Source organism: Agrobacterium sp. fls2-241-TYG-188a, assembly GCF_030209845.1.
Map to the genome: position 1 here is coordinate 399423 of NZ_JARVRD010000002.1, position 225154 is coordinate 624576.

The window sequence follows — 225154 nt, forward strand, 5'->3', positions numbered from 1 at the left end:
CCTTTGAGCGTGGCCCTCAACTCCATGCAGCGCAGCATGGGCGAGGCGGATCTCTACCCGTTCGTCCTGACACCCGCCGTCATGGTCAAGCTGGAATTTCTGCACAAGCTGCTGCATGGCAAGGTTCCTGAGGACCAGCAGCAGAACAACTGGCAATCCCAGCCGCAACAGCAGCCCATGCAGTCAGAACAGGATCAGGCTCTCTTGACCACCTGAAAACGCTCACGCAGCAGTCGCAAGGCCTCATCCGGCGTATCCGGGGTGCCAAACAGGAAGCTCTGCCCGTAATGACAATTCATGCGGGCGAGTTCTGCTGCGTCTTCCGGCGTCTCTATGCCTTCTGCCACGACCTGCATTTCAAGTGCCCGCGCCATGGCAATGATCGAGCGAAGAAGCACGTTGCGCTTGTCGCTGGTATTGGCAACCAGCGCCTTGTCCAGCTTGATCGTGTCGAAGGGGAAGCGCGTCAGATAGGCGAGCGAGGAATAGCCGGTTCCGAAATCATCGAGGGCCAGGCTTAGGCCCGTATCCTTCAGTTTCGCTAGAACAAGACGTGCCTGTTCCGGATTTTCCATGACCACCGATTCCGTCAGTTCCAGCTTCAACTGTGCCGGGTTGCAGCGGGTTCGTTGCAACATGCTGCGCACATCGGTGTACAGCTCATTGTTGAGGAGCTGGGCGCTGGAAATGTTCACGGAAATGAAGATCGGCAGCTTGTCGATGGCGTGCTGCCAGTCCATCAGATCGGTCGCGGCCCGCTCGAGTGCGAACATGCCAAGCGGCTCAATGAGCCCCGAAGCCTCGGCAACGGGAATGAACTCGCTTGGAGGGATGTTGCCGCGCTTGGGGTGCTCCCATCGCATCAGCGCCTCAAAGCCCGCCAGCGCGCCATTGTCCAGCTTGATGATCGGCTGGTAGGCAAGCGACAACTCCTTGCGCTCAATGGCGCGGCGAAGATCGCTTTCCATCTGCAGACGGTCCGTGCCCGACGTGCGGAAGGCGGGACGGAACGGTTCCACGCGGTTTCCACCGGCCCGTTTTGCCCGGTACATGGCGAGTTCAGCATCGCTTAAGAGACCGGCGGCATTTTCCTGCTGGTCTATCCAGGACACCAGACCGATGGATGCCGTCAGAATGATTTCGCGATTGGCGAAATTGATCGGCACCATGATCGCCTTGTTCACCGCTTCGGCAAAATCGGCCACTCTTTGCGGGTCGCGTTCCGAGACGAGAATCAACCCGAATTCATCACCGGACAGGCGCGCAAGAGTATCCTGCGGCTTGAGAAGACGGCGCAGACGGCGCGTCAAGGCAATCAGGATGTTATCACCAGCCGCGATGCCAAGCGTGTCGTTGACCAGCTTGTACCGGTCGATGTCGATTGCCATGACCGTTGGTCGCACGGTTTCTCCGTCCGGCGCAAGGTTCAGAACCGATTGCAGCCGGTCGAGAAAGACCTGGCGGTTTGGCAGTCCGGTGAGGTTGTCGCTCAAGGCGTCCTGAAGCAACCGCTCAACGGAATTCTTCTGCTCTGTAATATCGGTGATGGTGCCGACGCAGCGAATGATTTCGCCGTTGGAGCCCAGCACGGGACGGGCGCGAATCTGCAGCCAGTGAAAATGCCCGTCTTCGGCGCGAATGCGAAATTCGTGGTTGAGGCGTCCCTTGCGGTGATCCAAGAGGACATCGAGCGTGGCCTTGAAACGGTCGCGGTCATCAGGGTGGAGGCGCGGCAGCCAGTTGCGGGCCGCTCCGTGCATCGTGCCGGGATTAAGCCCAAGCTTGACCGAAACATCGGGCGTCGTCACGATCCGGTCGCGTGTCACATCCCAGTCCCAGACGGTATCGCCACTGCCGGTCAGGGCCAGCGATTGCCGCTCCAGATCGGAGAACAGGCCCTGTTGATAGGCGCTGCCCGCGAAGGCGTGTTGAATAACGGTAAAGCCGATTAGAAGCACGATCAGGACAAGGCCACCGCCCAGCGCGGGCTGGACGATATCATTGTCGAGCTGCCCGGTCACCGTCAGCCAGCTTCCGAACAGCCACACCAGAATGAGCGCCCATGAGGGCACAAGCAGAATGGCGCGGTCGTAGCGGTTGAAGCCGAGATAGATGATCAGCACGATCCCTGCCGTCGCCGTCAGCGCAAAGGACAGCCGGGCAATGCCCGAGGCGATGGAGGGATCATAGATGGCGACGCCGAACAGCGCGCCAAGCCCGATAATCCAGGCAAATGTCGCATAGCCAAGATGGGCGTGCCATCTGTTGAGATTGAGATAGGTAAACAGGAAGACGACGAAACTGGACGCAAGTGCCACCTCCGCGCCCGCTCGCCATATTCGTTCATCGCTGGAGGTGACCGTGATCAGCTTTTCCAGAAAGCCGAAATCGACGCAGATATAGGCGAGAACCGCCCAGGAAAGGGCTGCCGATGCCGGCAGAACCGAGGTGCCCTTGACCACGAAGAGAATGGTCAGCAACACCGCCAGCAGGCCGGCAATGCCAAGCACGATGCCGCGATAGAGCGTGAACGCGTTGATTGTGTCCTTGTAGGCTTCCGGTTCCCAAAGATAAAGCTGCGGCAATTGCGGCGTGGAAAGTTCTGCTACAAAGGTGATGACGGCACCCGGGTTCAGCGTGATGCGAAAGACGTCTGCGTCGGCACTTGGCTGTCGGTCCAGCGCGAAGCCTTCGCTGGGGGTGATAGCGATAATGCGCTGCGAGCCGAGGTCAGGCCAGAAAAGCTTGGAATTGACCAGACGGAAATGCGGCGCGACGATCACGCGCTCCAGCTGTTCCTCGGAAACGTTGGCGAGCGCAAACACCGCCCAGTCGCCCTGGTGGGTGGGGGAAGACGCGCGCACCTCGATGCGTCTGCGAATGCCATCTGGTCCCGGTGCCGTTGAAACCTGAAAGGCTTCGCCCTGATTGGCGTAAATGTCGGTGGTGGCCGTCAGATCGAGCGCATTGTCATCGCGGGAGATTTTGACGGGCTCGAATGCATGGGCCTGCGCTGCGAAGAACACGCAGACGAAAAGCAGGGAAATGAAGCGCGCTGCGGCCACGAAAGGTCTGATGAGGCGCGACGCAAGGCTGTTATATGTCATTTATCCTACTGCGTCCCGACGGGATTTTGACTGTCGGAGATGAGGGAGAACATGACATGGTCCCGCCACTCGCCGTTAATTTTAAGATATTCCCGCAAGAGGCCTTCCCGCTGAAATCCGGCATTTTCAAGCAGCCGTATGCTTTTGAAGTTCTCTGGAATACAGGCTGCCTCAATTCGGTGCAACTGAAGTCCGTTGAAGATGTAGGGTATTACCAGCTTTAATGCGGCAGACATATGGCCTTGGGCAGCATATGGCTCGCCAATCCAATATCCGATCATGCAGCTTTGCGCGGCACCACGCCTGATATAGCCCACCGTAATGCCGCCCAGAAGCGTGGTGTTCTGTTGAAACAGCAGCATGGAGACCGCAAGGCCGGAGGCAAATTCCTGGCCGTTGCGGGTAACCCTCACGCGAAAGGAGCTCTCGGTCAGCTCGTCGGCGCGCCAGGTCGGTTCCCACGGCTGCAGAAACTGCCTGCTTTCTGAACGCAGCTTGTACCACTGCCGATAATCCGAATATCGCGGCAGTCTCAGCAGGTAGTCGGCATTGCGAAGTTCTGGCGTATCACTGTTGCGGGAAAGAAAACGCAGCATGTAAGGTCAAACCTCATCCCACTTGCCACGGACACATGCCCTGCCGTCAGCCGTTTGCCTGAATCTTGATGGACGGCGATGCGGAAAGCTCCGCCGTAATGTCCGATAGCGGCGAGAGGTTTTCCAGCGGGCCGATAGCAGACAATGTCGGAACCTTATCGAAAAACAGCCGTCCCGCAAGATCGGTCAGACGCTCTGTGGTGATGTCCCCCAGACGCGTCATCATCTCGTCATTGGGAATCGGGCGGCCATAGAGCATCATCTGGCGTGCGATCTGGCCTGCACGGGCCGCCGGGCTTTCCTGACCCATCAGAAGCTGGGCGCGAATCTGGGCGCGGGCGCGGTCGATTTCCACCTGATGAATGGTCTGCGAGGACTTGCGAAGCTCATCGATGATGACGGGCACCAGTTCCGGCAGGTCGTTGCTGCCGGTGGCGGCGTGAATGCCGAAAATGCCCGTATCGGAAAAGCCCCAATGGAAAGCATAGACCGAGTAGCACAGACCGCGATACTCGCGCACTTCCTGGAACAGGCGAGAGGACATGCCACCGCCGAGAATGTTGGCGAGGATCTGCGAACAATAGAAATCGCGCGCGTGATAGGCCTTGCCTTCAAAGCCCAGCAGAACCTGAGCGTCCATGAGATCGCGCGCCTCACGTATTTCGCCGCCCGTATAGATGGCTTTTTCCATCACAGGAGTAGCAATTGGCTGCTGCGGCAATCCGGCGAAGCGCTGCTCCACCTGCTTGACGAAGCTTTCATGATCCACCGCACCAGCGGCCACCACGAAGATACGATCAGTCGTGTAGTTTCTCGCCAGATAATGGCGAATCTGCCCGGTCGTGAAGGACTGAACCGTATCCGGCGTGCCGAGAATGGGGCGGCCGATGGTCTGGTCGCGATAGGCGACACCGGAGAAATTGTCGAAGATCACGTCGTCGGGCGTGTCAGTCGCCGCGCCGATTTCCTGAAGAATGACATTCTTCTCGCGCTCAAGCTCCGCCTCTTCGAAAGCGGACTCAGTCAAAATGTCGGCCAGAATGTCGACGGCAAGCGGCACGTGGTCTTTCAGCACGCGGGCGTAGTAGGACGTCGTTTCGGTGGATGTGGCAGCATTGACCTCGCCACCGACATTCTCGATTTCCTCGGCAATCTGTCTCGCCGTACGTCTCGCCGTACCCTTGAAGGCCATATGTTCGAGAAGATGGGCGATGCCATGCTCGTCATCTGTCTCGTTGCGTGAGCCGGACTTGATCCACACGCCGAGAGCGACGCTTTCAAGATGTGGCATTCTTTCCGTAACAACGGTCAACCCGGAGGCAAGCCGGGTCACATTTACACTCATATCACGTCTTTCCGCGTTGCTTAACTCTTGGCGCGAGCATGGTTTCCGATGAAGGTTTCAACGGCGTTCAGCTCAGCATCCAGAATATCGAAACGCTCCTCCCGGTTCATAAGATCAGCAAGCCATAGTGGAAGGGCAGGATCGATTGCGCAAGCGGATTTTACAGCTGCAGGAAATTTCGCTGGATGCGCGGTGGACAAAGTCACCATCGGGCTCTTTGATTTCTCATGCTTTTTCGCAACGAACACGGCCGTTGCCGTGTGCGGGTCGAGCAGATATCCCGTCTGCGCCAGCGTGTCTCTGATGGTGTCGGCTACCTGTTTTTCGGTGGCGCGGCCAGCCCGGAAGTCGCGCTTGATGAACTTCATGGCCTTGTCGCCGATCTCGAAAGCGCCGGATTGCTTGAGCCCGTCCATGGAGCGTTTGACGGCGGATGCGTCGCGGTCATAGGCTTCAAACAGAAGACGCTCGAAGTTGGACGAAATCTGAATGTCCATGGAAGGCGAGGTCGTTGCGTGCACGCCGCGCATTTCATAGCGACCCGTTGCAAGCGTGCGCGCCAGAATGTCGTTGTCATTGGTGGCGATCACCAGCTTGTCGATCGGCAAGCCCATCTGCTTGGCGACGTAGCCCGCGAAAATATCGCCGAAATTGCCGGTCGGCACGGTGAAGGAGACCTTGCGGTCCGGGCTGCCAAGCGAAAGGGCGGCGGTGAAGTAATAGACCACCTGCGCCATGATGCGCGCCCAGTTGATGGAGTTGACGCCGGACAGCTTGACGCTATCGCGGAATTTGACGTCGTTGAACATCTCTTTGACGAGGTTCTGGCAGTCATCGAAATTGCCATGAACAGCCACGGCATGAACGTTGGATGCCGTCGAGCTCGTCATCTGTCGCTGCTGGACCGGCGATACCTTGCCATGCGGAAACAGGATGAAGATGTCGGTGCGCTCACGTCCGGCAAAAGCGTCGATGGCTGCGCCGCCAGTATCGCCGGAGGTCGCGCCGACAATCGTCGCGCGTTCGTTGCGCTGCGCCAGCGTGTAGTCCATCAGGCGGGCGATGAGCTGCATGGCCACGTCCTTGAACGCAAGTGTCGTGCCGTGGAACAGTTCAAGAATGAAGGAGTTGGGGCCGGTCTGAACCAGGGGAGCAACGGCCGGGTGCCGGAACGTGGCGTAAGCATCGTCGATCATCGAGCGGAAGACGTCGGCGGGAATTTCATCGCCGGTGAAGCGATAGAGAACCTCGAAGGCGACTTCCTGATAGGATTTTCCGCGCAGGGCACGAATTTCCTTTTTGGACATGGTCGGCCATTTGCGCGGAACATACAGTCCGCCGTCACGCGCCAGACCCGCCAGAAGCGCGTCGGAAAAACCCAGCGATGGGGCGCTGCCCCTGGTCGATACATATTCCACGAGATGGTCCCTTGTCGTCTATCAGGCAAATGTCGTCAGCATCTTATCCGCGGAAAAGCTGCTTTTGGCCTGTTTGACATGCTTTTTGCAAAATTGAAGCAAATCCGAACTCAGCCAATCGATTTTTTCCAGCGCCGCTGCTATAGACCATCGCCGACAGGCTTGAAAGGCCAATAAACAGCTTCTGCGGTCCTGTATCGGGATAGTTTTGAGAGGGTTGAACAGAGTGACAAGTCATCTTTTGCGTTTGTCTGCCGCCATATCGCTTCTGGCCGTACTTGCGGGCTGCAACTCTTCCAATCCATCGGATTCGCTTGCCGTGAACCCGCCCGCTGCCGAGGCAGTGGCGCCGGTCGTGCAGGCAAACTGCCCCGCCATTACCATTCTCGATAGCAGCGCAGTTCACCGTGTCTATGCCGGTGGCGCGAAGGATGATCCCAGCAAGCTCATCTATCAGGCGTCGCTTTCCGATACGACGCGCTCCTGCAGCATGAGCGATGCAACGCTGACTGTTAACGTGCTGGCACAGGGCCGGTTGGTTCCGGGCCCGCTTTCCAAGCCCGGCCGCGTCAACCTGCCCATTCGCGTCACCGTTAAGGATGGGAACGGCGAGATATTCTCGCAGGTCACAAATTTCCCCGTCGATGTCCCCGCTGGCAGCGCCGGTACGCAGTTCATCTTCAACAACCCCAACGTCGCCATTCCCAATGCTCCGGGCGGCGCATCGCGTCAGACCAACGTCTTCATCTCCTTCGATGATGCTTCCAAGGTCAGCACGAAGAAGGGTCGCCGCGGATAATCTTTTCCGAGGCTTGAAGTACGACAAAGAAAAAAGCCCTGTGCCGATGCGCGCAGGGCTTTTTTATGTGGTCCAGCTGAGCAGCCCTGATTGTCAGTGCTGGCCGGGCGCGTTTCAGGCAACGCCGACCCACTCGGACAGCGCCTGAATGGTGGCAGGCAGGTCCTGCATCCGGGAAATGACGGTTTCGGCGCCCGCATCCGTCAGCCGGTCGGCATGGCTTGGGTAGGTGTGAGAGGCGCCCGTAAAGCCGATAACACGCATTCCCGCCGCTCTTGCGCCGGTGATGCCATGGACGGAGTCCTCGATAACGATCACCCGATCGGGCGAAACGTTGAATTGCTGTGCGCCGTGCAGGAAAATATCGGGCTTTGGCTTGACCCGATCCGCACCGAGATCCTTGGCAGAATAGATATGACCGTCGAAATAGGGCTTGAGGCCGACCTTCGTCAGCATCATGTCCAGCCTTTCGCTTGACGAGTTCGAGCAGATGCAGCGAGGCGTCGTGAGGCGAGACAGGGCCATTTTGACGCCATCGATGATCTTCACGTCGCGTTCCAGACGCGCATCCAGCAGCTTTTCGGATTTTTCCAGCAGGGAGGCGGAGAGGGGGATGCTGGCTTCGCGCTCCACTGCCAGAAGGATGTTTTTCCAGGTCATGCCGGAGAAGCGTTCGCCCATCTCTTCCGTCGAAATTGGGTAACCTGCGTCCGTCAACAGGCGGGATTCGACCTGTGCTGCAATGATTTCGGAATCGACAAGAACACCGTCGCAGTCGAAAATGATGAGGTCAAAGCCACTCATGGGCTCTCCTTAGCGATTGAATGTGAAGAAGTGAGTGATCGCGCAAGCGTGTGCGGCTTTTAGACCATGTCGCGGGCAAGCTCAACCGACACCGATGCAAACGAGCCTTGCGCGAGGTCCGCTTCGCGCGGCTCGATGCCTTGCTCGACAAGTTTCAAATGGCACCTTATGTCAGGTCATGGCCAAAACTCCGAAGAACAAACCTGACGACACGATAGCGGCGAAGATCAGCAGAACGCTTGCCGATCGCATCATGCGCGGAGAGCTGGGGCCGGGCGCACGGTTGCGACAGGATCACGTCGCGGAAGAGTTCGGCGCGTCGCATGTGCCCGTCCGCGAAGCGTTTCGCCGTTTGGAAGCGCAGGGGCTTGCGGTCAGCATTCCCCGCCGTGGTGTGCGTGTGGCGGATTTCGGACTGGCGGATGTGCAGGAGGTTGCACAGATGCGGGCGGCGCTGGAGGTTCTGGCCTTGCGCCATGCCATTCCGCACATGACCGCCACCATTCTCGATGAAGCCGAAGCGGCCACCATTGCAGGGGATGGCGCCATGGATGTGCGCCAGTGGGAGGAAGCGAACCGCCGTTTCCACCGGCTGATTACTGCGCCCTGCAACATGCCGCGATTGATGGAGGCGATTGACGGGCTACATGCGGCGAGTGCCCGGTTCCTGTTTTCGGCATGGCGGACGGGTTGGGAGCGGCGCACCGACACAGATCATCGTGCCATCATCGATGCCCTGCGCGCAGACCGCACGGAAGAAGCAATCCGTATTCTCGATGGTCACGTCCAGTGGATTGGCCGCACCGCATTGCGCACACCCGCTGGCGTAACGCGAGACGCATTCGCGATCGTCGGATAAATTATAGATAATTTTAAGTCGATCTAACACACTGTGATTCCTAGGTTTATCGGGAAGTCATTCACAGGGTGGGCCACCGCATTATGCGCAATATCCAGATTTGCTGGACTCATGTTCTTAATCTCCTCTATCAATGCAGTCGTCTTGGTAAATTATCTATAATTTGAAAGGGAGCCATCATGAGTGTTCAGTTTCGGACCGCGCCGGTCGGATTCTTCGACCTTCCATCAAAATCTTTCGTCCAGCAGGCATTGTTCGTCGTTGCGGGAACGCTGGTCCTGGCATTGGCGTCACGTATTCAGGTGCCGATGGTGCCGGTGCCGATAACGATGCAGACTTTTGCCGTCACCATGATCGGTGCTTTGTACGGCTGGCGGCTGGCCGGGCTGACGGTGCTGGCCTGGCTGGGTGAAGCCATGCTCGGCCTGCCGGTTCTGGCCGGCGGCGCTTCGGGTCTTGCGCCCTTCGTCGGTCCCACCGCAGGCTATCTCGTATCCTTTCCGATCATGGCCGTGCTTGTTGGTTTTATGACCGAAAGGGGCATCCACGGTCACCGCCCCGTCGCCGGTTTCCTGCTGCATTTCGGTGCGAATGCCCTGGGTCTGGCGCTTGGTTGGGCGTGGCTTGCGGGGCTCATCGGTGCTGAGAAGGCATGGATGGCGGGTGTCGCCCCCTTCATCCTCGGCGCAGTGCTGAAATCGGCGCTGGCCGCAGCTGTCCTGCGGGCAATGGCACAGAAGACACCGGCATCACAGTGACCGTTCGTCTGAGGCCACACCATCTCCTGTGTATGCTCACCTATGTCGGCAAGGGCTACACACCGGGCTTCACGGTCAATTATGACCGTGTCGCCGCCCGGCTACGAGATGGGGAAGAGATCGAAATCATTTCCGGACCCGACGACATCTGTGGGCCCTTGCTGACAAACAGGGACTCGCATTGTTTCAAAGCGAGTGTGACGAACCGCGATACAAAGGCTTTGGAGGCTGTTGCGCAGTGGCTCGGCCGTCGTCTGGAGATCGGCAGCCGCATCGTTCCAGATGCGGCTCTCATTCGACAGATGCGCGCAGGCTTCCAGCGGGGTGACCTGCGAAAGCCATGCTCGGGCTGCGAATGGACGCAACTGTGCGATCATGTAGCAAGCATGGATTTCTGCGGCGTCAGGACGGCGCCGCAGCCGGACATCAGTCCGTAATGCTCAGTTCCGTCCGCTCGGATGCGGTCACGGTGGCGGTCACGATTTTCGGCTCGCGCTTCGTCTTGTCGCCATAGGTTACCTTCACCGAGTAGTTGCCGGGATGGAGGGTTTCCTGATGCGTGGTGCCGTAGCGGCCTGAAACCTCCTTTTGCGTGCCCTGGAGATCCTTCGTCGTTTCAAGAATGTCGATCCGCTGGGCGTCCTTGGCATTTATGGCCAGAACACCGGCGTTCAGATTGACGGTGACATTGACCCGCTGGCCAGCCGTCACGGTGAACGGGGTTTCAACCATGACCTTCCCAAGGCGCGCACGCATGATGAAGCTGCCGGCGGGCATCTGCATCAGCTTGTTCACACCATAGGTTCCGGTCAGGGTTTCGCGGGTGCCATCCAGCGTCTCTTCCGTTGAGACGGTCTCGAAGCGGATATTGTCAGTCTCGACAGCCTTGCCGCCTTCCTTGTAGACGGCATTGGCATAGACGACACCACTTGGAATGATCAGGTCGTGGCTGATGGTTTCACCGGCCTTGACGGTGACGGTTCCCTGCGCGCGCGCCGGGCCGATGCGACCTTCCAGCGCCAGTTCGCCTGCGGGTACGAAAATCTGCTTGCTGCCATAGATGCTGTCGCTGAATGTCGCGCCCTGCTTTACGTCGACACGGGCCTGCGGCTCCGCTTCCTTGCTGTCGGCGCTGCGCTTGGGGACCACCGTCAACTGTGCGGCGTTGAAATCGGCTGTGACTTCGGCAACTGCACCGTCCTTGATCTCGACGGGAATTTGGCGGGTAATATTCCCCAATGAGGCCACGGCAACATATTTGCCCGGCGGAATTTTCTCTTCAAAGGTCGCGTCATAGGCGCCGCCGACATTCTCGTCGCTCTGGCCGCCCGCGCTGTCGGCCTTGTAGAAGTCCCACCGCACCCGGTCGCTATCTCCAAGCGAAGGACCGCCTTTGACCAGCACCGCATCCGTCTTGACGTTGATCTGCGGCTTGGGAACAGGCGGGGAGGCGCTCTGTGCCAAGGCGCTGCCTGCAAGAAGCGTCGAAACTATGATGAGAGAAATGCGCATATTCACTGGACCCCTGCAACCCTTACCCTTTTGCTTCACCACACAGATGGCGCGCAAAATTCCGAAATCACAACGCCAAAAGTGACGACTGGTTCCATTGCGCACCACCGATTACCGGAATGGTGGCAAATTCGTCCCATCATCTCAGCTTAAATCGATGCCCAGGTGTCGATAAGTGATCCATCAAGAAGGTCTACGGTTAACCCTGATAATAAATCCGCGATGGCAGTTCGCGTATTTTTTTACGCACTTAGCGTGATTTTGTTGCGCTCGTTCAGGGTTTGATAACCAAACTCGGTAACCATAAGCCTCAGTTCAGTTGAGTAAGCGTATGGAGCGAGTAACTATGGCATCAGTGTTTCCGCTGGCCGATTTTCGGCGTGCCGGTTTTGATCTTGCAGGTGAAAGCGACGCCTGGAAAGACAGCATCATCAAGGGCGATTGCGTCGCCGCGCTAGAGGCACTTCCCAGCCAGTCCGTCGATGCGATTTTTGCTGACCCCCCATACAATCTGCAGCTGGGCGGCACGCTCCACCGCCCAGACCAGTCCCTGGTCGATGCTGTCGATAATGACTGGGACCAGTTCGCCTCATTCGAGGCCTATGATGCCTTCACCCGCGCCTGGCTTCTGGCCTGCCGCCGTGTATTGAAGCCCAATGGCACCATCTGGGTCATCGGCTCCTATCACAACATCTACCGCGTCGGCTCCATTCTTCAGGACATGAACTTCTGGATCCTCAACGACATCGTCTGGCGCAAGACCAACCCGATGCCGAATTTCAAGGGTCGCCGGTTCCAGAACGCGCATGAAACGATGATCTGGGCCAGCCGCGATGCCAAGGCCAAGAGCTATACGTTCAATTACGAAGCGATGAAGGCATCCAATGACGATGTGCAGATGCGCTCAGACTGGCTGTTTCCGATTTGCAGCGGTGGCGAACGCCTGAAGGGCGATGACGGCAAAAAGGTTCATCCGACCCAGAAGCCGGAAGCCTTGCTGGCCCGCGTCATCATGGCCTCCACGAAGCCCGGCGATGTTGTGCTGGACCCCTTCTTCGGCTCCGGCACAACGGGCGCCGTCGCAAAACGTCTCGGCCGCCACTTCGTCGGCATCGAGCGCGAGCAGGAGTATATTGATGCGGCATCAGCCCGTATCGCCGCCGTCGAGCCTCTGGGCAAGGCGGAGCTGACGGTCATGACCGGCAAGAAGGCCGAGCCGCGCGTTGCCTTCAACGTTCTTCTCGAAAGCGGTCTTGTTCGTCCGGGCCAGGTGCTGACCGATGCCAAGCGTCGTTACAGCGCCATCATCCGGGCAGATGGCACCATCGCATCCGGTGGAGAGGCAGGATCGATCCATCGCCTTGGCGCAAGAGTTCAGGGGCTGGATGCCTGCAACGGCTGGACGTTCTGGCACACGATCGAGGGCGACAGCCTGAAACCCATCGATGATCTGCGAACCCTTATCCGCAGCGAAATGGCAAAGGCCGAGTAAAAAGCGATCCACCGCCTCGCCTTAGCGATAGGCCGTTCCGACGGCCTGCCATACTTCATCCGGTTTAGTACCTTCAGTCCCGGATGAAGGGTGACTGACGCCCGGCGTTTCCTGGACGCCGGGCGTCAGTGCGTCCAGATTAAGCATGAACGTATTTTATAAAATAAATCAATTGCATGGCAAGTTTGGAGCAAGTAAGGGTGTGTAGCTAATTTGTCCAAGGGAGAGGCAATCAAGCCGCGCCGCACCGCCTGCGAAATCTTTCTGGTTTCGCATCCTGTGGGTGAAGATCAATAAGGGCGGCATTTTCCCAATATGACATTAACGAATCCGACCGCTTGCGGACGGACTGGTGCAGGTTGAAGACCGCCATTTTCGCCTGCACCAGACACTTTTCTTTCCTCAGCGCCAGAGAATGTCTATTCGCCTTTGCGAATGGTATAGTCGCGTGAAATTCCCTGCGTCACGACAAACCATCCCGAACTTTTGATGCGCTGTTGATGGGCATCGAAAGCGGCCTGATCCGAAAATATCTCGGAGACGAGATATCGCCCTGCGACATCGTTGCTGGGCACGACTTCGAAGAACAGGCAGCCCGGTTCGGCAAGGGTGAGTTCTATGTGCAGCGGCAACGCTTCAGCAACGGCTTGCAGACGATCTGGCGGCACATCGATGTGGCCTTGGAGATAAACCTTGTCGTTTGGCATGGTTTCGTGGTCCCCGTGATATCAGACTTTGATGCCGAATTCGGCCAGGTCGGCCTTCAGCTTCTCCGCACCGGTAAAATGCACAGCCTGCCATCCGGCAGCCTTTGCACCTTCGACATTCGCCAATGCGTCATCGATGAAAATGCTGCTGGCCGGGTCCAGCCCGAATGTCTGCGCGTGCAATTCATAGATCGCCACATCGGGCTTGATCAGGCCGACATCGCCCGAAACGGTCACGCCACGGGAAAGCGTGAGGAACGGATACATCTTCTGCGCCTCGCGAAAAGTGTCGGAGGCGAAATTCGTCAGCATGGTCACGTCGTGGCCGCCATCGATCAGGCCTTTGAGAATGGCGACGGAATCGTCATAGGAATGCGAAACCATTTCGTGCCAGTGCAGGCGAAAGGCGCGGATGGTCTCTTCGTGGTCGGGGTGATCCTGCAAAAGCAGCGCCTCGGCATCCGCCCATGTCCGGCCCCGGTCCTGTTCCAGGTTCCATTCATGGGTGCAGACATTTTCAAAAAACCATGCCCGCTCCGCCGCATCCGGGATGAGGCGGCTATAGGGAATGTTGGGGTCGTAATGGATCAAAACCTTGCCGATGTCGAAAACGATGTGGTTGATCTTGGTCATCAATTTTTCCTGCTCTTATCAAATGCCAGAGGAATAGCCTGAGAGATGGCTTTTTTCATCACTGTCGGCAGCGCCTGGGCATCAAGATTTGTGACCGGCTCCCACCATTCGTCATTTGCCCCGGTGGTTATTCCGCTTGCGACCTTCGCCCGGAAGATGGACAGCCGAAGCTCGAAATGGGTGAAGACGTGGGTGATTGCGCCGGCGGCTTCCCACTCGGCAGCAAAGGGTGCGTGATCGGTGTCTATGCCGCCATCGATCCGCGCCGTCCATGCAGTTGTCGGCACTTCGGTCATGCCGCCCAGCAATCCGGTGTCGACGCGGCGGCGCAGCAGGATTTCTCCCCTGTCGTTGACCGCGATGAAAGCTGCGCCGACACGAACCGGCTTTTGTTTCTTGGCCGCCTTGACCGGAAACCGCTCCGGCTCATCCTGCGAAAGCGCCAGACAGTGGCCGTTGAACGGACAGAGCGCGCAGGCGGGGCGCTTGGGGGTGCAGATCGTTGCGCCGAGGTCCATCATGGCTTGCGCAAAATCACCCGGACGGTCGGCAGGTGTTATGTCCGCCACCTTCGCCCGCATCACGCCCTTGGAGCCGGGCAGGGGTGCATCGATGCAAAACAGGCGGGAAATCACGCGTTCCACATTGCCATCCAACACGGCGGATTGCCGGTTGAAGGCGATGGCCGCAACGGCTGCCGCCGTATAATCGCCGATGCCGGGCAGTTTCTTCAGGCCTTCCTCGGTGTCGGGAAAGACGCCGCCATGCTCGCTTGCGACGGCTTCGGCGCACTTCTTCAAATTGCGCGCACGGGCGTAATAGCCAAGCCCCGCCCAGGCGGCCATTACGTCCACGTTGGTGGCGGCGGCCAGATCCTCGACCCTTGGCCACAGCGCCAGAAACTTGGCGAAGTAAGGCTTTACCGCCTGAACGGTCGTCTGCTGAAGCATGACTTCCGACAGCCAGACGTGATAGGGATTGGCCCGCAGGCCCTTTGCCGCCATGGGCGGCGATGTGCGCCATGGCAGGTCGCGATGATGTCTGTCGTACCATGCCAGCAGCATGTCCGCATAAGGCGGATTTTCGATTTTATGAAGCATGGTTTGCTGTGGCCCTCTTATTGCGGCTATACTTGGTTCATCCGCCTGCGTCGATCAAGCCATCAGTTCATGAGCATCCAATGAAAAAGCCTCGCAAAGGCGTCATCCAGATTGCCGAAATCGCAAACGGCATCATCGATCCGGTTCTGGCAAAGAGAGCCGGTATCAGCACCTCGCTGCTGGGTTCCTGGGACGAGATCGCAGGGGCGGATTTTGCAGATTGCACGCGCCCGGAAAAGATCACCTGGCCGCGTCGCGACGAGGGGCCGGACCGTGGCGGCTACCAGCCCGGTGTCCTGACCATTGCCTGTGAAGGTGCGCGCGCACTTTTCCTGACCCACGCCCAGGGTGAGTTGATTTCCCGCATCAACGGCTTCTTCGGCTTCCCCGCCGTTCGCCAGATCAGGATCGTCCAGAAGCCCGTGTCTCAGACCCTGAACCGTCGTCCAAAGCCACAGCCTTTGCGCGGCGAAGCCGCCCGGCGTTTGGAAGGCATGATGGAGGGCATCGAGAGCGAAGCCCTGCGCAAGGCGGTGGAGCGTCTGGGCACAGCCGTCATGCAGAAAAAACGCGCCGGCGGACGGATAATTTAGCGACAAGCTGTCCTTGACTGGTCACAATTCTTTGACAAGAAGAAGAGAAATGGCTGCTTGTTATGAACGGGTTGCCGCTATATCGGAATCGCAGACAAATGAGTCTTTCAAAAACAGGTGCTTTCATGCATTTTCCCGAATTCAATATGACCCGTCGCAACCTCCTGGGCGGCGTTGCGCTTGCTGCGGTTTCAGCGGCACTGCCTTTTGCCTTGCTGCCGAATGAGGCGCTTGCGCAGGAACTGCCTGAATCGTCAGGCAATGTGGACATGGCAGAGGTCATGAAGCCCGGCCCGCTGCCGGACCGTGCGCTGGGTGATGCCAATGCTCCTGTAAAGATCGTCGAATACATGTCGATGACCTGCCCGCACTGCGCGCATTTCCACAATACGACCTTCGAGGAAATCAAGAAGAAGTATATCGACACCGGCAAGGTCTATTTCGTCATTCGCGAATTCCCGTTCGATCCGCGCGCTGCCGCTGCCTTCATGCTGGCCCGTTGCGCGCCTGAACAGCAGTATTATCCGTTCGTTTCCATGCTGTTCAAGCAGCAGCAGACATGGGCAACCGCGCAGGATGCACGCGCCGCCCTGCTGCAAATGTCGAAACTGGCCGGTTTTTCACAGGAGACATTCGAGGCCTGCTTGACGAACCAGAAGCTTCTGGATGATGTGAACGCAACGATGCAACGCGGTGCGACTGAGTTTGGCGTCAACTCGACCCCAACCTTCATCATCAATGGAAAGCGCTACGCTGGAGACATGTCTGTGGAAAAAATGTCGGCTCTGGTCGACAGCCTTCTCTAAAAGACGTTACCGGACAAAAACGGGCGACGGATGCTTCCGTGCGCCCGTTTTTTTGCATTTGAGGCGGCGGCATGAAGTTCAATAAGCTGCGGCTCCTCGGCTTCAAATCCTTCGTTGAGCCTTCCGAATTCCTCATCGAGCCGGGGCTGACCGGCGTCGTCGGACCCAATGGTTGCGGAAAGTCAAATCTTGTTGAAGCCCTTCGCTGGGTGATGGGCGAGAACTCCTACAAGAACATGCGCGCGTCCGGCATGGATGACGTGATTTTCTCGGGCTCCGGCAATCGCCCCGCGCGCAACACCGCCGAAGTCGGCCTCTATCTCGATAATTCCGACCGTACCGCGCCCGCTGCCTTCAACGATGCCGATGAAATTCAGGTCACGCGCCGCATCGAGCGCGAGAACGGCTCGGTCTATCGCATCAACGGCAAGGAAGCCCGCGCCAAGGATGTGCAGCTTCTGTTTGCCGATGCATCGACCGGCGCCCGCTCGCCGTCGATGGTGGGGCAGGGGCGTATCGGCGAACTCATCAATGCGAAACCGCAGGCGCGCCGGCAATTGCTGGAAGAGGCAGCAGGCATTTCCGGCCTGCATTCGCGCAGGCACGAGGCGGAACTGCGCCTGCGTGCGGCGGAGAGCAATCTTGAGCGGCTGGAAGATGTAACGGCGCAGCTGGAAAGCCAGATCGAAAGCCTGAAAAGACAGGCGCGTCAGGCAAACCGCTTCAAGATGCTTTCGGCGGATATCCGCGCCCGTGAAGCCACCCTGCTGCATATTCGCTGGGTGGAAGCCAAGCAGGCGGAGGGCGAGGCGGAAAGCGCGCTCAATCAGGCCACCAATGTGGTCGCCGAAAAGGCGCAGCGGCAGATGGAAGCAGCAAAGGAACAGGGCATCGCCAGTTTCAAGCTGCCGGAACTGCGCGAAAACGAGGCCAAGGTCGCTGCTGCCCTGCAACGTCTGCAAATTGCCCGCACGCAGCTGGACGAAGAAACCAACCGCATCCTTCGCCGCCGCGATGAGCTTGCCCGTCGTCTGGCGCAACTGGGTGAAGATATTGAACGCGAAGAGCGAATGGTTTCCGACAATGCCGAAATCCTCGCCCGGCTGGATGCCGAGGAAGCCGACATCCGCGACATCATGGCCGACTCTGGACGCTATTTCGAGGAGACACGCGAGGCTTTCGAGCTGGCGGCGGCAAAGCTTACCGAGAGCGAGCGCATTTTCGCAAGCCTCACGGCAGAGCGCGCCGAAGCTTCCGCCAATCGCAGTCAGCTTGAGCGCACCATCCGTGATCTCGCAGACCGGAAAGCGCGGCTGGAGCGTCAGGCGTCGGAAGCATCGGCGGAAATCGAAAACATAGACGAAAAACTCTCCGGCCTGCCTGACCCTTCGGAGAAGCGCGAAAGCGTGGAAGCCGCAGAAATCGCCGTCGAGGATGCGTTGATCGTCGTGGAGGAAGCGGAAACAGCCGTTGCCGAGGCGCGGTCTGCGGAAGCCATGGCGCGTGGCCCCGTTGAAGCCGCCCGCAGCCGCCTCAACGCTCTGGAAACCGAATCGAGAACGATTTCGAGAATGCTGGCCGCCGGTGCCGTATCCGGCTCGTTCACGCCCGTGGCTGAAGAGTTGACGGTCAATCGCGGCTTTGAAGCTGCCCTTGGTGCCGCCTTGGGCGATGATCTCGAAAGCCCGCTGGACCCTGCCGCTCCGGCCTACTGGACCGCCAATGGCGAAGGTGAAACCGATCCTTCCCTGCCGGATGGCATTCCTTCCCTGCTTGCGCAGGTGATCGGGCCGGAGGCGCTGAAACGCAGGCTGCGCCAGACGGGCATCGTCTCGACCCTGGATGATGCCAAACGTCTTATGCCTGCTCTCAAACCAGGCCAGCGCCTCGTTACCAGGGATGGTGCGCTGTTCCGGTGGGACGGTCACATTACAAGCGCGGATGCTCCCGGCAACGCCGCCCTGCGGCTGGCCCAGAAAAACCGTCTGGCAGAGCTTGAGGGCGAGGTTGAAGAGGCGCGTTACGCGCTGGAGGAAGCCGAAGAACAGCTGGCTGCCAGCGCCGATCATATCAGACTGGTGGAAAGCCAGCTTGCCGAAGCGCGCGAACGCAGCCGTCTGGCATCCCGCCAGCTGGTTGAGGCGCGTGAGGCGCTGTCCGTGGCTGAACGTGCGTCCGGCGATCTTTTGCGTCGTCGCGATGTCGTCTCTGAAGCGATCAACCAGATCAGCGGCCAGATCGATGACATCGCCATGCAGGAAGAAAACGCCCGGATCGAACTGGAAGAGGCGGTCGATCTCATCGATCTCGATACGCGGCTGCGGGAAAGCCAGCTGGAGGTTGCGACCGACCGCAGCACGGTGGCGGAGGCCCGCGCCCGGCATGAGGGGCTCAGCCGCGAGGCCGAGGCGCAACGACGCCGCATCAATGCCATCGCGCAGGAGCGTGCGACATGGCAGGCCCGTGCCGACAATGCCAGCGGCCATATTGCCACGCTGCGCGCACGCGAGGATGAGGCCCGCGACGAGCTTGCGGAACTGGATATCGCGCCGGAAGAGTTCGACGAAAAGCGCCGCAATCTCCTGACGCAGCTTCAAAAGACCGAAGAAGAACGCCGACTGGCCGCAGACCAGCTTGTCGAGGCGGAGCGTCTGCAGCGTGAGGCTGATCGCATCGCGGCAATTGCCCTGTCGGAGCTTGCCGAGGCCCGCGAAAAACGCGGCCGTGCCGAAGAGCGGCTGGTCTCGGCCCGCGAAAAGCGGCAGGAAAGCGAACATCGCATTCACGAAACGCTCAATGTCGAGCCGCATCTGGCCTTTCGCCTGACGGGCTTGGCTGTCGACGCGCCGATGCCTGAGATCCGCGATGTCGAGCGCGATCTCGACCGGTTGAAAATCGAGCGCGAGAGGCTCGGTGCCGTCAACCTGCGCGCTGAAGAGGAACAGGCGGAACTGTCTGAAAAGCTGGCGGCGCTGATCAAGGAACGCGACGACATCATTGATGCCGTGCGCAAGCTGCGCGCAGGTATTCACAATCTCAACCGCGAGGGACGTGAGCGTCTGGTTGCTGCTTTCGATATCGTCAACACCCAATTCCAGCGCCTGTTCACGCATCTTTTCGGCGGCGGCACGGCGGAACTGCAATTGATCGAATCGGATGATCCGCTCGAGGCGGGCCTTGAAATTCTCGCCCGTCCGCCGGGCAAGAAACCGCAGACCATGACACTGCTTTCGGGTGGGGAGCAGGCGCTCACCGCCATGGCACTTATCTTCGCCGTCTTCCTCACCAATCCCGCGCCAATCTGCGTGCTGGACGAAGTGGACGCGCCGCTGGACGATCACAACGTCGAGCGATACTGCAATCTCATGGACGAGATGGTGGCTTCGACTGAGACCCGTTTCGTCATCATCACCCACAACCCCATCACCATGGCGCGCATGGACCGCCTCTTTGGTGTGACCATGGCCGAACAGGGTGTATCACAGCTCGTGTCCGTGGATCTGCAGGTGGCGGAAAGATTGGCTGAGGCGGGGTGATTGTCCGATATCGGAAGGTGGCCCTTGCGCAGGTTCCGTCTGTTGCTTGTCACTCAACGAGATCTGGATTGCATTGAAGTCTTGCGTGAAAGCCCTGTTGAACAGGCTGCCTGTTTTTGCGAGCTCGTCATATTCGATTATTAACTGTTCATCATTCCAATTAACTTTCCGGAAATGAGTTCAAAGTAACGTCCGGCCTATGTAGGCTTCATGAAGAAGTCATTCCGTGCCTGTGGCACGATGCCAGTCGCCGATATCGAGGCGATATACTGTGCTCAACCCGATTGTCTGACGCTTTGATTCGAGGAGTTTGAAGCTCTCGTAATTTAGAAAACTGCACCAACGGATTTTGTAGTTATGAATATTAGAAAATAGGTCTGCGCAAGGCTCAGGAGGTCCGTTACGGGAGGACGCCCAAACAACCTCGCACACGACACCTGGACGAAGATTATCCACACCACATAAGTTCATCATGCGTCTTGGGGGGAATGACGTATTAAAACCAAAGGGTTATATTGTGCTCAACAATTTTCGCATTAAGACGCTATTGCCACTCATCTTCGCGGTTGTCGTTTTCTTTGGAGCAGCTCAAGGCGCATTTTCTATTTATTCCGTCAGTCAGCTTCAGGGCGAACTCGATAATATGGGGTACCGCCTATCGCGCTCGACGCAAATGGCTGAATTGGATCGATTGCTCGGTGATGTCCGCCGCCAGTATGCTTTTATGCTTGCCGCGCGCAATGCAACAGAAATCGCGGAAACCGAGGCCAATCTCAACAAGGCAAGCGAAGCGCGGGAGCGTGCTTTCAACGCATATATCGGAAGCTTGAGCTCGGAGCTCATGCAGGTAAAAGCGCGCGAAACAGAAGCGGCTATCGATGAATATAAAAAAGCGGGAGCCAAGCTGATCCAGCAAAAGAAAGCTGGCCAGGACGACGAGGCTAAGGCGACGATCAAGGAATTGACTGCACGTGGTACCGAGGCGGTTGCACGTTTTTCCGAAATGCTTGCGCTGAATAAGTCCGCCGGAGAAGCAGCCCTGACAAAAGCTACGGGTATCGCAGAGTTTTCATTCAACGCAACCATTCTGATGGTCGTCATCGTCAGCATCATTGGCACATTGGCTGCCGTGTTCAGTTTCCGAAAAATCGCGAAACCTATCGCTGAAATCACGATGTCCATGGACAGGCTTGCCGCCAATGACACGTCTTCCGAAGTGCCCCATGGCAACCGAAAAGACGAGATCGGTGCAATGTCTGCCGCCGTCTCCGTATTCCGAGAGAGCGCACTGGAGCGTGCCCGGCTGGAACGGGAAGCCGAAGCCAATCGCAGCCTGTCGGAAAACGACCGGATTGCCCGAGAAGAGCAGAAGGCAAGAGAAGCAGCCGATACCCAATTTGCTGTCGACAATCTCGCAAGTGGCCTTTCGCGCCTTTCAGAAGGCGATGTGTCCTACCGCATCAGCCAGCCTTTCGTCGAACATCTCGATGTCGTACGTCACAACTTCAACGTGTCTGCCGAAAAGCTCCAGTCCGCGCTCTCCCGCGTGGCCGAGAATGCCCGTGGTATCGATGCTGGTGCCAATGAGATTCGGGCCGCAGCCGATGATCTGGCGAAGCGCACCGAGCAGCAGGCAGCTTCGGTGGAAGAAACGGCTGCTGCTCTGGAAGAGATCACAACCACAGTGAAGGACTCCACCAAGCGCGCGCAGGAAGCCGGTCAACTGGTGGCGAAAGCTCGCACAGGGGCCGAGCAGTCGGGCGAAGTCGTGCGCAAGGCTGTGATTGCGATGGAGCAGATCGAGAAATCATCCTCGGAAATCTCCAACATCATCAGCGTTATCGACGAAATCGCCTTCCAGACCAACCTTCTTGCGCTCAATGCCGGTGTTGAAGCTGCTCGTGCGGGTGAGGCAGGCAAGGGCTTTGCTGTGGTTGCTCAGGAAGTGCGCGAACTTGCCCAGCGCTCTGCCAGTGCGGCCAAGGACATCAAGAGCTTGATCACCACGTCTAACACGCAGGTGGAGCAGGGCGTGCAGCTCGTCGGCGAAACGGGTCGTGCGCTAGAAACCATCGTGACGGAAGTGCAGGAAATCAACCGGCATGTGGTCGCGATCGTAGAAGCCGCGCACGAGCAATCCTCGGGTCTTCAGCAGATCAACAACGCCGTCAACCAGATGGACCAGGATACGCAGAAAAACGCTGCGATGGTGGAAGAACAGACTGCTGCAAGCCATAGCCTTGCGCGTGAAGCCGCATCGCTGAACCAGCTTCTGGGCCAGTTCAAGCTTGCCGCAAATGCTTACGAAGCGCCGGTTCGCGCAGCAACGCCAGTCGAGCGTCCGGTTCAATCTCCGGCCCGCGCACTCGGACGAAAAATCGCATCCGCCTTCAATGGCAATGCGGCATTGAAGCAGGATTGGGAAGAGTTCTGAGCGGACATGCTCACGCATCATGTGAACTAAAAAACGCCCGTGCCAGTCGCGGGCGTTTGATATTATCGACACAGACGCCGCATTTATGCTGCACTGCGGTGCCACCCTGCACAAACTGGCGTTCCCAACATTATCACAATGCTGTAAAGGGTTGAAAAACAAGAACGCTTCTGGGTGGAGAGCGTAGAATGAAAAAATGGGTCTATACCTTTGGCGATGGTGCCGCCGAAGGCCGTGCGAGCGACGTTGCCATATTGGGAGGCAAGGGTGCAAACCTTGCCGAAATGGCAAGCCTTGGCCTGCCCGTTCCCCCCGGCCTGACCATCATCAGCGAGGCCTGTGCGCGCTACCACCAGGGTGGTCGCTGCCTTCCGGAGGATTTGAAGCTTCAGGTTGCCAATGGCATCTGCGCGATGGAAGCCATCACCGGGCGCAAATTCGGCTCCGGCAGCCAACCCCTGCTTCTGTCGATCCGTTCCGGTGCCCGCGCCTCCATGCCGGGCATGATGGACACTGTCCTCAACCTTGGCCTCAATGACCAGACCGTGCAGGCGCTAGCCTGCGATTCGGGCGATGCCCGCTTTGCCTGGGATAGCTACCGGCGCTTCATCCAGATGTATGCCGATGTGGTCATGGGTCTCGATCATGAAATCTTTGAGGAAATACTCGAAGACGAGAAGGGCCGCCTCGGCCACGAATACGATACCGAACTTTCCGCCAGCGAATGGCAGCACATCGTTTCGCTCTACAAGGGCCTGATCGATGAGGAGCTTGGCGAACCTTTCCCGCAGGACACGCAGGTACAGCTATGGGGCGCCATCGGCGCCGTTTTCGCCAGTTGGATGAACGCTCGCGCCGTCACCTACCGCCAGCTCCACAATATTCCCGGAGACTGGGGGACGGCTGTCAACGTGCAGGCCATGGTGTTCGGCAATCTTGGATCATCCTCGGCGACCGGCGTCGCCTTCACTCGCAATCCATCCACAGGCGAGAAGGAGCTTTACGGCGAATTTCTCGTCAATGCGCAGGGCGAAGATGTGGTCGCGGGCATTCGCACGCCGCAATCCATCACCGAAGATGCGCGCATCTGCTCAGGCTCCGACAAGCCCTCCATGGAAAAACTGATGCCGGAAGCCTTCGCGGAATTCCTCGGCATCTGCCAGCGGCTGGAAAGCCATTACCGCGACATGCAGGACATGGAATTCACGATCGAGCGCGGCAAGTTGTGGATGTTGCAGACCCGTTCAGGCAAGCGCACCACCAAGGCTGCGATGAAAATTGCCGTCGACATGGTGGAGGAGGGGCTGATTACCACCGATGACGCCATCTGTCGTATCGATCCATCCTCGCTCGACCAGCTGCTGCATCCCACCATCGATCCCTCTGTCGAGCGCCCGATCATCGGCTCCGGATTGCCTGCCTCTCCGGGTGCGGCAACGGGTGAGATCGTTTTCACGTCAGACGAGGCGGTCGCTGCCAAGGCCGAGGGACGTCGCGTCATTCTCGTCCGCATGGAAACGAGCCCGGAAGACATCCACGGAATGCACGCGGCCGAAGGCATTCTGACGACGCGCGGCGGCATGACCAGCCATGCAGCCGTCGTGGCACGCGGCATGGGCATTCCCTGCGTTTCCGGCGCCGGTTCCATGCGCGTGGACCTGAGGAGCGGCGTGCTCGTCGGCATTGGCTGCATGTTGAGAAAAGGCGATATCATCACCATCGACGGCTCGTCCGGCCGGGTGCTGAAGGGCGAAATTCCCATGACCCAGCCGGAACTCTCCGGCGATTTCGCCAAGCTGATGCAATGGGCCGATGGCACGCGGCGCATGACGGTGCGTACCAACGCCGATACGCCAGCCGATGCGCGCGCAGCCCGTGCCTTTGGCGCGGAAGGCATCGGCCTTTGCCGCACCGAACACATGTTCTTTGAGGGCGACCGCATCCATGTGATGCGCGAAATGATCCTTGCCGAGCACGAGCAGGGCAGGCGGGCGGCACTCGATCAACTGCTGCCCATGCAGCGACAGGACTTTACCGAGCTGTTTTCCATCATGCACGGCCTGCCGGTGACCATCCGTCTGCTGGATCCGCCCCTGCACGAATTCCTGCCGAAGACGGACGGAGAAATCGTGGAGGTTGCGGCGGCCATGGGCATGTCGCAGAGCCTGTTCCGGCAGCGGCTGGATGCGCTGCATGAATTCAACCCGATGCTTGGTCACCGCGGGTGCCGTCTTGCTATCTCATACCCCGAAATTGCGGAAATGCAGGCACGGGCGATTTTCGAAGCGGCGGTAGAGGCTGCCCGCCAGACCGGTGCGCCTGTCGTGCCTGAGATCATGGTGCCGCTTGTCGGCCTGCGTTCAGAGCTCGATTATGTTCGCGCCGTGATCGATCGCGTCGCTGCAGCCGTCGCCTCAGAGACGGGCATGAGCCTCGAATATCTGACCGGCACCATGATAGAACTTCCGCGCGCCGCTCTGCGTGCCCATGTCATTGCCGAAGCCGCCGAGTTCTTTTCCTTCGGCACCAACGACCTGACGCAGACGACATTCGGCATTTCGCGCGACGATGCCGCACGCTTCATCGAAACATACCAGCGCAAGGGCATCATAGAGCGTGACCCCTTCGTTTCGCTGGATTTCGATGGTGTGGGGGAGTTGATCCGCATCGCTGCAGATCGCGGCCGCCAGACGCGACCTGAGTTGAAACTCGGCATTTGCGGAGAGCACGGCGGCGACCCGGCCTCCATTCATTTCTGCGAGGATGCCGGGCTCGATTATGTTTCGTGCTCGCCATTCCGCGTTCCGATTGCCAGATTGTCGGCGGCGCAGGCGACGCTCGCCATGGCCCGGCAAGCCACAAGCGATGTCGCTTCCAAGGTGGTGCCGTTGAGGGCCTTGCCGGCGAAGATGTAAGGATCCGCCTGCGGACCGAGTAAGAGCCTACCGGTTCTGCACGATGATGCGGCGTTCAACCACCACGGGCCGGTAGAACATGTCGCGGCTGGATTGTGCCTGCCAGGCGCGGGCGTCGGCTCTCCGGTCGAGTTCCAGATCCAGAAGGCAGCCGGCCATCTGGTCGGTGCCGGTGCGGAAGCCATAGCCACGGCATGTCGCCTCATCGCGGGCGCGTCGCTCTTCAGGGGTCAGCGTCTGGCACGCGGTGAGCGCAAGCGTTGTTGCAAGAAGACCAAGAACGACGGAAACACGCATGATGATAACTCCCTGATGGCAGCACTGGGTGGCTGCTTGTGCGCCTCCTAGATACGACTGTTTCTGCGCCGGGAAAAGTCCGATGCGCGCCAAAGGTTGCGCAACGGAGACAAGGCCCCGAAATGTCCTGTCTGTTCAGCAGATCAGTACACCCCGCGATTCCCTTTGACAGGAAAACCCTTTAAGACAGGTCAGAAATGGCGATTCCATGCGCGATACATGTCGGCGTGGAGAGCGCTTGCAGGAAACTCCAGCATATCGTGCAGACCCTTAGATGTTCTGTCGGAACGATATGCGCATCCAGGTGCCGCTCTATGACTGTGCGTTTTGTCAGGCCCATATCCTATGCGGCATATCTTTCCCGCTCTCTCGGCTTTTCGGCACTTGGACTGTTTCTAATTGCGGCGCCGCTCCACCGCTTCGGTCCGTTGACCACGCCCGATTTCGTTTCACTGACCCTTCTCTCCGCCGCCATTGCAGGGGTTGCGCTGCTGCTCGCCATCATCGGTCTGCAACGGCTCTGGTCTGCGGGTGCCAAGGGCGGCATCTGGTCGCTCTCTGCGCTGTTGCTGGTATCAGTGCCGCTGGGGGTCGTGGGCGTTGCCGCAGGCCTTTACTGGCAAAAACCGGCCATTTACGAAGTCTCGACGGATGTCGCCGAAGCCCCAGACTGGCTGTCTATCCCCACCGCCAACCAGCAGTGGCTGCCGCGCCCGGCCATGATCACAAAAGCCGACCGCGATCTTCAGGTGGCAGCCTATCCGTCCCTGACGGGCCATCGTTATGAAGGTGCCATCGACCGCGTTTATACCGCAGCCCGCAAGGTTGCAAAAGCCGAGGGCATCCGCATTCTCCATACCGACGGCCTCATCGGTTCACTGCCGGATGTCCAGCAGGGCGTGCCCGCGCAGGATCAGACAGAAGCAGCTGCCGATGCGCCGATGGACGAGCTGCCTGCCAATGTTCCGGTGCCGCTTGCAAGACCGGCAGAAGCCCCGGCGCCGACATTCTTCAACGGCAGCGGCACCGTAACGCTGCAGGGCGAAATGCGCACATTGATCTGGGGTCTGCGGTTCGACGTTCTTATCCGTTTGCGCGAAGATACGGAAACCACCCTGGTCGATGTCCGCGTTGCATCCCGCTTTGGCCCGCATGATCTGGGCATGGGCGCAGATATTGCGAGATCCTATCTCAATGCCCTCGACGCTGAAATGCAGGGCCTCAACGAGAATTGAGAGGAAGGTGGCGCAAGCCCGGTCCCCGCGTCCTCACCCTTTGCCTTTGAATTTACTGATTGGCCGATGGCGCATCAAGCCGGAGAGTAGATGCCTGTCAGCGCAGGCGGTCCGTCTGTCTGGACTTCGCCTTTCTCAATCAGGTCTTCCAGATGCGCGAGCACGGAAAGCGCTGCTGCCCCGTGCAGGCGTGGATCGGTGTTCCGGTAAATGACCTTCACCATATCGGCTATGCTTCTGTCACCCGCCTTGATCCGCGCCAGAATGGCAGTTTCGCGCATCCGCCGGTGGGCGCGAAGGCCGCGCATGAAGGCGCTCGGCTCTGTTACGGGGCCACCATGGCCGGGAAGAAACAGCCGGTCCTGACGCATCAGCAGCTTGTCGAGCGAGCGCATATAGTCGCTCATCGCGCCATCAGGCGGGGCAACGATTGTTGTTGCCCATGCCATGACATGATCTGCGGAAAAGACGATCCCTGTGCCATCAAGGGCGAAGGCAGCGTGGTTTGCGGTGTGGCCCGGCGTGTGAAGCGCCGTCAGTGTCCAGCCGTCGCCGATAATGCTTTCTCCATCGGCCAGGGCAATATCGGGCACGAAGTCGGTGTCTGAGCTTTCCGCGAAGGGGTTCTTTTCACCTTCATGCAAGGGGCGGGCGGCGCGATGGGCCCCTTCGGCAACGATAACGGCCCCGGTTGCCTGCTTTAGCCGTGCAGCAAGCGGTGAATGGTCGCGATGTGTATGGCTGACGAAGATGTGGGTGAGTTCACGGCCTTCAAGCGCAGCCATCAGGGCTTTGAAATGCGCTTCGTCTTCTGGGCCTGGATCAATGACCGCAACGGATTTTTCGCCAACGATATAGCTGTTGGTGCCATGAAATGTGAAAGCCGACGGGTTGTTGACGGTCATGCGTTGCACGCCCTCGGCCACCGGAACCGCAATGCCATAGGCCGGGTCGAACTCGCGATTGAAATCCGGGTCTGCCATCGGTTTCGTCTCTATGCCTATTTGTATTCGATCTCGATGAAGGACATTGCTTCACTGCCAGCGTTGACGACATTATGCGAGACGCCCGCTTCACGCCGGTAAGGCATTCCGCGCGCGACATCCACCTGCCGGCTGCCGTTATCATCCTCGATCAGAAAATGGCAATCGGTCATCGGCACGACGACATAGCCAAGGCCATGCGTGTGGTGTCCCGTATCCGCCCCGGGCTCAAAATCCCAGCGAATGATACGCACGACGTCGTCATCGAGTAGCGTGGTGGGGATGGCGGGGGGACGGGCACTATATTTGCTCATAAATGCTTTCACCAAAAGACCTTTGGGCCGGAGAGGCTCTGAGGTAACACGAAGCTTTTAACAACACACAAGAAATATTGTCGTGTCATCAACTTAATGATTGCCGCTGCCCTCCTGCTTTGCTAATCAGGCGCCGTTCAGGCAACAGCGCTTAGCGCTCAGCCTTGGTGGGGCGTCGCCAAGCGGTAAGGCACCGGTTTTTGGTACCGGCATTCCCAGGTTCGAATCCTGGCGCCCCAGCCAGCTTCTCCAATCCTTATCCCTCGACTGCTTGCGAGTTGAAAAACGCGCTACTGGAGCCATTTCGCAGCTCATGGTTCCGGTCAAGCCGCTTGCTTCTGATCGGAGGACTGGCACGTAGCCATCTCAACTGGTGGCGGAGAAAGTTAAGTATCGTGATGCTCGCCGCCTTCCCGAAGTGGCGCAATGTCAACCCGTGCGGGGAATCTTTTCGGAGAAGAAGGTGACAGCGAAGTCAGCCAACCGGGGTGCTCGGGCCAGAGGTGTTTGAGTAATGTTTTATTGTGCGGGCGCTGACGCGAGTTCTCTGATTCCAGGGCGCGCTATGTTATAAAGCAATGCGGATTACAGATTAACTAAAGTACAGTTTCCTTTCGTAACTCCTCCAAACCACCTAGAAGGCAGCGAGGTGCTGCAGTGATATGCTGATTGAAGCGGCTGAGAACGTGAATGCAAGATGCGAACGGGAACGAGTGTTGTCGATAATCCGCGGGAGACCATGCGGGTCGGCTTATGGCTATTACCGGACGTATTTTCATGCTGCTGTCCGTTGATGTGAGCGTTGCAACAAATGCTTTCAGTTGAATCCACCGGGCACTTCAAGGCTTGCGAGAAATTGCAAACTAACGCATGGTGCAGAGCCGCTAAGCAATTGTTGTCAATCGTCGCTTCTACGAGATATGCCATTCAATTGAAGCGGCATACGCAGATGCTTTGGGGGCGGTAAGTGGTGGATGAGTAGCGAATGACTATAGTTGTAACAGGAGGTGCGGGCTTCATTGGCAGTAATTTCGTTCTGGATTGGCTGCAGTTCCGGGACGAACCGGTTGTCAATGTTGATAAGCTGACCTATGCCGGAAATCTTGGAAATCTGATTTCTCTCAAGGACGATCATAGGCACATTTTCGTCCGAGGGGACATCTCTGATACCGCGCTCATTTCCCGTCTGTTGTCCGAGCATCTACCGCGAGTCATTGTCAACTTCGCAGCGGAGTCACACGTTGATCGCTCTATTCAGGGTCCTGGAGATTTCATAGACACAAATGTTGTGGGAACTTTCCGGCTACTGGAAACGGCAAGGTCCTTCTGGACATCCTTGCCTGACGCGCAGAAAAGCGGGTTTCGATTTCTGCACGTCTCCACCGACGAGGTTTTTGGCTCACTGAGCCACGACGCTGCTCCATTCGATGAAACAAGTCGCTACGAGCCCAACAGTCCTTACTCAGCCAGCAAAGCTGCTTCTGATCACCTAGTGCGCGCCTATCATCACACTTACGGATTACCAGTTCTAACGACGAACTGTTCGAACAACTACGGTCCCTATCACTTTCCTGAGAAACTAATTCCGTTGTGCATACACAATGCATTGGCAGGCAAGCCGCTACCTATCTATGGCGACGGCCAGCAGATTCGTGACTGGCTATACGTCAAGGATCATTGCTCAGCCATCATGCGCGTCGTTGATGACGGTGTCGTGGGGGAGACTTACAATATAGGCGGCTGGAACGAGATGGCAAATCTTGAGGTTGTCAAGTCCTTGTGCCGGATCTTGGACGAGTTGAAGCCGCGCAGCGATGGGCGTTCCTTCGCAGAACAGATTACCTTCGTGAAGGATCGGCCCGGGCACGACCGGCGATACGCGATCAATGCCCATAAGATTGAAAATGAGTTGGGTTGGCGCCCCACAGAGACATTCCAATCGGGGCTCCGCAAGACAATTCAATGGTTCCTCGACAATCAGGCCTGGGTTGATGATGTGACGAGCGGAGGATACCTGCGCTGGATCGAGAAGCAGTACGGCAGTGGGTTAGACCGATGACGCGGAAAGGGATAATCCTGGCTGGCGGTTCTGGAACTCGGCTCTACCCGATCACAGAGGGCATCTCGAAGCAGTTGTTGCCGGTCTACGACAAACCAATGATCTACTATCCTCTGTCGGTTCTCATGTTGGCCGGCATTCAGGATATTTTGATTATTACGACACCCGAAGATAAGCCTGCTTTTCAGCGACTTTTGAAGGATGGCAGCCAGTTCGGAATCAACCTGAGCTATGCGGTCCAGCCCCGTCCCGATGGGCTTGCCCAGGCCTTCCTGATTGGCGAGAGCTTTATCGGGAAGGACGATGTATGCCTCGCCCTCGGCGACAACATCTTTTACGGTCAGGGTTTCACTCCGGTGTTACACAAAGCGGCTTCTGTCAAACGTGGAGCAACAGTCTTTGGTTATCCAGTCAAGGATCCGGAGCGGTTCGGGGTGGTTGAGTTTGATGAAGAGATGCGCGTATTGTCCATCGAAGAGAAGCCGGCAAACCCCAAAAGTCATTATGCCGTTACTGGACTCTACTTCTATGACAACGACGTGGTAGACGTCGCGAAGGGCGTGCAGCCGTCCGAGCGCGGCGAGCTCGAGATCACGAGCATCAATCAGCATTACATGCGGTCGGGCTCTCTGAATGTGCAAGTGCTTGGCCGTGGCTTTGCCTGGCTCGACACGGGCACATTTGAAAGCCTTTTAGAGGCCTCGCAATTTGTGGAGATCATTGAAAAGCGGCAAGGCTATAAGATTGCTTGTCTTGAAGAAATCTCTCTTCGGAATGGTTGGATGAGTGTCGAGGCGTTGGCAGCGCGGGCCCACGCCCTGCGCAAAAACAGCTATGGCAAATATCTTGGCGAGATAGCGCGCCAGGTTGGAGGCAGCTAACGTTCATGCTGAGAATATCATGATTGTTGGCAGTGGATTGGTTGCTAAAGCGTTCTTGCCATATTTCGCGGACGATGCTGCAATTACGGTTTTCGCCTCTGGTGTGTCCAACTCAAGCGAGACACGGGCCGAGGAATTTCTCCGCGAAGAAACGCTTTTAAGGCGCGCGCTGGAGAGAGCAAGCACGCTTTTCTACTTTGGTAGCTGTAGCGTTCTGGACCCAGAGATGGCGGAGACGCCATATGTAAAGCACAAATTGCGGATGGAAGCGCTTGTGGGAGCAGCGTCAGGTCGAGCGATATTTCGTCTGCCACAAGTTGTGGGCAGATCATCCAATCCGCATTTGCTGACGAATTTTCTTTATGAACACGTAAGTTCAGGCAGGCATTTTAAAGTCTGGAGGCACGCGCGTCGCAATCTCATCGACGTTGATGATGTTGCTACGATCGTGACCCATCTGGTCCAGACAGGGCGTGTCGAAGGCGGCATTTACAACATTGCCAGCCCGTTTTCGGTGGCAATCGTCGATATTGTCCAAGCGTTCGAGCTTGTGCTCGGTCGACGGGCCGACTATTCAGTTGGGGAAAATGGGGCAGCATACAATATCGACGTTCCAGAGGTTCTCGAGGCCGCTTCAGAGCTCGGAATATCTTTTGATCACGGCTACATCGTAAGAACTTTCAGGAAATACTATGGTTCATAAGCCATCTTTGAAGCTTTCTGTTGTTATCCCAGCCTATGGAAGCGAGCTTACGATCGCAGAGCTAGTGCAACAGCTGGAAGTAGTATTAAGCGACGATCCTTTCGTTCATGGCAATTACGAGATCATTATTGTTTGTGATCATTCCCCTGACAGAACCTGGGCCGTCATCAAAGAGCTCGCTGCTGCTCGCCCGAAAGTTTTCGGCATCTTGCTTCGTATGAATGCTGGGCAGCACAATGCCCTTATGGCAGGCTTTGCTCGTGCTGCTGGGGAGGTCGTGGTGACCATGGATGACGATCTGCAACACGCCCCCCGTGATATCCCGAAGCTGTTGGAAAAGATCGTCGAGGGCCATGACATCGTTTATGCCCGCTTCCGCAACCGCAATCACGCCGCTTGGAAGGTCGTCGGAAGCAAGTTTAACAACCGAATAGCGGCTTACCTGATGGACAAGCCCGCGGACATGTACCTATCTCCGTTCCGCGCAATTAAATCGGCGATCTGCAGGGATATTCTAACTTATTCGGGACCCTATGTGTATGTCGACGGGCTGATCCTGTCGTTCACTCGCAATATAGGCTCAGTCGATGTCGATCATTTTGAGCGGTATGCCGGCAGCAGCCGATATGGTCTAAAAAAATCGATCTCCCTATGGCTGAAGATGGCAACTAGCTTTTCGCTTGTGCCTTTACGTCTGACGTCTCTGATGGGGATCATGGTATCTGGGCTGGGCTTTTTGTTTGCTTTTCTGCTTATTGTGCAGAAGCTTACGATCGACGTGATGCCGGTTGGGTGGGCTTCCCTTATTGTTGCCGTTCTCGTTATCGGGGGCGTACAGTTGCTTGCTCTCGGAGTGCTCGGCGAATATCTCGGACGGGTACTGCTGACGCTTAATTCGCGGCCGCAGTACGTCATCGGTGAGACGACGGACACGCTCGCCACTACTCAGGACGGGGTGTAGTGATGCAGTTCATTCTCTATTGTGTATGCGGCGGAATTGGCGTCTCGACGGATTATCTCGTCTACTACACCAGCGTACAGGCGGGTATGTGGTACCAGGGCGCCAATGTCCTGGGATATTTGTGCGGAACGCTCATCAGCTTTTGCCTGAACCGCATTATTACCTTCAAGACGAGGGACAAGATCGTGCAACGGTTAGCCGTTTTCCTTGCTGTCGCAGCCGTTGGCTTTACATTTTCAGCCGCTCTTCTGTGGGTTCTTGTAAGCTATGGAAGTATCGACGAAAAGATAGCAAAACTACTTACCTTACCGGCGGTCGTCGTCATCCAGTTCATGCTGAACCGTCGCATCACTTTCGCAAGCAAAGCCTCGCTCCGCTGAGGCGGATTGCGTTGCGGGCTGTAAGCATTTCAAAAAGGATTGGACGTGTCACAAGTTAATGATGTTGTAATTGTAGGCGGCGGCTTTACCGGCCTTACGGCAGCTTACGTACTCAGCAAACAAGGCCTGAAGGTGAGGGTGATCGAGGCAGACACCGAGGTGGGCGGCCTTGCTGGCACGTTTGAGTTCAATGATGGTGTAAGGCTGGAAAAGTTTTATCATCACTGGTTCAACAATGATATCCACGTGCCCGAACTCGTAAAGGAGCTTGGCATGGAGGGCGATATAGTCACCCTACCATCGCGCACGGGTATGTACTTCAATGGACGGATGTGGAAGCTTTCGACGCCGCTGGACCTGATGCGGTTCACTGCGCTTTCCTTCGTTGATCGTATCCGCCTAGGGCTCCTTGTGTTCCAAGTCCGTCGCGTCAAGGACTGGAAGGAGATCGAGCACCTGAGCATTCGCGAATGGCTGGAGTCGCTTGCCGGCAGGCGTGTCTACAAGGTTGTCTGGGAACCTCTGATCGAGTCCAAGTTCTCCGTTTATGCGGAGGCCGTCAATGCCGTATGGATGTGGAAGAAACTCGTGCTTCGCGGTAGTACGAGAAATGACAAAGGTGGCGAGGAGCTGGCCTATTTCAAGGGCGGGTTTGGCCGCCTTGCGGACGCCATGGTGTCGGCAGTCCGGCAGGCGGGCGGCGAGGTCACCTTGGGAGAGAAGGTCCTCGGCATCACGGCCGATGGCGGCCATGTTTCAAGCGTGCAGACACTCGAAGGCAATGTCGAGGGCAAACAGTTCCTGTTCACGACTGCATTCCCGATCATTGCGGATATCTTCGGGGACGCTGCGCCTCAAGAGTGGCTGAAACGCCTTCGACGCGTTCGCTACCTCGGCAACATGTGCCTCGTGCTTAGGCTGAAACGCAGCCTCTCTGATACGTACTGGCTAAACGTCAACGATCCGGGTTTCCCGTTCGTGGGCGTGATCGAGCACACTAATTTTGATGTGCCGGAAAATTATAAAGGATCGCACATCGCATTTCTGTCGAGATATCTCGCAGTGGAAGATCCAGTCTGGTCGTTCAGCGATGACGAATATGTCGATTTCGCTCTGGAGCACCTCAAGAGGATGTTCCCGGAGATGGAGAGGTCGTGGGTTCTTGAGCACCGGGTCTGGCGTTCAGAATACGCGCAGCCGGTGACGGAGCGGAACTACTCCAATTATGTGCCGGGCCGCGAAACTCCCTTTGACAACGCGGTCATATCAACGATGGCTCAGATCTACCCTGAGGACAGGGGTACCAACTATGCCATCCGCGAGGCCCGCGATGTCGCGAAGCATATTGCCGGCAAGCTGGCGTAGGCATCAAGCTGGTTCCAAAAGTCAGCGTCTAGAAATTGCTGGCCCATCAGAACGTTTGGCCGGCCATCTGCCGTGCGGAGCAGAAAGATAAGCGAAATGGGAGATCAATGTGGCACTTGACGTTCTAGCAGTGGGCATCATGTCTATGTTGAGTTGCGTACTGTTGCCCGGGTGGGGGCTCAAGCAGAGCCTCATTGCACTTGGAATGAAATTTCGTAGTGATCCTGTTTCTTCTTGGTTGTCTTCCTTTGCCTTTGGAGTTCATGTCAACGCGGTCACTTTCATAATTTGCTGGGTGATAGTTGATCCGGCTCATCCGATCCCACTCGCAACTGCGATTATCTCGGTCGACATCGCCTTGGGATTGCTGGGGTTTTGGTTTTCGCGCAAACGTCCTACTATCAACATCCCTTTGTTTGCAGTTCTTTTCTTGGGGACTGTGTTGGGGGTGTTCGCGTCTCTGCGATTTCCGAGTACGCTTGATTCCCTTCAAATTCTGCAGGTCCAGAACTATATTTTAGGCTGGGGTGGGGGGCACCTCTTGGGCTCTGGTGCCTTCACGGGCATCAAGGCACTCATGCTGGGTGGGCTCGACATTCCGATCCAGTCTGGGTTTGGCGGGCTCACTCTCGTACCCTCATTGATCCACTGGGACTTGCCGGTGACGACTGTCGCTGCCGCGAACAAAGTGTTGTTGTTTTGGCTTTCTTCTGCGGTTGCACTCTATGCAGCACGTCAACTCAGATTCGAATTCAGCTTTTTGGCGGCTGTGTTAATCCTTGGAAATTTTGTATTAAGCCACCTAGGTATTTGGGGTCTTTTTACCACGGGAAAAGACTCTGCTTATTCCATTGTCATGGCGGTTGCTGCGCTACTTGCTTTGACTGAGACTGATGACGACGCACACGAGCCCGGTCTGTTCATGTCCGCAGCGCTTCTCCTCGGGGCCGCAGCAACGCCTTATTTAATGATTTTTTGGGCGCTTTACTTTCTCTATTCAGGCGGAGCCGTGCTGAGACAAGTGGCACGCCAAGCCATCTGGTGTGTCGTACCGTTGTCGCTCACAGTCGTAGGAGTAAAAAACCATTTTGCGCCTCCCGGCTCATCACCTGTGGCTCTGCTTCACGTGCTGATTTTAGCAGCCGGTGCGACATTTGCTCTCGTTGCATTTTCGAGGCGTGTCAGCCTCCGCGATTATCAAATCCGGGGTGGATTGCTTGTTTTTGCTTCGGCAGTGCCAGCGATTTGCATCTTGGGCATCGCGGTCGTAATGCCTGTGACGGGTCACATAATCATTGCTGTTGAAAATGGGAAGGCCGTGACAGAGTCATACGCGCCGCTTGACGGGAAAATGACTGCGGCTGACTTCTTATTCAAGTTTTATAAGACAAATAATCCTGTTTTTTCCTTGCTAGCAATATTTGCCTTGGTTTTTACCCCGTTCCTTTCGTCACGCCTGAGAACGCCATTTTTCCTCGCGCTTTTCAGTTTCCTGCCTCTGACTGCATTTTTAGCTTTCTTGCACGTAAAGCTCGGATTAGGTCTCCTTCCCGATTTCAACTTGTGGGACATCACCCGCAATACGCTACAATGGTGGATCGGTGCGCTAGCAGCCATATTTGTTTTGTTAGGTGGGAGAGCGCTCATTGAACGTACACCGAAGTTGAGCGCTGCCATTGTCCCGTTTGCTTCGGTCCTCTTCCTTCTTGGCGTAACGATGCATCTCCGCTATCATGCCTTTTTGTGGTCGCAGCAACCAACCGTGACACCATCCGGCGGATATGATCATCCTGCGTCAGCTGCCGCGATGGATTTCATTTGGCGAGAGGGGCGTGGTCTACCGGCATATGTCTCCGGAAATTCCACCTACAGTCCCTACTTCTATTTTTTTCCGATGTACGGTGCAAAAAAAATCGCCCACTTTCGGCCAGAAGTCATCGGCTCAGAGCCAGAACAAGTCTTTCTGACGAATGCTGCAGATCTCAAAACAATCATTAGATTTGCGGAGCAGCGAGGTGCCAGCGGACTGGTTAAGGAGATTGAGCCTGACGCTTTCGTTGTGAAGCTAATCAATGATGGAAAGGGTAGTATTGATCTTAGCGCTATTCCTGCTCACCTTTCCAATTTGGTGGGCGCCTTCGAATTCGAAACGTCTGGAGATGTCGGCTTTCGTTGGGCTCCACAGAAAGTAACCCTAGAACTCGTCGCTATGCATAGTCACGACCAGCAAGTCTGCTTAAACCTGAAATTTGTAAATGCCTGGGCAGATTCAGATCTCTCCATCAAACTGACGTCAACTTTAGAAAGTGTCACAATTGCAGTTCCGCCAACGGCGACGTTTTCAAATCCCGCCGAGGCAAATATTTGTGGAGTACAAGATTCGAGCGGGCTGACGTCGATAGACATTTTGTCAAACAAAGAAGCTCGACATTTTGCTGGCGATCCCAGAGCCGTCTCATTTGGAATGCTTTGGCCACTCAACTAGTTAACATGATCGTAACTTCGCTCAGCGGAGACTGCACATCGAGCCTATCGAATGATTGACTTCCACCAAACTGAGTAGGGCTGCGCCAACCACCATTTTAGAGGGACTCGGCCGTGGTGTCGGCGCACGAGGTTGATCGCTTCTTTATAATGAAGTCGGCGATTGTTGCTGGTCTTCGTGGCTTCGTGCACACGATTGACTGCTACGAAATCCTCAATGAATTCTGGGGCGCCAACACGTTTATAGAGTCGCCACCATAAATCGTAGTCCATTGTCATTTGGAGAGAGGGGTCGACGCCCCCCACGCGATCCCAAGCGCTACGTCGGATTAGAGTGGCCGGCTGTGAAATGATGCAACGCAGGGCCAGGCGCCGTTCAGAGAAGGGCTCCACCCATACCGGTCGGCGTTTCCCGCCATTTTGATGGTGATTCCAGCATCGACCGTAAACCATTGAGGCCTCCGGCATAGCTTCAGCGGCCTTCACCATACGTGCGAGAGCACCGGGTAAGAACCAGTCGTCGCTGTTTAGCCAGCAGACATATTTTGCGCTACCTCTGCTAATCCCTTCGTTGATTGCGGCCGCTTGCCCATCGTCTTTGTGGCTACGATATCCAGCCAACCGGTGTTCCCATTGCGAAATCACTTCCAAAGAATTGTCGGTAGATCCACCGTCGACGACAAAGACTTCTAAGGGAAGGTCTTGCTCGAAGATTGACGTCAACGCTTGATTGAGGAAGCGCCCTTGGTTGAAAGAGGGCACGGCGACGGTAACGACGGTATCTGCCAGATCAGCCTCCGGTATGCTTGGCGAGAAAATCGGCGTAGGCGAGAGCTATTCCGTCAGACAATTCGGTCTTCGCTTGCCAACCGAGTTGTTGCATGCGGGTCACGTCGAGCAGCTTGCGGAGCGTGCCATCGGGCTTGGACGCGTCGAAGACGATCTCGCCGTCGAAGCCTACGACGTTCATTACTGTTTCGGCAAGCTCCCGGATTGTGACGTCCGTTCCGGTCCCTACATTGAAAAGACCGTCGTTCAACGCATCCTGCTCCATCAGGAACAGGCAGGCGTTTGCCATGTCGTCCACATAGAGGAACTCGCGCATTGGTCGCCCCGAGCCCCAGACAGTGTAGGTGCTGTCGCCACGGAGCTTCGCCTCATGCGCCTTGCGTATTAAGGCAGGGAGGACGTGGCTGTTGGCAAGATCGTAGTTGTCGTTGGGCCCATAAAGGTTGGTAGGCATCGCCGAGACATAGGATGTCCCGTATTGCCGGTTGTAGCTCTCGCACAGTTTGACGCCAGCGATCTTGGCGATAGCGTAGGGCTCGTTCGTCGGTTCTAATGGTCCGGTTAGCAGATAGTCTTCCGTTATCGGTTGCGGACAATCACGAGGATAGATGCAGCTCGAGCCGAGGAACAGCATGCGTTTAACGCCGGCCTGCCATGCTGCATGAACGACGTTCGCCTCGATCATAAGGTTTCGATAGAGGAAGTCCGCTCTGTAGGTATTGTTAGCATGTATGCCGCCTACTTTTGCGGCTGCCATGAAAATGTAATCTGGCTTCTCGCGAACTAAAAACTCAGTGACCTGCGTCTGCTGCGTCAGATCGAGCTCGCTGCTGGAACGGGTGACAACATTTTCGTAGCCGGCAGCATAGAGCTGCCGGACGATCGCTGAGCCAACCATTCCGCGATGGCCAGCAACGTAGATTTTTGCATCCTTGCGCATGGCTTACTCGTGGTAACGGAAGGTGTTATAGCCGTGCTTCTTGACGACTTCATCGCGCTCTGCCGACTTTAGGTCCTCACGCATCATTTCCGAAACAAGTTCGCTGAAGGTGATCTTTGGCGTCCAGCCGAGCTTTTCGCGGGCCTTGCTGGCGTCGCCCAGAAGGGTCTCAACCTCTGCCGGCCGGAAATAGCGGGGATCGACAGCAACGACGCAGCGCCCGCTATCGTCATAACCCTTTTCATCTACGCCAGTGCCGCGCCAGTCGATTCTCATGTCGATTTCAGCCGCTGCTGCATTAACGAAGTCACGAACGCTATATTGCACACCAGTGGCGATGACAAAATCTTCTGGTACCTCCTGTTGCAGCATCATCCACTGCATTTCGACATAGTCCTTCGCGTGACCCCAGTCGCGGAGCGCGTCCATGTTGCCGAGATAGAGGCAGTCCTGCAGGCCAAGCTTGATGCGGGCCAGAGCGCGGGTAATCTTGCGAGTTACAAAAGTCTCGCCGCGAACAGGGCTTTCGTGGTTGAAGAGAATGCCGTTGCAGGCATAAATGCCATAGGATTCGCGATAGTTCACCGTGATCCAGTAGGCATAGAGCTTCGCTACGGCATAAGGTGAACGCGGGTAAAACGGTGTTGTTTCCCGTTGCGGGGTCTCCTGCACGAGACCGTAAAGCTCGGATGTACTCGCCTGGTAGAACTTTGTCCTTTTTTCAAGACCGAGAATACGGATGGCCTCAAGAATCCGCAGGGCCCCGATGCCGTCCGAGTTTGCTGTGTACTCTGGTTCTTCAAAAGACACGGCGACATGCGATTGTGCCGCAAGGTTGTATATTTCGTCTGGCTGTACCTGCTGGATGATACGTATCAGACTTGAGGAATCTGTCAGGTCACCATGATGGAGGATGAACTTGCGGTCACCTTCATGAGGGTCCACATAAAGGTGGTCGATTCGATCCGTGTTGAACAAGGAAGTCCGGCGCTTTATGCCGTGCACCTCATATCCTTTGGCGAGCAGCAACTCGGCTAGATAAGATCCGTCCTGGCCGGTTACGCCGGTGATTAGAGCTTTTTTCACGGTGCCTCTCAATTTGTTGACCTTCACACACTCGCAAACGGGGAGCTGACGCACCAGCGGTTGCGCGCACTGGATCATAACTTCGCCCTGGCTGTACTTCCCATTCTCAGATGTTGCCAGAGGCTACGTCAACATCGGGCCGCTCAATACACATTTTTTTACGCTAAGGCGAATCGTTTTCGTCGGCGCGTCACTCAACGCGCTTGCGTTCCTGGAGGCTGAGCCGGTACTCGCTCGAACCGCATAACCATCTCTCAGTGCGTATCCGGAGGAGACCAATGTGGACGAAAATCCTTTTCTTTCTGAACCTCGTTCTGTAAGACCTGTCCGCATGTTCAAAGTGCTGCCGCTCGCGAACCTATTGCTGCGGTTGCCACGCCCGATCTGGAGCCGCTCCTTTGACAATGTCTCACCTGGATCGATTAGAAGCAGAGGCAGTTCACGTATTCCGGGAGGTAGCTGCCTGCTTTGCAAAGCCGGTGATGCTGTACTCGATTGGTAAGGACTCGTCGGTAATGCTGCACTTGGCTCGCAAAGCCTTTTATCCAGCGCCTCTACCATTTCCACTTTTGCATGTCGATACGACTTGGAAGTTCCGGGAGATGATCGAATTCCGTGATCAGCTTTCACAGGAATTCGGCCCCAACTTGATCATACATATCAACGAGGATGGGGTTTCGGAAGGCATCGACCCCTTCATCCATGGGTCAAACTATCATACCCATGTAATGAAGACACTGGGTCTTCGCCAAGCGCTGGAGCGACACGGCTTCGATGCGGCGTTTGGCGGTGCGCGGCGAGATGAGGAAAAATCTCGTGCCAAGGAGCGCATCTTTTCCTTCCGAAACAATCAGCACGCCTGGGACCCAAAGAAACAGCGCCCGGAGATGTGGAAGACATTCAACACGCGTATCAATCAGGGTGAGTCGATCCGTGTATTTCCCCTTTCTAATTGGACGGAGCTCGACATTTGGCAGTATATTCGCAGGGAGCGCATCCCGATCGTTCCCCTGTACTTTGCACGTGAGCGGCCAGTTGTTCGGAGGGACGGCATGCTGATTATGGCAGACGATGATCGAATGAAGCTCAGACCAGGGGAGCACGTTCAAATCCTGCGAGTACGTTTCCGCACGCTTGGCTGCTATCCTCTGACGGCTGCGATCGAGTCCGAGGCGGAGTCGCTCGACGACATAATTGCCGAGATGCTGACCTCGACAACCTCGGAACGACAGGGTCGGATGATTGACCGAGACGAGGAGGGATCAATGGAACGCAAGAAGAAGGAGGGCTACTTCTGATGCCCTTGATCCCTGATAGCAGCGATGATGTCACCGAGTATCTGCGCCAGCAGGAGCAGAAGTCACTTTTGCGCGTCCTTACGTGCGGATCCGTTGACGACGGCAAGTCTACACTGATCGGACGTTTGCTTTATGACAGCAAGCAAATTTTCGAGGATCAGCTAGTTGCGCTTCGAAGTGACAGCGCTCGGCATGGAACGGCTGGAGAACATCTTGATTTCGCTCTGTTGGTAGATGGTCTCCAGGCCGAGCGCGAGCAGGGCATCACTATTGATGTTGCCTATCGATTTTTCGCCACTGAACGTCGTAAATTCATTGTGGCAGATACGCCGGGCCACGAAGAATACACGCGCAATATGGCCACAGGGGCCTCCACAGCCGATTTAGCAATAGTACTGGTGGACGCGCGTCACGGCATACTGCCACAGACGCGCAGGCACAGTTTCATCGTTTCATTGCTTGGCGTGCGCCACATTGTGCTGGCTGTAAACAAGATCGATATGGTTGGCTTTGAACAGGCGCGTTACGAGACCATCGTCGCCGACTATCGAAGCTTTGTCGCAAAACTCGGATTTGAAACAGTTGTAGCCATCCCATTGTCCGCCCGCTTCGGTGACAACATCATCGCTCCGTCTCCCAATACTCCATGGTATAGTGGCGCGCCTCTCCTTAGATTTCTTGAAGAGGTGGGGACACATGATCAGGCCGCAGAAGCGCAACCATTTCGATTTCCTGTTCAGTATGTGACAAGACCAAATCTTGATTTCCGCGGCTTCAGCGGCGAGGTTGCCGCAGGCAGTGTCTGCCCCGGTGATCCTGTGATGATCGCGAAATCCGGCAGGACCTCAAAAGTCCGCGAGATCGTCACCATGGACGGGCCGATCGGCATAGCTCAGGCGGGACAGCCAGTCACCGTGGTGCTAGACGACCAAGTCGATGTCTCGCGCGGAGATATCCTGTGCAAGCCAGGGGAGCGCCCACAGGTTTCTGATCAGATTCAGGCGCACGTTATCTGGTTCGACTCAGCACCAATGATACCGGGTCGGAGCTACGTATTGCGGACAGAATGTGATGAAGTCGCCGCGAGTATAAGCAGCCTGCGTTACAGCGTCGATATCAATACCCTTTCCCACATGCCGGCGCGCACGCTGGCCATGAACGAGATCGGCGTGTGCAATATCTCGCTTCAGGCACCGATTGCGTTTGACCCTTATAGGCAAAATAGGACTACCGGCAACTTCATCCTGATAGACCGCTTCACCAACTCCACGGTGGGTTCTGGCATGATCGATTTTGCATTACATCGTTCAGATAACATAAAGTGGCAGGCGATCGATGTCAGTAAGGCGTCGCGCGCCTCTCAGAAGGGGCAGGCTCCTAGGGTGATCTGGTTTACTGGGCTTTCCGGCTCAGGAAAGTCAACGATCGCAAACTGCCTGGAACGGCGACTGCAGGCAGAGGGTTTCCACACCATGCTGCTCGACGGTGACAACGTTCGCCACGGCCTTAACCGTGACCTAGGTTTTACCGACGCCGACCGCGTGGAAAATATCCGTCGCATCGCAGAGGTTGCAAAGCTGATGACGGAGGCGGGGCTCATCGTTATTGTTTCCTTTATCTCGCCATTCCGGTCTGAGCGACAGATGGCTCGACAATTGATGGCCAAGAACGAGTTCATCGAAGTCTTCGTTGATACGCCCCTAGAAGAATGCATTCGTCGGGACCCCAAGGGCCTCTACAAGCGCGCGCTGGCTGGGGAAATCCGGAATTTCACCGGTCTCGATTCTATCTATGAGCCACCGGAGGAGCCAGAAATTCAACTGAAAACGGCGACAGCAAAGCCGGAAGACCTTGCTGATCAAATCGCCTCATACATACTCGATTTGCCGTAAATGCTGGGCTTTGTTCGACACGCGTCCTCATTTGCCTTCAGACCGGATTTGCGTCGGAGTTAACAATTGGGTACTGACGAACACATATTCATCCTGATGTTCACGAGGCCTACGTCCGAAAATCAAGGTTCCTGTAAGAATGCACCATCCCGCTTCACCCGCCTCCATCGCCCAGAGCTTTGCCCGACATTGGGGGTTAATTAAAGAACTGGTAAAGCGCGATTTCTCATCACGATACCGGGGCTCAGCCTTTGGTATCGCTTGGATCCTGCTCGTTCCTCTAATCTTCCTGGTGGTGTACACGGTATTCTTTAGCGGCATCTTGAAAGCGAGATGGCTAAATGAAGCCTCCGGCTCAACAGTTTTGTTCGCCGTCAATTTATTTGCTGGACTACTGCTTCACATGTTCCTCGCCGAGTGCATTAACCGGGCACCACACCTAATCCTTTCTCAGCCTAACTATGTGAAGAAGGTCGTTTTTCCGCTCGAGATCATACCCCTTGTCTCAGTCGCTTCGTCTTTTGTAAATTTGTTGATTTCCGTCCTTGTTCTTATCGCTTTTTGTCTTTTTTCAGGTTTTGGCTTGCACCTCACTGTGTTCCTCGTACCTGTCGTCTTTCTCCCGCTCGTTCTATTTTCGTTGGGCGTGAGCGCTTTCCTGTCTTCTCTTGGTGTGTATATGCGTGATGTTTCGCAGGTCACCGGCTTCATTTCCACTATACTTCTTTTTCTTAGTCCGGTTTTTTTCAGTTCCGAAATGTTTCCAGCTGACTATCGATGGTTGCTGAATTTGAACCCGCTAACGCTGCCCATCGAGCAGCTTCGCAGCGTTGTTATTGAAGGCAAAGGCTTTGGTTTGGTTGACTGGTTGTGCGGCTTTGTCGTCGGTCTTGTGAGCACCTGCGCCGGGTTTGCTTGGTTTCAAAAGACGCGGTCAGGATTTGCCGATGTCATCTGAGCCTATTATTAAAGCGGAGAGCCTTAGCAAATGTTACGAGGTCTACGCCAACCCCCGCGACAGACTAAAACAGCTTCTCGTGCCACCTTTGCTTCGAGCAGTTTCCCGCCCGCTGGAGGCGGTTGGAATTGATGGTTTCTCTGTACCCGCTCCTTATTATCGGGAGTTTTGGGCGCTTCGGGATGTCGACCTCGTCGTTAACAAGGGACAGTCTCTTGGCATTGTAGGCCGGAATGGATCTGGAAAGTCGACGCTTCTGCAAATGATCTGCGGCACACTGACGCCGACTGGTGGCGCGGTCATGGTGAAGGGGCGTATCTCAGCCTTGCTAGAGTTGGGGTCAGGCTTCAACCCTGATTACACGGGACGGGAGAACGTCTATCTCAACGGCCAAATTCTCGGACTAAGCAACCGTGAAATTGATGCGCGCTTCCAAGAAATCGCAGCTTTCGCTGATATCGATGCTTTTTTGGATCAGCCGACCAAGACCTATTCAAGCGGCATGGTAGTGCGACTCGCCTTCGCGGTCGCCGTAAATGTAGATCCCGAGATTCTTGTCGTTGATGAGGCACTCGCGGTAGGCGATCTTGGCTTCCAGACACGATGCTATGCGAAGATTGCGGAGCTTCGGCAAAAAGGCGTTACTTTGCTGTTCGTTTCCCACTCAATGACTGCACTGACACAGTTATGCGAGAAAGCAGTTGTCCTTGATCGCGGCGAGATGCTCTTTTCTGGAGCTGCTTCCGAAGCCGTGCGTGCATATAACTATCTAGCCAGTGCTGGTCCGAGTACTCTTGAACGGGTTCGCTCTGAGATAAAGACACGCTCGCTTTCGTCTTCGCGTGCGGTCGCGTCTTCAAATGCTTTGGATGTCCTGCCGGTTCTCGAGTCTTCGCCAGGAAAGGGGCCTGTTACGGCCGTCGACGCAAGTTTCGATCACGAATACGAGCAGATCATCGCTAGCCTACCTTCGGAGCGGTCCGAACCGGCAGGGGGTGAGATTGTCGATTATCGTATCTGCACTCCTGCGGACCTGAAAGTAAACGTTCTGCCTATAGGCGAAACCTTCGTACTCAAGTTTACCGTCGATTTTCACCGTGACATTAACATGGTCCGTTTTGCGTGGGTTGTCCGGTCGGTAAGCGGCCAACTGCTTGGCGGAGGAGCATCTCATCCTCCCGGTACTGGTTTAGATGTGTCTGCAGGCAGCCGAGTTGAAGTCGAAAGCCCCTTCAACAACCTTTTTCTATCCGGGGACTATCTCATCGATATCGGCGTGCGCGGTATTGGTGATGTTCCAGATGAATTCGTTCACGGAATTCCTCATGCATTAGGTTTCCGTTCGGTCGACCAAGCGGCGTCGCATCCGCGAAACGGAGTCGTGGACTGTCTAGTGAGCCCTTATTTCCGGTTCAAGGGGATTTCGCATAGAGGAGACCCAGGAGCCACCTCTCGCATCTTTGAAGTGGATGATACAGAATGACCCTGACGCAGGCGCAACGTGATGGACTGCTGCACGAGTTGTCGGAAGACTATTTGCGACGCTCGGGCTGGTGGTCTAGTCTAGAGACGCAGCAGGCATGTGATACGTCAGGTCCATGTCCCTGGTTTACCTATTCTGCTACCCGCTATCTTGCGGGAATCGTCAGGCCAAGTTATCGCGTGTTCGAATACGGTTCCGGCAATTCCTCTCGGTGGTGGGCAAGTCGCGCGGCTGAGGTCGTGTCAGTAGAGCATGATCCGCTCTGGGCCGAACATCTTCGGTCCGATAAACTGCAGAATGTCGTTGTCGTGGAAAAGCATATGGATGAACCGACCGCTTTCCAGCATTCCAAGATTTTATTGTCGCAGTATCCACATGCTTCCATGGCGGCTCGCCTGTCAAGCGACCCAACCCGGAATTACCGAGCTGGCCTTCTGGATGATTGCTTTCACGCCTACGCTTCAGTTCTCCTTGAGTTTCCGAAGCAGTATTTCGATGTGGTTGTGGTCGACGGCATGGCAAGGGTTCTTACAACCTGGGTAGCGGTTCGACAGCTCGGCCCGGAAGGCGTCATTGTTTTTGACAACTCAGACAGAGACGAATACCAGTCTGCTTACGACTACCTTAGGGCGCAGGGTTTTGTTCGCCTGGACTTCTGGGGGCTCGGTCCGATCAATCGATATGAATGGTGTACATCGATCTTCACCCGTTCCCTCTGTTCTCTTCAGGCTTGATCACATGAATGAAACTGGAATTATCGTCTTTGGCTTTCGCAGACGGGAGGCGCTTTGGAACGTGCTGGAAAGTTTGCGGCGCCAGGGATTTTTGGCGAACACACACGTCTGGCTGGATGGCCACGCCCATCGGCACGAACTTCAAGAAGATGTGACGGCCTGTCGCGAGCTTGCGAATAGTTTCGTCGACGCGCAATGGCGAATTCACAACGGACACTTGGGCATCGAAAAAATGATGCTTGATGGCCTCGCATTTATGGCACGGAATTACGAGAATATCATTGTTCTCGAGGATGACTGCTTTCCCACTGCGAATGCTATTCGTGAGTTCGAGCTAACGCTTAGAGCCGTGAGCACTGATCCCACAGTTTTCTCTGTCTATGGTAATCCATTTCGCGTGGATAGCGAAGGCGCGCGGTTCAGCCGCTTCCAGGGATGGGGGTGGGCTACCACGAGAACTAAACTTCTGCCCGTCCTATCGCAGTTGAAGTCTATGTTTTCAATGTCCGAAGCTGATTACCTTTCTTGGGTCAACGAGGCACTAGATTTGCAGGTCATTGAGCGCCTCGATGTGACGCCTGGGCGTAACGTCACAGACGTCCTGCGCCAGCAATTCAGTTGGGACAGCGGCATCGCATTGCTGAGCGCGGTGTTGGGTCTGGAGCATGTGAAGACAAGCATCCCGGTTATCTATAACTGCGGCATCGGGGAGAACAGCGGCCACTTCCACGAGGACAGTTTACGTTTCCGACAACCGCCTTTCAACATGATCGGGGTGGAGGAAGTCTGGCAATATTATGATGCAGAGTTACCTGAACAATATAGGGGTAAAACTTTCTTCGGCCTAGATGAGCTTGATCGAAAGATTGCGGCTCATTTACCGGCCGGTGGCGGCCTCATGGTGGAAGTCGGAGCGAATGACGGCATTAACCAGTCGAACTCACTCTATTTCGAGCGAAAGGGCTGGAAAACCGTACTTATCGAACCGTCTCCAGCAATCTTTGCACGGTGTAAAAAAAATAGGCCACTGGCGGATGTAATCAACGCTGCCTGCGTCTCCTCGTCATATAAAGGGGAGACAGTGCGGTTTATCGACGTCGGCTTGATGTCGATGGTCGATGGTGCGCGGGGCTCACTCGCGGAACAGAAACAGTGGATACAAAGAGGTGAAACGCTTCAGGAATTGAAGAGCACTGAACTACTGGTGCCGGCCCGCAGCCTATCATCTATTCTTGCTGAACGGAACATCGAGAGGGTGGACCTCCTGTCGCTTGATGTGGAGGGCTACGAGCTCGAGGTTCTCGATGGGTTAGATTTTTCGAAATACCGGCCTGCCCTCATAGTGGTTGAAGACTCCAAAGGCGGCGAGGTGACGAGCGCAATCTGCGGTCATGGTTACGAGGTCGTGGTCGTGTTGAATGAGCGCAACTTTACACGGGATGTTCTCTTGCGTGACTGTAGGCAGGCCCGCTGATGAGGTTCGGAGATACAACAGACTCATTTGGCAGTTTCGGTGGACATGGCAATGGGGTCGTGCGCATCTATCATTCGTTTGCCCGCTCAGGCGGAACTTTGGTCAACAAATTTCTCGGGGTCCATAACGAATGCCTTGTCCTTTCCGAAGTCAATCCGGCGGTTAGCTACAAGCCACTAGGCGAGCAAGCCGTGGAATGGTTAGGATTGATCGCAGCGCACGAGCAAAATCGGTTCCTACGCCTGGCTTATGCTGAACAGGTTTCGCTATTGTATGCGCGAGCCCGCGATGCTGGAAAGCATCTAGTTGTTCGCGATTGGGTAACCGTAAATTTTCTTCCCAACACTGCGCAGTTCCATGGACGCCCAAGCGGGGTCCTTGAGCAGACAGCGTATCTACGTAACGCTGGCTTTGAGACACTTTCTGTCGTCGTAGCCCGACGGGCAGTTGCAGTATACAAATCCATCGTTGATAACTTTGTCCAATTTGAGAATCTCACAATCGATGACTTTGCGAACGCATACCTAGCGTATGCGCAGGCCGTCAGCACGCTCCCGGTCTTCCAACTAGAGCATATCAGCCGGAGGCCAGAGCAAGAAATTCCGCGTATCATTTCAGCACTCAATTTACCTGCAACGGACATTAATGACGTGCTTCAGCGCTTTTCGAATTTTGACAAATGCACCGGAGACAACACATTGGCGAGACAATTAGATAATACCAAGAGTGGACAGAACATATTAGTTCATCCAGTCGAGGCTGAAGAGCTTTCCGCAGATTCGAGACTCCAACAGGCAGACAGGCTTCTTGGCTATGACAAATGACACCGGCGACATGTGGGCGCTTATTGAAGCCAGAGACCACACGATTCAAGAGATGCGCGACGAGATTCATGCTTTGCGCATGGCCGAAAGTGAGCGTGAAATGATCCGCCGAACTCTGAATGAGCTTCAGCAGGCGCAAACGAATACCTTTGCGGAAGTCTACAAGTTGCGTGAGGAACTTTTTCATTTTCGAACAATCGGCAGTAGGTTGCTTCTTCGTTTGACATCGCCCCTTGATCGAGCGGTCAATCGTTACCGATCGATCGTGCGGCCACGTCTCGGTCACCTTGTTCAACATGCGCCGAGAACTGCTCTATCGGTCGATCACATTCCTGTTTCGCCCCGAAAAGATGCAGCGCGCATCAGCATCGTGACGCCGTCTTTTGGCCAGGGTCATTTTATTGAGCGAACAATTCTGAGCGTTTTGGATCAGGGCTATCCTAACCTTGAATACTTGGTGCAAGATGGTGGTTCAAAAGACGATACTGAGGCGGTTTTGCGGAAGTATGAAGATCGCTTAGCTGGATGGAGATCCGAGGCCGATAGCGGCCAGTCAGACGCGATTAACCGCGGGTTTCGTCACACGACCGGAGATATCATGGGTTGGTTAAATTCCGACGATATGTTGTTGCCAGGAGCGCTTGCCTCGATCGACAGGTTTTTTGCGCGCCACCCGGATGTGGACGTAGTTTACGGCAATCGCTTGATGATCGATGAAGAGGACCGCGAAATTGGTCGTTGGATTATGCCCGGTCACGATTCGGATGTCTTGTCCTGGGCAGATTACATACCTCAAGAGACGCTGTTTTGGCGACGATCCATTTGGGAGAAAGTGGGCGGACAGATTGACGAGTCCTTCCGTTTTGCTATGGATTGGGACCTTCTCGTCCGCTTCCGAGATGCTGGTGCGAAATTTGCTCACATACCGCAGTTCTTGGGCGCTTTCCGCATTCATCATCAGCAGAAAACTTCTGCCGAAATTTCAGAGCTTGGTTTCCAGGAGATGAATCGCATCCGTCAGCGCATACACGGATACGTGCCGGAGCCCATGCAGATCCGTAAAGCGGTGGCTCCGTTTTTGCTACGTCACGTCTGGGTCGATATGAAATGGAGGGTTGCCAGAGCCACTAAACCGTCAAGGTAAGGCGTTCGGTGCAACCAATTAACAGTTAGATGCCTCAACTACGACCCCGATATGCAGTCGCGTTCACAACCGAACGCGCTGCTACAGATGCGTTAAATACTGCTGTAGCAGCGAGTGACGATGTCGTGATTGTATGGCTGAAGATGACGTTGAAGCCATCAACTAGCTTTAAAGCAACAATGGCGCCGTTGCGGATTGGACGTTGGCAGATCCGAGGCGTCCTTCACTCGAAGCTTGGTAAGACAGCGACGGAACTCCCGGCTAACGTCAGCGACCATATGTCCGCGTGATAGTGCGCGCGTGGCGAGGGAAACGACACGACTGTTTCCAGCCCTGTCTGTTTCTTCCAGATAGATAGGAGACCGAGCCGAACCAGCTAGCTATCGGTCTGCACGACGCCTCGTGAGCCGAGCGTCTTGACGCTCCTTCAGGGCCTCCTCGCGATCATCCGTCGTTTCGGTTAGTCCATAACAGGTGTGCTCCTCCTAACTTGGATATTCCAAGGAGAGTTGGGCGAGTTCTGCTGCGCGCGCGCCGGAATAAAGCACGACCAGCGGCACCCAATAAAAGTGACCGGGGGTCTGCTCGTGCCTGGCTTTTCCAAAAGTGCGGCTCTTCATGACTTATACCGACGTGAAGAGCGGTAGCTTGAAGCGCACGTCGAGTTGAAGCAATTAAAAGCTGTTGTGAAAGTCAAGCTATCTTCTTAGCGCCCCAGCCATTCTGAAATTACATGCGTTCTCAGCGAATTCTGTCTCTTTCAGCAATCTGGTTGCGTGTTTTAGCTCTTTTCAAGCCTGAATTTTGAAGCCTGCAAGGCGTGGAGGTGAGACGGGTTGCTGACCCCACCACGTTTGCAAGGCAGTGGCAAATTCCTCAGCCTCTGTAGGCTCGAATAGTCTCTTGGGAAGCACATGGGCCTGTGTCTTTGAGGTCCAGAAATAGTAACGTTCTCCATCTTCCTCAACGCTGTAGAGGCTTTCCCATGGACAGAACCATGTTTGTTGCCGGACAAGAATGGAGACACCCTTGTCGTCAACTGTCATTTCCAGTGGAACATTCACAGCCTCCCGGGCTTCGAGAAAACCTTTCCAGAAGCCATGAAACTGGGCGCGGAAGAAGCCATAAAGCAGCCAAGCCAGCGCTGGGCCCGCAGCGAGAGCACCCATGACGATAAGGACAGCTATCAAACGATCTCCGCTTGTCCACCAGCCAAATGCGATGATGAAACCCGCGAAAAGCGTGCAGAGAGTAAGAAATCCCGCGAACCGGCCGAATGGTAAAGGTTCGCTGCGGGCGTAGCGCACGGCCAGGTGGTCTTCTATGCTGATTTCGAATTGCTTCGTGAAGGCAGCGTGTTTCGAAGTTCGCCAGATAGAAGGAACTGTTGACTTGGTCACTTCAGTTTTCCCTGCTCGAATTCGGAAGAAACAAAGCCGCAATCGCGGGGGGGGGCACGGATGAGAATGATAGCTCACGAGTCATTTTTGCCATCCGTCAACAATGGATGCAAGCAGAGATTGCGAATTATAAGTATCGGCAAAACGAAAAAGGCACGCCCGTAGGCGTGCCCTTGTATTGCGAAATTTCCGACAGGCCGTGATTGCGGCGGGAAAAACGCGCGTTACAGCGCCATGTCTGGACGCTTGACGCCGGATTCGTTTGTTGCGCCCGGTGCTGCTTTGATCGCCGCCATGTCGATCTGCGGCGGTGTCGGCAGTTGCAGGTGTTCGCTGGTATATGCCCATTCCTGCATGACCTTCTCCGGGTCGGCATTCAGCTTTGTGCCATAGCTTGGAACGATCTGGCGGATCTTGGTCTGCCATTCGGGGGTGGCAACCTTTTCGGCAAAGACCTTTTCCAGAACCTGCAGCATGATGGGTGCTGCGGTGGATGCGCCCGGAGAGGCGCCGAGCAGGGCTGCGATGCTGCCATCCCTGGCGCTGACGATTTCCGTGCCGAGTTTGAGAACGCCGCCCTTGTCCTTGTCGCGCTTGATGATCTGCACACGCTGGCCGGCCTGCCACAGGCGCCATTCGCCCTGCTTGGCACCGGGGAAGTATTCCTGCAGCGCTGCAAAGCGATCGTCGTCGGATAGCATCAGCTGGCCCGCAAGATATTCCACCAGCGGATACTCATCCATGCCCACGCTCATCATTGGCCATGCATTGCTCATGGTCGTTGAGGTCAGGAGGTCGAAATAGGAGCCTTCCTTCAGGAACTTCGTAGAGAAGGTCGCGAAAGGTCCAAACAGGATGACGCGCTTGCCGCCAATGACGCGTGTGTCGAGGTGCGGGACGGACATTGGCGGAGAGCCGACGGACGCCTTGCCGTAAGCCTTGGCCAGATGAAGCATCGTCACATCGGGGTTTTCATTGACGAGGAAGGAGCCGCCAACCGGGAAACCGGCGTAATCGTCACCTTCCGGAATGCCGGACATCTGAAGCAGATGCAGCGCTCCGCCACCGGCACCCACGAAGACGAACTTGGCATCGACCGTGTGGCTGCTGCCATCCTTCGAATTGCTGTAGTTTACGCGCCATGTGCCGTCGTCGTTGCGTTCAATGCCATCGACTTCGCTTGAAACCTGCAGATTGAAGTTCTGCTGGCTTTTCAGATGCGCGACGAACTGGCGGGTGATCTCGCCAAATTCCATATCCGTGCCGAGCGGAGACCATGTCGCACCGATTTTCTGGGACGGATCGCGGCCCTGCATCATCAGCGGAACCCATTTTTTGATCTCTTCCGGATCGCTGGAATATTGCATTCCGGCAAAGAGCGGGCTGGCCTTCAACGCCTCATAACGCTTCTCCAGATAGGAGATGTTCTCATCACCCCAGACGAAGCTCATGTGAGGCGTGTGGTTGATGAAGGAACGCGGGTTTTTCAAGACGCCGTTGCGAACCTGCCAGGCCCAGAACTGGCGCGAAATCTGGAAGGATTCGTTGATTTCGATTGCCTTGGAAATATCAATGCCGCCATTGGCGGTTTCCGGCGTGTAGTTGAGTTCTGCAAGTGCGGAATGGCCTGTCCCGGCATTGTTCCAGCCATTCGAGCTTTCCATCGCCACCGCGTCCAGACGCTCGAGCATTTCAATCGACCAGGTGGGCTCCAGCTCATGCAGCCACACACCCAGTGTCGCGCTCATGATGCCACCGCCGATGAGGAGAACGTCCACTTTCTTGGTTGTGCCCTGTGCCAGCGCTGGCGCACCCGGAACCGCCGCAGCGGCGAGACCCGCCAACGCAGTACCCAGCACCTGTCGGCGGTTCATCGTGAGGCTGTTCTGCGAAAATCCGGTGGTAAGGCCGTTGCCCTGTTCTACTTTGGTCACGTCTTTTCCTAACGCTTGATGATCTTCAATTTGTGCGGCGCAATAACGCAATCAAATCGGTAAGACAACTCTCGGCAGTTGTCGCTTGGAGCTCAGAAATAGAGACCACGGCAGCGGTGGGAGACGGACCCCGGCTGAAGTCGCGTGCCGGCAATGAATGGTGGTTCAGATTTTTCCCTTATTTTCCGGGGACCTAAAGGCTTTCCTTACTTGCCGCAGGGCGGCGTAAAGCTCAGCCAAGTATAAAATGCATTTCTAATATATATAGACATGCAATCAGCGCATAACAGATCTGCGCATGGGAATCCGGCACAAAAGTGACGTCCAACGACGTTGAGCAATGGCAATTCCGACGTAAAAGACCCGCCGAAGGAAACTCCGGCGGGCACTGAAACTGTGGTACTCAGATATTACTCGGCAGCGAGGAATTCCGCGCAATAGCTCGGGCCGTTGACGCCGGGGCGGTCGGACACGGTACGGATCGAGCGGATCTTGTAGTCGCCGCCGACAACCAGCTGCACCGTGCAGGAGAGGTAGGATGTGCGTGCCGGAGAAATCTGGCGACCGCGTTTGCCGTCCTTGCCTTCTTCGAACTTGGCAGGAACCTTTGCCGTCTTGTAGCCGCCGCGCCAGTTGTATGTGGTCGTATCGCCGGTATCGACATCACTCAAGGGTGGACCGAACTTTGCGAAGAATACGCCTGCGGACTGTCCAACCCAACGTGTTTCCACGGCACTCTTGGGAGAGAGTGAAGGGGCGGTGGTTGTGCAGGCGGACAGGGCAATTGCCAGACCTGCCAGTGTTACGCTGCGAAAACGCATGTCGAATAATCCTTGTTGGGCCGTTTCCGGTGTGTTGTGGGAGATGACGTTCCCCTAGCAGATTTATCGAGAAGCGGGAGTGGCGACGGCCACGAGATTGAAGTTTTTTTGCCACAATTGCTTTTTTGTAACGATTTTTCGCAGGCGTCGAAGGGGCGGGAGCCGCAGTTTGCAAAAGAAGATCCGTCACAAAAATTTCATCGCCATGCTTGTCGAGAAAACGGTGCTAGTTTATAGAAGCGCCGCTGGTCACGGAGTGTAGCGCAGTCTGGTAGCGCACGTCGTTCGGGACGACGGGGTCGGAGGTTCGAATCCTCTCACTCCGACCACCTTTCCTTAGATATTGCTGTTTGTTCTTGCGGTGGCGCAGAGACCTCGGGTCGTGCGTAAGCTTCGCAAAAGCCGGGCTCTATATCGCTTTGCCATAGTCTGTCGGGCTGTTTGTTCGTGAGGGGAGCAGCGCTGGCGGGTAGCAAGAGACTTAGCCCCGCGTCTGTCCTCGGGCTTGAGAATTGACTGTCGGCGAGGGGCAAGTTCTGCTGTCGTTTCAGAGACAATTCTTCACACGGGGCAATGCCGGAGCGTCATTCACAGGCGGTTGCAATGTCCAATTCAGAAGTTCTTCTATCCATTTGTGTGCCGACCTATAACAGGCAGTTCCTGCTTGAGCGGAATGTCAATTTCCATCTTGAGTGGTTTCGCAAGATGGGCATGTCTTTTGAAATCGTCATTGTCGATGACTGCTCTACAGATGGTACCGCCGATTACATAGCAACACTCGCCGATGTTCCCGAAGTAAGCCCCTACAGACGCACCAGGAATTCCGGCTTTGTCAGCAACTATGCCTTCGCAATGCGCCGGGCGCGTGGTCGCTATGCCGTATTCCTGGGAGATGACGACCTGCTGATCCCGGAAAAGGTGAGGGAATATGTTGGCATCATGGAAGCGGAACCGGGCATCGGCATGGTGCAGGCGCCGTGGCTGCTGGTCGATGCCAGAGGCGGGCAGCGCGATTTGGGACCGTTTTATCGGATTCCGGGACCAACGCGGCAATCGAGGGGCGATTTTTCCTCATTCCTCAATTTTGTCTTCAATCACCATGTGTTTCCCGAGTTTCTGATCGTTCGCCGCGACGTCCTGGCAAGATCCATATCGAGTGCAACGCCCTTCATTTTCTGGGCCTATCTTTACACGGTGCGGGCGCTCGACAAGGCCGATGTCCTGTTCATGCCGGAGCCCTTTGCTCGCGTCACCGCCATTTCTGACGATCCCAGAATGCAGCAGGGCAATAATGAATGCATGTTCCAGTGGGATACCTACCGCGGCGGTATCGAATACCTCGCCGCACAGATGTGGAAGAACAAGATACCCTCGACCCATGAGCGTGACGAGTTCTTCCGCCGGCTCGTCGAATTCATGATGGTGCGACAGGGCGTTGCCTTACGGCTGCATATCGAGGGGCGCAACTGGCCAGAAGCCTATATCCTCTACAACAGGATGGCGGCCTATCAGACAGTGCCGCTGGCGGGCACGTCAATCGGCACGTTGCAGAAGCTCGCCGGGCTCGTGGTGGCGGCAAAAGAGGCCGCAGCTTTCAGCGATCTGCCGATAATCCTCGACCCTGCCGTCGGCAACGATATCGTGGAACTGCTGCCGGTGGCAGTCAAGGAGCGCATCACGCGCGATGTCCCCACCTATGACGATGGGCCCCGTGCCTGGCTTCGGCTGGATCCGCGCTTCGGGGAGCCTCTCAGACGGACCGATGCGGCATTCGATCTGCCGACCTATCTCGATCAATTCATTTGAGCGAGTTTGAAGCCTCCCTCCCGCCGGATGGAGGCTTTTTTTCAAGACATAGATAAGCGACGAGTCTACCCAGCGGCCGGCACCCGGCGCTGTTGCCCAATCTGCTGAGCGCAAAAGCAAGTTACTCTCTTCAAGAACCGTTCAGACAACGAAAAACCCTCTTCAGACATAGGCGAAATCTTCGCTTCGTCTGGAGAGGGTTATTTTATGCTGGCTTGCTGCTTTTTTGACGGTCGATCGACCTAGACTTTAAAGCCGCCGGCAATGGCGTCGAGCACGATTTCCGTTGAAGGACGTTCGTTGGGAAGGAGCTTTTCTAGCAGGCGGGCGCGTTCTTCGCCCTGCTGCCACGGCTTGCCGTTGGCGTAGGCCGTAACGGCAGCTTCGATCTGCGGCATGGTGGTAACATGTTCAGCGCAGGCGGATGCAAGCTCTCCCAAGGCGTTGAAGGGAACGCGACGCTGGGAATCGATGAAGACCAGGGGCTTGTTGAAGAGCTGGTACTCGGTCAGGAACGAGATGCCATCCGTCAACATCAGGTCGGACGCATCGAAAAGCTCTCCGTACTGTCCGTCAACAATTGTGCAGTTGGGCAGGCTTTCCCATCGTGCCCTGAAGTCGTTGATATCGGCCTGGGAAATCAGACCCATTTTGACGACAAGCGCAAAAAGCGCCGGGTGAGGCTTCAGCACGAATTCTATGCGGGGCGAGCGTTGGGCCCAGCTCAGCATGTCCCGGTAGATGCGATGGAACACGCCGAATGCAAGCCAGTCGCTGCCAACGGAATGGTGCGGCGCCCAGATGACGCGAAAGGCTTTCTCGCCGTCGCTCTTTATCGGCCAGGAACCCTTGCCGATGAAGCTCGCGAGCCTCTCATGCTTCGGGTAGCCGGAGAGAACGAATTTGTTGGGATCCGAATGCTGGAAGCTTCGAAAGTAGGATTGCGTCTGTTCCGTCTCGCAAAAGACCCGCCATGCCGATCTGTGATAGGGCTGATCGAAGGCCATCGGCGATATCTCGTTGCTGGGTTCAGAATGGCTGAATTTCGCAACAATTGAGACGCCGTAGGTGATTGCGCAAAGCCGTGCAAAGCCAAGCTCCGGTGTGCGGAAGGCAGGAGGGTAGTCTCTGTCCCAATGCGACTGACGGAAGATGACGTCGGGCATCAGCGCGCGCAGCACATCCAGACCCTCGAACGAATTGGGCATGCCCAGGCGAAGATGGGGAACGCCGAGATTTGTCAGCGACTCGCTGATGGAACTCTCGCCGCCGCAAACATTGTCGCCGGGGAAGACCCTGTCGATACTGATGACGATCGGATCGAAACGATCATCCTTCTGCATGGCATGGAAAATGTCGATCTGTGCATCCCACGCCTCGATCAGATGAACGAGGAAGACGCAGCGGATCTTGCCCGATGTCGTCGGCATCTTGCGGATGCCGGTATGGACGATCTGCCGCAACTGCGCGAAATTGTTCGCCGCACTGGCTTCATTCGACCGGGCGAGGTTCTTGACGCTCTCGACCAGGTTGTTTGCGAACGTGTTGTTAGAGGATGAAAGGTCTCTGACGTTTCTGGCGATATCTTGCGATGCTTCATGCAGTTTCTGGGCGGTCGTCTGTTGCAGGCCGATGGTGTCCTCGCGGAATCGTGCAAGGAAATTGACCAGTTCCAGCATGATTTCATCCTGGATTTGCTGCCTTTGCGCCAGCGAAGACAGGTCGGCGATGACCTGGTCGAGCTTTGCGTTGACGGAGGCCGGAGATGCGCCGTTTGTTGTCGAATCCATTGTAAAACTCTCACCCAATTTTCTGAATCTATCTCAGGGTTTGCTTGCGCCGACCTGTACTACCCCATCCTCAAGGGTGTCGGTGGCAGGAACCATTGCGTGTCCCCGCGCGTTAACTAGCCACATAATAGAGGAGAGATATGATGTTGAAAGCTGTGGTATTGTGGGCGATGGGCGTGCCTCTGGTTGTAGTCGCGCTGCTGTGGATGTTCTTCTTCTAGAAGCATCGCAGAACATGAAATTCTGAAAAAAAGCGTCGGTTCCAGCCGGCGCTTTTTCTTTGTGGGCGGTCTGGTCAGGCTGAGGAAAGGTTATGTTCCTAGTGATGAATTCACATCTGTTTTGATGCTCTGAAGCACATATCCGGATTGCGCGTGCCTGTCGGGCGCGACTTTGGAGGGCGCCTTGCAGCATTGGGACGAGCGGTATTCGTACATGAAGGTTGTTATATGTATCGCCAAGCGACCCACGCCCAGACATTGACCTTTCAGCGCAGTCCGGCTCTCCTCAAGGGAGAGGAAATCCAGACTGCCTTCGCATTCGACCTCGACGGAACCATTACCCGCGCAGAGCTTCTTCCGATGATTGCGTCGGAGTTGGGTCTGGAGGCCGAGATGCGGCTTTTGACCGAGCTGACAATGGCTGGCGTCATTCCCTTTGAAGATTCGTTTCGTCTGCGTTTCGCCATTTTGCGCAGCGCCGGGATTGATCGCATTCGGTCGATTGTTTCGCAGGTCGAGTTTGATCCCGATATCGAAGCCTTCATTCGCGAGAATGTAGATCGTTGCTTTGTGGTGACCGGCAATCTGGATCTCTGGGTTCAGCCGCTGATGGAGCGCCTCAAGTGCCAGTTCTACACGTCTACCGCCATTACGGACGCGGAGGGCCGCATCACGGGTCTCGATACCGTCATGCGGAAAAACGTTGCCGGGCTTGAGCTGAAAGAGCGCTTTGACAGGCTCGTATCCATCGGCGATGGCTTCAACGACATCCCAATCTTCGATGTCGCAGATATCGGCATCGCCTTTGCAGGACTTCATAGCGCCCCTGACGCGCTGATTTCAGTTTCAAACTACGTTGCGCTGGATGGGAAATCTTTATGTCGCCTGTTAAACACGCTGTAATCGCAGCCGCCGGACTCGGCTCCCGGCTTGGCCATGGCAAGCCAAAATGCCTTGTCGAGATCGAGGGGGTGAAGATCCTTCGCCACCTTCTGTCTCTCTTGAGCGATGTGGAAGACGTGCGAGTCGTCGTTGGCTTCGAGGAAAAGGAAGTCATCAACGAAATCCGGAAAATTCGCTCTGATGTCATGGTCGTTCGCAACCCCGGCTTCCGGGCAACGACGACATTGCACAGCTATGAGCTCGGCGCGCGCCATATCAAGGGTGACTGCCTTTTCATGGATGGCGACATGCTGATCGAAGAGGCAAGCTTCAAGGCTTTCCTTGCGTCCTGCAAGCCGAATACGCCGCGTCTGGCCATTACCAAGACGAAGACGCGCGATGCTGTGTTCACCACCATCGAAAATGGCATTGCCACCAGTTTCCGCCGTGACGACCCGACAGAATATGAGTGGGCAAACATTTCCTGGTTGCCGAACGCCTTCTTCTCCGACATCGGCAATACGGCCGTCTACGAGCAGCTGCGCCAGTTCCTGCCCATGGAGACGCAGGAATTGATCGCTTATGAAATCGATAGCGAACAGGATCTGTCGCTGGCCAAAGAAAACCTCCACCTTTTCAGTCTGAGTGCTCTCGCAAGCTAGAGACGCCTTGGGCAGAAATGGTGGAGCAGGAGAAAGTCCGCATATGAGCAGAATCTACGATACGAAAGAAACAATCGACGGAAAGCAGGTCCAGACCTTCTTCAATTCGCGTGCGAAGAAGGAAGCAAATGCGGTTGATGCCGTCATGCTGCAATCTGCGGGTTCGACACTGGCAACGGATCGCGACAAGTTCGAGCGGGAAAACCTGCTGCCAAGGCTCGATAAGCCAGCGAAGGTCGTGGAACTGGGATGCGGCGCTGGCCGTCTGGCGCCATTTTACGGCGCAGCTGGCCATCAATATCTCGGCCTCGACTTCTCAGACGAATTGATCGCGCGTGCGAATGCAGAGGCGATGGCCAGCAACTCGATCCATTTTCAGGTTGCTGAAGTCCCCTATGTCAAAGTGGAAGAGCTGAAGCTCGAACCGCCATTCGACATGCTGGTTGTGACGGGGCTGATGATTTACCTCAACGATGAAGCGGTGCTCGATTCGTTCAAGCTGCTTGCCCAACTGGCAGCTCCGAAAGCCAAGATCTATGTCCGCGAATCTCTGTCCGACATGGACATTCGCCTGACCCTGAAAGAGCATTTCTCAGACGAGCTGGATGACGTTTACAACGCCATCTACAGAACGACTGCGGAACTGAAGGCCGTCATGGATGACACTCTCATTGCGGATGGCTTCCGTTACGAAGTCTGTGGCGAATATGCTTTCCCGCCCGCCCTGCGCAATCGCACCGAAACAACACAGCGATATTTCACGCTGACACGTGATTAAGTCTGGACTGACCTCCGGAACGTAAAAGGCCGCCGATCATGATCGGCGGCCTTTTTCATTTGAGTGCTGTGAAGGTTCTCAATCCAGCTCGTCAAAAACACGAGACGCGGTGGCACTGCTGGTCCGGCGGATGTCGATCTCGTCGCGGCGGCTGGAGAACTGCTCGCTGGCCAGAAGTGCTTCCGCCAGATCGGCAGGCAGAGACATGATCACGCGCTCGCCCTGCGATATCTTGCCGGTATCGCTGCGTTTTCCAAGGATCATGCCGCCAGCAACCGTGTTGTTGGTATCGGGGTCGATCAGGATGAAGGAGCCGGTCGAGCGGTTCTGGTCGTAGGGGTCGAAGATGGCCGTTTCATCGAAGGAGAGGCGCACCTTGCCAATGGCGTTCATGGACAAGGTTTCGGTATGGGGCAGCCATTGGCCGTTCTTCAGGTCAAGTTGGGTTGTCGGCTGCACTGTCACACGCTGGCGGCGGCTGCCGCTTTTCAGCCAGTAGCGCTTGCCGGGCTCGATACCGCCGGGCTGCAGCGCCACGATCTGCGCATCGAAGGCATGTCCTGTCTGCGGCTGCGCATCGATGGAAACGATCATGTCACCGCGCGATACGTCCACCTGCCGGTCAAGAACGAGCGTTACGGCATCGCCTGCGACGGCTGCATTGCGAACGAGGTCGAAGGTGACGATCTGCTTCACATTCGCCACCATGCCCGATGGCAGGATGACAACCGAATCGCCCGGCTTTACGGCGCCACCGGCAACCGTCCCCTGATAGCCGCGGAAGCTTTCGCCGGGGCGCGATACACGCTGCACCGGCAGGCGGAAGCCGCCGGTCTGGGTGGTGCGAACGGTGGCAAGCTCCAGCGTTTCTGCCAGCGTCGGGCCTTCATACCACGGCATGGATGTCTTGCCGGACAGCACGACATTTTCGCCCTTCAGCGCAGACATGGGAATAGCGGTGATCTGCTTGATGCCGAGCGACAGGGCAAATTCGCGGAACTCATGGGCAATCAGCTCGAACCCTGCCTTGTCGTAGTCGGTCAGGTCGATCTTGTTGACGGCCAGCACGAACTGGCGGATGCCCATCAGGGCCGCAATCGTCGCGTGGCGGCGGGTCTGTTCCAGAATGCCGGTACGGGCATCGACCAGAAGCACGGCGAGATCCGCTGTCGATGCGCCCGTTGCCATGTTGCGGGTATATTGCTCATGGCCGGGTGTGTCGGCCACGATGAAGGCACGCTTGTCGGTGGCGAAATAACGATAGGCCACATCGATGGTGATGCCCTGTTCGCGCTCGGCCTGCAGGCCATCCAGCAGCAGCGCGAAATCCGGCAGGCCCAGATCGTTCTGCTTGCCACTGTCGCGGTGCAGCGTGGCGGCCTGATCTTCCTTGACGGCCTTCGTATCCCATAACAGGCGGCCGATGAGCGTCGATTTGCCGTCATCGACGCTGCCGCAGGTGATGAGACGCAAGGGGCGCGCGTCTTTCACGGCCTTTGCAGGTTCAACGAATGGCAGAATTGTTGCAGATTGTGCGGCGTTCTGGCTCATCAGAAATAGCCCTCGCGTTTTTTCTTTTCCATGGAGCCCGACTGGTCGCGGTCGATGGCGCGGCCCTGACGCTCGGAGACGGTTGCGATCTCCAGCTCGGAAATCACTTCGTCCAGCGTCGTCGCATGAGAGTTGATGGCGCCGGTCAGCGGGAAACAGCCAAGCGTGCGGAAACGGATCATGCCGCGCTGCACGACTTCGCCGGGCTGCAGTTCCAGACGCTCGTCTTCTGCAAGAATCATCATGCCATCGCGTTCCACATAGGGGCGTTCCGCGGCGTAGTAGAGCGGCACGAGCGGAATGTTTTCCGCCTGGATGTAACGCCAGATATCGACCTCAGTCCAGTTGGACAGGGGGAAGGCGCGGACGCTTTCACCCTGACGGACCATGCCGTTATAGATATTCCACAGTTCCGGACGCTGGTTGCGCGGGTCCCATTTGTGGTCGGGCGTGCGGAAGGAATAAATCCGTTCCTTCGCACGGCTGGCTTCCTCATCGCGGCGCGCACCGCCGAAGGCGGCGTCGAACTTGCCGGCATCCAGCGCCTGGCGAAGCGCTTCCGTCTTCATGATATCCGTATAAAGCGCAGAGCCGTGGCTAAACGGCGTGACATTTTCCTCAGCACCGCGCGGGTTGGTGTGGGAGATCAGGTCGAGATCATATTCCTTGACGATATTGTCGCGAAACTCGATCATCTCCTTGAATTTCCAGCCCGTGTTGACGTGCAGAAGCGGGAAGGGGATGCGCCCGGGGAAAAACGCCTTGCGCGCCAGATGCAGCAGCACGGACGAGTCCTTGCCGATGGAATAGAGCATTACCGGTCGCTCGAACTCGGCGGCGACTTCACGGAAAATGTGGATGGCTTCGTTTTCGAGGGCCTTCAGGTGCGGGTCAAGTGGCTGCTTGGGTGAGGCGACACTTTTGCTTTCCGTCTCCGGAACTGCATTGGACATTGTAAACTCCGGCAATGTACTGATTTCTATGATCGTTATGATGCGGTGGGTATTATCGAGGCTTGCGCTGCCTCGGCCACATGCAGGCCGCATTCGCGCTTCTCGTCATTTTCCCACCACCACCGGCCGGCGCGTTCAGGCTCGCCGGGCTTGATGGCGCGCGTACACGGCTCACAGCCGATGGACGGGTAGCCACGCGCATGAAGAGGGTTGATGGGGATATTCTCCGCTGCGACATGGGCATTGATGAGACCGATGTCCCAGTCCGCCAGCGGGTTGATCTTGATGAGATTGCGCTCGGCGTCAAATTCGGCAAAGGGCGTTGTTGCACGGTTGCCGGACTGGCCACGGCGAAGGCCGGTGACCCAGAAGCTTGCACCTTCGAGCGCCTTGGCCAGCGGCACCAGCTTGCGCACATGACAGCAGGCATGGCGAGCCTCGACGCTGTCATAGAAGCCGTTCAACCCGTACTTTGCCGCAAAGGCGTCGATATCGTCCTGTTGCGGGTAAAACCGCCGGATCGTGAGGTTGTATCTCTCTTCGGTCTCGTCGATGAGCTTGACCGTCTCTGCAAACAGGCGGCCCGTTTCCAGTGTGGCGATGTCAATTGGCAAGCGGTGCGTGCCGATTGCTGCGGTAATGACCTGATCCTCAATACCAAGACTGGTGGTAAACACCGCACGCCCGCCAAGTCCCGCGATAAAGGCGAGGCGCTGCGCCAGATCGAGACCGGCAAGTGTATCGTCCAGAGAAGAGACTTCCTGGCTGGAAAAGCTATGCGCAGATGTATTGATGGTCATTTCATCGTATCCGAACTCTACTGTTGCGGATAATCCCTGAAATCCGGGTTTTTTAACAGGAATGGCTATGCTTCTGCATGGCCTTGCTGAGCAAATATCTCTCTTGCACGCTTCTTAGGCGCAAAAGACTCCCAATCGCTCAAGCCCGGTTCAGATTTACACTGGTAAAAGAATGTCATTCGTAGAAAAACACAACCAGCTTATCCCGTTTCGGTAATTCAGAATGATTTCCCAGAAGGCAAAATATGCGCTGCGCGCCCTCATCGCATTAGCGAGAGCTGATGAGGGCTGTCCTGTCCAGATTTCCGACATTGCGCGCAGTCAGGTCATTCCCAAGAAATTCCTGGAGCAGATATTGCTGGAGCTGAAACGGGACGGGCTGGTCGCCAGCCGTCGCGGCAAGCAGGGCGGGTATCTGCTGCGCCGTTCGTCCAGCGATATCTCGTTTGGAGAGGTGCTACGGCTCATCGATGGACCGGTGGCGCCGCTGCCATGCCTTTCAAAGACGGCCTATAAGCGCTGCGAGGACTGCGACGGCGAAACCGGGTGCGAAATTCGCCACGTCTTTGCACGGGTGGCGGATGCCACGCGCAATATCCTGTTCAATACGACCATTGCAGACGCAATCAGCGGCACCGACGTTGCGGAACTGCTGACGGCGTGAGGCCGCAACCCACTTCCCGGCACTCAAGTCATCACGCACCCGGCAATTTGCGCCAATGTTGGTAAAAATCCCGAACTGGTTTTGCGTGAAGCCGATGTTTTGAACGGTGCTTGTTGCGCGTTTCGAAGTTGCCGCGCTGTGTTTGTTGCCGCCGATGACAAGACAAGGGAAACACTTTTGCGATCGTCATTGCCCTGATTGACCAACTCTACTGATCCGGTAGTGTTAAGGGCAAGACATCCAGGAGGGTTCAACATGTCGAAACTTCTTTCCAGCCTCAGCGCCGTGGCGCTCACCCTGTCCATTTCGCTCGGCACTGTCGGGACGGCATGGGCAGATAGCAAGCTGCTCAATGTTTCCTATGATCCGACCCGCGAACTCTACAAGGACTTCAACGCAGCCTTTGCCAAAAAGTGGAAGGCCGACACGGGTGAAGACGTTTCCGTACAGCAGTCGCATGGCGGCTCCGGCAAGCAGGCCCGTTCCGTTATCGATGGTCTGGAAGCCGATGTGGTCACACTGGCGCTTCAGAGCGATATCGACGCCATCGTCAAGAACAGCGGCAAGATCAAGGAAGACTGGCGCAGCCGCCTGCCGCACAATTCCTCTCCTTATACGTCCACCATCGTCTTCCTGGTCCGCAAGGGCAACCCGAAGGGCATCCACAACTGGGGTGACCTTGTGAAGGGCGATATCCAGATCGTAACGCCGAACCCGAAAACATCAGGCGGTGCGCGCTGGAACTATCTGGCCGCCTGGGCCTGGGCGAATGAGGAATACAAGGGCGATCAGGACAAGATAAAGGCCTATGTCGGTGAACTCTACAAGCGGGCTCCGGTGCTTGATACCGGCGCGCGCGGCTCCACCGTTACCTTCGCCCAGCGCCAGATCGGCGACGTCTTGCTGGCCTGGGAGAACGAGGCCTATCTGGCTGGCGAGGAATTCGGCAAGGACGAATTCGATATTGTCGTTCCGCCGATCTCCATCCTCGCAGAACCACCCGTTGCCGTGGTTGACGCCAATGTCGATGCCAAGGGCACCCGCAAGGTTGCCGAAGCCTATCTTCAGTATCTTTATTCTGACGAAGGCCAGAACATCGCCGCCAAGCACTTCTACCGTCCGTCAAACCCGTCTGTTGTTTCCAAGGATCTCCTGAAGCAACTGCCTGACATCAAGCTCGTCACCATCGACGATCCGCAGTTTGGCGGATGGGCCAAGGCACAGCCAGAACATTTTGGTGACGGCGGCATCTTTGACCAGATTTACAAGCCCGCAAAGTAAGCGGATGATGCAAAACGCCGAACAGGCCCACACCAGGGCTTTGTTCGGACCGGATACAAGATCGACCGGCCGCAAGCCGGTCGAAGACGCATCAGAGGGCGGCTGACGATGGCCCCCATTTTACCGGAGCCTTGATGAGCAGTACCCCATCGCCAGCGAAATGGAAGTGGCGTCAATCGAGCGTGTTGCCGGGTTTCGGCCTCACGCTCGGCTATACCATCACCTATCTTTTTCTCATTATTCTCATCCCCCTGGCCGGTCTGGTCTGGTCCACCGCCAAGCTTGGCTTTTCGGACTTTCTTGCCATCGCAACCGATAGCCGCACCTTGAACGCGCTGCGCATCAGCTTCAGCACGGCCTTCGTCGCAGCCTTCGTCAACGCCGTCTTCGGTGTGCTGATTGCCTGGGTGCTGGTGCGTTATCGCTTTCCCGGGCGCCGCTTCGTGGATGCCATTGTCGATCTGCCCTTTGCGCTTCCAACCGCCGTTGCCGGCATTGCGCTCACCGCGCTTTACTCCAATCGCGGTTGGGTCGGGCAACTGTTCGAACCCTTTGGCATCAAGATTGCCTTTACCCCTTCCGGCATTGTCATTGCGCTGATCTTCATCGGACTGCCCTTTGTGGTTCGCACCGTGCAGCCTGTCATGGAAGAGATCGACCGTCAGGTGGAAGAGGTGGCTGCAACGCTGGGCGCCAACCGTTTCCAGACCATCACCCGCATTCTTCTGCCGGGGCTGGTTCCAGCCATCCTCACCGGCTTTGCGCTGGCCTTCGCCCGCGGCGTCGGGGAATATGGTTCGGTCATCTTCATTGCCGGCAATATTCCCTATGTCTCGGAAATCGCCCCGCTGCTGATCGTCATCCGGTTGGAGGAATTCAATTATGCAGCCGCAACCGGCATCGCCACGATCATGCTGATCATTTCCTTCGCCATGCTGTTCGTCATCAATCTCATTCAGGCCTGGAGCCGCAAGAGGTACGGTTATGCCTGATAACGCGCCCACCGTTCCCTCCCGCCCGTTCCGGGATCCCGCCAGCGAAACGCTGCCTGCAAAGCTGGTGCTGGTCGGTATCGCCTTCCTGTTTCTTGCGCTGTTCCTCGTCCTGCCGTTGGTGGCGGTTTTCGTGGAGGCCTTCCGCAAGGGCTTCGAGTCGTTTTGGGAAGCCATTGTCGAGCAGGATGCGCTATCGGCCATCCGCCTCACACTTCTTGTCGCGGCCATCGCCGTGCCGCTCAACCTCGTCTTCGGTGTTGCCGCTGCCTGGTGCATTGCGAAGTTCGAATTCAAGGGCAAGGCATTTCTGATCACCCTGATCGACCTGCCTTTCTCCATCTCACCCGTCATTTCCGGACTGGTCTATGTCATCCTGTTTTCCTCCCACAGCGTGCTCGGCCCCTGGCTGAAAAGTTACGGCATCGAAATCCTCTTTGCCGTTCCCGGCATTGTGCTTGCCACCATCTTCGTGACCTTCCCCTTCGTTGCGCGTGAACTCATTCCGCTCATGCAGGATCAGGGAACGGGCGATGAGGAAGCCGCCATTTCGCTCGGTGCATCCGGCTGGCAAACCTTCTGGTTCGTCACGCTGCCCAATATCAAATGGGGTTTGCTCTACGGTGTGTTGCTGTGCAACGCCCGCGCCATGGGGGAATTCGGTGCAGTTTCCGTCGTGTCAGGCCATATCAGGGGCGAAACCAACACCATGCCGCTGCATGTCGAGATACTCTATAATGAGTATAATATCGGTGCGGCCTTTGCGGTGGCGACCCTGCTTGCCGGGTTGGCGCTCGTTACCCTCGTCTTGAAAACAATTCTTGAAATACGCTTTGGCGCGGGCAACGCTGCCGGCAAGCATTGAAGGGCATTTTTATGGAAGTCAAAGTTTCCGGCATTACAAAGCAGTTCGACCGTTTTCCCGCCTTGAACGACGTGTCGCTCAACATCCGTTCCGGCGAGTTGATTGCGCTGCTGGGCCCATCCGGCTCCGGCAAGACCACGCTGCTGCGCCTCATCGCCGGTCTTGAACAGCCCACGCAGGGGCAGATCTTTTTTGGCGATGAAGACGCATCTCATCGTTCCGTGCAGGAGCGCAATGTCGGCTTCGTGTTCCAGCATTACGCGCTTTTTCGCCATATGACGGTGGCTGAAAATATCGGCTTCGGTCTGAAAGTGCGCCCATCAGCAACCCGCCCGCCCAAGGCGGAAATCCGCAAGCGCGTCTCCGAGCTTCTCGATATGGTGCATCTGCAGGGTCTGGAAAAACGTTACCCCAACCAGTTGTCGGGCGGCCAGCGTCAGCGCGTTGCGCTTGCGCGTGCGGTTGCCATTGAGCCCCGGGTGCTGCTGCTGGATGAGCCATTCGGTGCGCTGGATGCCAAGGTGCGCAAGGAACTGCGCCGCTGGCTGCGCGAGTTTCATGACCGCACCGGCCATACCACCGTCTTCGTTACGCATGATCAGGAGGAAGCACTGGAGCTGGCCGACCGCGTGGTGGTCATGAGCCAGGGCAAGATCGAGCAGGTCGGCACGGCCGATGATGTCTATGACACGCCCAACTCGCCCTTCGTCTTTTCCTTCATCGGTGAGTCGTCAAACCTGCCTGTAACGATCCGTGATGGTCACGTGCTGTTTCAGGGCGAGAGCATCGGCATCAGGGAGGCCAATGATGGCCAGGGCGACCTGTTCTTCCGCCCGGAGGATGTGGTGCTGACCAGCGACCGCGATGCGCTCTACGGCAAGGTTACCACCTGTCGCCGCCTTGCCGGAACGAGGATTGCCGAGATCGATATCGCCAATGACGGGCACGAGCCCTACCATCTGGAAATCGAGGTGCCACTCGATGCGTCCGTATCCGTCGGAAACGAACTGCGCTTCCGACCCACGCGCTGGAAAATATTTCGCCCATAACAAGCGGAAATAGGAAAAGGGCCGCTTTTGGCGGCCCTTCCATGAGTTTGGTCGTTGTTTCAGACCGAAAACGCAATCAACGTTTTCAAGGGAAGGCGGATCAGGCCGAGGGCTGCCTCGTCAAAATCAAATCCTTTCCATTGCCTGCTACGAAGACCGAAATCTCATTAGACATTGGATCACCTTCCTTTCACTACGTTGAACATAAGAAGAAGGTAATACGATTCGCCGAGATTGCAAGGGGTGTCAGAATTACGCCGCCTTTCCGGCCTGCATGTCGAACTCGAAGTGGATATTGTCATAGGGAAAGGTGACGCCACTTTCATGCCTGTCAATGATGCCGGCATTGACCAGCGTCGTGACATCTCTATGCACCGCCTGCACGTCACGACCCACACGTCGCGCCACTTCGCGAATGGCAAGCGGACCTTGCCCAACGAGGCTTCTAACAATATTGAGCCGCAAGGGTGCGAGAATACGATGCAGATCGTCGTAGCTGGAAAACTCGATGGATGGCGTCGCTTCCGTCGCTTTACCGGAAAGGGCAGAATTTCCTGCCGCCACAAACCGCGCCTTCATATCATCCATCGTGCTTAAACGTATCGTCAAACTCGTCATTTCAAGATCCTCTCCATGTCGGTCTGAAAGGCTTCGAACAGCGCCCCAAGGGTGGTGAATGTTATGTTTTCTTCTTGATCACCGAGATGGCGGTGGTCTCCCTTGCCGCGCTCATTGTCATATCGAAGAACGCACTCACCATTCACAACGAGCGCCAGACGGTACTTGAATGGATGAGCGCTGCCAGGGACAGGCTCGGGCAGATGCCATAGCACCACCTCAAAAAAGGTCGTTTCATCAATGACCTTTCTGGATTTTTCGAGGAGTGTCGCGGCCATGTTGTTTTCTATAACAACAGGGTGCTGTTGTCAATTGTAACAACAGCACCGATTTTGCGTCAAGCCACACGCATGACGATCTTGCCGATATGGCTGCTGCTTTCCATCAGCCTGTGGCCCTCGGCTACGTCATCGAAGGCAATCACATCGTGGATGACGGGTGCAATCTTTCCGGCTTCCAGAAGCGGCCAGACTTCCGCCACCAGCTCGTCGCGGATCGCTCTCTTCTCGTCTGCTGTGCGTGGGCGCATGGTAGAGCCGGTCACAGTCAGCCGCTTGACCATGATTGGCCGCAGATCGACATTCTCCGCTACGTTGCCGCCCAGAAACGCGATCATCGACAGACAGCCATCCTTGGCGAGCGCAGAGAGGTTCTTTGCAAAGTAGGAGGCGCCGATCATGTCGAGGATGACGTCCACGCCTTTGCCATCCGTTTCAGCCTTGATGACCTCAAGGAAATCCTCTTCCCGGTAGTTGATCGCCCGCTTGACGCCCAGCTTTTCGCAGGCCTGGCATTTTTCCGCAGAACCCGCAGTGGCGTAAACCTCGGCACCAAAGGCTGTCGCCAGCTGGATGGCCGTCGTGCCGATGCCGCTGGTTCCGCCATGGATCAGCACGCTTTCGCCTTCGGTCAACCCGGCCATCTGAAAGAGATTTGCCCAGACCGTGAAGAATGTCTCCGGCACGGCTGCAGCCTTGACGGCATCGTAGCCCTTGGGGAAGGGAAGGGCCTGGCCCGCAGGCACGACGCAATATTCCGCATAGCCGCCGCCATTGGCCAGTGCACAGACGTGATCGCCGACCGCAAATTCACTGACGCCATCGCCAAGGGCCACAACCTCTCCGGCAATCTCCAGTCCCAGAACAGGGCTTGCGTCTTTCGGCGGCGGATAGGCACCCTGCCTTTGGGCAACATCAGGCCGGTTGATGCCAGCGGCTTGCACCTTCACCAGAATTTCGCCCGCGCGTGGCGTCGGGAGTGGACCAGTCGCAAACACCATCACGTCGGGTTCGCCAAAACTTGGCAGGTCAACAAATCGCATCGTCGTGGGCAGTGTCATGGAGGCCTCCATTGCTTTCAATGGTGGAAACCTATGCGAGAAGCGACCGGGATGGAAGCGTGCGTTTGCGCCATGGCGCCGCGTCTTAAAGCCGCGCGCTGGCAATCGGGCGAGCGAGACGACGCAGGCACCGCATCAGGACCGGTCGCCGAAAGTGCGGATGATGAACCCGTTTTCGCTTTCCTTGGCCGCCTTCTTGACGGTCGCGATCTCGCTGCCGATTCGCTCGGGATTGCCGAGAATAAGCCCCTTGGAAAGCTCCAGAACGCCGATCGAGCAGCGTAACAGGGCAAACTCCCGCTCATTGCCGAAACGGTCATAGCCGGTGATCTGGCCTGCGGCACGGTCTTCGTCGGAATAGAGCTGCACCACATCGTCGTGGAAATCGCTCAGCAACCGTTCCAGGATTTCGGTTACCTCTTCCTTGTTCCAGTCACGCACGCCGATGAAGAAATCGTCGCCGCCGATATGGCCGAGGAAGCAGTCGCCCGAGAAGAAATAACGCTTCATCAGCGCAGAAAACAGCGTGATGGCGTGGTCGCCAATGTGGAAGCCGTATTTGTCGTTGAAGGGTTTGAAGTTATCGAAATCGCAATAGCAGAAGAAACGGTTGTCGTCGCTGTCGCGGCAACTGTCCTCGATGAAGCTGCTGATGGCGCGGTTGCCGGGAAGCGCCGTCAGCGGGTTCTGTTCCTGCGCCAGCTTTAGCTGCTTCTCGTTCATGACCTTGATGAGGGATGCTGCCGAAACGACGCCGATATAGCGCATGTTCTCCGTCAGAATGACGCAGGCGCTGCCGGCCGTGTTGGCAAAGACGCTCATCAACTGCTCTGCATCCGCATCCAGCCCCACAATCGGCGCGCCATCCACGAAGTGCGAGATCGTGCGCTCATAGACCTTGTTCTTGAGCAGGTCGCGACCGAAGGGCTGGTAGATATATTCCTTGAGATGATGTTCGTTGATGACGCCGCGCGGTTCGCCATTGGCATTGAGAACCGGGAAAAAGGCCTGGGCAGGATTGCGGCGAAACAGTTCGAAGACGCTGTCGATCGTGTCGTTCTCAAAAACCGTCGGCAGCCGCTCGATTTGCCGTCGAATGAGGATTTCGTCCAGTTTCTGGCTGCTGCGGCGGGTTTCACCCAGATGCTGCAGATGCGGAAAAGCGCTCTGCAACTCGCTGACGAAAGTGGTAGGGCGGGAGATGAACCAGCCCTGTACCAGATCGACGCCATGTTCGCGGCAGGCCAGAAATTCCTGCTCTGTCTCGATGCCTTCGGCAATGACCCGGACGCCGAGGACATGGGCGATGTTGACGATGTTCTTGACGAGGTGACGCTTTCTGGGATTGCGGTCGACCCCATCGATGAAGTAGCGGTCGATCTTGAGGTAGTCGACGGGGAAATCGCAAAGCAGCTTCATCTCGCCATGACCAACCCCGAAATCATCGATGGCCAGCTTGAAGCCTTCCTTGCGCATCCGTGCAATCAGTGCACTGAACTCCGGAACGCTGGTATTATCAAACCGCTCGGAAAGCTCGAAACAGATGGAGGAGGGCGGAATGGACGCCTTGCCCAAATGCTCCAGAAGCGTGTCCAGAATGGCATTGCCGTGGGGAATGAGACGGACGTCGAGATTGAGAAACAGGGTTGCAGATGAGAATTCCGGCAGCGTCGAGAATTTCGCGAGCGCGCGCCCGGCAAGCATCTGCTCGACAGCCACCAGCTGTCCGTCCGTTTCGATGTGGTCAAGCAGGTCCAGAGGGCTGGAAAAACCAATGCGGTCGAAGCCGCGCATCAGCGACTCATAGCCAAAGACGGTGCCCGTGGATGCTTCGACGATGGGTTGGAAGGCTGTTTCCAGGACGAGCTTCGCCATGGAAGCGATCTGCCCACTGGCAAATCGCCTGATAATATCGGGGTCGATCGCCGTCGACTGCATGAATTTTCTCCACGGTCGCGTCCTTTTTGGGGATTTTATGGACGCTTTTTATGGAGAAGGTGGTCGAAACTTCTCAACAAATACTTTCTCGTTGATGAAGCTTTTTTGAATTTTTCATGACGTCTCTGCGACGCACTAAAACAGACATCATTGAGAAACATCAAGATGCTAAGCTTGGCGCCGTTTCTGCGCATGTGCCGCGTAAAGCTCTGCGACATTCAGCTGTTCATCATGGGGAAGAGGTGTTGTCCGCTCGTTGCGGTGGCGGTTGCTGCCGGCGGCGACGGTGTCTACCCAAAGCCGCAATGCCGCGCGAACGACTTCGCTGCCTGAGGCATAGTCGCCAGCCATCACGGCTTCGCGCATTTTTGCCGCCTGTTCCGGCGAAATGGATACGGTTACCATTGGCATCATCTCTCTCCCTTTTTGACGAGCCGTTCGGCACAGGTGCCGGGCAGCATCGTTTTGGCCTTTTTTCTCGTCCGTCGCCGGCCTTTTGCAGCGGACTTTACTGTCTGGATGGCGCATATTTCACAGATGCGCCGGGAGGAACGTTCATCCCCCTGTTCGGTTCCTGCAAAGTCTTGAAATCGATGTGAAAAGTGGACCAGCGACAGGGCCGTCCAAGCGAATGTCTTCGCCAGCACAGGTCTGCGACAGGCCGTGGGTGTGTATTGTCAAGCGAATGCGATCGGTCATGCGATGCGACCTTCCATCTGCCAGTTGGTCAGAGCCTATCACAATCGCACCATAGAACAACGTGTTCAGACTGCTTTGACATGGCGCAAAGCACACTTTTCTGTGTCGCATTTATTATTGATTGATCAGTCAATCAATAATAAATTGACCACCAAAGGAGAAGGCCAATGCCAAAACTCGGAATGGAGCCCTTGCGCAAAAAGGCCCTGATGGATGCCGCCTTGCGGACCATCGGTCAAAACGGGTCCCTCAACGTCACCATGTCGGATATCGCCCGCGAAGCAGGGGTCTCGGCGGCGCTTGCGCATCATTATTTCGGCAGCAAGCAGAAGCTGCTTCTCGAAACCATCCGCAGTCTGCTGCGCGCCCTGCGCCGAGATGCGATTGCGGCGCTCGCGCAGGCCTCCGGTCCTCGCGCGCGGCTGAGCGCCATCGTCCGTGTGTCGTTCCAGAGCGACCAGTTCACCAGCGAGACCGTGGCAGCGTGGCTGGCCTTTTATGTCGAAGCGCAGCGTTCCGACGAGATGCGTCGACTGCTGATCACCTATACGCGGCGTCTGCGCTCCAACATCATGGATAGTCTCAACCGCCTCTGCCCACCCGATGATGCGGCAAGGATTGCCGAGGGGGCAGCGGCATTGATCGATGGGCTCTACATTCGCCACAGCCTTCGCGCCGCTCCGCTCGGACTGGCCGCAGCCCCGGCGCTGGTCGAAAATTATTTCGATACGCAGCTCAAACCCTTTTCGGACGCGCCCGCAACAGACGGCAAACCGTCCATTCGCATTCTTTGAGGACCACGACATGACACTGAAAGCCCAACCGAAAGCCTCGCACTTCATCGACGGTGCCTATGTCGAGGACGCAGATGGCGCGATCTTCGAGAGCATCTACCCTGCGACGGGCGAGGTCGTGGCGCGGCTGCACGCGGCCACCCCGGCCATCGTGGAGCGCGCGGTAGCATCCGCCAAGCGGGCGCAGAAGGAATGGGCGGCCATGAGCCCCACCGCACGCGGCCGCATCCTGCGCCGTGCCGCCGATATCATCCGCGAGCGCAACCGCGAACTGTCAGAGCTGGAAACGCTCGATACCGGCAAGCCAATTCAGGAAACAATCGTTGCCGATTCCACCTCGGGCGCGGATGCATTCGAGTTCTTCGGCGGCATCGCGCCATCGGCCCTCAACGGCGACTATATCCCGCTTGGCGGCGATTTTGCCTATACGAAGCGCGTTCCGCTCGGCGTCTGCGTGGGCATCGGCGCGTGGAACTATCCGCAGCAGATCGCCTGCTGGAAGGCGGCCCCGGCCCTGGTCGCAGGCAATGCCATGGTCTTCAAGCCATCGGAAAATACCCCGCTCGGCGCGCTGAAGATTGCCGAAATTCTGGTCGAGGCCGGTCTGCCCAAGGGCCTGTTCAACGTCATCCAAGGGGACCGCGAGACAGGCCCGCTGCTCGTCAACCATCCTGACGTGGCCAAGGTCTCTCTGACAGGCTCGGTGCCGACAGGCCGGAAGGTGGCTGCTGCCGCTGCCGGCCACCTAAAGCATGTCACGATGGAACTGGGCGGCAAATCGCCACTCATCGTGTTCGATGATGCCGATATCGACAGTGCGGTTGGCGGTGCGATGCTCGGCAACTTCTATTCCTCCGGTCAGGTCTGCTCTAACGGCACGCGCGTCTTTGTCCAGCGCGGCGCAAAACAACGGTTTCTCGACACTCTGAAAAGCCGCACGGATGCCATGGTCATCGGCGACCCCATGGATGAGGCAACCCAGATCGGCCCGCTGGTTTCCAAAGCACAGCAGGAAAAGGTGCTCGCCTATATCGAAAAGGGCAAGGCCGAAGGCGCAACGCTGATTACCGGCGGCGGCATTCCCAACCATGTTGCGGGCGAAGGCGCCTATGTCCAGCCGACTGTCTTCGCGGACGTGACGGATGGCATGACCATTGCGCGCGAGGAAATCTTCGGACCGGTCATGTGCGTTCTGGATTTCGATGACGAGGAAGAGGTGATCGCCCGTGCCAATAACACCGAGTTCGGTCTCGCGGGCGGCGTTTTCACCGCTGATATTTCCCGTGCCCACCGCGTGGTTGACCAGCTGGAGGCGGGCACGCTGTGGATCAACACCTACAATCTTTGCCCGGTCGAAATGCCGTTCGGCGGCTCCAAACAGTCAGGCTTCGGGCGGGAGAACTCTGCGGCTGCCCTCAGTCACTATAGTGAGTTGAAGACGGTCTATGTAGCGACGGGCAAGGTCGAAGCGCCTTACTGACCCGCCAGTCGGAGCGTACCCCCACCCGAGCCCACGCTGATTTTTTAGAGAGCAACCGCAATGCAGCAAGCAGATTTCGTCATCGTCGGGTCGGGTTCCGCAGGGTCCGCCATGGCCTATCGTCTGTCGGAAGACGGGCGTTACTCGGTCATCGTCATCGAGGCAGGCGGGACGGATTTCGGTCCCTTCATCCAGATGCCCGCCGCGCTTGCCTGGCCAATGAGCATGAAGCGTTACAATTGGGGCTATTACTCCGAGCCGGAGCCGAACCTCAACAATCGCCGCATCACCGCTCCGCGCGGCAAGGTCATTGGTGGGTCATCATCCATCAATGGTCTCGTCTATGTCCGCGGCCATGCCGAAGACTTCAACCGCTGGGAGGAACTTGGCGCGCACGGCTGGTCCTATGCGGATGTGCTGCCCTATTTCAAGCGAATGGAAACCAGCCATGGCGGCGAAGAGGGTTGGCGCGGCACGGACGGGCCCTTGCATGTGCAGCGCGGGCCGGTGAAGAACCCGCTGTTCCATGCCTTCGTGCAGGCAGGCGCACAGGCGGGTTTCGAACTGACGGACGATTATAATGGCTCCAAGCAGGAGGGCTTCGGCCTGATGGAGCAGACCATTCACAATGGTCGCCGCTGGTCCGCCGCCAACGCCTATCTCAGACCGGCGCTGAAACGCGGCAATGTCACACTGGTCAAGGGCTTTGCCCGCAAGATCGTCATTGAAAACGGTCGCGCAACCGGCGTTGAGGTGGAGCGCCGGGGTGCCATCGAGACCATAGGCGCAAACCGCGAGGTGATCGTCGCTGCCTCATCCTTCAATTCGCCCAAGCTGTTGATGCTGTCGGGCATCGGCCCCGCCAGGCACTTGCAGGATATGGGCATCGAGGTGAAGGTGGATCGCCCCGGCGTGGGCGAAAATCTCCAGGACCATATGGAGTTCTATTTCCAGCAGGTTTCCACCAAGCCGGTCTCCCTCTATTCGTGGCTGCCGTGGTTCTGGCAGGGCGTGGCGGGCGCGCAATGGCTGGTGACGAAGGGTGGGCTCGGCGCTTCCAACCAGTTCGAGGCCTGTGCCTTCCTGCGCTCCGAGCCCGGATTGAAGCAGCCGGATATTCAGTTCCACTTCCTGCCGGTCGCCATTTCCTATGATGGTAAGGCAGCGGCCAAAAGCCACGGTTTTCAGGTTCATGTCGGCTTTAACCTGTCGAAATCGCGCGGCAATGTCACGCTTGCCTCCAGCGATCCCAAGGACGATCCCGTCATCCGCTTCAATTATATGAGCCATGGGCAAGACTGGGAGAAGTTCCGCCATTGCGTGCGCCTGACGCGGGAAATCTTCAGCCAGAAGGCATTCGACGACTATCGCGGACCGGAAATCCAGCCGGGCGAGGGTGTCCAGTCCGATGAGGATATCGACGCCTTCCTGCGCGAGCATCTCGAAAGCGCCTACCATCCCTGCGGCACCTGCAAAATGGGCGACCGCAACGACCCGATGGCGGTGGTCGATCCGGAATGCAGGGTCATCGGCGTGGAGGGCCTTCGCGTTGCCGACAGTTCCATCTTTCCGCATGTGACCTATGGCAATCTCAACGGCCCGTCGATCATGACCGGAGAAAAGGCCTCCGACCATATTCTCGGCAAACAGCCTTTGCCCCGCTCAAATCAGGAGCCATGGAGCAACCCGCGCGCAGCAGTCAGTGATCGGTAAAAGCCGCTGGCGCTCAAGTCTTCTTGATAATTGTCAGGGTTAAGGTTGCAATCGCGGCGCTGCGGTTCGATAAGGAAGGTCTCTCCCAGACGACAGAAAAGCTGCCATGCCCGCCAGATATAGAAAAATGAAGATGTTGCGCCGTACCCGTGTGGTGTGGGGTAACTGGCAGGTCTGGAAGCCGCGTGCGATTTTCTGGACCGGTGCGCTTGCCGTCGGTGTGATCAGTGTCGCCTTTGCGAAAATGGCGGACTGGGCGCAGCATCTGTTCTTCTCGGTAACATCGTCGGGTACATGGGCCTTTCTGCTGCCGCTTCTCATCACGCCGATTGGCTTTGCCCTCTGCGCCTGGCTGTCCATCAAGGTCTTCCCCAATTCCGGCGGCAGCGGCATTCCGCAGGCCATCGCGGCGCGACATTTCCACGAGGATGAGGATCGCTCCCGCCTGCTGTCGCTGAAACTGGCCTTCGGCAAGATTATCCTGACGATTGCAGGGCTTCTGTCCGGGGCATCGATCGGGCGTGAGGGGCCGACCGTGCAGGTGGGGGCCTCCATCATGCTGCAGGCAGCAAGGCTTGGCGGCATGGCGCAGGCCAGAGGACTTATTCTGGCGGGCTCCGCCGCCGGCATCGCTGCCGCTTTCAACACGCCGCTCGCAGGCATTGTCTTCGCCATCGAGGAAATGGGCCGTACCTATGAAGCGCGGTCCAACGGGCTCGTGCTCACGGCGGTCATTCTCTCTGGTCTGGCGTCGCTTGGCCTTGTCGGCACCTATACCTATTTCGGAACGAGCAGCGTCTCGGCCCAGACCGTAGCCGACTGGGGGCTGGTGCTGGTCTGCGGGATCGGAGGCGGATTGTTCGGTGCCGTTTTTAGCGCCTTCGCACTCAAGGCTTCGCAGCGCATTCGCCGCTGGAGCCATAGCGTGCCTCTCAAGCGTATGCTGATCGTCGCCGCTCTCTGCGGACTGGCCTCAGCCATGATTGGTGTTGCCACCGGTGGCGCGACCTTCGGCACCGGTTACGAACAGGCGCGTTCCGCTATCGAGGGTCATGCTGCCCCAAGCTTCTTCTTTCTCGAAAAGCTGGCGGCCACTTTCCTGTCGATGATGTCAGGGATTCCAGGCGGCATATTTGCGCCTTCCCTGTCTGTCGGGGCGGGCTTCGGCAGCACCGTGGCGTCGGTTCTGGGAACCAGCATAGGGCTTGGCGCCATACTGGGCATGGCGGGTTATTTCGCGGGCGTGGTTCAGGCGCCCATGACGGCCTTCGTCATCATTCTGGAGATGACGGGAAACCATGAGGCGCTGATCCCCATCATGGCCGCATCGATGCTTGGCTATCTCACATCGCGCATGGTTTCAGCAGAGCCGCTCTATCACGGCCTGTCGCGCGTCTTCATCGCGCAGGGCATCCGGGCAAAGCGGGCCAATCGCAGCGGCGAGGAACGTCACACGCCCAGCTGATACCCGGTGCCGAAATAGCCAAGGCCGGGGATCTTTATCCCGGGATTGACCACGTCGAACCCCGCGACAAGCCCTAGAAAATTCAGCTCAAAACCGCTGCGCACGCCTGCAGAAACACCCAGCAGGCCGCCAAGCGAAAGGCTGATGTCCTTCCAGTCATCGGCGACATGGATAAACGCGCCATTGGGAAGATAATCGCGACCGACAGCATCGGGCGGCAGGACGACGCCCAATTCCGGCACGCTGCGCAGCACATGAGCAACGAAGGTGTTCGAGTTCGGGCCGGGATAGATGTGGTAGCCACCCGGTTTCCCATAGGGATAGTCTTCAATCGCTTTTTCGATTTTCGGTATCAGCCTTGCTGCCTCCTCGCCATGCAGTTCCAGCACGCGTCTTGGCATGTTGGAATACTAATAGGCGTCCGGCGGATAGGCGTTGCGGCGAATGGGCGTGCCCCAGCCAACCTTGTCATATCGTTCGTAACGCGCAGCACCCTCCCGCTTCGTGACGATCCAGGCATGGCTTGCAATTGAGCCCTTGAGCCCGCCGGTCATGGCCGAATAGACATAAATGGCAGCGGGGTTGTCGGCTTTGGCTTCCGGCAGAATGCCCGCCGAGGACCAGCGCGCATTACGGTAGCCTGTCGGGTGTTCCTTCATCGCCCATAAACCGGCTGACGCCAGCGCGGGCAGAAGATAAATGAGGAAAACGGCAACGACGAAACGTTTGGCGAATTTCAATTGGGCGATCTCGTGCATCGTGGAGACAATTGCTCTAAACAATGAAGCCAAATCCGTATTTTTTGAGGCCAGACCATGCACAACCCCGTTACCGTCGAAGTCACCCGCGGCAATATTGTCGAAAGCCGCCATCGGGGCATGGCGGTGGTTGTGGATGGCGATGGTTCAGTGCTGCTGTCGGCAGGGGATGTGGATGTGGCCGTGTTCCCGCGTTCTGCCTGCAAGGCAATGCAGGCGCTGCCACTGATCGAAAGCGGCGCTGCCGATGCCTATGGGTTCGGCAATCGCGAGCTTGCCCTTGCCTGTTCCTCGCATTCCGGCGAAGACGCCCATGTGGAACTTGCCGCCGCCATGCTCGCCAAGGCGGGACGCGATGTCGACAGTCTGGAATGCGGCGCGCACTGGTCTTCGGATCAGAAAACCATCATTCATCAGGCCCGGACCCTGGAAAAGCCGACGGCACTGCATAACAACTGCTCGGGCAAGCACTCCGGTTTCGTCTGCACTTGCTGCCATACCGGTACCGATCCGCAGGGATATGTGGGCTATGACCATCCTCTCCAGCAGGAAATTCGTGCGACCATGCAAAGCCTGACGGGCGAAGCCATTGGCCACGACAATTGCGGCATCGATGGATGCTCCATTCCCAATTATGCCATTCCGCTGAAAAGCCTCGCGCACGGCTTTGCCAGAATGGCGACAGGGCAAGGGCTGGAAGCGGCCCGTGCGCAGGCATCCCGTCGTTTGATGGAGGCCTGCATGGCAGAACCCTTCTATGTGGCTGGAACTGGCCGCACCTGCACGAGGCTGATGGAAATCGATCCCGGCCGAATCTTTGCCAAGACGGGGGCGGAAGGCGTCTTCGTCGCGGCGCTTCCGCAACAGGGGTTGGCCATGGCGGTGAAATGCGAAGACGGCACCACGCGTGCCGCCGAAGCCATGATTGCAGCGCTGCTTGCGCGCTACATGGAAAAGGACAGCGCCGCGCAGAACAGGATGATGGGCATGGCAAACCGTTCCATGAAGAACTGGAACGGCATCACCATTGGCGAAATCCGGGTTACCTCGGCGCTCTGATCACGCCGCTTCGCTGTCGCGGGCGCTCCACATCGCCTTGAAGGCGGCGCGGCTCTGGCACCGGTCCAGCCAGGACTTGACGGCCGGGTTTGCCTCAAACAACGGCGTGTGCGCCTGCGCATAGCGCACGACCTCGGCAACATTGATATCGGCAACGCTGAAGCGGTTTCCGACGAGATATTCATTTTCGGAAAGATGCTGTTCCAGAACCTTGAAAGGACGGCGCAGAAGGCGCGCGGCCACTTCTATGACGGCCTGGCCCGCATCTGTATTGGCAAGCCCCTCCGACACGGTGGACGAAATCTTCAGCGCATTGGTTTCGATTTCCGTTGCGGCGAAGAAGGACCACTGCATCATTTGCGCGTCTTCGGCCAGATCGGCGGGTGCAACGGCGGTGCCGTGCTTGCGGGCAAGATAGAGGTTGATCGCCATGGATTCGTAAAGAACCATGCCGTCATCCTCTATGCAGGGAATGGTGCCCATGGGGTTGATTGCCAGAAAGGATGGCGTCAGCGTGTTCATCGGAGCGTTGGCTGCCAGTGGATCTTCCACCCGTCTGGCCTGAATGACAGGCACCAGTTTGAAATTCAGCCCCAACTCGCCCGCCAGCCACAAGGTGCGCGTGGCGCGAGACCGGTAGACACCGTAAATTGTCAGCATTTGAAACCCCCTTCGATCGCTGCGGCCAAGCTATTGCCGGTAGCGCCAAAACGGAAGCGGGATTGTTCTTCCTATACACGTTTTTTCTAAATCTAGCTCACAGCTTTCGATTGCATTTAAGTCGAATCATAGCTATCTGCGACTATATTGCAGCATAATAGTTCAATTCCAAATATACTTTCCGCTAGGGTCAGTTTAAGATCTACTTTAATAAGGCATAAGTAATTCTATGCCAATATCGCTGGCGCAGCACTGTTTGCTAGGGCATGGTGGCGATCGTGGGGCAATAATGACCGGCGAAGGTGGAACAGTTAAGGATCCTTGCGCAATGCGTGAAGAAAATAGCGCTCGCTTGCTTGACGTGCAGGCACTGGCTGCAAATCTTCTTGAGCCTGGGATAGCCGATCCTCGGCTCGCTTACCTGCTCGACAACATTCCCGAAATTGTATTCCTCAAGGATATGGATGGTTACTTCACCTACCTGAATGCCGCTGCACTCGCGGGCCTCGACCATGTCCCCTTCAAGAAGGGAAGATTGACAATATTCGACATGGTTCCGCCGGATGCCGCGCGGGCCATAGACGCCATGGAACGCCGTATCATGGAGACCGGCGAAAGCGTTTATGACGCAGAGGAGCGCATCTGCAAGGATGGGAATATCCGCTGGTTTTCAGCCAGTCGCATTCCCATTCGCGACGCGCAGGGAAACATCATCGGCCTGGCCGGTATCTCGCGCGATATCACCGCCGCCAAATGGCAGGAAACATTGCGCCGCAGCCACGCCTCGCTGCTGGAGATGATTGTCCACGGTCAGCCCTTGCCGACAATTCTTGAGGGTGCGGTCAATACTGTCGAAAACATTCTGGATAATCTGCGCGGTTCCGTTCTGCTGGTCGAGCAGGGACGCCTGCGAAACGGCGCAGCGCCATCGCTGCCTGCGGCCTATACGGCACTCATCGATGGCATTGAGATAGGACCCGAGGTGGGCTCTTGCGGCACGGCAGCCTGGCATAGAGAGCCCGTCTATGTCAGCGATACCTATCAGGACAGGCTCTGGAAAAACTATGTGGACACCGCAATGCTTCACGGTCTGCGCTCCTGTTGGTCCACGCCCATCTTTGGAAATGGCGGAGTGCTTCTCGGCACGTTTGCGCTCTATTCCGGCACTGTCAGGATGCCGACCCAGATAGAGAAAGAAATCATCGAGATGGCGACGAATATCGCCGGGATCGCGATTGACCGACGCCGCGCTGAAGACCGTGTGCATTTCCTCGCGCATCACGATCCTCTGACGGGGCTTTCCAACCGTAACCTGTTCTGGAGCCAGTTTCATCGGGCCATCCACGAAGCCAGACGTGAAGACCGGCTGGTTGCGGTCAGCTATATCGATCTCGATAACTTCAAGGAAATCAACGATCTGCACGGACATGCGGTCGGAGACCTCGTATTGCGCACTCTTGCAGAGCGGATCACCAGTTGCATTCGCGCCTCCGATATTGCCGTCAGGCTTGGCGGTGATGAGTTTGCCATCATCTTCAGCAACCCGAGGCATGATGAAATCGGGATATTGAACAGGTTGGAGAGCATCCGCAAACGCGCGGCAGAGCCCATTCCAATCGAAAACGGATCGGTCAGCGTCACCTGTTCGTCCGGCACGGCGTTTTACCCCGGCGATGGAGACACGCCGGAGGCTTTGCTCGCAAAGGCGGATGCGGCCATGTATCAGGCCAAGAAGCAGGGCAGGAACGGTGTGCGCTTCTTCGACCAGACCTTCGGATCGGGCATCTGACGCCTGCGGCAGTTTGCCTCAAAGCGTATGAATTCTGGCATAAGCTATTGTCATAATTGATTATTATGCAAGTCGAACAAGGCGCAGAACGCCATTCGACTACCCGCGTTTGATCTCGCGCAATTTCAGCAATCGAGCATATCGTACTCTGCCATCGACAAAAGATGGAGATTCCGATGAGAGATTCGCAGACAGTTTTCGATAGCATGATGACACCCGTCTATGCGGGCGCTGCAATCGCGCTGCTCCTGTCTGTCCGGCAGGTTGATGCATGGCAGAAAGCGCGCCGCTACCACCAGACGCAGGCTGCTTTGCGCAAGGACGGCCCGGTCAAAACGGCGGCTCCAGCCGGCGTGAAAGCCGCGCTGCCCTGAACGCCCTTCGGCCGTCAACTGAATTTGAGGACTAGCTGCGGGGAGGGCAGACCCTTGTCTCGCCCGTTAGACTGACGGCATCCGGCATCAGGCGCTTTTCGAACCGACCGATGAAGCGATCGAACAATCTGGCAAAGGCTTCCACATCGTCGGCGGGCCAGTCGCTGACGACATCATTGATGATGCTGATCTTTGCGCTGTGCATCTCCGCCAGAATGCTGCTGCCGAGGGGGGTGATCCCGATCACGCTGCGGCGTCCGTCCTCCTGACAGACATCACGTTTGAGCAGACCCCGGCCTACCATTTCCGCGACGACGCGACTGCCGCGCGACGGATCGAGCCGCATTGCTTCGGCAATCGAACCGACGGTCGATGGCATGTCTGCGCGGCGAACGATATCGAGCACATCGATATGGGAAAGCTCCAGCCCCGGTGCCAGCTTGGCAATGGCCATGCGGCCGATCACCCGCCGCCCGATCATCAGGCGCATACGTGTCATCGTATTGCTGATATCCAGCACCATGTCGGGATCAGCCTTTCCCAAATTCTGCGCCGCTGCTGCGTGCTCGTTCATATCCCTGCAATCCCCGAACAACTCTTCCGTAACTATAGCACATATACGATAATGTGCCATTGACATATATGTGCTAAAGTCACATAAATTGCACATCAAGCGTGAGACCCTCCCATGGATATGTCTGTTACGCCTGTGGCGCCTCTTGTTCCGGACCGCCGTCGCAGGCTCGTTGTTTTCTTCTTTCTGATGTTTGCCATGTTCATGGCGACGCTCGACAACCAGATCGTATCGACGGCACTGCCGACGATTGTCGGGGAATTTGGCGCGCTGGAGCGGTTTGGCTGGATTGGCTCGGCCTATCTTCTGGCCATGAGCGCGGTCATGCCCGTCTATGGCAAACTGGGAGACCTCTTTGGACGCAAATATGTGATGATGGCCTCCATCGTCATCTTCACGGCGGGTTCGCTGGCCTGCGGGCTTGCATGGTCCATGGACTCGCTGATTGCGGCCCGCGTGCTGCAAGGTCTCGGCGGCGGCGGCATCATGGTGTCCATATTCTCCGTCAATGCGGATCTGTTCGAGCCCCGCGAAAGAGCCCGGTATCAGAGCTATTCCAGCCTTGTCATCATGGCGTCCGGCAGCGTCGGTCCCATTCTGGGCGGCACCATGAGCGACCTGTTCGGATGGCGCTCCATCTTCCTCATCAACCTGCCCATCGGCATCATCGTGCTGACTGGACTGGCCTTCATGCTTCCCTATCGCAGGCCGGACCGGCAGCCGAAGATCGACTATCTCGGTGCCATTCTTCTTGCGCTAACCATTTCCAGCGTCGTCCTCTGGGCCGACAGCTCACAGCTTTTCGGCTCCATCTTCGCGTGGCAGAGCCTTGGCATTGTCGCCTTCGGCGCCGTGACCGCCTATCTCTGGGTACAGGTGGAGCGCCGCGCGCCTGAACCTGTCGTGCCTTTGCGGTTGTTCAAGGACAGCACATTCCCGCTGTTCATGATCATTTCGCTGGTCAGCGGCGGTCTGGGCATCGGCATGGTCAACTACTATGCGCTGTTCCTGCAAACGACCACCGGCCTGTCGCCGTCGTCTGCTGGCCTGTTCTTCATCGCCGTGGCTGGCGGCATCGTCATGGGGTCTTTGACCGCAGGGCGGCTGATTTCGAAAACCGGCAGCTACAAGATATTCTCCATCATCAGCCTGTCGATTGCTGTCGTGGCCATGCTGTGCCTGTCGCAGGCCCACGCCGGCACACCGCTTTTCGTCATCGCCATCATTCTGTTTGCGCAGGGTCTGGGCGTTGGCCTCGGCCAACAGGCGCCCATCATCGGGGTCCAGAATTCGGCCCCCCGCACGGATGTGGGTGCCGCAAGCGGAGCGGTCTCCCTGACCCGCATGGGCGGAGCGGCCATCACCATCTCCATCTATGGCGCAATCATCTCCGCCAATCTGAAGGGGGCGGGTGGCGACATTCCCGGCGTCGGCAAGATACAGGAACTGACGCCAAAGATGCTGGCAGAACTGCCGGCGGCTTCGCAGGCTGCGGTGGCAAATCTTTACGCCGGTGCGTTCACGCCGTTGTTTCTCGCCGCCGCTGCCACAGCCGTTATCGGTCTGATTGCTGCGCTGTCCCTGAAAAATGTCCGGCTGCCAGCCGCAGTGGTTGAAAAACAGACGGCTGCGGTAGAGTAGGGTTCATCGAAAACATGGCGGGTGAGGAACGGGTTGCCAATGTGAGCGTTTCTTCCATCCACGCCGTCATCGAATGAGCCCATGAAGCCAGACAAATTGCTCTACCCCACGCCAAAGGGGCTTTATTGCCCGGTAGGCGACTTTTACGTGGATCCAGTTCGCCCGGTTCCGCGCGCCTTGATCACGCATGGTCACTCCGACCATGCCCGCGCCGGGCACGAGAAGGTGCTGGCGACGCGCCAGACGCTCGACATCATGCGTATCCGCTACGGCGAGGATTTCACATCGAGCGAGCAGGCGGTAGGCTTTGGCGAGACGATTGAGGTAAACGGCGTAAAAGTTGGCTTCCACCCGGCCGGGCATGTCCTTGGTTCGGCCCAGATTTCCATCGAACACGCTGGCACGCGCATCGTTGCGTCAGGCGATTACAAGCGTGGTGTCGACCCCACCTGCGCACCCTTCGAGCCGGTCAAATGCGATGTCTTCATCACCGAGGCGACCTTCGGTCTGCCGGTCTTTCACCATCCCAAACCCGCCCGCGAGATTGCCAAGCTGCTGACATCCATTCGGCAGTTTCCCGAAAGAACCCATCTGGTCGGGGCATATTCTCTCGGCAAGGCGCAGCGGGTGCTGCGCCTCCTGCGCGACAATGGTTATCGCGAGCCCGTCTATATTCATGGCGCGCTGGCACGGCTGTGCGACTACTATATTTCGCAGGGTATAGACCTGGGAGAGCTCAAGCCAGCCACGCTTGAAAAGAGCAATCCAGCCCAGTTCAAGGGTGCAATCGTCGTTGGGCCTCCATCCGCCTTTCAGGAAAAATGGGCCCGTCGCTTCAACGAACCGCTGATTTCCTTCGCGTCAGGTTGGATGATGGTGCGCCAGCGCGCAAAGCAGGGTGGCGTGGAATTGCCTCTTGTCATCTCCGATCACTGCGACTGGCCGGAACTGCTGGAAACCATCAAGGAAGTCGCGCCGTCACAGGTCTGGGTCACGCATGGGCGCGAGGAGGCGCTGGTGCGCTGGTGCGAGTTGCAGGGCATTCCGGCAAGGCCGCTGCATCTTGTCGGCTACGAGGATGAGGGGGATTGATGGCATGAAGTCTTTTGCAAACCTCCTCGACCGTCTTGTGCTGACCCCGTCGCGCAATGGCAAGCTGAAGCTGCTGACAGATTATTTCCGCGATGCGCCCGACCCCGACAGGGGATATGGGCTGGCCGCTATCGCGGGTACGCTCAACCTCAAGAGCATCAAGCCCGCCATGCTGCGCGAGCTGGTTCTTGAGCGAATGGACGATGTGCTGTTTCGCTATTCCTATGACTATGTGGGCGACCTTGCCGAGACCATCTCGCTTGTCTGGGACACCAGCCAGAATGCGGATGTTCCGCAAGCCGATGATCCCGGTCTTGGCGAAGTCATTGCCATGATGAATTCGCTGGGCCGCACTGAAGTCCGCTCGGCTGTGCGCGATCTCCTGGACAGGCTCGACACATCGTCTCGCTTTGCTTTCCTAAAGCTCGTCACCGGCGGCCTGCGCATCGGCGTCTCGGCGCGGCTTGCGCGGCAGGCCCTGGCTGATTTCGGCGAGCGCGATATCACGGAAATCGAAACCCTGTGGCATGGTCTTGAACCGCCTTATGAGCCGCTCTTTGCCTGGCTTGAGGGCAAGGCAGAGCGCCCGATTCTGGCTACTCCCGCGATCTTTCATTCCGTCATGCTGTCAACGCCCGTCGGCGACAACGATCTGCAAAACCTCCTCCCGGAGAATTTTGTCGCGGAGTGGAAGTGGGACGGTATTCGCGTTCAGCTTTCCCGCTCGGGCGATACGAAAAAGCTATACTCCCGCTCCGGCGACGACATTTCGGGGGCTTTCCCGGACATTCTCGAAACGGTCAATTTCGAGGGCGTGATGGATGGCGAGTTGCTGATTGGCGGTACCGCACGCTCCAACAACGCCACGCGCACCTTCTCCGATCTCCAGCAGCGCCTTAACCGCAAGACTGTGACGGGCAAGATACTGGAGGAATACCCCGCCTTCATTCGCGCCTATGATCTTCTGTTCGATGGGGAAGAGGATATTCGCGGCGAGACTTTCCTTCAGCGGCGTGAAAAGCTGCAGGGGCTCATCGACGGTGCACCGCAGGATCGTTTCGACCTGTCTCCGCTCGTGCCATTCACGAGTTGGGACGAATTGGAGATGCTGCGTAAAGCACCGCCCGATCCTGTCATTGAAGGCGTCATGATCAAGCGCAAGGACAGCATCTATCAGGCCGGGCGCGCCAAAGGTCCGTGGTTCAAGTGGAAGCGCGACCCGTTCAACATCGATGCGGTGATGATGTACGCGCAGCGCGGGCATGGCAAACGCTCCAGCTATTATTCGGATTTCACCTTCGGCGTCTGGTCGGAAAACGAGGATGGCGAGCAGCTTGTGCCCGTGGGCAAAGCCTATTTCGGTTTCACGGACGCGGAACTCGAGGTGCTGGACAAGTTTGTGCGTGATAACACCGTCGAACGTTTCGGTCCGGTCCGCGCAGTTCGCGCAACGCCGGAATTCGGCTTCGTTCTGGAGGTGGCGTTCGAAGGGATCAACCGCTCCAATCGCCATAAATCCGGTGTCGCCATGCGGTTTCCACGCATTGCCAGATTGCGCGCCGACAAGCTTCCGTCAGAGGCAGACCGCCTGTCGACACTCGTCGCCATGATCGATGAAAAGGCCGAGTGATGAATTTACCCTTTCGAAACATTAACTAGACAATCGCGAAACGGAGTGATGAAATTGCACTGTGCGCAACGCTGTTTGGGTCATCGCATATGAAAGATCGATCACCGCCATCTGCCATGGGCAGTTCCCTATCGCGACGCTCCATCCTTGCGGGTGCCGCAGGTTTGACCGCAGCGGCATGTCTCCCCAGAATTGCCGGTGCCAGCCTTGTGATGCCCGATGTCATGCCGTTCGAGCATGATGACTACGCACACGCCAGAAAGCGCTTCCACACCCATCTCGTCAAAAAGATCTCGGCTCCGGAAAAATCGTCACCGCTTGGCACACCCGAGGGTGGACGTCGTGTGACCTATCCCGGCGGCCCGAACGGCTCCATCGAGCTTGTTGCCTGGCTTTCCGACTACACGCCCGCGACCAAGCTGAAACCGGCAGTCCTGTTTCTCCATGGCGGTAACGCCACCGGGGAGGGGCACTGGGCGCTGATGAGGCCCTATTGGGAGGCGGGATATGTCGTCCTTTTGCCCACCTTCCGCGGTGAAAACGGTCAGCAGGGTAATTATTCCGGCTTTTATGACGAAACATCCGATGCGCTTGCCGCAGCGACCTATCTCGAAAACCTGCCGGGAGTGGACAAGGACCGCATCTATCTCGCCGGCCACTCCAATGGCGGCACCCTGTCGCTGCTCGCATCCATGGTGCGGCAGTTCCGCGCCTCGGTTCCGATTTCAGCCGGTGTCAATTCCTGGCGCTATTTCAATCGTTATTCCGATGAGCTGTGTTTCGACGAGAGCAACCCGCAGGAATTCATCATGCGCTCGTCGGTCTGCTTCGGGCCAAGCCTGAAATGCCCGACTCTGCTGTTGCGTGGAACGGAAGAGCGCCCCTTTGATGCCGATCATAAATTGCTGATGGAGCGCGCCCGTTCCGCCGGAATGCGGATCGACAACATGCTGCTGCAGGGCACGCATAATGGCGTGGTGCCGGGTGCGGTGGCGGAAAGCATACGCTTCTTCAGTCAGTTTGGCTGAAGAAGCGCCAAACTGACCGTTTCTCCAGCTTCGCGCCAGCCGGGCAGGGCATGGTCATCGCAACGATGACTCCCTTTGAAGCGGTTCAATGACAGTTCTATCCCTGAAACACTGCCGTCGCCTTCTGTCTCTCGCGGTGCTTTCCCTTTTGCCGGGCCTGAGCGGGTGCCTGTTCATAACCGATACGAGCCGTATGAACCCGGATGTGTTCGTGCAGGAAACGGCACCCGTCTTCAATTACAACAATGTCGGCTCGATCCCGCGTCCGCCGCTTCCGCCCACGCCGGGCTCGATCAACAGCCGCCCGCCGGATCTTTTCCGGTCGCAATTCCAGCAGCAATATGGTCCGCCATCCACAACGCGGCCTTCCGGTTCGGGCCAATCGCCAGCCTACAGCACGCAGGTGCTGGGATACGGCCTGCCGGTGAGCAACCCGCTGCATCGTGTCATGTACGACCAGATCAGCGATGATGGCCATACGCTTCCCGCCATCCCTTACTCTCGCGTCGATCCGCGCTTTTTGCGGCAGGATGTTGATTATCAGACCGCCGAGGCACCGGGAACGATCGTCGTCGATACCAAGCAGCATTTCCTTTATCTCGTTCAGCCCGGTGGAAAGGCTGTTCGCTATGGCGTGGGTCTTGGCCGGGAAGGCTATGCCTGGGCCGGACGTGGCAAGATTCAGTGGAAGGCCAAATGGCCGCGCTGGACGCCGCCCGATGAAATGGTCCAGCGACAACCGGAGCTGGCGTCGATTTCTTCCGCCAATGGCGGCATGGTTCCCGGTCTCAACAATCCGCTCGGTGCCCGGGCGCTTTACATTTTCAAGGATGGCAAGGACACGCTTTACCGCGTCCACGGCACGCCCGATTGGCAATCGGTCGGCAAGGCCACGTCATCGGGATGCGTGCGAATGCTCAATCAGGATGTCATCGATCTCTATGACCGCGTGCCGCAGGGTGCGCCGATTGTGGTTATCTGATCACGCACTGAAATAAAGCGGGCCAAAAGTGCCATTGTTGCGCAACAGCAACTGTCCCTTAGCTATCTGTTAACTGCTATACCAATAGCTGATCTGCTGTGGAACAAACGACGTACAGCGAGATTGAAGGATGGTTCTGCAACCCCGCGTACATCCGCCTAGTCGCTTCGATGTGAGAAAAACGGCCTTATGATGAGCACCGACACAAATATTTCCAGACGTAGACTTCTTTCCCTTCTCGGCCTTTCCTCTGCATCGCTTCTGACGGGCTGCGCTTCCTACAGCGCTCGGCCTTTCAACAGCGTTCAGCCGGGAACCCTTGCGAGCAATTTCGCGGGCGATATGCGCTCGATGTTTGCCGGTGGCATTTCCGATGACGAACTTGCCGTCATGTATGGCACGGTTGAAGATGGCGGCTACGTCATTCCCGCCGTTCCCTACCAGAAGATCGACCGCCGCTACTATCGCCAGCGCGTTGTCGACCCGACAGGCGAACCTGCCGGAACCATCGTCGTGGATACGCGCTCGCGCTTCCTCTATGTCGTAGAGGCTGGCGGTTCCGCCATGCGCTACGGTGTCGGCATCGGCCGCGAAGGCTTCGCATGGTCTGGCGAGGGCGTCATCCAGTGGCGTCAGAAATGGCCGAAATGGACCCCGCCGGATGAAATGGTCGCCCGCCAGCCTGAACTGGTCAAGTTCTCCTCGAAGAATGGCGGCATGCCACCGGGCCTCAAAAACCCGCTCGGCGCGCGCGCGCTTTACATCTTCCAGAACGGCAAGGACACACTCTATCGCCTGCACGGCTCGCCAGAATGGAACTCCATCGGCAAGGCCGTCTCGTCAGGCTGCGTCCGCCTGATGAACCAGGACATCATCGACCTCTACGACCGCGTGCCGAACAAGGCCCGGGTTGTGGTGTGGCAGTAAAAATTGAGTGAGGGCAGCTTGGGCTGCCCTCACTTCGTTTGGCAGGAGGTGTCTGCGTTATGTCGGACATTTTCAGTGATGCCGAATGAGCTGCGTCTTCTTAAGACAAGACTTCACGAGCGGCCCCCCCCGTCATTCCTTCACCAAGTTCTCCTTCAACGCATTCAGCCTGTCTCGCAGCTGCCCCAGCTCCTCCAGGCTGCACCCGGTTGCTTGCCCGATGGAGCGCATCACGTTTGTGGCTTTTTGTTTCATACCGGCGCCCTCCTGCGTAAGGGCTATCAGAACCTGACGCTCATCAACGGTGCCGCGCTTGCGGGTGATCAGGCCTGCCTGTTCAAGCCGCTTGAGGAGCGGGGAGAGGGTGCCTGAATCCAGCCCCAGCATTTCGCCGAGCGTTTTGACGGTTGCCGTTTCCTTCTCCCAAAGGGCCATCATGACGAGATATTGCGGATATGTCAGGCCCAGTGGCTCTAGCAGCGGTTTATAGGCGCGGTTGAAGGCATGTGCTGCGCCGTATAGCGCGAAGCATATTTGCAGGTCGAGCCTCAGCAGGCCGTCCATCGTTCCGTCGTCCATCATGTGAGCTCCAAAATGCTGCTGGAGAGGGAACAATTTATCCTGTCACTCGGTTCCTGCACTATGCAAAAGGCGACGCAATCTCCTCAACACATATTGCAGAAACGGGAAAATTTCTCAATGTGCAAAATTATATTGCGCACAATTTAATTGTGGGCTATATGATCGATAACATCAACCAAAGGAAGTGATCGACATGGCAATTCTCTACACAACACAGGCATCCGCAACGGGCGGCCGTGCAGGCAACGCCAAGTCCGCAGACGGCAATCTGGATGTCACCTTGACGGTTCCGAAGGAACTGGGTGGCGACGGTGCAACCGGCACAAACCCGGAGCAGCTTTTCGCAGCCGGATATTCCGCCTGCTTCCTCGGCGCGCTGAAGAACGTCGCTGGCAAGGAAAAGGTGAAGATCCCCGAGGACACGACAGTAACCGCAACCGTTGGCATTGGCCCGCGTGATGATGGCACCGGCTTCGGCATCGAAGTGTCCCTGAAGGTCAACATTCCCGGTCTCGACAAGGAAACCGCGGAAGGTCTTGTCCAGAAGGCACATATCGTTTGCCCATACTCCCACGCCATGCGCACCTCGACCGAGGTTCCGGTTTCTCTGGCGTAATCTGGTTTTCCCAAGACATGACGCATCAAGGGCTGGCTCATCGCCAGCCCTTCTTGTTTTCAGAAAGAAATCTGCTATATTCTTTCCAAGGAAAGGATATGCCATGAATATCCGCGTGAAAGCAGAGGCAGCGCCCGCAGAGCAGGGCAGGGTTGTGACGAAGGCCGTCATTGCCGCAGCTGATCGGTTGGGCCTCAGCGCCGCCCGCGTCGCAGACATTCTGGGCGTCTCGGCACCAACTGTTTCCCGCATGAAGAAGCTCGATTTCGTTCTCGATCCAGCCAGCAAATCATTTGAGCTTGCGGTGCTGCTCATCCGCATCTTTCGCTCCCTGGATGCTGTTGTCGGCGGGGACGAAGCCGTTGCGCGCGGCTGGCTGAAAAACCACAATACCGCTCTGGCCGCTGCGCCAGCCGAAAAACTCACAACCATTACCGGATTGCTCGATGTCCTTGCATACCTGGACGCCCGACGCGCTCCGCTCTGAAAGACGGGAAATTTCCGGACGCTGGTGGCGGCTGGTGGAGGCGCAGCACCGTGTTTCGACCATGAAGCTTGTCGATACGGTCGAGGAACAGTCCCTGCTTGAGGATCTGCTGGAAAACAGCAAAAGGCGCTTTCCGCCTGAATGTGATGGCCTCGATTACCTTCTCGCCACGCCCTTCCGTTACGATGCCGCCTATCCGCACGGATCGCGTTTTCGCAGGGCGGGTTTTACCAAGGGCGTTTATTACGCGTCTGCGGCGGTTGAAACGGCGCTGGCTGAAATGGCCTTTTACCGGCTGCTCTTTTATGCGGAGTCGCCGTCAACGCCGCTACCTGCCAATGCGGCGGAATACACTGCCTTTTCGGCCGCCATCGACACGCCGTCCGCGCTGGATCTCACGCAGCCACCTCTTTCACGCGACAAGACCATCTGGACGGACCCGACGAATTATGAACCCTGCCAGGGCCTGGCTGACTGCTCGCGCGAGGCGGATGTTGATGCCATCCTCTACCAGTCTGTCCGTGATCCGAAAGAAGGGCTGAACATCGCCCTACTGACGCCGCTTGGCTTTTCCCGCAAGCAGCCGGTAGAGCGCACCAGTTGGCGCATCCGGCTTGCAAATTCCGGTGTTCAGGCGCTCTGCGAATTTCCAATGCGCAGGATTGGGTTTGCGCTTGAGGATTTTGCCGGAGACCCGCGTATTGCCCAACTCGGCGAGGGCAGCCGCTAGCCGAGATCGATCAGGTCTTGCCTGAGGCGATCGGCATCGCCGCTTGCAATTTGCGCTTCCACTTCCACATGGGTCTGCGTCCAGATCGGGAGTGCGCGGACAAGCACAGCCAGGCCTTCTTCCGTCAATCGAAGTCGTTTGCCGCGCTTGTCCTTCGGGTCTGGCTCTACCGATACCAGCCCACGCTTTTGCAGCGGCTTCAGCGCCGCTGTCAGGGTTGTTCGATCCATGGCCAGAAGCTGCGCCACCGGCCCCATCGGCGGCGGTTCAGGCCGGTTCAGAGACATCAGAAGCGAAAATTGACCATTGGTCAGTCCCGCCGGTTTCAATGCCGCGTCGAAGCGGCGGGCAAGCGCGCGTGCGGCACGTTGCGCGTGAAGGCAGAGACAGGTGTCTCGCACAAAAAGCGTTGTCGAAAAAGGAATCACCGGCATATTTGACATAGGTAATATATGTTGATATCAACGTAATTAGTCAAGCAAAATCGCACGAGTCGCCGCAGAGCGGGGGTGGTCGTGATGGTTTGGCGTCAGGCAGGCAGATGGACGATCGAAGGAGGATAAGGTCATGCCGAATGCTGTTGTTTCAAGACAGGAGTGGCTGGAAGCCCGCAAGGCGCTTCTGGTCAAGGAGAAGGAACTGACGCGTGCCCGCGACAGGTTGAACGAGGCGCGCCGTGCGCTGCCCTGGGAGCCGGTGACGCGCGACTATGTTTTCGACACGGCCTCGGGCCCAAAGCCGCTGGGCGAACTCTTCGGACACTGCAGTCAATTGCTGGTCTACCACTTCATGCTGGCGCCGGATTGGGAAGAAGGCTGTGTGGGCTGTTCTTTCCTGGCGGATCATCTCGACGGCGCAGTCGTTCATCTCAAGGCAGGCGATGCGGCTTTTGTCGCCGTCTCCCGCGCTCCGCTGGAAAAGATAGAGGCTTACAAGGCGCGCATGGGCTGGAAGTTCCCCTGGGTCTCATCAAGTGGAAACGATTTCAGCTACGACTACCAAGTCTCGTTCCGCGATGAGGACGTAGCCTCCGGAACCATTACCTATAATTACCGGGATATACCCGCCATGGGCGAACTGAAAGATCTGCCCGGTGCCAGCGCCTTTGCGAAAGGTGAGGATGGCAGGATTTATCACACCTATTCCACCTACGCCCGCGGGGCGGAGCAGGTCATCTCAACCCTCATGCTGCTGGACCTCATGCCAAAGGGTCGCAACGAAGAGGGTACGATGAACTGGGTGCGCCGCCACGACCAGTACGAGGACGCACCGAAAGCATCCGGCTGCTGTCACTGAAGCGAGAGGGAGGAAACGGGAGATGGAAGACGCAAAGCCACAGGCAGAACACGCGTTTTTGCAAAGATTGGTCGGCGAGTGGCATATGGTTTCAGCCACCGGCTGTCAGGAATACGATCCCAACGATCCGCAAATGCGATTTACGGAAACGGTAAAGTCCATCGGTGGGCTGTGGATCGTCTCGGAGGGCAAAGGCAGGATGCCGGATGGCACGCCCACCACGATGGTCCTGACACTTGGCTTCGATCCGGCCAGCGGACATTACGTCGGATCCTGGATCGGTTCCATGATGACGACCTTCTGGACCTACAAGGGCTGGCTGGAGCCGGATGGCAAGACGCTGGTGCTGGAAGCGAAGGGCCCGAAATTCGACGGCAGCGGTGAGACGACGACCTATCGTGACGTCGTGACATTGCACGATGACGACAGTCGCACGTTCTCCGGCAGCGTGATCCAACCCGACGGCAGCTTCCAGCAATTCATGTCGTCTGATTTCCAGCGCACCCGTTAGGGACGTTACCGCCGCAAACTGCCCAGAATACCGCGCACCAGCGCCCGTCCGACAGAGCTTGCAACGGTACGAGCAGCGCTTTTCATGGCGGCCTCGATGACGGTTTCGCGCTGGTAACCGCTCGTCTTGCGGGTGCCGCCGCCTTTCTTCGTCTGCGCAGGCTCGTCGTCGCCGAAGCCGGGAAGGGTCCAGCGACCGGCTGCCGTATCCGGCTGCTGGCGCGCCTGTTCCTCTGCGGCTCGTTTCGCAGCTTCTGCCTCGGCCGCCTTGCGGGCGCGGGCCGCGAGCATCTCAAAGGCCGATTCTCGGTCGAGATCCTGGTCATAGACACCGGCAACAGGGCTCGTACTCATGATCGTGCGGCGTTCCTCGTCGCTGACAGGCCCGACCCGGCCGGATGGCGGACGCACCAGCGTGCGCTCGACGATGGAGGGGGCTCCCTTGTCGCCAAGCGTTGAAACCAGCGCTTCGCCCGTGCCCAGCGTGGTAATCGCATCTGCCGTGCTGAAGCCGGGGTTCTGCCGGAATGTTTCGGCTGCCGTCTTTACGGCCTTCTGTTCGCGCGGCGTGTAGGCGCGCAGCGCATGTTGCACCCGGTTGCCGAGCTGCGCCAGAACGGTTTCCGGCACATCGAGCGGGTTCTGGGTCACGAAATAGACACCGACGCCCTTGGAGCGGATGAGCCGCACTACCTGCTCCACGCGTTCCACCAGCACGCGGGGTGCGTCGTTGAACAGCAGATGGGCTTCATCGAAGAAGAAGACCAGCCTTGGCTTTTCAGGGTCTCCAACCTCAGGCAGTTCCTCGAACAGTTCCGAAAGCATCCATAACAGGAAGGTGCCGTAGAGGCGCGGGTTCATCATCAGCTTGTCGGCGGCAAGCACGGAGATCGTGCCGCGACCATCGGGTGTCACGCGCATGATGTCGGAAATCTTCAGTGCCGGTTCGCCAAAGAAATGCTCGGCACCCTGCTGCTCCAGAACCAGCAACCCGCGCTGCAGCGAGCCGACAGATGCCTTGGAAATCAGGCCGAACTGGTTGGAAAGTTCGGATGCGTGTTCGCCCATGTAGTTGAGGAGAGCCTGCAGGTCTTTCAGATCCAGCAGCGGCAAGCCGCCCTGATCGGCAATCTTGAAGGCAATGTTAAGCACGCCTTCCTGCGCTTCCGAGGCATCCATGAGGCGTGCCAAGAGAAGCGGTCCCATTTCTGCGATAGTGGCTCGAACGCGGTGGCCTTTTTCGCCGTAAAGATCCCAGAAGATAACCGGAAACTGCTCGAAGGACAGGTCGGAAAAGCCGATCTGCTCGGCGCGTTTCATCACCCAGTCTTTCGCCTCGCCCTTTGCGGCAATGCCGGACAGATCGCCCTTTATATCGGCGCAGAGAACGGGAACGCCCGCGCGCGCAAAACCTTCCGCCATGACCTGCAGGGAAACCGTTTTGCCGGTGCCCGTCGCGCCGGTAATCAGGCCGTGGCGATTGCCGAATTTCAGGTCCAGATATTCACCCTTGTTGAGCGTGTCGTCAGGATTGCGGCTCGTGCCGATGTAAAGCTTTCCGTCCTGCAGCATCTGGCAATCCCTCCGGTGACGCGGGCGTGTTGCCCTTTATCCATTCTTTGCAATATACTTATAGGAACTGTTTCCAGCCTCGACAACTGTTTGATAGGGTTCAAAGAAAGGCGGCATAAAAGCTTCTGCCACGTCCTTTCACGGCCTTGAGTCTGCAGGGCAATTGTTTTACGTTGACGTGAACGTAATTTTCGCATCAGGAGGAATATATGAGCGAGATCGTAACGCAGGTGGCTGACAAGGTGGGCATAGCGCCCGAGCAGGCCGAAAAAGCTCTTGGCATGATGCTTGGATTTCTCCAGCGCGAAGCCGATGATGCGCCTGTGGCAAAGATGATCGAATCGATCCCCGGCGCACCAGAGCTTGTGGCCCGTTTCAACGGTGAAGGCCAGGGCGGCGGCGGCCTTCTGGGCGGCCTGATGAGCGCCATCGGTGGCGGCGGCATCATGGGTCTCGGTCAGCAGCTGATGAGCCAGGGCCTCGGCATGGGCGAAATCTCCGCTCTTGCCAAAGAAACCATCGCAATCGCCCGCCAGCACGCAGGCGACGAAACAGTGGATCAGGTCATCTCATCTGTTCCCGGCCTTAGCCAGTTCGCCTGATAGCCAGTCTCAAATCGCAGGGCGCGCTGGGTGTTCGCTGAACGCCTTGCGCGCCTTTTCTATATCTGCGTGATGCGTTTCCGCCCAGATCCAGACGCCGCAGAAGGCGCTGCCGAGGCTCTTGCCGAGCGTGGTCAGGCTATAGTCAACATGCGGCGGAATGACGGGATGGATGACGCGGGTGACCAGCCCGTCGCATTCCATCTGTCTTAGCGTCTTTGTCAGCATTTTCTGGCTGATGCCTGAAACGTGCTGGCCAATCTGCGTGAAGCGCAGCGTGCCGTGTTCTTCCAGAATTTCCAGAATGAGCATCGTCCACTTGTCCGCCACCTTGGCGATAATGTCGCGCACCAGTGCTTCGATGGCCGCATCAGCTCTGCACGGCGGGGCCGGTCGGCGACTTGTTTCGATGGGTTGATCTTTCAGATGCCCTGTCATTCCGACACTCTCCTTTGGGTGCGTATAAATCTTTCCAGTGCCTACTATCCATTGGAGAGCAATCTACCTAGGTTTTGGCAAGACAACAAGGAAGGCACCCCATGCAAATCACAGGCAACACCATCCTCATCACCGGCGGCGGCTCCGGCATTGGCCGCGCACTGGCGCAGGCGTTTCACGCACTCGGCAACAAGGTCATCATTTCCGGCCGTCGTGCAGACGTCCTGAAAGAGGTCGCCGCGGCAAATCCGGGCATGGCCTGGGCTACGATGGATGCGACCGATGCCGAAGGCATCAAGGCGTTTGCAGACAGGCTCATCGCCGACCATCCTGATCTCAACGCCGTCATCAACAATGCCGGCATCATGAAGAACGAAGATATCAAGGCCGCGCCGACCTATCTGGACATTGCCGAGGAAACGATTGCCACCAATCTTCTCGCGCCCATTCGCCTGACAGCAGCGCTGCTGCCGCATTTTCTGACGAAGCCCAAGGCGACGGTGTTGACGGTTTCTTCCGGTCTCGCCTTCGTTCCCATGGTGGCCACGCCCACCTACAGCGCCACCAAATCCGCCATCCACGCATATTCCGTGTCCATCCGTGAGCAACTCAAGGCCACGTCGGTCGACGTCATCGAAATCATCCCGCCCTATGTGCAGACCACGTTGCAGGGCGACCATCAGGCCACAGATGAGCGTGCCATGCCGCTCGATGCCTATATCTCAGAGGTCATGGACATTCTGACCAACCAGCCGCAGGCAACGGAAGTTGTCGTCGAACGCTGCAAGCCGCTTCGCTTTGCCGCCCAGAACGGCAATTTCGATCAGGTCTTCGGGATGGTGAACGGTCTGCATTCCTAAGCCGCAGAACGGCTGATATCTCGTCTTTCGAGAACACCCTAGCCCCGGCCTTGAGCCGGGTTTCGCCAACCCAAGTCATTGGGTTGGCAGCTTGCTTGACCTGGCGGACGCTCTGCATCGTTAAAGCAGGAATGACTGATAGTGCCGGGCAGTCATTGCGCTCAAGTCATGGATCAGTGCGAGACTACTTGTCCCATTCTGGTGCCAGATGGCTCGGATTGACAATCCGTCCATCCGCCTTAGCGAGCGCGTGGATCGCCTGCATCTCATCGCTGGACAGTTCGAAATCGAAAATATCGTAGTTTTCCTGCAGACGGCTTTCGGTTGCCGTCTTGGAAAGCGCGATGAGATCGGGCTGTTGTACGGCCCAGCGCAGAGCGACCTGTGCTGCGGTCTTGCCGTGCTTTGCGCCGATGTCCTTTAACGTTGCATCGCCGGGCACCTTTCCGTCCGCCATCAGATAATAGGCGGTGACAGAAATGCCGTGTCTGCGGGCGGCTTCGATGACTTTCGTCTGGTCCAGATAGGGGTGGTATTCGATCTGGTTGTTGGCAATCGGCGCGTCGGAAAGCTTTATGGCCTCATCCATCAAGGCGACGTTGAAGTTGGAAATACCGATATTGCGGACTTTACCGGCCTTGTGAACTTCGTTCAGCGCGCCGATGCGTTCTGCCAGTGGCACATCGCTCTTCGGCCAATGCAGCAACAGAAGATCGACGTAATCCGTCTTCAGTTTTTTCAGGCTCTCATCGACCGATTGGATGAAGTCATCGTGCCTGTACTGATCGACCCAGACCTTTGTCGTCAGAAAGATATCGCCGCGCGCAATGCCCGAATTGGCGATGACATCGCCCACCGATGCCTCGTTCTTGTAGACCTGCGCCGTATCGACATGGCGAAAACCGAGATCGAGCGCCTTTGGAAGAATACGATGGACGTCTTCGTCAGGCATACGGAACGTGCCGAAGCCAAGCGCCGGAATATGTGCGCCATTGGCGGTAACTGTGTGCATGGATTTACTCCCGTGTGAATTCAGCCCTGCAGGAAATGCGGGCCGGGATGACAAGGGAATAAGTGGGCAGGGGGGAATTGGTTCAAGCCGTGAGCACGGTTTTAGCCAATTTGGCCGGTGACACCCAACGCTGGATGCCACCAGATCGCGCTGGAAATCAGCTCGTCAGGCGAGGCGAGGTGATGATGCGCTTGAACAGTGCCGTCATGGCCTCCGAGATGCCCTGAGTCGGGCTGACTTCGAAGAAGAGGCCTGGGGTTGCGCATTCCTGCATGCGGGTGCTGATCTGCGATTGGAACGGGCTGATCCAGGTGTTGTACCAGTCGTCATGGGGCAGGGGCAGGTAGGTCGTATAGAGAACGGCGATCTTGTATCCCTTGTCCTTCAGGGCCGTGCAGAAGCGGGTGTCGATTGGTTCCTGGCACCGTCCGCCATTGCTTTTCTTCGTGCAGGTGGATGGCTTGTGGCTGTCGCCCACGCCATCGGAAACGAAAAACACGACCTTGTTCGGTGAGGAAGAGCTGGTGCCGTTGCCGGGCAAACCCATCTGGTTGCCAAGCTCCGTCAGCGTGTTGTCGAAATCCGTCAACTTGCTCTCATCCGACTTCTTCGAGGTCGCCGACATCAGGTCGATCGTCGCCGCTTTCTTTTTTGCCATTGCCAGATTGGTCGTCAGAGGCACGACTTCCAGAAGCTTCGGGTCCTGTGACTTTTCGCCGAACGTATAGACTGCCATGCGATACTGGTCGGTAACCGTGCGCATATTGGTGGCGGTGTCCATCAACGATGCCGTTGCCTGGGCAACGACATTGATGCGCGTCGTCACACCCAGCTTCTTGGCGAGATGATAGTAGCTGTTGGTATCGTCGACGCCATCCTTGCTGACGACGTGGCAGGCAAAGGCGCACTGGTCCTTTGTGTTGTCCATCATCAGCTTGACGTCAGCCGGGGTGGCGCCTACGCCCATCGACGGGGTGTTGTCGAGCAGGAGATAGAAATCGCTATAGGCTTCCGTCTGGTAAACAGCCGTGGCCTTGCCCCCGACCGTTACGAAATCCTTGCCCAGAACGCGCGTTAGCGTCGTTTTCACCGTGGCTTTGAAGCTGACGGCGGCCTGCACCGAATTGCCGACCTTCTCGACGGTCACCGCAACGGATTCGATTTCGAAATCGTCGCGACCAACGGAATCGTTTTTGAAAAATTCCTCGGCTTCGTCCTTTGGCAGCTCGATCGTGCCATCGCCGGACATTTTTCTGGCTGCGATGACCTGCGGTGACATCTTGGCGACCGATGACAGAACTGCGGCATCGGCAGCCTGTTGCAGATCTTCCTTCACCGAAAGGGCCTGGCTGAGATCGAGCGCAACACCGGCAGCGCCGAAAACAGGCACAATCAATAGCGCGGTAAGAATACCGAAGTTACCTGATGTCTCTTTCCAGAAATTACGCACAATATACCCCAGCGATAAAATTCACCGGGAAGAATAGCCAGATAAAATTGAAAACTGGTTTCTTAAAATAACTAACCAAGAGTGAAAAAATTAGGTCAACTTATTGATATCGATACATTAAAACGTGCTTTTAAAGTAATTGCGCAAATGAGGGTGGAGTGCAAGCGGAAATGACGGGGTGCCGCCTTGTTACGCCTTGATGGCAACGACGAAAAGGCGAGGAAAACGCAAAAGCCGACGCCCATCCGCCATGGCCGGGTATGCGGCGTCGATGCGAGCAAGATAATCAGCAAGAAATGCCGCGCGATGGGTCTCACCCGCCGTCTCCAGATAGGGCCGCAGACCTGTGCCCTTGACCCATTCGACAATCGCCTGAGCATTCTGCATCGGGTGATTGTAAATGCTGTGCCAGACATCGACCCGCGACGACACGGGCGACAGACGGTCGAAATATGTGGCGGGGGCGGGCAGCGGCTGCCGTCTCAGGGACTTGCCTTCGAAGGCCGATTTCCAGTCTCCGGCCGCACTGCTTTCCTCCATCATCAGATGGGTGGGTTCAGCCAGATTATCCGGCATCTGCACGGCCAGCACGCCGCCGGGCTTGAGGTGGGCCATCAATGCCACAAGGATGTCGAGGTGGTTCGGTAGCCACTGGAAAACGGCGTTCGCATAAAGCAGATCAGCCGGTTGCTTTGGCCGCCACGTGGCAAGGTCCGCCCGCTGGAACGTGGTATTGGGCATTCTCAGCTGAGCCTTTTCCAGCATGTCTGCATCGCTGTCTATCCCGGTTACGACGTTGACGCCGTAGCGCTCAGCCAGAAGTTCGGTGGAATTGCCGGGGCCGCAACCGAGATCATAGGCTGCGCTCAAGCGCTCCAGCGGCACCTGGGCCAGAAGGTCGCTGGCGGGACGGGTGCGTTCGTTTTCGAATTTCAGATATTGTTGCGCCGACCAGACCATGATGCACTCCTCTGCCGAATAAAGAATTGCATGGCAAAAGCGGGCGCGCCATCCAAAGATCCATCAAAAAGGATGATGAGTGGATCGATATGATTTGAGCGTTGCGCAATATTGTCCAAGCGATCCGCTATTTTCCCGTAACTTTCCATCAATTTCTGCGAACAGCTGAATTTGGCCTTGACGCAAAACATGTGGGGGCTTTCATTCCCGCAAATGTTCAAGGAGAATATCATGTCCGTCGATACTGCGCCGCGTTCCCCAACCTGGACCTATGTTGATGGCCAGTGGCTGCCCGGCAATCCGCCTTTGATCGGACCGACATCGCACGCCATGTGGCTCGCCTCCACGGTGTTTGATGGCGCGCGCTGGTTCAACGGTCTGGCGCCGGATCTCGATCTCCATTGCCAGCGTGTCAATCGCTCGGCCATCGCCATGGGCATGAAGCCGACGATGACGCCTGAGGAGATCGAGCAACTGGCGCTGGAAGGCGTCACCAGGTTCGATGGTAATACGGCCATCTACATCAAGCCCATGTATTGGGCAGAACACGGAATGCCCGGCAGCATCGTTGCCCCTGACGCCGCCTCCACCCGTTTTGCGCTGTGCCTGTTCGAAGCGCCGATGGATGCCGGTGCGCCGGTCACGCTGACCGTATCGTCCCTGCGCCGCCCGTCGCCTGAAACCGCCATGACCGACGCCAAGGCTGGTAGCCTTTATCCCAACAGCGGCCGCGCCATTCTTGAGGCACGCTCGCGCGGCTTCGGTGGCGCCTTGATGCTGGATATGAACGGCAATGTGGCTGAAACCTCGTCGGCCAATGTCTTCATGGTCAAGGATGGCGTTGTTTTCACACCCGTTCCAAACCGCACCTTCCTTGCCGGCATCACCCGTTCCCGCGTCATGGGCCTGCTGCGCCAGGCGGGCTTCGACGTGCGCGAGGCGACATTGTCGGTTCAGGATTTCCGCGAAGCCGACGAGATTTTCTGCTCGGGCAATTATTCCAAGGTCTCGCCGGTCACCAAGCTGGATGACAGGGAATTGCAGGCCGGGCCGGTGGCTCGCAAGGCTCTGGATCTCTACATGGAATGGTCGGCAAAGCCGGGTGCCGGGGCCGAGTGAGGGCTGGCGCCCTCATTTCTGGATCAGAACACCTCTCGCCACATCCACCAGCGCCTGCGTCAATGGCTTCAACCGGTCTGCCGCCAGCCGGTTGACCTGCCAGTAGAGCGGAATATCGAGCGGTGTTTCCGGCACCAGTTCCTCAAGACGGCCCTCGGCCAGATGATCCCGCACCAAGAGTTGCGGGTTCATGCCCCACCCCATCCCCAGCAGCGAGGCGTCCACGAAGCTGTGCGTGGAAGGAAGCCAGTGGGTGGGGTAGACAATGGACGGGCCGAAATGCTTGGTAACCCATGTCAGTTGCAGCCGGTCCTTCTGGCTGAAGGTGAGGGCAGGCGCCTGGCCAAGGTTCGCCTGCGTGACGCCGCCCCGGAAATGCCGGTCCATGAAGGCGGGGCTTGCGGTTGCGTGGTAACGCAAGGCGCCCAGCGGCACCACACGACAGCCCTGCACCGGCTTTTCCAAACTCGTCACCGCCGCCAGAACCCGTCCCCGTAGCAGCCAGTCAGCCGTGTAATCCTCGTCATCAACGGCGATATTCAGCAGATAGTCCGTATCGGTCGCAAAACCGGCAATGGCATTCATGAACCATGTGCCGAGGCTGTCGGAATTGGTGGCGATGTTCAGCGTCACTTTTTGCCCTGGCTCATCCTCTGTCATCAGGGATGGAAGCTGGTCGAGAAGCTCCATCTCCAGCATGCCGACATGTTCCATGTGGCGACAGACCCATTCTCCCTTTTCAGATGCCGTACAGGGGTGCCCGCGCAGGATGAGCACCGTGCCGAGCCGCTCTTCCAACTGCTTGACGCGCTGGGATATGGCCGAAGGCGTGACGCGAAGCGCCAAAGCCGCCTTCTCGAAACTGCCGGTCTGCACCACCATGGCGACCGCGCGAAATGCTGCATAATCCATCATTCGAATTAGCCTGACTTAATTGTGCTTAGGAACATTAACTGGATTAATCCGATTGTCGCGATTATCCAAGCCTTCGAACAGGGGGTACGGATGGATTTCTCGATTTATGTGACTGGGCTTACCGTGGGGCTGACATTGATTGTCGCGATCGGAGCGCAGAACGCCTTTGTGTTGCGACAGGGCCTGCGCGGAGAGCATGTTCTGGCCGTGGTTTTGACCTGCGCAATATCGGAGGCCATTCTGGTCACGGTCGGCGTCATGGCGTTTAGCCGCATCGCCGCGATCCTGCCGGGGCTTGAGCCAGTCATGCGCTATGCGGGGGCCGCCTTTCTGTTGTGGTACGCCGCCAAAAACCTGCAATCGGCGCTGGGCTCGTCCAGCGTCCTTCTTGCCGCATCCGGCAACGTGACACCGCTCGCACCCACCCTGGCGACATGCCTTGCGCTGACGTGGCTCAATCCGCATGTCTATCTCGATACGGTCATCCTGCTTGGCAGCATCTCCAGCCAGTTTCCCGGCAAGGAAGCATCGTTTGGGGCAGGGGCTGTCAGTGCTTCCGTGCTGTTCTTCTTCTCCCTTGGCTATGGCGCGCGCTGGCTGCGCCCCATTTTTGCCAGTCCGCAGGCGTGGCGCATATTGGAAGGCGTCATTGCGGTGACCATGCTGCTCATCGCCATCACGCTTCTGACCGGTGGCTGAGAAGTGCGCTCAGCGCGCGCAAGGGAGCGGTCATATGTTTGTCGCGACGAAGAGCAAGGGCCAGCCTCCGCTCCAGCCTTGGAGAGAGGGACCGTATCACCAGCGATGCCGAAGCGGCCTCATCCTGCACGGCCATGGATGGAACGATGGCAATACCGAGCCCGGCTTGCGACAGCTTCTTCAGGGCTTCGACACTGCCCAGCTCCATCACCGGCTGCAGGCGCTTCCCGCTTGCCCGCAGCCAGTCATCCACCAGCCGCCGCGTGTTTCCGCCCTCGTAGAGCAAAAGCGGCTGGTCGCAGAGATAGTCGGCGGTGATATTGCCGCGCGGCACGGGGGCGGCCGGCGGAAAGATCGCCACCAGTTCCTCGCAGTTGATGTCGCGCAGGTCGATGCTGCGCGCGCTGGCGGGCAGGGTCACGATAGCCGCATCGATCATATTGTCTTCGAGAAGCCGCAGGATATCGGGCGTGTTGCCGGTCTGAACCTTGATCTCGATGTCAGGCATGGCGTGGCGTATCTGGCCCAGAATAGCGGGCAGGAAGTAGATCAGCGCCGTTGCGCCAGTGCCGATCCGCAGCCGGCCAGCGGCACCACTGCGATGGGGCGCAATCGCCTCCATGGCCTGCGCCACATCCTCGGCAATGCGTCGCGCATGGACCAGAAGATCACGTCCCGCCGGTGTCGGCTGCGCCCGCCGCCCGACACGCTCGATCAGCCGCGTGCCCAGCTGCTTTTCCAGCAAGCGGACATGCAGGCTGATGGCGGGCTGCGTCATGCCGACCTTTTGCGCCGCAGCCGAAAAACTTCCCAGATCCGCCACGTCGATAAAGCTGCGCAGCTGCTTGAGATCGAAATCCATGAAACGAAGAATTCCTTATGGTTTGCATAAGATGGATAAGCTTTATTTTGGTTTCCGTCTGATGCAAACTGCGCGCAACGATTTTCCCAGGACATTGAAATGCATTCCCAGCAAAAACCTGCCGTCTTGATCCGCCCCTGCGAAGAGGCTGACATCTCCGTCATCACCGAAATCTACCGCGACGCGGTCCTTCACGGCAGCGCCAGTTTCGAGATCGAGCCGCCTTCTGCTGAGACCATGCTGGAGCGCAGGCGGGCGCTGGTCGAGGGTGGATTTTCCTATATCGTTGCGGAAGTGGAAGGCACGGTCGCTGGCTATGCCTATGCCGGGCCGCACCGGGCACGCCCAGCCTATGGCGCAACCGTCGAGGATTCGATCTATGTCGATCCGGGCCGCAAGGGTCTGGGCATCGGCAAGACGCTGCTGCTGGCTCTGATAGAGGATGCGACATCGCGCGGCTTTCGCCAGATGGTCGCCGTCGTCGGCGATTCAGACAATGCAGCCTCTATCGGCGTTCACCGTGCCGCCGGTTTCGACATGGTCGGCACGCTGAAGTCGGTTGGCTGGAAGCACGGGCGTTGGCTGGATATCGTGCTCATGCAACGCCCGCTGGGTGAAGCGGACAGCACGCCTCGCTTCTGAACCGCGCTGTCAGGGCTTGGTGGAGCCCGGCATCTCGACCTTGACCGTATCTGCGGACAGCTCGCTACCCAGTTCCACGGCCTTGCTCTTCTTGTCGTAAACGCAAATGTGGCTGACGGCTGTATCTGTGCCCTTTGCCTTGCCGGTCATGATGGCCAGGCCGAAATGCTCGCTGCCGGTCGGGTCGACCACGGCCTTGGCGTCCTCAAGCAGGTCTTTCGATGCGGCAAGACATTTTGCCTGCACGTCGGCCGCAAATTCCTGCCAGGCATCGCCGGAGGATGCGGCGGCGGGCAAGGCGGCGAGGCTTGCGAGACATGCGGCCAGAACCATGCGTTTCATGAAAATCTCCCTGCTGTGACATCATCCGGAAATCGAACGGATTTTTCGTGTTTGGTACGCCAGCCTTGCTGTCAAAAATGTTTTTCGAGAGGCATTGGTGGAATTTTCTCTTTTGCCGGAACATTTTGATATTTCACAGGTTGCCTCGGATGGCGTCCGCTCTTATGGTCCGCGCACAAGGTTTCAAGGAGCGGCCACGCCGCTGCAACAAGGAGTAAAACCATGGCCTTTGAACTTCCCGAACTGCCTTACGATTACGATGCGCTCGCGCCTTACATGTCGCGCGAAACGCTTGAGTTTCACCACGACAAGCATCACAAGGCCTACGTGGACAACGGCAACAAGCTCGCGGCCGAAGCCGGTCTTGCGGATCTTTCGCTGGAAGAAGTGGTCAAGAAGTCCTTCGGCACCAATGCCGGCCTGTTCAACAATGCTGCCCAGCACTACAACCACGTCCATTTCTGGAAGTGGATGAAGAAGGACGGCGGCGGCAACAAGCTGCCTGGCAAGCTGGAACAGGCATTTGCCTCCGACCTCGGCGGCTATGACAAGTTCAAGTCCGATTTCGTCGCAGCCGGTACAACGCAGTTCGGCTCCGGCTGGGCCTGGGTGTCCGTCAAGAACGGCAAGCTCGAAATTTCCAAGACCGCCAATGGCGAGAACCCGCTGGTTCACGGCGCAGAACCGATCCTCGGCGTCGATGTCTGGGAACACTCCTACTACATCGACTACCGCAACCTGCGTCCGAAGTACCTCGAAGCCTTCGTCGATAATCTCATCAACTGGGATTACGTTCTGGAGCGCTACGAGGCCGCTTCCAAGTAAGCGTCTCACGTACGAGAACAGGAAACGCCCGGCCATGTGCCGGGTGTTTTCGTTCTGTCATAAGCGTGTCATTCGCCCGGCCTATGCGGGGGCATCATGACAGACACATCCACGCCGCTCTTCTCCTTCGGCATCGTCGCCGATCCCCAATATGCCGATATTCCGGCCCGCCCGGAAATGAACCGTTATTACGCGCAAAGCCGGGGCAAGCTTTCGCAGGCCATTGAAACATTCAATGCCCACGAGCTCGAATTCGTGGTGACGCTTGGCGATATCATCGACCGTGGATGGGAGAATTTCGACGCTATCCTGGGCTGCTATGATGCGCTTGAGCATCGCTGCGTGCTGTTGCCGGGCAACCACGACTTTTCCGTCGCGCCCGAATATCTGGATCGCATTCATGCCCGCCTGAACATGCCCGCACCATGGTATGATTTCAAAGTCGGCGGCGTCCGCTTCGTGGTGCTTGATGGCAATGATGTCAGCCTGTTTGCACCGCCGCCCGGCGATGCCCGCCGGGAACTGGCCAGCGCACGTCTGGCCGCGCTGCAAGAGGCCGGTGCCATCAATGCACAGGAGTGGAACGCTTCCTTCAGCCGGGACCAGCTGGACTGGCTCGATCGGACCCTGACCGCCGCAGATGCGGCAGGCGAAGATGCCATCCTGTTCTGCCACTATCCGCTCTACCCGCAAAATGCTCACAATATGTGGGACGCACCGGAAATCCTGTCTCTGCTTGCGGCTCACCCAAGCGCGAAAGCCTGGTTCTGCGGCCATAACCACACCGGCAATTACGGCCAGCTCGGCCACACGCATTTCGTCAATTTCAAGGGCATGGTGGATACGCCCGACGAAAACACCTTCGCCATTGCCGATGTCTACGAGAATCGCATCGAAATCACCGGGTTCGGGCGGGAAGAAAGCCGAACGCTAATCTTCTGAACACTGGCCCTCTGAGAAGATGGCAGTGCGGCCTTTGCTGAAACGCATCGCCAGCGAGATGGATCGACCACACTTATTCATTTGATATTTCCTGGAAAAACGGATGGCTATCGACGCGATATCGCACATCCAATGTTTGACCAATGCTGTATTTTCAGGAATATTCGAGATGTCTTACACGGAAAATCTCTGGCTTTATTTCACGCTTTTATTCGGCATCATCATCCTGCCCGGGGTCGATATGCTGTTTGTTCTGGCCAGTTCCCTGACGGGTGGAAAACGGACGGGCCTTGCGGCAACGTCGGGCATCGTGGCGGGCGGGGTCGTTCACTCGCTTTATGGCGCAATCGGCGTGGGGCTGCTGGCAAGCCTCATTCCGGTGCTGTTCAAGCCGCTTCTCATCTTCGGTGCGGCCTATATGATCTGGGTGGGCTTCGGACTGGTGCGCAGCTCCATCGTCATCGAAGGGGGGGAGGCCGATGCCAGCGCATCCGCCTGGCGCGCGTTCCGCCGCGGTATTGTCACGTGTCTCAGCAATCCAAAAGCCTATCTCTTCATGATGGCCGTCTACCCGCAGTTTCTCAAGCCTGCCTTTGGCCCCATCTGGATACAGGGCGTCATCATGGGGTTGATGACAGCGGCCACGCAGCTTGCCGTCTATGGCACGCTGGCAATGACGGCAGGCAAAAGCCGCGATTTGCTGGTGTCTTCACCGCATGTGACGGTTTTCATTGGCCGCGCCGCAGGTCTGCTGCTGATCGTGGTTGCCGGTTTCACCGCTTGGGAAGGAATTGTCAGTCATTGATATACGCCTGATTTCGCTTCAAAAATCACCGGAATGTGACTTCTTTTTGCCATTTGAAACGGGCATCTTCCTGTGCGTTCATTGCGCGTGTCGCAAAACTGTGCAGAGGTTTTGCGATGAATATTATGTGACCATATAGATCATACATGCCGCCTTCGTGCGGATCAGGAGAGAGAGATAATGAAGCTTAGAACCATTGCCGCATCCATTATGATTGGCTGTCTTTGCGCCGGTGCGGTTTCCGCAGCCGGCGAGATGGAAAAGCGCGAAGGCCTGATGAAGGGCATCGGCGGAGCCATGGGCGCGCTGGGCGCGATCGCCAAGGGTGAAAAGCCCTATGACGCAGAAACCGTCAAGACAGCGGTAACGACAATCAGCGCCAATGCGAAAGCCTTCCCGGACCAGTTCCCGGCTGGCTCCGAAGGCGGCGCTGCGGCACCTGCCATCTGGCAGAACTTTGCGGATTTCAAGTCGAAGTCAGAAAAGCTGGGTTCGGATGCAGATATGGTTCTGGCACAGTTGCCGACAGACCAGGCAAGCGTTGGCGCGGCCCTGAAGACGCTGGGCGCCGATTGCAGCAGCTGCCACCAGACCTACCGCCTGAAGAAGTAATACACGCCCATCAGGTCCGCCACTCAACCGGCGGGCCTTTTTGCATTTTGAATTTTTGAGTGGAGCGGAGAAGGCAATGGCTTCCATCTGGACGAAGCTGGCGGGTGGCGTCGTTGTTGCTGGCATTGCCGGGTTCGGCGTTTTCATGTGGGTCACCGCGCCGCAGCGTCAACCGCCAAGCCACTGGGCCAATCTGGGCGAGCCCAACCTTGCCAATGGCGAAACTCTTTTCTGGGCAGGCGGTTGCGCAAGCTGTCATGCCGCCCCGGATGCGACCGGAGACGCTTTGAAGACACTGTCCGGCGGGCAGGCGCTGCCAAGCCCGTTCGGAACCTTCCACATGCCCAATATTTCGTCCGACCCTCAGCATGGCATCGGCGGCTGGACGGTGGCGCAATTCGGCGATGCGATGACGCGCGGTGTTGGCAAGGATGGTGAGCATCTCTACCCATCCTTCCCCTATGCGTCCTACGCGCGGATGACGCCGCAGGATATCAACGATCTCTTCGCCTATCTGAAAACATTGCCCGCCAGCACCAATGATGCACCGGCGCATGACCTGCCATTTCCCTTCAACATTCGCCTGAGCCTGGGTGGCTGGAAGTTCCTCTATTTCGACAAGGGTCAGCCAAGGGTGCAGATCGCCAATGCCGACGCGCAGGTCGTTCGCGGGCAATATCTGGTGGAGGGTCCCGGCCATTGCGGCGAATGCCACACCCCGCGCGATGCGCTGGGCGGTTTCCTGAAAGACCAGTGGCTTGCCGGCGGACCAAACCCGGAAGGCGAGGGACGTATTCCCGATATCACCCCGGGCTCCGATACCATCGGTTCATGGACACGGGCCGATATTGCCAGCTATCTCGAAACCGGCTTTACGCCGGACTTCGACAGCGCCGGTGGCTCCATGGTCAAGGTGCAGCAGAACATGGCGCGTCTGACAGCGGAAGACCGTGATGCCATCGCGGCCTATCTCAAGGCCGTGCCCGCGCGGTAATTGCCCATTGACTCGAGCGCCCGATCGCCGGATAACGGTTGTGTGATGGTCTTTCCGGTTCGCCCGGAAAGTGAAAAGGGAACACGATAGGGGTGTGAAAACCTTGATTCGTGGCTGCCCCCGCAACTGTGAGCGGAGAGCCTGAAAACAAAAGCCACTGATCTGGCGCATCGACGCGAAATCGTTTTCGATCTCGTAAAATACGATGCGGACCAGGAGGATCGGGAAGGTGTTTTCAAGGTTGTGACCCGCAAGCCAGGAGACCTGCCATCACATGAAGTGTCGTCAATACCGGCGGGGTGTCCGGGTAAGCACGGTTGGCAGGTCGGGTATTCCCGCCTTTAAAACCATGTGTCTCTTTCCCCGTGGTGAATGTTGAATGCGGTTGTGGGCTTTGATCAGCAATGGCCCGGCCGCACATGAGAGGGTCACCATGTCCATACAGCAAAACACGGCTTCATCGGCCGTATCGTCAACCACAGCAAAAATCGCGCAGGCGCTGACAGCCGCCGCACTCGGCCTGTTCATCGTCGGTTTCGTCGGCTTTTCGCATGTCGAGGCCGTGCACAATGCCGCGCATGATACGCGCCATGCAAACGCCTTCCCTTGCCATTGAGGGGAGACGAGACATGCCTTTTTTCCGTAACATCGTTTTTACCGCCGTTCTGGTTGGGCTGATTGCCGGTCTGGCCGTCAGCGCCATGCAGGCAATCGGCACCACACCGCTTATTCTGCAGGCTGAAACCTTTGAAAATGCCGGTGGCGAGGCCGCGCATGTCCACGGACATGACGCCGCAGCAGCACGCGCAGATCACCACCATGACGCCGCCACGCCTTCGGACCATCACCACGATGCCGAAGCCTGGGCTCCGGCAGATGGGTTCGAGCGCAACGCCTATACCATCGCTGCCAATGTGCTGACGGCCATCGGCTATGCGCTGGTGCTGACCGCTCTGATTTCCTTGCGCGGCCCGGCAAATGGCTGGCGCGAGGGCCTGTTCTGGGGCCTTGCGGGCTTTGCCGCCGTCATGCTGGCCCCCATGATCGGCCTGCCGCCAGAGCTGCCCGGCAGCCCGGCAGCCGAACTCGGCGCACGCCAGATGTGGTGGGTGGGCACCGTTGCTGCCACGGCAAGCGGGCTTGCGCTGCTGGCCTTCAAGCGCGCAGAACCATGGGCCGCCATTCTCGCCGTGGCGCTGATTGCGGCACCGCACATCATCGGCGCACCGCTGCCGCCAGAAGGCGAACATGCGCTGGCGCCCCTGCCGCTGGAACGCCGCTTCGTGGTGCTGGCCACCGTCACGAGCTTCGTTTTCTGGCTTATTCTCGGCGCTCTCAGCGGTCTGTTCCTCAAGCGGTTCGAGGCGGCACGGTAGAATGACAGGGCAGGGAAATGACGACGCGGAATGGAGCGATAGGCTCGATGCGCTGAGTTTCCCTGTCCCCAACCATGCCGGCCGCTGCGTCATGCACCGGCTGGCCTTCCGGGCGCTTCTGGCAGTCGAGCCGCAACGAGACGCCTGCCTTGCCTATTTCACGGCAAACAAGGCCGCATTCCTCAGCGCCGCCACCACCAAAATCACCCGCCTCGCTCTGCCCGCCGACCGCAGCCTGCACATCAACAGCCGCGACCTGCGCCGCGCCATAACGCCGCAGGCCACCACCAGTCCGGCACGTCTTTGCCGCGTTCTGGATCGCTAGGACTGTTTTTATCGCAGTTGGAGTAGGCCGGACGCCTAAAGTCTGATGTGGCGGGCGGGGGCTTACCCGCTCTGTCCCACCGGACATCTCACCCACCCCCGTCATTCCGGCCTTGAGCCGGAAGCCAGCCAGGCCCAAGTCTTTGGGCTGAGGGGAGGCGCTTTATCAAACGGATGTCGTCTTTCGGTTGGGGAGAGTCTCTTGATCCGACAGACGTCGGATCGCTGGACCCCGGATCAAGTCCGGGGTGACGGCGTTGTGTGGCGGTGCGTGGGGTTGCGGTGCGTGTCCGATCAAATCAGCTCCGATCCGATCTAATCCGCTCTACTCTGTCAACAAAACGCCGTCCGTGCTTATTCCTTGCGAGGGCGGTCTGCGGCGGCGATGTAGGCGTCCAGTTTGCGTAGGGCTGTGGCTCGCGCATCCTCGGGCTCACGCCGCACGAGCTTGTCTGGTGGCAGGATCATGTAGGGCTTCGAATCCGGTGGCTCTGCTTTGTTGGCCCGGCGCAGGTGGTGCATGTACAGCCCGGCGAAGCCGAGGGCGAAGACGCAAGGCATGTAGATCAGCGAAATCTTTACCCCATCCGACATCATCCGGAATGTGTGCAGAAGATCAGCCCAGATACTGTAATTCTCCATCGCATTTCCCCATTGCAACGGCCATGCGCGGACAGGCGCCGCAGGCCGAGGTTCCTGTCGAAACGGAAGCGACCACCGGAGGAAACGGGCCTCTGGTGGCCGGGGAGTTCGTAAGCCGTACAAGGACGACCACCCTGACCTTTAGGCGTTTGCCTTGGACATACGTCAGGGCCTCCCCAGCCATAGAGGTAGCAGGAGAGCTTATAGTCACAATGGACCGCCTCAGCCACATCAATATGGCTGAGGGGTGTCATTGCGGTCGACACCGACCGCCTTGTTAGGGGTTACGAGCCCCAAGACCAGCCCGTTACGTCCGGTCTCGATGCAACCATAGGGCAAGTGGGGGCGAGAGGAAATGGCTATTTTTAGTAGGGTGCGGCCCTTGTTTTACAGCAGCATCAGTTTTTAAAACGGAAGCGCCCACTCGATGAACGGGCTCTGGTGGCCGGGGAGTTCGTAAGCCGCAGTAGAACGACCACCCTGACCTTTAGGTGTTAAGCCTTGGACATGCGTCAGGGCCTCCCCAGCCATAGGGAGGCGGATGAGCCTTTCGCCGCAAGACCGAGTGGCTCATGCCGGCTGCAACCATAGGAGATGCAGTCGCCCGGGGAAATGCCAAGTTTTAGGAGGGTGGGTCCGCAGCCGGCGGCCTCACTGCTTTGGGGGCAGATGCTCCGCCGCAAAAACGCCAAGCTCTGCCTCGGCTTCCGGTCCCCACAGGTCCAGTGCTTTCAAAACTTCCGTTGCAAAGGTTACAGGCGAGCTGCCCGGCGCGGTGACAACGCCCTTGTCGCTTACGGCTTGCGGCTGGTCCAGATAATGTTCACGGCCTTGATATTCCTCATATTTGCTGTGCGAATCCAGCGAGTTGCCGGTATGGGAAACGGTGTTCAGCACACCGGTTCCGGCCAGTGCGCTGGCGGCGGCGCAAATGCCTGCCACCACGCGGTGCTGGGCGCGGAAGCGGTGAACGAGATCGGTCAGATCGGGCGCATTGCCCTTTTCCCAGATCAGCCCGCCGGGAATGACCAGCGCGTGAACGGTCTCCGGGTCGAGTTCATCATAGGCCATGTCAGGCGTGACATTGAGCCCGCCCATGGAAGTTACGGCTGCGCCATCCGGGGAGGCGGTGACGATATCGACGCCGAAATAACCCCGCGCCAGTGCCGTCAGCACGGCGGGTTCCCAATCACCGAATTCCTCAGTCAGAGCCAAGGCGATACGAGGCATTATCTTCTCCTGCAATCAACCACGCTTGCGACATTAAACAGAAAAGCTGGTCTGCAAAAAGTCTGAAACCGTCTGAACGGTTCCGCTTCGCGGCTGATTTACGCCAGCGCCTGCATGAAGCGCATGCCGGTTACGGGGCGCGGGACGAAATCCATGTTTTCGTAGAACTTATGCGCGGCGAAGTTGCCGGTGGCTGCACCGACCGAGAGAAAATCGCAGCCGCAACGCCTGGCCACATCGCGCGCACGCGCCACCAGATGTTGGCCGGTGCCATGGCCACGATGGCCATCGCGCACGAAAAGATGGTGCAGTTCCATGCCGCGGCGGCCTTCCTGTGCGCGGTACAGCGGCACCAGAATGGCGTATCCGATCAGCTCGTCATCCGCCTCAGCCACCAGCGCGGTAATCCACGGTATCTGGCCGAAAAGGTCTCGCTCCAGCTTTTCCGGCGTAATCGCCGAGGCATCGCCATGATGCGCAGCCAGAAGCATGATCATCTCGTTGAGCTGGGGCAGGTCCGCCTTGCGTGCACCTCTGATGGTAACAACCGGCGGTCTCGGCAAAGTCAGAAGGCTGTCTTCGGTCATTTTCGTGTCCTTCGGGTTCTCGTTTTGCCGTCAGGACGTTTGAAAACAACAAAGCCGCCTGACGGCGGCTTGTTGACAAAATGATCTGTCGAGCCGCCCTTAAAGGAAGGCCCAAAAATACGTGCAGGAAATGGGTGCGCGTGCGGTGATCATGGATGTTTCAATGCGCCGGAATCGGAAAACTGTCAAGTGGGATTTCGGCTGCGCGGCAATCGCAGGCGTCAGCTTTGCGCCAAAAGGAGACATTGCGATAATGAAAGAATAGCTTTAACTCGCGATGTACAGAGTGAACCAGGAGGACGATTTTGAGAGACACTCTCGTTTATGTCGCTGGACCGTTCATCGTTCTGTTTATCATTTTTTTGGCAACAAGCCCCTTTGCTTTGATCTTTCACGCTATGATCGCTTTCACCAAGCGGAGGATCGGTAGTGTAGCAGCGACCGTCTTGTACGGCGCTGAAGTGATTGGGGTATATCTTTGGTTCAGATGGATTATCGAACCGATTAATGCAGGCTTCGATGCCAACCTTTATGATGGCCCTGTCGGGTTCGGGGCGGGTATGTTTGGGGGCTTCATCATGATCTTTGCCGGAATGCTGGTGATACTTAACGGCATTGGCCTGTGTCGACTCCCAAAAGTCCCCGAAACGCCGATGAAATGGAAGTAGTTGTCCGCTCAGGGCCAAGTGCTGCCTTGGCAGCGTTGCGCCGATACCGGACATTGCGGCTACAGCAAAACTCCCTATTCTGCGACGTTGCAAAAGTCAGGAAAACAATTGTCGCTTTGATTGGGAATTTTGCGACACAAGACATGGTGAAGGATTGGAAATGAGACAAGCTGGAATGACGGCGGACGAATACAAAACTGTGCTTCAAAGCATTTTACAGGTTCATTCCCAGCTGGCTTTGGAACATCTCAACGCCATAAAGCACGCCCTTCCGCAGAAAGCGCGACAGGTCATGGTGGGAGTTCATCCGGGACAAAGCGAGGAAGGGTTCTTCGATATTGTCGTCCACCTGGAGGGGCCTGACCTCTATGTGCTTGACAAGGCGATAGAGCGACACCGATTGCTATTTGAAGTTAAATGCATCGACGGTCAAATGAGGCCCGATGTTCCCATGTTCGACCCGGACGAAGCTGCCTTTTCCGTGAACGATGTCATCGTGGATATCTGCATGGAGTGGATTGAAGGCCTTTGGCAGCGCCTTGGCGGCCTCGGTCTACCAGCCTTCGTTTTTGGAGAGGAAGGATATGGAACTGTGGAGAGCAAACCGTTGCTTCCTTGAAAATCATGAAGCGTTGTCGCGGAAACCCTTGTCATCGTCGACAGAACGGCCGCATCGAATTCCAAGCGGAATTTCGGTCGCGAAACTCAGGTGCAAAAACAGGAGTTTCGCGCCCGATTTTTCCGACGGCGAATGACCGCATTAGGCCAACCGCGGACATTGTGCCCTTGATGGATTTGTTTAGCCACCGAGCTTCTGCGCGAGGTAAGTTCCCGCGAAACCTCCGCATCCCGCCGCGACGCACTGCACCCAAAAATCACCGTAGAGAGCGCTAGCAAGAAACACTGAAAGCCCGGAGACAATGCCGCCTAAAGCACTTGGCAAATGCTTTGTCATTTAACCTCCAAATGCCAATTGACCTGGAAGAGCTTAGCCCAACTTTTGCTCTAAACAAATCATTTGTCCGCTTTGGGCCACTTGCAGACGTCGGCCTTGCGCCAACAACGGACATTGTCGGCTTTGACACAGAAGTTATTCTTGCGCATGAGTTCGATGTGTCAGGGAAAATGAAATGACACTTACCAGTCAAATAACGCCATACAACGACCAGTGGCCGTCCATGTTTCTTGCCGAAAAGCGGCTGATTGCTGATGTCTTCGGGTCCGATCTGATTGAAATCCACCATGTCGGCAGCACTGCCGTCGTAGGATTGTGGGCGAAGCCAGAGATCGACCTATTGGTCGAAGTTCGCGAGCAAACAAATCAGGTCGAGCGCGATCAGTCGATGGTTTCGTTGGGATATGTTCGCGGCTCAAACCTGTCACACGGGCACCACTTCTATCGTAAGGATGTTGATGGGGTGAGAACGCACAAGGTCCATGTCTGCTTGACTGGCCATTGGCAGATCGAACGCATGATAGGCTTCCGAGACCTGTTGATCGACAATGCGAAGGTACGCCAGGAATATCAGCGATTGAAGCTTCATTTAGAGGCCTCCAATCGCGATGGCATTGCGGAGTATCTCGCAAAGAAAGCTCCCTTTATCGATGATTTGATGGGGCCAAGTCCTGAATAGTCGGGCAAGCTGAAGTCCGCCGGGCCAACTGCTGCCTCGGCAGTATCGCGCCGATCGCTGACACCTCAAACCTCTCACGCAGCCCCTGCCGACCAAATTTGGGGTAAATTCGACCTTCAGGGCATTTCCCTTTGATACTGGATTATATCCGCAAGAGTTGGAGAAGTAGGAGACGATACTTGCATGCTAAAAGTGATTGCGGCGGCGGCTGGATTGCTCATGATCGCCGTCTTTTTCGTTGGCGTTGAACTGGACCATCGAGAGCATGAAACGAAGATGATGCCCTTCATCAAACAAACTCCTTCCCCTCAGGTCATGTTCAGAAATCCATTCGCCTGTGGGGAGTGCGATGTTGAGATTTTTGAAATGGGAGCGGCAGAACGCATTGATGAAATGCGCAAATTTTGCAGTGCGCGTTTCGGCCTCAACAATCTGCGCGCCTGTCACGCAATATTTGCGGAGAGGCAGCGGCAGGTTCGCAGCCAAATGCAGTCTTTGGCAGCTATCGACATTGTCGCTCAATCATTCATAAATGCAGCGAACATAGAGAACGGCAGCAATCTGGTCGCGCTGCCGGTCAATAGAAAAGTGGCCTTGACCGAATGTGCGGTCCCTCTCAAAGCCACTTGGCGGAATGATGCTGACAATATCCGGCGCGTCAATATCCATTGCAATGATGCAGGCAAGCCGGGATCACTGCCGTGGGATATCAGCCTACCTGTTAAAGGCAATGTCGGTGCGCCCGAGAGATGAAGGATCCAGCCCGCATTGCGTCCCCCTTTTTGAACATGTCACCGTCCGACTTCTGAGTCGGGCTTCCAAAAGTCGCCGTTGCCCTTCTCGCCCATCTCAGACAATCAGGCCTCGTCCTGCAATGTCCGCAGCGGGCCAAATGCAGGCGTCGGCCCTGCGCCTGTTTTGGTGGGTGGGAGCGCCTAGCACGTCGATGGCATCTGGGAATGCAGGCGATATTCCCGCTGCGCTTTCGCCCGCAACAGTCGACATGCTTCGTGCTAGCGGCCGTCCCTTGGTATCAGGTGAATGGGTCAGCCAAACATCGCAACGACATGCCTTACTCGCTCGTCGCGGTGCGTTGCCCTGATCCGGCCATGGCGCTCGAGTTCCGCCAATCCGTGTAGCGCAGCCCAAAAGGACTCGGTTGCTATCTCAGCGTTAGCGCAAAATGGCTCCACGACCGCCATCATGGCCCCGAACGTATCCCGCAGAACCTGGGGCGTATCGGACTTGGCAAACCGAAGGCCGCTCGGCAGAACGAACATGGCTTCGTATAAAGCTGGTCTTTCAAATGCGAACTGAAGGTAAGCGGTGGCAACGTCCAAAATCGCATCGGTCGGAGTTGCATCTTGGCGAACCGACGCCCGCAATATCGGTCCCAGCTCTCCAAACCCTTCAAGCGCAACCGCCCCGACGATCGCGTCACGATTTACGAAATGCGTATACAGGACAGGCTGACTGTATTCGATCTCCTGTGCAAGGCGTCGGACTGTAACCGAAGCCCAGCCATCTCGTTCGGCAAGCATGCGTGCAGCGGCGATGATCCGCTTCTCCCGTTCCGCTTTCTCCCGCTGTTTACGATCACTGATACCCACTGGCTTACCCCCGCTTTGACGGCAAATATCTTAGCAGCAAAATTTAATTTTAGCAAAGATTGACAATATAGCGTTGCTAGAAATATGTTCATCGCTATCGTCACATTGACGATTTCACGATTAGGATATGTCATGTTCACCCTGATATCGTTCTCGTATGAGAATCTGGCGACGCTTGCTTCCGCTTTCGCGTTCCTTGCAGGCGGCGTCATCAATGCGACAGCTCTCAAGCCGATACGAGAAGAATTTGTCCGTTACGGTTTCCCATGGTGGTGGTGCTGGGTCACTGCACTGCTGGAACTTTTGACGGCCTTTCTCCTTGTCATAGGCTCGACATTCGCAATCGGCGCAGCGCTTGGGGGCTGCATCATGGTCGCCGCAATCTTCGCCGTGATCCGGGCGCGCGACTTCCGTCGTATCCTGCCGCCAGCAATCTTCCTGCTGCTGCTACTGGTCGCGGTCGTCATCCAGATTTCATAGCCTCAACGAGAAGACGTCATTCTCAAGAACGATCGAAGCATCAAAACCCACGGCCAAGGAGCCAGTCATGACCACTCACTCATCCTCGAACACCGTCGTCGTCTATCATTCAGGCTACGGACATACACACCGCATGGCAGAGGCCGTCGCCGAAGGAGCCGGAGCGGCTCTCCATGCCATTGATGCTGAGGGCAACCTTTCGGAGGACGGATGGGCGGCACTCAATGCCGCCGATGCCATCATCTTCGGCGCACCCACCTATATGGGTGGGCCGAGCTGGCAGTTTAAGAAGTTTGCGGATGCATCCTCGAAACCTTGGTTCTCCGCGCAATGGCAGGATAAGGTCTTTGGAGGTTTTACAAACAGCGCCAGCCTCAACGGCGACAAGCTGAACACGCTGCAATATTTTGTTCTTCTCGCGGGGCAGCATGGTGGCCTGTGGGTAAGCCTGGGCATCAAACCATCAAATACCAAGGCATCCCTGAGAGATGATGCAAACCGGATGGGATCTTATATTGGCCCTATGGCGCAATCAGATGCCGACGCGGCACCGGAAGAGATGTCTGTCGGTGATCTTGAAACTGCTCGCCTCTACGGGGTCCGTGTTGCTGGTATTGCACGAAAGCACAAGTCAACTGAGTTTGCATGATATCGTGCAATCTGAAACGCCTTCCGCGTGTTAGCGCGCGGAAGGCATGGGCTTCGGGGCCGAAAGTCCGCTGAAGGCCAGTTGCTGTCTTGGGCGCTTGGCGCCAAGAATGTTCATCACATACATTCATGGAATGCCAATTCCAGGGCACATGGCTTACGTCTTTCCAGCAGACATGCTTAATACCGGGAATGACAGAACCTACGCCTGAACAAATCGAAAAACTCGCCGTCGCCTTTGAGCGCTTCACCCGTCGCTTCAAGGTCGCGGAGGCGGCGGCAGTCATGCAAAACTCGCTCAATCCCCTCGACATTCAGGCGCTTCTTTTCATTGATGATCATCCCGAGTGCAATCTGGGGGATGTTGCCCGCCACCTTCAGGTCGCTCTGACAACAATGTCGTCTTCGGCGGACCGGCTGGTCCGTCGGGAGATGATTGAACGGCAACGGCCGGAGGCAAACCGCAGGTCGGTGGCTTTGACGATCACGAACAAGGGGAAGCAGGCGGTTACAGGCTACATCGATGGATATCGAGCATCCTGCAAAGCGATGCTGCAGGCACTCGATGCCGTTGACCAGACCGAATTTCTGAGGCTCACCCAGCAAATCGCAAAATACGAAGGTTGAATAATACGAATTTCGTAGTATTTCTCTGGCATCGAAATGATCAGGGATATCATCATGACCAACACATCGCCCACTGCGCTCGTTACGGGAGCAAACAAGGGTATTGGCCTCGCCATCGCGCGGCAGCTTGGGGCCGCCGGGCACACGGTCTGGCTCGGGTGCCGTGATATCTCACGGGGCGAGGTGGCCGCTTGCGAACTGCGGGGAAGCGGGATCGATGCCCGTGCAGTACAACTCGACGTCACGGATGATACTAGCGTTTCCAACGCCGCCAAAACTATCGAGCGTGAGGTTGGGCATCTCGACGTTCTCGTCAACAACGCCGGGCTGATGTTTGGCCCGCCTCCCTCGCTTGCCGAGGAGTCAATTGACGAGATGCAGCGGATGTTCAACACCAACGTATTCGGGGTGATGCGCGTCACTCAAGCCTTCCTGCCGCTGTTGCGCAAATCGAAGGCGGCCCGGATCGTCATGATGAGCAGCGGCCTGAGTTCATTGACGGATGCCTTGGATATGCGCAGCGAAACATGGACGGTCGGTTTTGGCGGATACTGCGCCTCCAAGACTGCGCTCAACATGTTGACCGTCAAGCTTGCCAAGGAGCTGGATCGGGAAGGGATCAAAGTCAACGCCGTCGACCCAGGCCTGACATCGACCGATATGACAGGCAACGGACCGGGTCACTCACCCGAAGATGGCGCACGCCCCGCATTCGCTCTAGCAACAACCCACGCATATGGACCGACCGCGGGGTTCTACGCTTGCGCGCCATCAGGCGAACTTGTGCAGAAGAACTGGTGATACGCATTCAGCGATTACAGGATGCGGGCCGACAGGTTACGCATCACGTCTAAACCAACGCGACACGCCGCAAATCGACCGTTTCAATTGTCGATTGCTTCCCGGGCGCGAGGCACGACTATTTGCAGGCCAGATTCGATCGCGTGTTTCTGAAAGTGTCCGCGAGGCCCCCCGCAGGTGCCGTATCAGTGCTCATGCTCGCACAAATCGTGGTTGGATAGCGCCCGAATGACGTAGCAGTCCTCGATGGAATGGCCGTCGCAGTGGGAGACGATGCGTTCGAGTTCGTGTTCCAGCTTTTTCAGCTTGGCGATCTTTTCGCGCACTGTTGCCAGATGGTCTGCAGCGATGCGGTCTGCGCCGTCGCAGGGCATTTCGCGGTGCTGGCTCAGGGCGATGAGTTCGCGGATGGCATCTATGGTCAGGCCAAGGTCGCGGGCGTGGCGCACAAAGGCCAGCCTTTCCAGATCCGACTTCTCGTAGCGGCGCTGGTTGCCTTCCGACCGGTCGGCGGCACGCAGCAGGCCCATCTGCTCGTAATAGCGGACGGTCGTTACCTTGACGCCGGTTCTTCTGGAAAGATCTCCGATGGAATACATGGTCTCTCCTCATATCTATAGCTTCTGTAGATATAGCTACGGGGAGAGAGCTTCGCAATCGAGCAATTGTCGAATAACGCCCAGCCTTAGGCGGCCTGCATGGCGGTGTCCTCTTCCGCACCGCCCGGGGACCGGGCCGTCTCGTCTATGCCGAGCGCGCGTCTAATCGCTTCCTTGATTTCTTCCTCTATTTTCGCGCGCTCCTCAGGTGGTAGCGCCGCCAGTTCCTCTTCAGACAGGTCCATCTCACCCAGCAATCTGGCCCGTAGTTTCTCTGCGGGGCTCATATCCGAGAATGTCAGAAACTCTGTGACGAGCTCTTGCGATTTGACGTCGAGTGCCTTCTGCTTTTCTTCCAGGGTCTGCGGTTCGTTCTCTTTTTCCAGGGCCGTTCTGGTATCGATGTCCCACATAAGGGCTGAGATCGAGTTGGGTGTCACATATGTCGAATCGTCCAGCAGGGACACTGGCCCGCTTCTCTCCGCTGTCTGCGATGTCTGCTCTTCCAAAGCCAGCTGAAACCCTGCGCTTGAGTCCTGCTCCGCATTCTGGCCCGTGTATCCTGCATAAAAAAAGTCAGCCGAAGAGACTGGATAAATGGTCATGCTCACTCTCCCATGATTGTTTCCGGGTTGCATTATTCCAGAGTTGGCTTGCGTAAAGGTTGTGTCGCGGAGGCGTTGCATTCCTGATCAGAGCATATAGTATACCCCCCTATACTATATTGCGGGAGGCTGCATGACGCACACCATTGAGAACAAGGACAAGCTGCTGGCACGTATCCGCCGCCTGAAAGGGCAGATGGAGGCGGTGGAGCGGGCGCTTGAGGTTGGCAAGCCCTGTGGGGAGGTGCTGCAATTGCTGGCATCCGTGCGCGGCGCTCTTTCCGGGCTGACAGGGGAGGTGATGCAGGACCATCTGCATGAGCATGTGCTTCACGCCGAAAATGACGAAGACCGGGCCCGCGCTGCGCAAGAGCTGGCACAGGTTCTCAAGACCTACATTCGATAGAGGTGCTCCATGAAGGTAACGACAGGTAATCCGTGCTCTCACGGGGCCCACAGCCATGGTTTTCTGGGTCAGGATCACGCGCGAAACGAGCGCCGGGTATGGACGGTAATTGCCTTGACGACCGCGATGATGGTGGCAGAAATTGCCGCCGGGAGCTGGTTCGGCTCGATGGCGTTGACGGCGGATGGATGGCATATGGCGACCCACGCGGGAGCGATGCTGATTTCGGCTCTCGCCTATCTCTATGCGCGCCGGCAAAGCAAAAATGCAAGGTTCACCTTCGGCACAGGCAAGATCGGCGATCTCGCGGGTTTCGCAAGTGCCATCGTGCTTGGCGTCGCAGCTGTCATGATTGCGTGGGAAAGCCTGCTGCGCTTCTTTGCGCCTGTCGCCATCGATTTCAACCAAGCCATTGCCGTCGCTGCCATCGGTCTCGTCGTCAATCTCGTCAGCGCATGGCTGTTGAAAGACGATCACCATCACGGCCATGATCACAGTCACAGTCACAGTCACAGTCACAGTCACAGTCACAATCACAGTCACAGGCACGGGCACGGGCACTCACATGGCAGTCACGCGCATCATGGCGATCACGCCCACCACGGTGCGCACGCACATCGCGGCGCTCACGCCCATGGCGACCATGCCGGCAAGGATAACAATCTGCGCTCGGCCTATCTGCACGTCCTCGCAGACGCTTTGACGTCGGTTCTCGCCATCGTCGCCCTGCTTCTGGGCAAGTGGAATGGATGGTCCTTCCTCGATCCGGCCATGGGCATTGTCGGCGGCCTTGTCATCGCGCGCTGGTCCTTCGGGCTTGTGCGCTCCACGGGTGCCGTGCTGGTGGATGCCGTTCCGCAGGCCGTGGATCTCTCTACGAGAATTCGCAGCAGCGTTGAAACGGGAGAAGAGAGGATTACCGATCTGCACGTCTGGCAGGTTGGGCCGGGGCATCATGCTGCCATTGTGGCCATCGATTCCACCTCGCCAAAGGCGGCTTCATTCTATCGGCAAAAGCTGAAGGCAATCCCGGAATTGTCGCATGTCACGGTTGAGATCAACGGACTGAGCGGGGCTTGAAGACGTTCCGAGCAGGGCCTGCAAGCGGTATTTTCGAAGGGGGGAGCCGGGCTTGGCGGCGCTTCGAAAATTAATCGGATATTAACGATAAACGGTTCTGTTGATGCGGCGAAAGCAGGGATGCTTTCGGCCTGAGCAGGGATCAATGTTCGGTATAGGCCTGACGAAACCAGGCGCTGTCCGCCTCGGAGCCGATATCGATAGATGCTTGAGCCGAAGACGTTTCGGAAACCGCATCGTTCTTGACCGTCCACAGGACGTTTGCGAGCGAGGTGGATTCCAGAACGTTGACAAAGGAAATCCTGCCGCCGCCAAGGCCCGCCTGCTGTTGCTCGGGAACGACCGTTTCTGCCGTTCTCTTTTCAATATGCTGGGGGCGGCTGTGGTGAGGCGAGCCGCCAATGTTGTTGTCGATGTTCATCGCGAAACCTCTTTCAGGATCGATTAACGATTTATTAACCGCCGAAGCTTGCGCGAGGCTTGCGTCTTGATGTTTTGGGCGCGTTCTACGCTTGACAGACCCAAAACCAGTGCTTCGTTTTTGCATTTTAGGGGCTTGCCAAATGCCAAAAATGCCCTGTGGACCGATTCCCTAACGTAAAACGCCCTCCGCAACGTGAGTCGCGAAGGGCAACCGGTAGAATCAGGCGATCTTCTTTTCGGTTTCGTCTGTCAGGGTCGGTTCCGTCTCCGCTTCCGACTCTGGCCGCTCCGCATCCTGCGTGGCGGGTGTGACCATGGCGGCCACCAGTGTCTCGATACCGATGCTGCCCACCGGCTCGCCATCTTCATTCACCACATGGGCGGTGGTTTCATTGGCGTCCGTCATGTCGCGGGCAATGGTTTCCAGCGTATCGGTTTCGGCAACCGACATGCCTTCCGGCTTGCTGGTCAGGGGTTCCATGACCGTCGTTGCCTGAAGCACACGCCCGCGATTGACGTCGCGCACGAAGTCGCTGACATATTCATTGGCCGGATACTGGATGATGCTCTGGCCGTCGCCCTGCTGCACCATCTCACCGTCCTTCAGGATTGCGATATGGTCACCCAGCCGCAGCGCCTCGTCCAGATCGTGGGTGATGAAGACAACCGTCTTCTTCAGCTCCTGCTGAAGATCGAGCAGCATGGTCTGCATGTCCACGCGGATCAGCGGATCGAGTGCCGAATAGGCTTCGTCCATCAACAGAATGTCGGCATCGTTGGTCAGCGCACGGGCAAGGCCCACCCGCTGCTGCATTCCGCCGGACAGCTGGTTGGGATAATTCTCCTCGTAGCCATCAAGCCCGACACGGTTCAGCCAGTAGCGACCCTTTTCAAGGCTTTCCTTGCGCGAAACGCCCTGGATATCGAGGCCGTAAACGCTGTTTTCCAGAACGGTGCGGTGCGGCAGCAGGCCGAACTTCTGGAACACCATCGCTGTCTTGTGGCGGCGAAATTCCCGCAGGCTCGAAGTGCCCATGGAGCAGACATCCTGTCCGCCATACAGAACTTCACCTGCGGTCGGCTCGATCAGCCGGTTGATGTGGCGGATCAGCGTCGATTTGCCGGAGCCTGAAAGACCCATGACCACGGTAATCTTGCCGCCGGGCATGGTGATGTTGATGTTGTTGAGGCCCAGCACATGGTTGTGCCTGTCGTTCAGCTCGGTCTTGCTCAAACCGTTTTTAACGGCTTCAAGATGCTTCTCGGGATGCTTGCCGAAGATCTTGTAAAGCGACCGGATTTCGATGTCCTTAGCCATGCTGCACCTCGCGGTATTTCTGCAAACGCTTTCCGAATGCCTGGCTTGCGCGGTCGAACATGATGGCGATGGCCACCAGCGCAAAGCCGTTCAGAAAGCCGATTGTGAAGAACTGGTTGTTGATCGCCTGAAGCACGTTCTTGCCAAGCCCGCCGACGCCGACCATGGAGGCAACGACGACCATGGCGAGCGACATCATGATGGTTTGGTTGATGCCGGTCATGATGGTGGGCAGCGCCAGCGGCAGCTGCACATTGAACAGCTTCTGGGTGTTGGAGGAACCGAATGCGTCCGCTGCTTCCAGCGTTTCCCGGTCCACCATGCGAATGCCAAGGTTAGTCAGGCGGATCATCGGCGGTATCGCGTAGATCACCACTGCGATCAGCCCCGGTACCTTGCCGATGCCAAAGATGACGACGACCGGGATCAGGTAGACGAAGCTCGGCATGGTCTGCATCACATCCAGACCCGGATTGATGAAGCGCTGCAGCCGCTCGGACCGCGCCATGAGAATGCCGAGCGGCAGGCCGATGGCGACCGCGATCAGCGTTGCAATCGCGACAATAGAGAGCGTCGTCATCGCATCCCGCCACAGGCCGACGGCGCCGATGAGGCACAGCGAAACGGCCGTACCAAGCGTGATGCGCAAGCTGCGTCCGGCGAGATGGACCAGCGCCAGCAGGCCGAGGAAGATGATGATCCAGGGCGTCTGCGTGAAAAAGCGTTCGGATGAATTCAAAAAAAGCTGCAGCGGGTGCGTGACGACATCGATGACATCGCCGTAGCTGCGAACGATATCGCGGAATCCGTCATCGATGGACTTGCGCGCAACCCGCATGGTGCTGTTGCCAATGGCCGGAAACTTGCACAGCATATCCGGCAGAACATTACAGAGGGCCATTATTGTTTTTTTCCCTAAGGTGTTGATGGAAGGGCTTGTGGGTATGGGCATCCACAGATGGGAAGGCCGCGATGTCTCGCGGCCTCGGCTCATCTCATCTCTTGATTAGATCGAAGCCTTGATCTTCTCGGCCACTTCCGGCGAAACCCACTTCGTCCAGATATCCTCGTGGTTTTCGAGGAAATAGGCAGCACCGTCTTCGTTGGTGCCCTGGTTTTCGTCCATCCACGCCAGGATCTTGCCAAGCGTGCCATTGTCCCACTGGCGCTTCTTTACATATTCGGCAGAAGGACCTGCCTTTTCTGCAAATTCCTTGGTCACGACAGTGAATACATCAGCGACGGGATAGGCATTCGGCTTTGGATCGGCGCAATCGGCCTTGGCGATGCAGTTGTCATAGGCCTCGCGGTCGAGTTCAACGCCATCGTCAAGCTTGACCATGTCGTATTTGCCCATGATGGCCGTTGGAGCCCAGTAATAGCCGAGCCAGCCCTGCTTCTTTTCGTAGGCGTTGGAAATGGAGCCATCTAGACCCGCAGCAGAGCCGGTATCGACAAGGGTGAAGCCCTTTTCGCTGGCCTTGCGCGCCTTGAAGAGATTGGCAGTCGTTGGCTGGCAGCCCCAGCCGGGCGGGCAACCGAAGACAGCACCCTTGCTGGCATCTTCCGGTGCCGGGAAGAGTTCGGGATGCTTCAAAGCATCTTCCACGGTCTTGATATCGGGATGTGCGTCAGCCAGATATTTCGGAATCCACCATCCCTCGATGCCGCCATCGCTGAGAATCTTGCCTTCCTGAATGAGCTTGCCGGACTTGATGGCTTCTTCATAGGGAGCACCAAGCGTATTGACCCACATTTCAGGCGCCATGTCCGGCTGGCCTTTTTCGTTCATGGAGGTGAAAGTCGGCGTCGTGTCGCCTGTCACCACCTCGACGGTGCAGTCGTAACCGTTCTCCATGATGAACTTGTCGACATAGGCCGCGACGCCCGCAGACGCCCAGTTCATTTCAGCGATCGAGATATTGCCGCAGTCTTCAGCGGCGTTGGCGGTGCTTGCGCCGGCAGCGGCGGCAAGTGTGAAGCCCGTGACAAGAATGGTCGAGGCGAGGAGTTTCTTCATGTGTAAGACCCCCAAGTCTAATGCAGTGTTCATGTGAGGCATACCGGGGCACTGCAAAGCCCGGCCTGCCGAAGCGTTGGCGCGACATCAAGACGATACCGCTGCCAGAACGCAGAGCTAAAGCCATGGAGCATCGACATCGCCAGCGGTTGCCTGCGAAAGCTCCAGAGCAAAATGACATGCGCGGAAAGACGAAAAAGAATTCGCCAAAGAAAAGCCGCATGGACGCGACGAAGAGTGCCGCAGTCACCGCGGCGAAAAAGCGCATAAATATGTCAACGGGTTCTATAATACGGCGAGAAGATGATATTGCAACGCAAAATGCCGCATTGCTGCCATGCAGGGTTTCGCGGAACCATTTCGGTGGTTTAATAATACTTGTAAAAAACGGAGATTTACTGAAGAAAATTACGGCTAGACTGAATTAAAAATGAAAATTCAATTAACGATTAATATATATCGTAAGTAGCTATGGTGCCGGTTTTTTGTGGAAAAAAATCTCAAAAAAGGCATTTCAGTGAGTATTTTTCTCCCGCACCTTCCCCGATTGCGTCATCGTCGGGCCTGTCCCGAGGATCCAATCACGCGTTGCGGATGCGACTTGGCAGATGCTCGGGTCAAGCCCGATCATGACCAGGATAGAGATCCGTCATTCCGGCCCTGAGCTGGTATCCAGTCAGCCCAAGTTCTTGGGCTGGAAGACCTCTTCTCGACGCGCAGACGCGCGTCGGCTGGACCCCGCATCAAGTGCGGGGTGCCTTGGGTGGGTTCAAGCAGGCTTAAGCCGCAGCCTTGCCAGCCACCTTCAATGCAAACGCATATTCAAAGGCAATCTCCTCAAGGCGCTGGAAGCGACCGGACTTTCCGCCATGGCCTGCCGACATATTGGTTTTCAGCAGAATGGGGGCGTCACCCGTGGTGTGCTCGCGCAGCTTCGCCACCCATTTGGTCGGCTCCCAATAGGTCACGCGCGGGTCGGTCAGGCCGGAAATGGCCAGAAGCGGCGGATAGGCTTTCGCGCCGACATTGTCATAGGGGCTGTAAGAGGCGATCCACTGATATTCCTCTTCCGATTCCAGCGGATTGCCCCATTCAGGCCATTCCGGCGGTGTCAGCGGCAGGGTGTCGTCCAGCATGGTGGTGAGAACATCCACGAAGGGAACGGCGGCGATGATGCCAGCGAATTTCTCCGGTGCCATATTGGCAACCGCGCCCATCAACATGCCGCCCGCAGAACCGCCCTCGGCGATGATGCCGGAATAGGAGGTGAAGCCCTCCTTTACCAGATGGTCGGCTGCGGCGATGAAGTCCTTGAAGGTGTTCTGCTTGTGCTCCATCTTGCCGTTTTCATACCACTCGAAGCCCTTGTCCTTGCCGCCCCGGATGTGCGCGACGGCATAGACGAAGCCGCGATCGGCCAGCGACAGATTGTTGGTGCTAAACGATGCCGGGATGGAAATGCCATAGGCACCGTAGCCATAGAGAAGGCACGGGGCAGAGCCATCCAGCGGCGTATCCTTGCGGTAGAGCAGGGAGACCGGCACCAGCGCGCCATCATGCGACGTCGCCATGACGCGGCGGGTCACATAATCTTCCGGATTGTGACCGGACGGCACTTCCTGCGTCTTCAACAGCACGCGCTCGCGCGTCACCATGTCGTAATCGAACAACTGGCTTGGCGTGGTCATGGAGGAATAGCTGAAGCGGATGACATTGGTGTCGTATTCCGCAGCCCCATGCAGGCCCAGAGAATAGGCTTCCTCATCGAAGGCAACCGAATGCTCTTCGCCGCTCACGCGGTCGCGGATGACGATGCGTGGCAGGCCGTCACGGCGCTCAAGCCAGATGAGATGGCGGGCATAGGCATCGATGGAGAGAATGAGGCGACCCGGCTCATGCGGTACCACTTCCGTCCAGTTTTCCTTGCCCGGTGCCGTCACCGGCGTCTGGCAGATGCGAAAATCCTTGGCATCGCCATCATTGGTCAGAATGTAGAAAACATCGCCGCCCTCACACAGCGAATATTCGATGCCTTCCTCGCGCTCGGCCACGATCTGCGGTTCTGCCGTCAGGTCTTTGGTCGAGAGAAGGCGATATTCGCTGGTTTCGTGGTCATGGATGTCGATGAAGATGAAGTCATCAAGCACGGATGCGCCCACACCCATGAAGAAGCCGGGGTCTTTCTCCTCATAGACCAGCCGGTCGGAAGATTGCGGCTCGCCAATGATATGATGGAAGACCTTGGAAGGGCGGTGGTTCTCATCCTGAAGCGTATAGAAGAAGCTCTTGCCGTCAGGAGCCCAGGCTCCTCCGCCGCCGGTATTCTCGACAATGTCGTCCAGATCCTTGCCGGTGGCCATCTCGCGGACGCGAAGCGTGTAATATTCCGACCCCTTGTCGTCATAGCCCCATATGCCGCGATTGTGATCGCTGGACTGGTCGAGGCCGGAGAGCCGGAAATAATCCTTGCCTTCGGCTTCCTTGTCGCCATCAAGAAGAACGTGCTTTTCGCCACCACCGCGCGGCGTGCGGAAGTAATGCGGCTGTTCTCCACCCGTCACGAAGAGGGTGCCATAGGCATAGGGACCATCATTGACCGGAACGGAGGAATCATCCTGCTTGATGCGGCCTTTCATCTCCTCGAACAGCTTTTCTTGCAGCGGTTTGGTGTCTGCCATTGCCGCTTCCATATAGGCGTTCTCCGCCTCCAGATGGGTGCGGATCGCGGGGTCCAGCAGGGTGGGGTCCTTGAACATGGCCTGCCAGTTATCGGCCCGGAACCATGCATAGTCATCATTGCGGGTAATGCCATGATGCGTGTCGCTTGAGGGCTTTTTTTCGGCAACGGGCGCTGCGGGCAGGTTTTTGAAAATGGACAAAGTGAAACTCGCTTTCATGAAGACATGGGTCTGCGTGAACCAAGATGTAGAGTGGCGTCCAAGGTCGATCAAGGTGGAAAACTAAGGTGGATCGACAAGGGCAGGGCACAATTTGGTCTGCTTTCGATCACATTCTCCCACTAGATCGCAAATCACACACATGCGTGCAGATGGTGGCAGGCGGTAGCCTTGCTTCCAGCGCATCAAAACAAGAAGAAACGAAAAGCCCGACAGGATCTCATGGACAAGCTTCTCCCCGTTGCCCTTCTCGCAGCCTTCTCCGGTTTGACAATGGCCATCCCGGCCCATGCGGTCGATGCCAATATTCTGCGCCAGCTCAATGCTCTTGCTCCCGAAGAGCGCCTTGAGCAACGCTGTGATATCGAGGCCATGGAGCGCATTGCCAAGGAGCAGAAGGGAATGAAGCCGGACAAGGTCATCGCCTATGCCTTCGGCGACCCGGACGTCGCAACCGATAGCATCAAGGCAACCGGGGCCGTCTTCAGAAGCGGTGGCGAATGGTACCGGCTGCGCTACAAGTGTCAGATCACGCCCTCGACGCTCGGCATCCGCGACTTCGACTACAAGGTCGGCGACAAGGTGCCGGAATCGCAATGGGCCAAGCATTATCTCTATGATTGAGAATTGACCGCCGCGGCCAACACGGGTCGATGTTGCCGATAAACCACGATATCTAACTGATTTCATATTGTTATTGCCGACTGCTCATTTACTGGTAATCCTTGTTTCAGAGGGATTGAGCAGGGGCGGGGCGTATGGATCTGAGTTTTGGCGGGCTTTCGGCATTTCCGTTGACACCGGCAGATGCCGAGGGACGTGTCGATGTCGAGGCCGTTTCGCGGCTGGTTGAACGACTGGATGCGGCGCAGGTGGATAGTATCGGCCTGCTTGGCAGCACCGGCAGCTACGCCTATCTCTCACGTGAGGAGCGGCTGCGCACCATCAAGGCGGCGGCTGAAACCCTGCAGGGTCGCAACAGGCCGTTGCTTGTCGGCGTGGGTGCGTTGCGCACAAGTGATGCGGTGGCGCTGGCAAAGGATGCGGAGGCCGGTGGTGCGGACGCCCTGCTTCTGGCACCGGTTTCCTATACGCCGCTGACGCAGGAAGAGGTCTATCACCATTTCGCAGCCGTTGCTGGCGCAACGAATCTGCCGCTTTGCGTCTACAACAATCCATCCACCACGCATTTTTCCTTTAGCGATGAGCTGCTGGTGCGGCTTGCCTATATTCCGCATATCCGCGCAGCGAAAATGCCGACTGTACCTGATATGGCCTTCAGCCAGGAGCTGGAGCGTCTGCGGCCAAGGCTGGGCGAGGGCTTTTCAATCGGCTACAGCGGCGATTGGGCCGCTTCCCAGGCAATCATGGAAGGTGCCGATTGCTGGTACAGCGTCATCGGCGGTCTGCTTCCGGTTCCAAGCCTTCGCCTGTTGCGTGGCGCACAAGCCAAGGACAAGGCCGAGGTCCAGCGGATCGAGCAATATTTCCAGCCGCTCTTTTCCCTTTTCAAGGAACTGGGCAGCTTTCGTGTGGTCTATGCGGCGGCCAATCTGTTGTCATTGACCCATCTTCAGCCGCCATTGCCGGTCATGCCGCTCAGCGTCAGCGATTGTGCACGGGTGGAAGAGGCGCTGGCAAAGCTTGCCGAACTCGACGGCCTGCCACCAGCCACGCCATAATTTCGGCGGTTTACGGGCAGAGTGCAACGCATTATGTGGACGTCATGCGGCGGTTTTGCGCGAGGCATCAGCGCCCTGTTTCAATGGTTCCTCGAAGGCGTCTGACATGCTGAAGATACTCACTCTCGTCCCGGTGCTGGCCGCCCTCGCATCTCCGGCTCTTGCTGCATCCGGTCTTGTCGAGCCAAGCTTGAAGATGCAGCCGGGAAAGGCTGCCGCACCCCGCGTCGCCATCACGCTCGATGCCTGCATGGGCAAGACCGATTTCAGGATTCTCGATACGCTGGTCAACGAGAAGATCCCCGCGACGATCTTCGTGACGGCACGGTGGCTGGCGCATAATCCGCAGGCCTTGGCGGTGATGCTGTCGCATCCCGATTTGCTCGAGCTGGAAAACCACGGCGAAAATCACATTCCGGCGGTCGACAAGCCCGTTTCCATCTATGGAATCGCTGCGGCAGGCTCGACGGCTGCCGTTGAGCAGGAAGTGGAGGGCGGTCGTCTGGCCGTTGCCGCCGCCACCGGTCACCAGCCCCAATGGTTTCGAGGCGCAACCGCGAAATATACGGCGTCCTCCATCGCCACCATCAATGGTCTAGGCGAACGCGTCGCTGGCTATTCCGTCAATGGCGATGGCGGTTCGCTGCTGGGGGCGGGCATGACGGCAAAGCATATCGCCTCGGCAAAAGATGGTGATGTGGTGATTGCCCACATCAACCAGCCGACCCATGAGGCCGGAGAGGGTGTGGTACGCGGCCTGCTGGCGCTCAAGGCGCGCGGCGTCATCTTCACAAGGCTGGATGATCCCGCCTTCAACGCCCCTTCGAACTGATCCGGCAAGCCGCCCCACAGCCCATCAGGAAGGCAGGTTCGGTACGACCTTGCGTGACGGGAAAAGCTCGCGCGCGATGGTCATGCCAATGAGAGACAGCGGCAGCGCCAGCATGGCACCGGCGGCTCCCCACATCCATGTCCAGAAGATGATCGCAACGAAAACCAGAAACGGGTTGATTTCCATGTTCTTTCCGACAACAGCCGGAAAGGCGAGGTTCTCCATCAGCAAATGGATGGTGAAGAATATGATGGCAGGCAACAGCCCCAGAAGCAGGCTGTCATGGGTCAGGATGCCGCCAATCGTCAGGGCAAGCGTCATGGCAGTGATGCCGAGAAACGGCACGAAGCTGGAAAGAAAGGCAAACAGACCCCACAGGAACGGCATGGCGAGCCCACCGGCATAGGCGATGATGACCATTGTCACGCCAAGACCCGCATACATCAGCGACGCCGTGGCGAAATAGGAGCTCAGCACATGCTCGATCGACCCTATGGTCCGTATCGTGCGAAGACGCTGGTGACGCTGGGGAAAGGCCATGATGACGGCTTTGCGCAGCCGCAGACGGCTGTAGAGAAACAGCAGCAACGCTGCAAAGAACACCAGCCCCTGGACAATGGCGGGTGTCAGATTGGCTCCCACCACGGTCAGGATATCGCCGCTTCTTGAGATCAGCGATTCCAGCGAGATCGAACTCATGCTGAAGGTTGCGGCGGAAAAATTCAGCCAGCGCAGGCTCTGCAAATAGGGCACGAACCTGTCTATTGCCTTCTCGACGATGCCCGGTCCTTCGGAGGCCAGTGTGGAAAGCGGGTCGATCAGCGAATTGATGACGACGAAGAATACCAGCGCGACCGCCGATGACAGGATCAACGCCACCGCAAAGCCCGGAATCCCGTAAGAATTCAGCTTGGTGGCAGCGACACCCAGGATCATCCCCACAACAATGGCCATGACGATTGGGATAAGGATGATCGACAGCGAGTGGATGACGCCCATCAGCACGATGGCGAACAGGCCGACAATCGACCAGGCTACGGCAACATCGAGAGCCTCTCGCCCAAGCGGCTGCTGACTACGCTCGTCATCATGCGCAGAGGCTAACGCCCCGCGCAACACCGGGTCCTTATGGTCAACGGCGGCTGCGGCCGCCTGCTTTCGATTGCTGATCGTCTGGTCGTTCATCTGGCAGTCCCCCATCAGGGCGTATAACGCGCGATGTGACCGGGTGTTCCCGCCTGAAAAAGATTTAGGCGAGCACCATTTTTCAGCGCTCGCCTGACTGCCTTTGTGGGCCTATGCGGAAAGCTTTAGGCCAATGCCCCATGGGTCTTTTACCGCAATGCCGTCACTTTGCCGCTCGGTTGCTATTTCCAGCCTGTCGAGGGCGGAGACTGCGCTATCCAGTGCAGATTTTTCGTTGAATTTCAACGTGTAACCGGCAAGCCCTGTCATGTTCTCGCTGCGGGCTTGTGCCCCCTTGCTGTTCCATATGTTGGCGGCGACGTGGTGGTGATAGGCGCCGGAACCGAAAAAGCTTGCGCCCGGATATCGCGCCATGACCTTCAGGCCCAGAACGTCCTGATAGAAAGCATCGGCTTGCGGAAGATTGCCAACCTGCAGGTGGATGTGCCCGATGGCGGTTCCCTCTGCGGCCTTGGCAAAGGTTGCCTTGGGCGCGCTATCGTAAAGCTCCTGCAGGTTCAGCCGAAGCGTAGACATGCTGACGGTTCCGTCTGGCTGGTAGCTCCACTCGTCCGGTGAGCGGTCGCGGTACACCTCGATGCCGTTGCCTTCGGGATCGGCAAGATAGATGGCCTCGCTGACCAGATGGTCCGAGGCACCTTGCAGCTCGACATTGTGATGCACGGCATGGGCAAGCCACAGCGCCAGATCGGCGCGGCTCGGCATCAGGAATGCGGTGTGAAACAGGCCCGCGGCCTGTCTTGGCGCCGTCATGGCATTGCCGGATGTTATCAGCGTCAAAAGCGGCTGGCCACCAACGCCCAGTACTTGACCGCTCGGTGATGTCTCGATGACGGAAAGACCGATGATGTTCTGGTAGAATTCCGAAACGCGGGGCAGGTCACGCACCACCAGTCGTGCCTGGCCGACATAGGCGGGGCGCGTCAGCGCAAACAGTTTATCTTCACTCATTGCTGCACTCCAAAAAAGGATTGGCCAGTCAGGCGATATTGGCCCGCACTATGCGCGCTCGCGATCGTTCAGCAAAGATAGCTGTTTGGCGATGCAGCGTGCGCTATTTGTTGACAATAAAAAAGGGGTGACACTTGACGCTGATCAACTCTCTCGCTGACGAGGAGTGTCAGAAAGAGGATAATCTCGGAAGCGCAAAGGGTGTTTTCGAGTTTGAAGGGAGAATGGCGATGTACAACAAAATCCTCGTTCCAATCGATCTGAGTTCGCCGGAGAGGGCAGAGGCAATCCTGAAGAAAGCAGAGGAGTTGCTGGATGCGACGGGCCATATCGTCCTCCTCAACGTGGTGGAAGACCTGCCGATCTATCTGACAATAGACCTGCCGATGAACATCCTCGAAAACGCTGTCGAGGACGCCCGCAAGAAATTGAATTCCCTTAAATTAAAGTCTTCCCGCATAAGCGATGTGGATGTCCGCAGCGGCTCGCCCGCGCGCGAGATACTGGCGGCTGCGGAAGATTTGAAGACCGATCTCATCATCATCGCATCGCACAAGCCGGATCTGAGCAACTATTTCATCGGCGCAACTGCCGACCGCGTGGTGCGCCACGCCCGGTGCCCGGTGCTGATCGATCGCTAGACCTGACAAATGCCAGTGCCGAGATAGACTTTTGCGACAGGCGTGAATGCAAAGTGATCGTCTTTCGCAACTGTTGTCTTGTTCCTGTCTGATATTAACGGCATGATCGCATTATTGATGTGCGAGAACAGATTATGAGCGAAGTTTGGCGCTTTGGCCGCCGGTATGATCTTCCAGAAATCGTGGCGGATGGCATTGTGCATGGCGTGGGCATTGTCTTTGCGCTGATCGGTGCGACCGCGCTGATCTTCTATGTCACGCTGTGGGGAAGCCTGAGCGCAATTGCGGCAGTCTGGATCTACGCGCTCGGGCTCGTCCTGTGCCTGTCGATTTCGTTCACCTACAACATCTGGCCGCACTCCAACGTGAAGTGGTTCCTGCGCAGGCTGGATCATTCGGCCATCTTCATTCTCATCGCCGCGACCTACACGCCCATTCTTCAGCGCGGCATCGAGGAGCCCCTGATCGCGGTCACGCTGGCCGGAATCTGGATTGCAGCAATCTCCGGTATCCTGTTGAAATGCTTCTTTCCCGGCCGGTTTGATCGCCTGACCATCCTGCTTTATCTCGGCATGGGCTGGAGCGGTGTCATGGTGGCGGATCGCCTGTCCTATCACCTGCCTCCGCTCAGCCTGTGGCTCATCGTCATCGGCGGCATCATCTATTCCATGGGCGTCATCTTCCATGTGTGGGAGCGTCTTCGCTTTCAGAATGCCATCTGGCACGGCTTTGTCGTGGTTGCTGCTGCCGTGCATTACACGGCTGTGATGACAAGCTTCAGCATGGCCCCCATCACCGCTTAGACGTCACCGCTTAGACGTCACCGCGTAAAACCGCTGCACAGCTTCGCGACTTGCTCTATGGTGGCCGCGATTTGATTTGCAGCGGATATCAGCATGACCATTCAACTACGCGACGCCACCGTCGAAGACCTTCCCGGCATTATGGACATCTATAACGACGCGGTTCTGAACACCACGGCGATCTGGAACGAGATCGTCGTTGATCTCGATAATCGCAAGGAATGGTTCAAGGCCCGCAAAGACCGGGGCTTTCCGGTCATCGTCGCCGTTATGGACGCTCAGGTCACGGGCTACGCATCCTACGGCGACTGGCGCGCTTTTGACGGTTATCGGCACACACGGGAACATTCCATCTATGTCCACAAGAATGCACGTGGCCTCGGTCTCGGCAAGCAACTGATGCAGGCCCTGATCGATCACGCCAGAAGCAATGACGTGCACGTCCTCATCGGCGCCATCGAATCCGAAAACATGGCCTCCATCCGTCTGCATGAGGCCATGGGCTTTCGCATTGCCGGTCGCTTTTCCGAGGTCGGAACGAAGTTCGGCCGGTGGCTCGACCTGACCTGCATGGAACTCAAGCTTCCGCTAGGCTGACAGGCAACATGGCAAATCCCTCGCGATAGGCGGCGGGCGTTGTCGAAAATTGCTGGCGGAAATGGTGGCGCAGATTGGCTGCTGTTCCAAGGCCGGTGTTTTGCGCAATCGCGTCCATGCCGAGCCGTGATGTTTCCAGCAGGTCTTTTGCCTTTGACAGTCTTTGCAGCAGCAGCCATTTGGCGGGTGTCGTGCCCGTTGCGGCCTCGAAGCGCCGCAGGAATGTGCGGCTGCTCATGCCGGCCATTTTCGACAGGGTTTCAACCGTGTAGGGCCGTGTCAACTCCGCTCGCATGGCATCCAGCAGGGGGCCAAGCCTTGCTTTTTCGTGGTTTTCGGGAACGGCCTTGTCGATGAACTGGGCCTGACCGCCATCCCGGTGCGGTGGCACGACCAGCCGCCGGGCAACCATGTTTGCGGCCTTCGTACCGAAATCGCGACGAATGAGGTGCAGGCACAGATCGATGCCCGCAGCGCTTCCCGCAGATGTCAGCAGGCTCCCGCCATCGACATAGAGAACGTCAGGCAGAACCTGGATGGCTGGGAACCGCGCCTTCAGGGCATCGGTATAGCGCCAGTGGGTCGTGGCCTGTCTGCCACTCAAAAGCCCGGCTGCGGCCAGAACGAAAACACCGGAACAGATGGATAAGAGCCTCGCGCCTTGGGCATGCGCACGACGAAGGGCCGCACAGAGTGCCTCCGGGACCGGTTCATCCATGCCGCGCCAGCCCGGCACGATAATGGTTCCGGCCTGCTCGATCAGCTCAAGCCCGCCATCGGCCACGAACCGCACACCGCCGGTGGCGCGCATTTCGCCCTCATCGATGCCCGCCACGGCAAAGCGATACCAGTCCTTGCCCATTTCCGGCCTGGCCAGTCCGAAGACCTCCACGGCCACACCGAATTCGAAGGTGCACAGCCCATCATAGGCAAGGGCAACGACAAGGCGGTTGGTTGGGTGGGTGGTGTGATCGTTTGGCATGATCTTTACGATATATGGCATTCATGCCATCTGCCAGCAGTTTCGTGAGCGCGGTAACGTGCGTCAGTTCCAACACTCGGGGAGACATTCATGAGCACCGTATCGGATATACAGGCCGCACCGCCGCAGGCTGTCATCGACCACTTTTCCCGCCTGCTCTCCATGGAAACGGATTGCTGGGACGTGTCCTTTGCCATGGAGCAGGGCGGTCAGGATTTCGTCCTTCTCCATGTTGTTGGCTCGGCTGAGGTCTTTGCCCGCAGGCACATTCCCGGTGCCATCCATCTGCGCCATGGCGATATCACGCCAGAGCGGCTGTCGCCGTGGCCAATGGAAACCCTGTTCGTGGTCTATTGCGCGGGCCCGCACTGCAACGGCGCAGATCGCGCAGCACTTGCGCTTGCGCGCCTTGGGCGTCCGGTCAAGATCATGCTCGGCGGAATGACCGGCTGGGAGGATGAAGGCTTCGCTTTTGCGGGAAGCGGTGCCGCCGCGTAATCCTCGGCTCCTTCGGCTTCAAAAAGCGGACAGCAAAAAGCCGCCTCGCTTTTCAGGTAGGGCGGCTTTCGTTTGGCTTGAACTCAGTCCTGCGGCTCAAATACCATGGAATGGCCGTTGATGCAGTAGCGCAGGCCCGTGGGCGGTGGACCGTCCGGGAAGACGTGCCCCAGATGGCCGCCGCAATTGGCGCAGCGGATTTCCGTGCGCACCATTCCAAAGGCGGTATCGCGATGCTCTGTCACGGCGTCGGCCTTGACCGGCTCGAAATAGCTTGGCCAACCGCAACCGGCATCGAATTTCGTGTCGGAAATAAACAGCGGCTCATCGCAGGCTGCGCAACGATAAAGCCCTTTCTCCGTGCTATTCCAATAGGGCCCGGTAAAGGGACGTTCCGTGCCATGTTCCCGCAGAATGTGAAACTGCTCTGGCGTCAGCTCTTCGCGCCACTGCGCATCGGACTTGGTGATTTTGGGAGATTTGAGATCGCTCATCGGGAGATCCTTTCGTTTGTCCCTAAGATAGGATCGTCGCTGCCCGGTTAAAAGAGGAAAGGTCTTCGAAGAGCCTGTTGTTGGGGATAAAGACCTTGTTACTGCCCGCATATTCGAAAACGGTTGAGGTATATGTCACCTTGGCCTAATTGAAAGGCAACGAGATAAAGCCGTAACCGACGGCAGGGCTGGGAGAAAAGATGATTGCCAATGTCACGTCGCTGACATTCGTTGTGCTGTTTTTGCCGTTTATAACAGCATTGTGCGCCCCGCTGGCAGTCGCAAAACTGGGACGGAATGGCGCATGGCTTCTGGCGCTGGCGCCCGCACTGGCTTTCGTCCATTTTCTTGGCTTCGTGCCGGAAATTGCCGCAGGCGAAGTCGTCACCGGCGGCTATGCCTGGGTTCCCAGCTTTAATTTAAGCTTTTCATGGTTCCTCGATGGCCTGTCGCTGACCTTTGCCCTGCTCATTACCGGCATCGGCACGCTCATCGTGCTCTATGCCGGCGCTTATATGAACGGACATCCGCAGCAGGGACGCTTCATGGCGTTTCTCCTGCTCTTCATGGGCGCAATGCTCGGTGTCGTCGTGTCCGACAGCCTCCTGATGCTCTTCGTCTATTGGGAACTGACCTCGATCACGTCTTTCCTTCTCATCGGCTTCGATCACCGCCGCGAGGCATCCCGCCGGGCCGCTTTGCAGGCGCTTGTGGTAACAGGGGGCGGCGGGCTGGCGCTTCTGGCAGGCCTCATCTTCATCTGGAACATCAGCGGCACGACGCAGCTTTCCATGCTGGTCCACGGCGATGATATATTGCGCCAGAGCCCTTTCTACTTCGCCACGCTGCTACTTGTCCTTGGCGGTGCATTTACCAAGTCGGCGCAGTTTCCGTTTCATTTCTGGTTGCCCAATGCCATGGAGGCACCGACCCCGGTTTCGGCCTATCTTCACTCGGCCACCATGGTCAAGGCAGGCGTCTATCTGCTCATGCGGCTGAACCCGGTCATGGGCGAAACGGCTGCCTGGGAAATCCTTCTGCCCTTCTTCGGCGGGTTGACCATGCTGACCGGGGCATTCCTTGCCATCCGGCAGACGGATCTCAAGCTGATGCTGGCCTATACCACCGTGTCATCGCTCGGCCTGCTGGTCATGCTGGTCGGCTTTGGCTCGGAACATGCCATTGAAGCGGCAGTGCTTTATCTGGTGGCCCATTCGCTGTTCAAGGGCGCGCTGTTCATGGTGGCAGGGATCATAGACCATGAGGCGGGCACGCGGGATGTCACGAAGCTTGGCGGTCTGCGCAAGGCCATGCCCATCACCTTCATCGCCGCATTGGCCGCCGCCCTTTCCATGGCGGGCCTGCCACCCTTCCTGGGCTTTCTGGCGAAGGAAGAAATCTGTTATGCGCTTGCGCATCCCGATCCGCGCTCCATTCTCTTTACCGTTGTTGCCGTGGTTGGAAATGCGCTGATGCTGGCGGTCGCCTTTGCGGTTGCGCTGAAACCCTTTGTCGGCAAGCCCTCGAAAACGCCGAAACATGCCCATGAAGCGCCCGTTCTCATGTGGCTTGGTCCTGCGGCCCTGGCGCTTTGCGGCTTGGTCGCTGCGCTGTTTTCCGGTGCCTTTCACGCGGTCGTCTCGGTTCCCACGGCCTCGGCCATCGCAGGCGAAAATCGTCCGATGGATATTTCTCTCATTCCGCATATCGGCGTGCCATTGGCACTGTCGCTGTTCACAGTCGCGCTGGGGGTGATGGTCTATACCAAGCTTGCCACCGCCCGCCACCATGTGACGCGTGCGCTGCTGGCCGCCGGGCCGGGCCCAGATAAAGCATTCGATGCCGTCATGCGCGGCCTCGTCAGGCTGTCCTTCTCCATCACGCGGCTCTTGCAGCCGGGCAAGCTGGAATTTTACGTCACCGCCACCTTTGCCATCATCGCGCTTGTGCTGCTGGTGCCGATGTATGCCTATGACGAGTTCCCGGCCATGCCCGCCTGGCCGGGTGGCATTCAGCTCCACGAAGCCGCCTTCGTCGTCATCGCCGTCATCGGTCTTGGCGCCGTGCTCACGGCATCGAGCCGCCTGAGCGCTATCATTGCGCTTGGCATTCAGGGTTTTGCGGTGGCCGTGCTTTTCCTGCTGTTTGGCGCGCCGGATCTGTCGTTCACGCAGTTCATGGTCGAAACCCTGTCCGTCGTCATCCTGACGCTGGTCATGACGCGACTGCGGCTGTCGCCTACCGATCATCGTCACCGCGGGCAGAAGCTGCTGGATGGAACGATCGCGCTTGCCTGTGGCACGGGCTTTGCGCTTCTGCTGCTGAAAGCCACCGAGCAAACCTTCAACAACAGCCTCAGCGACTTTTTCGGTGCCTATTCGAAGGTCATCGCGCATGGCAACAATGTCGTCAACGTCATCATCGTCGATTTTCGCGGAACGGACACGCTGGGTGAGATTGCCGTGGTCATGGTCACCGGGCTTGCCATCCTCGCACTCATCCGCATCCGCACAGGTGGCAAACCCTTGAAGGGTGAGCAAAAAGGGGAGGGCAAGGCATGAACACGGTTATCCTGCGCACCGTCGCCCCGGTCATTACCAGCCTCATGGTTCTGTTTTCCATTTTCGTGCTGTTGCGCGGCCATAATGAGCCCGGCGGCGGGTTCATTGGCGGGCTGATCGCGGTTTCGGCCTTTGCAATTTACGGTATCGCCTATGGCGTTGAGGCCGTTCGCAGGGCCATCATCTTTCATCCCCTGTCCATTTCCGCTTTCGGTCTGCTTGTGGCAACGCTTTCCGGCATGGTCTCTGCCTTTATGGGCGTGCCCTTTATGACCGGGCTCTGGATTTATCCAAGCCTGCTGGGTGTCGAAGTGCCGCTCGCCACCGTCATCTCCTTCGATATCGGGGTCTATCTGGTTGTCGTCGGCGGCTTCACCTCCATTGCGCTTGCACTGGAAGAAAGGGATCGTGACTGATGGAACCGGTTTTTTCGATCCTTGTCGGACTGTTTTTCGCAGCGGGCATCTATCTCATGCTGTCGCGCCATAGCGTGCGCCTGTTGCTGGGCATCGCAATCATGGGCAATGCCGTCAATCTGCTGCTGCTGACCGCAGGAAGGCTGACGCGCGAAGTGCCGCCCATTATCGGAGCAGGGGAGGATGTGCTGGCCGCAACCACGGCCAACCCGCTGCCTCAGGCGCTCATCCTGACGGCCATCGTCATCTCCTTCTGCTTCTTCTGTTTTCTGCTGGTGCTGGTCTGGCGGGCTTTCCAGGAATTGAAAACGGATGACACCCATGAAATGCGCGCAGCGGAGCCGGTTCGTGAGCCGCTTCCGCCGCTCGGATATTGAGAACGGATTAAATACCCATGGCCGCTTCCGGTTCTCCCACCATCGATCTTTCCGCAGCCCTCGTTGCGCAGACGACACCGGTTGCCGACTGGCTGATCATTCTGCCCGTCGCGCTCTGCATCGGCCTTGGCGCTGTGCTGATGATGGTGCGTCACTCCACCCGGCTTCACGCAGCCATCGCCATTGCCGGGTTGCTAGCGCTGGTGGTGATTGATGCGGCCCTTCTGTGGAAGGTGGCGACAGATGGACCTTTTACCATGGTCATGGGGCGCTGGCTTCCGCCCTTTGGCATCGCATTCACGGCGGATCTTACCGGAACAGCGCTTGCGCTGGCCGGTGCGCTCGCAGCGCTTGCCTGCGCGGTACACGCCCGCACCGAAATTGATGAAACCGGCAGACGCTACGGCTTCTATCCCTTTCTGATGCTGCTGATGGCCGGCGTCACCGGCGCGTTTCTGACCGGCGACATCTTCAACCTCTATGTGTGGTTCGAAGTGCTGCTGGTCTCTTCCTTCGGTCTCATCGTGCTGGGCTCGACCCGGGAACAGATCGACGGCGCATTGAAATATGCGGTGCTGAACCTCATCGGTACCACGCTGTTCCTCATTGCCGTCGGTTATCTCTACGCCATCTTCGGCACGCTCAACATGGCCGATATCGCAATCAAGGTCACGCAGGCGGATCAGCAGGCGCCCCTGATGACGCTGGCGTCGCTGTTTGCCCTGGCATTTGCCATGAAGGCGGCGGCCTTTCCGGTCAACTTCTGGCTTCCGGCGTCCTATCACACGCCGAAGATTGTCGTTTCCGCGCTGTTTGGCGGCCTTTTGACCAAGGTTGGTGTCTATGCGTTGCTGCGGGTGATGATCATGCTCTTTCCGGTTCAGCGGGAAGAACTGAGCCTCGTCATCGCGGCCGTTGCTGTTCTGACCATGCTTTCAGGCGCGCTGGGGGCGCTTGCACAGAACGACCTGCGGCGAATGCTGGGCTATGTCGTCATCTCCGGCATCGGCACCATGATGGCCGGTGTGGCGATAGGCTCACCCTCGGCCGTGGGCGGAGCGGTGTTTTACGCTCTCAATTCCGTCGTGGTCATGACAGCGCTCTACCTCGTCATTGGTCACGCAGCCCGCATCGGCGGAGCATGGACGCTGTCGGACCTCAGCGGCCTCTATGGTAAGGCGCCATGGTTTTCCGCCATGACGCTGGCCCTATTCTTTGCGGCCTCCGGTCTGCCGCCTTTCTCCGGCTTCTGGCCGAAGGCAATGCTGACCAAATCCGCTATCGATATCGGCGCATGGTGGCTGGCGGCGGCAATTCTGGTGTCCGGCTTCCTGTGCATGATAGCGCTCGCCCGCGCATTCCTTCTGTGTTTCTGGCGTCCGTCTCCCGCCGGCATGAAGCAGGTTCCAGCCGTCGCCAATCCCCCGGGCCTGATGCCTGTCGTTGGGCTGACGCTGCTGGTCGTCATCTTCGGCCTGTTTCCGGAAAGCATCATCACGCTCAGCCAGCGCGCCGCAGACGGCCTTGCCGACCCCGCCGCCTATATCCGCTCGGTCTTTCCGCAAGGAGCCATCCGATGAAGCTGTTTCTTCCGGGCTTGCTGTTCACCATCGTCTGGCTGGCCATATCCGGCAGTTTTACGATCCCAAACCTCGTCTTCGGTATCGTGGTCGCTGCCCTGTCGCTTTCGATGGTGCGTCACCAGTGGAGCGAGAGCAGCACCTATTGGCGGCGCGTTCCGGCAATCCTGTTCCTCGCCCTGTTGTTCCTCAAGGAGCTTGCCCTGTCGGCTTGGACTGTGGCCAGACTGGTGCTCACGCCTAAAATGGAACTGAAGCCCGGCATTTTTGCCTATCCGCTGAAGCTCGACACCGATTTTGAAATTACCCTGCTTGCCAATCTCATCACGCTGACGCCCGGTACCTTGTCCGTCGATGTGTCCGAAGATCGTTCGAAACTTTACGTCCACGCGCTCGATTGCAGCGATGTCGAAGCGACGAAGCGTTCGATTGCCGATGGATTCGAACGGCGAATCATGGAGGCGTTCCGCAAATGACACCCGAAGACCTGGTCTCCTTCGCCACAATTTTTGCCTCGGCCATTCTTTCCGTCGCCTTCCTGCTGACCGTTTTTCGCGTCGTCGTGGGTCCGACCTTGCCAGACAGGGTTGTGGCGCTGGATATGCTTGTGGGTATCGCCATCGGCTTTTTGGCCGTCATCGCCATCCGTACGGGTTACAAGCTGTATGTCGACATTGCCATCTCGCTTTGTCTCGTGGGCTTTCTCGCCACAGTTGCGTTTGCGCGTTTCGTTCTGTCGCGAACGCCGGGTCCCGAGCACCGGGGCAGGGAGGTTCTGGATGGTACGGATATCGTCTCGCCAAAGGCCGCTGCCAGACGCGCCAAGGCGCCAAGCAAAGCAAGAAGGAAACCTCGGTCATGACCTGGTTTACTGCCATTCCCGTGGTTTTTCTCCTTATGGCGGGCGCGTTTTTCTCACTCACTGCCGCCATTGGTATTAACCGGTTTCCAGACCTCTATACTCGGATGCACGCTGCCTCCAAGGCAGGAACTGTCGGTTCAGGACTTCTTCTTCTTGCCGTGGGTATAAACGCACTCGACGTTTCTATTTTGGCGCGTTCTCTGGCGGGTATCTTTTTTGTTGTGTTGACCGCCCCAGTATCCGCACATTTGCTTGCGAAAGCTGCCCACAAAGTGGGATATCGTCTGGCTGAAGTAACCACTTTGGATGATATGGAAGCAGACCGGAAGTTGAACTGACGTTATTTCTCACGCATCGACTTGATCAGCGATCAGACATACATCCTTATTTTGTTACCTGTGATTTTTTATAGATAGAATAGGCCGTTTTTCGTCTGAATTATTCCGAAATAATAATTGGACTTTTTTTGGTTTGGTGCTATCCACGTCAGGTAAAGTAGATGATGTTGATTTGCGTCTTACGTTATAGATATTCCGGTTGGGCATTTGAATAATGGCTAATCTAAGTTCTCGAGAGAATATCGGGATATATCTGGCGTTTCACGCAGTTGTTGCAAGAATTTTTCTCCGCATCTTTATAGATGTAATGGGGAATAAGTTTTCACAGCAGACGCAAATCAGTGGGCTGGGTTAACTTCGTTTCACGTGCAGGCGGTCTGTCCGTTGCTTGTGAAGACATGAACAGGAGACATATAAATGACGGAAACTACATACGGCGGCGCTCAAGATCTGCTGGTCGAGCTGACTGCGGATATCGTTGCTGCCTATGTTAGCCACCACGTCGTTCCGGTTACGGAGCTTCCCGGCCTTATTTCCGATGTGCACACGGCGCTCAGCGGCACCTCCACCCCAACGGTAGCTGCCGTTAGTGTCGAGAAGCAGAAGCCAGCGGTCTCCGTGCGCAAGTCGGTTCAGGATGATCAGATCATCTGCCTGGAATGTGGCGGTTCGTTCAAGTCGCTGAAGCGTCACTTGACAACGCATCACAGCATCACGCCGGAAGAATATCGGGAAAAGTGGGATCTTCCAGTGGACTATCCAATGGTCGCACCGGCCTATGCAGAAGCGCGTTCGCGCCTCGCCAAGGAAATGGGTCTGGGCCAGCGCCGCAAGTCCGGCCGTTGATCTCTCATATTGCCGCATCAAGAAAGCCGGTCCTCGTGACCGGCTTTTTTTATGGCGTATTGCGGCCAGAATAAGAAAATAATCCTTATTTCGTAAGTCGTCCGGTTCGCCACCTAGTGATTTCACGATTTCATTTGGTGGATTGCAGCGGCTGAACGCTTGGTGTATGAATTAATTCCTATTACACCAGGAGTTACGATATGTCCCTCAGTTCAGATCCCTGCGAGAGCGCTTCCCCCCATCCCCCATATAGAATGCAAGACGGTTCTTTTTCGCCATTTGTGCCTGCTGAGCACCGGGTTGTGTGCCAGCGTGTGCGTGAAATCACCTATGAAGCCTTTGCTGAGATTGCTGGTCGCGATGCGCTTCGTCGCAACAGCCGTCACGCCATGCTGCACATCCGCCAGATCGCGCTTTACGTCTGCCATGTCACGCTGTCTCTTCCCATTGCCGATCTTGCCCTCTGCTTCGGTCGCGATCGCTCCAGCGTCAGCATTGCCTGCCAGCGCGTTGAGGATTTGAGAGACGACGAAGGATATGATGCTTTCGTCGATAGCGTGGAAGAACAGGTAAAGCCTCTTCTTCAAACGTTGCGGGGAGGTGGCAATGCTTAAGGACCAGAAAACACCGAACCAGACCATCCACAACGGGCTCGTCAGGCTGCTGCGGCTTCTTGGACGTCGTTCCGCAATCGTCAGGGATAGCGGCATCTATGTCGAAGTCGTCATTGATGAGAGCACCGAGGCGAGGCGGATCGAACGGTCCGTTCTGGAAGAAGGGCTATCGGCTGGCCTGCTGCGCCTTGATAATGGCAGGCTCACCGCACAGGAAACAGCCGCGGCCTTTCTGCGCCGCGCCATGATGAAGGAGCGCGACGAAATCTTTCAGGAGCAGCATCGCCGCTGTGACGTCGCGGCGGTCGAGATCAAAGGTGTGCGGCAGACCGTGCGCCGCAACGACCTATCTTCTCCCTTGCTGGCGCTGGGGCGGCTGAAGGATCGCGGTGGAGAAAGCTTCTTTCCTGCCGAAGCGGTGGATGCGGGCGAAAGGCTGGCGCGCGATTTTCATCGCGGTCAGCTCAGTCCGCGGGTCACGGCTTCCTGGGAGCCCAGGGTCGCAAGTCGCGTCAAGGGGCACAACAACGCCGCACAGGACTTGAGCGACAGCGCCATGGCGGCGCGCCTGCGTTTTTCAAAAGCAGCAGAGGCCATGGGGCCCGAACTTTCAGGCGTCGCAATCGATGTGTGCTGCTTCGAGAAAGGTCTGGAGCTAGTGGAGCGGGAAAGGCAATGGCCGGTGCGTTCTGCCAAGCTCATGCTCAGAACCGCGCTTCTGGCGCTCGCTCGGCACTATTCGCCACCGCCACCGGCAAACGCCCATAGACGGCAGAGCCACCATTGGGGCGCGCAGGACTATCGGCCGCTGCCATGAACAGTCGAGCCCTCAGGCGGCCAGCACCTGCGCTTCGGCACGAATGCGGTTGACCATGGAGCGCAGCCCGTTGGCTCTTTGGGCCGACAGGTGCTCCACAAGGCCGATCTTGCCGAAGATTTCGATGGCGTCGAGCTTGGCAATTTCGGAGGCGTGCTTGCCGGAATAGACGGCCAGCACGATGGCGACGAGGCCGCGTACGATATGCGCGTCCGAATCGCCCTCGAACGTCAGTACGGGATCGGCGGCGCCATCGCTGTGGCTCACGACCCAGACCTGGCTTGCGCAGCCCTGCACCTTGTTGTCGGCGGTCTTCTTTTCCTCGGCGAGGTCAGGCAGCGCCTTGCCCAGCTCGATCACATAGCGATAGCGATCCTCCCAATCATCGAGAAAGGCGAAGTCGTCCATGATCTTGTCGAGAGAAGTCATCGGTCCGGTATCCATTGTCAAAGCTGCGTCCATCATCGTCATGTCGTGCCCAGCATTGCCATGCAAGGACGCCTGCGCTGCATATAGGCCAAGCGTGGTGCGAATTGAACCGTTGGAGTAACGAAAAAAAGCCCTGCAACGACGCAAATCGTGCAGGGCATGGCACTTGGCCAACGAGGTGGGCAGTCAGGCGGCCCATGATCGAGCCGCAAGGGGGGATGCAAATCCTGGAGATGAGAAAGCGGGAGGTCGATCAGGGTGCAGGGCGGCGCTGTGGCATCGGAACGTAGGGCTGCGACTTGATGACGGTACCGGTCCTCAAATCGTCACTGTCCTGCGCAACGACGCTTTCCAGCGCCGGTGCACTCACGCTGCTTTCGACAGGTTCGGCAGCAATGGCAAGCTTTTCATCGGGGTTGGTGCCAGCCAGCTGGGCATCGATCAGCTGATAGGCGACCTTGGCACCCTCACGCGCCCTTTCGCCCAGTGCGTGAAATGTCTCTGCGCCCTTGACGCAAACATCCGGCTTTTCAACGCAGATGGCGCTGACATAACGGTAGGCTTCGCTGGCAGCCGAAACGGCGCCTGCAACGTTCATCTGTGATGTCTGCGAATTGCTGTTGTCGGAGCTGCCGAAATAGGAGAGCGCTACGAGCACCAGCGAAAAGAAGATCGATGACTTGATCAGAAACCACATTCGAAACTACCCCGTTCAATCGTCGCCCTTTTCGGGTCGTCCGTGTTGCCCTGTTCTCCGGGCTTGAAAACATCCTAGAATCGACAGACCAACAGCTCTTTGCAAAAACCGGCGAAATTTAATTCAAATTGTATCTATTTGTTCCGTCGCAGGACGAAGATCAGCATTTCACTCGAAGTTTAACGGTCCATGTTAAGCATAATTGCGGCAGCACCCCGCAATTGCAGGCGATAGCGCCGCCCGGACCTGCCACAAAGATTAACGCAAAACGAAAAATATAACAAATTCCTTCGCTTACCCGCTATTAACCATGAAAGACGAAGTCTGGCTCAAATGCCCCGAAATGGGATTCCACGGTGTTTTACCCGGGGTTGCGCGGGCAGCTTTTAGCCTTTCCTTAAGCCGCACAGCCCTATTGTCGGCCATGGTTAAGGGCGCTCACGCCCACTGGAATGCGGTGTTCAAGTCTTGCGTCAGATTACGGAAAAAACGATTGCGGCGATTGATCATGCCATCGGCATGTGGCTGTCACGCATGGAGGAAGACGCCAGCGTCAGGACCGCTACGGTTCACTCGTTGCGCCGCGTCGTGGCTTTTGGCCTGACTGCGCTGTTCGTTGTCCCTGCGGTTTTCTGCTTTGCCTTTTCCGCCTCCGTCGCCCTGCCGCTGGGTGTCGCAACCGTCGTTGCTGTCTTTCTTTCTGTCGTTGCCGTCCTGCTTGCCCTTGGCAGACCACGCAAATCCGAGGATGCCGTTATCGAGCAGGCCACGCGGGATGTGGTGCCAGCCAGCCAGGTTCCCGGCCTGCTCCTGACATTTGATGAGCACGGCGTCGTCAAAGGCGTGTCGGGCCGCGATCTCAAGCAGTTTCCCAAGCATTTCCAGGACTGCACCGGCCATCTCTTCGCCGAACTCGTGCATGTCTCGGATCGCATCGCGCTGATGCAGGCATTTGACGATTTGCGTCAGGGCGGCGATTGCGCCCTTGCAGACCTTCGCTTCGAAAACGCCATTGGCGCGCGCCAGACCCAGTTCATTCATGCCAGAATGGACATGACGCCAACACGCGACCAGACCGGAAGGCTCGTTGGTGTCGTGGGCCAGTTGCGCGATATTACCGAGAAGGAACTGCTGCGCAGCGAGATCGCCCGCAAGGCTGAAGAGGCAGAGTCGGCAAATGACGCAAAGTCGCGTTTCCTTGCTGCTGTCAGCCACGAATTGCGCACACCGCTCAATGCCGTGCTCGGCTTCTCCGATATCCTCGCCGGTGAATATTTCGGCAAGCTGGAAAATGACCGGCAACGGGAATATGTGTCGCTCATCCGTCAGTCCGGCGCGCATCTTCTCTCCGTCGTCAACACCATGCTGGATATGAGCAAGCTGGAAGCGGGCCGCTATGAGTTGCAGATGGAGCCTTTCCGCATTGGCGATGCCATCGCCACCTGCGAGGGAATGCTCGGCCTTCAGGCAAAGCAGAAGGGCCTCACGCTCACAAGCCGTATCCAGCGCGATATGGGTGAAGTGGTCGCAGACCAGCGCGCCATTCAGCAGGTTCTGATCAATCTTGCCGGCAATGCCATCAAGTTTACAGAATCGGGTGGTGTAGTGTCGATGGATGCGGCGCTCGAAGGCGGTATGCTGAAGCTCTCCGTCAGCGACACCGGCATCGGTATTGCCGCAGACAAGATCGCGTTTCTGGGCCAGCCTTTCATGCAGGTTCAGAACGAATATACCCGCCGCTACGAAGGAACGGGTCTCGGGCTTGCCCTCGTCAAGGGGCTGGTGGAACTGCATGGCGGAAGCTTTGCAATATCCAGTCGCGCAGGAGAGGGGACCGTGGTCACCATTCTGCTGCCAGCCGATGGCTCCGGTCGTACGCATGGTGCAGACCAGGACAACGCCACGGTCACGGCGGAATTTCCCCCGCGCCTCAAGCAGCAGCTTGGCGGCTCGGACATGAAGATGAAGGAGGATGTTGCGGATGGCCGCGCCAAAGCGAAAATCGCCTAGGAAAGCACCCGCCCGAAAGGAGCCGGGTTTCGTTTCCGTGGCGGCCCGCGCCGTCGGACAGCAGGTCTTGCGTCATCCGAAACTTGTCGGCGGCTGTGCCGCCTTTTTCGTCGTGTTCGGTTTCGTGGCAGCCAATGCGCTCTGGTATCAGCCCGGGCACCATCCCTCGCCATTTCTTCGCACGCGGGATGAGGAAAATCCAAACGGCATTCCCGGCTACCGTCTGGCAACGGGCCTGGGCGAGCATGGCAATGTCACCACCTTCCGCATTGAACGCCCGGCGGACAATGCGCCAGCGCAGGCCCAGACGCCTGCTGTGGCCGCGCCTGGCCAGCCTGCCGCTGCCAACAGCCAGCTTCCCGCAACGCACCAGCCAACCGAACTCGTGGCCGAAATCCAGCGGGAGCTTGCCCGTCGCGGCCTGTATGAAGGTCCGGCCGATGGCGTGCCCGGACCCTTGACCACAGCTGCCATTCTATTTTTCGAAGAAACGGTCGGCATGGAGCAGACGGGCGAACCGACAAGCCGCGTGCTCTCCGCCATGAAGATCGACAGTGCCACCACCGTTGCCGCCATTCCAAAGGCCTTGCCGAAGGATCGCCCGGCGGAGCCCAATTCCGGCGGCGTCGCCGTGGATCCTGTCGCGGCGGCCATCCGCAATGCCGAGGCCCAGACGCCGAAGGCGCAGTCCGTCTCGCTGACATCTGGCGGCAATGCCAAGCCGGCCACGAAGGACCTGGTGGCGAAAATCCAGCAGGGCCTCGTCAACATTGCCTATGCCGACGTCAAGGTGGACGGGATGGCAGGCGAGCAGACACGCACCGCCATCCGCAATTTCGAAAAGCACTATCGTTTGCCGGAAACCGGCGAGCCAAACGAAGCGGTGCTGAAAAAGCTGAAATCCATCGGCGCCCTGTGATAATGCGTAAGCATGCGCGTTAAATCCGAAATTTTCGTCTCCGCTCTTGTCCGCCGTGTTTTTTCCGCCGGTGATTTTGCCGCCATTGAGGTCAAGGGCGCGGATGCTGCTGGTGCCATCTTCATCCGCCAGCGCCTTCGCAACGGGCTGGAAAATCTCTACGGCCCCGCACCGCAAAGCTTTTCCGATGATGGTGATGATGCGCAGGACCGGCGGTTCGAGCAGCGGCTGGTGCTGGCGCAGGCGCAGGATGTGGCGGCATTGCTGGAACGCGAGCGCCGTTTCGATAGCGATTTATGGGTGGTCGAGGTGGAGACTGACAGCGTGGACGGTTTGTTCACCGTCGTTTCGCAATAGGCACCAGGGGGTGCGGATATCCGCCGGATGTCGGGCGCAAGGCCGGACGCTGAAAAGCAGGGAAGGGGGCCGGGAAACCACAGCCCAACCTTCATTCGGTCATCGAGCGATCAGGCCGCGCTTTGCGAATCCCAGTTATCTGGGTCCGAATTGGCGAAGATGGCATCGAGGTTGAGGAAGCAGATCATGGTCTTGTCCCGGGCAAAAATGCCTTCGGCATAGCCGGTCGTTGCAAGACCTGCGGTGGCCGGAACCGGCTGCAGATCCGCTGCGGACACGGTCAGAATATCTGACACGCGATCCACCATCATGCCGATCGTCTTGCCCTTGACGCTTGTTACCACGATGGCGCTGCGCTCGGTGGCTTCAACCGGCGGCATTCCAAGCTTGGAGGACAGGTCGACAATCGGGATAACCGTACCGCGCAGGTTCATGACGCCAACCACTTCGGGCGGCGTATGCGGCAGGGGCGTGACCGGAGCCCATCCGCGAATTTCGCGGATGGAGGTGGTGCGAACAGCAAACTGCTGTTCGTTCAACATGAAAGCGATGATTTCGAGCGCGTCGTCTGCGCGAAGGATAGGTCTATTATCCATCAAAACTCTTCCCAGTTGGTTTTGGAGACATCAAGCGCGGCATTGCCGGAGAAGGCAGCCGAGATTTTGCGGCCAAGTGCCCGGGCAGGGGAGGCCGATGGGCGCTCATTGTGCGAGACGGCCCGAGGTGTATTGGACGCGGCAGCATAGCCGCTATCGGATAGTTTGAACTGCGCCAGAAGCTGGTTGAGCGATTGTACTTCGCTGGCCAGTCCGTGGCTTGCCGCCGTGCTTTCTTCCACCATGGCCGCATTCTTCTGCGTATCCTGGTCCATCTGGTTGACGGCAGTATTGATCTGCTGGAGTGCGGAGGACTGTTCCTGCGCGGATTCAGCGATGGCGGCCACGTGGCGGTTGATTTCCTGCACTTCCGTCACGATGGTTTCGAGCGCCGTACCCGTCTCGCCGACAAGTTGCACACCCTGTTCAACCTGCGTGTTGGAGGTGGTGATCAAGCTCTTGATATCCTTGGCCGCATTGGCGGAGCGTTGAGCCAGTTCACGCACTTCCTGGGCAACGACCGCAAAGCCCTTGCCGGCTTCACCCGCGCGGGCGGCTTCAACGCCGGCATTCAGCGCCAGAAGGTTGGTCTGGAAGGCGATTTCGTCGATCACGCCGATGATGTTGGAGATCTCGCCAGAGGATTTTTCGATCTCGTTCATGGCGGTAACCGCCTTGCGAACGACCTCGCCAGACTGTTCGGCACCCAATTTCGCACGGCTGACCAGATGACCGGCTTCCTGTGCGCGGCGTGTGGCATCCTTGACGGTGGTGGTGATCTGTTCCAGCGCCGCCGCTGTCTCTTCCACGGATGCGGCCTGCTGCTCGGTGCGCTTTGCCAGATCGTCGGCCGCAGCGCGGATTTCATTGGCACCGGAATCGATGCCGCGTGCATTCTGCGCCACGCGGGTCAGCGTCGATTGAAGCTGTTCTGCCGTGGTGTTGAAGTCATTGCGGATGCCGTCGAGCGTCTGGGCGAAGGGCTGGCGCAGACGGTAGGTCGTGTCGCCTTCGGCAAGCTTGGAAAGGGCGGAGGCGAGACTGTCGACCGCAAATTGCACAGCAGCCGATTCCGTGGCCTTCTGTTCCTCGCGCTCGATCCGTTCCTGCTCCGTCAATGAGCGATTGGCCTCGGTCTCACGCTCCAGCCGGCTGCGCTCGATGGCGTTTTCGCGGAAGACCTGAACGGCGGCAGCCATCTGTCCGACTTCATCCTTGCGTTCGATGCCGTCGATGGCGGCGCCGGTGTCACCCGCTGCAAGGGAGGCCATACGCGCACGAAGGCGGGCGATCGGTGCCGTAATGCCCTGGGTTGAAATGTAGAGACCAAGCGCCACGAGAAGCGCGGACATCAGCAGGATGCCGATGAGGCCGGACATGATTGTGCTATCCGTGTTACCGCTCAGCTCACTGCTTCTATCGTTGATGGTCTTGATGAGCTTTTCCGTAACCGCGGTGATTTTGGGCGAGACTTCGCCGACCTTGGCCAGCACGGCCAGTGCCGACTGCTGGGCCTGCTCACGCTGACCGGCCTGCGCTTGGGAAATGACCGTGTTGATCATGGTCTCAAGTTCGGAAGCACCCTTGAGGATAACCTGGGTGTCCTCTGCGCCCTCGGGAACGAGCTTTGCGATCTGCGACTGACGCTCGTCCATCTGCTTGAAATTGTTTTTGGTTACCTTGACCGCATCCGCAAAAGCCTCGCTTGCGGGATCAACCATTGACATGCGCAGGGTCTGCATCGCCAAGCCGTTGATGTTGCCGCTTGTGCGGGCATTCAGCACAGCCGAATAGGCGTTGTGATCGATGAAATAGCTGTAATCATTGTCGGTGTGCTTGTACTGCCAGCTGACATATCCCAGCCCGGCTATCGATGCCACGCTCATTGAGGCGATGACAGTAACAACCTTCGTTTTAATCGTAGCATTTTTCAAAAATGACATTGTGCCCTCACGGCAATATTCGTACCGCCTGGGCGGTCATCAAGACATGAATCATCATCGCGCGTAGCCATCCATCATAGGGCGCAGGCGTTCAACAGATTGCAATCCTCCAGGATGGCGCTCCTCCGCCTGGTCTACTCACTCCGTTTTGCAACCAGAGTGTGCAGGACGACAATTCTACGATTTGTCTAAATTTATTCTTACTTTTTTATGCAACTACTTGCCGTAACGTAAGCTTGTCTGGCCGGTTGGACTGAGTGACAGAAGTCACCCCCACGCCGCCAGGTAAAGGCAGGCGTCTCAAGCGTATGGCAGTGAGGGGCGGCACCTTGAGACCGCTATTCTGCGTCCGTCTTTCAATGTCCCGCGGGGGATCAGCGACGGACAACCAGCTTTTCGGCGGGGATTCTGTGCTCGCGGCCTTGGCGTTCGGTATCGTCCGGGTTGACCGTATAGAGGTCCGCACGGCGCCAGCTTTCGATGCGATTTTCGCACTGAGCGGGATCGAGCTTTTCCAGCATGATTTCCGCGCCCGTCATGTCGCCATTGCGAGCCTTCAGATGCGGATAGAAGCATCCCAGCACGAAAGCCGCATCGGCGAAATCCATACCCAGGCCTATCAGCGTGGTGGCAAGCTGCTGGCCGGAAATATCCAGCATCACCCGTTCGGAAAGGAGGTGGCTGGCCGAAAGGCAGTCTGAAAGTGCCTTGGCAAACTGCCGGGCGTTACGCTCACGGGCAAAACGCACCAGAAGCGCTTCCTGCACCTCGGTCAGGCGCAATGCTCCCAGGGTATCGCTGTGCGGGCGGTTGAGATGCTGCGCCATGGTGCGAAGCTGCTGGCGCAAGTCTTCTTCGCGCTCGGCAATCGTCTTCTGTACTGGCTGCGAGGAGGACGCCGCCTCGCTGTCCTCCACAGCAGGCTTTGCCGGTGCCTGGCGTGAATGGCGCAGGCCGACGAGAGTATCGATGACGGTGGGCGAAAGATCATCCCGGCGCACGATGGTTCTGGCATGTGCCCCACCCTGCGTCCGTGCCACGGCGATCAGGGTTTCGTCATCCAGCGCCTTGGAGGAAATGAGAAAAGGAGCGGACAGGCCGATGGGCTGGCAGGCGATGAAAAACGCGACCGCAGAAGGGACGTTGGGATTTTGCGAAAGAGCCGCAACGGCTTCGCGCTTCGCTTCCGGCGTGGATGCGGCGAACAAAGGCATGAAGAGTTCCGCAAACTGGCGGAGCTCGGACTTGGACGGATGCGAGAGCCCTTCGAAACTAGATACAGTGGCCATTAACACCACATCTTTCTTCCTCTCGGCGCTCGGCCTTTCTAATTCTCGAAACCGGTCGGTCAACGCAATACCCAATGTGACGCAAAACAAAACGATCCGTTCAAGTTAGAGCAAACGTGTTGACGCCCTGTTAACCAGCAATGGCGCAAAGCGATTTTTTTCACTTACGCACAGTGAATTTTTAATAAAATAATTTTTTTGACGATTTTTGAGATTTGGCGAATTAGCACAACCACGCCGCTAGCGGGAACCCGCCGCCCATGCGCAGCACGGATTGGCGAGTCCCTAACCGCTATCATGGCGGCTAAATGCCTTTAAACATGAGATAAATGTCACCCGTCAAACATGATTAAGTAGAAATTTTACCCCTGATTTCTTCGAGTTTTCAAATTTTGTTACCAAATACAACCACTTAAAATTCTTCTGAAAGTTGTATCCACAGTGCTGAAAATTTATCCTTTCAGTAATATTTCTAAAAGCATTTCAATTTTAACGGATTATATTTTGGCTTCAATATATTAGCATTAATATATGATTAACCTTCGCATGGTTCTAATCCGTAGGCAGGCTTCGGATTCGATGCTAGATTCAGGGTGCGACATCTTGCGTACCAGATTTCAAAGAGTCTAGCGCAGCCGCCATGTTACGTCCCCCATGCCAGTCTGTGGACTGGAGATGCACAATGTTGTGGTGATGGCATTCCCGCGTGTCGCTGATGCGTCCGCGTCTATTCAACAATCAAGCGTCATGCCTGAGAGGAGAAGACCATGGCAGACATAATCTCATTTTACGCGGCATGGCGCCGCTATAATAGCCAAGGTGATAGGCACACCAGCCACAAGGTCGTCAGTGGGCCGGCACAATTGCTGTTTTTTACCGGTGTCCGCTATGAGCGGCCCGTGATCGACATTCAGCTCGGCGCTAAGAAGAAGCCCCGAAAGCGCAAGCCGGTGTCCGTCCAGACCGATACGGCAATCGTTTCCTGACGTTATCTGCTGCGTACTAAGCGCGAGTCAGGTCACGACCAGGGCGTCTGCTCACACTTGGCTTCTCCAAGGAAACGTTCTGCTTCTTCGATAAAGCTTGGCTGCGGCACCATCGTTCGCAACACGGCATAACCCTTGTCCTGGCTCGCTTCGACGAGGATCGATTGCGAGAGACCCTCGGGCTTGGCCTTGCGGATCGCCGCCAGTTGAACCTGGTTTGCCACCAGAATATCCAGCTCCCCCCCAGCCGACGTACGGTCGTTCATGCTGAAAACCTCGTTTGAGGCGCTGTCGAAAATGGCGACCGACCAGAAGGGGACAGCCCCGAAGCCCGCCAGTCGCACCGGCTTTTCCGTGATGTCGAATGTGCAGACCGCGACGCGCATGAAGGGATCGCCGCTGCCCAGTTCGGTTTTTTCCCGCTTGTCGTCCAGAAGGTGAAACTTGTGCGCAGCGCCTTCCGCCACGGCGCGCGTATAGGCATCCCGGTTGGAAAAATGCGGTGTCGACAGCAGAATGACGAGGTGAAGCACCGCCGCTCCCACCAGACCGACGAAAACGGCAAACAGGACCTTAAGCATCGCCGCACCCTGTCTTCTGGATGTCCGGCATCTTGATGTCGATGAGACCCGTGCTGCCCGCAACGGGCGTATCCAGCAGCGTCAGCACCAGCTTGAAATCGCCCCGCGGCGGCACGGCCAGCCAGTTGTAGGTCTGCGCGCTTGAGGCCACGCTGATATTCATGCCACCCTTCGCCCCATGCAAGAGAGTGCGGGAGTTGAGCGCAACCGGGCGACCGGTGCCGTCATCCAGCAGATTTCCCTGCTGGTCGGCTACGTAGAGCGTCCAGAAGCGAGAGGGAGGCACCGTTCCGGAAAGCTGGTAGCGACATGCGCCCGACAGGCGCTGCCCGCCCGCATCCACCGAGGCGGTGAAGCTCAAACCTTCGGCGGTGCCATAGAGCAGCTTGCCGGAATCCGCCCTGTGCGATTTGGCATAGGGGTCAGCCTCGATCGTCTGCGCCTCGGGAAATGCATCCCAAACGCCGATCCTGATCGAGCCAAATCCATCTGTCGCTTCCAGGGCCGCAAGCGTTGAAAGAATGCCGCCGCCAAAGGCGATGATAAGCGAGATTGCGACAAGAAATGGAACTCGAAACACGCTGTTTTCCCGTTTTGGAACAGGTCAGGGTTAGCATTGATTTCGATCCGGGGAAATGGGGACTTCGCTTCCAAAGCGCAGCTATCCCAATCTCTTTGCCGCTTTTGAATGTCCTTCGTCGCACTCTGTTCTAGGAAATGCAAAAGGCGCGGGTGGGGACCGCGCCTTGGCTTTTTCGTGCTCGCTTCGGGAAGCTAGGGCTGGATTGCCGGTGCCGAAGGCGCGGCCGGTGCTGCCGGTTGAGAAGCGGGTGCTGATGCTGGCGCTGCGGCTGGCGAGGCCGGGCCACTGGCAGAAACATCATCCGTCGCAACAGGTGCTGGCGTTACCGTTCCATCCGCTGCGGCGACACGCCAGACGGCGTTGCCGGCATCATCAGCAACCAGCAGCGCACCGGTTCCATCGATCCCGACGCCCACCGGACGACCGCGTGCCTTGTCGCCCTGAATAAAGCCGGTCACCACATCCTGCGTCTTGCCCGCAGGCTTGCCGTTTTCGAACGGCACATAGGTCACGCGGTAGCCATTGAAGGCATTGCGGTTCCAGCTGCCATGTTCGCCGATAAAGGCGCCGTTGGCATAGGGGGCTGGCAGGGCGGAGTTGAGCGAGAAGGTCAGGCCGAGCGCCGCCACGTGACTGGACAGGGCGTAGTCCGGCTTGATGGCCTTTTCCACCATATCCGGGCGCGGCGGATAAACGCGGGCGTCCACATGGTTGCCATAATAGCTCCACGGCCAGCCGTAGAAGGCGTTTTCCTTCACCGATGTCATGTAATCGGGCACGAGGTTGGGCCCAAGCTCGTCACGCTCGTTGATGACGGCCCAGAGTTCCTTGCTTTCCGGGTTGAAGGCAAGGCCATTGGGATTGCGCAAGCCAGACGCAAACAGCTTGAACGCACCCGTCTGACGGTCCACCTGAAGAATGGCAGCGCGGTTCTTCTCCGCTTCGATGCCATTTTCCACAATGTTGGAATTGGAGCCGACCGAGACATAGAGCATCGTGCCGTCTGGGCTCAATGCCAGATCCTTGGTCCAATGGTGGTTGATGGGACCGCCGGGCAGCGGCGTCAGGATCTTCGGCTCAGCCGTGATCTCGTTCTGACCGAGCTCGTAGGGATAGGCCATGATGTTGGAGGAAGTGGCAACATAGAGCGTGTTGTCTGCAAAGGCGACGCCGAAGGGTGAGTCCAGCTTCGTCAGAAGCTCATGGCGCTCGTCCACGGTGCCGTCGCGATTGGTGTCGCGCAGAAGCGTAATGATATTGCTCGGCTTCTGCTCGCCGGTCTCGCCATGCGCAATCGACATGATCCAGCCGCGAATGATGTCCTTTGGCCGGGAAGGGGGCTCGCCAGCCGGTGCCCGCGACTGCACAACCAGAACATCTCCATTCGGCAGCGTGTGCACGGTGCGCGGATTGACGAGATCCTTCTGGTAGAGCGTGATTTTCAGCCCTTCCGGCACTGTTGGCGTCTCGCCATCCTTCCAGCCGATGACCTCTGCCACCTTCAGGTCGGGAATGAGATTTCTGGAGGGCTCAGGCAGAACGGGGTCTGCGCCAATCTGCTGCGACGGATCAAAATTGCCATCCTGTTCACTGCAGGCGGGCAGGATGACGGCAACGCCGCTCAAAAGCGCGGCGGACAGAAGAATTCGCGAGCTTGCCATCATACTCTCCAGGCCAGACGTGCATATTTACGGGAAGACGCCGTCACCGCCATGAGCGAAACAGCAAAGGTAACCGCCGAAAGCAGCAACCCATAGGGCACGACCGCCGTCCAGCCATCACCGGCATGGACAAGGCTGTTGACGAAAGCCAGCACCAGCATCACCAGAAACAGGATGATAGCGAGAAAGGACGGCCGCATGGGCCGCGTGCGTTTCCGCAACAGATCCAGCAACCCCGCCACCACAGCCAGCCCACCAAACACCAGCCCGGCAAACAACAACCAAGCCGAAAAATTCAGCCACATCAGGTTACCGCTCTGCCAGAAAGCAATGTCCGTACAAAGCGCCAGCGAGAAGCACACGAAGGGAAATGGCACAAAAAAGAGTTGAAATGGGTAGGCAGAGGACTCTCTGCGAGACGAAATGTCATTCATGGACGGCTCCAGCCAGTCTGTAGGGGCCGGGTCATCTCGCAACCGGGCCGCGTTATGCAACGTCACCAAACGAATGGGATGGAGTTTGGTTGCAGCATTTGCTGTTCGTATGCGCCGCGCTCCAAAAATGCCACAATCGCAAAACACGTTTTGGTTGCGGATATTATGATGGGAGATGCCTGATGATTTCGGAACTGCCTGTAAAGCTTAAAGAGATTTTCCAAGAGTTAGACGCGGTACCTGCAGATAACTACCAAAATCGCTCCGAAATCCGAAATAAGTTCTATGCCGTCCTGAGCGGAAATTCATCTCTTGTCGAAGCTATTTATGATGCTTATTTTCAGTGCTTGAGAGTTATACTCATAAATGACTACGAATTCAGAGATATTGATCAGATCCTCGCCTATAAATTTATTACACTCTTTTCATCTCCATCAACATCTATGCCCGGCGATGTTCGCGCAGGATTTTTCCGAGTGCTTTCTGAACGGCACCGTGAGCACAAAGAACTGCTCGAGGTCGCACTGAGTTCGATTGATCGTTGCATAAGTCCAATTCATAGCCATAGGAAAACTGGAAACTTGAGTGATATTCCCACTGCTATGTTGGAAGCGTACTGTTGGCACCGTCCTTATTCTGTGGAAGCGCCGGAAATCGACGCTGACCTGCGCCCTATGATAGCCGAATTGTTTCGAGCCTTCCCGGAGCAGACAAGTCTGGTTCTTGGCGAGATGCTCGCGGATGATACGGATGGATCAGTGCTCGTGAGTGATCTCCTGCGCTTTTACATCCTGGAGAGAAAGGATGTCACAGAAGGCCCGATGCGCAGCTTCGCTTATGACATGCTGGGCCATTATGCCAGAAAGACGAATAGGCTCCATGCAAAAGCTGCCGATATTGTTGCGCTTACCCTTCGTGACGCGACGTCCTGGTCGTTGGAGACTACGACTGATTTTGTCGAGAAATTTCTCCTTAAAACCCTAAATGTAGAGGCAACAACGCAGGCTGCCGAGATTGCTAGGATGCGAGATACAGTTGAACGTCAGGAACATCGAATTTCGTCAACACAATACAAAAAAGAAAATTTTATGTCTGCAGATGAGTTGCGAAAGCGGGATGTCGAAAATCTAGAAAAATATAAGAAAGAGCTGGCGTTGATAGAAAGCGACTTTGGACGTTGGGATCAGCAGCGATGGACAATCGCCGTACGGCGGGTCGCAGTGTCAGTCGGGACAAGAAAAGCCCTGAAAGTTTCTATCCAGCGATTGCCTCTCACAAGCTGTGTTCGATTAGCGGCGCTGCTCAATGATGCTGACAACTATCGGAACCAACCGAAGAAATACCCAATGCCGAAGGCTTCCGACAACAGATTCAAGGACTTCGGTCTCAAGCTTCTCGTCATAGAGGAGCTAATGTATCGGCAGAAAATATTGACGCCTGCTTTCGACATCCATGAGTTTGCAAAAGAGTATGATAAGCGTGAGATCGACATCGAGACAGACGGATACAATATCATTCCAGAAGCCAAAAAGTATTTCCAAAACTTGGATATTCCTAATGAGCTTCTAGTGAAGGTCGAGACTTTGCACCAATCCAGCGGCATCGATGGTGGCTCTCGGTTTATGTATCAAATTTTCCCATTCTGGGATCCCGGTGTTGGCGATGACGTCGTCCGGATCACCAATAAGGCGATTGATGATTTTGCCCTCTTGCCAAGCCTGAGACGGTTCAGCGGCCTGGAAAACAGCAAGCCCAGCCCTAAACTTCTGAAGTCTCTCAAAGACAAGGGTGTGCAGGTTCTGAATGAAGAACGTATTTGAGCTGGCTAAAGTTTACCATACGTGCATTGAACGGAGTACACGCAATGACACTGGACGAATTCGTGGCAAGCATAGAGAACGAGGGCGGGACGCCTGCGACCGAGGCGGAACTCTCGCGCTTTGAGGAAAGAATCGGAGTTCCGCTTCCTGAAGCGTTGAGAGCATTCCTGAAGCGTTCGGGCGGCGGCATGATTTTTAATACACCCGTCGAATATCGCGATACCGACGGGCGAGAACTCCAGCTTCGGCATATGTGTGACTTGGTGGAGATTGAGAGAGAATTCACCAAACCTAGTGCATACCCCCTTCCGCCTGCGCTTTTCGTCATTGGAAATGATGCTGGCGGCAACTCCATCATGATCTGCCTGTCAAAGGAAAGAAATGGTCAGATTTTTGTTTTAGATCACGAGATGGTAGCTTACGAGGGTGAGGCAGAGACGCTGGAGGAGGCGGAGGAGAACGGGCTGGTGGCCTTCTATTCCCCGAGCTTCAATCAGTTTCTGACAGACCTTCGGATCGCAGAAGATCAGGGCTAGTTGCTCGCCTTCAGGATTTATGCGGACATTCTAGCAACGGACCGATTGTCGTAAGAAATTGCGTTCCCCGATGAATGCGCTTAGGTAAGCGAGTGTGCGGGGAACGATCTAAACCTACCGCTTCACCCCATCACTTCCAACATCCGCAACCTTCTGCACGGTAATCGTCGGAGCCGACGCCTCCTTCAACTTCTTGCCGATGGCGCGGATGACGCGGGTGGCTTCGGCGGAGAGGGCGCGGGGGCGGGTTAGGGCTGGCAGGGCATTGGCGTCTGTCGAGGCTACTTCCGCACCGGTGGCGGGCTGTGGGCGCGACCCTGAGGGCAGCGGGTTCTGGATGCCGGGAATGGGGCGCAGTTCCATGCCCTGGTGGGCATAGTCCATTAGCCGCTTGAACGTCATGGCGGGCAGGGCGCCGCCGGTCATGTTGTTCATGGAGGTGAAGTCGTCATTTCCGAACCACACGGCGGTGGTGTAGTTGCCGGTAAAGCCGACATACCATGCGTCGCGGTAGGATTGCGATGTGCCGGTCTTGCCGCCCGAGACGATGCCATTGTCGAGTGCACCGCGCCGCGCCGTTCCCTCCACGGGGATCGTCACCAGCATCCGGTTCATCTTGGAATTGGCTTCTTCGGAAAGAACGCGCTGCGCAGGCGGCTCATCGCGGTCGAAATCGTAGAGAACCGTGCCTTCGTAATCCAGCACCTGCTCGATGCCGTGGCGTCGGGCCTGCATACCGCCTGCCGGAAAAACGGCATAGCCGGTGGCCTGATCCAGCACGGTCACTTCCGATGTGCCGAGCGGAATGGTCTTGTCTGTGCGAAGCGGCGTTGCAACGCCCATGGCCTTGGCCGTATCGGCAATAATCTGCGTGCCGAGCACATCCTTGGCAAGCCGCACGGGCACCGTGTTGTAGGATTTGGCGAGTGCTGTCTGCAGCGTCACCTTTCCCGCATAGGAGCGGCCGTAGTTCTGTGGCGACCAGCCGCGCCAGGTCACCGGGGCGTCGGAAATCAGCGTTTCCGGCTTGTAGCCCTTCTCCATGGCGGCGGAATAGGTATAGACCTTGAAGGACGATCCGGGCTGGCGGAGGGCGGCTGTCGCGCGGTTGAACTGGCTTTCGCCATAGTCACGACCGCCGACCATGGCGCGAATGCCGCCACGATTTTCGATCATCACCATCGCGCCCTGCTTGACCTTGTAGCCTTCACCAAATTCGCGAAGGCTGCCTTCCATGGCCTGCTCGGCAGCCTGCTGCAGGCCGGTATCGAGCGTGGTGCGAACCATGACCGTGTGGTCCTTGATCTTGCCTTCCTTGGCCAGCCGCTGCACTTCGTCAAAGGCCCAGTCGAGGAAATAATCCGGCGCCTTGACATCTTCGCGGTCGATGACGGTTGCCGGGTTGCGACGCGCGCCAACGACCTGACCTTCGGTCATCAATCCGCCCTGCACGAGGTTGGAGAGAACCGTATTGGCACGGGCGCGCGCTGCGGGAAGGTTGACGTGCGGTGCGTATTTTGCCGGTGCCTTGAACAGGCCGGCCAGAATGGCGGATTCCGCCAGCGTCACATCCGTCAGGTTCTTGCCGAAATAGAATTGTGCCGCCGCCGCCGCGCCGAAGGTGCCGCCGCCCATATAGGCGCGGTCGAGGTAAAGGCTGAGGATTTCCTTCTTGGACATGTTGGCTTCCAGCCACAGCGCCAGAAAGGCTTCCTTGATCTTGCGCTCCAGCGAGCGCTCATTGGTCAGGAACAGGTTCTTGGCCAGCTGCTGGGTCAGCGTGGAGCCACCCTGCACGACGCCGCCTGCGCGGGCATTCTCGCTCATGGCGCGGGCAAGGCCGATGAAGTCTATGCCGAAATGTTCGAAAAAGCGCCGGTCTTCGGTGGCCAGGACAGCCTTGATGAAATGATCCGGCATCTGGTCGATCGGCACGGAATCTTCGTGGATAATGCCGCGATGGCCTATCGTGTTGCCGTAACGGTCCAGAAAAGTAACAGCGAAATCACCACGATAGCGCCAGTCCTTCTTCGTTTCCTCAAAGGCGGGCAGGGCCAGCGCCAGCATCAGCACGGTGCCGGCGGTGCCAACCGTCAGCGCATCATCGGCGATGTTGATGAGAAATTTCTTCCAGCCGCGGACATGCAGTTTGCGCGAGGCAATCGTAACCTCTTCCCAGAAGTCGAAAACGCGAGATGCGGTTGTCCACAGGCCGGAATCGATCCATGAATCGATCCGCAGCAGAATATGGCGTTTACGGCGCGCCGGTTTGTTGTTGTTGTCTTCCTGCACCTGAAACGAATTCCTGTTCGATATGGCGAGCGGATGCTTGACGCAGCAACCTTGCGCGGGTCATTCCCTCACCACCACTCTGCCAGATTTAAGGATTATCTTATAATCCGACAGATTGCGATACGACAAAACGGGCTATGCCATGTTGCAGCCCGCCGGTGCAAAATGAAATGGAAATGTTAACGATGAGTGACGCGCCATTCTGGAAAACCAAAACGCTGGCGCAAATGAGTAACAGCGAGTGGGAAAGCCTGTGCGATGGCTGCGGTCTCTGTTGTCTCAACAAGCTGGAGGATTGGGACAGCGGGGATGTGGTTTTCACCTCTGTTGCCTGCCAGTTGCTGGATGGAGACAGCTGTCAGTGCTCGGATTATCCCAACCGGCGCGACACGGTGCCCGATTGCATCCAGCTCAGCCTCAAGCTCGTCAATGAGATCGGCTGGCTGCCGCCGACCTGCGCCTATGCGCTGGTGCGCGATGGCGAGGACCTTTACTGGTGGCACCATCTCGTCTCCGGAGACCGTGAGACGGTGCATATTGCGGGCATTTCGGCGCGCGGGCGTACCGTCAGCGAGCTTGATGTCGAGGTGGACGATTTCGAAAACTACGTCGTCGACTGGCCCTTGACGGTGGGAGACGAACCTGCGGCTCAGCAACCGGAGCAGGCTTGAAACAGGCGTGCCTGTGAGGGCGGCGGGGCAGGGTGCGGCGGCGGTCCTATTCCTGCCGCATCGAGCCATTAATGCGCTCCCATCTTTTCTTATGCCCGATACCGGCTATGATGTATGGTCGGCAAGTCAAGGATCATCTATGCGCAATCGTTTCGCGCTTTTTCTGCCCATATGCCTGATGATCATGGTCGCGCCCGCGCGTGCTCAATCATTGCCGCCTTTTGAATGCACCTTCGTCACGTCAGTGGAAACGGGAGCGGTCATTACCCAGCAGGGAAGCTGCGACAAGCGGGCCTCTCCGGCCTCCACCTTCAAGGTGCCGCTGGCGCTGATCGGCTATGAGTCCGGTATTCTGCTGGATGAATTCAATCCCGTCTGGGAATGGAAAAAAGGCATGGAAGCGCCGCCAGCCGCGCGCAAGAAAGTCGATCCAACGACGTGGCAGAAGGAATCCGTGCTCTGGTACTCGCGTGAAATCACCAGCCGTCTGGGGCAGGAAAAGTTTTCAGCCCTCGTCAAGAAACTGGGCTTCGGCAATGCCGATGTGGCCGGTGACGCGGGTGAAAACAACGGCCTGACCGATGCCTGGCTTGGCACCTCGCTTCAGATTTCGCCCGTCGAACAGATCGGCTTCATGCGCAGGCTTCTTGCCAACAACCTGCCTTTTTCGCGCGATGCGCAAAACAAGACCAAGGCCATCATTCCCGTCTATGACGGCGCGGAAGCCTGGAGCGCGCATGGCATAACCGGCACCGGCAACCTCAAGACCCCCGATGGCAAACCCGATCCCGACCGCCCCTTCGGCTGGTTCGTGGGCTGGGCAGAACGCGAAGGCCAACACATCGTCTTCGTCCGCTTCCGCGTCAACGACAAGCCAACCGACATCCCCATGGGGCAGGTCGTCCGCGACGAATTCCTGCGCGATATACCGCGCTTCTCGGTTCATCGTTAGGCTCTATCGAAAAAGTTCGGAATGGGTGCCCGCGCGCGTAAAGACGACCAGATTGCTGGGCCCATCTAGCCTGTAGATCAGCAGAAAATCACCGCCAATGTGACATTCACGAAAGTCGCGCTATTCTCCTGTCAGCTCATGGTCGCGAAATTGTGCAGGTAGCGGCGCGTCATTGGCGATGAGAAGGATGAGGACTTCCTTCAGCTTGACCATGTCGAAGCGGCCGGAATCACTGAGCCGCTTCCAGTCTTTCAGGAACTGTTTGGTAAAGTCGCACATGCGCGGCACTGTCGTGCGCTTCTGTGCCGCCCCTGTTGCCCCATCCTTTTTGCCCTTCACTTATCCTCGCTATCCAGCGCATCGTGCAGGGCCTGCGATGTCTTGAAGCGGCCATGTTTTCTGGCGGCAATTTCGCGGGCCTCCTCCATGGCGGCCAGCGTTTCTGCATTCGGGCGCGTCAGCTCGATTGGCAAAGCCTTTTCGCGGGCAATCCGGGTCAACATCATGGGCATGACATCGGAAACTGTCAGGCCAAGGCTGTCAAGTCGCATCGTCCTTCAGTTCTTGGTCTATACGCGCCCTGACATATGCATTCGCAGTCATGAGCTTACTCCTTTGTGCCCATTATGTAGCTCGATTGGGCATCACGTTTAAGCTACGCTCAATAGCCGCCACGATACATCGGCGCATTCGGGTTCTGGCGGAAATAGGCGAGGTCGCGTTCGGCGTCCTGGAGGTCGTAGCCGAGATCATCGGCCTCGCGGCGGGCGCGGCTGCGGTCACGCTCCAGATCGTCTATCCGGTCGCGGATGCCGCGGCGGTCCTTGTCCTCGGCCTTTTTCAGCTCTTCCGACAGGCGGTCTGCCTCCGACTCCCGCGAGCTTATGTCGGAGCGCAGTGAATCAATGCGTGAACGCAGGTCATAGACCCGCTTGCCGAGGCTGTAGCCGCGCACGAAGTCTTTCTCCATCTGGGGCGGGCAGACATTGTTGTACGCGCCGCCGCCTTCTCCGTGGGATGCGCCGCTGAGCGGGGTGCAGAAGCGTTTGATGCCGGTCTGATAGCCCTGATACCATTGCGTCTGGTTCGGCGTAGCGCCGCTTTTGGAGCAGGATCGGACATGATCTGCAAAGCGGCTCTGGGGCTCATATCCGGCTGCGCCATCCGTGTCGCCGACCACCGTCCAGTCAGCCACGCGGCATTCTTCTTTGGACATGGTGCCGCATGAAGCAAGTGTCATCATTCCGGCAGCCATGCCGGCGAACAACAAGAAACGCATATTGGACCCCCGTTAATATTCGTTAACGGTTTTAAGCATAGATCGGTTTGTTATTCCAGACGGATCTCGAATATATTGAAATATCTAATTTAGAAAATTATTTCGCCGCGGTAGCCAAAGTAATAAATTGATTTATACAGGGATGCGGTGGCTTTCTTAGCCTTAAGGTCGTAGCTCGCACCCTCGCCAGGAGAAAAGCTCCGAATAGCGTAAAAAGCCGCTTGACCTTCCCATGATGGTAACCATTACAACGGCTCGTGAAAGGGGAAATCCCATGAACGAGACCATCAAGACGTTGACCCAGGCCGAACCGATCTCCCTGTCCGTGGACGGCATGACCTGCGCGTCCTGCGTGCGGCGCGTCGAGACTGCGGCTGGCAAGGTGCCGGGTGTCGCCACAAGCTCGGTCAATTTCGCCACCAGAAAGCTGACCGTTGAGGCGGCCGATGGCTTTTCGGCAAAGACGCTTGCCGCTGCCGTCAAGAAGATTGGCTATGAGGTTGTGCCGGAACGGCATGAACTCTTCGCAACCGGGCTGAAAGGCCCGCAGGATGCGGCGCGGCTGAAAGCCGTGCTGGAGGCGGTTGCGACGACGCTCAATGCCGAAGTTGACGAGGCTGGCAATGTTACCGTCGAGGGCATGGGGGGAAATCGCGAAGGCGAGATGCTGGTTGAGACGGCAAAGGCCGCTGGCTTTGCGCTGGCAAAGCAGAAAAAGCCGCGCCATGGCGAGGCCCATGACGACGCTGCCGCAGGCCATGATCATATGCATCACGCCGGTGATGAGGTTCGTTTGAAGCGCGACCTGACCGTCGCTGCTATCCTGACGGCACCGCTTTTCATTCTGGAAATGGGCGGTCATCTCTATGCACCCATGCATCATTGGCTGATGGGCGTCATCGACGTCCAGAACCTCTATTATCTCTATTTCCTGCTGGCGACGGCGGTCATATCAGGGCCGGGTCTGCGGTTTCTGAAAAGCGGCATTCCGGCTTTGCTGCGCGGCGCGCCCGAGATGAATTCGCTGGTTGCCCTCGGCGTCAGCGCGGCCTACCTCTACTCTCTGGTGACGACCTTTGCGCCCGGCCTGCTGCCGGAAAATGCCCGCCATGTCTATTACGAGGCGGCGACTGTCATCGTGACGCTCATCCTGTTCGGGCGGCTGCTGGAAGCGCGCGCCAGTGGTAGAACCGGCGATGCCATCCGCAAGCTGATGACGCTTCAGGCAAAGACCGCGCGGGTGGAGCGAGACGGGCAGACAGTGGATATTCCCGCTGATGAGGTGAGGGTCGGCGACACCATCATCATCCGCCCCGGCGAGCGTCTGCCCGTGGATGGCAAGGTCGTGGAAGGCTCGTCCTTCATCGATGAATCCATGATCTCGGGCGAACCGGTACCGGTGGAAAAGGCGCTTGGCGCATCCGTTACGGGCGGGACCATCAACAAAAACGGCACGCTGAAATTCCAGGCAACCAAGGTCGGCGCCGATACGATGCTGTCGCAGATCATCCGGCTTGTGGAGCAGGCGCAGGGCGCAAAGTTGCCGATCCAGCTTCTGGTGGACCGCGTCACGGCGCTGTTCGTGCCTGTCGTCATTGCCATCGCAATCCTGACATTCATTGTCTGGGCAATGTTCGGGCCTGAGCCTGCCTACACCTTTGCGCTGATCAATGCGGTCGCAGTTCTCATCATCGCCTGCCCCTGCGCCATGGGGCTCGCCACGCCGACATCCATCATGGTGGGCACCGGCAGGGCTGCGGAACTGGGCGTGCTGTTTCGCAAGGGAGAAGCCCTCCAATCGCTGCGGTCTGCCGATGTGGTTGTCCTCGACAAGACCGGCACGGTGACCAAGGGAATGCCCGAGATGACCGATCTCATTGTCGCAGATGGCTTTGATGAGGGAGAGGTTCTGTCGCTGGTCGCTGCCGTGGAAAGCCGCTCGGAACACCCCGTCGCCGAGGCAATCGTTGAGGCAGCAAAGACCAGAAACCCTGCGGTGGCACCGGACCGGCAGCCGACTATCACCGCGTTCGAAAGTCTGACTGGCTACGGGATTTCGGCGACGGTCGATGGCAGACAGGTCGCGGTGGGCGCAGACCGGCTGATGGTCAAGCTCGGACTGTCGGTCAAGCCTTTCGCGCAGGACGCACAGCGTCTGGCTGACGAGGGCAAGACGCCGCTCTATGCCGCCATCGAGGGCAGGCTGGCGGCCATCATTGCAGTGGCTGATCCCCTGAAGCCATCGAGTGCGGGTGCAATCCGCTCCCTGAAAAATCTCGGTGTCGAGGTCGTCATGGTGACCGGCGACAATGCAAGGACCGCACAGGCCATTGCCCGGCAGGTGGGCATAGACAGGGTTCTGGCCGAGGTGTTGCCGGAGGGCAAGGTGCAGGCCATCGAAGATCTGCGAAAGGGCGAAAGAACCATCGCTTTCGTTGGAGATGGCATCAATGATGCACCGGCGCTTGCTCGGGCCGATATCGGTATCGCCATCGGTACCGGAACGGATGTGGCTATTGAAAGCGCCGATGTCGTGCTGGTGAGCGGAGACCTTGTCGGCGTGGTTCACGCCATGGAAATGAGCCGTGCTACCATGCGCAACATTCGCCAGAACCTGTTCTGGGCCTTCGGTTACAATGCAGCACTCATCCCGGTGGCCGCCGGTGTTCTCTATCCGGCCTTCGGCATCACGCTTTCTCCCATGCTGGGGGCGGGCGCCATGGCGCTGTCGTCCGTCTTCGTGCTGGGCAATGCTCTGCGGTTGAAGAGGGTTGCGATCTCAGACCGAAAGGATGCGCTATGAATATCGGGCAGGCTTCTCAGGCGTCGGGCGTTTCCGCCAAGATGATCCGCTATTACGAGCAGATCGGCCTTATCACGCCAGCCATGAGGACGGGCAATAATTATCGCACCTATGGCGATCAGGATATCCACAATCTGCGCTTCATAAAACGGTCCCGCACGCTCGGCTTTTCGCTGGAAGAAACGGAAACGCTGCTGAAGCTGTGGCGCGACAAGGGGCGGGAAAGTGCCGCGGTCAAGGATATCGCCCTTGCTCATATTGCCGATCTGGAACGCAAGATTGCGGAAATGAAGGGCATGGTGAAAACACTATCCCACCTTGCCCATTGTTGCGGCGGCGATAACCGGCCCGATTGCCCGATACTGGACGACCTGGCCGGGACCGACACGCCGGTTCACCCAGGAGCAGACATCAAAGTTAAGCGCTGAAAGGAAAGACCTATGACATCAATATTTTCCGTACCCGACATGACATGCGCCCACTGCGAAAAGACGGTGCGCGGCGCGCTTTCGGAAGCACTTCCCGGCGCTGACGTCACGGTCGATCTGGCAACGCACAGGGTGACTGTCGCGGGCGATGCCGATGCGGCTGAGGCGGCCATGCGCGACGTTGGCTACAGCCCGTCCCGAATCGACTGAACGCATGAAAAAGGCGGCGGGACCCATTGGTCCTGCCGCCTTCCAATAGCCAACTGTTTCAGATCTGGGTTTACACCTCGTCGAAAGCGCCGCCTTCGCGGGAAGGGTTGCGGTCAATGACGCGCTCTTCCATATCATCCGGCAGGGCCTCGTCGCTTTCCTGATAGGCGTCGTCTTCGCTTTCGGATTCTTCCTCGCGGAGTTCCTGCTCAGCCTGCTGTGACAGCTCGCCTTCCGCAGGCAGGTCGTTTACCTCGAGATCGACCAGATTCTGATCGAGGGCATCTTCGTTTTCTGTGAGCGGGGTGCGCGGGTCCATGATGGAATTCCTTTTGATTACAGGGATTTGGTCAGCAATGCGTCAGGATTGGGTCGTAGCGAACACGATCATCGTCATGTAGATGACGAAGGCCATGATGCCGATGGCGGCAATGACGAGGACGATGCCCTGGCCAGCGCGCTTCTTCTCGCCCTTGTTCTCGTTCGCCTCAGACGGAAAGAGAATGGGATCGGTTTCCTGTATCTTGGTCATGAAGCTCTCCTGTGTGTCGTTCTATTGTTAAGAGAACGGTGAAACACGCGGAATGTTCCTGAAGCCTATTGCTTGAGCGACCAGATGGTGGCGTGCGCCACCGCACCTTCGGTGGTTTTCAGCGTCGCCGACCGCACCGGCTCGAAGCTGGCGATGCGCTTAGTGCCGACATAGCGCCCATGATCCGCAAAGACCTCGATGGAGCCATAATCGATGAAGATGCGCAGCCGGAACGGACGCGCGCCCTGCGAGATATAGCGCGGCGAGGCGGCATCGCTGCTGCCATCCTCATGGCGAATCCAGAGGCCGGTTTCATCGCAGACGACGCCGAGCCTGACATCGGGATGATCAAGCTCCAGCTCGAAGGGAAGGCCGGGTTTGGTGAGCTCGAACAGAAGCTCGACGGCGCCGGTGGGAAACTCCACTTTTTCACCGGCGGCGAGCCTGGTGCGGTCGAGAATGCGGTGGCGCAGGCTTTCCGCCGCGCCAATGGGCGGTGTCAAAAGGGCGCCGTTGGAGAAATGGATGCGGCGTGGAAGCGTCATGGCGGTGGGGAAATCGATTTCCGGTGTTGCATCCGCCCAGTTGGCCAGCCAGCCAATGCCGACAATGGTATCGCCATCAAGGAAAGCCTGAAAGGCGTAGTTGTCGGTGCCGAAATCCAGCTCCTGCCCGAATTCCTTGACAAAAGTCTTGCCATCGAACCAGCCGACATCGGCCATGGTGAGGTTCTTGCGGCCGGTTGCGGCATCTTCCGAATGCATGAGGCCGTAGGTCAGCACCCAGCGGGTTGAGCGCGAATTGGCGGGGCCATCGAGCGGCAGAAGGCAGGGGCATTCTATGGCGGTTGTCTTGTAGCGCGTTTCTACCCACAGCTTGCCGACATAGGTCCAGCCGGATGCGGCTGTCGGGTCCTGTGTCTCATAAAGGAGGATCACACCGCCGCCATCGCTCTGGCTGCCTAGAAGCATCTTCCACAGCCCGTCCGGGCCGCGCACCACGTAGGGATCACGAAAATCGGGCGTCAGTCCCTGCCCATCCGGACGGTGGCCGAGAATGACATCGGCCTGACCGGCCATGATGAGGTCCGAGGATGTTGCGGTCAGCTGAATCTGCTGTTCGGGTACGCGGTCCTGCACCTGTTCGGTAAAGAACACGCGGATGCCGGTGCCTTCGACGAGCGGAATGGTGGAGCCCGAATAGGCACCGCCGCGCTTGTCCGGTCGGGTGGTGAGATCTTCGGACGGGAAGAGGAAGATCGGCAGATGCCGCCAGCGCAGGTAATCCGAAGACACGGCATGGCCCCAATGCATCGTGTTCCAGCGCAACCCGTGCGAATAATGCTGATAGAACAAATGCGGGCGTCCCTCGAAGCGGCCAAAGCCGTTGGGATCGTTCATCCAGCCGAAGGGTGGGCGGAAATGGTAGCTATCCGGCAGATCAGGCGCGGCATTATCTGGCTTGGTATGGACCACGGTAATGCCGGTTTCCAGCACATCCGAGGCCGTGAACCAGTAGATCACCGAGACAGCTGTGGTGACGGTATCATAGCTAAGCTCAACCCGCCCGCCGCCAAAGACCTGACAGATACGGAAGTTGTATTCATCGACATTGGTGGAGGAGACTTCACCGAACTTGCCATTGTGATTGGAGAAGGACACCGAGCCCGGTTCCTCCGCTTTCTTCGCTTTCAGCCACACATGGAAGGTCGCATTGACCGGAAGATCGGTTTGGATGGTGCGGATTGCGCTTTCGATCTCTACGGGCAAGGCGGTATCGTTCATTCCCACTTCCTTTCATGTCTGTGCAACAACAGCATAGGAACGAAAGTGGCAGGTTAAAGTTCATCCGCAACAACAGACGTGGCGCTGGCTGGTGCGCGCACGGGCACCGCCAGCCAAATCGCGCCGAACACATGCCAATGTGAATAGAGGTGCAAGCACAACCGGACGGACTTGCTTCCGCCGCGGGAAATGCCGTCTGTCTTTAACGATTTTGAGGTGAGATGCCCCGTTTTCAGGGTCGTAAAGTTAATTCTAATTTATTTATAGTTGAAATTAACTGTTAATCAATGCACCCTCGCCATTGCCCGCCCGCAGAAAATGGGCACTGATTCGGCTGGGAGCGATGAGATGACGGCTTTCCGTTCAAGAACCGCGATTGCGACCCTATTGCTGTGTTGTGCTGTTCCGGCAGCGACGCAGGCAGGCAGTGTCAGCTGTGGCCCGCAAGAGGCCGAACAGGCTCAAACGCTTCACTATACCGTGTCGCAAGGCCAACGAATGATTGCCCGTTCGTGGTTGCAGGCGATGAAGCCGCCGACTGACCGCAGCTTTGACGCCGCTGGTCTCGGCCGGTTCGGTTTTGAGCCGATGGATAGGCGTTCCGCAAGTCTGCGATCCGGCTTCAAGGGTGAGGAAGCGGTTTCCCCGCCCATGGCAGATGCGGCCTGCACCGACTGCCAGCCACCGCAGCTCGCTTCATCAGATGCGGTAGCGCTGCCGGTGAAGGATTTCAAATCCCTGGATTTCCAGAGCCTTGTCGCCGATATGAAAAACCGCAAGCTTGCCATAGCAAGTGCGGCTTTCTAGGCACGAGCGAACTCGCATAAATATTACGGGTACCGCACGGTCCCCATCGCCGCCGGGAGGCCGGGGCAGGGAAACCGTGCCGGTCCGCCGCTCAAAGGGTCTTCAAATATTCCAGCAGGGCGCGCTTTTCCGCATCCGGAAGGGTCGTGCCAAATTCATGACCACAGCGGCTGTTGCCGGAATTGCGGTTGTCGCAGCCGGTGGTGACGGTTGTTGAGGAAACACCGCTTTGCGTGGACGCTAGTCCAACCTTTTCAATGTCATAATCGCGACCGACATTGAATTGTGCCGGGCGTTCGGCGGCGGGTTTAAGCAGGTCCGCCAGTGTCGGAACGGAACCGTTGTGCAGGTATGGTGCTGTTGCCCAGATGCCTTGTATCACCCGCGATTCATATTTGAAGGCCGTGGAGCCATCCGGTGCCGTCTTCTTCATGACAGTGCGGCCTTCACCGCGCGACCTTGGAAAGGCTTCCTTCAGTTCACGCAGGTTGCTCGGCAGCCGCAGTTCCGGAATGCTGGCGGTCTTCGCGTCCGCGGTGGGGGCGGCGGCCTTCAGCGATGCGCCGTTTTCGCGGGTGTCCAGCAATATGCTGCCATAGTGCTGCAGGATGCTTCCCGCCACCGCAACGGTGAGGATGTCGATAGATGGCTCCGTCTTGCCCAGCTTATCGTTCAGGAACGGAATACGGGCTCCCTGCATGACGCCTGTCGAGGCGGTCCAGCTCATGACGTCGTACTGGCGGCTGTCGGTGCCGACATCCAGAATGGGTGTTCTCCACGTCTTGTTGAAAAGACGCGATTTCCCCGGCTGGATGCTGTGACAGTCCGCGCAGCCATTGTTGCCGGCGCGGTTGAAAACCACAGCACCCTGGGCCGCCAGTGCCTGATCGACCGGGAAGGGGTATTTCGGCGGTCCCATTTTCTTGATCAGGCCTTCCAGCGTGGAAAGCCCGCTGAAATTGACGGAATTTCCAGCCAGATAATCATAGCCCAGCAGCGACCATTTTTCCCTCTTCGGCGCAAATTCTCCAAAGACGCCATAGACTTCGCCAACATTGCGGGCGAGGCCCAGGAGATCGCTGCCATTGGCGGCAAAGCCCGGCCATTGCGTGTAATCCTGAATGGCGGCGTTCCACAGGAAGGGATAGCGAACCGGCGCATCCGCACGCTTGATATTGGCAACCAGAAGATTGGAGGGCGGCGGGCCGATATCCAGACCCGTCAGGCGGTTGAAGATCATGCCGACCGCGTCCAAACGACCGACGCCCCAGTTTTCATGCGGCACGCCATTGGCGACGATGGCGTTGAAGCGCTGCGTCCACAGTCCAAACGCCGTTTCCAGCCATGCAAGGCTATTGGGGTCCTGATATTCGGTGCCAAGCACCTCCTTCGCGAAGGCATCAAAAGCGGCCTTGTCATTGGCAATCGTCTGTGTGGCGGTGTTTATGTCCACCAGAAGGCCGTGAAAATCGACCAGCGCCGGTCCGCCATCGATACGGTAGCGCGTGCCGGAGACCGCGATTTCGCGGGTGTGACAGGCGGAACAGGTCATGCCGACCATTTGCTGCGGGCCATCGCCTGTTACCGGAAAGCCGACGGGCAGGCCAGAAGATGGCCCCGTCATGGGCAGATATCCATAGCGGGTCAGGCCATCAGCCAGAAAGCTCGTTCCATCCGGCCGCTTCAGCGCCCGCAACCACGACAGAGGCATAAGACGGGAGCCCTGATCCTGCGTGTAGTATGAATTACGGGTGGTGGCGTTCCAGTTGCTGCCCTGATCCGCGTAGACGATTTGCTGCGCCGACGAAGGCGCGGTAAGACAGATGGACAGAAAGCCAGCCGCCAATATCGGTGAAAAACCTGATTTCATATGCATTTGTCCCACACAAACCCCGATGGAAATTGAAAACGGATACTGCTAGCACTGGTTGTGTAATTCAATTGTGAATAATGGGTTGTAATCTTTCGCAGGTTCGCGTCATCTTGCGCGAAAAGGCCCGACCTTTGCGGTCCAAGCACCCTCGAATTTGCGGTTGCCTGTCCCCATATGAGTGGAAACAGGGAGAAAACCCGTGATCCGTTTCGACAATTCCTATGCCCGCCTGCCGGAGCATTTTTCCGCAGCAGTGCTGCCAACGCCGGTTGCAGCACCCTTGCTGATTGCCTTCAACCATGAGCTTGCGCAGGAGCTTGGCCTCGACCTTTCCGGCGTTGACGACGCAAGGCTCGCGGCAATTTTTTCCGGCAATGTGGTGCCTGCGGGTGCCGAGCCGCTGGCCATGGCCTATGCGGGCCATCAGTTCGGCAATTTCGTGCCACAGCTGGGCGATGGCCGGGCGATCTTGCTCGGCGAAGTCATTGATACCAATGGCAAACGCCGCGACATCCAGCTCAAGGGTTCCGGCCCGACGCGCTTCTCACGCCGGGGTGATGGAAGGGCAGCGCTCGGTCCTGTCCTGCGCGAATATATCGTTTCCGAAGCCATGCACGCGCTTGGCATTCCTGCAACGCGGGCGCTGGCGGCGGTGGCGACGGGAGAGCGGGTGCAGCGGGAAACCGGTCTGCCCGGTGGCGTCGTGACACGGGTTGCGGCAAGCCATATTCGCGTCGGCACCTTTCAGTATTTCGCCGCGCGTGAAGACACCGACGCCATCAAGGCGCTGTGTGACTATGTGATTGAGCGGCATTATCCGGAGGGTCGGGCGGAGCCGAAGCCCTATCTTGCGCTGCTACAGGCGATTGCTGCACGCCAGCGCGAACTCATATGCCGCTGGATGATGGTGGGCTTCATCCACGGGGTCATGAACACCGACAATGTCGCGATATCGGGCGAAACAATCGATTTCGGGCCGTGCGCCTTCATGGATGAATATAATCCTAACAAGGTCTTCTCCTCTATTGATGCGCAGGGGCGTTATGCCTATAACAACCAGCCCGGCATTGCCCAATGGAACATTGCGCGGCTGGCGGAATGCCTGCTGCCTCTTCTGGACGACGATGAGGACAAGGCGGTGGAAGAGGCCAATGCCGTGCTTGCCGAATTCGCCGAGGCCTTCCCGAAGCTCTGGCTTTCCGGGATGCGCAAGAAGCTTGGCCTGACAACGCAGGACGATGCGGACGGCCAATTGGTGCAGGATCTGCTCAGCCTGATGCACCGTTCCGAAGTGGATTACACGCTGACGTTCCGCAGGCTATGCGACGCCGCCGATGGAAACGCGGAGCCGTTTCGCGGCATGTTCATAGACCTTGCCGGTGCCGATGAATGGCTGGCCCGGTGGCGCCAGCGGGCTTGGCAGGAAGCAACGACCGAAAGCGCGCGGGCGCAGGCCATGCGGGCCGTCAATCCCGCAGTCATTCCCCGCAACCACCGTATCGAAGAGGTGATTGCGGCGGCGGTTGAAGACGGCGATCTTGAGCCGTTCCATGCCATGCTGAAGGCTATCGCGCGGCCCTATGAAGAGCTGCCGGAATTTGCGGTTTACGCTCAAGCGCCCATGGGGCATGAGCGGGTGTTTCGGACGTTTTGCGGGACGTAATCATGGGCGTGTGCCTGATGGTAGGGTAAACCGCACCCTCAGGCACTGCTGGTAAATCAACCCACCTTCGCCAGGCTTTCCTTTGGCGCGTAATACTGGCCGAAGCGGTTGGCAAGGAAGTCCGCCAAGCCGATATCCTCCTGTTTGACAAAGCCTTTTTGCGGCAGCTTGTCCTGTGCCAGAAGGTCGAGGACCGTGGTGATGCCGGCGGCGGTGGTGATCTGGATTGCGCTCATCATGCGGCCAGAGACCGGTCCGGCATAGACCTTGTGGGCATAGGTTTCCTGCATGAAACGGCCATTCTTCGTGCCGCAGACGGTAACGAAGACGATGACGACATCCTGCATGGTGGCGGGCAGGGCGTTTTCGAACAGGTCTTTCAGCACATCGCGCCTGTTGCGCAGGTTGAGGTCGTTGAGCAGGGCCTTCATGATGGAAACGTGGCCGGGATAACGGATGGTGCGGTAGTTCATGGTGCGCACCTTGCCTTCCAGCGTGGCGGCAAGCGTGCCAAGGCCGCCCGAGGTGTTGAAGGCCTCATAGGTCATGCCGTCGAGCGAGAATTCCTCGCGTTCTTCGAGTGCAGGAACGGCGGTAAGGCGTCCCTCGACAATGGCTTCGCAGGGCTCGATATATTCGTTGATGAGCCCGTCCGTGCTCCATGTGAGGTTATAATTCAAGGCGTTGGACGGATACTGCGGAAGCGCGCCGACGCGCATCCGCACGCTGTCCAGCTTGTCGAAGCGGGCGGCAAGATCTGCGGCGACGATGGAAATGAAGCCGGGTGCAAGGCCGCATTGCGGGATGAGCGCGCATTCGGCGGTTTCGGCAAGTTTCTTGACCTTGCGGGTGGATTCGACGTCTTCGGTCAGGTCGAGATAATGCGTGCCGACGGCAACGGCTGCTTCGGCAATGCCGGCGGTGAGGTGGAAGGGTGCTGCCGACAGCACCGCGAACTTGTCCTTCAACAAAGCCTGCAGGCCAAGGCGATCGGTGATATCGACGATCTCTGTATCGATGCGCTCATGGCCTGGAATATTGGCAAGCTGGTCTGCGGAGCGGTCTGCAACGGTGACGCGGTAATCGCCGGTCACGGCCAGCATCCAAGCGATTGCAGAGCCGATATTGCCCGCGCCGATAATGACGATGTGTTTCATTTTTGTCCCCTCGCGATAATGCACTGAGGTACCATGATGCCGTCAATTCGCGTCGATTCGTAGCTTCACACTGTGCAGATTTACCCGTAAGATTGACCAGATCGCCAACAGGATTGTGCATTATGCCGATAAGCGAAAAAGACCGGGCGTTGCTGTCGCTGCTGGCCGAGAATGCGCGGATGCCGGTGGCTGAGCTGGCGCGCAGGCTTGGGCTTTCCCGCACCACCGTGCAGGCGCGTATCGAGCGGCTGGAGGCGGAAGGGGTGATTGCGGGCTATGGCATCAGGCTTTCCGACAGCTATCTTTCGGGGCTGGTGCGGGCACATGTGCTGATTACGATTGCGCCAAAGGCTTTGGCGGGCGTGACAGCCGCGCTTGCGGCAACCAAGGAGGTGACGACGCTGCATTCCGTAAGCGGCAGCTTCGACCTCATCGCCATCCTGACGGCACCGTCGATTGCGGATCTCGACCGGCTGATCGATGGAATCGGTGCGCTTGATGGTGTGGAGCGGACCCTGTCTTCGGTGATATTGTCGACACGGATCTCGCGGTGAGGTGGCGTGTCAGCGCTATGCCCGCTTAAGCTCCTCAAGTTCCTCCGGGTGCTTCTCCAGCACGCGGAAGAGATTTATGACGGCAGCCGTAGGCGTAACCTTGCCGGTTTCATAGCGCGAAAAGGCATTGTGCCCGCCACCGGTAATTTTCGATGCTTCCAACTGGTTCATTCCGAGCTTTTTACGGATGCGCCGTAACTCCTTACCCGTGGAACGGCGGGCTTCCAGCATGAGTGCATCACTTGCCTCGGCGTAGCGCTCGGCGCTTTCAGCATCAAACTCGATTTCGCCGCAGACCGGGCAGCGAAAGCCGGAAAGGCCTTCGATCTCGATCACCAGCCCATGATGTTCGATGCGGTGGGTTTCGTTTGAAAAGGCGCTCATCTTTGCGCCAGAATCGCAGCACATGCAGATATCACTCATGACTCCAACTCCTTGAATTGTATGACCAATGCTCCGTTCGTTCAGAGCGTCAGCTTGATATAGGCCCTGCCGCCGGGGGTATCCGCATGGTAGACATCCTGCCAAACAGTGGTGTCGCTGTGGGTCGTCATCGACTTATAGAGACACTTTGCATTGAGCCCGCAGATGACGTCGATCATTTCGCCAACCGTGAGTTCCATACGCCGCCCGCCATCGATTGCGGTCTTGGTGAATACTGCTGCGCGCCGTTCTTTTACGATGGCGATGATCGTCTTTAGATCATAATGGGCGAGCCGTTTTTCCATACTTCATATTACCCTTAAGGGGTAATTTTGCAAGATGGCGCCGTTGTGACGACTTGGCTTTATACCGGGTCCATACTGCCGCGCCTTGCCTTGAAGAACATCTTCAGGCGCTGGATTTCGGCGGGGCTCCAGCCCTGGGGCTGGGTCACTTCCAGCCATGCGTCTATGTAATGTTCGGGCGCATAGACGTGGCCGTAACCCATGGGGGCGGTGGTTGCGGCGGCGACATCCAGCAGCAATTGCAGGGAGGTGACGACCGGGAACCAGTGGAAGGATGAGGATACGTCACGGCCGCGCGGCTGCTGCATCCATTCCGGACGGCGATAGACCGACGATGTTTCGAAGAAGGTGACGGGATCGCTGGCATATTGCAGATAGACGATGCGCATGGGCCCCCAGGGCTTGTCCGGCATCTGGGCGCTGGAATACTGATCGGCAAAGCGGATGACCGAGGAATCCCGGAACTTCGGCAGCCAGTAGGGCGTGCCCGGAACACGCCCTGATGTGGCCATACGCCATGTGGGGCTGGAAAAGGGCGGGCCGCTCCAAAGCGCGCCCTCAAAGGGATCGGCCAGAACATCGTAAAGATCGGAGGATTTCTGGCTGTTGAGCGCGCCGAGGCTTAACCCATGCAGATAGAGCTTTGGACGGGTTTCCTTCGGCAGTGTCGTCCAGTAGCCGTAGATGGCTTCAAACAGGGCGCGGGCCGTTTCCACGCCGTAATCCGGCTCTGTCAGAAGGGCGATCCAGCTGGAGAGATAGGAATATTGAACGGCGACGCTGGCGACATCGCCTGAGTGGAGATATTCAATTGTATCAAGGGCTTCCGGGTCTATCCAGCCGGTGCCGGTGGGCACAACGACAAGCAGGGTGGAGCGCGCAAAACCGCCACTGCGCTTCAGCTCCTCCAGCGCCAGTGCGGCACGCTCTGCAGGCGTTTGCCCGGAGTTGAGACCCGCATAGACGCGGATCGGCTCCATGGCCGGGCGACCGGTAAAGGCGGAAATTTCGGCGCTGTGGGGGCCGGTTGCCACGAATTCACGCCCGCGCCGACCGAGCGATTCCCACGACATGAGCGAGGCTTCGCTGCCGGTTTTCATGGGGTCCGAAGGGCGGGGCACATCCGGCTCTATGAGGCTGTCCACCTGCTTTAACGAGCTGTCCAGGAAGCGCAGGCCGATATCCACCACAAGGCCGTTGAGAAGCAGTACCGCGATGACGCCAGCGGCGGCGATGCCGACGACATTGGCCAGACGGCGCGGCAGAAAACGGCGGCTGCGCAGGGCAAAAAGCCGCCGGACAATCTGGAACAGCCGCCCAAAGCCAATGAGAAGCCCGGCGACACCAACCGCAATGGCGCCGGTCTTTATGCGGTGGGCGCTGTCTAGCGGATCAAGCTCCATGAGGGCGCGGATGGAGTTCTGCCATGTTGCGGCCTGCCAGAGAAAGCCGATGGCGGCGACCAGGGCCGCAAGCGAGACGACGAAGAGAATGCCGCGCTTGTCATGCCGCGAGGGTTGCGGCAGGCCGAGATAGATGGCGACATGCTTTGCCAGAATGCCGATGAAGTAACCGATGGCGAAGGAAAAACCGCACAGCACACCCTGCATGACGAAGGTGCGCGGCAGCAGGGACGGTGTGAGCGACACGCAGAGCAGCACCGTGCCAAAGACGATCCCCGTGCTGGAAAGCGGCGTGACCAAGCGTCTGATCCATCTCAATATTTCTGTCCTTCGCCGTTGTTTAAGAGATCAGTGTAATATGCGGGAGAGAGGCGTGGAAGAAGTGCACGGAATAAATTTCGTCTATCATAGGAATTTAATCCTTGACGGCGTGACGGTCTTCGGGTAGTGTTCAGGTACAGTCGGAGAAGTGCGGATGGAGCGGGGGCTTTAGGACTTGTGATCCCTTCAGCCATGAACTTCAGGCCTCACCCTTAGCCGGATGTGAACGCGACGTAATGCATTTGCGGCTTCGTTGCGCTTAGGTGGAAGATAACCATGACATTGATGACGAGTGACGCGCTCTCGCTTTACGGCGAGTGGCCGCAAAGCCGTGTCTATGACGCGCGGCTGGTGGTGCTGGAGATGAAATCCGTGCCGCAGGAGCGACCAGCAGATATGCGGCCAGCCGGCTCCATTGACGGGCCGGACGGGTTGTGGCGGCTGCTGAACGAGATGACGGCGGAGATGCGCGAGCAGTTCCGCTTCTTTCGTGACTTGCGCGAAGGGGCGGATGGCGCGCTGGATGCGGCCATCGACGATGGGGCGGGGAAGACGGCGCGGGCCGATGTGAAGGCCGCGACCGACGCCATGTCGCTGATCGTGCGGACACTTGAGAAGATCGACACGCTGCAACGGCAACTGGCCCGCGACCGCGAGGTGGCTGCCGAGAGCGAAGCGGACAACCAGAGCTACGAAGAGGCTGTGGCCTTCTTCCAGAGGCGGATCGATGACCTCGTCGAACAGAAAGTGCGGGCAAGACTTGCCGATGCCGGTCTTTCGCCGGAGGGGCCGCAAGCTGACGGGCGAGAATGAGGCGGGACGGGCATTGCTGGCACGTCGCGGCAACGACGGCGCAGAGCTGCGCGCCCAAGAGATTGCAAAAGGCATGACGGAAGCGCTGGCCGAAAGACACAGGAAGCAGTTCGTGGCGCGGTTGAACCGCGACTGGCGGTTCGTTGGCAGCACGGCCCAGCAGCCGCCAGAGGGCGATTGGCGCAACTGGCTGCTGATTGGCGGGCGCGGCTCCGGCAAGACGAGGGCGGGGTCCGAGTGGGTGCATCTCATCGCATCGCATGGCGACCATTCCGAGCTGCGGATTGCGCTGGTGGCGGAAACGCTGGGAGATGCCCGCGAGGTGATGATCGATGGCGTCTCCGGCATCTGCCGCGTGGCGCGGTTCAGACGACCGGAATTCGAGCCATCGCGCCGCCGGTTGATCTGGCCAAACGGGGCGATGGCGCAGATCTTCTCGTCGGAAGACCCCGAAAGCCTGCGTGGCCCGCAATTCCACTTTGCCTGGTCTGACGAGCTGGCAAAGTGGCGCTATGCCCAGGAGACCTGGGACATGCTGCAATTCGGGCTGCGCCTGGGCGACAAGCCGCGCCAGCTGGTGACGACGACGCCAAGGCCGATACCGCTCTTGAAGGCGCTGATGGAAGACCCGGCCAGCCGGACGGTGCGGATGCGCACCACGGACAATGCCTCAAACCTCTCGCCGGGGTTCATCGACGCCATGATGAAACGCTATGGCGGAACGCGGCTGGGGCGGCAGGAGCTGGACGGCGAGATGATTGCCCAGCGGGACGACGCCCTGTGGAAGCTGGCCGATCTCGAAGCCATCTTCGACCCGGCGCCGCCGCCTGCACTGGCGCGGATTGTCGTGGCGGTGGACCCGCCAGCGGGAAGCGGCGAGGGCTCCTGCTGCGGGATCGTGGTGGCGGGTATCGGCATTGACGGGACGTTCCGGGTTCTTGCGGATTGCTCCGCCGAGGGCGCCACGCCTGCGGGTTGGGCGCGGGCGGTGGTGGCAGCGTTCCGGCGTTTCGAGGCGGACCGGGTGGTGGCGGAAGTCAACCAGGGCGGCGAAATGGTAAGCGCCATGCTGAAAAGCATCGACGCCAACCTGCCGATATCAATGGTGCGGGCCAGTCGCGGCAAGTTTACCCGCGCCGAGCCGGTGGCAGCGCTTTATGAGCAGGGCCGGGTGCGGCACGCGGGAAGGTTTCAGAAACTGGAGGAGCAGATGACCGACTTCGGCCCGGATGGGTTGTCTTCGCGAAAATCGCCCGACCGTCTGGATGCCCTTGTCTGGGCGCTGACGGCGCTGGCGATGGAGACGATGGCCGAGCCAAGAGTACGGGGAATGTAGTGCGGGGGATGTGAGGGCTGGAAACGAAAACGCCCGGGACGCTGTGTGGCGTCACGGGCGATTGTTCAGTCCGGACATGCTGCGGGCAGCATGTCGACTGCCTTACTTTTTCGTAGACTGGGCAGGCTTCTGCTGGGAGCCCATCTCACGCATTTGCCGCCATTCGCTTTCGATACGATCGTAGGTGGTCTGCGGAATAGTCGCTGTCATGGCATTCCTCCTTCGCGGGTTTGGCGCAGCTTTTGCGCGGTGTGAAACAGAGTAAGCGGGCGAAAGTTCCTTAATTCAAGGTAAAATATTCTCTTAAAACGGTTCGCACGAATTAAAATCGATTAGGATTTTTTCAAATCGATTTAGGTTGCAAAGAACCCCTGGGAAAAACGCTCATTTAGGAGCGTCATTTCGGAAAGGTGACAATGGTGATCGACAGGCAACGCTTTTTTGCGGAGATTCGCGACAACCCGTTTCCCGAAAGGTTGAGCGCACGCCAGGTGGAGGGGACCGAGCTTGTGCTCAACGAATTCGAAGCCCGCGCCCCCGGCGGCGACCTCAGGCAGCTGGCCTATATACTCGCCACGGCCTTTCACGAGACGGCGCAGACAATGCAGCCGGTGCGCGAAACACTAGCCGCCAGCGACGACGCGGCGATCCGCATTCTGGACCGTGCCTTTGCAACCGGAAGGCTGGGGCAGGTGCGGACACCCTATTGGCGGCGTGACGCAGACGGCAAAAGCTGGCTTGGCCGGGGGCTGGTGCAGCTGACGCACAAGCGCAACTACCAGACCATGTCCGATGTCATCGGCGTAGACCTCGTAGCACAGCCGGAACGGGCGCTGGAGCCGCAGGTTTCCGCCGCCATTCTCATCGAGGGAATGCTGCGCGGAAGTTTTACCGGGCGGCGCCTTTCGCAATATTTCGACGCCAGCCGCGCCGACTGGGAAGGTGCCAGGGCCATCATCAACGGCAATGACCGCGCCGCACTGCTGGCGGGATATGGCCGGGCTTTTCACGCCGCATTGACGTGATTGCAAGCCGCGACCGCAAGCCGCGCGGATTGCACCGGAGGCGGCGGGATGATAGGCGGTTGACGCTCACGCGTTCCCAAGACAGGTGTTTTGATGATCCGCCATATCGTTTTCTTTACCGTACCAGAGGCCAACCGCGACGCGGTGCGCAAGGGGCTTTCGGGGCTGACGGCCATCTCTCACGCGCAAAAGCTTGAGATTGGCGAGAATGTGAAGCGGGACCAGTGGGGCAATTCGGTCGATTTCATCGTCTATGGCGAATTCGAAAACGAAGAGGCGCTTGCCGCCTACAAGGCAGACCCGGCCTATGAACTGTCCACCAATACGGTAAAGCCCTTGCGGGAAACGCGCGTTGCCGCCGATTTCGACAGCGACAAAGCAACCAAGACGCCTATCCGGTAACACAAACAGGACCATGTGAAGCGACCCGTCACCCGTCTGCAGCCGCAGCACGGGCTAAAGGCGTTTGTTGAAGGATCATTCCATGAGATTTTCTCTTTCCCTGCCGTGGCGGCGCCCGGCGGAGCGTGATGCCGTGCCCGAAAGAAAGGCGGCGGGCGGTTTTCTGGCGCTGTCCGGCGACATGGGCCGGGCCCATTGGTCCGGGCGCAGCTATGCTGCACTGGCCCGCGAGGGCTTCATGCGCAACCCCGTTGCCCACCGTGCCGCCCGCATGGTTGCGGAAGCTGCGGCCTCCGTCAGCTGGCTGCTCTATGAGGGCGACAGGGAGATTGGCGAGCACGCATTGCTGCGCCTGCTTTCCCGCCCCAATGGCCATATGAGCGGGCCGGATTTTCTGGAGGCGCTTTACGGACACCTTATGCTCTCGGGCAGCGCATTCATCGAGCCACTTGTGGTCGACGACAGATTGCGGGAGCTGCATCTTCTGCGGCCAGACCGCATCAGCATTGTTGAAGGCGGCGATGGCTGGCCTGCGGCTTTCGACTATCGGGCCGAGGGGCGGGCGGTGCGGCGCATCGATGCCGACCGTGACGGGCTGGGCCTGCTGCATCTGAAACTGTTCAACCCGCTGAGCGACCATGAGGGATTTGCACCGCTTTCGGCGGCGGGGGCAGCGCTTGATCTGCACAATGCCGCCAGTATCTGGAACAAGCGGCTGCTCGACAATTCCGCCCGCCCTTCCGGTGCGCTGGTCTACCAGCCCAAGGAAGGCGGCAATCTCTCCGCCGACCAGTATGAGCGTTTGAAGCGCGAGCTTGAGGATGGCTATGCGGGCGCGGTGAATGCAGGCCGCCCGCTGCTTCTGGAAGGCGGGCTGGACTGGAAAAGCATGGGCCTTTCACCCAAGGACATGGATTTCATGGAAGCCAAGAACGGTGCGGCCCGCGACATTGCGCTGGCGCTGGGCGTGCCGCCGATGCTGCTGGGCATTCCCGGAGACAACACCTTCGCCAATTATCAGGAGGCCAACCGCGCATTCTACCGGCTGACGGTGCTTCCGCTGATCGGCCGGACCGCCGCAAGCTTCTCCGCCTGGTTCTCACCGCTGTTTGAAGGCGCGTTGCGGCTGGAGCCTGACCTCGACAAGATTGCCGGGCTTTCCGGCGAGCGCGATGCGCTGTGGGCAAGGGTAGGGGCTGCGGCGTTCTTGAGCGATGACGAGAAGCGCGAGGCCGTCGGTTACTAGGGCGCGTTGAATCAGTTTGTGAAGATGCGCAATCGATCTGTGAGGATTTCGCCCCAACCGATTCTGAAGATTCAAGGAAAAGCGCACAGCACGACTGCTGGCGTGTGGCGCGCTCGCTGCACAACCATGTTCACTCTAACCCGGAATGATTACCCATGTCTGAATTTGCCAATGAAGGCGGCATTTTGGCTGCGCGCTTTACCGGCGCGGTGGCGGGTGCCGGGGTTTCGCTGATCTATCTGCTGCCGCAAACCCACCGCGAAGCGGCCAGCCGGTTTCTGACCGGGCTGGCCTGCGGCATGATCTTCGGCGGGCCTGTGGGCCTGTGGATCATCAAGCGGCTGGAGATTACCGAGGGGCTTTCGGGGCAGGATATCATGCTGACCGGATCTGCTGCCGCCAGCCTTTGCGCCTGGTGGGGGCTTGGCGTGATGGCGCGCGTGGCCGAGCGTTACGCGGGCCGCCCCAAGCCCTGAGTTGAGCCGCCGCAAATCCCCTTAAAACATCGCAGGAGATTTTTCATGCACGCTTATCGCGGGCCACGCCCCGCCACGCGCAAATTTGCCAGCCTGGAGCTGCGCGGCATCGCCGGTGACGGCGTGTTTTCAGGTTACGCCAGCGTCTTCGGCGAGGTGGATCTGGGCCGCGACGTGATCGAGCCCGGCGCATTCCGCCGCTCGCTTGAAGAGCGCGGCGCGTCCGGCATCCGGATGCTTTACCAGCACGACCCCGCCCAGCCGATCGGCGCATGGCGCACCATTCGCGAAGACGAGCGCGGCCTGTTCGTCGAGGGTGTGCTGGCGCCTGAGGTTGCCAGAGCCAGGGAAGTTCACTCGCTGATGAAAACAGGCGCGCTGGACGGGCTTTCCATCGGCTTCCAGACCGTGCGTGCGGGCAAGGCCGCGCGTGGTGGCATTCGCCGCATTCTGGAAGCCGATCTCTGGGAAATTTCCGTCGTGACCTTTCCCATGCTGCCATCCGCGCGGGTTTCCAACGTCAAGCAGGCGCGGTTCTTCCGCGACCGGGAGACCGAGCTTGTACGCACGATGCGCCGAGCGGCCAAGAGCCTTGCCGACAGCAGCTTCCGGCGTTGAGCCGCCGCGCTCCTTTTCAACCATCCTTCACAACAGAGGAAGACCCCATGACAGAACAGACATTGGCCCATGCAAACCTGCAAGCCGTCGCACCGCAGATCAAGGCCGTGCCGGAAACGATGACGGCGGCTTTCGATGATTTCATGGAGGCTTTCGAGGCCTTCCGCGAAACCAATGATCAGCGGCTTGGCGACATCGAGCGCAAGATGACCAGCGACGTGCTGACCCGCGAAAAGCTTGACCGCATCGACAAGGCGCTGGATGAAAACAAGCAGGCGATGGACGAGCTTTCGCTGAAAAAGGCGCGTCCGGCGCTGGGCAGGCGCGGCGCGACATCGGCGCAGGCGGATGAACACAAGACGGCCTTCGAAGCCTATATCAGGCGCGGGGATGAGGGCGCGTTGCGCGAGCTGGAGGCCAAGGCCTTTGCCGGGAGCGCGGGTGCCGATGGCGGATTTCTGCTGCCGACGGAAACAGACAGCGAGATTGGCAAGCGCATGGCGGTGGTTTCGCCAATGCGTGCGCTGGCGACCGTGCGGCAGGTTTCCGGCGCGGTGCTGAAAAAGCCCTTTGCGCTGGCGGGTCTTTCCACCGGATGGGTGGCCGAGACCGCGGCGCGCCCGCAGACCAACACGCCGCAGCTTGCGGAAATGTCCTTCCCGACCATGGAGCTTTACGCCATGCCGGCGGCGACGCAGGGCCTGCTGGACGATTCCGCCGTCGATATCGAGGCATGGATTGCCGCCGAAGTGGACGTGGCCTTTGCCGAGCAGGAGGGAACCGCCTTCATTTCCGGCGATGGTGTGAACAAGCCGAAGGGCGTGCTGGCCTATGAAACGGTTGCCAATGCCTCCTATGCCTGGGGCAAGATCGGCTATCTCGCAACCGGTGCGGCGGGAGCCTTCGCCTCCACCGGGCCGCTGGATGTTCTGATCGACACGATCTATTCGCTGAAAGCCGGTCATCGCCAGAATGGCAGGTTCCTGATGAACCGCAAGACCCAGGCGAGCTTGCGTCGCTTCAAGGACACGACCGGCAATTACATCTGGCAGCCGCCAGCCTCTGCCGGTCAGGCTGCGGCGCTGATGGGCTTTCCGGTGGCGGAAGCCGAGGACATGCCGGATGTGGCGGCCAACAGCATGGCCATCGCCTTCGGTGATTTCCGTGCCGGATATCTTGTCGTTGACCGCACCGGCATCCGCATTCTGCGCGACCCCTATTCCGCCAAGCCCTATGTGCTGTTCTACACCACCAAGCGTGTGGGTGGCGGCGTGCAGAATTTCGAGGCGATAAAGCTGGTGAAATTCGCCGCAAGCTGACGCCTCCGCGCCAGCTTTCAACGCAGGCGGTGCGGCGCGACACTCCCGAAAGGGAGGGTCTGCAGCCGCACCGTCGCAATCGACAGGCTATTTCCGGAGAGATCATGACCTACGCCACACTGACCCCGCCGCAGGCGGAGCCGTTGACGCTTGCCCAGGTGAAAGAGCATTTGCGGCTCGATGGCAGCGATGAGGATGCGCTTCTGCTCTCGCTGATAAAGACGACGCGCGACCATCTGGAGCGCCAGACCGGGCTGTGCCTGACGCAGCAGAGCTTCCGCCTCTATCTGGACGCATGGCCCGATGGCGATGTGATTCAGATTGCCAAGGGGCCGGTGCAAACCATCGAAAAGATTCTGGTTTTCGACGATGCGGGTGACCCGACCGACATCAGCGGCATCGACCGGATGCTGGATGGCGAGGCGCGCCCGGCGCGGCTGTGGCTTCGCCAGCCACCTCTGCCGGGACAGCCGCTCAACGGGATCGAAATCGACTTTACCGCCGGTTTCGGACAGAGCGGTGTCGATGTGCCGGATACGCTCAAGCGCGCCATGCTGATCCACATCGCCCATATGTTTGCCTTTCGCGGAGCCGTTTCGCCCGCCGACCAGCCAGCGGGCGTGCCCGCAGGCTATGACCGGCTGATCGGGCCGTTCCGGCGCATGGGGCTGTGAGCCATGAACCTGACCTTTCTCGACCCGGGCAAGCTGACGGCGCGGCTGGAGCTTGAGGCACCCGAGGAAACGCCGGACGGGCAGGGCGGTGTGACGCCAGGGTGGCGTCAGCTGCGGCAGCTCTGGGCGGCAATTGAGCCTGTCTCTCAGACGTCTCTTGAGCGGGCATCCGCCGACGGCGTGACCATCACCCACCGGATCTGGGCAGCGTTTCGCACCGATATCGCCGCCGGGATGCGGTTGAAAAAGGGTGCGCGCATCTTTGCCGTCATCTCCGTGATCGATCCCGATGAGACCGGCCGCTTCATCGTCTGCCGGTGTGAGGAGGAAAGCCGATGAAGGCGGCAAATGCATTGCTTCAGGCCATTCACGCCCGGCTTGCCTCTGACGCGGCGCTGGTGGCGATGGTGGGAGACCGGGGCATCGTCGACCGGCTGCTGCCTAGGCCGGTTCTGCCCTGCGTGGTGTTTGGCGACATGGAAAGTCGCCAGCTTTCCGCCGACACGCCCCCGGGCGAGGAGCATCTGCTGACAATCGAGGTGTGGAGCGCCGCAGGCGGGCGAAAGATGGCGCAGGACATTGCCCTGCGGGTGCTGACCCTGCTGGACGATGCCCCGCTGGTGCTAAGTGGCAATATTGCCCTCGTCAGCCTGTTTTACCGCTCCAGCCGTTCGGTGCGGGAAACCAAATCGAAGCCGTTCCTGACCGAGATCCGCTTTCGGGCGATCACGGAATAGGCAGTGCTTCTTCAAGACCGACCAAGACCAAAAGAAAGGACAGGCCATGGGGGCGCAGAAGGGAAGAGACCTGCTGCTGAAGATCAACAATTCCGGGACATTCGTAACCATTGCGGGCCTGCGAACCAAACGGCTGGCATTCAACGCCGAGAGCGTGGACATAACCGATAGCGACAGCAGCGGGCGCTGGCGCGAATTGCTGGCCGGTGCCGGTATTCAGCGGGCCGGGGTGACGGGCTCGGGCATTTTCAAGGATCTGCAGAGCGACGAGCTGGTGCGCGCGCAGTTCTTCGCCGGGAATATTCCCGCATGGCAGATCATAATACCCGGCTTCGGCACGATTTCCGGCGCGTTCCAGATCACCGCGCTGGAATATTCCGCGCGCCATGACGGCGAGGTGCAGTTTGAAATCGCGCTGGAATCGGCTGGCGCGCTGACCTTTGGAGCGGCGTGATGGGGGCGGCAAATTTTGGACGCGCCAACCGCAGGCGCGGCGAGGTGGAAGCCATGCTGGATGGCGAGCGGCGCATATTGTGCCTGACGCTGGGAGCGCTGGCCGAGCTTGAGACGGCCTTTGCAGCCGACGACCTGACCGACCTGGCCGGCCGCTTTGCCAGCGGGCGCATGAAGGCAGCCGACATGATCCGCGTCATCGGGGCAGGGCTGCGTGGCGCCGGCAACCTGTTTAGCGACGACGAGGTGGCGGCCATGAGCATCGATGGTGGAATTGCCGGTTACGCAACGATCGTGGGAGACCTCCTGACCGCGACCTTTGCCGGAACCGGCACCGAGGGGCGGCAACACGCTTCCCCCTGATGGCCGCAGCGGGCCCAGACCAACGCCAGGACATCAAGCCCTTTCCCTGGGGGCAGGTGATCCATGCGGGGCTGAGCCTGCTGCGGCTTCCTCCAGCTGTCTTCTGGGCGCTGACACCAGTGGAATTCTTCGCCATGACCGGCGGGATGCGCCCGCACGCCACAACAATCGACCGGCCCGCGCTGGAAGGGCTGATGCGCCTGTTTCCGGATGGGTGAGCGCGGCGGGGGGCGTCTGTCCTTTCCTTCCGCCAGGCCAAAACGACCGCAATTTCAAGAGGCTGAACAGCCGCGTTGAATCAGAAAGGCAAGCCCATGGCAGATGACACGAATTTGGCCGACCAGCGGGATGATGCGGAGGCGCTTGTTTCTGTTATGGACGATCTGGAGCGGCGCTCGCAACGGTTCGGCTCTGCGCTGACCTCTGCCCTTCAATCCGCGACGGTGGGTGGAAAGGGGTTGGACAGCGTGTTGCAGGGGCTGGCGACGAAGTTGTCGAATATTGCCCTGAGCGCCGGGCTGAAGCCGCTGGAAAACATGCTGTCTTCTGCCGTCGGCAACCTGACATCAGGGGCCGGTTCTCTGTTTGCCTTCGCCAAGGGCGGCGTACCGGGGCGGGTGACGCCCTTTGCCGATGGCGGCGTCGTTTCCAGCCCGACCTTCTTCCCGATGGGAGGCGGCACGGGCCTTATGGGAGAGGCGGGCAGCGAGGCGATCCTGCCGCTCAAGCGCGGGGCAGACGGTTCGCTGGGCGTGGCGTCCTCAGGTGGCGGTGGCGGCACGCAGATCGTGTTCAATGTGACGGCCAGTGACGCGGCAAGTTTCCGCCGCAGCGAAGGGCAGATTTCCGCAATGCTGGCCCGCAGCGTGGGCCGGGGACAACGTGGCCTGTGAGCGAAAGACGGCGCGGCAGACCGTGACCGGAGCTACAAAATAAGATCAGGAATTCAAGCCTATGGCAGCATTTCATGAGGTGCGCTTTCCATTACGGTTGGCGCTGGGCACAAGCGGTGGTCCGGTGCGGCGGACCGATATCGTCAACCTTTCCAACGGGCGCGAGAACAGGAACCAGAGGTGGCGCAATTCCCGGCGCGCCTATGATGCGGGTTCAGGCGTGCGCTCCGTTACCGACCTCTATGCCGTCCTGTCCTTTTTCGAGGCGCGTGGCGGGCAGCTTTATGGCTTCCGGTTCCGCGATCCTGTCGATCACAGTTCCTGCCCGCCGCTAGCCACCCCCACGGCGATGGATCAGCGGATTGGGACGGGCGATGGTGTGACCGCTCGGTTTCAGCTGGTCAAGACCTATGACGACGCCGGTGGCGGCTGGACGCGCATTATTTCCAAGCCCGTGAGCGGCACGGTGGTCATCTCCGTCAATGGTTCGGCGGTTTCCGCCTCCGCCTTCACCACCGACCATGAGACGGGAATGGTGACCTTTGCCCAGGGGCAGGTGCCAGCCGCAGGCGCGGCCATTCGCGCCGGTTTCGACTTCGACGTGCCGGTGCGCTTCGACACGGATCGTATCGATGTCAGTCTCGCCAGTTTCGAGGCGGGGCGCATTCCTTCCATTCCACTGGTGGAGATATTGCCATGAAAACCGTGCCCGACGACCTCGCCGACCACTTGGCGGGCGAGGCGACGACGACCTGCCATTGCTGGAAGGTGACCCTGCGCGACGGCTCTGTGCTGGGATTTACCGAGCATGATACGGCGCTGACATTCGATGGCGTGACCTACCTTGCAGCAAGTGGCTTTCAGACCAGTGAAAGCGACAGCGAGACCGGCCTTTCGGCCAGCAGTGGCGAGGTGGCGGGCGGATTTTCCAGCGAGGCGATTTCCGAGGCGGACCTGTCGGCTGGCCGCTTCGACGGGGCGCGGGTGGAGCTCTACCTCGTCAACTGGAGCGACCCTGCGCAACATATGCTGTTGAAGGTGCGAGAAATTGGCGAGGTGACGCGTGCAGGCGGTTCCTTTACCGCCGAGTTGCGCAGCCTTGCCCACCGGCTGAGCCAGCCGCAGGGCCGCGTTTACGCAAGACGCTGCGATGCCGCACTTGGCGACGCCCGCTGCCGGGCTGACCTGAGGGCGTTTCAGGCAACGGGAACCGTGGTGTCCGTGGATGCTGCGGGGCGGATCGCCGTTTTTGGACTTGGCGGATTTGCGGAAGGCTTTTTCCGGCAGGGCAAGCTGGTCTTTGCGGGCGGGGCAAATGCCGGGCGCGGATTTGATCTCGACGATCACGCGTTAAAGGACGGGGTGGCGATATTGAGCTTCTGGCTGCCGCTGGAAACACCGCCGAAACCGGGGGACGCCTTCCAGGTGACGGCGGGATGCGACAAGAGCTTTTCCACCTGCAAGACGAAGTTTTCCAATCATCTCAACTTCAGGGGTTGTCCGCATATGCCGGGGGCGGATTTCGCCTACTCCTATGTCACGAGCCGCACGCAACATGACGGCGGAGCACTTTTCCAATGAGCGCGACCGGTGAGAAGGTTTTGGCGCTGGCCGAAGGCTGGATCGGCACGCCCTACAGACATCAGGCAAGCCTGAAGGGCGTGGGTTGCGATTGCCTTGGGCTGATACGCGGCATCTGGCGCGAGCTTTACGGAGACGAGCCGGAACTGCCGCCACCCTATGCGCGCGACTGGGCCGAACGCAGCGGCGAGGACCGGCTGATGGCCGCGGCCATCCGACATTTCCAGCCAGTCGAGGCGGCGAGTGCGCAACCGGGCGACATGCTGCTGTTTCGCTGGCGGGCAGATTATGCGGCCAAGCATGTGGGCATTCTGGCGGATGCCGATCATTTCATTCACGCCTATGAAACCGCGCAGGTGCTGCGCTCGGCACTGGTGCCTGCGTGGCGCAGGCGCATTGCCGGTATTTTCCGTTTTCCCGAGAGGTAGGCCGCATGGCAACCCTAGTTTTTCAGGCGGCGGGCGCTGCCATCGGCAGCATTTTCGGTCCTGTCGGCGCAATGATTGGCCGTGCGGCAGGGGCGCTGGCGGGCGGTGCCGTGGACAACGCGCTTCTGTCTTCATCGAGGACGGTGACGGGTTCGCGGCTTTCCACCGCCCGCCTTCCCGGCGCGGACGAGGGTGCTGCGATTGCGCGTGCCTATGGAACGGTGCGGGTTGGCGGCACGCTGATCTGGGCCACACGTTTCGAGGAAAGCGTGACGCGCGAACGGCAGGGCGGCAAGAGCAGCAGCAGTAGCAGCAGCACGACGGTGGAGACCTTCCAGTATTTCGCCAATATTGCCGTGGGCCTGTGCGAAGGCGAGGCTGCGATGGTGCGGCGGGTGTGGGCGGACGGGCAGGAGCTGGACATAACCGGCATCGAAATGCGCTTCTACCCCGGCAGCGAGACGCAGCTGCCCGATCCGCTGATCGAGGCACGGCAGGGGGCGGGCAATGCGCCCGCCTATCGCGGCCTGTCCTATGTCGTGTTCGAGCGGCTGCCGCTGGACAGTTTCGGCAACCGTATTCCGCTGCTTCACTTCGAGGTTCTGCGGCCCATCGGCAAGCTTGAGGGGCAGATCAAGGCGGTGACGGTGATACCCGCTGCGACCGAGCACGGCTATGCCACCATTGCGGTTTCCGAGCGGTCGGGGGCGGGCGAAAGCCGCATCCTCAACCGTCACACGCTTTCGGCTGCGACCGACTGGCAGGCCTCCATCGACGAATTGCAGGCGCTGTGCCCTAACCTTGAAAGCGTGGCGCTGGTGGTGTCGTGGTTCGGCACCGACATGCGCGCAGGCGATTGCCGGATTTTGCCCGGTGTGGAGGTTTCCTATCGCGACCGGGAAAGCGCCCGATGGTCCGTTGCCGGCATGACGCGCAGCAAGGTGAGGCTGGTCAGCCGCAGGGATGGCGGCCCGGCCTATGGCGGCACGCCCAGCGATGCCAGCGTGTTGCAGGCAATTGCAGACCTCAAGGCACGCGGCCTGAAAGTGTGCCTCTACCCCTTCGTGATGATGGATGTGCCTGAAGACAATGGGCTTGCCGACCCATACGGCAAGCCGCAGCAGGACGCCTATGGCTGGCGCGGCAACATAACCTGCCATCCGGCGGCGGGGCGGCCCGGCAGCGTTGACCGCACCGCAACGGCACGAACCCAGATTTCCGACTTCTGCAACCGGGCCGACGGATATCGCCGCATGGTGCTGCATTATGCGGCGCTGGCGGCACAGGCGGGCGGGGTGGACGCGTTTCTGATCGGCTCCGAATTGCGCGGATTGACGCGGGTGCGCGACGAGGCAAACGCCTTTCCCTTCGTGGAAGAGCTGGTGCGACTGGCGGGCGATGTGCGCGCCATCGTGGGTGGTTCGACCAGACTGACCTATGCCGCCGACTGGAGCGAATATTTCGGCTATCACCCGGCAGACGGCACGGGCGATGTGTTCTTCAATCTGGATGCGCTGTGGGCAAGCCCGAATATCGATGCTGTCGGGATCGACAATTACATGCCCCTGTCCGACTGGCGTGATGAGGACATGCTGGGCGCAAACCCTGACGGTCTTGTCGGGCCTGATGATGCGGCGGGCTTTGCCCGCAACATCGAGGCTGGCGAGGGGTTCGACTGGTACTATGGCAGCGACGCAGAGCGGGCGAGCCGGACGCGCAGTCCCATCTCCGACGGGTTGAAGGGCAAGCACTGGATCTTTCGCAACAAGGATTTGCGTGGCTGGTGGCAGAACCGGCACTATGACCGTATTGGCGGAGAAGAGCGCACCACACCCAGCGCATGGATGCCGGGCATGAAGCCCATCTGGTTTACCGAGCTTGGCTGCCCGGCCATCGACAAGGGGGCGAACCGCCCGAATGCCTTCATCGATCCGAAATCTTCCGAGAGCGGTTATCCGCATTTTTCCAGCCGGATGCGCGCCGACAGCCAGCAAAGGCGCTTTCTGGAGGCGCATCACGACCACTGGTCCGGGCCCTTGCCACCGGCGGGGATGGTGGATGCAGGCAGGATTTTCGTCTGGACCTGGGATGCCAGACCCTATCCGGCATTCCCGCAGGATGGTGCCACCTGGAGTGACGGCGCAAACTGGCGCACCGGCCATTGGCTGAACGGCAGGCTGGGGGCAACGACGCTGGCAGACCTGATCGCCCGCGTACTGCGCGAGCACGGCTTTGAGGATTTCGACGTTTCCGCCGTCAGCGGAGACGTAACGGGCCATGTGCAGGCCGATGTGACCTCTGCCCGCAGCTTGCTTGAACCGCTGTTAGAGGCCTTTCAGGTGGATGTCATCGAAGATGGCGCGACGTTGCGTTTCGTGTCGCGCGGTCGTGCTGTGGCGAAAACCAAGGTTGTTTCCGCCTTCGCCGATGTCGAGGACACCGCGCTGTGGAGCGAGGTACGGGGGCATGACAGCGATTTTGCCGCCGAGGCGGTGCTGACGGCGTACAACCCGTCGCTGGACTATGAGACGGCAAGCGTACGATCCCGGCGAATCGACCATGCCGGAAACCGCGTATTGCGATATGATCTGGGCGCGGTGCTGCCGCAGGAGACCACGCAAAGCCTTGTGGAAGACCTGTTGCGCGACAACCGTCTGGCGCGGCGCAGCATACGCTTCTCGATTTCGCCAGCCGAAATCGCTCTGGATCCCGGCGACTGCGTGGAACTGGAGGGCGGGCCGACCGGTCGGTTTCTGGTTCGCCGGATCGAGGATGGCGATGTGCGGCGGATCGAGGCGCGGGAATTTTCGCCGGCTTCGATCACGATTGCTTCCGATGTGGAAGCGCCGCGCAAGAACGCGCTGAGCGGTGCTTCCAGTGGCTTCGATCCCGATCTCGTGCTGATGGACCTGCCGCGCTACGAGGTGGGTGAGGCGCAGACATTTGCAAGGGCTGCGGCCTTTGCCAAACCCTGGCGGCGCATGGCGCTTTCGGCCTCTGGTGCAAGCGAAGGATATCAGGCCAGAGCCGTGCTCGACCAACCCGCCAGAATAGGTGCGCTGGCGAGTGCCCTGCCTTTCGGTTTTTCCGGTCGTTTCAACAGCTTCGACGCGATCGATGTGACGCTGCCTTATGGCGATCTGTCATCGGCGGCCGACATTGCCGTGTTGAACGGTGCAAACCGCATTGCCATCAGAAGCGCAAGCGGAGCCTGGGAAATTGCCGCCTTCGCCAGTGCGCAGGAAGTGGAGCCCGGGCACTGGAGACTGACCCGGTTGCTGCGGGGGCTGGCGGGCACCGAGGATGCCATGGCGGCGGGCGCTGGCGAAGGCAGTGAGGTTGTGGTGCTGGACGCAGGCGTGGTTGCTATGGGTCTGCGCATCGACGAGCGCGGCCTGCAACTCAACTGGATACTGGAGGCAGCAGGTGCGCAGGTATCGCAGATCGGCCCCTTTGCCTTTGCCGGGGGAATGCGGGCCGAAACGCCCTTGGCCCCGGTGCATCTGCGCGGTGTGCGAACAGAGGCGGGCATCCAGCTGACCTGGGTGCGGCGCGGGCGCGTGGATGCCGATGGCTGGGATGCTGCCGATATTCCACTGGACGAGGTAAGCGAGCGTTACCGCGTCGAGGTGCTCTCGGGCAGCATCGTGAGACGCAGCATGGAGGTGAGCGAGGCCGCCTGCCTTTATGGGGCCAATCACGAAATGGCCGATTTCGGTGTCGCCCAGAGCGTTCTTTCTGTCCGGGTGCGCCAGCTTGGGCGGGCGGTGCCGCTTGGCATTGCCGCGCGTGCGGACATTCCAGTTTGATCTTCCCGATACCATCAAGCGAAAGGAAAAACGATGGACAATATGAAATCCTGGTACCAGTCGAAGACCGTCTGGGGTGCGCTGATTGCGGTGCTGGCACCGCTGTTGCATGTGGTGGGGTTGAACCTGCCGACCGGTATTGAAGAGGAGCTTGCGGAAGGGCTGGTCACCGTTGCCGGTGGCGTGGGCGGACTGGTTGCGCTCTATGGACGCCTCAGCGCAAACAGCATCATCCGGTAACGCAGGGCGCACACATGGCGGTGCGCATCTTGCGTGCTGCCATGTGTATCGGTCTTCGGCGTAGGGTCCGCCCCACATTCATTTGCCATTCAGACGCTTTGCGATACATATTCAACCAGAGTTCGTTTCGACGTGCATCCCGATTGGTCTGTGGAAGTTTGTGTAATGGCATCACCTCTCATCATAGCGACGCTTGCAGCCGGTCTGGCCGGTTTTCCTGCGCCGCAGGCTGATGGGCAGACGCAAAGCGGTGGCGCGCTGCGTTACGTGGCAAGCGATTGTACCTCTGCGGTCTCCCGCGTGGTGCGGGAAACGGGCGGCCAGCTTCTTTCCGTATATCCCTCCAATGATGGCCAGAATTGCGTCGTGACCGTGCTGGTTCAGGGCAATGGCGAACGGCCCCGTAAGGTAACGATGCGCGTGCCCATGTAGGCGTCGCCATTCCGCAAATTCTCATGTAAACATGATCTGGAATGACCATCGCACTGCAGAAGCGATGGATGGAATGAAAAGGGACTGATGATGCGCATTCTCGTGGTCGAGGACGATACCAACCTCAATCGACAGCTGACCGACGCGTTGAAAGAAGCGGGTTATGTGGTCGATCAGGCCTTCGACGGCGAAGAGGGGCATTATCTCGGCGATACCGAGCCCTATGACGCCATCGTGCTCGACATCGGCCTGCCGCAGATGGACGGCATTACCGTTGTGGAGAAATGGCGCGCCAGCGGCAAGGCCATGCCGGTTCTCATTCTGACTGCCCGCGACCGCTGGAGCGACAAGGTTGCCGGTATCGATGCGGGCGCCGACGACTATGTGACCAAGCCGTTCCATGTGGAAGAAGTGCTGGCGCGCGTGCGCGCGCTGATCCGCCGTGCCGCGGGCCATGCATCCTCCGAAATCGTCTGCGGTCCGGTGCGGCTCGACACCAAATCCTCAAAGGCGACCGTCAACGGCGCGACGCTGAAGCTGACCTCGCACGAGTTTCGTCTGCTCTCCTACCTCATGCACCATATGGGGGAGGTCGTTTCCCGCACCGAGCTGGTCGAGCATATGTATGATCAGGATTTCGATCGCGATTCCAACACCATCGAGGTTTTTGTCGGACGTTTGCGCAAGAAGCTCGGCGTCGATCTGATCGAGACCATTCGCGGTCTCGGCTACCGGATGCAAGCGCCAGCAGATGCGAAGTAATTCACTCACCGCTCGCGTTCTGCTGCTGGCGTCGGCATGGTCCGCGCTGGCACTGGTGGTGATTGCGGTGGTGATTTCGACACTTTACAGACAGGGCGTGGAGCGAAGCTTTACCGACCTTCTGCGCGCACAGCTCTACAACGTCATCAATTCCATTACCGTTTCCAACGAAAACACGCTTGCCGGAAGCCCGCAGCTGGGCGATCTGAGATTCTCGCAGCCCGATACCGGCTGGTACTGGGTGGTGGAGCCGCTGGGCAATTTTCAGACCGCGCCGCTGGTTTCGTCCTCGCTTGGCGTTGCGACGCTGCCGGTTCCGGGCATTCTGGATGTGCCCTTCGACAACCGCTATGAGCGCTATTACGTTGTCACCGACGAGGCGGGCAACCGCGTGCAGGTGGCAGAAACCGAAGTCGTGCTGGACGGCGAGGGCAGGGCGGCGCGATTTCGTGTGACCGGCAATCTCAATGTTGTCGAAGACGATGTGCGCGATTTTTCCAACAGCCTTTATCTGGCGCTGGCCGTGTTCGGGCTGGGAAGTCTTGTCGTCAATGGTCTGGCGATTCTCTACAGCTTGCGACCGCTGGACCAGGCGCGCGTGGCGCTGGGCAAGATACGCGGCGGCGATGCCGAGAGGCTGGAGGGTGACTTCCCGCGCGAAATCCAGCCGCTGGCAACCGAGATCAATGCGCTTATCGAAAGCAACCGCAGGCTTGTGGAGCGGGCGCGGATGCAGGTGGGCAATCTGGCCCATTCGTTGAAGACGCCCATTGCCGTGTTGCTGAACGAGGCCCGCACCCTGGATACGCATCACGGAGATCTGGTGCGCGGACAGGTGGATGCGATGCAGGCGCAGGTGCAGTCCTATCTTTCCCGCGCCCGTATTGCGGCGCAGCGCGGCTCTATCCTTGCGCGTGCCGAGGCCGAACCGGCGCTGGAGCGGCTGGTGCGCGTGATGCGCCGCCTCAACCCCGACAAGACATTCGAACTGGACATGCACCAGCCTGCAACCGTGCTGGCGATGGAGCAGCAGGATCTGGAAGAGGCGGTGGGCAATCTGCTTGAAAACGCCGCGCGTTTTGCAACGACAAAGGTGGTTGTGACGGTGATGCCGGGCACGCATCCGTCTTCCGACCCGGATGTTACCCGCAGGTTCTGGGTAACGCTTCTGGTGGAGGATGACGGGCCGGGACTGGAGCCGGAGCAGATTACCGAAGCGATGAAGCGCGGCAGACGACTGGACGAGAGCCGCCCGGGAACCGGGCTTGGCCTGTCCATCGTCAGCGAGGTGGTTTCTGAGTACCACGGCACCTTTGCCATGTCGCGCAGTGCCCTTGGCGGGCTGAAAGCCGAATTGCTGCTGCCGGGGCTTTCGAAAGAGCTTGCATGACGGCCAAAAACTGGCAAGACATTTCCTGATGAATGACCGCGCCAGGATGGCGCGTTGATAAGGAGTGTATTCTTGGTTGACGTGATGGGCAAAGCCGGATTTGCCGGGATGAACTCCAGTTTTATGCGCCCTGCCGTGCTGTCGCTGATCTGCCTTTCGGTTCTCAGCTCCTGCACGAGCTCAAACACCCGCACCGCCGGTGGCGGCTTGCTGGGGCGCAGCGGCGCGTCTGCAACACCCTATATTTCCGCGCTCCAGGGCGGTATCGTCGGACGCAGTGGGCTGCAGATGGACCGGAGCGATTTCAACAAGGCGCTGGAAGCAGAATACAAGGCACTGGAGACAGCGCCGGGCGGGCAGGCTGTGGTCTGGGGAAGCGGCGATACGCGCGGCGAAGTCATCGCCAACGCGCCCTACCAGGTGGGCAACCAGAATTGTCGCCAATATACCCACAGTCTGACGGTGGACGGCAAGCCGGCCAAGGTGCGCGGCGCGGCCTGTCGCAACACAGACGGAACATGGACGCCGCTGACCTGAGCCTCCTTGACGTATGTCAAGGCAAGCCGGGGCCGCGTCGTTCACAACGCTTGAACATGGGCAGGATGTGCCGAAGCTTTGGCGTGTAAGCGACGCCGCTTGCGGCATACTGCCTCAAATTCACGTCATCCCGCCGCGGCTTGTTTCAAAGCGGTGCGCATTCGAGTAATTGAAACGGCATGTTCTGGATTATCATCGCCCTGTTGACGGCGGCCGTGGCCATCGTTCTGACCTACCCGCTGATGCGCAATCGAGGCGTATCCGACACACATCACAATGGTGAAGTCGCTGTCTATCGAGATCAGCTGGCGGAGTTGCAGCGCGAGCGCGAGAGCGGGCTGATCGGGGAGACGGAGGCGGACTATGCGCGGGCGGAAATCGGCCGCAGGCTTCTGGCAGCCGCTTCCGCCGATACCGGCAAAAAAGCGGGCGTCACGTCCCGCCACAACGCGCTTGCCAGCATCGTGACGCTGATTCTGCCGCTGACGGGGCTCTGTCTTTATCTCTACATGGGCAGCCCAAACATGCCCGACATGCCGCTTGAGGCGCGTCTGGAAAAGCCCGGCAATGACATGAACCTGATGATTGCCAAGGCGGAACGGCATCTGGCGCAAAACCCTGAAGACGGTGCCGGATGGGATGTTCTGGCTCCAATCTATTTGAAGACAATGCGCCTTGGCGATGCCGAACTGGCATTTCGCAACGCGATCCGCCTGCGCGGCGAAAATCCGCAGCGGCTGACGGGGCTTGCTGAAACGCTGATTGCCGCCAACCAGGGTATCGTCATCGAGGATGCGCGCACGGCGCTTGAGACCGCAGAAAAGACGAGCCCCGGCAATCCGCGCGTTCGCTTCTATCTGGCGCTGGCGCTGGAGCAGGCGGGCAAGATGAATGAGGCGCGCAGCGCCTTCGCGGGTATCTTGAAGGATTCGCCAGAGGGAGCACCATGGATTCCCCTTGTGCAGGCACATCTGCAAAATACCGGCGGCGATGCGGCCGCGCCTGCAAAGGCGGCGCCTCCAGGCGGACCCACGCAGGAAGACATGGCCGCTGCCAGCGCGATGTCACCGGCAGATCGTCAGGCCATGGTGGCTGGCATGGTGGAAAGTCTGGATGCGCGCCTGAAGGAAAACCCTGACAATTTCGAGGGTTGGATGCGGTTGGTGCGATCTTACGCGATGTTGAAGAACGAGGACAAGGCGCGCGCGGCGCTGGCCGAGGGTCTCAAGACCTTTCCGCCTTCCGGAGAGCAGGGCAAGCAGTTGCTGGCGCTGGCACAGCAGCTTGGCGTGGATGCGCAGGGAGTGGCACAATGACCCGCAAACAGAAGAGACTGGCGATCATTGGCGGCGGCGTCAGTTTCATCATGATTGCCGCATTCCTTGTCATGTTCGCCTTCGGCCAGTCTATTGCCTATTTCTACATGCCGGGCGATCTGGAAAAGACGGCCGTGGCGCCGGGCACGCGCATTCGTCTTGGCGGTCTGGTGGCGGAAGGCTCTGTCAAGCGCGGGGATGGCCGTACGGTCAGCTTTGCCGTGACGGATGGCGGGGCGAGTGTGCCGGTGAGCTATACCGGCATTCTGCCGGACCTGTTTCGCGAAGGGCAGGGCGTGGTGACCGAAGGCACGTTCGATGCTGCGACCCACGCCTTCATTGCTGACAGCGTGCTTGCAAAGCATGACGAAAACTACATGCCGAAGGAAGTTGCCGACCGCCTGAAGGACAAGGGCCTGTGGCAGAAGACCACTGATGATGCGGCCCAGGCGGGAGCGGTGAAATGATTACCGAAATCGGACATTACACGCTGGTTCTGGCGCTTGGCGTGGCGCTTGTTGTTTCCATTCTGCCAGCAATCGGCGCGCGCCGAAATGACAAGGCGCTGATGGATATGGCGCCCGTGGGCTCTGTGCTGCTGTTCCTGCTGGTGGGCATTGCCTTTGCGTCATTGACGCACGCCTATGCGATCTCCGACTTCTCGCTGAAGAATGTCTACGAGAATTCCCACTCGCTGATGCCGATGATCTACAAGCTGACGGGCGTATGGGGCAATCATGAAGGCTCAATGCTGCTCTGGCTGTTCATTCTCGTCCTGTTCAGCGCAATGGTCGCGGTTTACGGCCGCAATCTTCCCGATACGCTGCGGGCCAACGTTCTCTCAGTGCAGGCATGGGTAACGACCGCGTTTCTGCTGTTCATTCTGCTGACATCCAACCCCTTTGAGCGCCTCTCGCCCGTTCCGGCGGAAGGACAGGATCTGAACCCGGTCCTGCAGGATTTCGGTCTGGCGATCCATCCGCCGCTGCTTTATCTCGGTTATGTCGGCTTTTCCGTGTGTTTCTCTTTCGCCGTTGCAGCCCTTATGGAAGGGCGCATCGATGCCGCCTGGGCGCGCTGGGTGCGGCCCTGGACGCTGGCGGCCTGGACCTTTCTGACGGCAGGCATTTCGATGGGCTCCTACTGGGCCTATTACGAACTGGGCTGGGGTGGCTGGTGGTTCTGGGATCCGGTGGAAAACGCGTCCTTCATGCCATGGCTGGCGGGCACGGCGCTGCTGCATTCGGCGCTGGTGATGGAAAAGCGCGAAGCACTGAAGATCTGGACCGTGCTTCTGGCGATCATGACCTTCTCGCTGTCGCTGCTCGGCACCTTCCTGGTGCGCTCCGGCGTGCTGACCTCGGTCCACGCCTTTGCGACCGACCCGAGCCGCGGTATCTTCATTCTTTGCATTCTCATGCTTTTCATCGGCGGGGCCTTTTCGCTTTTCGCCTGGCGCGCACCGACCCTGAAGGCGGGAGGGCTGTTTGCGCCGATTTCGCGAGAGGGTGCGCTCGTTCTCAACAACCTCATCCTGACCGTATCGACCGCGACAGTGCTGATCGGCACGCTTTATCCGCTGGTGCTGGAAACGCTGACGGGTGAGAAAATCTCCGTGGGTGCGCCGTTCTTCAATCTGACTTTCGGCCTGTTGATGATCCCCATTCTGATCGTAACGCCGTTCGGGCCCATGCTGGCCTGGAAGCGAGGCGATCTCTTAGGCGCGTTTCAACGCCTGTTCGTGGCAGCGGCTCTTGCCGCACTGGCCGGGCTCACGCTCTGGTATGTCGAAAATGGTGGGCCGGTACTGGCCGCTCTCGGTATCGTTGCCGGTTTCTGGCTGATCTTCGGGGCGCTCGCCGATCTCTGGTACCGGGCGAACTTCGGCAAACTGGCGACAGGCATCGCCTGGCGGCGCCTGAAAGGCCTGCCGCGATCCGCCTTCGGTACGGCACTCGCCCATATGGGGCTTGGCGTGACCGTTCTGGGCATCGTCATCGTCACGACATTCGAAACCGAAACCGTTGTTGAAATGCGTCAGGGCATGGTTGTCGACGCGGGCGGCTACAGCCTGACCTTTGACGGTATTCGACACCATGTCGGCCCCAACTATACCGAGGATCGCGGGCATTTCACTGCCCGCAAGGGCGGTGTCGAGGTCGCGGATGTGTGGTCTTCCAAGCGGCTTTACACGGCCCGGCGGATGCCGACAACGGAAGCTGGCATCATGACCTTCGGGCTTTCCCAGCTTTACGTCTCGCTGGGCGACCCCATGGATGATGGCGGAATCGTCGTTCGCATCTGGTGGAAGCCCTTCATTCTGTGCATCTGGGGTGGCACGGTGCTGATGATGTTTGGCGGCTTCGTGTCGCTTTCCGACCGACGCCTGCGCGTGGGCGCGCCCACGCGGAAAGCCAAGGCAGCAAAAGAGCTGCCGCTTGGAGCAGCGGAATGACGGTGCGCGCTCATCCCACCCCATGGCGCTCCACCGCCATGTTGCGCCGATGCCTTGGACAAATCGCGCTCGTTCTCGGGCTGTTGCTGACCGTATTGCCTGCGGCGGCGTTCAACCCCGACGAAGTTCTATCCGACCCTGCACTGGAAGCACGCGCACGGGCGCTGACCGTGCAGTTGCGCTGCATGGTGTGCCAGAACCAGTCCATCGACGACAGCAATGCCGAGCTGGCGCGGGATCTGCGCGTGCTGGTGCGCGAGCGATTGACGCAGGGCGACAGCGATGAGGCAGTTATCGATTACGTGGTTTCCCGCTACGGCGAATTCGTTCTGCTGAAGCCGCGTTTCAGCATGAGAACGCTTGCACTGTGGGGTGCGCCCGTGGCGCTGATCCTGATCGGGGCTGCGGCTGTTTTTGTTTTTGCGCGGCGCAGGGTGGCTCTTCCGGAAGGCAAGGCGCTGACGCCGGACGAAGAGGCGCGCATTCGCGATCTTCTTGAAAAGCCCTAAGGCGGTTTAACTAACATTACTGATTTTTCATTCGCCAGACACTTCGCTGTAAGGTGAAGCCACCTATATCTCTTCTCATACGCCGCTTCCCCGGATGAACGGGGCTACAGTCTGAATGAAGAAAGAAGGTAAATTCCATGTCTAATTCACAAAACGGACGTTCCTCGTTGAAGACCATCCTCAAGTCTTCCGCCGTTGGTGGCCTTGCGGCCCTGATGCTGACGACCGGTGTGGCAGGCCCGATCGCTCATTCTTTTGCAGCGCCGGTTGAAGTGACCGCGCCACAGGTGCCAAGCTTTGCCAATGTGGTCGATGCTGTTTCTCCTGCCGTTGTTTCGGTGCGCGTACAGTCCAACGTGCAGCCCGCTTCCGATGACAACAGCAACTTCTCGTTCAACTTCGGCGGACGTGGCCTCGACCAGCTGCCTGACGATCATCCGCTCAAGCGCTTCTTCAAGGAGTTTGGCGGACCGGGTGCCGGTGAGGACAAGCGCGCCGACCGTGGCCCGAACCGCCACCGCGACGGCAAGGGCCCATTGCGCCCAACCGCTCAGGGCTCAGGCTTCTTCATCTCTGAAGACGGCTATATCGTTACCAACAATCACGTCGTCGATGACGGTTCTGCCTATACGGTCGTGATGAACGACGGCACGGAGCTGGACGCCAAACTGGTTGGCCGTGACCGCCGCACCGATCTTGCCGTGCTGAAGGTGGATGTGAACCGCAAGTTCACCTATGTGCAGTTTGCTGATGACAGCAAGATCCGCGTCGGTGACTGGGTCGTGGCCGTGGGCAACCCCTTCGGCCTTGGCGGTACGGTGACATCAGGCATCATTTCTGCCCGTGGTCGCGATATCGGCTCCGGCCCGTACGATGACTACCTGCAGATCGATGCTGCGGTAAACCGTGGCAACTCGGGTGGTCCGGCCTTCAACCTCAACGGCGAAGTCATCGGCATCAACACTGCGATCTTCTCGCCATCCGGCGGCAATGTCGGCATCGCCTTTGCGATCCCTGCTTCCGTTGCCAAGGATGTGGTGCAGGATCTGATCAAGGACGGCAAGGTCGAGCGCGGCTGGCTCGGTGTGCAGATCCAGCCCGTCAGCAAGGATATTGCCGAGTCGCTTGGTCTTTCCGAAGCCAGCGGCGCGCTGGTGGTTGCCCCGCAGGCAGGCTCTCCGGGCGACAAGGCCGGTATCAAGCAGGGTGACATCATCACCGCGCTGAACGGCGACCCGATCAAGGATGCCCGCGATCTTTCGCGCCGCATCGGTTCGCTTGCGCCAAACAGCAAGGTCGAGCTTTCGCTGTGGCGATCCGGCAAGTCTCAGTCTGTCACCGTGACGCTGGGCGACCTCGCCAGTGACGATGCCTCCAAGGCGACGGCAACGCAGAATGACGACCGTGGCGGTCAGTCATCCAGCGAAAAGGTGCTGTCGAGCCTCGGGCTTTCGGTTGCACCCGCTGAAGACGGCGCCGGTCTTTCGGTAACCGATGTCGACCCTGACTCGGATGCTGCGGCACGTGGCCTCAAGGTCGGTGAGCGGATCACCTCGGTCAACAACCAGCAGGTCGCCTCTGCTGCCGATGTCGAGAAGATCCTCGAACAGGCCAAGAAGGACGGTCGCTCCAAGGCGCTGTTCCAGATCCAGACGGAGGATGGCAGCCGCTTCATCGCTCTGGATATCGACCAGGGCTGATAGGTTCTGGAGGCGGGAAGGGGCCAGACCTCTTCCCGCCTTTCTCCATATGCGATGCGGACCAGTGCCGTCCCGTTGCGGCTGTTGCGATGACGACGGCTACGCCCCTTCACCATCTTCGGAGAAACACCATGGAAAACAAGGCAAAGGAACCGGTTTGCGCATCTGTTTCCGGTTGTGTGGTTGACGCGGAGAACGCTATTGTCCCGCACATGAAGATTCTTGTTATCGAAGACGATCTGGAAGCCGCCGCCTATATGACCAAGGCATTCCGGGAAGCGGGCATTGTGGCCGACCACGCCAGCGATGGCGAAAGCGGCCTGTTCATGGGCGTCGAAAATGCCTATGACGTGATGGTCATTGACCGCATGTTGCCCCGTCGCGATGGGCTTTCCGTCATCAGCGAATTGCGCAGGCGCGGGATCGAGACGCCGGTTCTCATCCTGTCTGCGCTGGGCCAGGTGGATGACCGCGTGACCGGACTGCGGGCGGGCGGCGACGACTATCTTCCCAAGCCCTATGCCTTCAGCGAATTGCTGGCCCGTATCGAAGTGCTGGGCCGCCGCAAAGGCAAGCCCGAGCAGGACATGATCTACCGCGTTGGAGATCTGGAGCTGGATCGGCTTTCACATGACGTGCGCCGTGGCGGCAAGGAAATATTGCTGCAGCCACGCGAGTTTCGACTTCTGGAATATCTGATGAAGAATGCCGGGCAGGTGGTGACGCGCACCATGCTTCTCGAAAATGTTTGGGACTATCATTTTGACCCGCAGACCAATGTGATCGATGTGCATGTGTCGCGCCTTCGCTCCAAGATCGAGAAGGACTTCGACAAGCCCTTGCTGAAAACCATTCGTGGTGCGGGCTACATGATGAAGGATGAGGGGTAACTCCGCCTCATGGCACGTCTGCGTCTTCTGTTCGGCTCGACAGCGGTGCGCCTTTCGGCGCTTTACATCCTGCTGTTTGCGCTCTGCGCTGCATTTCTGGTGTTCTACGTTACCGCTCTTTCCGAAGGTTTGCTGAACCAGCAGACGCGCGACGCCGTGCAGCAGGAAGTGAACGATGTGCAGCGCGTTTACAATCGCGGCGGCATCAACCCGCTTTTGCGGATGATGGAACGCCGCGCCCGCCAGCCGGGTGCAAGTCTTTATGTGATTGCCGGGCCGAATGGCGAGATTTTAGCGGGCAACGTGGCCTCCGTGCAGCCCGGTGTGTTCGATAATGAGGGCTGGACCGAGTTTCCCTTCCGCTACGAGCGGTATTCGGAAAATGGCGACAGCGTCAAACACTTGGCCACCGCAAATATTTTCGTCCTCGACAATGGCCTGCGAATTCTGGTCGGTCGCGATCTGGGCGAGCCGACGAAATTCCGTTTGCTGGTGCGAAACGCCTTGATGGTGGCACTTGCCATCATGGGCAGCGGTGCTGTCCTGATCTGGTTTGCCATCGGCCGTAATGCGCTCAAGCGGATCGACCGCATGTCTGATGCGACAAAGAAGATCATGGCGGGCGACCTCTCGCAGCGCCTGCCGCAAGGGCGCTCCGGCGATGAATTCGACCGGCTCTCTGGTTCGCTCAACGCCATGCTGGGGCGTATCGAGAAGCTGAATGAGGGATTGCGGCAGGTTTCCGACAATATTGCCCATGACCTCAAGACCCCGCTGACGCGCCTGCGCAACAAGGCAGCGGACGCGCTGGAGGACCGTGACGAGAACAAGCGCCGTGCCGCACTCGAGGGCATTATCGCCGAATCGGACCAGCTGATCCGCACCTTCAACGCCTTGCTGATGATCTCCCGCGTCGAAGCAGGCTCCATCGCCGCCGAGATGACTGATGTTGATGTGTCGGCAATTGCCGAAGACAGTGCCGAGCTTTACGAACCGGTGGCCGATGAAGAGGGTCTGACGCTGACCGCGGATATCACCCCCGGCCTGATCGTGCAGGGCAACCGCGAACTGATCGGCCAGGCGCTGACCAATCTCATCGATAACGCCATCAAATATGCCGACGGCCACGGCGGCGGCAAGACGCTTGCCGTGCGGCTTGCCCGGCAGGATGGCAGCATCGTCTTGTCTGTGGCGGATGACGGGCCGGGCATACCGGCGGACAAGCGTGCGGAGGTCATCAAGCGTTTTGTCCGGCTGGATGAAAGTCGTTCCAAGCCCGGCACGGGGCTTGGCCTTTCGCTGGTGGAAGCGGTGATGGAACTGCATGGCGGTTCTCTGCGCCTTTCAGACACCAACCCCGACAACAGCGAAGCCCCGGGGCTGACTGTTTCGATGGTTTTTCCGATCTCTACACCGTAAGGTCGTACCCAAAAACAATGAGGCTGATTCCGTGAGGAAAAAGCATTCAGCGTATAGGGAGAGAGACGGTGAACGAGGCAACGACTGCCGAAAGACAACTGGACCAGGTTCAGCCGGGCGTAATCCGCGCCTTTACCCAGACGGAACTGAAATCCGTTCTCTCCACCTTGAAGGACATAGGGAGGAACGAACCTGCCGTTGCTGATCTTCTTGCCAGCGAAAGACCGTTGAAGGATTTCATAGCCCAGGCCTTCACGCTGTCTCCCTATTTGCGGGATTCAGCTGTCGCCGATGAGGGGCTGCTGACGCTGGCAATCTCTCGCCCGATTGACGAAACGCTCTCCGCCCTGGTGAAGGACGCGCGCGACAGCTGGCGCCCGGACGATGGGGGCTCTTATCCATCCGAGGCAGAGGTGATGACGCGTCTGAGGACCGCCAAGCGACGACTGTCCTTCATTGCCGCGCTGGCCGATCTGGGGCGGATATTCGTGGCGCGCGACACAACCCGTTGGCTGAGTGACATGGCCGATGCCAGTCTCGCCGCGGCAATCGACCACCTGCTGGTCTCCAGCCACCAGAGCGGAAAGCTGACGCTAAAATCCATGGAAACGCCCAGCGAAGGCTCCGGCCTCATCGTGCTTGGCATGGGCAAACTCGGTGCTCAGGAGCTGAATTACTCATCCGATATCGATGCTGTCGTGTTCTTCGAGCCATCTGCAGAAATCGTGGCCGATCCTCTGGATGCGCTGGAAACCTTCGGGCGCACGATGAGAAAGCTGATCCGCATCATGCAGGAGCGCACCGCCGATGGCTACGTGTTCCGCACCGACCTGCGCCTGCGTCCCGACCCCGGTTCGACGCCCCTTGCCATCCCCGTCGAAGCAGCCCTGACCTATTATGAAGGCAGGGGCCAGAATTGGGAGCGAGCCGCCTATATCAAGGCGCGACCGGTGGCAGGTGACATCAAGGCAGGCAACAACTTCCTGCGCGAACTCACACCCTTCGTCTTCCGCAAATATCTCGACTATGCGGCGATCGCCGATATCCACTCCATCAAGCGACAGATCCACGCCCACAAAGGCCATGGTGCCATTGCAGTGAAGGGGCACAACGTCAAGCTTGGGCGTGGCGGTATTCGCGAGATCGAGTTTTTTGCGCAGACGCAGCAGTTGATAGCTGGCGGGCGCATGGCGCCGCTTCGGGTGCGCTCCACCCAGGAGGCATTGGCGGCGCTGACGGAGGCCAAGTGGATCGATGCCAGCACCCGCGACAAGCTGACGGAAGCCTACTGGTTTTTGCGTGAGGTTGAACATCGCATCCAGATGGTGCGCGACGAGCAGACGCATATTCTGCCCGATACCGAGGCGGAACTGAAGCGCATCGCCTTCATGCTGGGCTTTGCCGACACCAAGGCATTTTCCGAAAAGCTGGAAGAGGTGCTGCGCCTTGTGGAGCGCAAATATTCAGCACTGTTCGAGCAGGAGACGAAGCTGTCCGGCGAGAGTGGAAATCTGGTCTTTACCGGCCAGAAAGACGATCCCGATACGCTAAAGACGTTGGCGCGGCTTGGCTTCGAAAGGCCCGAATCCATGTCGGGCGTCATCCGCACATGGCACAACGGGCGCTACCGGGCAACGCAATCCGCCGAGGCACGGGAGCGGCTGACCGAACTGACGCCCGATCTTCTCAAGGCATTCGGCGAAAGCAAGCGGGCCGATGAGGCGCTGTTGCGCTTCGATAATTTTCTGTCCGGTCTGCCCGCCGGCATCCAGCTTTTCTCGCTTCTGGGCAACAATCCGCTTTTGCTTTCGCTGCTGGTCACGATCATGTCGTCGGCGCCACGTCTGGCTGACATTATCGCCGCGCGTCCGCATGTCTTCGACGGTATGCTTGATCCGGCCCTCATGACGGAAATTCCGACGCGAGACTATCTGTCCCAGCGGATGCACGGTTTCCTCAGCCCGGCACGACACTATGAGGACATTCTCGACCGCTTGCGGATCTTCGCTGCCGAACAACGTTTCCTGATCGGCGTACGGCTGTTGACCGGCGCCATCCGAGGGGAGGTGGCCGCCCGAGCCTTCACGCACCTTGCGGACCTCGTCATCGAGGCCGCAGTCAATGCGGTTCTGGCGGAAATGGAAGCAGCCCACGGGAAATATCCCGGTGGCCGCGTTGCCGTCGTGGGCATGGGAAAGCTCGGTTCGTTCGAGCTGACGGCGGGCTCCGATGTCGATCTGATCGTTCTCTATGACTATGATGATGCGGCGAGCGAATCCGACGGAGCAAAGCCGCTCGACGCGTTAAGATATTACACGCGCATCACGCAGCGGCTGATTTCCGCTCTTTCAGCACCAACCGCCGAGGGCGTGCTCTACGAAGTGGACATGCGCCTTCGCCCCTCCGGCAACAAGGGTCCGGTGGCGACACGCATCTCGACCTTCGAGAAGTATCAGCGCGAAGACGCGTGGACCTGGGAACATCTGGCGCTTTCCCGCGCAAGGCTGATCTGCGGCGAGGCTTCGCTGATCAAGGACGCCGAGCGCATCATCGCAGATGTTCTTGCCCAGAAGCGGGACGTGGCAAAAATCTCGACCGACGTGGCGGAGATGCGCAAGCTGATCGGCGAGGAAAAGCCGCCAGCCAATATCTGGGATTTCAAGCTGATCCCCGGCGGTCTCGTCGATCTGGAATTCGTCGCCCAATATCTGACGCTGGTTGCACCTGCAAAGGGGCTTCCGCCGCATGTCGCCGGTGAAAGCACGGCGGATGTCTGGAAGCGTGTGGCAGCAGGTGCGATGGAGCCGCAGACCTATGACGACTGCATGGCCGCACTCAATCTCTTCACCGAACTGTCGCAGATCATCCGTCTGTGTATCGACAGCGACTTCGAACCGAGGGAAGCACCAGCCGGCCTGATCGACCTCGTCTGCCGCGCCGGCGATTGCCCCGACATCAGCACGCTGGAAGGCGAGGTAAAACGCCTGTCAAAAACGGTTCGTAAGGCATTTTCCGCGGTGGTCAAGGATGGTGGGTAAACCGGGAGGCGATGATTGAAAACTGACTGGGGCCTCATCAGGGGCATGATGGATGCAGCAATCGACACGTGCGAGAGGGTTGAGGCAGCGCAGTATTCGGAAGCGGATCGAGATGCTGTGATCAAGATGAATGGACATAACGTCAGCGTGCAGGACTTCCTTACAAGCGGGTGGACTGCCTCGGAAAATCTGCGCTACGGGATTATTCGCAGCCGACACGATAACAACGTCGATCTTGCTTACGTACCCGAGACAGCTCGTATTTTGGTTGCGATGGCGCACGCCGCCGCAGAACTAATCGGCGCTGGCGCAGAGAACGCGCCAGCGGCAGAAAACAGTCGTCGGCTGATGTCATGGTTTCACGACCACCTCGCTCCTGGTATCGAAGAGGCTATTGCTGCCAAAAGATTTAAGGGTTCGTCCAGCACGGAGACAGATCAATGATTGGATACACCATGGTCGGGACAACCGATCTCGCACGGGCAATCCGGTTTTATGACCCCATGTTTGCCGAAATGGGGATGAAGCAATGCTACAAAGATGAGCAGGTGGCTTTCTGGGGCGACAAGACAGATGCAAATGCGCCCCGGTTTGCCACAGGCTATCCCTTCGATGGCGGAAAGGCGGGTGTTGGGAACGGCACCATGACGGCGTTTCTGATCACGGGTTCGGAATTGATCGACAGGCTGCACAGTATTGCGGTGGAAAATGGGGGTGTGGATGAAGGTGCCCCGGGTCTGCGCCCCCACTATGGCGAGGGTTTCTACGCGGCCTATGTTCGCGACCCCGACGGCAACAAGATTGCCTTTGTATGCTATGATATAAACAAGAAGATCTGAAAACGATCACAGCTGTTCGCCCCTAGGGTCTGCGCATATCTGTGGCTGACCTACCTCTCCACAAACGTTTCCAAGAAAGCTCGGATCAATCCTGCCGTTGGCGGATTGATCCGTTAGCGCGGTGCGTGCGTAGAGACAATAAACATAAAGGCCCATTCATGTTTCATCTCATATTCGGAATTCCCTGGCTGGTTGTCGTCCTCAGATTTCTCCAGCCGCTGCCCTGGCTGTTTTCCGTCAAGGCCGTCATCGCCATAATCCTTCTGGTCGCGTCGCAGTATCATCTGGTCAACCGCATTTCGTCTGGATCGGTGTTTTCGCCGGAGTTTCTTCGACCGCTCGTCATCGTCTTTAATGTGCTGATGGGAACGATCCTGCTGCTGGCGTTGATGCAGATCGCGCTCGATATCGTCTCCCTGCTGCTGATGCCGTTCAAGGGACATTTTCCTGCGGTGCCGGTGGGATTGCGCTATGCAATGGGGCTGGCAGCGCTTGGTCTTGCAGGTTTTGCCGTCAGCCAGGCAATTCGCGTTCCGCCGCTCAAGGACATCGATGTCGCGATACCTGGCCTGCCGCCCGCCTTCGAGGGCTATCAGATGGTGCAATTGACGGATCTGCACATCAGCAGATTGTTTGACAGTTCCTGGTCAAATGAGGTCGTTGCTCGCACCAACGCGCTCAACGCCGATCTCATCGTCGTCACAGGCGATCTCATTGACGGCAGCGTTGAGGCGCGGACGTCAGACATCGCACCTTTGGCGAAGTTGAAAGCGCGGGACGGTGTCTTCACCATTCCGGGAAACCATGAGTATTTCTTCGGCTACGAAGAGTGGATGGCCTATTATCAGGGCTTGAACATGACCACCTTGGCAAACAGCCACACAGTCATTGATCGGGGTGGCGAGAAGCTTGTCATTGCGGGTGTGACCGACCTGTCTTCCACGAGAACCGCGTTTCCTGCGCCTGACCTTGCCGCCGCCATCAGTGGCGCGCCAGCCGGAGCACCCGTCATTCTTCTTGACCACCAACCGATGATGGCTGAGCGCAACGCGCAAAAGGGTATTGCGCTCCAGCTATCCGGTCACACCCATGGCGGTATGGTCTGGGGTCTGGACAGGCTGGTGGCACGCGCCAACAACGGCTACGTCTCGGGCTTCTACAAGGTGGATGGAATGCTGCTCTATGTGAACAATGGCACCGCACTATGGCCGGGCTTTGCGCTGCGCCTGGGGGTACCTTCAGAGTTGACGCGCATTACGCTTCGCAGAGCACCCTGACAAACAATGGCGCGCCCCTTTTTCATAAGGGGCGCGTCGTTTCGATTACTCTCAGGCGCAGCCAGCCGTGGTTTCCGCGTGAGGGATCATCAGGGCGACGACCGTGCCCTTGCCCTCGCAGGAGCGGATTTTCATCGTGCCACCATGCAGCTTGATGAGCGAGCGGGAGATGGCGAGACCAAGACCCGAACCACCCTGGCTCTTTGCATACTGGCTCTGAACCTGCTCGAAGGGCTGTCCGATCTTGTTGATAGCGGTCGAAGGGATGCCGATGCCGGTATCTGCAATGGTCAGCATCAGTCCTTTTTCATGAACATGGGTACGCAATTCGACGCGCCCGCCCGTTCCGGTAAACTTCACAGCATTCGACAGAAGATTGAGCATGATCTGCTTCATGGCACGACGGTCTACCGCCATGTGCATATCGTCGCAGACACGCTTCTGGATGGAGATGTTCTTCTGCGCGGCCTGGATGGCGGTAAGGCGAAGGGTTTCCTCCACCAGCGGCGCAAGATCGACCTTCTCGCGATTGATGCGCATGTGGCCGGCTTCAATCTTTGACATGTCGAGAATGTCGTTGATGACGTTGAGCAGGTGCTTGCCGCTGTCATGAATATCGCGGGCGTATTCGCTGTATTTGGGAGAGCCGACAGGGCCGAACATCTCAGCCAGCAGGATTTCCGAAAAGCCGAGGATGGCATTGAGCGGTGTGCGAAGTTCATGGCTCATATTGGCCAGGAATTCCGATTTGGCAGTATTGGCTGCTTCTGCCCGTTCCTTTTCTGCCTGATAGTTGGCGTTGGCCGCAGAAAGCTCGGTCTTCTGGCGCTCCAGCTTGTGACGCGATGCAGACAGGTCACCGATCGTTGCCATCAGCCGCTTTTCGGAATCGCGCAGTCGCTCCTCATGGCGTTTCAGAAGGGTAATGTTGGTGCCGACGGATACGAGGCCGCCATCACGGGTGCGTCTTTCGTTGATCTGGAGCCAGCGGGCGTCGGCAAGCTGCACTTCCGTTGTGCGAGACAGCCCGGACTGATCCGGATCGGCCACGCGCCGCTCGACCACAGGACGGCAGGCTGCGGCATTGACGACGGAGCGTTCCGTGCCTGCTACCAGCACACTATCGGGCAATCCGTAAGCCTGCTGGAAGTGAGCATTGCACATGACCAGACGGTCGTTCTTGTCCCACAGCACGAAGGCTTCCGATGTGCTTTCAATCGCGTCTGCAAGCCGCTGATCGGCTTCCGCATAGCGCTGCGCCAGACGATGCTGCTCGGTAACGTCCATCGCGATCCCGATGACGCGCGGGCCATTGGATGTGTGGATGACCTGAGCACGGGCGCGCAGCCAGACGTAGTGACCATGGGCATGGCGCATACGGAAGATCTGGTCGATCTGGCGCAGGTCACCGCAGCCGACGGAGCGGGCGAGTTCATAGAGATTGCCGTCTTCCGAATGCATCATGCGGGCGGCGTCGCTGAAGGAGAGGGGCTCCGTTCTGGGAGGCAGCCCGAGAATTTCATACAGCGATGTGGACCAGAACATGCGGCGGGTCGAAAGATCGAAATCCCAGAGGCCGCAACGACCGCGTGACAGTGCCGTTTCAACGCGCAGATTGGATTCAAGGAAGATTTCGTCAGCCGTGCGCGCGCGCTTTACCTGCATATAATAGGCATACAGAATGACCAGCAGGATTGCGGAAATGCCGGTGAACAAGGTCACGTTCAGCGCAACTTCACTGCGCCAGAAGCTTCGTATTGGCTGCAGCGACCGTGCCGCGATGATCATGCCGCCTTCGGTGCCGAGTGGCAGCATGGTGGCGTAGTGCGGGGTGCCTTCGATGTCGGTTTCGATGGTGCCCGGCGCACCGGGGAACCGGCGGACAATGGCAATTTCGGGAAGAAGATTGGTGAGCGATGTGCCGAGATAGATTGCGGCATCATTGCCGAGCCCGCCGAAAATGCGGCCATCGATGCCTGCCACCAGAAGCAGGGTGTCGTCATCGAGGCTGCCCGCCGGGAAGGACCGGCGCAGACGCGCTTCTGCCGCAGCACGATCCTGCAGGGCAAAGAGGCTTTCGGCACCGTTGAAGGATGCCTTGGCAGCCAGGGCAGAAAGCGCCGTGGCCTGCCGCGCCGATTCCTCCATGCGCCCGGACTCGGCGACGATGCCAAGCATCCGCGAAGCCGCGACGACAATGAGAAAAGCCAGAATGAGAATTGGAATGAGGCGCTTGAGCAGCGTCTCCAGTTGTGGAATCTGCAGACCGCTTCTGAAAGCTGAGGCGAACGCCATCAGAGTCCCAGCAAGCTTCTCGCCCCATGCAGCAACATCAACAAATTTGGCATACGAGCGCTCATCGCCCGCAGTCGCCCGCCGCACGTCCGTCATTATCCCGCCTTGATGTCCCTCGTTAATTCGAAGCGCCGCCGCTCGAATCTGACACCAGTGAATCAAAGCTGATTCGGCTTGTCCAGAGCTTGAGGTTAAAAGAATTTTAACCCTTTGAACCGACTCCGTATTTTTTTGGGACAGGTTTGGCGACCTTCACGAAAGTCGCCAAACTGACGTAACGTCAAGCCTTTAGCACGCGTTCGACGATGTCGCGAACGTCTGTCGAGAGGGCAGGAGACCGCTCGATTGTGGTCAATGCCGCGCGGGCGTGATCGGCCCGAACAGGCTCCAGCGACCGCCATGAGCGCATGGATGTGAGGATGCGCGCAGCAAGCTGGGGGTTGCGCTTGTCGATTGTGACAATCTGCTCCGCCAGGAAGCGATAGGCTTCCCCATCTGCACGGTTGAAACCGGTCGGATTGCCGAATGCGAATGTGCCGATGAGCGAGCGAACGCGGTTCGGATTGGTGCCGATGAAGTGCTTGGAGCCGATCAATGCCTTGATCCGGGCCAGCGCATCGCTGCCTGGAATTGCCGCCTGAATTGACAGCCACTTGTCCAGCACGAGTGCATTGTCTGCAAAACGGCTTTCGAAGCTGGAAAGCGCCTCTTCGGTTTCGCGAGCATTCGGGAAACGCTGCGTCAGCACGCTGAGAGCATGGGCAAGATCGGTCATGTTGCTGGCTGCGGAGAAGGCCGCCGAGGCGCGCTCCGGCGTCTGTTCCGCAAAGGACAGATAGCTCATGGCAATGTTGCGCAGCGACCGGCGACCGGCGCTCTGTGCATCCGGCGAATAGGCACCCTTGTCTTCAAAGCTGGTGAACAGCCTCTGGAAGGTTTCAATACCTGCCTTGGCAATTGCCGTCATCGCGGCGTTACGGGCCTTGTGAATGGCTTCCGGATCGTTGTTGCCGCCAATTTCGCGGGCAACATCAGCTTCGCTTGGAAGCGACAGGGCCTGGGCGCGGAAGGCGGGCTCCAGACTGTCATCCGCCGCAATTTCAATCAGCGTTGCGATGAAGGCCGGATCGAATTCGACGTCATTGCCGTTTCGAACCGCGTCCGTCGCCTTGACGAGATTTGGCATGGCCAATGTCGCCAATGCCTGCCAACGCGAGAACAGATCGGTATCATGGCGCGCGATCTGCACCATGTCCTGCGCCGATTGCTCGAGGTGCAGGTTGATGGGAGCCGAGAAACTGCGGTTGAGCGAGAGGACGGGGCGCGATGAAATGCCGGAGAAGGTAAAGGTCTGGCTGCGCTCGGTCAGATGCACGACGCCGTCCCTGTATTCGCCGCCTTCAACCTTGGAAGGCTGTGCAATCTCGCCGTTTTCGAGAATGAGAGCGAGGGAGAGGGGAATGTGCAGCGTCTGCTTGGCACTTTGCCCTGGCGTTGCCGGAACAGTCTGTTCCAGCGACAGCGTGAAGGTGGACGAGCCCGCGTCATAGGTGGTGGAGGCGCTGACGAGCGGTGTACCGGCCTGCACATACCAGCGGAAGAACTGGCTGAGATCGCGGCCGCTTGCATCCTCGAAGCACTTGATGAAATTCTCAACCGTCGAGGCTTCACCATCGTGGCGCTCGAAATAGAGATCCATGCCCTTGCGGAAATCCTGCGCACCCAGAATGGTGGCGATCATGCCGGTAATCTCGGCACCCTTCTCATAGACGGTCGTCGTATAGAAGTTGTTGATTTCGCGGTATTTATCCGGCCGTGGCGGATGCGCCAGCGGACCGCCATCTTCCGGGAACTGCTCTGACTTCAGATGGCGCACATCAGCGATGCGCTTGACCGGGCGCGAGCGCATGTCGGAGGAAAACTCCTGATCGCGATAGACGGTCAGGCCTTCCTTCAGGCAAAGCTGGAACCAGTCACGGCAGGTGATGCGGTTGCCTGTCCAGTTATGAAAATATTCATGCGCAATGATGCGCTCGATATTGGCATAATCGGTATCGGTCGCGGTTTCAGGATCGGCAAGGACGTATTTGTCGTTGAAGACGTTGAGGCCCTTGTTCTCCATGGCGCCCATGTTGAAATCGGACACGGCCACGATCATGAAGATGTCGAGGTCGTATTCGCGGCCGAAGCGTTCCTCGTCCCATTTCATCGAGCGTTTGAGCGCATCCATGGCATAGGCCGCACGCGGCTCCTTGCCATGCTCGACATAGATCTTGAGCGCGACATCGCGGCCCGACATGGTGGTGAAGGTGTCTTCGACAAGGCCCAGATCGCCAGCCACGAGCGCAAAGAGATAGCTTGGCTTGGGATGCGGATCGAACCAGGCGGCGAAGTGACGGCCTTCGTCATAATTGCCGCCGCCGAGAAAGTTGCCGTTCGACAGAAGGAAGGTGTTGCCTTCCTTGGCGGCAATGATGGTGATGGTATAGGGAGCCAGAACGTCAGGGCGATCCGGGAAATAGGTGATGCGGCGGAAGCCTTCGGCCTCACACTGGGTGCAGTAGACGCCGTTTGTGCGATAAAGCCCCATCAACTGCGTGTTGGTTTGCGGGTTGATGTAGTTCGTCACGCAAATTTCGAACGGCGTTTCTTCCGGTAGGTCACGGATCGTCAGGCTGTCCGGCGTCGCATCATATTGCGCCGTAGACATTTCGATCTGGTCCAGCAACAGGCCAGACAGCGTCAGTTCGTCGCCATCCAGAACCAGCGGGGCCGACTTGTCCGCGCCTTCGCGCCTATGAAAGATCAACCGTGCTTCGACCTTGGTATTCTCAGGATCGAGTTCGAATGTGAGGTCAACTCGTTCGAGAACGAAATCGGTTGGGCGATAATCCGCCAGGTGAACGATCTGGCCCGTGTCTGTTCGCATGACTATCCCTGAATGAACCTTGTCTGCCACGATTCAGGTTTCATGCCGGATGATCCCTGAAAGTAAAATTGAAAGAGAGTCACGTTCATGTGAAATTCACAAGACATGATGTCCTGCGTATCGCCTCGCCAGACCAAACGGTTCAATGAGGATCAATGAATTTGTCTCGCAAGAACGCATCTTTCCATTAAATGTTGAACGATTACTGAAGTTGTGGGGGCCTCAGGCGATTATATTACGATAAACTAGTAGATTGGTTAGCAATTTTATTACAAGCCGCCCTGCTACATCGCTCATCGCCGCCATTCTCAGCCCTTCAGGCCCAGGCTCGTGCGGATAGCCTCATCATTTTCTGTCTGCTGAATGACGACACCGTACCATCCGAGGCCATCGTAATCTTCGTAACCGAACGTCTTGGCAAAGGCGACGATGGCATTTCCGACATAATAGCTGCCGCGCATGGCGTTCGATGGGTTTTTCAGGGGGTATTGCGTGAAGCGCAGGGATGGATCGCTGCTGGCGATGACACGCAGGTCGCTGTCCAAGAGCAGCACGACGGTCCGCTCCGCGACCGACGGCGAAAGATTGGCTTCCTTCTCGACGATCGAGCGTCCCTGTTCCTGCCAATCGAAAAAGACGCCGAGCGTGCCGAGCAATGCGCCATCCGTCTTGCCGCCCTGGCGTATGCCGGTTGCGTAGACAAGCACATCTCTGCTGTCGTGCAGCGGGCTGCTTTTGACCTGATCGACCACATATTCGTCGCCGCTACGGCATTGCGAGGCCGCCGCAAACCAGGGCTCGATGGCCATGCTGCGCCCGGCAAGATTGCGCTGGTATCGCGGATTGGCAGAAGCGACCACGACGCCACGCTTATCTGTCATGACAAGATCGATATAGACCGTATAGAACCGGCTGATCACGCCAAGTCGCTCCGCGGCAAAGGCGATGTCGGCATCATCCTTGCTTTCCAGCGCCTGCCAAAGCGCCGTGTCCGTTGCCCACCAGCGAACGTCTGCGGTGCGCTCGAACAGGTTTCTGACGATAAGCTGCACCAGCGTCTGCGCCATATCCATCAGGCGCACACCCTCCATCTCCTCCACCAGCGCTTCCGCCATCTGGCGGCTGAGGCCGATGCGGCTGAGAACGGTGTGTTCGAAGGTGGAGGAAATATCGGAGGCGATCTGCGCAAGCCGCTGAACTTCGTTCGCGACGACAGAGAAACCCTTGCCTGCTTCACCCGCTCTTGCCGCTTCGATCAATGCATTGATGGCCAGCAGCCTGATTTGTTTGACGATGTGGCTGTTGTCCATGCTAAACCGTCGCAAATCGGTCGACATGCCGTCCGTGACCACCCGCATTGTGCGTGGCGTTGCGGGTGGAGCGTCATTCTCGGCAATTCTCTGCACATTATGGTTCATGGATTCGTCAATTCTGAAATGGAGTTTGCGATTATTGGCGGAAATACGGGGAGGTTGGGGCTGTGTGAACTATTGAATGATAGAATTTAGAATATAATTTGGTTAAAAATTGGTTGTTATAGGTTGTAATTTATTTTTGTTTTGGGAAAGAAGCGCCGCTTTTTAACGCGTCACTTGCTTATATTTGAAGCAATTACCTAAAACTATCGCATTTCAGTAGATTAGCAGATGATTGCGTGAGCGGGGTCACGAGGCGGGGCAGGTCGAAAGTTCGTTCAAGGGTAGACTTCGATCTGCTATCTATTAGAAAAGACGCGCGGGACCATGCTTGGCCTGTGGAAATGAAACCGGTTCACAGCCGCAACCGTTGAATGTTCGTTCTTATGAGTGCCGCCCCCTATAACCCCATCCGGGGCATAAGCTTCAAGCTTGTTTCCGTCGCCTTTTTCCTCGTGATGCAGACCTGCATCAAAGCCGTGGGGCCGGATGTTCCCGCGGGCGAAATCAGCTTCTTTCGCTCCATCTTCGCCATCGTGCCCATTGTCATCTATCTTGCCTGGCTGCGAAATCTTCGAAGCGCCTTTCACACCGACAATGTGTTCGGACATTTCAAGCGGGGGCTGCTCGGTATCCTCTCGATGATCTGCGGATTTTACGGGCTGACATTGCTGCCCCTGCCGGAGTTCATCGCGATAGGCTACGCCTCTCCACTCATGGCGGTGGTATTTGCGTCGCTTATTCTGGGCGAGTCGGTTCGCGTCTACCGCTGGTCTGCCGTCCTGGTGGGCATGAGCGGCGTCGTCATCATCCTGTGGCCGAAACTGACGCTGTTGCAGGAGGGCGGTTTTGCTGCAGGTGAGGCGATCGGCGCGCTTTCTGTTCTCTTAGGGGCGGTGCTGGCCGGTCTGGCCATGGTGCAGGTCCGTCAGCTGGTGGTGACTGAAAAGACACCGACTATTGTGCTGTACTTCTCATTGACCGGGACGTTGCTGTCTGCTGTCAGCCTGCCATTCGACTGGGAGTGGCTCGATCTCAACCAAACCATTCTGCTGATTTCCTGCGGCGTTGCCGGAGGCATAGCCCAGATTTTTCTGACCGAAAGCTATCGCCACGCGGAAGTATCGACAATCGCGCCGTTCGAGTATTCCTCAATCCTGTTCGGCATCGCCGTATCGTATATTTTGTTTGGCGACATCCCGACGACAACTATGTTGATCGGCACGGCCATCGTCATCTCTGCCGGAATTTTCATCATTTTCAGAGAACATCAGCTTGGGCTTGCGCGTAAAGCCGCCAAAAAGGCGTCTACCCCTCAAGGTTGACGCGTAAAATGACTAAAATACCACCAGAATACAACCCGATGGATTTTTTTTCATTTTAATCAAACCATTATTCAATTCTTGAATGAACGTGGTATGGAGGGAAACGGGTATTTAAGGCAAATTTCTGGGTGGCACATCGTGTTTGGGGTAAAACGCGGAATGGCAATTTGCGCAAAGCTACGCTCGAAGCGCAGTTCATGTATGCAATTGCAACATAGTCGGGCGGCCAAGCGTCGCCAAGCTGCAAATTCATGCCCATCATTTTTGTGGGGGTGGTCGTGACATTTACATATTCGGAACTGGTTGCGCATCCGCGCCTGCTGGATGCGATCCGCCAGCTTGCGCGCAATCTTCGCGTTTCCTTCAATGAGAACCCTCGCATCGCGCGCCTGCTTTCGGCTCACCAGAAGTGGATGCTTACACAGGCTGGCATGGCGCTGAACCTCGAAGCCGGTCCAAGCGGGTTTACAGTGGCGGAGTTTCGCGAACTTGTAACAGCCAATGGCATCGCCAGTCGCAACACGGTTCAGAACTATCTCGACCAGTTGGAAATCTATCGCTATGCCGAGAAAGTCGGTCCTACGGCTGTGCGTCCGCGGCGATATCGGGCGACCGCCGTGAGCGAGCAGGCGATGTTGATGTGGTATGTCGCCAACCTGTCCGCGATCGATGGGCTGGATGGCGGTTCGCGAGCGCTCGAGTTGCTCTCAAAACCGCACCTGCTGGCAAAAGCACAGCCGCGCGCCGCTCGCAAATGCCTTCTCGACAGAAACTGGGTGGAGCCGCCCGAGCGCATCGGTCTGTTCCTCTGGACGGAAGCGGGCGCGCTTGTCATGGACGAATTCATCAGCCGTATAGAGGATGCCGAGGGCGATTGCGATCGTATCGATATCGGCTATGTCGATGCCCGCGCTCTCGCCACCGAATTCATGATGTCCCGCACCCATCTTCAGCGCCTTCTCAACAAGGCGGCAGAGCAGGGCACGATGGGCTGGCATAATGAAAGCCTGCGCAGCGGCATGTGGTTCTCCCGCGACTTCCTGGACGAATACTGCAAATGGCAGGCCATCAAGTTCAAATACGTCAATGATGCATTTCTTGACGCTCAGGCATGACCGGATGCTGCAGCGGCCGCGTTGAACCGAACGCGGCCGCTGCAAACCTGCGTTTGCCGGCCAATCCTTTTTCGCGACGATTTCGAGATGGCCGGTGGGATCTGGCTGCTGACTGACGGGCGGTCATGCCAGGCAGCCTGCGCGCTCACCGCAACCGAAGCGTTTCCGACGCGCAAAACTTTCAGTCCAGAAAACAGGGCGATCTGATCGGCGCTGGAAATAATCCGGTAATCATACTGCTTGCCTTTTTTTGGCTTCCACATAAGGTTGCATTGACTAAGCAAAAACAACCTATAATTATCTCGCCTGTTGATATTGCCCTCAAGGAGCCATCGCAGAATGAGTAATGTTATTGATATTGAAATCGTCGTGGATGTTAACAACCTCGTCCTCAACACGACCAGTCCCAGCAAGGATCCGGCTAATCCGACATGGGTTGGCCACAACTACGCCTATATGATTGCCGCCAGCCAATATGTTAAAAGCGGTCAGGCAACGGGTGACCTCAACATTTCGGCGGACGTCGAAGACACCATCCATTGGCGAATGCTTTCCCAGTCGGGCAACACCACCTATTCCGCCAACCTGATGAACATCACCTATCTCAACGGTACCAAGGTTACCGCTGACATCGAGGGAAAGCTCGCTCAGCCGCAGACCCCTGTTCCCGGAACAACGCTCGGCAGTATCCCTCTGCCGCCATCGGGCACCAATGCCTATGTCGTAACGCCTCAATATGACTTCTACGTCGCGGCTGACATCGTTTCCGCAGGCACGGAAAACTACAGCGTGCTGTTTGAAGTCCTTTACTACCACGCCGGTGCCCTGACCGTGCTTGGCTACTTCGCCTGGGATCCAACGATCACCGCATCCTGATTGTCTCGTCCTGTTTGACGCCAATCGCGTTTCGCCTGCCGTTTGCGAGAACAGCATGTTCAAATGGACATGGCTCGTGACGGCAGGCGTTTCAGCCTGAAGCGCGCAGTCCGAGAGATCTTGCAATAGTAACAAGTGTCGAAAGTGACCTAGCGACAGCGGAGATGAACTACGGTCCGTGAGCCCGTTGGGTCAATTGGCCCTTGTTCTCAGAAAAGCTGACCAATCTGCCGGGAGCCGGGGAGGGTGGAAGGCGGCGCTGATTACAAACTC

224 protein-coding genes, 2 tRNA genes, 2 pseudogenes and 1 riboswitch (1 of these 229 running past the window's edge) are annotated in these 225154 nt (G+C 58.0%); of the genes and pseudogenes, 148 read left to right on the top strand and 80 right to left on the bottom strand.

The features are described from left to right. Positions 1-216: the end of a zinc-binding metallopeptidase family protein gene (locus QRN85_RS08675; RefSeq protein ID WP_284757486.1), read on the top strand. Its footprint begins 933 nt before the window's first position; the window shows 216 of its 1149 coding nt (coding positions 934-1149); its start codon lies beyond the left edge, outside the window; its stop codon occupies positions 214-216. Here the strand turns inward: QRN85_RS08675 and QRN85_RS08680 are convergent. From QRN85_RS08680 to thrC, 4 genes are read right to left on the bottom strand one after another with little or no spacing between them, the layout of a single operon-like run. Continuing rightward, positions 195-3107, bottom strand: coding sequence for an EAL domain-containing protein (locus tag QRN85_RS08680; protein ID WP_062586702.1), 2913 nt, complete (start codon positions 3105-3107; stop codon positions 195-197). The genes QRN85_RS08675 and QRN85_RS08680 overlap by 22 nt on opposite strands. A gap of 5 nt (positions 3108-3112) precedes the next feature. Beyond that, entirely contained in the window at positions 3113-3703 is a 591-nt protein-coding gene (locus QRN85_RS08685) for a GNAT family N-acetyltransferase (RefSeq protein ID WP_062586703.1), read from the bottom strand. Between the two features lie 46 nt (positions 3704-3749). After that, positions 3750-5048 carry a M16 family metallopeptidase gene (locus tag QRN85_RS08690; RefSeq protein WP_062586704.1) on the bottom strand — a complete coding sequence of 433 codons (1299 nt, stop codon included), beginning with the start codon at positions 5046-5048 and terminating at the stop codon, positions 3750-3752. Positions 5049-5068: 20 nt separating this feature from the next. Next, positions 5069-6466 carry a threonine synthase gene (gene thrC / locus QRN85_RS08695; protein ID WP_062586705.1) on the bottom strand — a complete coding sequence of 466 codons (1398 nt, stop codon included), beginning with the start codon at positions 6464-6466 and terminating at the stop codon, positions 5069-5071. Between the two features lie 247 nt (positions 6467-6713). Here thrC and QRN85_RS08700 point away from each other — a divergent pair, with 247 nt between their 5' ends. Beyond that, complete coding sequence (locus QRN85_RS08700) at positions 6714-7265, top strand: PilZ domain-containing protein (RefSeq protein WP_200939060.1); 552 nt, start codon at positions 6714-6716, stop codon at positions 7263-7265. 114 nt (positions 7266-7379) lie between these two features. Here QRN85_RS08700 and QRN85_RS08705 read toward each other — a convergent pair whose 3' ends face one another. Beyond that, positions 7380-8069, bottom strand: a complete 690-nt coding sequence (locus QRN85_RS08705; protein ID WP_113093895.1) for an HAD family hydrolase — start codon at positions 8067-8069, stop codon at positions 7380-7382. Positions 8070-8247: 178 nt separating this feature from the next. Between QRN85_RS08705 and QRN85_RS08710 the strand changes: the two genes are divergently transcribed. From QRN85_RS08710 to QRN85_RS08720, 3 genes are all read left to right on the top strand, one after another. Then, positions 8248-8928 carry a GntR family transcriptional regulator gene (locus tag QRN85_RS08710; protein WP_122069916.1) on the top strand — a complete coding sequence of 227 codons (681 nt, stop codon included), beginning with the start codon at positions 8248-8250 and terminating at the stop codon, positions 8926-8928. Positions 8929-9107: 179 nt separating this feature from the next. After that, the gene (locus QRN85_RS08715) at positions 9108-9686 is read left to right on the top strand and encodes a biotin transporter BioY (protein ID WP_113093893.1); all 579 of its coding nucleotides are present in this window, start codon (positions 9108-9110) and stop codon (positions 9684-9686) included. Then, entirely contained in the window at positions 9683-10123 is a 441-nt protein-coding gene (locus tag QRN85_RS08720; protein ID WP_284757494.1) for a DUF1284 domain-containing protein, read from the top strand. The genes QRN85_RS08715 and QRN85_RS08720 overlap by 4 nt, the downstream gene beginning before the upstream one ends. Here the strand turns inward: QRN85_RS08720 and QRN85_RS08725 are convergent. Continuing rightward, positions 10113-11198, bottom strand: a complete 1086-nt coding sequence (locus tag QRN85_RS08725) for a hypothetical protein (protein ID WP_284757495.1) — start codon at positions 11196-11198, stop codon at positions 10113-10115. The two genes, QRN85_RS08720 and QRN85_RS08725, sit on opposite strands and share 11 nt — an antisense overlap. Positions 11199-11544: 346 nt before the next feature. Here QRN85_RS08725 and QRN85_RS08730 point away from each other — a divergent pair, with 346 nt between their 5' ends. Beyond that, positions 11545-12690 carry a site-specific DNA-methyltransferase gene (locus QRN85_RS08730; RefSeq protein ID WP_062586711.1) on the top strand — a complete coding sequence of 382 codons (1146 nt, stop codon included), beginning with the start codon at positions 11545-11547 and terminating at the stop codon, positions 12688-12690. A 419-nt stretch (positions 12691-13109) separates the two neighbouring features. Here the strand turns inward: QRN85_RS08730 and QRN85_RS08735 are convergent, their stop codons facing one another. Genes QRN85_RS08735 through mutY form a run of 3 tightly spaced genes read right to left on the bottom strand, consistent with a single transcriptional unit; the run spans position 13110 to position 15130 of the window. After that, a complete protein-coding gene (locus tag QRN85_RS08735; protein WP_284757498.1) occupies positions 13110-13397 on the bottom strand; it encodes a putative quinol monooxygenase in 288 nt (95 codons plus the stop codon). 21 nt (positions 13398-13418) lie between these two features. Then, a complete protein-coding gene (locus QRN85_RS08740) occupies positions 13419-14030 on the bottom strand; it encodes an HAD family hydrolase (RefSeq protein ID WP_284757500.1) in 612 nt (203 codons plus the stop codon). Then, on the bottom strand, positions 14030-15130 hold the full coding sequence (gene mutY / locus QRN85_RS08745) for an A/G-specific adenine glycosylase (RefSeq protein WP_284757501.1): 1101 nt from the start codon (positions 15128-15130) through the stop codon (positions 14030-14032). Before mutY ends, QRN85_RS08740 begins: the two co-directional genes overlap by 1 nt. Positions 15131-15210: 80 nt before the next feature. On the opposite strand from mutY, the gene QRN85_RS08750 reads away from it, so the two are divergent. From QRN85_RS08750 to ppdK, 5 genes are all read left to right on the top strand, one after another. Next, on the top strand, positions 15211-15723 hold the full coding sequence (locus tag QRN85_RS08750) for a DUF721 domain-containing protein (RefSeq protein ID WP_062586715.1): 513 nt from the start codon (positions 15211-15213) through the stop codon (positions 15721-15723). A 125-nt stretch (positions 15724-15848) separates the two neighbouring features. Next, on the top strand, positions 15849-16529 hold the full coding sequence (locus QRN85_RS08755) for a DsbA family protein (protein ID WP_112963960.1): 681 nt from the start codon (positions 15849-15851) through the stop codon (positions 16527-16529). A gap of 71 nt (positions 16530-16600) precedes the next feature. Then, positions 16601-20065 carry a chromosome segregation SMC family protein gene (locus QRN85_RS08760; RefSeq protein ID WP_284757503.1) on the top strand — a complete coding sequence of 1155 codons (3465 nt, stop codon included), beginning with the start codon at positions 16601-16603 and terminating at the stop codon, positions 20063-20065. Positions 20066-20582: 517 nt separating this feature from the next. Beyond that, on the top strand, positions 20583-22499 hold the full coding sequence (locus tag QRN85_RS08765; protein WP_284757504.1) for a methyl-accepting chemotaxis protein: 1917 nt from the start codon (positions 20583-20585) through the stop codon (positions 22497-22499). A gap of 188 nt (positions 22500-22687) precedes the next feature. Then, the gene (gene ppdK / locus QRN85_RS08770; protein ID WP_284757505.1) at positions 22688-25414 is read left to right on the top strand and encodes a pyruvate, phosphate dikinase; all 2727 of its coding nucleotides are present in this window, start codon (positions 22688-22690) and stop codon (positions 25412-25414) included. A gap of 27 nt (positions 25415-25441) precedes the next feature. On the opposite strand, the gene QRN85_RS08775 is transcribed toward ppdK, so the two are convergent. Continuing rightward, on the bottom strand, positions 25442-25711 hold the full coding sequence (locus QRN85_RS08775; RefSeq protein ID WP_062586719.1) for a hypothetical protein: 270 nt from the start codon (positions 25709-25711) through the stop codon (positions 25442-25444). 314 nt (positions 25712-26025) lie between these two features. Between QRN85_RS08775 and QRN85_RS08780 the strand changes: the two genes are divergently transcribed. Then, positions 26026-26946, top strand: a complete 921-nt coding sequence (locus tag QRN85_RS08780; protein ID WP_284757506.1) for a DUF1499 domain-containing protein — start codon at positions 26026-26028, stop codon at positions 26944-26946. Between the two features lie 74 nt (positions 26947-27020). On the opposite strand, the gene QRN85_RS08785 is transcribed toward QRN85_RS08780, so the two are convergent. Then, complete coding sequence (locus QRN85_RS08785; RefSeq protein WP_284757508.1) at positions 27021-27929, bottom strand: MBL fold metallo-hydrolase; 909 nt, start codon at positions 27927-27929, stop codon at positions 27021-27023. Positions 27930-27946: 17 nt separating this feature from the next. Beyond that, positions 27947-28243, bottom strand: a complete 297-nt coding sequence (locus QRN85_RS08790) for a cupin domain-containing protein (protein ID WP_112963954.1) — start codon at positions 28241-28243, stop codon at positions 27947-27949. Positions 28244-28411: 168 nt separating this feature from the next. Between QRN85_RS08790 and QRN85_RS08795 the strand changes: the two genes are divergently transcribed. The 8 genes from QRN85_RS08795 (at position 28412) to QRN85_RS08830 (ending at position 37077) form a co-directional block, all read left to right on the top strand. Next, positions 28412-28486: transfer RNA gene (locus QRN85_RS08795), tRNA-Gln, on the top strand. Positions 28487-29228: 742 nt separating this feature from the next. Then, positions 29229-30302 carry a dTDP-glucose 4,6-dehydratase gene (gene rfbB / locus QRN85_RS08800; RefSeq protein ID WP_284757511.1) on the top strand — a complete coding sequence of 358 codons (1074 nt, stop codon included), beginning with the start codon at positions 29229-29231 and terminating at the stop codon, positions 30300-30302. Next, complete coding sequence (gene rfbA / locus QRN85_RS08805; RefSeq protein ID WP_284757513.1) at positions 30299-31183, top strand: glucose-1-phosphate thymidylyltransferase RfbA; 885 nt, start codon at positions 30299-30301, stop codon at positions 31181-31183. Before rfbB ends, rfbA begins: the two co-directional genes overlap by 4 nt. A 19-nt stretch (positions 31184-31202) precedes the next feature. Continuing rightward, on the top strand, positions 31203-31886 hold the full coding sequence (locus QRN85_RS08810; RefSeq protein ID WP_284757514.1) for an NAD-dependent epimerase/dehydratase family protein: 684 nt from the start codon (positions 31203-31205) through the stop codon (positions 31884-31886). Beyond that, positions 31876-32847: a glycosyltransferase family 2 protein gene (locus QRN85_RS08815; RefSeq protein ID WP_284757516.1), complete on the top strand. Its 972-nt coding sequence runs from the start codon at positions 31876-31878 to the stop codon at positions 32845-32847. Before QRN85_RS08810 ends, QRN85_RS08815 begins: the two co-directional genes overlap by 11 nt. 2 nt (positions 32848-32849) lie before the next feature. Next, the gene (locus tag QRN85_RS08820) at positions 32850-33227 is read left to right on the top strand and encodes a GtrA family protein (protein WP_284758812.1); all 378 of its coding nucleotides are present in this window, start codon (positions 32850-32852) and stop codon (positions 33225-33227) included. Positions 33228-33272: 45 nt separating this feature from the next. Then, positions 33273-34592 (top strand): NAD(P)/FAD-dependent oxidoreductase, encoded by a 1320-nt coding sequence (locus tag QRN85_RS08825; RefSeq protein ID WP_284757518.1) that lies wholly within the window; start codon positions 33273-33275, stop codon positions 34590-34592. Between the two features lie 109 nt (positions 34593-34701). After that, on the top strand, positions 34702-37077 hold the full coding sequence (locus tag QRN85_RS08830; protein WP_284757520.1) for a hypothetical protein: 2376 nt from the start codon (positions 34702-34704) through the stop codon (positions 37075-37077). Between the two features lie 44 nt (positions 37078-37121). On the opposite strand, the gene QRN85_RS08835 is transcribed toward QRN85_RS08830, so the two are convergent. Genes QRN85_RS08835 through gmd form a run of 3 tightly spaced genes read right to left on the bottom strand, consistent with a single transcriptional unit; the run spans position 37122 to position 39891 of the window. Then, positions 37122-37838 carry a glycosyltransferase family 2 protein gene (locus QRN85_RS08835; RefSeq protein WP_284757521.1) on the bottom strand — a complete coding sequence of 239 codons (717 nt, stop codon included), beginning with the start codon at positions 37836-37838 and terminating at the stop codon, positions 37122-37124. Between the two features lie 28 nt (positions 37839-37866). Beyond that, positions 37867-38805 carry a GDP-L-fucose synthase gene (gene fcl / locus QRN85_RS08840; protein WP_284757522.1) on the bottom strand — a complete coding sequence of 313 codons (939 nt, stop codon included), beginning with the start codon at positions 38803-38805 and terminating at the stop codon, positions 37867-37869. Positions 38806-38808: 3 nt separating this feature from the next. Then, a complete protein-coding gene (gmd, locus tag QRN85_RS08845) occupies positions 38809-39891 on the bottom strand; it encodes a GDP-mannose 4,6-dehydratase (protein ID WP_284758813.1) in 1083 nt (360 codons plus the stop codon). Positions 39892-40289: 398 nt separating this feature from the next. Between gmd and cysD (QRN85_RS08850) the strand changes: the two genes are divergently transcribed. The 8 genes from cysD (QRN85_RS08850) to QRN85_RS08885 all read left to right on the top strand — a co-directional run bounded on the left by cysD (QRN85_RS08850) (position 40290) and on the right by QRN85_RS08885 (position 49698). Then, positions 40290-41189, top strand: coding sequence for a sulfate adenylyltransferase subunit CysD (cysD, locus tag QRN85_RS08850; RefSeq protein WP_284757523.1), 900 nt, complete (start codon positions 40290-40292; stop codon positions 41187-41189). Next, positions 41189-43081 (top strand): sulfate adenylyltransferase subunit CysN, encoded by a 1893-nt coding sequence (cysN, locus tag QRN85_RS08855; protein ID WP_284757525.1) that lies wholly within the window; start codon positions 41189-41191, stop codon positions 43079-43081. The genes cysD (QRN85_RS08850) and cysN (QRN85_RS08855) overlap by 1 nt, the downstream gene beginning before the upstream one ends. 139 nt (positions 43082-43220) lie before the next feature. Then, a complete protein-coding gene (locus QRN85_RS08860; RefSeq protein WP_284757527.1) occupies positions 43221-44039 on the top strand; it encodes an ABC transporter permease in 819 nt (272 codons plus the stop codon). After that, on the top strand, positions 44029-45522 hold the full coding sequence (locus tag QRN85_RS08865) for an ABC transporter ATP-binding protein (protein ID WP_284757528.1): 1494 nt from the start codon (positions 44029-44031) through the stop codon (positions 45520-45522). Before QRN85_RS08860 ends, QRN85_RS08865 begins: the two co-directional genes overlap by 11 nt. Then, positions 45519-46256, top strand: coding sequence for a hypothetical protein (locus QRN85_RS08870; protein ID WP_284757529.1), 738 nt, complete (start codon positions 45519-45521; stop codon positions 46254-46256). The genes QRN85_RS08865 and QRN85_RS08870 overlap by 4 nt, the downstream gene beginning before the upstream one ends. Before the next feature lie 4 nt (positions 46257-46260). Then, complete coding sequence (locus QRN85_RS08875; protein ID WP_284757531.1) at positions 46261-47730, top strand: FkbM family methyltransferase; 1470 nt, start codon at positions 46261-46263, stop codon at positions 47728-47730. Beyond that, positions 47730-48554, top strand: coding sequence for a hypothetical protein (locus tag QRN85_RS08880; RefSeq protein ID WP_284757532.1), 825 nt, complete (start codon positions 47730-47732; stop codon positions 48552-48554). Before QRN85_RS08875 ends, QRN85_RS08880 begins: the two co-directional genes overlap by 1 nt. Then, positions 48544-49698 carry a glycosyltransferase family 2 protein gene (locus QRN85_RS08885; protein ID WP_284757534.1) on the top strand — a complete coding sequence of 385 codons (1155 nt, stop codon included), beginning with the start codon at positions 48544-48546 and terminating at the stop codon, positions 49696-49698. The genes QRN85_RS08880 and QRN85_RS08885 overlap by 11 nt, the downstream gene beginning before the upstream one ends. Positions 49699-50489: 791 nt before the next feature. Here the strand turns inward: QRN85_RS08885 and QRN85_RS08890 are convergent. The 3 genes from QRN85_RS08890 to QRN85_RS08900 all read right to left on the bottom strand — a co-directional run bounded on the left by QRN85_RS08890 (position 50490) and on the right by QRN85_RS08900 (position 53853). Further along, positions 50490-51098, bottom strand: a complete 609-nt coding sequence (locus QRN85_RS08890) for a YcxB family protein (protein WP_284757536.1) — start codon at positions 51096-51098, stop codon at positions 50490-50492. Between the two features lie 224 nt (positions 51099-51322). After that, positions 51323-52972, bottom strand: a complete 1650-nt coding sequence (gene mqo, locus QRN85_RS08895; RefSeq protein ID WP_284758814.1) for a malate dehydrogenase (quinone) — start codon at positions 52970-52972, stop codon at positions 51323-51325. A gap of 470 nt (positions 52973-53442) precedes the next feature. Continuing rightward, positions 53443-53853, bottom strand: a complete 411-nt coding sequence (locus tag QRN85_RS08900) for a cupredoxin domain-containing protein (RefSeq protein ID WP_062586734.1) — start codon at positions 53851-53853, stop codon at positions 53443-53445. 252 nt (positions 53854-54105) lie between these two features. Here QRN85_RS08900 and QRN85_RS08905 point away from each other — a divergent pair. Together QRN85_RS08905 and QRN85_RS08910 are read left to right on the top strand one after the other, a co-directional pair. Beyond that, positions 54106-54182: transfer RNA gene (locus QRN85_RS08905), tRNA-Pro, on the top strand. A 274-nt stretch (positions 54183-54456) separates the two neighbouring features. Beyond that, positions 54457-55659, top strand: coding sequence for a glycosyltransferase family 2 protein (locus QRN85_RS08910; protein WP_284757538.1), 1203 nt, complete (start codon positions 54457-54459; stop codon positions 55657-55659). Between the two features lie 242 nt (positions 55660-55901). Here QRN85_RS08910 and QRN85_RS08915 read toward each other — a convergent pair whose 3' ends face one another. Beyond that, positions 55902-57449 carry a hypothetical protein gene (locus QRN85_RS08915; protein ID WP_284757540.1) on the bottom strand — a complete coding sequence of 516 codons (1548 nt, stop codon included), beginning with the start codon at positions 57447-57449 and terminating at the stop codon, positions 55902-55904. Between the two features lie 449 nt (positions 57450-57898). Between QRN85_RS08915 and QRN85_RS08920 the strand changes: the two genes are divergently transcribed. Genes QRN85_RS08920 through QRN85_RS08930 form a run of 3 tightly spaced genes read left to right on the top strand, consistent with a single transcriptional unit; the run spans position 57899 to position 59992 of the window. Continuing rightward, a complete protein-coding gene (locus QRN85_RS08920; protein ID WP_112963950.1) occupies positions 57899-58573 on the top strand; it encodes an HAD-IB family phosphatase in 675 nt (224 codons plus the stop codon). Next, positions 58549-59214 (top strand): NTP transferase domain-containing protein, encoded by a 666-nt coding sequence (locus QRN85_RS08925; RefSeq protein WP_062586739.1) that lies wholly within the window; start codon positions 58549-58551, stop codon positions 59212-59214. Before QRN85_RS08920 ends, QRN85_RS08925 begins: the two co-directional genes overlap by 25 nt. Before the next feature lie 43 nt (positions 59215-59257). Next, the gene (locus QRN85_RS08930) at positions 59258-59992 is read left to right on the top strand and encodes a class I SAM-dependent methyltransferase (RefSeq protein ID WP_284757542.1); all 735 of its coding nucleotides are present in this window, start codon (positions 59258-59260) and stop codon (positions 59990-59992) included. A 78-nt stretch (positions 59993-60070) separates the two neighbouring features. Here QRN85_RS08930 and cysN (QRN85_RS08935) read toward each other — a convergent pair whose 3' ends face one another. The 3 genes from cysN (QRN85_RS08935) to QRN85_RS08945 are packed head-to-tail and all read right to left on the bottom strand — an operon-like array spanning position 60071 to position 63296. Further along, the gene (gene cysN / locus QRN85_RS08935) at positions 60071-61543 is read right to left on the bottom strand and encodes a sulfate adenylyltransferase subunit CysN (protein WP_284757545.1); all 1473 of its coding nucleotides are present in this window, start codon (positions 61541-61543) and stop codon (positions 60071-60073) included. Next, positions 61543-62496: a sulfate adenylyltransferase subunit CysD gene (gene cysD / locus QRN85_RS08940; RefSeq protein WP_113094426.1), complete on the bottom strand. Its 954-nt coding sequence runs from the start codon at positions 62494-62496 to the stop codon at positions 61543-61545. The genes cysN (QRN85_RS08935) and cysD (QRN85_RS08940) overlap by 1 nt, the downstream gene beginning before the upstream one ends. Positions 62497-62531: 35 nt before the next feature. Next, the gene (locus tag QRN85_RS08945) at positions 62532-63296 is read right to left on the bottom strand and encodes a phosphoadenylyl-sulfate reductase (protein ID WP_112963946.1); all 765 of its coding nucleotides are present in this window, start codon (positions 63294-63296) and stop codon (positions 62532-62534) included. Positions 63297-63519: 223 nt separating this feature from the next. On the opposite strand from QRN85_RS08945, the gene QRN85_RS08950 reads away from it, so the two are divergent. The 5 genes from QRN85_RS08950 to QRN85_RS08970 all read left to right on the top strand — a co-directional run bounded on the left by QRN85_RS08950 (position 63520) and on the right by QRN85_RS08970 (position 68147). Then, positions 63520-63960, top strand: a complete 441-nt coding sequence (locus QRN85_RS08950; RefSeq protein ID WP_062586744.1) for an RrF2 family transcriptional regulator — start codon at positions 63520-63522, stop codon at positions 63958-63960. A 255-nt stretch (positions 63961-64215) separates the two neighbouring features. Next, positions 64216-65241 (top strand): sulfate ABC transporter substrate-binding protein, encoded by a 1026-nt coding sequence (locus QRN85_RS08955; RefSeq protein ID WP_284757549.1) that lies wholly within the window; start codon positions 64216-64218, stop codon positions 65239-65241. A 134-nt stretch (positions 65242-65375) separates the two neighbouring features. Beyond that, complete coding sequence (gene cysT, locus QRN85_RS08960) at positions 65376-66233, top strand: sulfate ABC transporter permease subunit CysT (RefSeq protein WP_062586746.1); 858 nt, start codon at positions 65376-65378, stop codon at positions 66231-66233. Next, a complete protein-coding gene (gene cysW, locus QRN85_RS08965; RefSeq protein WP_113094428.1) occupies positions 66226-67098 on the top strand; it encodes a sulfate ABC transporter permease subunit CysW in 873 nt (290 codons plus the stop codon). Before cysT ends, cysW begins: the two co-directional genes overlap by 8 nt. 11 nt (positions 67099-67109) lie before the next feature. Then, positions 67110-68147, top strand: coding sequence for a sulfate/molybdate ABC transporter ATP-binding protein (locus QRN85_RS08970; protein ID WP_284757550.1), 1038 nt, complete (start codon positions 67110-67112; stop codon positions 68145-68147). 252 nt (positions 68148-68399) lie between these two features. Here QRN85_RS08970 and QRN85_RS08975 read toward each other — a convergent pair whose 3' ends face one another. The 5 genes from QRN85_RS08975 to QRN85_RS08995 form a co-directional block, all read right to left on the bottom strand. After that, positions 68400-68765, bottom strand: a complete 366-nt coding sequence (locus QRN85_RS08975; RefSeq protein ID WP_112963940.1) for an HVO_A0114 family putative DNA-binding protein — start codon at positions 68763-68765, stop codon at positions 68400-68402. Beyond that, positions 68762-69043: a toxin-antitoxin system TumE family protein gene (locus QRN85_RS08980; protein WP_113219055.1), complete on the bottom strand. Its 282-nt coding sequence runs from the start codon at positions 69041-69043 to the stop codon at positions 68762-68764. The genes QRN85_RS08975 and QRN85_RS08980 overlap by 4 nt, the downstream gene beginning before the upstream one ends. A gap of 59 nt (positions 69044-69102) precedes the next feature. After that, positions 69103-70116: an NAD(P)H-quinone oxidoreductase gene (locus QRN85_RS08985; protein WP_162723511.1), complete on the bottom strand. Its 1014-nt coding sequence runs from the start codon at positions 70114-70116 to the stop codon at positions 69103-69105. A gap of 123 nt (positions 70117-70239) precedes the next feature. Next, on the bottom strand, positions 70240-72042 hold the full coding sequence (locus tag QRN85_RS08990; RefSeq protein ID WP_112963938.1) for a bifunctional diguanylate cyclase/phosphodiesterase: 1803 nt from the start codon (positions 72040-72042) through the stop codon (positions 70240-70242). A 168-nt stretch (positions 72043-72210) separates the two neighbouring features. After that, a complete protein-coding gene (locus tag QRN85_RS08995) occupies positions 72211-72453 on the bottom strand; it encodes a ribbon-helix-helix domain-containing protein (RefSeq protein WP_113094459.1) in 243 nt (80 codons plus the stop codon). 455 nt (positions 72454-72908) lie between these two features. Here QRN85_RS08995 and betI point away from each other — a divergent pair, with 455 nt between their 5' ends. The 4 genes from betI (at position 72909) to QRN85_RS09015 (ending at position 78193) form a co-directional block, all read left to right on the top strand. Next, complete coding sequence (betI, locus tag QRN85_RS09000; protein WP_284757554.1) at positions 72909-73535, top strand: transcriptional regulator BetI; 627 nt, start codon at positions 72909-72911, stop codon at positions 73533-73535. Positions 73536-73551: 16 nt separating this feature from the next. After that, complete coding sequence (gene betB, locus QRN85_RS09005) at positions 73552-75015, top strand: betaine-aldehyde dehydrogenase (protein ID WP_284758815.1); 1464 nt, start codon at positions 73552-73554, stop codon at positions 75013-75015. 60 nt (positions 75016-75075) lie between these two features. Then, a complete protein-coding gene (betA, locus tag QRN85_RS09010) occupies positions 75076-76728 on the top strand; it encodes a choline dehydrogenase (protein ID WP_284757555.1) in 1653 nt (550 codons plus the stop codon). A gap of 106 nt (positions 76729-76834) precedes the next feature. Continuing rightward, the gene (locus tag QRN85_RS09015; protein WP_062586755.1) at positions 76835-78193 is read left to right on the top strand and encodes a chloride channel protein; all 1359 of its coding nucleotides are present in this window, start codon (positions 76835-76837) and stop codon (positions 78191-78193) included. On the opposite strand, the pseudogene QRN85_RS09020 reads toward QRN85_RS09015, so the two are convergent. Further along, positions 78178-78933: pseudogene (locus tag QRN85_RS09020) on the bottom strand (DUF3750 domain-containing protein). The gene QRN85_RS09015 and the pseudogene QRN85_RS09020 sit on opposite strands and share 16 nt — an antisense overlap. 75 nt (positions 78934-79008) lie before the next feature. On the opposite strand from QRN85_RS09020, the gene QRN85_RS09025 reads away from it, so the two are divergent. After that, entirely contained in the window at positions 79009-80010 is a 1002-nt protein-coding gene (locus tag QRN85_RS09025) for an asparaginase (RefSeq protein WP_284757556.1), read from the top strand. On the opposite strand, the gene QRN85_RS09030 is transcribed toward QRN85_RS09025, so the two are convergent. Next, complete coding sequence (locus QRN85_RS09030; protein WP_113219050.1) at positions 80011-80670, bottom strand: glutathione S-transferase family protein; 660 nt, start codon at positions 80668-80670, stop codon at positions 80011-80013. A gap of 328 nt (positions 80671-80998) precedes the next feature. Between QRN85_RS09030 and QRN85_RS09035 the strand changes: the two genes are divergently transcribed. Together QRN85_RS09035 and QRN85_RS09040 are read left to right on the top strand one after the other, a co-directional pair. Further along, positions 80999-82459 (top strand): sensor domain-containing protein, encoded by a 1461-nt coding sequence (locus QRN85_RS09035; protein WP_062586758.1) that lies wholly within the window; start codon positions 80999-81001, stop codon positions 82457-82459. Between the two features lie 176 nt (positions 82460-82635). Beyond that, positions 82636-82833, top strand: a complete 198-nt coding sequence (locus tag QRN85_RS09040) for a hypothetical protein (protein ID WP_284757558.1) — start codon at positions 82636-82638, stop codon at positions 82831-82833. Between the two features lie 31 nt (positions 82834-82864). Here the strand turns inward: QRN85_RS09040 and QRN85_RS09045 are convergent, their stop codons facing one another. Beyond that, positions 82865-83356: a MarR family winged helix-turn-helix transcriptional regulator gene (locus tag QRN85_RS09045; protein ID WP_284758816.1), complete on the bottom strand. Its 492-nt coding sequence runs from the start codon at positions 83354-83356 to the stop codon at positions 82865-82867. A 165-nt stretch (positions 83357-83521) separates the two neighbouring features. On the opposite strand from QRN85_RS09045, the gene QRN85_RS09050 reads away from it, so the two are divergent. The 6 genes from QRN85_RS09050 to QRN85_RS09075 all read left to right on the top strand — a co-directional run bounded on the left by QRN85_RS09050 (position 83522) and on the right by QRN85_RS09075 (position 90707). Continuing rightward, entirely contained in the window at positions 83522-85048 is a 1527-nt protein-coding gene (locus QRN85_RS09050) for an MDR family MFS transporter (RefSeq protein ID WP_284757559.1), read from the top strand. Between the two features lie 81 nt (positions 85049-85129). Continuing rightward, positions 85130-86140 (top strand): ligase-associated DNA damage response exonuclease, encoded by a 1011-nt coding sequence (locus tag QRN85_RS09055; RefSeq protein WP_284757560.1) that lies wholly within the window; start codon positions 85130-85132, stop codon positions 86138-86140. A 4-nt stretch (positions 86141-86144) separates the two neighbouring features. Continuing rightward, complete coding sequence (locus QRN85_RS09060; protein ID WP_284757561.1) at positions 86145-87770, top strand: cisplatin damage response ATP-dependent DNA ligase; 1626 nt, start codon at positions 86145-86147, stop codon at positions 87768-87770. An 89-nt stretch (positions 87771-87859) separates the two neighbouring features. Further along, positions 87860-88798: an alpha/beta hydrolase family protein gene (locus tag QRN85_RS09065; protein ID WP_284757562.1), complete on the top strand. Its 939-nt coding sequence runs from the start codon at positions 87860-87862 to the stop codon at positions 88796-88798. Positions 88799-88886: 88 nt separating this feature from the next. Continuing rightward, a complete protein-coding gene (locus QRN85_RS09070) occupies positions 88887-89780 on the top strand; it encodes a L,D-transpeptidase (RefSeq protein WP_062586765.1) in 894 nt (297 codons plus the stop codon). Between the two features lie 189 nt (positions 89781-89969). Next, positions 89970-90707: a L,D-transpeptidase gene (locus tag QRN85_RS09075; protein WP_112963924.1), complete on the top strand. Its 738-nt coding sequence runs from the start codon at positions 89970-89972 to the stop codon at positions 90705-90707. A gap of 132 nt (positions 90708-90839) precedes the next feature. Here the strand turns inward: QRN85_RS09075 and QRN85_RS09080 are convergent, their stop codons facing one another. Continuing rightward, positions 90840-91286: a MarR family winged helix-turn-helix transcriptional regulator gene (locus tag QRN85_RS09080; protein WP_062587224.1), complete on the bottom strand. Its 447-nt coding sequence runs from the start codon at positions 91284-91286 to the stop codon at positions 90840-90842. A gap of 196 nt (positions 91287-91482) precedes the next feature. Between QRN85_RS09080 and QRN85_RS09085 the strand changes: the two genes are divergently transcribed. The 3 genes from QRN85_RS09085 (at position 91483) to QRN85_RS09095 (ending at position 93122) form a co-directional block, all read left to right on the top strand. Then, entirely contained in the window at positions 91483-91905 is a 423-nt protein-coding gene (locus QRN85_RS09085) for an organic hydroperoxide resistance protein (RefSeq protein WP_062586766.1), read from the top strand. 103 nt (positions 91906-92008) lie between these two features. After that, positions 92009-92392 (top strand): MbcA/ParS/Xre antitoxin family protein, encoded by a 384-nt coding sequence (locus QRN85_RS09090; RefSeq protein WP_284757567.1) that lies wholly within the window; start codon positions 92009-92011, stop codon positions 92390-92392. Next, positions 92352-93122, top strand: a complete 771-nt coding sequence (locus tag QRN85_RS09095) for an RES family NAD+ phosphorylase (RefSeq protein ID WP_284757569.1) — start codon at positions 92352-92354, stop codon at positions 93120-93122. The genes QRN85_RS09090 and QRN85_RS09095 overlap by 41 nt, the downstream gene beginning before the upstream one ends. Here the strand turns inward: QRN85_RS09095 and QRN85_RS09100 are convergent. Further along, the gene (locus QRN85_RS09100) at positions 93119-93565 is read right to left on the bottom strand and encodes a MarR family winged helix-turn-helix transcriptional regulator (protein ID WP_284757571.1); all 447 of its coding nucleotides are present in this window, start codon (positions 93563-93565) and stop codon (positions 93119-93121) included. The two genes, QRN85_RS09095 and QRN85_RS09100, sit on opposite strands and share 4 nt — an antisense overlap. Before the next feature lie 124 nt (positions 93566-93689). Between QRN85_RS09100 and QRN85_RS09105 the strand changes: the two genes are divergently transcribed. Continuing rightward, positions 93690-94418 (top strand): DUF899 domain-containing protein, encoded by a 729-nt coding sequence (locus QRN85_RS09105; protein WP_284757573.1) that lies wholly within the window; start codon positions 93690-93692, stop codon positions 94416-94418. A gap of 22 nt (positions 94419-94440) precedes the next feature. Further along, on the top strand, positions 94441-94929 hold the full coding sequence (locus QRN85_RS09110) for a DUF1579 domain-containing protein (protein ID WP_062586771.1): 489 nt from the start codon (positions 94441-94443) through the stop codon (positions 94927-94929). Between the two features lie 5 nt (positions 94930-94934). On the opposite strand, the gene QRN85_RS09115 is transcribed toward QRN85_RS09110, so the two are convergent. Beyond that, a complete protein-coding gene (locus QRN85_RS09115) occupies positions 94935-96500 on the bottom strand; it encodes a helicase HerA-like C-terminal domain-containing protein (protein ID WP_112963918.1) in 1566 nt (521 codons plus the stop codon). Between the two features lie 209 nt (positions 96501-96709). Here QRN85_RS09115 and QRN85_RS09120 point away from each other — a divergent pair, with 209 nt between their 5' ends. Next, a complete protein-coding gene (locus QRN85_RS09120) occupies positions 96710-97102 on the top strand; it encodes a DUF937 domain-containing protein (RefSeq protein ID WP_062586773.1) in 393 nt (130 codons plus the stop codon). A 9-nt stretch (positions 97103-97111) separates the two neighbouring features. Here QRN85_RS09120 and QRN85_RS09125 read toward each other — a convergent pair whose 3' ends face one another. Continuing rightward, on the bottom strand, positions 97112-97540 hold the full coding sequence (locus tag QRN85_RS09125) for a winged helix-turn-helix transcriptional regulator (RefSeq protein WP_113094446.1): 429 nt from the start codon (positions 97538-97540) through the stop codon (positions 97112-97114). Between the two features lie 101 nt (positions 97541-97641). On the opposite strand from QRN85_RS09125, the gene QRN85_RS09130 reads away from it, so the two are divergent. Then, on the top strand, positions 97642-98400 hold the full coding sequence (locus QRN85_RS09130; RefSeq protein ID WP_284757574.1) for an SDR family oxidoreductase: 759 nt from the start codon (positions 97642-97644) through the stop codon (positions 98398-98400). A 184-nt stretch (positions 98401-98584) separates the two neighbouring features. On the opposite strand, the gene QRN85_RS09135 is transcribed toward QRN85_RS09130, so the two are convergent. From QRN85_RS09135 to tam, 3 genes are all read right to left on the bottom strand, one after another. Next, entirely contained in the window at positions 98585-99412 is an 828-nt protein-coding gene (locus QRN85_RS09135) for an aldo/keto reductase (RefSeq protein WP_284757576.1), read from the bottom strand. A gap of 157 nt (positions 99413-99569) precedes the next feature. Then, on the bottom strand, positions 99570-100874 hold the full coding sequence (locus QRN85_RS09140; protein WP_502870776.1) for a Tad domain-containing protein: 1305 nt from the start codon (positions 100872-100874) through the stop codon (positions 99570-99572). Between the two features lie 177 nt (positions 100875-101051). Then, positions 101052-101822 carry a trans-aconitate 2-methyltransferase gene (gene tam / locus QRN85_RS09145; protein ID WP_284757579.1) on the bottom strand — a complete coding sequence of 257 codons (771 nt, stop codon included), beginning with the start codon at positions 101820-101822 and terminating at the stop codon, positions 101052-101054. A 231-nt stretch (positions 101823-102053) separates the two neighbouring features. Between tam and QRN85_RS09150 the strand changes: the two genes are divergently transcribed. Beyond that, on the top strand, positions 102054-102941 hold the full coding sequence (locus QRN85_RS09150; RefSeq protein WP_113094460.1) for a branched-chain amino acid aminotransferase: 888 nt from the start codon (positions 102054-102056) through the stop codon (positions 102939-102941). A gap of 12 nt (positions 102942-102953) precedes the next feature. On the opposite strand, the gene QRN85_RS09155 is transcribed toward QRN85_RS09150, so the two are convergent. Further along, complete coding sequence (locus tag QRN85_RS09155) at positions 102954-103856, bottom strand: LysR family transcriptional regulator ArgP (RefSeq protein WP_284757581.1); 903 nt, start codon at positions 103854-103856, stop codon at positions 102954-102956. A gap of 90 nt (positions 103857-103946) precedes the next feature. Here QRN85_RS09155 and QRN85_RS09160 point away from each other — a divergent pair, with 90 nt between their 5' ends. Then, a complete protein-coding gene (locus QRN85_RS09160) occupies positions 103947-104555 on the top strand; it encodes a LysE/ArgO family amino acid transporter (protein WP_284757583.1) in 609 nt (202 codons plus the stop codon). Here the strand turns inward: QRN85_RS09160 and QRN85_RS09165 are convergent. Beyond that, complete coding sequence (locus QRN85_RS09165; RefSeq protein WP_284757584.1) at positions 104533-105417, bottom strand: LysR family transcriptional regulator; 885 nt, start codon at positions 105415-105417, stop codon at positions 104533-104535. The genes QRN85_RS09160 and QRN85_RS09165 overlap by 23 nt on opposite strands. Before the next feature lie 99 nt (positions 105418-105516). On the opposite strand from QRN85_RS09165, the gene QRN85_RS09170 reads away from it, so the two are divergent. Next, positions 105517-106059 (top strand): GNAT family N-acetyltransferase, encoded by a 543-nt coding sequence (locus QRN85_RS09170; protein WP_062586783.1) that lies wholly within the window; start codon positions 105517-105519, stop codon positions 106057-106059. 9 nt (positions 106060-106068) lie between these two features. On the opposite strand, the gene QRN85_RS09175 is transcribed toward QRN85_RS09170, so the two are convergent. Then, positions 106069-106401, bottom strand: coding sequence for a hypothetical protein (locus tag QRN85_RS09175; protein ID WP_113094454.1), 333 nt, complete (start codon positions 106399-106401; stop codon positions 106069-106071). A 222-nt stretch (positions 106402-106623) separates the two neighbouring features. Here QRN85_RS09175 and QRN85_RS09180 point away from each other — a divergent pair, with 222 nt between their 5' ends. From QRN85_RS09180 to QRN85_RS09215, 8 genes are all read left to right on the top strand, one after another. Next, the gene (locus QRN85_RS09180; protein WP_062586785.1) at positions 106624-107226 is read left to right on the top strand and encodes a superoxide dismutase; all 603 of its coding nucleotides are present in this window, start codon (positions 106624-106626) and stop codon (positions 107224-107226) included. Positions 107227-107322: 96 nt separating this feature from the next. Then, positions 107323-108168, top strand: a complete 846-nt coding sequence (locus QRN85_RS09185; protein WP_284757586.1) for a metallophosphoesterase — start codon at positions 107323-107325, stop codon at positions 108166-108168. A 169-nt stretch (positions 108169-108337) separates the two neighbouring features. Beyond that, positions 108338-108973: a LysE family translocator gene (locus QRN85_RS09190; protein ID WP_113100027.1), complete on the top strand. Its 636-nt coding sequence runs from the start codon at positions 108338-108340 to the stop codon at positions 108971-108973. Positions 108974-109153: 180 nt separating this feature from the next. Then, positions 109154-109585 carry a c-type cytochrome gene (locus tag QRN85_RS09195; RefSeq protein ID WP_062586787.1) on the top strand — a complete coding sequence of 144 codons (432 nt, stop codon included), beginning with the start codon at positions 109154-109156 and terminating at the stop codon, positions 109583-109585. Between the two features lie 76 nt (positions 109586-109661). After that, on the top strand, positions 109662-110579 hold the full coding sequence (locus QRN85_RS09200; protein ID WP_062586788.1) for a cytochrome c: 918 nt from the start codon (positions 109662-109664) through the stop codon (positions 110577-110579). A gap of 29 nt (positions 110580-110608) precedes the next feature. Further along, positions 110609-110865: riboswitch (cobalamin riboswitch) on the top strand. Positions 110866-111012: 147 nt separating this feature from the next. Then, a complete protein-coding gene (locus QRN85_RS09205) occupies positions 111013-111195 on the top strand; it encodes a CbtB domain-containing protein (protein WP_062586789.1) in 183 nt (60 codons plus the stop codon). A gap of 13 nt (positions 111196-111208) precedes the next feature. Continuing rightward, complete coding sequence (locus tag QRN85_RS09210) at positions 111209-111955, top strand: CbtA family protein (protein ID WP_284757591.1); 747 nt, start codon at positions 111209-111211, stop codon at positions 111953-111955. 1 nt (position 111956) lies between these two features. Next, on the top strand, positions 111957-112280 hold the full coding sequence (locus tag QRN85_RS09215; RefSeq protein ID WP_284757592.1) for a hypothetical protein: 324 nt from the start codon (positions 111957-111959) through the stop codon (positions 112278-112280). A 353-nt stretch (positions 112281-112633) separates the two neighbouring features. Here QRN85_RS09215 and QRN85_RS09220 read toward each other — a convergent pair whose 3' ends face one another. From QRN85_RS09220 to QRN85_RS09230, 3 genes are all read right to left on the bottom strand, one after another. Then, positions 112634-112921 (bottom strand): hypothetical protein, encoded by a 288-nt coding sequence (locus QRN85_RS09220; RefSeq protein ID WP_284757594.1) that lies wholly within the window; start codon positions 112919-112921, stop codon positions 112634-112636. A gap of 651 nt (positions 112922-113572) precedes the next feature. Next, a complete protein-coding gene (locus QRN85_RS09225; RefSeq protein ID WP_284757596.1) occupies positions 113573-114151 on the bottom strand; it encodes a type 1 glutamine amidotransferase family protein in 579 nt (192 codons plus the stop codon). A gap of 98 nt (positions 114152-114249) precedes the next feature. After that, a complete protein-coding gene (locus QRN85_RS09230) occupies positions 114250-114738 on the bottom strand; it encodes a GNAT family N-acetyltransferase (RefSeq protein ID WP_112963195.1) in 489 nt (162 codons plus the stop codon). Positions 114739-115043: 305 nt separating this feature from the next. Between QRN85_RS09230 and QRN85_RS09235 the strand changes: the two genes are divergently transcribed. The 4 genes from QRN85_RS09235 (at position 115044) to QRN85_RS09250 (ending at position 117793) form a co-directional block, all read left to right on the top strand. Continuing rightward, on the top strand, positions 115044-115406 hold the full coding sequence (locus QRN85_RS09235) for a hypothetical protein (RefSeq protein WP_149896042.1): 363 nt from the start codon (positions 115044-115046) through the stop codon (positions 115404-115406). 175 nt (positions 115407-115581) lie between these two features. Then, positions 115582-116025 (top strand): DUF6389 family protein, encoded by a 444-nt coding sequence (locus QRN85_RS09240; protein WP_062587227.1) that lies wholly within the window; start codon positions 115582-115584, stop codon positions 116023-116025. A gap of 511 nt (positions 116026-116536) precedes the next feature. After that, entirely contained in the window at positions 116537-117040 is a 504-nt protein-coding gene (locus tag QRN85_RS09245; protein ID WP_284757597.1) for a GrpB family protein, read from the top strand. Positions 117041-117223: 183 nt separating this feature from the next. Continuing rightward, the gene (locus tag QRN85_RS09250) at positions 117224-117793 is read left to right on the top strand and encodes a hypothetical protein (RefSeq protein ID WP_284757598.1); all 570 of its coding nucleotides are present in this window, start codon (positions 117224-117226) and stop codon (positions 117791-117793) included. A gap of 293 nt (positions 117794-118086) precedes the next feature. On the opposite strand, the gene QRN85_RS09255 is transcribed toward QRN85_RS09250, so the two are convergent. After that, complete coding sequence (locus QRN85_RS09255; protein WP_113218015.1) at positions 118087-118650, bottom strand: TetR/AcrR family transcriptional regulator; 564 nt, start codon at positions 118648-118650, stop codon at positions 118087-118089. 132 nt (positions 118651-118782) lie between these two features. On the opposite strand from QRN85_RS09255, the gene QRN85_RS09260 reads away from it, so the two are divergent. From QRN85_RS09260 to QRN85_RS09275, 4 genes are all read left to right on the top strand, one after another. Further along, positions 118783-119130, top strand: coding sequence for a DoxX family protein (locus QRN85_RS09260; RefSeq protein ID WP_062587228.1), 348 nt, complete (start codon positions 118783-118785; stop codon positions 119128-119130). A gap of 67 nt (positions 119131-119197) precedes the next feature. Further along, positions 119198-119779 carry a flavodoxin family protein gene (locus tag QRN85_RS09265; protein ID WP_113171171.1) on the top strand — a complete coding sequence of 194 codons (582 nt, stop codon included), beginning with the start codon at positions 119198-119200 and terminating at the stop codon, positions 119777-119779. Between the two features lie 191 nt (positions 119780-119970). Continuing rightward, a complete protein-coding gene (locus QRN85_RS09270) occupies positions 119971-120405 on the top strand; it encodes a MarR family winged helix-turn-helix transcriptional regulator (RefSeq protein WP_284757602.1) in 435 nt (144 codons plus the stop codon). 54 nt (positions 120406-120459) lie between these two features. Next, the gene (locus tag QRN85_RS09275) at positions 120460-121206 is read left to right on the top strand and encodes an SDR family oxidoreductase (protein ID WP_284757604.1); all 747 of its coding nucleotides are present in this window, start codon (positions 120460-120462) and stop codon (positions 121204-121206) included. 185 nt (positions 121207-121391) lie between these two features. Here the strand turns inward: QRN85_RS09275 and QRN85_RS09280 are convergent, their stop codons facing one another. Both QRN85_RS09280 and QRN85_RS09285 read right to left on the bottom strand, forming a co-directional pair. Beyond that, positions 121392-121805, bottom strand: a complete 414-nt coding sequence (locus tag QRN85_RS09280) for a MerR family transcriptional regulator (RefSeq protein ID WP_112963201.1) — start codon at positions 121803-121805, stop codon at positions 121392-121394. Between the two features lie 86 nt (positions 121806-121891). Next, positions 121892-122410 (bottom strand): hypothetical protein, encoded by a 519-nt coding sequence (locus QRN85_RS09285; RefSeq protein ID WP_284757607.1) that lies wholly within the window; start codon positions 122408-122410, stop codon positions 121892-121894. 133 nt (positions 122411-122543) lie between these two features. On the opposite strand from QRN85_RS09285, the gene dmeR reads away from it, so the two are divergent. After that, entirely contained in the window at positions 122544-122816 is a 273-nt protein-coding gene (dmeR, locus tag QRN85_RS09290; protein WP_062586803.1) for a Ni(II)/Co(II)-sensing transcriptional repressor DmeR, read from the top strand. 9 nt (positions 122817-122825) lie between these two features. Then, positions 122826-123896: a CDF family Co(II)/Ni(II) efflux transporter DmeF gene (gene dmeF, locus QRN85_RS09295; RefSeq protein WP_284757609.1), complete on the top strand. Its 1071-nt coding sequence runs from the start codon at positions 122826-122828 to the stop codon at positions 123894-123896. A gap of 142 nt (positions 123897-124038) precedes the next feature. On the opposite strand, the gene QRN85_RS09300 is transcribed toward dmeF, so the two are convergent. The 5 genes from QRN85_RS09300 to QRN85_RS09320 form a co-directional block, all read right to left on the bottom strand. Then, positions 124039-124317 (bottom strand): hypothetical protein, encoded by a 279-nt coding sequence (locus tag QRN85_RS09300; protein WP_062586805.1) that lies wholly within the window; start codon positions 124315-124317, stop codon positions 124039-124041. A gap of 222 nt (positions 124318-124539) precedes the next feature. Beyond that, complete coding sequence (locus QRN85_RS09305; RefSeq protein WP_284757610.1) at positions 124540-125637, bottom strand: quaternary amine ABC transporter ATP-binding protein; 1098 nt, start codon at positions 125635-125637, stop codon at positions 124540-124542. After that, entirely contained in the window at positions 125630-126538 is a 909-nt protein-coding gene (locus tag QRN85_RS09310) for an ABC transporter permease (RefSeq protein ID WP_062586807.1), read from the bottom strand. Before QRN85_RS09310 ends, QRN85_RS09305 begins: the two co-directional genes overlap by 8 nt. A gap of 105 nt (positions 126539-126643) precedes the next feature. Further along, positions 126644-127657 (bottom strand): ABC transporter substrate-binding protein, encoded by a 1014-nt coding sequence (locus tag QRN85_RS09315; RefSeq protein WP_112963206.1) that lies wholly within the window; start codon positions 127655-127657, stop codon positions 126644-126646. A gap of 779 nt (positions 127658-128436) precedes the next feature. Beyond that, entirely contained in the window at positions 128437-130536 is a 2100-nt protein-coding gene (locus QRN85_RS09320) for a S9 family peptidase (protein ID WP_284757613.1), read from the bottom strand. Between the two features lie 240 nt (positions 130537-130776). Here QRN85_RS09320 and QRN85_RS09325 point away from each other — a divergent pair, with 240 nt between their 5' ends. The 3 genes from QRN85_RS09325 (at position 130777) to QRN85_RS09335 (ending at position 133068) form a co-directional block, all read left to right on the top strand. After that, a complete protein-coding gene (locus QRN85_RS09325) occupies positions 130777-131178 on the top strand; it encodes a DUF930 domain-containing protein (protein ID WP_284757615.1) in 402 nt (133 codons plus the stop codon). A gap of 134 nt (positions 131179-131312) precedes the next feature. Then, positions 131313-132236: a dihydrodipicolinate synthase family protein gene (locus tag QRN85_RS09330; RefSeq protein ID WP_284757616.1), complete on the top strand. Its 924-nt coding sequence runs from the start codon at positions 131313-131315 to the stop codon at positions 132234-132236. Positions 132237-132342: 106 nt separating this feature from the next. Next, on the top strand, positions 132343-133068 hold the full coding sequence (locus QRN85_RS09335) for a polysaccharide deacetylase family protein (RefSeq protein WP_284757617.1): 726 nt from the start codon (positions 132343-132345) through the stop codon (positions 133066-133068). A 24-nt stretch (positions 133069-133092) separates the two neighbouring features. Here the strand turns inward: QRN85_RS09335 and QRN85_RS09340 are convergent, their stop codons facing one another. Together QRN85_RS09340 and QRN85_RS09345 are read right to left on the bottom strand one after the other, a co-directional pair. Then, positions 133093-134253: an AI-2E family transporter gene (locus QRN85_RS09340; protein WP_113171201.1), complete on the bottom strand. Its 1161-nt coding sequence runs from the start codon at positions 134251-134253 to the stop codon at positions 133093-133095. A 111-nt stretch (positions 134254-134364) separates the two neighbouring features. Continuing rightward, a complete protein-coding gene (locus QRN85_RS09345; RefSeq protein ID WP_113092469.1) occupies positions 134365-135225 on the bottom strand; it encodes a VOC family protein in 861 nt (286 codons plus the stop codon). Between the two features lie 230 nt (positions 135226-135455). Here QRN85_RS09345 and QRN85_RS09350 point away from each other — a divergent pair, with 230 nt between their 5' ends. From QRN85_RS09350 to QRN85_RS09360, 3 genes are all read left to right on the top strand, one after another. Beyond that, positions 135456-135866, top strand: coding sequence for a universal stress protein (locus QRN85_RS09350; RefSeq protein ID WP_062586816.1), 411 nt, complete (start codon positions 135456-135458; stop codon positions 135864-135866). Between the two features lie 134 nt (positions 135867-136000). Continuing rightward, positions 136001-136669, top strand: a complete 669-nt coding sequence (trhA, locus tag QRN85_RS09355; protein ID WP_284757619.1) for a PAQR family membrane homeostasis protein TrhA — start codon at positions 136001-136003, stop codon at positions 136667-136669. Positions 136670-136762: 93 nt separating this feature from the next. Continuing rightward, complete coding sequence (locus QRN85_RS09360) at positions 136763-137266, top strand: GNAT family N-acetyltransferase (RefSeq protein ID WP_284757620.1); 504 nt, start codon at positions 136763-136765, stop codon at positions 137264-137266. On the opposite strand, the gene ftrA is transcribed toward QRN85_RS09360, so the two are convergent. Continuing rightward, on the bottom strand, positions 137247-138269 hold the full coding sequence (gene ftrA, locus QRN85_RS09365) for a transcriptional regulator FtrA (protein ID WP_284757622.1): 1023 nt from the start codon (positions 138267-138269) through the stop codon (positions 137247-137249). The two genes, QRN85_RS09360 and ftrA, sit on opposite strands and share 20 nt — an antisense overlap. A 69-nt stretch (positions 138270-138338) precedes the next feature. On the opposite strand from ftrA, the gene QRN85_RS09370 reads away from it, so the two are divergent. Continuing rightward, positions 138339-138746, top strand: a complete 408-nt coding sequence (locus QRN85_RS09370; RefSeq protein ID WP_284757624.1) for a rhodanese-like domain-containing protein — start codon at positions 138339-138341, stop codon at positions 138744-138746. An 83-nt stretch (positions 138747-138829) separates the two neighbouring features. On the opposite strand, the gene msrB is transcribed toward QRN85_RS09370, so the two are convergent. Further along, positions 138830-139240, bottom strand: a complete 411-nt coding sequence (gene msrB / locus QRN85_RS09375) for a peptide-methionine (R)-S-oxide reductase MsrB (protein WP_062586822.1) — start codon at positions 139238-139240, stop codon at positions 138830-138832. Positions 139241-139440: 200 nt separating this feature from the next. Between msrB and QRN85_RS09380 the strand changes: the two genes are divergently transcribed. The 10 genes from QRN85_RS09380 to QRN85_RS09425 all read left to right on the top strand — a co-directional run bounded on the left by QRN85_RS09380 (position 139441) and on the right by QRN85_RS09425 (position 147651). After that, entirely contained in the window at positions 139441-141801 is a 2361-nt protein-coding gene (locus tag QRN85_RS09380) for a putative monovalent cation/H+ antiporter subunit A (RefSeq protein WP_284757625.1), read from the top strand. Continuing rightward, positions 141798-142217, top strand: a complete 420-nt coding sequence (locus tag QRN85_RS09385) for a Na+/H+ antiporter subunit B (RefSeq protein WP_062586824.1) — start codon at positions 141798-141800, stop codon at positions 142215-142217. Before QRN85_RS09380 ends, QRN85_RS09385 begins: the two co-directional genes overlap by 4 nt. Then, entirely contained in the window at positions 142217-142594 is a 378-nt protein-coding gene (locus tag QRN85_RS09390; protein ID WP_062586825.1) for a Na+/H+ antiporter subunit C, read from the top strand. The genes QRN85_RS09385 and QRN85_RS09390 overlap by 1 nt, the downstream gene beginning before the upstream one ends. Positions 142595-142611: 17 nt before the next feature. After that, complete coding sequence (locus tag QRN85_RS09395) at positions 142612-144174, top strand: Na+/H+ antiporter subunit D (protein ID WP_284757627.1); 1563 nt, start codon at positions 142612-142614, stop codon at positions 144172-144174. Continuing rightward, positions 144171-144650 carry a Na+/H+ antiporter subunit E gene (locus QRN85_RS09400; RefSeq protein WP_284757629.1) on the top strand — a complete coding sequence of 160 codons (480 nt, stop codon included), beginning with the start codon at positions 144171-144173 and terminating at the stop codon, positions 144648-144650. The genes QRN85_RS09395 and QRN85_RS09400 overlap by 4 nt, the downstream gene beginning before the upstream one ends. Continuing rightward, on the top strand, positions 144647-145036 hold the full coding sequence (locus QRN85_RS09405; RefSeq protein ID WP_113099838.1) for a cation:proton antiporter: 390 nt from the start codon (positions 144647-144649) through the stop codon (positions 145034-145036). The genes QRN85_RS09400 and QRN85_RS09405 overlap by 4 nt, the downstream gene beginning before the upstream one ends. Continuing rightward, positions 145033-145374, top strand: a complete 342-nt coding sequence (gene mnhG / locus QRN85_RS09410) for a monovalent cation/H(+) antiporter subunit G (RefSeq protein ID WP_113092462.1) — start codon at positions 145033-145035, stop codon at positions 145372-145374. The genes QRN85_RS09405 and mnhG overlap by 4 nt, the downstream gene beginning before the upstream one ends. 417 nt (positions 145375-145791) lie before the next feature. Then, positions 145792-146220, top strand: coding sequence for a Ros/MucR family transcriptional regulator (locus QRN85_RS09415; protein ID WP_062586830.1), 429 nt, complete (start codon positions 145792-145794; stop codon positions 146218-146220). Between the two features lie 200 nt (positions 146221-146420). Further along, positions 146421-146834, top strand: a complete 414-nt coding sequence (locus QRN85_RS09420; protein WP_284757632.1) for a DNA replication protein — start codon at positions 146421-146423, stop codon at positions 146832-146834. Then, a complete protein-coding gene (locus QRN85_RS09425; RefSeq protein WP_284757634.1) occupies positions 146827-147651 on the top strand; it encodes a DUF6456 domain-containing protein in 825 nt (274 codons plus the stop codon). Before QRN85_RS09420 ends, QRN85_RS09425 begins: the two co-directional genes overlap by 8 nt. 12 nt (positions 147652-147663) lie before the next feature. On the opposite strand, the gene QRN85_RS09430 is transcribed toward QRN85_RS09425, so the two are convergent. Both QRN85_RS09430 and QRN85_RS09435 read right to left on the bottom strand, forming a co-directional pair. Beyond that, entirely contained in the window at positions 147664-148080 is a 417-nt protein-coding gene (locus tag QRN85_RS09430) for a SufE family protein (RefSeq protein ID WP_062587231.1), read from the bottom strand. 253 nt (positions 148081-148333) lie between these two features. Then, complete coding sequence (locus tag QRN85_RS09435; RefSeq protein WP_284757638.1) at positions 148334-148777, bottom strand: DUF5330 domain-containing protein; 444 nt, start codon at positions 148775-148777, stop codon at positions 148334-148336. 477 nt (positions 148778-149254) lie between these two features. Between QRN85_RS09435 and QRN85_RS09440 the strand changes: the two genes are divergently transcribed. Genes QRN85_RS09440 through QRN85_RS09450 form a run of 3 tightly spaced genes read left to right on the top strand, consistent with a single transcriptional unit; the run spans position 149255 to position 152063 of the window. Then, the gene (locus QRN85_RS09440; RefSeq protein WP_284758819.1) at positions 149255-150787 is read left to right on the top strand and encodes a sensor histidine kinase; all 1533 of its coding nucleotides are present in this window, start codon (positions 149255-149257) and stop codon (positions 150785-150787) included. Continuing rightward, positions 150759-151706, top strand: a complete 948-nt coding sequence (locus tag QRN85_RS09445) for a peptidoglycan-binding domain-containing protein (protein WP_284757640.1) — start codon at positions 150759-150761, stop codon at positions 151704-151706. Before QRN85_RS09440 ends, QRN85_RS09445 begins: the two co-directional genes overlap by 29 nt. Positions 151707-151718: 12 nt before the next feature. After that, positions 151719-152063 (top strand): DUF1491 family protein, encoded by a 345-nt coding sequence (locus QRN85_RS09450; RefSeq protein WP_284757642.1) that lies wholly within the window; start codon positions 151719-151721, stop codon positions 152061-152063. Positions 152064-152173: 110 nt separating this feature from the next. Here QRN85_RS09450 and QRN85_RS09455 read toward each other — a convergent pair whose 3' ends face one another. The 3 genes from QRN85_RS09455 to QRN85_RS09465 form a co-directional block, all read right to left on the bottom strand. Beyond that, a complete protein-coding gene (locus QRN85_RS09455; protein WP_062586835.1) occupies positions 152174-152659 on the bottom strand; it encodes a chemotaxis protein CheW in 486 nt (161 codons plus the stop codon). Then, positions 152659-154602 (bottom strand): methyl-accepting chemotaxis protein, encoded by a 1944-nt coding sequence (locus QRN85_RS09460; protein ID WP_284757644.1) that lies wholly within the window; start codon positions 154600-154602, stop codon positions 152659-152661. The genes QRN85_RS09455 and QRN85_RS09460 overlap by 1 nt, the downstream gene beginning before the upstream one ends. A 374-nt stretch (positions 154603-154976) precedes the next feature. Then, positions 154977-155891 carry a DUF2336 domain-containing protein gene (locus QRN85_RS09465; protein ID WP_502870760.1) on the bottom strand — a complete coding sequence of 305 codons (915 nt, stop codon included), beginning with the start codon at positions 155889-155891 and terminating at the stop codon, positions 154977-154979. Positions 155892-156658: 767 nt separating this feature from the next. On the opposite strand from QRN85_RS09465, the gene QRN85_RS09470 reads away from it, so the two are divergent. After that, a complete protein-coding gene (locus QRN85_RS09470) occupies positions 156659-156877 on the top strand; it encodes a hypothetical protein (protein WP_062586838.1) in 219 nt (72 codons plus the stop codon). A 32-nt stretch (positions 156878-156909) separates the two neighbouring features. Here QRN85_RS09470 and QRN85_RS09475 read toward each other — a convergent pair whose 3' ends face one another. From QRN85_RS09475 to QRN85_RS09490, 4 genes are all read right to left on the bottom strand, one after another. Continuing rightward, positions 156910-157458, bottom strand: a complete 549-nt coding sequence (locus tag QRN85_RS09475) for a DUF1254 domain-containing protein (protein ID WP_062586839.1) — start codon at positions 157456-157458, stop codon at positions 156910-156912. Beyond that, positions 157451-158038 carry a DUF1214 domain-containing protein gene (locus QRN85_RS09480; protein WP_284757647.1) on the bottom strand — a complete coding sequence of 196 codons (588 nt, stop codon included), beginning with the start codon at positions 158036-158038 and terminating at the stop codon, positions 157451-157453. Before QRN85_RS09480 ends, QRN85_RS09475 begins: the two co-directional genes overlap by 8 nt. 194 nt (positions 158039-158232) lie before the next feature. Further along, on the bottom strand, positions 158233-159702 hold the full coding sequence (locus QRN85_RS09485; protein WP_284757649.1) for a PQQ-dependent sugar dehydrogenase: 1470 nt from the start codon (positions 159700-159702) through the stop codon (positions 158233-158235). After that, the gene (locus QRN85_RS09490) at positions 159702-160136 is read right to left on the bottom strand and encodes a DUF2231 domain-containing protein (protein WP_113218042.1); all 435 of its coding nucleotides are present in this window, start codon (positions 160134-160136) and stop codon (positions 159702-159704) included. Before QRN85_RS09490 ends, QRN85_RS09485 begins: the two co-directional genes overlap by 1 nt. 182 nt (positions 160137-160318) lie before the next feature. On the opposite strand from QRN85_RS09490, the gene QRN85_RS09495 reads away from it, so the two are divergent. Beyond that, positions 160319-161956, top strand: coding sequence for a DUF6892 domain-containing protein (locus QRN85_RS09495; protein ID WP_284757650.1), 1638 nt, complete (start codon positions 160319-160321; stop codon positions 161954-161956). A 44-nt stretch (positions 161957-162000) separates the two neighbouring features. Next, entirely contained in the window at positions 162001-162492 is a 492-nt protein-coding gene (locus QRN85_RS09500; RefSeq protein ID WP_284757651.1) for an SMI1/KNR4 family protein, read from the top strand. A gap of 114 nt (positions 162493-162606) precedes the next feature. Here the strand turns inward: QRN85_RS09500 and QRN85_RS09505 are convergent, their stop codons facing one another. Further along, entirely contained in the window at positions 162607-164784 is a 2178-nt protein-coding gene (locus QRN85_RS09505) for a transglycosylase domain-containing protein (protein ID WP_113218045.1), read from the bottom strand. A gap of 185 nt (positions 164785-164969) precedes the next feature. Here QRN85_RS09505 and QRN85_RS09510 point away from each other — a divergent pair, with 185 nt between their 5' ends. Next, positions 164970-165455: a YcgN family cysteine cluster protein gene (locus QRN85_RS09510; RefSeq protein WP_112961762.1), complete on the top strand. Its 486-nt coding sequence runs from the start codon at positions 164970-164972 to the stop codon at positions 165453-165455. A gap of 139 nt (positions 165456-165594) precedes the next feature. Beyond that, complete coding sequence (blaOXA, locus tag QRN85_RS09515; protein ID WP_062586845.1) at positions 165595-166407, top strand: class D beta-lactamase; 813 nt, start codon at positions 165595-165597, stop codon at positions 166405-166407. A gap of 3 nt (positions 166408-166410) precedes the next feature. Here the strand turns inward: blaOXA and QRN85_RS09520 are convergent. The 3 genes and pseudogenes from QRN85_RS09520 to QRN85_RS09530 form a co-directional block, all read right to left on the bottom strand. Further along, positions 166411-166686: pseudogene (locus QRN85_RS09520) on the bottom strand (type II toxin-antitoxin system YafQ family toxin). Between the two features lie 56 nt (positions 166687-166742). Then, positions 166743-166958: a type II toxin-antitoxin system RelB/DinJ family antitoxin gene (locus QRN85_RS09525; protein WP_284757652.1), complete on the bottom strand. Its 216-nt coding sequence runs from the start codon at positions 166956-166958 to the stop codon at positions 166743-166745. A 110-nt stretch (positions 166959-167068) separates the two neighbouring features. Then, positions 167069-167686, bottom strand: coding sequence for a DUF2799 domain-containing protein (locus QRN85_RS09530; RefSeq protein WP_284757653.1), 618 nt, complete (start codon positions 167684-167686; stop codon positions 167069-167071). Between the two features lie 274 nt (positions 167687-167960). Between QRN85_RS09530 and QRN85_RS09535 the strand changes: the two genes are divergently transcribed. Genes QRN85_RS09535 through QRN85_RS09545 form a run of 3 tightly spaced genes read left to right on the top strand, consistent with a single transcriptional unit; the run spans position 167961 to position 171127 of the window. After that, positions 167961-170489, top strand: coding sequence for a heavy metal translocating P-type ATPase (locus tag QRN85_RS09535; protein ID WP_284757654.1), 2529 nt, complete (start codon positions 167961-167963; stop codon positions 170487-170489). Further along, a complete protein-coding gene (gene cueR / locus QRN85_RS09540) occupies positions 170486-170917 on the top strand; it encodes a Cu(I)-responsive transcriptional regulator (protein ID WP_284757655.1) in 432 nt (143 codons plus the stop codon). The genes QRN85_RS09535 and cueR overlap by 4 nt, the downstream gene beginning before the upstream one ends. 12 nt (positions 170918-170929) lie before the next feature. Next, complete coding sequence (locus QRN85_RS09545) at positions 170930-171127, top strand: heavy-metal-associated domain-containing protein (RefSeq protein ID WP_062586850.1); 198 nt, start codon at positions 170930-170932, stop codon at positions 171125-171127. A gap of 70 nt (positions 171128-171197) precedes the next feature. On the opposite strand, the gene QRN85_RS09550 is transcribed toward QRN85_RS09545, so the two are convergent. The 3 genes from QRN85_RS09550 to QRN85_RS09560 all read right to left on the bottom strand — a co-directional run bounded on the left by QRN85_RS09550 (position 171198) and on the right by QRN85_RS09560 (position 173443). Next, on the bottom strand, positions 171198-171446 hold the full coding sequence (locus QRN85_RS09550; RefSeq protein ID WP_284757657.1) for a hypothetical protein: 249 nt from the start codon (positions 171444-171446) through the stop codon (positions 171198-171200). Between the two features lie 42 nt (positions 171447-171488). Beyond that, a complete protein-coding gene (locus QRN85_RS09555; protein WP_284757658.1) occupies positions 171489-171659 on the bottom strand; it encodes a hypothetical protein in 171 nt (56 codons plus the stop codon). A gap of 65 nt (positions 171660-171724) precedes the next feature. After that, a complete protein-coding gene (locus QRN85_RS09560) occupies positions 171725-173443 on the bottom strand; it encodes a GH32 C-terminal domain-containing protein (RefSeq protein WP_284757659.1) in 1719 nt (572 codons plus the stop codon). A 348-nt stretch (positions 173444-173791) separates the two neighbouring features. On the opposite strand from QRN85_RS09560, the gene QRN85_RS09565 reads away from it, so the two are divergent. Further along, positions 173792-174250 (top strand): hypothetical protein, encoded by a 459-nt coding sequence (locus QRN85_RS09565; RefSeq protein WP_284757660.1) that lies wholly within the window; start codon positions 173792-173794, stop codon positions 174248-174250. Between the two features lie 91 nt (positions 174251-174341). On the opposite strand, the gene QRN85_RS09570 is transcribed toward QRN85_RS09565, so the two are convergent. Further along, positions 174342-176120 carry a di-heme-cytochrome C peroxidase gene (locus QRN85_RS09570; RefSeq protein ID WP_284757662.1) on the bottom strand — a complete coding sequence of 593 codons (1779 nt, stop codon included), beginning with the start codon at positions 176118-176120 and terminating at the stop codon, positions 174342-174344. 205 nt (positions 176121-176325) lie between these two features. Between QRN85_RS09570 and QRN85_RS09575 the strand changes: the two genes are divergently transcribed. After that, positions 176326-177786, top strand: a complete 1461-nt coding sequence (locus QRN85_RS09575) for a protein adenylyltransferase SelO (RefSeq protein ID WP_284758821.1) — start codon at positions 176326-176328, stop codon at positions 177784-177786. Between the two features lie 56 nt (positions 177787-177842). Here the strand turns inward: QRN85_RS09575 and QRN85_RS09580 are convergent, their stop codons facing one another. After that, on the bottom strand, positions 177843-178943 hold the full coding sequence (locus tag QRN85_RS09580) for a saccharopine dehydrogenase family protein (protein WP_113100611.1): 1101 nt from the start codon (positions 178941-178943) through the stop codon (positions 177843-177845). 122 nt (positions 178944-179065) lie between these two features. On the opposite strand from QRN85_RS09580, the gene QRN85_RS09585 reads away from it, so the two are divergent. Further along, the gene (locus QRN85_RS09585; RefSeq protein WP_113218051.1) at positions 179066-179497 is read left to right on the top strand and encodes an Lrp/AsnC family transcriptional regulator; all 432 of its coding nucleotides are present in this window, start codon (positions 179066-179068) and stop codon (positions 179495-179497) included. 15 nt (positions 179498-179512) lie between these two features. Here QRN85_RS09585 and QRN85_RS09590 read toward each other — a convergent pair whose 3' ends face one another. From QRN85_RS09590 to QRN85_RS09600, 3 genes are read right to left on the bottom strand one after another with little or no spacing between them, the layout of a single operon-like run. Next, positions 179513-179920, bottom strand: a complete 408-nt coding sequence (locus QRN85_RS09590) for a type II toxin-antitoxin system MqsA family antitoxin (protein WP_113218052.1) — start codon at positions 179918-179920, stop codon at positions 179513-179515. A gap of 41 nt (positions 179921-179961) precedes the next feature. Next, complete coding sequence (locus QRN85_RS09595; RefSeq protein ID WP_284757663.1) at positions 179962-180225, bottom strand: type II toxin-antitoxin system MqsR family toxin; 264 nt, start codon at positions 180223-180225, stop codon at positions 179962-179964. Positions 180226-180284: 59 nt separating this feature from the next. Next, positions 180285-181946: an alpha/beta hydrolase gene (locus QRN85_RS09600; RefSeq protein WP_502870761.1), complete on the bottom strand. Its 1662-nt coding sequence runs from the start codon at positions 181944-181946 to the stop codon at positions 180285-180287. A 279-nt stretch (positions 181947-182225) separates the two neighbouring features. On the opposite strand from QRN85_RS09600, the gene QRN85_RS09605 reads away from it, so the two are divergent. The 4 genes from QRN85_RS09605 (at position 182226) to QRN85_RS09620 (ending at position 185525) form a co-directional block, all read left to right on the top strand. Continuing rightward, positions 182226-182762 carry a hypothetical protein gene (locus QRN85_RS09605; protein ID WP_284757664.1) on the top strand — a complete coding sequence of 179 codons (537 nt, stop codon included), beginning with the start codon at positions 182226-182228 and terminating at the stop codon, positions 182760-182762. 73 nt (positions 182763-182835) lie between these two features. Further along, entirely contained in the window at positions 182836-184098 is a 1263-nt protein-coding gene (locus QRN85_RS09610) for a DNA-packaging protein (RefSeq protein ID WP_284758823.1), read from the top strand. 416 nt (positions 184099-184514) lie between these two features. Further along, positions 184515-185123 (top strand): hypothetical protein, encoded by a 609-nt coding sequence (locus QRN85_RS09615; protein WP_113100603.1) that lies wholly within the window; start codon positions 184515-184517, stop codon positions 185121-185123. A 93-nt stretch (positions 185124-185216) separates the two neighbouring features. Beyond that, a complete protein-coding gene (locus QRN85_RS09620; protein WP_113100601.1) occupies positions 185217-185525 on the top strand; it encodes a Dabb family protein in 309 nt (102 codons plus the stop codon). Here QRN85_RS09620 and QRN85_RS24505 read toward each other — a convergent pair. Continuing rightward, entirely contained in the window at positions 185429-185746 is a 318-nt protein-coding gene (locus QRN85_RS24505; RefSeq protein ID WP_350225065.1) for a DUF6094 domain-containing protein, read from the bottom strand. The two genes, QRN85_RS09620 and QRN85_RS24505, sit on opposite strands and share 97 nt — an antisense overlap. On the opposite strand from QRN85_RS24505, the gene QRN85_RS09625 reads away from it, so the two are divergent. The 31 genes from QRN85_RS09625 (at position 185659) to QRN85_RS09775 (ending at position 214926) form a co-directional block, all read left to right on the top strand. Continuing rightward, positions 185659-186771 (top strand): phage portal protein, encoded by a 1113-nt coding sequence (locus QRN85_RS09625; RefSeq protein WP_350225066.1) that lies wholly within the window; start codon positions 185659-185661, stop codon positions 186769-186771. The two genes, QRN85_RS24505 and QRN85_RS09625, sit on opposite strands and share 88 nt — an antisense overlap. A gap of 155 nt (positions 186772-186926) precedes the next feature. Continuing rightward, positions 186927-187247: a DUF6107 family protein gene (locus tag QRN85_RS09630; RefSeq protein WP_112961139.1), complete on the top strand. Its 321-nt coding sequence runs from the start codon at positions 186927-186929 to the stop codon at positions 187245-187247. A gap of 45 nt (positions 187248-187292) precedes the next feature. Next, positions 187293-187865: an HK97 family phage prohead protease gene (locus tag QRN85_RS09635; RefSeq protein ID WP_113100597.1), complete on the top strand. Its 573-nt coding sequence runs from the start codon at positions 187293-187295 to the stop codon at positions 187863-187865. A 47-nt stretch (positions 187866-187912) separates the two neighbouring features. Beyond that, positions 187913-189184 (top strand): phage major capsid protein, encoded by a 1272-nt coding sequence (locus tag QRN85_RS09640; RefSeq protein ID WP_062586866.1) that lies wholly within the window; start codon positions 187913-187915, stop codon positions 189182-189184. Positions 189185-189288: 104 nt separating this feature from the next. Beyond that, complete coding sequence (locus tag QRN85_RS09645; protein ID WP_284757668.1) at positions 189289-189858, top strand: head-tail connector protein; 570 nt, start codon at positions 189289-189291, stop codon at positions 189856-189858. 3 nt (positions 189859-189861) lie between these two features. Next, positions 189862-190197 carry a phage head closure protein gene (locus QRN85_RS09650; RefSeq protein WP_112961147.1) on the top strand — a complete coding sequence of 112 codons (336 nt, stop codon included), beginning with the start codon at positions 189862-189864 and terminating at the stop codon, positions 190195-190197. Continuing rightward, on the top strand, positions 190194-190595 hold the full coding sequence (locus tag QRN85_RS09655) for a DUF3168 domain-containing protein (RefSeq protein WP_062586869.1): 402 nt from the start codon (positions 190194-190196) through the stop codon (positions 190593-190595). Before QRN85_RS09650 ends, QRN85_RS09655 begins: the two co-directional genes overlap by 4 nt. Positions 190596-190641: 46 nt before the next feature. Continuing rightward, positions 190642-191049, top strand: a complete 408-nt coding sequence (locus QRN85_RS09660) for a phage major tail protein, TP901-1 family (RefSeq protein WP_284757669.1) — start codon at positions 190642-190644, stop codon at positions 191047-191049. Beyond that, entirely contained in the window at positions 191049-191411 is a 363-nt protein-coding gene (locus QRN85_RS09665) for a gene transfer agent family protein (RefSeq protein ID WP_062586871.1), read from the top strand. The genes QRN85_RS09660 and QRN85_RS09665 overlap by 1 nt, the downstream gene beginning before the upstream one ends. Further along, positions 191411-191629, top strand: a complete 219-nt coding sequence (locus QRN85_RS09670) for a rcc01693 family protein (RefSeq protein ID WP_112961162.1) — start codon at positions 191411-191413, stop codon at positions 191627-191629. The genes QRN85_RS09665 and QRN85_RS09670 overlap by 1 nt, the downstream gene beginning before the upstream one ends. 96 nt (positions 191630-191725) lie before the next feature. Further along, positions 191726-192304 carry a phage tail tape measure protein gene (locus tag QRN85_RS09675; protein ID WP_062587237.1) on the top strand — a complete coding sequence of 193 codons (579 nt, stop codon included), beginning with the start codon at positions 191726-191728 and terminating at the stop codon, positions 192302-192304. Positions 192305-192365: 61 nt separating this feature from the next. Next, a complete protein-coding gene (locus tag QRN85_RS09680; RefSeq protein WP_284757672.1) occupies positions 192366-193004 on the top strand; it encodes a DUF2460 domain-containing protein in 639 nt (212 codons plus the stop codon). After that, the gene (locus tag QRN85_RS09685; RefSeq protein WP_284757674.1) at positions 193001-193885 is read left to right on the top strand and encodes a phage/gene transfer agent baseplate hub protein; all 885 of its coding nucleotides are present in this window, start codon (positions 193001-193003) and stop codon (positions 193883-193885) included. The genes QRN85_RS09680 and QRN85_RS09685 overlap by 4 nt, the downstream gene beginning before the upstream one ends. Beyond that, positions 193882-194313, top strand: a complete 432-nt coding sequence (locus tag QRN85_RS09690; RefSeq protein ID WP_284757675.1) for a C40 family peptidase — start codon at positions 193882-193884, stop codon at positions 194311-194313. Before QRN85_RS09685 ends, QRN85_RS09690 begins: the two co-directional genes overlap by 4 nt. 5 nt (positions 194314-194318) lie before the next feature. Next, positions 194319-198122, top strand: coding sequence for a baseplate multidomain protein megatron (locus tag QRN85_RS09695; RefSeq protein WP_284757678.1), 3804 nt, complete (start codon positions 194319-194321; stop codon positions 198120-198122). A 33-nt stretch (positions 198123-198155) separates the two neighbouring features. Then, entirely contained in the window at positions 198156-198362 is a 207-nt protein-coding gene (locus QRN85_RS09700) for a hypothetical protein (RefSeq protein WP_062586877.1), read from the top strand. Positions 198363-198527: 165 nt separating this feature from the next. After that, on the top strand, positions 198528-198794 hold the full coding sequence (locus tag QRN85_RS09705) for a hypothetical protein (protein ID WP_062586878.1): 267 nt from the start codon (positions 198528-198530) through the stop codon (positions 198792-198794). Positions 198795-198884: 90 nt separating this feature from the next. Further along, positions 198885-199556, top strand: coding sequence for a response regulator transcription factor (locus tag QRN85_RS09710; RefSeq protein ID WP_062587238.1), 672 nt, complete (start codon positions 198885-198887; stop codon positions 199554-199556). Next, entirely contained in the window at positions 199546-200946 is a 1401-nt protein-coding gene (locus QRN85_RS09715) for an ATP-binding protein (RefSeq protein WP_062586879.1), read from the top strand. Before QRN85_RS09710 ends, QRN85_RS09715 begins: the two co-directional genes overlap by 11 nt. Positions 200947-201054: 108 nt before the next feature. Next, on the top strand, positions 201055-201483 hold the full coding sequence (locus QRN85_RS09720) for an RT0821/Lpp0805 family surface protein (RefSeq protein ID WP_082469687.1): 429 nt from the start codon (positions 201055-201057) through the stop codon (positions 201481-201483). 179 nt (positions 201484-201662) lie between these two features. Continuing rightward, positions 201663-202799, top strand: coding sequence for a c-type cytochrome biogenesis protein CcmI (ccmI, locus tag QRN85_RS09725; RefSeq protein ID WP_284757680.1), 1137 nt, complete (start codon positions 201663-201665; stop codon positions 202797-202799). Further along, positions 202796-203266: a cytochrome c maturation protein CcmE gene (gene ccmE / locus QRN85_RS09730; protein ID WP_284757681.1), complete on the top strand. Its 471-nt coding sequence runs from the start codon at positions 202796-202798 to the stop codon at positions 203264-203266. The genes ccmI and ccmE overlap by 4 nt, the downstream gene beginning before the upstream one ends. Beyond that, the gene (locus QRN85_RS09735) at positions 203263-205254 is read left to right on the top strand and encodes a heme lyase CcmF/NrfE family subunit (protein ID WP_284757682.1); all 1992 of its coding nucleotides are present in this window, start codon (positions 203263-203265) and stop codon (positions 205252-205254) included. The genes ccmE and QRN85_RS09735 overlap by 4 nt, the downstream gene beginning before the upstream one ends. 38 nt (positions 205255-205292) lie before the next feature. Further along, a complete protein-coding gene (locus QRN85_RS09740; protein WP_113100629.1) occupies positions 205293-205763 on the top strand; it encodes a cytochrome c-type biogenesis protein in 471 nt (156 codons plus the stop codon). 137 nt (positions 205764-205900) lie between these two features. Continuing rightward, positions 205901-207463 (top strand): Do family serine endopeptidase, encoded by a 1563-nt coding sequence (locus QRN85_RS09745; protein WP_284757683.1) that lies wholly within the window; start codon positions 205901-205903, stop codon positions 207461-207463. Between the two features lie 131 nt (positions 207464-207594). Beyond that, positions 207595-208353 carry a response regulator transcription factor gene (locus QRN85_RS09750; RefSeq protein WP_112961176.1) on the top strand — a complete coding sequence of 253 codons (759 nt, stop codon included), beginning with the start codon at positions 207595-207597 and terminating at the stop codon, positions 208351-208353. 9 nt (positions 208354-208362) lie between these two features. Next, positions 208363-209772, top strand: coding sequence for a sensor histidine kinase (locus QRN85_RS09755; RefSeq protein WP_062586884.1), 1410 nt, complete (start codon positions 208363-208365; stop codon positions 209770-209772). A 98-nt stretch (positions 209773-209870) separates the two neighbouring features. Continuing rightward, positions 209871-212810 carry a bifunctional [glutamine synthetase] adenylyltransferase/[glutamine synthetase]-adenylyl-L-tyrosine phosphorylase gene (locus QRN85_RS09760; protein WP_502870777.1) on the top strand — a complete coding sequence of 980 codons (2940 nt, stop codon included), beginning with the start codon at positions 209871-209873 and terminating at the stop codon, positions 212808-212810. Between the two features lie 15 nt (positions 212811-212825). Next, positions 212826-213254: a hypothetical protein gene (locus tag QRN85_RS09765; protein WP_284757686.1), complete on the top strand. Its 429-nt coding sequence runs from the start codon at positions 212826-212828 to the stop codon at positions 213252-213254. Then, complete coding sequence (locus QRN85_RS09770; protein ID WP_112961184.1) at positions 213251-213649, top strand: VOC family protein; 399 nt, start codon at positions 213251-213253, stop codon at positions 213647-213649. The genes QRN85_RS09765 and QRN85_RS09770 overlap by 4 nt, the downstream gene beginning before the upstream one ends. A 158-nt stretch (positions 213650-213807) precedes the next feature. Next, a complete protein-coding gene (locus tag QRN85_RS09775) occupies positions 213808-214926 on the top strand; it encodes a metallophosphoesterase (RefSeq protein WP_284757689.1) in 1119 nt (372 codons plus the stop codon). 51 nt (positions 214927-214977) lie between these two features. Here QRN85_RS09775 and QRN85_RS09780 read toward each other — a convergent pair whose 3' ends face one another. The 3 genes from QRN85_RS09780 to QRN85_RS09790 form a co-directional block, all read right to left on the bottom strand. After that, on the bottom strand, positions 214978-217317 hold the full coding sequence (locus QRN85_RS09780) for a PAS domain-containing sensor histidine kinase (RefSeq protein ID WP_062586887.1): 2340 nt from the start codon (positions 217315-217317) through the stop codon (positions 214978-214980). Between the two features lie 184 nt (positions 217318-217501). After that, positions 217502-220150, bottom strand: coding sequence for an aminopeptidase N (gene pepN, locus QRN85_RS09785; RefSeq protein ID WP_284757692.1), 2649 nt, complete (start codon positions 220148-220150; stop codon positions 217502-217504). Between the two features lie 308 nt (positions 220151-220458). Then, a complete protein-coding gene (locus tag QRN85_RS09790) occupies positions 220459-221568 on the bottom strand; it encodes a methyl-accepting chemotaxis protein (protein ID WP_062586889.1) in 1110 nt (369 codons plus the stop codon). Positions 221569-221951: 383 nt separating this feature from the next. Here QRN85_RS09790 and QRN85_RS09795 point away from each other — a divergent pair, with 383 nt between their 5' ends. The 3 genes from QRN85_RS09795 (at position 221952) to QRN85_RS09805 (ending at position 224881) form a co-directional block, all read left to right on the top strand. Further along, positions 221952-222890 carry a DMT family transporter gene (locus QRN85_RS09795; RefSeq protein WP_284758826.1) on the top strand — a complete coding sequence of 313 codons (939 nt, stop codon included), beginning with the start codon at positions 221952-221954 and terminating at the stop codon, positions 222888-222890. Between the two features lie 278 nt (positions 222891-223168). Beyond that, positions 223169-224005: a hypothetical protein gene (locus QRN85_RS09800; protein WP_113092505.1), complete on the top strand. Its 837-nt coding sequence runs from the start codon at positions 223169-223171 to the stop codon at positions 224003-224005. A 339-nt stretch (positions 224006-224344) separates the two neighbouring features. Beyond that, entirely contained in the window at positions 224345-224881 is a 537-nt protein-coding gene (locus tag QRN85_RS09805) for an AidA/PixA family protein (protein WP_113092421.1), read from the top strand. The last annotated feature ends 273 nt before the right edge of the window (positions 224882-225154 follow it).

Coding starts and splice junctions, on each gene's coding strand:
- QRN85_RS08680 (WP_062586702.1), bottom strand. CDS start 3,107: ATGACATATAACAGCCTTGCGTCGCGCCTCATCAGACCTTTCGTGGCC.
- QRN85_RS08685 (WP_062586703.1), bottom strand. CDS start 3,703: ATGCTGCGTTTTCTTTCCCGCAACAGTGATACGCCAGAACTTCGCAAT.
- QRN85_RS08690 (WP_062586704.1), bottom strand. CDS start 5,048: ATGAGTGTAAATGTGACCCGGCTTGCCTCCGGGTTGACCGTTGTTACG.
- QRN85_RS08705 (WP_113093895.1), bottom strand. CDS start 8,069: ATGAGTGGCTTTGACCTCATCATTTTCGACTGCGACGGTGTTCTTGTC.
- QRN85_RS08710 (WP_122069916.1), top strand. CDS start 8,248: ATGGCCAAAACTCCGAAGAACAAACCTGACGACACGATAGCGGCGAAG.
- QRN85_RS08715 (WP_113093893.1), top strand. CDS start 9,108: ATGAGTGTTCAGTTTCGGACCGCGCCGGTCGGATTCTTCGACCTTCCA.
- QRN85_RS08725 (WP_284757495.1), bottom strand. CDS start 11,198: ATGCGCATTTCTCTCATCATAGTTTCGACGCTTCTTGCAGGCAGCGCC.
- QRN85_RS08730 (WP_062586711.1), top strand. CDS start 11,545: ATGGCATCAGTGTTTCCGCTGGCCGATTTTCGGCGTGCCGGTTTTGAT.
- QRN85_RS08735 (WP_284757498.1), bottom strand. CDS start 13,397: ATGCCAAACGACAAGGTTTATCTCCAAGGCCACATCGATGTGCCGCCA.
- QRN85_RS08740 (WP_284757500.1), bottom strand. CDS start 14,030: ATGACCAAGATCAACCACATCGTTTTCGACATCGGCAAGGTTTTGATC.
- mutY (WP_284757501.1), bottom strand. CDS start 15,130: ATGCTTCATAAAATCGAAAATCCGCCTTATGCGGACATGCTGCTGGCA.
- QRN85_RS08750 (WP_062586715.1), top strand. CDS start 15,211: ATGAAAAAGCCTCGCAAAGGCGTCATCCAGATTGCCGAAATCGCAAAC.
- QRN85_RS08755 (WP_112963960.1), top strand. CDS start 15,849: ATGCATTTTCCCGAATTCAATATGACCCGTCGCAACCTCCTGGGCGGC.
- QRN85_RS08760 (WP_284757503.1), top strand. CDS start 16,601: ATGAAGTTCAATAAGCTGCGGCTCCTCGGCTTCAAATCCTTCGTTGAG.
- ppdK (WP_284757505.1), top strand. CDS start 22,688: ATGAAAAAATGGGTCTATACCTTTGGCGATGGTGCCGCCGAAGGCCGT.
- QRN85_RS08775 (WP_062586719.1), bottom strand. CDS start 25,711: ATGCGTGTTTCCGTCGTTCTTGGTCTTCTTGCAACAACGCTTGCGCTC.
- QRN85_RS08780 (WP_284757506.1), top strand. CDS start 26,026: ATGACTGTGCGTTTTGTCAGGCCCATATCCTATGCGGCATATCTTTCC.
- QRN85_RS08785 (WP_284757508.1), bottom strand. CDS start 27,929: ATGGCAGACCCGGATTTCAATCGCGAGTTCGACCCGGCCTATGGCATT.
- QRN85_RS08790 (WP_112963954.1), bottom strand. CDS start 28,243: ATGAGCAAATATAGTGCCCGTCCCCCCGCCATCCCCACCACGCTACTC.
- rfbB (WP_284757511.1), top strand. CDS start 29,229: ATGACTATAGTTGTAACAGGAGGTGCGGGCTTCATTGGCAGTAATTTC.
- rfbA (WP_284757513.1), top strand. CDS start 30,299: ATGACGCGGAAAGGGATAATCCTGGCTGGCGGTTCTGGAACTCGGCTC.
- QRN85_RS08810 (WP_284757514.1), top strand. CDS start 31,203: ATGATTGTTGGCAGTGGATTGGTTGCTAAAGCGTTCTTGCCATATTTC.
- QRN85_RS08815 (WP_284757516.1), top strand. CDS start 31,876: ATGGTTCATAAGCCATCTTTGAAGCTTTCTGTTGTTATCCCAGCCTAT.
- QRN85_RS08820 (WP_284758812.1), top strand. CDS start 32,850: ATGCAGTTCATTCTCTATTGTGTATGCGGCGGAATTGGCGTCTCGACG.
- fcl (WP_284757522.1), bottom strand. CDS start 38,805: ATGCGCAAGGATGCAAAAATCTACGTTGCTGGCCATCGCGGAATGGTT.
- cysN (WP_284757525.1), top strand. CDS start 41,189: ATGCCCTTGATCCCTGATAGCAGCGATGATGTCACCGAGTATCTGCGC.
- QRN85_RS08860 (WP_284757527.1), top strand. CDS start 43,221: ATGCACCATCCCGCTTCACCCGCCTCCATCGCCCAGAGCTTTGCCCGA.
- QRN85_RS08865 (WP_284757528.1), top strand. CDS start 44,029: ATGTCATCTGAGCCTATTATTAAAGCGGAGAGCCTTAGCAAATGTTAC.
- QRN85_RS08870 (WP_284757529.1), top strand. CDS start 45,519: ATGACCCTGACGCAGGCGCAACGTGATGGACTGCTGCACGAGTTGTCG.
- QRN85_RS08875 (WP_284757531.1), top strand. CDS start 46,261: ATGAATGAAACTGGAATTATCGTCTTTGGCTTTCGCAGACGGGAGGCG.
- QRN85_RS08880 (WP_284757532.1), top strand. CDS start 47,730: ATGAGGTTCGGAGATACAACAGACTCATTTGGCAGTTTCGGTGGACAT.
- QRN85_RS08885 (WP_284757534.1), top strand. CDS start 48,544: ATGACAAATGACACCGGCGACATGTGGGCGCTTATTGAAGCCAGAGAC.
- mqo (WP_284758814.1), bottom strand. CDS start 52,972: ATGAACCGCCGACAGGTGCTGGGTACTGCGTTGGCGGGTCTCGCCGCT.
- QRN85_RS08900 (WP_062586734.1), bottom strand. CDS start 53,853: ATGCGTTTTCGCAGCGTAACACTGGCAGGTCTGGCAATTGCCCTGTCC.
- QRN85_RS08910 (WP_284757538.1), top strand. CDS start 54,457: ATGTCCAATTCAGAAGTTCTTCTATCCATTTGTGTGCCGACCTATAAC.
- QRN85_RS08915 (WP_284757540.1), bottom strand. CDS start 57,449: ATGGATTCGACAACAAACGGCGCATCTCCGGCCTCCGTCAACGCAAAG.
- QRN85_RS08920 (WP_112963950.1), top strand. CDS start 57,899: ATGTATCGCCAAGCGACCCACGCCCAGACATTGACCTTTCAGCGCAGT.
- QRN85_RS08925 (WP_062586739.1), top strand. CDS start 58,549: ATGTCGCCTGTTAAACACGCTGTAATCGCAGCCGCCGGACTCGGCTCC.
- QRN85_RS08930 (WP_284757542.1), top strand. CDS start 59,258: ATGAGCAGAATCTACGATACGAAAGAAACAATCGACGGAAAGCAGGTC.
- cysN (WP_284757545.1), bottom strand. CDS start 61,543: ATGAGCCAGAACGCCGCACAATCTGCAACAATTCTGCCATTCGTTGAA.
- cysD (WP_113094426.1), bottom strand. CDS start 62,496: ATGTCCAATGCAGTTCCGGAGACGGAAAGCAAAAGTGTCGCCTCACCC.
- QRN85_RS08945 (WP_112963946.1), bottom strand. CDS start 63,296: ATGACCATCAATACATCTGCGCATAGCTTTTCCAGCCAGGAAGTCTCT.
- QRN85_RS08950 (WP_062586744.1), top strand. CDS start 63,520: ATGATTTCCCAGAAGGCAAAATATGCGCTGCGCGCCCTCATCGCATTA.
- QRN85_RS08955 (WP_284757549.1), top strand. CDS start 64,216: ATGTCGAAACTTCTTTCCAGCCTCAGCGCCGTGGCGCTCACCCTGTCC.
- cysT (WP_062586746.1), top strand. CDS start 65,376: ATGAGCAGTACCCCATCGCCAGCGAAATGGAAGTGGCGTCAATCGAGC.
- cysW (WP_113094428.1), top strand. CDS start 66,226: ATGCCTGATAACGCGCCCACCGTTCCCTCCCGCCCGTTCCGGGATCCC.
- QRN85_RS08970 (WP_284757550.1), top strand. CDS start 67,110: ATGGAAGTCAAAGTTTCCGGCATTACAAAGCAGTTCGACCGTTTTCCC.
- QRN85_RS08975 (WP_112963940.1), bottom strand. CDS start 68,765: ATGACGAGTTTGACGATACGTTTAAGCACGATGGATGATATGAAGGCG.
- QRN85_RS08980 (WP_113219055.1), bottom strand. CDS start 69,043: ATGGCCGCGACACTCCTCGAAAAATCCAGAAAGGTCATTGATGAAACG.
- QRN85_RS08985 (WP_162723511.1), bottom strand. CDS start 70,116: ATGGAGGCCTCCATGACACTGCCCACGACGATGCGATTTGTTGACCTG.
- QRN85_RS08990 (WP_112963938.1), bottom strand. CDS start 72,042: ATGCAGTCGACGGCGATCGACCCCGATATTATCAGGCGATTTGCCAGT.
- QRN85_RS08995 (WP_113094459.1), bottom strand. CDS start 72,453: ATGCCAATGGTAACCGTATCCATTTCGCCGGAACAGGCGGCAAAAATG.
- betI (WP_284757554.1), top strand. CDS start 72,909: ATGCCAAAACTCGGAATGGAGCCCTTGCGCAAAAAGGCCCTGATGGAT.
- betA (WP_284757555.1), top strand. CDS start 75,076: ATGCAGCAAGCAGATTTCGTCATCGTCGGGTCGGGTTCCGCAGGGTCC.
- QRN85_RS09015 (WP_062586755.1), top strand. CDS start 76,835: ATGCCCGCCAGATATAGAAAAATGAAGATGTTGCGCCGTACCCGTGTG.
- QRN85_RS09025 (WP_284757556.1), top strand. CDS start 79,009: ATGCACAACCCCGTTACCGTCGAAGTCACCCGCGGCAATATTGTCGAA.
- QRN85_RS09030 (WP_113219050.1), bottom strand. CDS start 80,670: ATGCTGACAATTTACGGTGTCTACCGGTCTCGCGCCACGCGCACCTTG.
- QRN85_RS09035 (WP_062586758.1), top strand. CDS start 80,999: ATGCGTGAAGAAAATAGCGCTCGCTTGCTTGACGTGCAGGCACTGGCT.
- QRN85_RS09040 (WP_284757558.1), top strand. CDS start 82,636: ATGAGAGATTCGCAGACAGTTTTCGATAGCATGATGACACCCGTCTAT.
- QRN85_RS09045 (WP_284758816.1), bottom strand. CDS start 83,356: ATGGTGCTGGATATCAGCAATACGATGACACGTATGCGCCTGATGATC.
- QRN85_RS09050 (WP_284757559.1), top strand. CDS start 83,522: ATGGATATGTCTGTTACGCCTGTGGCGCCTCTTGTTCCGGACCGCCGT.
- QRN85_RS09055 (WP_284757560.1), top strand. CDS start 85,130: ATGAAGCCAGACAAATTGCTCTACCCCACGCCAAAGGGGCTTTATTGC.
- QRN85_RS09060 (WP_284757561.1), top strand. CDS start 86,145: ATGAAGTCTTTTGCAAACCTCCTCGACCGTCTTGTGCTGACCCCGTCG.
- QRN85_RS09065 (WP_284757562.1), top strand. CDS start 87,860: ATGAAAGATCGATCACCGCCATCTGCCATGGGCAGTTCCCTATCGCGA.
- QRN85_RS09070 (WP_062586765.1), top strand. CDS start 88,887: ATGACAGTTCTATCCCTGAAACACTGCCGTCGCCTTCTGTCTCTCGCG.
- QRN85_RS09075 (WP_112963924.1), top strand. CDS start 89,970: ATGATGAGCACCGACACAAATATTTCCAGACGTAGACTTCTTTCCCTT.
- QRN85_RS09080 (WP_062587224.1), bottom strand. CDS start 91,286: ATGGACGACGGAACGATGGACGGCCTGCTGAGGCTCGACCTGCAAATA.
- QRN85_RS09085 (WP_062586766.1), top strand. CDS start 91,483: ATGGCAATTCTCTACACAACACAGGCATCCGCAACGGGCGGCCGTGCA.
- QRN85_RS09090 (WP_284757567.1), top strand. CDS start 92,009: ATGAATATCCGCGTGAAAGCAGAGGCAGCGCCCGCAGAGCAGGGCAGG.
- QRN85_RS09095 (WP_284757569.1), top strand. CDS start 92,352: ATGTCCTTGCATACCTGGACGCCCGACGCGCTCCGCTCTGAAAGACGG.
- QRN85_RS09100 (WP_284757571.1), bottom strand. CDS start 93,565: ATGTCAAATATGCCGGTGATTCCTTTTTCGACAACGCTTTTTGTGCGA.
- QRN85_RS09105 (WP_284757573.1), top strand. CDS start 93,690: ATGCCGAATGCTGTTGTTTCAAGACAGGAGTGGCTGGAAGCCCGCAAG.
- QRN85_RS09110 (WP_062586771.1), top strand. CDS start 94,441: ATGGAAGACGCAAAGCCACAGGCAGAACACGCGTTTTTGCAAAGATTG.
- QRN85_RS09115 (WP_112963918.1), bottom strand. CDS start 96,500: ATGCTGCAGGACGGAAAGCTTTACATCGGCACGAGCCGCAATCCTGAC.
- QRN85_RS09120 (WP_062586773.1), top strand. CDS start 96,710: ATGAGCGAGATCGTAACGCAGGTGGCTGACAAGGTGGGCATAGCGCCC.
- QRN85_RS09125 (WP_113094446.1), bottom strand. CDS start 97,540: ATGACAGGGCATCTGAAAGATCAACCCATCGAAACAAGTCGCCGACCG.
- QRN85_RS09130 (WP_284757574.1), top strand. CDS start 97,642: ATGCAAATCACAGGCAACACCATCCTCATCACCGGCGGCGGCTCCGGC.
- QRN85_RS09135 (WP_284757576.1), bottom strand. CDS start 99,412: ATGCACACAGTTACCGCCAATGGCGCACATATTCCGGCGCTTGGCTTC.
- tam (WP_284757579.1), bottom strand. CDS start 101,822: ATGGTCTGGTCGGCGCAACAATATCTGAAATTCGAAAACGAACGCACC.
- QRN85_RS09150 (WP_113094460.1), top strand. CDS start 102,054: ATGTCCGTCGATACTGCGCCGCGTTCCCCAACCTGGACCTATGTTGAT.
- QRN85_RS09155 (WP_284757581.1), bottom strand. CDS start 103,856: ATGATGGATTATGCAGCATTTCGCGCGGTCGCCATGGTGGTGCAGACC.
- QRN85_RS09160 (WP_284757583.1), top strand. CDS start 103,947: ATGGATTTCTCGATTTATGTGACTGGGCTTACCGTGGGGCTGACATTG.
- QRN85_RS09165 (WP_284757584.1), bottom strand. CDS start 105,417: ATGGATTTCGATCTCAAGCAGCTGCGCAGCTTTATCGACGTGGCGGAT.
- QRN85_RS09170 (WP_062586783.1), top strand. CDS start 105,517: ATGCATTCCCAGCAAAAACCTGCCGTCTTGATCCGCCCCTGCGAAGAG.
- QRN85_RS09175 (WP_113094454.1), bottom strand. CDS start 106,401: ATGAAACGCATGGTTCTGGCCGCATGTCTCGCAAGCCTCGCCGCCTTG.
- QRN85_RS09180 (WP_062586785.1), top strand. CDS start 106,624: ATGGCCTTTGAACTTCCCGAACTGCCTTACGATTACGATGCGCTCGCG.
- QRN85_RS09185 (WP_284757586.1), top strand. CDS start 107,323: ATGACAGACACATCCACGCCGCTCTTCTCCTTCGGCATCGTCGCCGAT.
- QRN85_RS09190 (WP_113100027.1), top strand. CDS start 108,338: ATGTCTTACACGGAAAATCTCTGGCTTTATTTCACGCTTTTATTCGGC.
- QRN85_RS09195 (WP_062586787.1), top strand. CDS start 109,154: ATGAAGCTTAGAACCATTGCCGCATCCATTATGATTGGCTGTCTTTGC.
- QRN85_RS09200 (WP_062586788.1), top strand. CDS start 109,662: ATGGCTTCCATCTGGACGAAGCTGGCGGGTGGCGTCGTTGTTGCTGGC.
- QRN85_RS09205 (WP_062586789.1), top strand. CDS start 111,013: ATGTCCATACAGCAAAACACGGCTTCATCGGCCGTATCGTCAACCACA.
- QRN85_RS09210 (WP_284757591.1), top strand. CDS start 111,209: ATGCCTTTTTTCCGTAACATCGTTTTTACCGCCGTTCTGGTTGGGCTG.
- QRN85_RS09215 (WP_284757592.1), top strand. CDS start 111,957: ATGACAGGGCAGGGAAATGACGACGCGGAATGGAGCGATAGGCTCGAT.
- QRN85_RS09220 (WP_284757594.1), bottom strand. CDS start 112,921: ATGGAGAATTACAGTATCTGGGCTGATCTTCTGCACACATTCCGGATG.
- QRN85_RS09225 (WP_284757596.1), bottom strand. CDS start 114,151: ATGCCTCGTATCGCCTTGGCTCTGACTGAGGAATTCGGTGATTGGGAA.
- QRN85_RS09230 (WP_112963195.1), bottom strand. CDS start 114,738: ATGACCGAAGACAGCCTTCTGACTTTGCCGAGACCGCCGGTTGTTACC.
- QRN85_RS09240 (WP_062587227.1), top strand. CDS start 115,582: ATGACGGCGGACGAATACAAAACTGTGCTTCAAAGCATTTTACAGGTT.
- QRN85_RS09245 (WP_284757597.1), top strand. CDS start 116,537: ATGACACTTACCAGTCAAATAACGCCATACAACGACCAGTGGCCGTCC.
- QRN85_RS09250 (WP_284757598.1), top strand. CDS start 117,224: ATGCTAAAAGTGATTGCGGCGGCGGCTGGATTGCTCATGATCGCCGTC.
- QRN85_RS09260 (WP_062587228.1), top strand. CDS start 118,783: ATGTTCACCCTGATATCGTTCTCGTATGAGAATCTGGCGACGCTTGCT.
- QRN85_RS09265 (WP_113171171.1), top strand. CDS start 119,198: ATGACCACTCACTCATCCTCGAACACCGTCGTCGTCTATCATTCAGGC.
- QRN85_RS09270 (WP_284757602.1), top strand. CDS start 119,971: ATGACAGAACCTACGCCTGAACAAATCGAAAAACTCGCCGTCGCCTTT.
- QRN85_RS09275 (WP_284757604.1), top strand. CDS start 120,460: ATGACCAACACATCGCCCACTGCGCTCGTTACGGGAGCAAACAAGGGT.
- QRN85_RS09280 (WP_112963201.1), bottom strand. CDS start 121,805: ATGTATTCCATCGGAGATCTTTCCAGAAGAACCGGCGTCAAGGTAACG.
- QRN85_RS09285 (WP_284757607.1), bottom strand. CDS start 122,410: ATGACCATTTATCCAGTCTCTTCGGCTGACTTTTTTTATGCAGGATAC.
- dmeR (WP_062586803.1), top strand. CDS start 122,544: ATGACGCACACCATTGAGAACAAGGACAAGCTGCTGGCACGTATCCGC.
- dmeF (WP_284757609.1), top strand. CDS start 122,826: ATGAAGGTAACGACAGGTAATCCGTGCTCTCACGGGGCCCACAGCCAT.
- QRN85_RS09300 (WP_062586805.1), bottom strand. CDS start 124,317: ATGAACATCGACAACAACATTGGCGGCTCGCCTCACCACAGCCGCCCC.
- QRN85_RS09305 (WP_284757610.1), bottom strand. CDS start 125,637: ATGGCTAAGGACATCGAAATCCGGTCGCTTTACAAGATCTTCGGCAAG.
- QRN85_RS09310 (WP_062586807.1), bottom strand. CDS start 126,538: ATGGCCCTCTGTAATGTTCTGCCGGATATGCTGTGCAAGTTTCCGGCC.
- QRN85_RS09315 (WP_112963206.1), bottom strand. CDS start 127,657: ATGAAGAAACTCCTCGCCTCGACCATTCTTGTCACGGGCTTCACACTT.
- QRN85_RS09325 (WP_284757615.1), top strand. CDS start 130,777: ATGGACAAGCTTCTCCCCGTTGCCCTTCTCGCAGCCTTCTCCGGTTTG.
- QRN85_RS09330 (WP_284757616.1), top strand. CDS start 131,313: ATGGATCTGAGTTTTGGCGGGCTTTCGGCATTTCCGTTGACACCGGCA.
- QRN85_RS09335 (WP_284757617.1), top strand. CDS start 132,343: ATGCTGAAGATACTCACTCTCGTCCCGGTGCTGGCCGCCCTCGCATCT.
- QRN85_RS09340 (WP_113171201.1), bottom strand. CDS start 134,253: ATGAACGACCAGACGATCAGCAATCGAAAGCAGGCGGCCGCAGCCGCC.
- QRN85_RS09345 (WP_113092469.1), bottom strand. CDS start 135,225: ATGAGTGAAGATAAACTGTTTGCGCTGACGCGCCCCGCCTATGTCGGC.
- QRN85_RS09350 (WP_062586816.1), top strand. CDS start 135,456: ATGTACAACAAAATCCTCGTTCCAATCGATCTGAGTTCGCCGGAGAGG.
- trhA (WP_284757619.1), top strand. CDS start 136,001: ATGAGCGAAGTTTGGCGCTTTGGCCGCCGGTATGATCTTCCAGAAATC.
- QRN85_RS09360 (WP_284757620.1), top strand. CDS start 136,763: ATGACCATTCAACTACGCGACGCCACCGTCGAAGACCTTCCCGGCATT.
- ftrA (WP_284757622.1), bottom strand. CDS start 138,269: ATGCCATATATCGTAAAGATCATGCCAAACGATCACACCACCCACCCA.
- QRN85_RS09370 (WP_284757624.1), top strand. CDS start 138,339: ATGAGCACCGTATCGGATATACAGGCCGCACCGCCGCAGGCTGTCATC.
- msrB (WP_062586822.1), bottom strand. CDS start 139,240: ATGAGCGATCTCAAATCTCCCAAAATCACCAAGTCCGATGCGCAGTGG.
- QRN85_RS09380 (WP_284757625.1), top strand. CDS start 139,441: ATGATTGCCAATGTCACGTCGCTGACATTCGTTGTGCTGTTTTTGCCG.
- QRN85_RS09385 (WP_062586824.1), top strand. CDS start 141,798: ATGAACACGGTTATCCTGCGCACCGTCGCCCCGGTCATTACCAGCCTC.
- QRN85_RS09390 (WP_062586825.1), top strand. CDS start 142,217: ATGGAACCGGTTTTTTCGATCCTTGTCGGACTGTTTTTCGCAGCGGGC.
- QRN85_RS09395 (WP_284757627.1), top strand. CDS start 142,612: ATGGCCGCTTCCGGTTCTCCCACCATCGATCTTTCCGCAGCCCTCGTT.
- QRN85_RS09400 (WP_284757629.1), top strand. CDS start 144,171: ATGAAGCTGTTTCTTCCGGGCTTGCTGTTCACCATCGTCTGGCTGGCC.
- QRN85_RS09405 (WP_113099838.1), top strand. CDS start 144,647: ATGACACCCGAAGACCTGGTCTCCTTCGCCACAATTTTTGCCTCGGCC.
- mnhG (WP_113092462.1), top strand. CDS start 145,033: ATGACCTGGTTTACTGCCATTCCCGTGGTTTTTCTCCTTATGGCGGGC.
- QRN85_RS09415 (WP_062586830.1), top strand. CDS start 145,792: ATGACGGAAACTACATACGGCGGCGCTCAAGATCTGCTGGTCGAGCTG.
- QRN85_RS09420 (WP_284757632.1), top strand. CDS start 146,421: ATGTCCCTCAGTTCAGATCCCTGCGAGAGCGCTTCCCCCCATCCCCCA.
- QRN85_RS09425 (WP_284757634.1), top strand. CDS start 146,827: ATGCTTAAGGACCAGAAAACACCGAACCAGACCATCCACAACGGGCTC.
- QRN85_RS09430 (WP_062587231.1), bottom strand. CDS start 148,080: ATGACTTCTCTCGACAAGATCATGGACGACTTCGCCTTTCTCGATGAT.
- QRN85_RS09435 (WP_284757638.1), bottom strand. CDS start 148,777: ATGTGGTTTCTGATCAAGTCATCGATCTTCTTTTCGCTGGTGCTCGTA.
- QRN85_RS09445 (WP_284757640.1), top strand. CDS start 150,759: ATGGCCGCGCCAAAGCGAAAATCGCCTAGGAAAGCACCCGCCCGAAAG.
- QRN85_RS09450 (WP_284757642.1), top strand. CDS start 151,719: ATGCGCGTTAAATCCGAAATTTTCGTCTCCGCTCTTGTCCGCCGTGTT.
- QRN85_RS09455 (WP_062586835.1), bottom strand. CDS start 152,659: ATGGATAATAGACCTATCCTTCGCGCAGACGACGCGCTCGAAATCATC.
- QRN85_RS09460 (WP_284757644.1), bottom strand. CDS start 154,602: ATGTCATTTTTGAAAAATGCTACGATTAAAACGAAGGTTGTTACTGTC.
- QRN85_RS09465 (WP_502870760.1), bottom strand. CDS start 155,891: ATGGCCACTGTATCTAGTTTCGAAGGGCTCTCGCATCCGTCCAAGTCC.
- QRN85_RS09470 (WP_062586838.1), top strand. CDS start 156,659: ATGGCAGACATAATCTCATTTTACGCGGCATGGCGCCGCTATAATAGC.
- QRN85_RS09475 (WP_062586839.1), bottom strand. CDS start 157,458: ATGCTTAAGGTCCTGTTTGCCGTTTTCGTCGGTCTGGTGGGAGCGGCG.
- QRN85_RS09485 (WP_284757649.1), bottom strand. CDS start 159,702: ATGGCAAGCTCGCGAATTCTTCTGTCCGCCGCGCTTTTGAGCGGCGTT.
- QRN85_RS09490 (WP_113218042.1), bottom strand. CDS start 160,136: ATGAATGACATTTCGTCTCGCAGAGAGTCCTCTGCCTACCCATTTCAA.
- QRN85_RS09495 (WP_284757650.1), top strand. CDS start 160,319: ATGATTTCGGAACTGCCTGTAAAGCTTAAAGAGATTTTCCAAGAGTTA.
- QRN85_RS09500 (WP_284757651.1), top strand. CDS start 162,001: ATGACACTGGACGAATTCGTGGCAAGCATAGAGAACGAGGGCGGGACG.
- QRN85_RS09510 (WP_112961762.1), top strand. CDS start 164,970: ATGAGTGACGCGCCATTCTGGAAAACCAAAACGCTGGCGCAAATGAGT.
- blaOXA (WP_062586845.1), top strand. CDS start 165,595: ATGCGCAATCGTTTCGCGCTTTTTCTGCCCATATGCCTGATGATCATG.
- QRN85_RS09525 (WP_284757652.1), bottom strand. CDS start 166,958: ATGCGACTTGACAGCCTTGGCCTGACAGTTTCCGATGTCATGCCCATG.
- QRN85_RS09530 (WP_284757653.1), bottom strand. CDS start 167,686: ATGCGTTTCTTGTTGTTCGCCGGCATGGCTGCCGGAATGATGACACTT.
- QRN85_RS09535 (WP_284757654.1), top strand. CDS start 167,961: ATGAACGAGACCATCAAGACGTTGACCCAGGCCGAACCGATCTCCCTG.
- cueR (WP_284757655.1), top strand. CDS start 170,486: ATGAATATCGGGCAGGCTTCTCAGGCGTCGGGCGTTTCCGCCAAGATG.
- QRN85_RS09545 (WP_062586850.1), top strand. CDS start 170,930: ATGACATCAATATTTTCCGTACCCGACATGACATGCGCCCACTGCGAA.
- QRN85_RS09550 (WP_284757657.1), bottom strand. CDS start 171,446: ATGGACCCGCGCACCCCGCTCACAGAAAACGAAGATGCCCTCGATCAG.
- QRN85_RS09555 (WP_284757658.1), bottom strand. CDS start 171,659: ATGACCAAGATACAGGAAACCGATCCCATTCTCTTTCCGTCTGAGGCG.
- QRN85_RS09560 (WP_284757659.1), bottom strand. CDS start 173,443: ATGAACGATACCGCCTTGCCCGTAGAGATCGAAAGCGCAATCCGCACC.
- QRN85_RS09565 (WP_284757660.1), top strand. CDS start 173,792: ATGACGGCTTTCCGTTCAAGAACCGCGATTGCGACCCTATTGCTGTGT.
- QRN85_RS09570 (WP_284757662.1), bottom strand. CDS start 176,120: ATGAAATCAGGTTTTTCACCGATATTGGCGGCTGGCTTTCTGTCCATC.
- QRN85_RS09580 (WP_113100611.1), bottom strand. CDS start 178,943: ATGAAACACATCGTCATTATCGGCGCGGGCAATATCGGCTCTGCAATC.
- QRN85_RS09585 (WP_113218051.1), top strand. CDS start 179,066: ATGCCGATAAGCGAAAAAGACCGGGCGTTGCTGTCGCTGCTGGCCGAG.
- QRN85_RS09590 (WP_113218052.1), bottom strand. CDS start 179,920: ATGAGTGATATCTGCATGTGCTGCGATTCTGGCGCAAAGATGAGCGCC.
- QRN85_RS09595 (WP_284757663.1), bottom strand. CDS start 180,225: ATGGAAAAACGGCTCGCCCATTATGATCTAAAGACGATCATCGCCATC.
- QRN85_RS09605 (WP_284757664.1), top strand. CDS start 182,226: ATGACATTGATGACGAGTGACGCGCTCTCGCTTTACGGCGAGTGGCCG.
- QRN85_RS09610 (WP_284758823.1), top strand. CDS start 182,836: ATGACGGAAGCGCTGGCCGAAAGACACAGGAAGCAGTTCGTGGCGCGG.
- QRN85_RS09615 (WP_113100603.1), top strand. CDS start 184,515: ATGGTGATCGACAGGCAACGCTTTTTTGCGGAGATTCGCGACAACCCG.
- QRN85_RS09620 (WP_113100601.1), top strand. CDS start 185,217: ATGATCCGCCATATCGTTTTCTTTACCGTACCAGAGGCCAACCGCGAC.
- QRN85_RS09630 (WP_112961139.1), top strand. CDS start 186,927: ATGTCTGAATTTGCCAATGAAGGCGGCATTTTGGCTGCGCGCTTTACC.
- QRN85_RS09635 (WP_113100597.1), top strand. CDS start 187,293: ATGCACGCTTATCGCGGGCCACGCCCCGCCACGCGCAAATTTGCCAGC.
- QRN85_RS09640 (WP_062586866.1), top strand. CDS start 187,913: ATGACAGAACAGACATTGGCCCATGCAAACCTGCAAGCCGTCGCACCG.
- QRN85_RS09645 (WP_284757668.1), top strand. CDS start 189,289: ATGACCTACGCCACACTGACCCCGCCGCAGGCGGAGCCGTTGACGCTT.
- QRN85_RS09650 (WP_112961147.1), top strand. CDS start 189,862: ATGAACCTGACCTTTCTCGACCCGGGCAAGCTGACGGCGCGGCTGGAG.
- QRN85_RS09655 (WP_062586869.1), top strand. CDS start 190,194: ATGAAGGCGGCAAATGCATTGCTTCAGGCCATTCACGCCCGGCTTGCC.
- QRN85_RS09660 (WP_284757669.1), top strand. CDS start 190,642: ATGGGGGCGCAGAAGGGAAGAGACCTGCTGCTGAAGATCAACAATTCC.
- QRN85_RS09665 (WP_062586871.1), top strand. CDS start 191,049: ATGGGGGCGGCAAATTTTGGACGCGCCAACCGCAGGCGCGGCGAGGTG.
- QRN85_RS09670 (WP_112961162.1), top strand. CDS start 191,411: ATGGCCGCAGCGGGCCCAGACCAACGCCAGGACATCAAGCCCTTTCCC.
- QRN85_RS09675 (WP_062587237.1), top strand. CDS start 191,726: ATGGCAGATGACACGAATTTGGCCGACCAGCGGGATGATGCGGAGGCG.
- QRN85_RS09680 (WP_284757672.1), top strand. CDS start 192,366: ATGGCAGCATTTCATGAGGTGCGCTTTCCATTACGGTTGGCGCTGGGC.
- QRN85_RS09685 (WP_284757674.1), top strand. CDS start 193,001: ATGAAAACCGTGCCCGACGACCTCGCCGACCACTTGGCGGGCGAGGCG.
- QRN85_RS09690 (WP_284757675.1), top strand. CDS start 193,882: ATGAGCGCGACCGGTGAGAAGGTTTTGGCGCTGGCCGAAGGCTGGATC.
- QRN85_RS09695 (WP_284757678.1), top strand. CDS start 194,319: ATGGCAACCCTAGTTTTTCAGGCGGCGGGCGCTGCCATCGGCAGCATT.
- QRN85_RS09700 (WP_062586877.1), top strand. CDS start 198,156: ATGGACAATATGAAATCCTGGTACCAGTCGAAGACCGTCTGGGGTGCG.
- QRN85_RS09705 (WP_062586878.1), top strand. CDS start 198,528: ATGGCATCACCTCTCATCATAGCGACGCTTGCAGCCGGTCTGGCCGGT.
- QRN85_RS09710 (WP_062587238.1), top strand. CDS start 198,885: ATGCGCATTCTCGTGGTCGAGGACGATACCAACCTCAATCGACAGCTG.
- QRN85_RS09715 (WP_062586879.1), top strand. CDS start 199,546: ATGCGAAGTAATTCACTCACCGCTCGCGTTCTGCTGCTGGCGTCGGCA.
- QRN85_RS09720 (WP_082469687.1), top strand. CDS start 201,055: ATGAACTCCAGTTTTATGCGCCCTGCCGTGCTGTCGCTGATCTGCCTT.
- ccmI (WP_284757680.1), top strand. CDS start 201,663: ATGTTCTGGATTATCATCGCCCTGTTGACGGCGGCCGTGGCCATCGTT.
- ccmE (WP_284757681.1), top strand. CDS start 202,796: ATGACCCGCAAACAGAAGAGACTGGCGATCATTGGCGGCGGCGTCAGT.
- QRN85_RS09735 (WP_284757682.1), top strand. CDS start 203,263: ATGATTACCGAAATCGGACATTACACGCTGGTTCTGGCGCTTGGCGTG.
- QRN85_RS09740 (WP_113100629.1), top strand. CDS start 205,293: ATGTTGCGCCGATGCCTTGGACAAATCGCGCTCGTTCTCGGGCTGTTG.
- QRN85_RS09745 (WP_284757683.1), top strand. CDS start 205,901: ATGTCTAATTCACAAAACGGACGTTCCTCGTTGAAGACCATCCTCAAG.
- QRN85_RS09750 (WP_112961176.1), top strand. CDS start 207,595: ATGGAAAACAAGGCAAAGGAACCGGTTTGCGCATCTGTTTCCGGTTGT.
- QRN85_RS09755 (WP_062586884.1), top strand. CDS start 208,363: ATGGCACGTCTGCGTCTTCTGTTCGGCTCGACAGCGGTGCGCCTTTCG.
- QRN85_RS09770 (WP_112961184.1), top strand. CDS start 213,251: ATGATTGGATACACCATGGTCGGGACAACCGATCTCGCACGGGCAATC.
- QRN85_RS09775 (WP_284757689.1), top strand. CDS start 213,808: ATGTTTCATCTCATATTCGGAATTCCCTGGCTGGTTGTCGTCCTCAGA.
- QRN85_RS09780 (WP_062586887.1), bottom strand. CDS start 217,317: ATGACGGACGTGCGGCGGGCGACTGCGGGCGATGAGCGCTCGTATGCC.
- pepN (WP_284757692.1), bottom strand. CDS start 220,150: ATGCGAACAGACACGGGCCAGATCGTTCACCTGGCGGATTATCGCCCA.
- QRN85_RS09790 (WP_062586889.1), bottom strand. CDS start 221,568: ATGAACCATAATGTGCAGAGAATTGCCGAGAATGACGCTCCACCCGCA.
- QRN85_RS09795 (WP_284758826.1), top strand. CDS start 221,952: ATGAGTGCCGCCCCCTATAACCCCATCCGGGGCATAAGCTTCAAGCTT.
- QRN85_RS09805 (WP_113092421.1), top strand. CDS start 224,345: ATGAGTAATGTTATTGATATTGAAATCGTCGTGGATGTTAACAACCTC.